General features: G+C 73.3%; 174 protein-coding genes, 1 tRNA gene, 3 pseudogenes and 1 riboswitch (1 of these 179 cut by a window edge). Of the genes and pseudogenes, 62 read left to right on the top strand and 116 right to left on the bottom strand.

From position 1 onward, the window contains the following. Positions 1-2,329, bottom strand: partial view of a BREX system serine/threonine kinase PglW gene (pglW, locus tag IE106_RS08425; protein WP_189531537.1) — the 5' portion only. The gene continues 2,360 nt to the left of window position 1, outside the view; only the first 2,329 of its 4,689 coding nucleotides appear in the window; its start codon is at positions 2,327-2,329; the stop codon falls past the left edge of the window. Between the two features lie 371 nt (positions 2,330-2,700). On the opposite strand from pglW, the gene IE106_RS08420 reads away from it, so the two are divergent. Continuing rightward, entirely contained in the window at positions 2,701-6,264 is a 3,564-nt protein-coding gene (locus tag IE106_RS08420; RefSeq protein ID WP_189531535.1) for a WD40 repeat domain-containing protein, read from the top strand. Positions 6,265-6,283: 19 nt separating this feature from the next. On the opposite strand, the gene IE106_RS08415 is transcribed toward IE106_RS08420, so the two are convergent. Continuing rightward, positions 6,284-6,583 carry an NIPSNAP family protein gene (locus IE106_RS08415; RefSeq protein WP_189531534.1) on the bottom strand — a complete coding sequence of 100 codons (300 nt, stop codon included), beginning with the start codon at positions 6,581-6,583 and terminating at the stop codon, positions 6,284-6,286. A gap of 206 nt (positions 6,584-6,789) precedes the next feature. Between IE106_RS08415 and IE106_RS08410 the strand changes: the two genes are divergently transcribed. Both IE106_RS08410 and IE106_RS30230 read left to right on the top strand, forming a co-directional pair. Beyond that, positions 6,790-7,659, top strand: coding sequence for a ScoMcrA-related endonuclease (locus IE106_RS08410; RefSeq protein WP_189531532.1), 870 nt, complete (start codon positions 6,790-6,792; stop codon positions 7,657-7,659). 11 nt (positions 7,660-7,670) lie between these two features. Next, positions 7,671-8,591, top strand: coding sequence for a phosphorothioated DNA-binding restriction endonuclease family protein (locus IE106_RS30230; protein ID WP_229840184.1), 921 nt, complete (start codon positions 7,671-7,673; stop codon positions 8,589-8,591). 80 nt (positions 8,592-8,671) lie between these two features. On the opposite strand, the gene IE106_RS08400 is transcribed toward IE106_RS30230, so the two are convergent. From IE106_RS08400 to IE106_RS08385, 4 genes are all read right to left on the bottom strand, one after another. Continuing rightward, positions 8,672-10,558: a DUF2075 domain-containing protein gene (locus tag IE106_RS08400; RefSeq protein WP_189531530.1), complete on the bottom strand. Its 1,887-nt coding sequence runs from the start codon at positions 10,556-10,558 to the stop codon at positions 8,672-8,674. 428 nt (positions 10,559-10,986) lie between these two features. Continuing rightward, the gene (locus IE106_RS08395; RefSeq protein WP_229840238.1) at positions 10,987-12,120 is read right to left on the bottom strand and encodes a serine hydrolase domain-containing protein; all 1,134 of its coding nucleotides are present in this window, start codon (positions 12,118-12,120) and stop codon (positions 10,987-10,989) included. A gap of 140 nt (positions 12,121-12,260) precedes the next feature. Beyond that, positions 12,261-13,997 (bottom strand): ABC transporter ATP-binding protein, encoded by a 1,737-nt coding sequence (locus IE106_RS08390; RefSeq protein ID WP_189531528.1) that lies wholly within the window; start codon positions 13,995-13,997, stop codon positions 12,261-12,263. Beyond that, positions 13,994-15,904, bottom strand: a complete 1,911-nt coding sequence (locus IE106_RS08385; protein WP_189531527.1) for an ABC transporter ATP-binding protein — start codon at positions 15,902-15,904, stop codon at positions 13,994-13,996. Before IE106_RS08385 ends, IE106_RS08390 begins: the two co-directional genes overlap by 4 nt. Before the next feature lie 156 nt (positions 15,905-16,060). Between IE106_RS08385 and IE106_RS08380 the strand changes: the two genes are divergently transcribed. From IE106_RS08380 to IE106_RS08345, 8 genes are all read left to right on the top strand, one after another. Then, on the top strand, positions 16,061-16,750 hold the full coding sequence (locus IE106_RS08380; protein ID WP_189531526.1) for a TetR/AcrR family transcriptional regulator: 690 nt from the start codon (positions 16,061-16,063) through the stop codon (positions 16,748-16,750). A 270-nt stretch (positions 16,751-17,020) separates the two neighbouring features. Further along, positions 17,021-17,554 (top strand): hypothetical protein, encoded by a 534-nt coding sequence (locus IE106_RS08375; RefSeq protein ID WP_189531525.1) that lies wholly within the window; start codon positions 17,021-17,023, stop codon positions 17,552-17,554. A gap of 87 nt (positions 17,555-17,641) precedes the next feature. Continuing rightward, positions 17,642-18,478 (top strand): DUF4097 family beta strand repeat-containing protein, encoded by an 837-nt coding sequence (locus IE106_RS08370; RefSeq protein ID WP_189531524.1) that lies wholly within the window; start codon positions 17,642-17,644, stop codon positions 18,476-18,478. Between the two features lie 140 nt (positions 18,479-18,618). Beyond that, complete coding sequence (locus IE106_RS08365) at positions 18,619-19,593, top strand: ATP-binding cassette domain-containing protein (protein ID WP_189531523.1); 975 nt, start codon at positions 18,619-18,621, stop codon at positions 19,591-19,593. Continuing rightward, complete coding sequence (locus tag IE106_RS08360) at positions 19,590-20,381, top strand: ABC transporter permease (RefSeq protein WP_189531522.1); 792 nt, start codon at positions 19,590-19,592, stop codon at positions 20,379-20,381. Before IE106_RS08365 ends, IE106_RS08360 begins: the two co-directional genes overlap by 4 nt. A 65-nt stretch (positions 20,382-20,446) precedes the next feature. Next, positions 20,447-21,661 carry a cytochrome P450 gene (locus IE106_RS08355; RefSeq protein WP_189531521.1) on the top strand — a complete coding sequence of 405 codons (1,215 nt, stop codon included), beginning with the start codon at positions 20,447-20,449 and terminating at the stop codon, positions 21,659-21,661. Positions 21,662-21,665: 4 nt separating this feature from the next. Further along, positions 21,666-21,881, top strand: coding sequence for a ferredoxin (locus IE106_RS08350; RefSeq protein ID WP_189531519.1), 216 nt, complete (start codon positions 21,666-21,668; stop codon positions 21,879-21,881). A 580-nt stretch (positions 21,882-22,461) separates the two neighbouring features. Then, positions 22,462-22,944 (top strand): hypothetical protein, encoded by a 483-nt coding sequence (locus IE106_RS08345; RefSeq protein ID WP_189531518.1) that lies wholly within the window; start codon positions 22,462-22,464, stop codon positions 22,942-22,944. A 769-nt stretch (positions 22,945-23,713) separates the two neighbouring features. Here the strand turns inward: IE106_RS08345 and pepN are convergent. From pepN to IE106_RS08255, 17 genes are all read right to left on the bottom strand, one after another. Then, complete coding sequence (gene pepN / locus IE106_RS08335; RefSeq protein WP_229840183.1) at positions 23,714-26,356, bottom strand: aminopeptidase N; 2,643 nt, start codon at positions 26,354-26,356, stop codon at positions 23,714-23,716. A 74-nt stretch (positions 26,357-26,430) separates the two neighbouring features. Continuing rightward, positions 26,431-28,518, bottom strand: coding sequence for a phenylalanine--tRNA ligase beta subunit-related protein (locus tag IE106_RS08330; RefSeq protein ID WP_189531515.1), 2,088 nt, complete (start codon positions 28,516-28,518; stop codon positions 26,431-26,433). After that, complete coding sequence (gene pheS, locus IE106_RS08325) at positions 28,515-29,561, bottom strand: phenylalanine--tRNA ligase subunit alpha (RefSeq protein ID WP_189531514.1); 1,047 nt, start codon at positions 29,559-29,561, stop codon at positions 28,515-28,517. Before pheS ends, IE106_RS08330 begins: the two co-directional genes overlap by 4 nt. A gap of 191 nt (positions 29,562-29,752) precedes the next feature. Continuing rightward, positions 29,753-36,103 carry an SDR family NAD(P)-dependent oxidoreductase gene (locus tag IE106_RS08320; protein ID WP_189531513.1) on the bottom strand — a complete coding sequence of 2,117 codons (6,351 nt, stop codon included), beginning with the start codon at positions 36,101-36,103 and terminating at the stop codon, positions 29,753-29,755. Between the two features lie 30 nt (positions 36,104-36,133). Beyond that, positions 36,134-37,021 carry a homoserine O-acetyltransferase/O-succinyltransferase family protein gene (locus IE106_RS08315; protein ID WP_229840182.1) on the bottom strand — a complete coding sequence of 296 codons (888 nt, stop codon included), beginning with the start codon at positions 37,019-37,021 and terminating at the stop codon, positions 36,134-36,136. Then, complete coding sequence (locus tag IE106_RS08310; RefSeq protein WP_189531511.1) at positions 37,018-40,980, bottom strand: non-ribosomal peptide synthetase; 3,963 nt, start codon at positions 40,978-40,980, stop codon at positions 37,018-37,020. Before IE106_RS08310 ends, IE106_RS08315 begins: the two co-directional genes overlap by 4 nt. 14 nt (positions 40,981-40,994) lie before the next feature. Then, on the bottom strand, positions 40,995-42,344 hold the full coding sequence (gene glyA / locus IE106_RS08305) for a serine hydroxymethyltransferase (RefSeq protein ID WP_189531509.1): 1,350 nt from the start codon (positions 42,342-42,344) through the stop codon (positions 40,995-40,997). 20 nt (positions 42,345-42,364) lie between these two features. Further along, entirely contained in the window at positions 42,365-46,285 is a 3,921-nt protein-coding gene (locus IE106_RS08300; protein ID WP_189531508.1) for a condensation domain-containing protein, read from the bottom strand. An 8-nt stretch (positions 46,286-46,293) separates the two neighbouring features. Further along, on the bottom strand, positions 46,294-52,548 hold the full coding sequence (locus tag IE106_RS08295; RefSeq protein WP_229840181.1) for a non-ribosomal peptide synthetase: 6,255 nt from the start codon (positions 52,546-52,548) through the stop codon (positions 46,294-46,296). A gap of 46 nt (positions 52,549-52,594) precedes the next feature. Then, positions 52,595-53,299 carry a thioesterase II family protein gene (locus tag IE106_RS08290; RefSeq protein WP_189531506.1) on the bottom strand — a complete coding sequence of 235 codons (705 nt, stop codon included), beginning with the start codon at positions 53,297-53,299 and terminating at the stop codon, positions 52,595-52,597. Continuing rightward, positions 53,296-53,526: an MbtH family protein gene (locus tag IE106_RS08285; protein WP_189531505.1), complete on the bottom strand. Its 231-nt coding sequence runs from the start codon at positions 53,524-53,526 to the stop codon at positions 53,296-53,298. The genes IE106_RS08290 and IE106_RS08285 overlap by 4 nt, the downstream gene beginning before the upstream one ends. 13 nt (positions 53,527-53,539) lie before the next feature. Further along, positions 53,540-54,640, bottom strand: coding sequence for a branched-chain amino acid aminotransferase (locus tag IE106_RS08280; RefSeq protein WP_229840180.1), 1,101 nt, complete (start codon positions 54,638-54,640; stop codon positions 53,540-53,542). 2 nt (positions 54,641-54,642) lie between these two features. Continuing rightward, on the bottom strand, positions 54,643-55,431 hold the full coding sequence (locus IE106_RS08275) for a 2OG-Fe(II)-dependent halogenase WelO5 family protein (RefSeq protein ID WP_189531498.1): 789 nt from the start codon (positions 55,429-55,431) through the stop codon (positions 54,643-54,645). Positions 55,432-55,488: 57 nt separating this feature from the next. Next, positions 55,489-56,052, bottom strand: a complete 564-nt coding sequence (locus IE106_RS08270) for a formyltransferase family protein (protein ID WP_229840177.1) — start codon at positions 56,050-56,052, stop codon at positions 55,489-55,491. A gap of 1,018 nt (positions 56,053-57,070) precedes the next feature. Then, entirely contained in the window at positions 57,071-57,232 is a 162-nt protein-coding gene (locus IE106_RS08265; RefSeq protein ID WP_189531494.1) for a hypothetical protein, read from the bottom strand. A gap of 583 nt (positions 57,233-57,815) precedes the next feature. After that, positions 57,816-58,301, bottom strand: a complete 486-nt coding sequence (locus IE106_RS08260) for an LIC_13387 family protein (RefSeq protein ID WP_189531492.1) — start codon at positions 58,299-58,301, stop codon at positions 57,816-57,818. Then, a complete protein-coding gene (locus IE106_RS08255) occupies positions 58,298-59,512 on the bottom strand; it encodes an FAD-dependent monooxygenase (RefSeq protein ID WP_189531490.1) in 1,215 nt (404 codons plus the stop codon). Before IE106_RS08255 ends, IE106_RS08260 begins: the two co-directional genes overlap by 4 nt. Positions 59,513-59,598: 86 nt before the next feature. Between IE106_RS08255 and IE106_RS08250 the strand changes: the two genes are divergently transcribed. Beyond that, complete coding sequence (locus IE106_RS08250) at positions 59,599-60,183, top strand: TetR/AcrR family transcriptional regulator (RefSeq protein WP_189531489.1); 585 nt, start codon at positions 59,599-59,601, stop codon at positions 60,181-60,183. Positions 60,184-60,781: 598 nt separating this feature from the next. Here the strand turns inward: IE106_RS08250 and IE106_RS08245 are convergent. Then, on the bottom strand, positions 60,782-62,200 hold the full coding sequence (locus IE106_RS08245; RefSeq protein ID WP_189531486.1) for a non-reducing end alpha-L-arabinofuranosidase family hydrolase: 1,419 nt from the start codon (positions 62,198-62,200) through the stop codon (positions 60,782-60,784). 1,135 nt (positions 62,201-63,335) lie between these two features. Here IE106_RS08245 and IE106_RS08240 point away from each other — a divergent pair. Together IE106_RS08240 and IE106_RS08235 are read left to right on the top strand one after the other, a co-directional pair. Next, on the top strand, positions 63,336-64,766 hold the full coding sequence (locus IE106_RS08240) for an endo-1,4-beta-xylanase (protein WP_189531483.1): 1,431 nt from the start codon (positions 63,336-63,338) through the stop codon (positions 64,764-64,766). Between the two features lie 101 nt (positions 64,767-64,867). After that, complete coding sequence (locus tag IE106_RS08235) at positions 64,868-66,169, top strand: RICIN domain-containing protein (protein WP_189532206.1); 1,302 nt, start codon at positions 64,868-64,870, stop codon at positions 66,167-66,169. 399 nt (positions 66,170-66,568) lie between these two features. Here the strand turns inward: IE106_RS08235 and IE106_RS08230 are convergent, their stop codons facing one another. Then, positions 66,569-66,979 (bottom strand): RidA family protein, encoded by a 411-nt coding sequence (locus IE106_RS08230; RefSeq protein ID WP_189531481.1) that lies wholly within the window; start codon positions 66,977-66,979, stop codon positions 66,569-66,571. Positions 66,980-67,058: 79 nt separating this feature from the next. Between IE106_RS08230 and IE106_RS08225 the strand changes: the two genes are divergently transcribed. Continuing rightward, complete coding sequence (locus IE106_RS08225) at positions 67,059-67,430, top strand: winged helix-turn-helix transcriptional regulator (RefSeq protein ID WP_189531479.1); 372 nt, start codon at positions 67,059-67,061, stop codon at positions 67,428-67,430. Between the two features lie 186 nt (positions 67,431-67,616). Here IE106_RS08225 and IE106_RS08220 read toward each other — a convergent pair whose 3' ends face one another. Then, positions 67,617-68,324, bottom strand: a complete 708-nt coding sequence (locus IE106_RS08220; RefSeq protein ID WP_189531477.1) for a CBM20 domain-containing protein — start codon at positions 68,322-68,324, stop codon at positions 67,617-67,619. A 484-nt stretch (positions 68,325-68,808) separates the two neighbouring features. Between IE106_RS08220 and IE106_RS08215 the strand changes: the two genes are divergently transcribed. Together IE106_RS08215 and IE106_RS08210 are read left to right on the top strand one after the other, a co-directional pair. After that, entirely contained in the window at positions 68,809-69,420 is a 612-nt protein-coding gene (locus IE106_RS08215) for a DinB family protein (RefSeq protein WP_189531475.1), read from the top strand. A gap of 101 nt (positions 69,421-69,521) precedes the next feature. Then, positions 69,522-69,932 carry a VOC family protein gene (locus tag IE106_RS08210; RefSeq protein WP_189531473.1) on the top strand — a complete coding sequence of 137 codons (411 nt, stop codon included), beginning with the start codon at positions 69,522-69,524 and terminating at the stop codon, positions 69,930-69,932. A 305-nt stretch (positions 69,933-70,237) separates the two neighbouring features. Here IE106_RS08210 and IE106_RS08205 read toward each other — a convergent pair whose 3' ends face one another. Beyond that, complete coding sequence (locus IE106_RS08205; protein WP_189531471.1) at positions 70,238-70,798, bottom strand: GNAT family N-acetyltransferase; 561 nt, start codon at positions 70,796-70,798, stop codon at positions 70,238-70,240. A gap of 874 nt (positions 70,799-71,672) precedes the next feature. Here IE106_RS08205 and IE106_RS08200 point away from each other — a divergent pair. After that, entirely contained in the window at positions 71,673-73,739 is a 2,067-nt protein-coding gene (locus tag IE106_RS08200) for a carbohydrate-binding module family 20 domain-containing protein (protein ID WP_189531469.1), read from the top strand. Between the two features lie 107 nt (positions 73,740-73,846). Here the strand turns inward: IE106_RS08200 and IE106_RS08195 are convergent, their stop codons facing one another. From IE106_RS08195 to IE106_RS08180, 4 genes are all read right to left on the bottom strand, one after another. After that, positions 73,847-74,191 carry an alpha-amylase inhibitor gene (locus tag IE106_RS08195; RefSeq protein ID WP_229840175.1) on the bottom strand — a complete coding sequence of 115 codons (345 nt, stop codon included), beginning with the start codon at positions 74,189-74,191 and terminating at the stop codon, positions 73,847-73,849. Between the two features lie 547 nt (positions 74,192-74,738). Further along, positions 74,739-75,449 carry an endo-1,4-beta-xylanase XynA gene (gene xynA, locus IE106_RS08190; RefSeq protein ID WP_189531465.1) on the bottom strand — a complete coding sequence of 237 codons (711 nt, stop codon included), beginning with the start codon at positions 75,447-75,449 and terminating at the stop codon, positions 74,739-74,741. 972 nt (positions 75,450-76,421) lie between these two features. Then, positions 76,422-76,817 carry a type II toxin-antitoxin system death-on-curing family toxin gene (locus IE106_RS08185; RefSeq protein WP_189531447.1) on the bottom strand — a complete coding sequence of 132 codons (396 nt, stop codon included), beginning with the start codon at positions 76,815-76,817 and terminating at the stop codon, positions 76,422-76,424. Next, entirely contained in the window at positions 76,814-77,008 is a 195-nt protein-coding gene (locus tag IE106_RS08180) for a ribbon-helix-helix protein, CopG family (protein WP_189531445.1), read from the bottom strand. Before IE106_RS08180 ends, IE106_RS08185 begins: the two co-directional genes overlap by 4 nt. 233 nt (positions 77,009-77,241) lie before the next feature. Here IE106_RS08180 and IE106_RS30225 point away from each other — a divergent pair. Beyond that, positions 77,242-77,415 (top strand): annotated as a pseudogene (locus IE106_RS30225) (DNA-binding protein); the annotation flags it as partial. A 42-nt stretch (positions 77,416-77,457) separates the two neighbouring features. Here the strand turns inward: IE106_RS30225 and IE106_RS08175 are convergent. The 13 genes and pseudogenes from IE106_RS08175 to IE106_RS08125 form a co-directional block, all read right to left on the bottom strand. After that, a complete protein-coding gene (locus tag IE106_RS08175) occupies positions 77,458-78,585 on the bottom strand; it encodes an LLM class flavin-dependent oxidoreductase (RefSeq protein WP_189531442.1) in 1,128 nt (375 codons plus the stop codon). Positions 78,586-78,601: 16 nt separating this feature from the next. Beyond that, a pseudogene (locus IE106_RS08170) lies at positions 78,602-78,916 on the bottom strand (LLM class flavin-dependent oxidoreductase); the annotation flags it as partial. Between the two features lie 13 nt (positions 78,917-78,929). Next, on the bottom strand, positions 78,930-80,375 hold the full coding sequence (locus IE106_RS08165) for an NtaA/DmoA family FMN-dependent monooxygenase (protein ID WP_189531440.1): 1,446 nt from the start codon (positions 80,373-80,375) through the stop codon (positions 78,930-78,932). Next, positions 80,372-81,571: an LLM class flavin-dependent oxidoreductase gene (locus IE106_RS08160; protein ID WP_229840173.1), complete on the bottom strand. Its 1,200-nt coding sequence runs from the start codon at positions 81,569-81,571 to the stop codon at positions 80,372-80,374. Before IE106_RS08160 ends, IE106_RS08165 begins: the two co-directional genes overlap by 4 nt. A 129-nt stretch (positions 81,572-81,700) precedes the next feature. Continuing rightward, positions 81,701-81,808, bottom strand: coding sequence for a putative leader peptide (locus tag IE106_RS30945; RefSeq protein WP_373295928.1), 108 nt, complete (start codon positions 81,806-81,808; stop codon positions 81,701-81,703). Positions 81,809-81,925: 117 nt separating this feature from the next. Then, positions 81,926-82,153 (bottom strand): annotated as a pseudogene (locus tag IE106_RS30220) (glutathione S-transferase family protein); the annotation flags it as partial. A gap of 198 nt (positions 82,154-82,351) precedes the next feature. Beyond that, positions 82,352-82,918, bottom strand: a complete 567-nt coding sequence (gene ssuE / locus IE106_RS08155; RefSeq protein ID WP_189531435.1) for an NADPH-dependent FMN reductase — start codon at positions 82,916-82,918, stop codon at positions 82,352-82,354. Positions 82,919-83,022: 104 nt separating this feature from the next. Then, positions 83,023-84,009 carry an ABC transporter substrate-binding protein gene (locus IE106_RS08150; protein ID WP_189531433.1) on the bottom strand — a complete coding sequence of 329 codons (987 nt, stop codon included), beginning with the start codon at positions 84,007-84,009 and terminating at the stop codon, positions 83,023-83,025. 58 nt (positions 84,010-84,067) lie between these two features. Further along, entirely contained in the window at positions 84,068-84,874 is an 807-nt protein-coding gene (locus IE106_RS08145) for an amino acid ABC transporter ATP-binding protein (RefSeq protein WP_308427865.1), read from the bottom strand. After that, on the bottom strand, positions 84,871-85,899 hold the full coding sequence (locus tag IE106_RS08140; protein WP_189532200.1) for an amino acid ABC transporter permease: 1,029 nt from the start codon (positions 85,897-85,899) through the stop codon (positions 84,871-84,873). The genes IE106_RS08145 and IE106_RS08140 overlap by 4 nt, the downstream gene beginning before the upstream one ends. Positions 85,900-85,920: 21 nt before the next feature. Further along, entirely contained in the window at positions 85,921-86,889 is a 969-nt protein-coding gene (locus tag IE106_RS08135; protein ID WP_373295920.1) for an ABC transporter substrate-binding protein, read from the bottom strand. After that, entirely contained in the window at positions 86,886-87,404 is a 519-nt protein-coding gene (locus IE106_RS08130; protein WP_189531432.1) for a GNAT family N-acetyltransferase, read from the bottom strand. Before IE106_RS08130 ends, IE106_RS08135 begins: the two co-directional genes overlap by 4 nt. Then, entirely contained in the window at positions 87,404-88,522 is a 1,119-nt protein-coding gene (locus tag IE106_RS08125) for an LLM class flavin-dependent oxidoreductase (protein ID WP_189531430.1), read from the bottom strand. The genes IE106_RS08130 and IE106_RS08125 overlap by 1 nt, the downstream gene beginning before the upstream one ends. 710 nt (positions 88,523-89,232) lie before the next feature. Between IE106_RS08125 and IE106_RS08120 the strand changes: the two genes are divergently transcribed. The 13 genes from IE106_RS08120 (at position 89,233) to IE106_RS08070 (ending at position 101,634) form a co-directional block, all read left to right on the top strand. After that, on the top strand, positions 89,233-90,243 hold the full coding sequence (locus IE106_RS08120) for an amino acid ABC transporter permease (RefSeq protein WP_189531427.1): 1,011 nt from the start codon (positions 89,233-89,235) through the stop codon (positions 90,241-90,243). A 99-nt stretch (positions 90,244-90,342) separates the two neighbouring features. Then, positions 90,343-90,432: a putative leader peptide gene (locus IE106_RS30940; protein ID WP_373295919.1), complete on the top strand. Its 90-nt coding sequence runs from the start codon at positions 90,343-90,345 to the stop codon at positions 90,430-90,432. A 253-nt stretch (positions 90,433-90,685) separates the two neighbouring features. Continuing rightward, a complete protein-coding gene (locus tag IE106_RS08115; RefSeq protein WP_189531425.1) occupies positions 90,686-91,708 on the top strand; it encodes an ABC transporter substrate-binding protein in 1,023 nt (340 codons plus the stop codon). A gap of 4 nt (positions 91,709-91,712) precedes the next feature. After that, positions 91,713-92,543, top strand: coding sequence for an ABC transporter ATP-binding protein (locus tag IE106_RS08110; RefSeq protein WP_189531423.1), 831 nt, complete (start codon positions 91,713-91,715; stop codon positions 92,541-92,543). Beyond that, positions 92,540-93,427, top strand: a complete 888-nt coding sequence (locus IE106_RS08105) for an ABC transporter permease (protein ID WP_189531421.1) — start codon at positions 92,540-92,542, stop codon at positions 93,425-93,427. Before IE106_RS08110 ends, IE106_RS08105 begins: the two co-directional genes overlap by 4 nt. Before the next feature lie 50 nt (positions 93,428-93,477). Beyond that, positions 93,478-94,848: an LLM class flavin-dependent oxidoreductase gene (locus IE106_RS08100; protein ID WP_189531419.1), complete on the top strand. Its 1,371-nt coding sequence runs from the start codon at positions 93,478-93,480 to the stop codon at positions 94,846-94,848. Between the two features lie 113 nt (positions 94,849-94,961). Then, a complete protein-coding gene (locus tag IE106_RS08095; RefSeq protein ID WP_189531417.1) occupies positions 94,962-95,891 on the top strand; it encodes a TauD/TfdA dioxygenase family protein in 930 nt (309 codons plus the stop codon). A gap of 508 nt (positions 95,892-96,399) precedes the next feature. Beyond that, entirely contained in the window at positions 96,400-96,858 is a 459-nt protein-coding gene (locus tag IE106_RS08090) for an RrF2 family transcriptional regulator (protein ID WP_189531415.1), read from the top strand. A gap of 279 nt (positions 96,859-97,137) precedes the next feature. After that, a complete protein-coding gene (locus IE106_RS08085) occupies positions 97,138-98,346 on the top strand; it encodes an acyl-CoA dehydrogenase family protein (protein WP_189531413.1) in 1,209 nt (402 codons plus the stop codon). Next, entirely contained in the window at positions 98,303-98,575 is a 273-nt protein-coding gene (locus IE106_RS30935) for a putative leader peptide (protein WP_373295918.1), read from the top strand. Before IE106_RS08085 ends, IE106_RS30935 begins: the two co-directional genes overlap by 44 nt. 238 nt (positions 98,576-98,813) lie before the next feature. Continuing rightward, on the top strand, positions 98,814-99,920 hold the full coding sequence (locus IE106_RS08080; RefSeq protein WP_189531411.1) for an aliphatic sulfonate ABC transporter substrate-binding protein: 1,107 nt from the start codon (positions 98,814-98,816) through the stop codon (positions 99,918-99,920). 36 nt (positions 99,921-99,956) lie between these two features. After that, complete coding sequence (locus IE106_RS08075) at positions 99,957-100,760, top strand: ABC transporter ATP-binding protein (RefSeq protein WP_189531410.1); 804 nt, start codon at positions 99,957-99,959, stop codon at positions 100,758-100,760. Beyond that, complete coding sequence (locus tag IE106_RS08070; RefSeq protein WP_189531408.1) at positions 100,747-101,634, top strand: ABC transporter permease; 888 nt, start codon at positions 100,747-100,749, stop codon at positions 101,632-101,634. Before IE106_RS08075 ends, IE106_RS08070 begins: the two co-directional genes overlap by 14 nt. 530 nt (positions 101,635-102,164) lie before the next feature. On the opposite strand, the gene IE106_RS08065 is transcribed toward IE106_RS08070, so the two are convergent. Both IE106_RS08065 and IE106_RS08060 read right to left on the bottom strand, forming a co-directional pair. Beyond that, the gene (locus IE106_RS08065; protein ID WP_189531405.1) at positions 102,165-103,496 is read right to left on the bottom strand and encodes a class I SAM-dependent RNA methyltransferase; all 1,332 of its coding nucleotides are present in this window, start codon (positions 103,494-103,496) and stop codon (positions 102,165-102,167) included. Positions 103,497-103,575: 79 nt separating this feature from the next. Beyond that, positions 103,576-105,633 (bottom strand): APC family permease, encoded by a 2,058-nt coding sequence (locus IE106_RS08060; RefSeq protein WP_189531403.1) that lies wholly within the window; start codon positions 105,631-105,633, stop codon positions 103,576-103,578. A gap of 209 nt (positions 105,634-105,842) precedes the next feature. Here IE106_RS08060 and IE106_RS08055 point away from each other — a divergent pair, with 209 nt between their 5' ends. Both IE106_RS08055 and IE106_RS08050 read left to right on the top strand, forming a co-directional pair. After that, positions 105,843-106,511: a potassium channel family protein gene (locus IE106_RS08055; RefSeq protein ID WP_189531402.1), complete on the top strand. Its 669-nt coding sequence runs from the start codon at positions 105,843-105,845 to the stop codon at positions 106,509-106,511. Continuing rightward, positions 106,511-107,188 (top strand): potassium channel family protein, encoded by a 678-nt coding sequence (locus IE106_RS08050; RefSeq protein ID WP_189531400.1) that lies wholly within the window; start codon positions 106,511-106,513, stop codon positions 107,186-107,188. Before IE106_RS08055 ends, IE106_RS08050 begins: the two co-directional genes overlap by 1 nt. 112 nt (positions 107,189-107,300) lie before the next feature. On the opposite strand, the gene IE106_RS08045 is transcribed toward IE106_RS08050, so the two are convergent. The 7 genes from IE106_RS08045 to IE106_RS08015 form a co-directional block, all read right to left on the bottom strand. Further along, positions 107,301-108,116, bottom strand: a complete 816-nt coding sequence (locus tag IE106_RS08045) for a DUF3159 domain-containing protein (protein WP_189531398.1) — start codon at positions 108,114-108,116, stop codon at positions 107,301-107,303. A 3-nt stretch (positions 108,117-108,119) separates the two neighbouring features. Then, positions 108,120-108,518 (bottom strand): OB-fold nucleic acid binding domain-containing protein, encoded by a 399-nt coding sequence (locus tag IE106_RS08040; RefSeq protein WP_189531396.1) that lies wholly within the window; start codon positions 108,516-108,518, stop codon positions 108,120-108,122. 69 nt (positions 108,519-108,587) lie between these two features. After that, positions 108,588-109,271: a response regulator gene (locus IE106_RS08035; RefSeq protein ID WP_189531394.1), complete on the bottom strand. Its 684-nt coding sequence runs from the start codon at positions 109,269-109,271 to the stop codon at positions 108,588-108,590. Then, positions 109,268-111,853, bottom strand: a complete 2,586-nt coding sequence (locus IE106_RS08030) for an ATP-binding protein (RefSeq protein ID WP_189531392.1) — start codon at positions 111,851-111,853, stop codon at positions 109,268-109,270. Before IE106_RS08030 ends, IE106_RS08035 begins: the two co-directional genes overlap by 4 nt. 149 nt (positions 111,854-112,002) lie before the next feature. Continuing rightward, the gene (locus IE106_RS08025) at positions 112,003-112,773 is read right to left on the bottom strand and encodes a DUF3710 domain-containing protein (RefSeq protein WP_189531389.1); all 771 of its coding nucleotides are present in this window, start codon (positions 112,771-112,773) and stop codon (positions 112,003-112,005) included. A gap of 1 nt (position 112,774) precedes the next feature. Beyond that, positions 112,775-113,287 (bottom strand): dUTP diphosphatase, encoded by a 513-nt coding sequence (gene dut / locus IE106_RS08020; RefSeq protein WP_189531387.1) that lies wholly within the window; start codon positions 113,285-113,287, stop codon positions 112,775-112,777. After that, the gene (locus tag IE106_RS08015; protein ID WP_189531385.1) at positions 113,287-113,862 is read right to left on the bottom strand and encodes a PaaI family thioesterase; all 576 of its coding nucleotides are present in this window, start codon (positions 113,860-113,862) and stop codon (positions 113,287-113,289) included. The genes dut and IE106_RS08015 overlap by 1 nt, the downstream gene beginning before the upstream one ends. Positions 113,863-113,920: 58 nt before the next feature. On the opposite strand from IE106_RS08015, the gene IE106_RS08010 reads away from it, so the two are divergent. Next, positions 113,921-114,403, top strand: coding sequence for a DUF3093 domain-containing protein (locus IE106_RS08010; protein ID WP_189531382.1), 483 nt, complete (start codon positions 113,921-113,923; stop codon positions 114,401-114,403). Between the two features lie 189 nt (positions 114,404-114,592). Here IE106_RS08010 and IE106_RS08005 read toward each other — a convergent pair whose 3' ends face one another. From IE106_RS08005 to IE106_RS07990, 4 genes are all read right to left on the bottom strand, one after another. Then, the gene (locus IE106_RS08005; RefSeq protein WP_189531380.1) at positions 114,593-115,504 is read right to left on the bottom strand and encodes a hypothetical protein; all 912 of its coding nucleotides are present in this window, start codon (positions 115,502-115,504) and stop codon (positions 114,593-114,595) included. 13 nt (positions 115,505-115,517) lie between these two features. Then, complete coding sequence (locus IE106_RS08000) at positions 115,518-115,814, bottom strand: DUF4193 domain-containing protein (RefSeq protein WP_010471668.1); 297 nt, start codon at positions 115,812-115,814, stop codon at positions 115,518-115,520. Positions 115,815-116,208: 394 nt separating this feature from the next. Then, positions 116,209-117,447, bottom strand: coding sequence for a sensor histidine kinase (locus IE106_RS07995; RefSeq protein WP_189531378.1), 1,239 nt, complete (start codon positions 117,445-117,447; stop codon positions 116,209-116,211). Between the two features lie 3 nt (positions 117,448-117,450). Next, positions 117,451-118,104, bottom strand: coding sequence for a response regulator transcription factor (locus IE106_RS07990; RefSeq protein WP_189531377.1), 654 nt, complete (start codon positions 118,102-118,104; stop codon positions 117,451-117,453). A gap of 335 nt (positions 118,105-118,439) precedes the next feature. Between IE106_RS07990 and IE106_RS07985 the strand changes: the two genes are divergently transcribed. Beyond that, the gene (locus IE106_RS07985) at positions 118,440-118,613 is read left to right on the top strand and encodes a hypothetical protein (protein ID WP_189531375.1); all 174 of its coding nucleotides are present in this window, start codon (positions 118,440-118,442) and stop codon (positions 118,611-118,613) included. A gap of 96 nt (positions 118,614-118,709) precedes the next feature. Here IE106_RS07985 and IE106_RS07980 read toward each other — a convergent pair whose 3' ends face one another. Together IE106_RS07980 and IE106_RS07975 are read right to left on the bottom strand one after the other, a co-directional pair. After that, the gene (locus IE106_RS07980; RefSeq protein WP_189531372.1) at positions 118,710-119,537 is read right to left on the bottom strand and encodes an inositol monophosphatase family protein; all 828 of its coding nucleotides are present in this window, start codon (positions 119,535-119,537) and stop codon (positions 118,710-118,712) included. Positions 119,538-119,546: 9 nt separating this feature from the next. Then, complete coding sequence (locus tag IE106_RS07975; RefSeq protein WP_189532198.1) at positions 119,547-120,674, bottom strand: ferrochelatase; 1,128 nt, start codon at positions 120,672-120,674, stop codon at positions 119,547-119,549. A 165-nt stretch (positions 120,675-120,839) separates the two neighbouring features. Between IE106_RS07975 and IE106_RS07970 the strand changes: the two genes are divergently transcribed. The 3 genes from IE106_RS07970 to sepH all read left to right on the top strand — a co-directional run bounded on the left by IE106_RS07970 (position 120,840) and on the right by sepH (position 124,888). Continuing rightward, complete coding sequence (locus IE106_RS07970; protein ID WP_189531370.1) at positions 120,840-122,126, top strand: MFS transporter; 1,287 nt, start codon at positions 120,840-120,842, stop codon at positions 122,124-122,126. Continuing rightward, positions 122,071-123,405, top strand: a complete 1,335-nt coding sequence (locus IE106_RS07965; RefSeq protein ID WP_229840231.1) for a D-arabinono-1,4-lactone oxidase — start codon at positions 122,071-122,073, stop codon at positions 123,403-123,405. Before IE106_RS07970 ends, IE106_RS07965 begins: the two co-directional genes overlap by 56 nt. A gap of 424 nt (positions 123,406-123,829) precedes the next feature. Then, positions 123,830-124,888, top strand: a complete 1,059-nt coding sequence (sepH, locus tag IE106_RS07960; protein WP_189531366.1) for a septation protein SepH — start codon at positions 123,830-123,832, stop codon at positions 124,886-124,888. A 66-nt stretch (positions 124,889-124,954) separates the two neighbouring features. On the opposite strand, the gene IE106_RS07955 is transcribed toward sepH, so the two are convergent. Further along, the gene (locus IE106_RS07955; RefSeq protein WP_189531364.1) at positions 124,955-125,809 is read right to left on the bottom strand and encodes a sulfurtransferase; all 855 of its coding nucleotides are present in this window, start codon (positions 125,807-125,809) and stop codon (positions 124,955-124,957) included. A gap of 235 nt (positions 125,810-126,044) precedes the next feature. On the opposite strand from IE106_RS07955, the gene IE106_RS07950 reads away from it, so the two are divergent. Beyond that, a complete protein-coding gene (locus IE106_RS07950; RefSeq protein ID WP_189531362.1) occupies positions 126,045-126,824 on the top strand; it encodes a VOC family protein in 780 nt (259 codons plus the stop codon). Here IE106_RS07950 and IE106_RS07945 read toward each other — a convergent pair. From IE106_RS07945 to IE106_RS07930, 4 genes are all read right to left on the bottom strand, one after another. Further along, on the bottom strand, positions 126,796-127,494 hold the full coding sequence (locus IE106_RS07945; protein WP_189531360.1) for a thymidine kinase: 699 nt from the start codon (positions 127,492-127,494) through the stop codon (positions 126,796-126,798). The two genes, IE106_RS07950 and IE106_RS07945, sit on opposite strands and share 29 nt — an antisense overlap. A 69-nt stretch (positions 127,495-127,563) precedes the next feature. After that, entirely contained in the window at positions 127,564-128,769 is a 1,206-nt protein-coding gene (locus IE106_RS07940; protein WP_189531358.1) for an alkaline phosphatase family protein, read from the bottom strand. Then, entirely contained in the window at positions 128,769-129,353 is a 585-nt protein-coding gene (locus IE106_RS07935) for a DUF5998 family protein (protein WP_189531356.1), read from the bottom strand. Before IE106_RS07935 ends, IE106_RS07940 begins: the two co-directional genes overlap by 1 nt. Before the next feature lie 66 nt (positions 129,354-129,419). Beyond that, entirely contained in the window at positions 129,420-132,338 is a 2,919-nt protein-coding gene (locus tag IE106_RS07930) for a bifunctional acetate--CoA ligase family protein/GNAT family N-acetyltransferase (RefSeq protein WP_189531354.1), read from the bottom strand. A gap of 85 nt (positions 132,339-132,423) precedes the next feature. On the opposite strand from IE106_RS07930, the gene IE106_RS07925 reads away from it, so the two are divergent. Next, complete coding sequence (locus IE106_RS07925; protein WP_189531353.1) at positions 132,424-132,705, top strand: HPr family phosphocarrier protein; 282 nt, start codon at positions 132,424-132,426, stop codon at positions 132,703-132,705. A gap of 243 nt (positions 132,706-132,948) precedes the next feature. Here the strand turns inward: IE106_RS07925 and IE106_RS07920 are convergent, their stop codons facing one another. From IE106_RS07920 to IE106_RS07905, 4 genes are all read right to left on the bottom strand, one after another. Beyond that, positions 132,949-133,626 carry a GntR family transcriptional regulator gene (locus tag IE106_RS07920; protein ID WP_189531352.1) on the bottom strand — a complete coding sequence of 226 codons (678 nt, stop codon included), beginning with the start codon at positions 133,624-133,626 and terminating at the stop codon, positions 132,949-132,951. 215 nt (positions 133,627-133,841) lie between these two features. Beyond that, complete coding sequence (locus IE106_RS07915) at positions 133,842-134,642, bottom strand: M23 family metallopeptidase (RefSeq protein ID WP_189531351.1); 801 nt, start codon at positions 134,640-134,642, stop codon at positions 133,842-133,844. 13 nt (positions 134,643-134,655) lie between these two features. After that, a riboswitch (cyclic di-AMP (ydaO/yuaA leader) is annotated at positions 134,656-134,819 on the bottom strand. Between the two features lie 199 nt (positions 134,820-135,018). Then, a complete protein-coding gene (locus IE106_RS07910; protein ID WP_189532196.1) occupies positions 135,019-136,386 on the bottom strand; it encodes a M16 family metallopeptidase in 1,368 nt (455 codons plus the stop codon). Positions 136,387-136,412: 26 nt separating this feature from the next. Continuing rightward, positions 136,413-137,762, bottom strand: coding sequence for a M16 family metallopeptidase (locus IE106_RS07905; RefSeq protein WP_189532194.1), 1,350 nt, complete (start codon positions 137,760-137,762; stop codon positions 136,413-136,415). Between the two features lie 186 nt (positions 137,763-137,948). On the opposite strand from IE106_RS07905, the gene IE106_RS07900 reads away from it, so the two are divergent. Then, positions 137,949-140,402 carry a DNA gyrase/topoisomerase IV subunit A gene (locus IE106_RS07900; RefSeq protein ID WP_189531350.1) on the top strand — a complete coding sequence of 818 codons (2,454 nt, stop codon included), beginning with the start codon at positions 137,949-137,951 and terminating at the stop codon, positions 140,400-140,402. Between the two features lie 59 nt (positions 140,403-140,461). Here IE106_RS07900 and IE106_RS07895 read toward each other — a convergent pair whose 3' ends face one another. Continuing rightward, positions 140,462-141,613: a CobW family GTP-binding protein gene (locus tag IE106_RS07895; RefSeq protein ID WP_229840170.1), complete on the bottom strand. Its 1,152-nt coding sequence runs from the start codon at positions 141,611-141,613 to the stop codon at positions 140,462-140,464. 167 nt (positions 141,614-141,780) lie between these two features. Here IE106_RS07895 and IE106_RS07890 point away from each other — a divergent pair, with 167 nt between their 5' ends. After that, complete coding sequence (locus IE106_RS07890; protein ID WP_229840168.1) at positions 141,781-143,397, top strand: sensor histidine kinase; 1,617 nt, start codon at positions 141,781-141,783, stop codon at positions 143,395-143,397. Between the two features lie 57 nt (positions 143,398-143,454). Here IE106_RS07890 and IE106_RS07885 read toward each other — a convergent pair whose 3' ends face one another. The 3 genes from IE106_RS07885 to IE106_RS07875 all read right to left on the bottom strand — a co-directional run bounded on the left by IE106_RS07885 (position 143,455) and on the right by IE106_RS07875 (position 147,894). Continuing rightward, complete coding sequence (locus tag IE106_RS07885) at positions 143,455-145,062, bottom strand: monocarboxylic acid transporter (protein WP_189531348.1); 1,608 nt, start codon at positions 145,060-145,062, stop codon at positions 143,455-143,457. Next, positions 145,052-145,594, bottom strand: a complete 543-nt coding sequence (locus IE106_RS07880; RefSeq protein ID WP_189531346.1) for a DUF485 domain-containing protein — start codon at positions 145,592-145,594, stop codon at positions 145,052-145,054. The genes IE106_RS07885 and IE106_RS07880 overlap by 11 nt, the downstream gene beginning before the upstream one ends. A 182-nt stretch (positions 145,595-145,776) precedes the next feature. Then, positions 145,777-147,894: a DNA gyrase/topoisomerase IV subunit B gene (locus IE106_RS07875; protein WP_189531344.1), complete on the bottom strand. Its 2,118-nt coding sequence runs from the start codon at positions 147,892-147,894 to the stop codon at positions 145,777-145,779. A 437-nt stretch (positions 147,895-148,331) separates the two neighbouring features. On the opposite strand from IE106_RS07875, the gene IE106_RS07870 reads away from it, so the two are divergent. Then, entirely contained in the window at positions 148,332-148,562 is a 231-nt protein-coding gene (locus tag IE106_RS07870) for a DUF7455 domain-containing protein (RefSeq protein ID WP_023586158.1), read from the top strand. Positions 148,563-148,770: 208 nt separating this feature from the next. Here the strand turns inward: IE106_RS07870 and IE106_RS07865 are convergent, their stop codons facing one another. The 7 genes from IE106_RS07865 to IE106_RS07830 all read right to left on the bottom strand — a co-directional run bounded on the left by IE106_RS07865 (position 148,771) and on the right by IE106_RS07830 (position 159,294). After that, a complete protein-coding gene (locus tag IE106_RS07865; protein ID WP_189531342.1) occupies positions 148,771-149,601 on the bottom strand; it encodes a serine protease in 831 nt (276 codons plus the stop codon). 149 nt (positions 149,602-149,750) lie between these two features. Continuing rightward, entirely contained in the window at positions 149,751-151,304 is a 1,554-nt protein-coding gene (locus IE106_RS30210) for an RNA polymerase sigma factor (RefSeq protein ID WP_229840166.1), read from the bottom strand. A gap of 484 nt (positions 151,305-151,788) precedes the next feature. After that, on the bottom strand, positions 151,789-152,676 hold the full coding sequence (locus IE106_RS07850) for a FadR/GntR family transcriptional regulator (protein ID WP_189531338.1): 888 nt from the start codon (positions 152,674-152,676) through the stop codon (positions 151,789-151,791). Between the two features lie 169 nt (positions 152,677-152,845). Continuing rightward, on the bottom strand, positions 152,846-154,600 hold the full coding sequence (locus IE106_RS07845) for an ABC transporter ATP-binding protein (RefSeq protein WP_189531336.1): 1,755 nt from the start codon (positions 154,598-154,600) through the stop codon (positions 152,846-152,848). A 132-nt stretch (positions 154,601-154,732) separates the two neighbouring features. Then, positions 154,733-155,497 (bottom strand): NUDIX hydrolase, encoded by a 765-nt coding sequence (locus IE106_RS07840; protein WP_189531334.1) that lies wholly within the window; start codon positions 155,495-155,497, stop codon positions 154,733-154,735. Positions 155,498-155,630: 133 nt separating this feature from the next. Further along, positions 155,631-157,697, bottom strand: a complete 2,067-nt coding sequence (locus IE106_RS07835; protein WP_189531332.1) for a glycogen debranching N-terminal domain-containing protein — start codon at positions 157,695-157,697, stop codon at positions 155,631-155,633. A gap of 115 nt (positions 157,698-157,812) precedes the next feature. Further along, complete coding sequence (locus IE106_RS07830) at positions 157,813-159,294, bottom strand: DUF4192 domain-containing protein (protein ID WP_189531330.1); 1,482 nt, start codon at positions 159,292-159,294, stop codon at positions 157,813-157,815. Between the two features lie 113 nt (positions 159,295-159,407). On the opposite strand from IE106_RS07830, the gene IE106_RS07825 reads away from it, so the two are divergent. Together IE106_RS07825 and IE106_RS07820 are read left to right on the top strand one after the other, a co-directional pair. Next, positions 159,408-161,579, top strand: a complete 2,172-nt coding sequence (locus tag IE106_RS07825) for a RecQ family ATP-dependent DNA helicase (RefSeq protein ID WP_189531328.1) — start codon at positions 159,408-159,410, stop codon at positions 161,577-161,579. A 217-nt stretch (positions 161,580-161,796) separates the two neighbouring features. Continuing rightward, complete coding sequence (locus tag IE106_RS07820; protein ID WP_189531326.1) at positions 161,797-162,426, top strand: hypothetical protein; 630 nt, start codon at positions 161,797-161,799, stop codon at positions 162,424-162,426. Between the two features lie 93 nt (positions 162,427-162,519). On the opposite strand, the gene IE106_RS07815 is transcribed toward IE106_RS07820, so the two are convergent. From IE106_RS07815 to IE106_RS07800, 4 genes are all read right to left on the bottom strand, one after another. Continuing rightward, a complete protein-coding gene (locus tag IE106_RS07815) occupies positions 162,520-163,152 on the bottom strand; it encodes a hypothetical protein (RefSeq protein WP_189531324.1) in 633 nt (210 codons plus the stop codon). 91 nt (positions 163,153-163,243) lie between these two features. Then, positions 163,244-163,954, bottom strand: a complete 711-nt coding sequence (gene rnhB, locus IE106_RS07810) for a ribonuclease HII (RefSeq protein ID WP_189531322.1) — start codon at positions 163,952-163,954, stop codon at positions 163,244-163,246. A 232-nt stretch (positions 163,955-164,186) separates the two neighbouring features. Further along, positions 164,187-165,098, bottom strand: a complete 912-nt coding sequence (locus IE106_RS07805; protein WP_189531319.1) for an ADP-ribosylglycohydrolase family protein — start codon at positions 165,096-165,098, stop codon at positions 164,187-164,189. 41 nt (positions 165,099-165,139) lie between these two features. Further along, positions 165,140-166,750, bottom strand: a complete 1,611-nt coding sequence (locus IE106_RS07800; RefSeq protein WP_189531317.1) for an ABC-F family ATP-binding cassette domain-containing protein — start codon at positions 166,748-166,750, stop codon at positions 165,140-165,142. 122 nt (positions 166,751-166,872) lie between these two features. Between IE106_RS07800 and IE106_RS07795 the strand changes: the two genes are divergently transcribed. Beyond that, on the top strand, positions 166,873-167,526 hold the full coding sequence (locus IE106_RS07795; protein ID WP_229840164.1) for a TetR/AcrR family transcriptional regulator: 654 nt from the start codon (positions 166,873-166,875) through the stop codon (positions 167,524-167,526). 30 nt (positions 167,527-167,556) lie between these two features. Here the strand turns inward: IE106_RS07795 and IE106_RS07790 are convergent, their stop codons facing one another. Then, a complete protein-coding gene (locus IE106_RS07790) occupies positions 167,557-168,162 on the bottom strand; it encodes a YdbC family protein (protein WP_189531313.1) in 606 nt (201 codons plus the stop codon). A 133-nt stretch (positions 168,163-168,295) separates the two neighbouring features. Between IE106_RS07790 and IE106_RS07785 the strand changes: the two genes are divergently transcribed. Continuing rightward, positions 168,296-168,823, top strand: a complete 528-nt coding sequence (locus tag IE106_RS07785; protein ID WP_189531311.1) for a TerD family protein — start codon at positions 168,296-168,298, stop codon at positions 168,821-168,823. Positions 168,824-169,364: 541 nt separating this feature from the next. Here the strand turns inward: IE106_RS07785 and IE106_RS07780 are convergent. After that, entirely contained in the window at positions 169,365-172,238 is a 2,874-nt protein-coding gene (locus tag IE106_RS07780) for a vitamin B12-dependent ribonucleotide reductase (RefSeq protein WP_189531309.1), read from the bottom strand. A 156-nt stretch (positions 172,239-172,394) separates the two neighbouring features. Then, positions 172,395-172,907: a transcriptional regulator NrdR gene (gene nrdR / locus IE106_RS07775; protein WP_189531307.1), complete on the bottom strand. Its 513-nt coding sequence runs from the start codon at positions 172,905-172,907 to the stop codon at positions 172,395-172,397. Positions 172,908-173,406: 499 nt separating this feature from the next. Between nrdR and lexA the strand changes: the two genes are divergently transcribed. Next, the gene (gene lexA / locus IE106_RS07770; RefSeq protein WP_189531305.1) at positions 173,407-174,207 is read left to right on the top strand and encodes a transcriptional repressor LexA; all 801 of its coding nucleotides are present in this window, start codon (positions 173,407-173,409) and stop codon (positions 174,205-174,207) included. Positions 174,208-174,271: 64 nt separating this feature from the next. Here lexA and IE106_RS07765 read toward each other — a convergent pair whose 3' ends face one another. Together IE106_RS07765 and IE106_RS07760 are read right to left on the bottom strand one after the other, a co-directional pair. Beyond that, a complete protein-coding gene (locus IE106_RS07765; RefSeq protein WP_189531303.1) occupies positions 174,272-176,254 on the bottom strand; it encodes an ATP-dependent DNA helicase in 1,983 nt (660 codons plus the stop codon). A gap of 171 nt (positions 176,255-176,425) precedes the next feature. Then, positions 176,426-177,745 carry an aminotransferase class III-fold pyridoxal phosphate-dependent enzyme gene (locus IE106_RS07760; protein ID WP_189531301.1) on the bottom strand — a complete coding sequence of 440 codons (1,320 nt, stop codon included), beginning with the start codon at positions 177,743-177,745 and terminating at the stop codon, positions 176,426-176,428. Between the two features lie 320 nt (positions 177,746-178,065). Here IE106_RS07760 and IE106_RS07755 point away from each other — a divergent pair, with 320 nt between their 5' ends. Then, complete coding sequence (locus IE106_RS07755; RefSeq protein ID WP_189531299.1) at positions 178,066-179,244, top strand: trypsin-like serine peptidase; 1,179 nt, start codon at positions 178,066-178,068, stop codon at positions 179,242-179,244. Positions 179,245-179,312: 68 nt separating this feature from the next. Here IE106_RS07755 and hflX read toward each other — a convergent pair whose 3' ends face one another. From hflX to miaA, 6 genes are all read right to left on the bottom strand, one after another. Next, complete coding sequence (gene hflX / locus IE106_RS07750; protein ID WP_189531297.1) at positions 179,313-180,806, bottom strand: GTPase HflX; 1,494 nt, start codon at positions 180,804-180,806, stop codon at positions 179,313-179,315. Positions 180,807-180,942: 136 nt separating this feature from the next. Then, positions 180,943-182,403 carry a M1 family metallopeptidase gene (locus IE106_RS07745; RefSeq protein WP_189531295.1) on the bottom strand — a complete coding sequence of 487 codons (1,461 nt, stop codon included), beginning with the start codon at positions 182,401-182,403 and terminating at the stop codon, positions 180,943-180,945. Positions 182,404-182,580: 177 nt separating this feature from the next. Continuing rightward, positions 182,581-184,671 carry a RelA/SpoT family protein gene (locus IE106_RS07740; RefSeq protein ID WP_189531293.1) on the bottom strand — a complete coding sequence of 697 codons (2,091 nt, stop codon included), beginning with the start codon at positions 184,669-184,671 and terminating at the stop codon, positions 182,581-182,583. 179 nt (positions 184,672-184,850) lie between these two features. Continuing rightward, positions 184,851-185,723 carry a diaminopimelate epimerase gene (dapF, locus tag IE106_RS07735; protein ID WP_189531291.1) on the bottom strand — a complete coding sequence of 291 codons (873 nt, stop codon included), beginning with the start codon at positions 185,721-185,723 and terminating at the stop codon, positions 184,851-184,853. Between the two features lie 72 nt (positions 185,724-185,795). Further along, positions 185,796-186,266 (bottom strand): hypothetical protein, encoded by a 471-nt coding sequence (locus IE106_RS07730; RefSeq protein WP_189532193.1) that lies wholly within the window; start codon positions 186,264-186,266, stop codon positions 185,796-185,798. A gap of 106 nt (positions 186,267-186,372) precedes the next feature. Continuing rightward, positions 186,373-187,311 carry a tRNA (adenosine(37)-N6)-dimethylallyltransferase MiaA gene (miaA, locus tag IE106_RS07725; RefSeq protein WP_189531289.1) on the bottom strand — a complete coding sequence of 313 codons (939 nt, stop codon included), beginning with the start codon at positions 187,309-187,311 and terminating at the stop codon, positions 186,373-186,375. 181 nt (positions 187,312-187,492) lie between these two features. Between miaA and IE106_RS07720 the strand changes: the two genes are divergently transcribed. Next, positions 187,493-187,783, top strand: a complete 291-nt coding sequence (locus IE106_RS07720) for a hypothetical protein (protein WP_189531288.1) — start codon at positions 187,493-187,495, stop codon at positions 187,781-187,783. A gap of 69 nt (positions 187,784-187,852) precedes the next feature. Next, positions 187,853-188,110, top strand: a complete 258-nt coding sequence (locus tag IE106_RS07715; protein WP_189531286.1) for an antitoxin — start codon at positions 187,853-187,855, stop codon at positions 188,108-188,110. 61 nt (positions 188,111-188,171) lie between these two features. On the opposite strand, the gene IE106_RS07710 is transcribed toward IE106_RS07715, so the two are convergent. Then, on the bottom strand, positions 188,172-188,900 hold the full coding sequence (locus tag IE106_RS07710) for a class III extradiol dioxygenase subunit B-like domain-containing protein (protein ID WP_189531283.1): 729 nt from the start codon (positions 188,898-188,900) through the stop codon (positions 188,172-188,174). A 74-nt stretch (positions 188,901-188,974) separates the two neighbouring features. Continuing rightward, on the bottom strand, positions 188,975-190,489 hold the full coding sequence (miaB, locus tag IE106_RS07705) for a tRNA (N6-isopentenyl adenosine(37)-C2)-methylthiotransferase MiaB (protein ID WP_189531281.1): 1,515 nt from the start codon (positions 190,487-190,489) through the stop codon (positions 188,975-188,977). Between the two features lie 132 nt (positions 190,490-190,621). Between miaB and IE106_RS07700 the strand changes: the two genes are divergently transcribed. After that, positions 190,622-191,629 carry a TAXI family TRAP transporter solute-binding subunit gene (locus IE106_RS07700; RefSeq protein WP_189531280.1) on the top strand — a complete coding sequence of 336 codons (1,008 nt, stop codon included), beginning with the start codon at positions 190,622-190,624 and terminating at the stop codon, positions 191,627-191,629. A 19-nt stretch (positions 191,630-191,648) separates the two neighbouring features. Here IE106_RS07700 and IE106_RS07695 read toward each other — a convergent pair whose 3' ends face one another. Both IE106_RS07695 and IE106_RS07690 read right to left on the bottom strand, forming a co-directional pair. Beyond that, on the bottom strand, positions 191,649-193,070 hold the full coding sequence (locus IE106_RS07695) for a sensor histidine kinase (protein WP_189531278.1): 1,422 nt from the start codon (positions 193,068-193,070) through the stop codon (positions 191,649-191,651). A 31-nt stretch (positions 193,071-193,101) separates the two neighbouring features. Beyond that, positions 193,102-193,842 carry a response regulator transcription factor gene (locus IE106_RS07690; RefSeq protein WP_189531276.1) on the bottom strand — a complete coding sequence of 247 codons (741 nt, stop codon included), beginning with the start codon at positions 193,840-193,842 and terminating at the stop codon, positions 193,102-193,104. A 265-nt stretch (positions 193,843-194,107) separates the two neighbouring features. On the opposite strand from IE106_RS07690, the gene IE106_RS07685 reads away from it, so the two are divergent. From IE106_RS07685 to IE106_RS07665, 5 genes are all read left to right on the top strand, one after another. Then, on the top strand, positions 194,108-194,893 hold the full coding sequence (locus IE106_RS07685) for an amino acid ABC transporter ATP-binding protein (protein ID WP_189531273.1): 786 nt from the start codon (positions 194,108-194,110) through the stop codon (positions 194,891-194,893). 33 nt (positions 194,894-194,926) lie between these two features. Next, a complete protein-coding gene (locus tag IE106_RS07680; RefSeq protein ID WP_189531272.1) occupies positions 194,927-195,850 on the top strand; it encodes a glutamate ABC transporter substrate-binding protein in 924 nt (307 codons plus the stop codon). 97 nt (positions 195,851-195,947) lie between these two features. Beyond that, positions 195,948-196,595: an amino acid ABC transporter permease gene (locus tag IE106_RS07675; protein ID WP_189531270.1), complete on the top strand. Its 648-nt coding sequence runs from the start codon at positions 195,948-195,950 to the stop codon at positions 196,593-196,595. Continuing rightward, positions 196,592-197,509: an amino acid ABC transporter permease gene (locus IE106_RS07670; RefSeq protein ID WP_189531268.1), complete on the top strand. Its 918-nt coding sequence runs from the start codon at positions 196,592-196,594 to the stop codon at positions 197,507-197,509. The genes IE106_RS07675 and IE106_RS07670 overlap by 4 nt, the downstream gene beginning before the upstream one ends. A gap of 367 nt (positions 197,510-197,876) precedes the next feature. Beyond that, positions 197,877-199,544, top strand: a complete 1,668-nt coding sequence (locus IE106_RS07665; RefSeq protein ID WP_189531266.1) for an FAD-dependent monooxygenase — start codon at positions 197,877-197,879, stop codon at positions 199,542-199,544. 337 nt (positions 199,545-199,881) lie between these two features. Here IE106_RS07665 and recX read toward each other — a convergent pair whose 3' ends face one another. The 4 genes from recX to IE106_RS07645 form a co-directional block, all read right to left on the bottom strand. Next, positions 199,882-200,451 carry a recombination regulator RecX gene (gene recX / locus IE106_RS07660; protein ID WP_189531265.1) on the bottom strand — a complete coding sequence of 190 codons (570 nt, stop codon included), beginning with the start codon at positions 200,449-200,451 and terminating at the stop codon, positions 199,882-199,884. Between the two features lie 3 nt (positions 200,452-200,454). After that, entirely contained in the window at positions 200,455-201,585 is a 1,131-nt protein-coding gene (recA, locus tag IE106_RS07655) for a recombinase RecA (RefSeq protein WP_189531263.1), read from the bottom strand. A gap of 517 nt (positions 201,586-202,102) precedes the next feature. Then, on the bottom strand, positions 202,103-203,239 hold the full coding sequence (locus tag IE106_RS07650; protein ID WP_189532191.1) for an AI-2E family transporter: 1,137 nt from the start codon (positions 203,237-203,239) through the stop codon (positions 202,103-202,105). Between the two features lie 274 nt (positions 203,240-203,513). Further along, positions 203,514-203,708: a DUF3046 domain-containing protein gene (locus tag IE106_RS07645; RefSeq protein ID WP_149180277.1), complete on the bottom strand. Its 195-nt coding sequence runs from the start codon at positions 203,706-203,708 to the stop codon at positions 203,514-203,516. 79 nt (positions 203,709-203,787) lie between these two features. On the opposite strand from IE106_RS07645, the gene IE106_RS07640 reads away from it, so the two are divergent. Then, complete coding sequence (locus IE106_RS07640) at positions 203,788-204,702, top strand: hypothetical protein (RefSeq protein ID WP_189531261.1); 915 nt, start codon at positions 203,788-203,790, stop codon at positions 204,700-204,702. 63 nt (positions 204,703-204,765) lie between these two features. Here the strand turns inward: IE106_RS07640 and IE106_RS07635 are convergent, their stop codons facing one another. The 3 genes from IE106_RS07635 to IE106_RS07625 are packed head-to-tail and all read right to left on the bottom strand — an operon-like array spanning position 204,766 to position 206,721. Then, positions 204,766-205,083, bottom strand: coding sequence for an AzlD domain-containing protein (locus IE106_RS07635; protein ID WP_189531259.1), 318 nt, complete (start codon positions 205,081-205,083; stop codon positions 204,766-204,768). Continuing rightward, complete coding sequence (locus IE106_RS07630) at positions 205,080-205,835, bottom strand: AzlC family ABC transporter permease (protein WP_229840162.1); 756 nt, start codon at positions 205,833-205,835, stop codon at positions 205,080-205,082. Before IE106_RS07630 ends, IE106_RS07635 begins: the two co-directional genes overlap by 4 nt. 10 nt (positions 205,836-205,845) lie before the next feature. Beyond that, positions 205,846-206,721 carry an AraC family transcriptional regulator gene (locus IE106_RS07625; RefSeq protein WP_189531257.1) on the bottom strand — a complete coding sequence of 292 codons (876 nt, stop codon included), beginning with the start codon at positions 206,719-206,721 and terminating at the stop codon, positions 205,846-205,848. Positions 206,722-206,812: 91 nt separating this feature from the next. On the opposite strand from IE106_RS07625, the gene IE106_RS07620 reads away from it, so the two are divergent. Continuing rightward, entirely contained in the window at positions 206,813-211,438 is a 4,626-nt protein-coding gene (locus IE106_RS07620) for an ATP-dependent helicase (RefSeq protein WP_189531255.1), read from the top strand. 99 nt (positions 211,439-211,537) lie between these two features. Further along, the gene (locus IE106_RS07615) at positions 211,538-212,347 is read left to right on the top strand and encodes an Fpg/Nei family DNA glycosylase (protein ID WP_189531254.1); all 810 of its coding nucleotides are present in this window, start codon (positions 211,538-211,540) and stop codon (positions 212,345-212,347) included. A 52-nt stretch (positions 212,348-212,399) separates the two neighbouring features. Here the strand turns inward: IE106_RS07615 and IE106_RS07610 are convergent, their stop codons facing one another. From IE106_RS07610 to IE106_RS07565, 10 genes are all read right to left on the bottom strand, one after another. Further along, the gene (locus IE106_RS07610) at positions 212,400-212,735 is read right to left on the bottom strand and encodes a hypothetical protein (RefSeq protein ID WP_189532279.1); all 336 of its coding nucleotides are present in this window, start codon (positions 212,733-212,735) and stop codon (positions 212,400-212,402) included. 166 nt (positions 212,736-212,901) lie between these two features. Further along, positions 212,902-213,372 (bottom strand): Dps family protein, encoded by a 471-nt coding sequence (locus IE106_RS07605; RefSeq protein WP_189531250.1) that lies wholly within the window; start codon positions 213,370-213,372, stop codon positions 212,902-212,904. Between the two features lie 168 nt (positions 213,373-213,540). Next, positions 213,541-213,924, bottom strand: coding sequence for a helix-turn-helix domain-containing protein (locus tag IE106_RS07600; RefSeq protein WP_028963738.1), 384 nt, complete (start codon positions 213,922-213,924; stop codon positions 213,541-213,543). Positions 213,925-214,033: 109 nt separating this feature from the next. Then, positions 214,034-214,597: a CinA family protein gene (locus IE106_RS07595; RefSeq protein ID WP_229840161.1), complete on the bottom strand. Its 564-nt coding sequence runs from the start codon at positions 214,595-214,597 to the stop codon at positions 214,034-214,036. A 26-nt stretch (positions 214,598-214,623) separates the two neighbouring features. Further along, a complete protein-coding gene (gene pgsA / locus IE106_RS07590) occupies positions 214,624-215,304 on the bottom strand; it encodes a CDP-diacylglycerol--glycerol-3-phosphate 3-phosphatidyltransferase (protein WP_189531248.1) in 681 nt (226 codons plus the stop codon). Then, on the bottom strand, positions 215,301-216,803 hold the full coding sequence (gene rimO / locus IE106_RS07585) for a 30S ribosomal protein S12 methylthiotransferase RimO (RefSeq protein WP_189531246.1): 1,503 nt from the start codon (positions 216,801-216,803) through the stop codon (positions 215,301-215,303). The genes pgsA and rimO overlap by 4 nt, the downstream gene beginning before the upstream one ends. Before the next feature lie 158 nt (positions 216,804-216,961). Beyond that, positions 216,962-217,795: a helix-turn-helix domain-containing protein gene (locus IE106_RS07580; RefSeq protein ID WP_229840160.1), complete on the bottom strand. Its 834-nt coding sequence runs from the start codon at positions 217,793-217,795 to the stop codon at positions 216,962-216,964. A 214-nt stretch (positions 217,796-218,009) separates the two neighbouring features. After that, entirely contained in the window at positions 218,010-220,847 is a 2,838-nt protein-coding gene (locus tag IE106_RS07575) for a DNA translocase FtsK (protein WP_189531243.1), read from the bottom strand. Positions 220,848-220,968: 121 nt separating this feature from the next. After that, a complete protein-coding gene (locus IE106_RS07570) occupies positions 220,969-221,649 on the bottom strand; it encodes a response regulator (RefSeq protein WP_189531242.1) in 681 nt (226 codons plus the stop codon). Between the two features lie 244 nt (positions 221,650-221,893). After that, the gene (locus tag IE106_RS07565; protein WP_229840227.1) at positions 221,894-227,263 is read right to left on the bottom strand and encodes a HAMP domain-containing protein; all 5,370 of its coding nucleotides are present in this window, start codon (positions 227,261-227,263) and stop codon (positions 221,894-221,896) included. Between the two features lie 417 nt (positions 227,264-227,680). On the opposite strand from IE106_RS07565, the gene IE106_RS07560 reads away from it, so the two are divergent. Continuing rightward, positions 227,681-230,332: a SpoIIE family protein phosphatase gene (locus IE106_RS07560; protein WP_189531240.1), complete on the top strand. Its 2,652-nt coding sequence runs from the start codon at positions 227,681-227,683 to the stop codon at positions 230,330-230,332. Positions 230,333-230,386: 54 nt separating this feature from the next. Here the strand turns inward: IE106_RS07560 and IE106_RS07555 are convergent. Beyond that, positions 230,387-230,459: transfer RNA gene (locus IE106_RS07555), tRNA-Thr, on the bottom strand. Positions 230,460-230,686: the final 227 nt, after the last annotated feature.

Below are 230,686 nucleotides of genomic sequence, written 5' to 3'. Positions count from 1 at the left end.
CGGCCGCGATGGTCGGGTGTGGCCACTCCTTCGGGTCGGTCATGCGGGGCAGGACGCTGCCGTCGCCCCACTTGGGCAGCTCGCCGGAGGCCATCTGGTGCAGGGTGACGGCGACGGCGTACCGCTCGGCGTGCGAGTCGTACGATCCGCGGGTGATGACGTCGACGAAGGGGTCGAGGTAGCCCTCGGTGCCCGCGTCGGTGCTCTTCGCCGGGTAGCCGGCGAGCGAGAAGTCGATGAGGACGAGCTCGCGGGTGCGGTTGGGGCGGATGCGGACGGCGATGTTGTCCGGCTTGATGTCGCGGTGCCAGACGCCCTCGCCCTCCAGGAAGTCGACGGCGCCGAAGAGGTAGTCGCCGTACGCCTCCAGCTGGTCGACCGGGAGGCGGCCGTGCTCGCGGAGCTGGCGGGCGACGGTCTCCTCGCGGCGGCGCCGGCGGGCCGCGCCCTCGGTGCCCTGGCCGTCGTCGTCGCGTTCGTCGCCGACGTACTCCAGCGCCAGGACGGTGCGGCCGGCGATGTGCAGCGGCTCGGGCTCGACGAGGCGGATGATGCCGGAGTGGGGGCGCAGGCGGCCCATGGCCTCGGCCTCGCGGACGAGTATCTCGCCGCGGCTGTCGGACAGCGCGACCTTCAGCACGGCCAGCGGGCGGGTCCTGCGGGTCTCCGCCTGAAGGTCGCGGACGAGGAAGGCGCGGCTGGTGGAGCCGGTGCCGAGGCGTCGGCGGACCTCCCACCGGCCGGCGAGCACGTCACCGGCGACGGCCTCCAACGGATCCTTGTCGGCGGCGGCCACGTCCTCGCCCTGCCCGTCGGGGCCGGTGGCCGTCGCAGTGGCGGGGGCGGTGAGGGAGTCCTCGACGACCTCCAGCAGCTCAAGGAACTCGTCGACGCTGGCCAGGCGCTGTCCGGGCCGGTAGGCGGTGACGGCCTGCACCAGCTCGTCCACGTCCTCGGAGAGCCCGTCCACCAGGGAGCTGGGGCGCAGTCCCTCTCCGGCTTCCAGGCGGGCCAGCAGCTCGGCCTGGCTGGCGGCGGGGGCCTTGCCGGTGACCAGCAGGTAGGTGAGGACGCCGAGCCCGTACACGTCGAGGTAGACCGGGTCGGGGTTGAGGGCGGTCAGCTCGGGCGCGAGGTAGGCGTCGGCGTCGTCTGCCAGGTGCATCGCGGACAGCGCGGTCGGCGCGAACCGGGTCATGCCCTGGCCCTGCGAGGAGTCGCCGCTGCGCTGGGTGGCGATCTGCCAGTCGGAGATCTGCAGCTGCGGGGTGAGCCAGGCGGCCTCCTCCCCGACGGCCCGGCCCTTCCCGCCGCGCGGCCGGGGGACGACGAGCACGGAGCGGGCGGCGAGCGCCCTATGGTGGATGCGGCTGGCGTGCGCGGAGCGGACGGTCTCGGCGAGCTGGCGCACCAGCGCCATCCGGCCGAGGATGTCCAGCTTCTCGCCGTACTGGACCAGGTACTCGTCCAGCTTCAGCGTGTGCGGGTGGTAGTCGAAGATCAGCGCGGGGCCGGCGGTGTGGCCGGAGGGGAAGTACTGCTTGAGCTGGACGGCGCCCGGGTGCTTGAAGCGGCCCAGCACGGCGGCCTCGCGCCGGGCGGCGCTCTCGACGGACCGGCGCAGGGAGGCGTCGGAGCCGCGTTCGCTGAGGTAGACGCGGACGCGGACGGCCTCGGGCAGGTCGCTGTGGCGGGCGAGGTAGTCCGCCCAGGTGGGGCCGGAGTCGAAGGACTTCCGCTCCAGCTCGTAGGGGCCGACCTTGTACTGGGCGTCGCTGGGCCGCACGCCGATCTTGTCCAGGGCGGCCTTGATCTCGCGGGAGCCGATCGCGGTGATGCGGCGCCGCTCGTCACGCGGGGGCTCCTTGAGCATCTCGACCAGCTCGTCGACGGTGTGGACGCCGTTCCGGTCGTGGGCGGGCAGTCGGACGCGCAGGCCGTCGTCCGTGAAGCAGACGGCCTCGGCGACCCAGATCCGCTTGCCGCCGGTCTGCGCGAGCAGACCGGCCAGTTCCTTGGCCTTGCGGTTGACCAGGTGCAGCGGGTTGCCGTGGGTGCGGCGCTGGCCGCCGGGGGTGGTCTGGACCCAGGTGCCGTTCTCGGAGGTGACCGAGCCGTGCCAGTCCTTCAGCTCGACCATGCACAGGCCGCCGGGCGCGACGACCAGCAGGTCGACCTCGCGGACGTGGCCGGTGTTCGCGGTGAAGGTGAAGTTCGACCAGGCCCGCCAGGGGTCGGAGTCCGGTAACTTCCGGCGGATCGCCTCCAGGCCGCGGCGTTCGTGGTCGAACTCCGAATCGGTGACCGTGACCCACCGGCCTTCCCGCATGCCTGTTCCCCGCTCGTCGTTCTTTCAGGACCCGCCCTCCCCACCCCACGGGTCCAGTGAACCGATCCTAGTGGTTGCCGGGCATACAAACGGAAGAAGAGATCATGGAGGATGGGACTGTAAAACATTCGGATCTCCCGCCGAAACACCGGCCGCCAATCGTGTGGCCGGTTTCGGCCAGGCGCTGTTGATCTCCCGTCGTCACCGGCGGACCATGTACCCGGCTCCTCGTGCGCGACCGGTCACCGTCAGCGGGCCACGTGCCCATCGCGGCCACGGCGCACGAAGGGCACGGGACGGCGGCGAACGGGACGGGGGCGTGACGGGGTGCTGCGCGGGTGTCGAGCCGACCGGCAGGGGGCCGAGGCCGCATGAAACATCGCCTCCAGGTGGCGCTCCAGGTCATGCTGGCGCTGGTCGCGTGCCTGCTGGGCATCGTGACCAACTACGCCACCAGCACCGACGACGCGCCCTGGCTGCTGGAGGTCATCCGGCGGGGCTCCGTACCGGCCATCGGACTGCTGGTGGTGGCCATGGTGGTCGGGCAGGTCGTCGTGTACCGGCTGGAGAACCCCGCGCCCGCGCAGGCGGAGTGGCCGCGTGACCGGATTCCCTACCCGGGACTCGACTCCTACGACGAGGACGAGGCCGCGGTCTACTTCGGCAGGGAGGCGCAGGCCGCCGAGCTGACCCGCAGGCTGCACGTCGCCGCGCCCCGCCCCGCGGACCGGTTCCTGCTGCTGACCGGGGCGTCGGGGAGCGGCAAGTCCTCCCTCGTACGGGCCGGGGTGATGCCCCGGCTGCACAGACGGCGGTGGACGATCGTGCCGACGTTCTCGCCGGGCGCGAACCCCCTCGGCTCCCTGGCCGCCTCCCTGGCCGCGGCGGGCGGCGGCAGGGAGTCGGCCGCTGCGGTGCTGCGGAGGCTGCGCCAGGGCCCGGACGGCCTCACGGCCGAGCTGTCGCGGCTGCGCGGCGGGCAGTTCCGGCGGGTCCTGCTCGTCATCGACCAGTTCGAGGAGCTGATCACCCTCGCCGGCGAGCGGGAGCAGACCCAGTTCCTGGACGCGCTGCACGCGTGCCTGCGGCAGGAGCCCTCCGTCCGGGTCCTGGCCACCTGCCGGGTGGACCTCCTGGGACGGCTCCTCGCCACCGGCCACGCCCCGTTCCTGCAGCATCCGGTCGCGATCGGCACCTTGAGCAGGGCGCAGCTGACCCAGGTCGTCGAGCGTCCGGGCGCCCTGGTGGGCATCTCGTTCGCGCCCGGCCTCGTCGAGACCATCGTGGACGACACCGGCACGGACGACGCCCTGCCCCTCCTCGCCTACCTCCTCCAGGAGCTGTACTTCGCCTGCGGGCCGGGCGGCACGGTCACCGAGGAGACGTACCGGCAGCTCGGGGGCGTGGCGGGGGCGCTCTCGCGGCAGGCCGACAACACCGTGGCGGCCCTGAACGCCCCGGGCGGCATCGAGTTCGCCCTGCGCGTGCTGCTGAAGTTCGTCACGCTGGAGGAACGGGACCTCGCCCGCCGCCCGGTGCGGCTGTCCGAACTCACCGACCAGGAGCGGTACGTGGTGGACGCGTTCATCGACGCGCGCCTCATCCGGTCCGACGCGTCCGGGAGCACGGTGGGGGACGCGGGCGGCCACCAGGAGGCGTATGCGGAGGTGACGCACGAGGCCCTGTTCCGCCAGTGGGCGCCCCTGCGCCAGGAGGCGGAGGCTCGCGCCGAACGGCTTCGGGAGAGAGCGGAACTGGAGCGGTGGGCCGTGGACTGGGAACGGTCCGGCCGCAGCGCCGACTACCTCCTCACCGGCGAGCGGCTCGCCGCCGCCCAGCGGTGGCTGGTCGCGCTGGAGGAGGCCGGTCAGGCGTCGGTTCCCGCCCGCGCGCTCGTCGACGCCTCGCAGCGGCGGGACCTCGCCTTCCTCGGCCGTGTCTCCGACAGCATCGGCCGCCAGGTGCTGGCGAGCGCGGAGACCGAGCCGGAACGGGCCCTGCTCCTCTCCCTGGCCGCGCTCGGTGAGTGCGCGCCGACACCGGCCGCGCGGCGCGGGCTGATGACGGCGCTGGCCGCCAGCCACCTGCGGACCACACTGGACGGGCACTCGGACACGGTCCGGGACATCGCCTGGTCGCCCGACGGGCGGTTGCTGGCCTCGGCCTCCAGGGACGGCACCGCCCGGGTGTACGAGGCCCGGTCGGGGCGTCCGCTGTACGTCCTGCCGTGCGACGGGGCCATGGTCGAGTCGGTGGCCTTCTCCCCGGACTCGACCCGTGTGGCCACCGTCGGCCGCGACCACGTGGTGCGGATCTGGGACACCGCCTCCGGTGAACCCGTCCGGCGGCTCACCGGTGCCGGGGACATCGGGCGGCGGGTGGCGTGGTCACCGGACGGGCTGTGGATCGCCGCCACGTTCAGGGACCGGGTCGTGCGGGTGTGGGAGGCCGGCACCGGTCGGCCCGTGCACGAACTGAACGGCCACACGGGCGATGTCTGGGGTGTCGCATGGGCCCCGGACGGTTCCCGTCTCGCCACCGCCTCCCACGACCGGACGGTGATCGTCTGGGATGCCGCGACGGGAACGGCCGCGACGACCCTGGCCGGGCACACGGAGTTCGTCGAGGGCATCGCCTGGTCACCGGACGGGCAGTCGCTGGCCACCGGGTCCGGTGACCACACCGCCCGCATCTGGGACGCCCGCACGGGCGCCCTGCGGCTGCTGCTGCGCGGCCACACCGACTACGTCTGGAACCCGGCCTTCTCTCCCGACGGCCGACTGCTCGCCACCCCGTCGTCCGACCGGACCGTGCGCGTCGTCAGCACCGAGGACGCGAAGGTGGTGGCCGTGCTCCGCGGGCACACCGACACGGTGTGGGCGGTCGCGTGGTCGCCGTCGGGCGACCAGCTCGCCACCGCGTCGACCGACGGCACCGGCCGCCTGTGGGACCTCAGACCGCGAGGCGCCGAGGCCGTCCTGGCCCATGGCCACGACGGGCCGGTCAACCAGGCCGCGTGGTCGGGCGACGACAGCCGTCTCGCCACCGTCTCGGACGACGGGACGGCACGGGTCTGGGACGCCGGTTCCGGTAGGCCCGCCGGTCCGGTGACGGTGCTCGGCGAGCGGGTGTGGAGCGTGGCGTGGGCCTCGCACGGTGACCGCCTCGCCCTCAGCACCGCGGACGGACTGGTCCGTGTCGTGGACGGCACCGGAGGCACGGTCTTCGAACTGCGCGGCGAGCCCGTCGAGGGAAGCGCGTGGTCACCGGACGCCCGGCGGCTCGCGACCGGCGGGCACGACGGCACCGTACGCGTCGTGTCCGCCGTCGACGGCACGGAGCTGCGGAAGCTGACGGGGCACCAGGACTGGGTGGGGCGCGTGGCGTGGTCCCCGAGTGGCCGGAAGCTGGCCAGTTGCTCCGACGACCGCACCTGCCGTCTGTGGGACACCGCCGACGGAACCCAGTCGACCGTGCTCCGTGGGCACGGCAACTACGTGGAGGACGCCGCCTGGTCCCCGGACGAAGCACGCGTGGCCACGGCCTCCGGTGACTGGACGGCCGCCGTGTGGGACGCCGTGACGGGACGCCGGATCGACGTACTGAAGGGGCACGAGGGGCGGGTGCGTGCCGTCTCCTGGTCTCCGGACGGACGTCGCATCGCGACCGGGTCGGACGACCGGACCGTGCGGATCTGGTCCGCCACCACGCTCGAGGAGATCGCCGTCGTCGGTGTCCACCAGGACAAGGTGACCTCGGTGGCGTGGTCTCGGGACGGTACGCGGCTCCTCACCGCGTCCGCCGACGGGACGGCACGCGTGTGGCCGGCGGACCCCGACTACGACCGGTTGGAGGCACGGGCACGCGGACGGGTCTTCCGCACCCTGGACGAGGAGGAGCGGCGGCACCACCTGCTGCCGTCGGACCCCGCCTGAGTCAGTAGCGCTGCCTGAGTCAGTAGCGTTGCTCGACCGTGCGCTCGTCGGTGTGCACGAGGTAGTCGCCCGGATCGAGACCCATCGCCTCGCGCTCGGGCGACGCCCAGTACACCGCGTTGCGCTCCGCGAAGGTCTCGGGGCCGTCGTAGGAGATCAGCCAGACGAACTGGCTGCGTTCTCGATCGACCCACGCTCCGCCGATCTCGAAGCCCAGCTCCAGCCGCAACGGCACGATGTCGCCGCGCCACCGTTCCACCCATTCGTCGAGCAGCCCGTCACGGACGGTGTACGTACGCAGCTGAGTGGTCCTGGGCATCGGCGCGCGTCCTCCTGTCGGACCGAGGCGGTCTGCAGGCCGTTCCGGGACCTCACCGGGGTTTCCCGGACGACCGGCCCAAGCGGCTCGTCCCACCGTACGCCACGGAACAACGCCCGGTTCCCGGAAAGGCGAAGCGCCTCGGCGGATGCCGGCGTTCGGATACGGAACAGCAATTGTCATATCTTCCTACTAGAATCCCCGGCATGGGACTGGGGGATGTAACGCGTGCAGGGGTGCTGGCCGCGGTCAAGGAGTGTCAGTACCTGGGTCGTGAAACGTTTCTCCGCCGGTACGGCTTCGGTCGGGCCACGACGTACGAGCTGGTCCTGGACGGAAACCGCTATGACTCGAAGGCCATAGCGGGCGTGGCCCACCTGTACTCGGTCGGCAACCTGCTGCCGGCTGAAGACTTCAGCGGCGGTGCGCGCACCGTGGCACACCGCCTGCGTGTCCTCGGCTTCACGGTGGAGGACGGAATCAGCGTCGCGGACGGGACGCAGCAGGTGGCGCCCCAGCTGGTTCTCCAGCCTCGCGGCGGGGCGCGGGATCGCGGCCCGCAGAACTTCGCCAAGTCGATACGGCAGGGCATTCGGATCACGGACATCAGAAACGCACTCGGTGAGCAGGCGGATGCGCTGGCCGCCCTGTACCCGAGTGGAATCGCTCGCCTGTGGGGTTCCACTCCCGCTGCGCGCTCCAACAACGAAAAAGCGAGAGCTCTGCGAGGCCGCCGCGTCGGCGACGACGTGTTCTTCTATGCGAAGAACCACTTCATCGCTCGCGCCCGCATCCTCCACCTGTTCGACAGTCCGCCTGTCGCGCGGATGGTCTGGGGAACCGACGAGAACAGCGCGACGTGGGAGCACATCATGGCGCTCGGGGAAATCGAGGAGTTCTCCACTCCCGTCCTCGCCGCACCCATACTGCGGAGCCTGGACGTTCCAGCGCCCCTGCGGAGCCTCACCCTGCGTTCCTCCGACGACTACCTCCGCGTCGTCCGGCTCCTTCCGGTGAGGCGCCCCCAGGTTTCCCGCAACCTCCGGCACCGCTTCCCGCCGCGCCTTCACAGCTGACCTCAAGGGGCTTGCTGGACCGGATCGGCTCCCTGCGGACTCATCGCCATGCGGAGAGCGGAGTTCCCAGTCGACACCAACCGCTGACTCTGCTGTGGGCGATCTCCCGGATCGCAGCGGGCAAGCCGCGTCTGGCACCATGGTCGTGTTTCCGCACTGAGGTCAGTCCGCTCCTGGCCGAATTCGGGCTTCCCGGTTCCAAAGTCACCCCCGAGTACCCTTTCTGGCACCTACGGGGCAGCGGTTTGTGGGAGGTCCACGGGACACAAACCGACTTCGGCCCTACGCCGCAGGTGGGAGCCCTCAGCAAGGCTCAACCCGTCGCAGGCCTCACCCATGAGAGCGCCGAACTGCTGCGGAACCCTCTCACCCGTCTGGAAGCAGTGGCCAAGCTGTGCAGCACCTACCTTGACGGTGTCGATCAGCGTGAGTTGCTCAATCGGGTGGGTCTCGCCGGATATGCGACGGCCGACGGCCTGCTCGATGGAGACGAGAACCGTCACGGCCAGGAGACCACCGATACGGAGCGGGCAGTCGGCCCGACCACTCGACGGGAGTCCACCTCCTCACAGCCTGTTCGCAACGCCACGATCGCGCAACAGGTCAAGAAACTGCACGGCCACGCTTGCCAGGTGTGCGAAACCCGCCTCTGGTACAAGCGCAGGCCCTACAGCGAGGCAGCCCACATCCGTGGCCTCGGCTCCCCGCATGACGGTCCGGACGAGCTGCCGAACCTGCTCTGCCTGTGCCCCAACCACCACGTCCTCTTCGACGGGCTCGAGATCTACATCGATGTCGACGGTGTCGTGAGGCAGACACATGGGGACGCCCCTTTGGGACGCCTCCGCCAACACGTCGACCACCGGATCGACGAGGCATACCTGCAGTACCACCGGACTCTGTGCAAGTTCGCCGGACAGGCCGGGGAGTGACGGCTCGCGTACGGCCTCCGCCCCCGGCACTCCCTGCTTGACCCAAGCCGCACCCGAGCACACGGGAGCCGGCCTGCCCGTCAGGCCGGCACGGTCTCCCGCGCCACTCCGCCCGTCAGTTGGCGCAGCTTCTCCCGCGTCTCCGGGTCGGTCGAGTACACGATCGTGCCGACCATGCCCCGGGTCAACAGCACCTTGTAGGTGTTGCGGATGAGGCGGTCCACGTCGGCGTCCGGGGTGGCCTTCTTGAAGACCGGGTCCTTGGAGGCCGTGCGGTCCGTGATCCAGCGGTCGCCGCGCCAGAGCAGGTCGGGGCCGATGATGACGCCGGACCAGTCGTACTCGAAGCCCTGGGCGGTGTAGACGCAGCCGACCTGGCCGAAGCCCGCCGGGTCGGTGGCCCACAGGGCGGCCGGGGGCGCGCCGGAGACGGAGCGGTCGCCGCGCAGGTTCCAGGGGCGGGCCCAGTCGCCGATGACGACGTCGGGTGGCAGCGGCTCGCCGGGCCTGGGCTCCGGGGACCAGCGCCAGCAGTAGCCGGCGGACATGCGGGCGCCGTAGCCCTGGGCGCGGCGGGCCTCCAGGAACGCCTCCATCTCCTGCGGGCTGTCGGCGACCAGCAGCCGCATGCGGCCGTCGGGCTCCCAGACGACCGGCCCGCCGTCCTCCAAGCCGAGGAGCCGGACCACCCAGCGCAGGTAGGCGTCGCTGCCGCCGCAGCGGAACTGGCTGTCCAGGGGCACGACGTGGCAGGGGATGCCCCGCTTCGCCGCCGCCTCCTCGATGTCGGCCACGGTGCCCGTCTCGCCCGGGCGCACCACCTGGTGCTCGTCGAGGAAGAAGACGGGCACGTAGGCGACGTCGATGAGCTCGTCGATCTGCGCCCTGCCGGTCCGGTTCTCCGCGCGGGTGTAGCGGTTTGCCGAGGTCTCCCGGATGCGGTGGGCCTCGTCGCAGATCAGTGCGCCCAGGCTGTTCTTCTCGGCGGTCATGAAGCTGTTGAAGTACTTGAACAGGTCCTGTACTTCGCGCCTGCGGGCCCCGGCGACCTTCCGCATCGTCTTCGTGAACGACTGCGAGCCCGTGGCATGCAGTGCCGGGACCCCGCGCCGGTACAGCTCTCCGAGCAACTGGAGGGCGATCACGCTCTTGCCGGTGCCGGGGCCTCCCGTGACGATGACGACCTCCTTGCGGTCGGCGTGCTTCGCCTTCTCCACCGCGTTGAGCACCATGCGGTACGCGACCTGCTGCTCGTCGAGGAGGACGAACTGCGTGCGCTCCCGTACCTCTTCGGCGGCCACGGACATCAGCTGCTTCGAGGGGACCGTGGCGCCCGCGCGCAGTTCGTCCGCCGCCGGGGCTCCCGGGTGCTTGTCGCTCAGCCTCGTACGGAGGTGGTCGAGGAAGGCGCCGCGGCGTTCCCCGGTGAAGAGCAGCCCGTGGCCGTCGCGCTCGATCGCACGCAGGCCGGCCACTCCGAACTCGGTGGCGTTGTGCAGGAACGCCACCCCGTTGACCCGGTGCCCGTGGTCGGCCACCGCCCCGTTGAAGTTGACGAGGTACTCGCAGTAGCGGCGCACCTGCTCGACGGGGTTGAGGACCGGGTGGGCGTAGGCGTCGACGTGGCACAGGGTGGGGTCGTCCTCGTGGGGCAGCGCCTGGCTCCACTGCTTGAGCTCCACCACGACGTACGACGGCTCCCCCGTGGCCGGGTGCACTCCGGCCAGGACGACGTCCGCGCGCTTGCTGTTCAACGGGAGCGCGTACTCCAGCATGACCTCCACGTCGCCCAGGCCCGCGTCGTTGAGCGCGGCGGCCAGGAGGGGGATGCTGCGCTCCCAGGAGCGCACCTCCGAGGTGCTGGGCCGGTGGCCGTGCAGGTGGACGAACTGCTCGGTGAGGTGCAGGAACAGCGAAGTGTCGAACGCCATCGCGGCGACCGTTTTCGCAGACGCGCGGAACAGCAAGGACTTCCCCCAGGCAGCACGAAGAGACTCGTGCGGGTGGGAGCATGTCCTTCGGGCCCCACCGGGGTGGAGCGGAAGCTCGTCGGGCCGCGTTGATGACGCATCGAGGGTACCTGGCGGTACCGACAGCCATGCCGGCGTCCACCTGACCGAGCCGGGCGCCCGGCCGGTCCCGGGCTGGACGCACTCGCCGGAGCGCTCGCGGAACTGGTCGACACGGTGGGCGCGGTCTGACGGTGCGCGGGGTGCGGCCCGTGGGGCCCGTCGACCGCGACGGGCCGGGTCCCCGCGTGCCGGCACGACGGCCCGCCTGCCGGGTGCCCCGCGCCCGCCCGGCGGTCCGCCCCGCCTGGCGCCGGTGTCCGCCCGGCCCCGAAGCCCTCGCCGGGGCGCGGGGGCCGGGGCCGGGCGGGGCGTCGCGGCGGGGTTCAGCCGGTGTGGCCGGGCGGCTGGTGGGAGGTCTCGGGGGTTCCGCCCAGTGCCCGCCGGTACAGCTCCTTCAGCGCGTCGTCGATGGGGTGGCGTGGCGGGCCGTCCCCGGAGTCCGGCCGGCTCCACCTGATGAGGTTGATCGCGACGGACATCCGGCGTCCGCCGTCGGCCCGGGTCAGGGACATCGTCCCGGCTCCCCAGACCGTGCCGTCGTGGCCCCAGAAGGTGCCGCAGCCGGGGACGTCGACCTTGTGCAGGCCGAGGCCGTACTCGATCGTCGATCCGTCCAGGGCGCGCACCGGGAGCGTGCGCCGCATCTGCGCGAGCGACGCCTCGCCGACGATCCGGCCGGCGAGCAGCGCCCCGTAGAAGCGGTTGAGGTCCGCCATGGTCGAGGTCAGGGCGGCCCCGGTGCCCACCCAGGACATGTCGTAGACGCTGTAGTCGCGCGGGGGGTCGATGATGCCGTAGAGGGCCTCGTACATCCGCGGGTGGGGTCCCTCGACGTGCGGTCCGGCCGGGAAGCCGGTGTGCCGGAGTCCGGCGGGCTCGATGACGTCGCGGGTGATGCACCGCTCGGCCGTGGTGCCCGTCACCTCCTCCAGGAGCCGGCCCAGGAGGAGGTAGTTGACGTTGGAGTACACGCCCGTCGGGCTTCCGGGCTCGCCGGCCGGAGGAAGTTCGAGGCCCATCCGGATGAGGTCGGCGGCGCGGAACCGGCGGAACCGGTTGTCGTCCAGGCTCTCCGGCCGGGGCGGGTTCTCCAGCAGGGAGGGGAACGCGTGGCGGATGTGGTCGGGGATGCCGCTGGTGTGGTTGAGCAGCATCCGTACCGTGATCCTCCTGCCCCGCTCCCCCGGCACCAGGTCCGGGAGGTAGGTGCCGATCGGCGTGTCGAGGCCGATCCGGCCCTGCTCGACCTGTCGCATGACGGCGGCGGCGGTGAAGGTCTTCGTGATGCTCCCGACGCGGTGCCGCATGTCGGGTGTGACGGGACGGCCGGTGGTGACGTCGGCGACCCCGAAGGCGCCGCGCCACGTCCGGTCGCCGTCGCGCACTTCGGCGAACACCCCCGGTACGCCCGCGCGGTGGACGCCGTCCGCGGCGGCGTCCAGCCCCGCGGGGTCGATACCGGCCGGCGGGGGCGTGCCGTCGGACAGTGCGGGGTTCGTGCCGTCGGGTGGCGCGGGGTTCGTGCCGTCGGGTGGCGCCGTCGCGCCCGTGCGGGTGCCGGGCGGGGCGGTTTCCGCGTACGGGGCCGGTCGGTTCTTCACGAGGCGGGTCCTTTCAGGATCGGATGGGTGGTCGGTGTCAGGGAGGTCTTCCAGAAGTCGGCGTAGCGGCCCCCGCGGCGCAGCAGCTCGTCGTGGCCGCCGTCCTCCACGACCCGGCCGCCGTCCAGGAGGACGACGCGGTCGGCGTGCCGGACGGTCCGCGACCGGTGCGCGACCATCACCACCGTCCGGCCCGCCATCAGCCGCTCGACGCCCTCGTGGACGGCGGCCTCGTTCACCGGGTCCAGCGCGGAGGTCACCTCGTCGAGCAGCACGACGGGCGCGTCCTTCAGCAGCGCCCGCGCGATCGAGACGCGTTGGCGTTCGCCGCCCGACAGCAGCGCGCCGCCCTCGCCGACGTGCGCGGCCCAGCCGCCGGGCAGCCGTTCGATCACCTCGTCCAGGCGCGCCGCGGCCGCCGCCGCCCGCACCTCGGCCTCGGAGGCTCCGGGGCGGCCGAGGCGCACGTTCTCCTCGATCGTCCCGTCGAAGAGGCGGACGTCCTGGAAGACGACGGCGATCCGGGCCATCAGTCCCTCGGTGTCGATGTCGCGCACGTCCACGCCGCCCATGCGCACCGCGCCCGCGTCCACGTCGTGGAACCGCGCGAGCAGGTGCAGGAGGGTGCTCTTGCCCGCCCCGGACGGTCCGACGACGGCGAGCCGCTGCCCCTCCGGCACGGACAGCGAGAGGTCCCGGACCACCGTGCGGTCGCCGCGCCGGAAGACGACGGAGTCGAACGCGAGGTCGTGGCGCACCGGCCGGACCGGCCGGGCGGGTTCCGGCAGCGGTTCGGTGCCCAGGACGGCGTCGAGGCGCGCCAGGACGTGCCGTGCGCCGCGGAGCTTGCCGCCGATGTCGGTCAGCGACAGCAGGGGGTCCGCGCAGCGGGCGGCCAGCACCAGGATCGCCAGGGCCTCCGCCGCGCCGAGCTCCCCGGCGAGCGCGAGGTGGGCGCCCAGGGCCAGCAGCGCGGTGAACACGGCCTGCACCGTGAGCGTCAGGCCCACCACTCCGGGGAGCGCCGACAGGACGGAGCGGCGGGAGGCGCGCCGGAGGTCCCGCAGCGAGTCGTCCAGCGACCGGAAGCGTTCGGTGGTCCGGCCGCCGGCGCGCAGCACCGGCTGGGCCTGGAGGTACTCGATGACCCGCGCGGTGGCCTCGTGGTCGCGTTCGGCGCGCTCCGCGTCGCCGGCGGCCGTCGCGCGGCCCGCCCGGGCGTCGACCGCCGCCACGACCGGTACGGCGACCAGCGCGGCCAACCCCGCCTGCCAGCTGAAGCAGAGCATCACGGCGACGATCGTCAGGGGCGTCACGCAGGCGGAGACGAACGGCGCCAGGAGGTGGGCGACGGCGCTCATCGCCTGCAGGACGCCGCGCCCGGCCAGGACGGACAGCTCGCCGAGGCGGTTCGTGTCGTACCAGCCGACGGGCAGCCGGGCCAGGTGGTCGCCGAGGCGGTGGTACATGCCGTGCAGGAGGGCGGCCCCGACGCGGAACCCGGACAGGTCACCGAGGTAGCGCAGCACCGCGCAGGCCGCGACGGCGGCCCCGAAGGCGGCCAGCCAGGGCCAGGCGTCCTCGGGGGCGGGCCCGAGCAGGGCCCGCAGGAGCGGCACCAGCAGGGCGTAGGACAGTCCTTCGGCCACGGCGGCCGCCGTCATCAGGGTCACGGTGCGCCGCAGCGGGCTGGCGTGCTCGTGCCCCAGTACGCGCAGGAGTACGCGGATCATCGGGGGTCCTCTCCTCGCGGGGCGCCGGACCGGGCCTCGGCGACCGCGGCGTCGGCGGCGGGTTCGGCGTCTCCGGTGGCTCCGGTGCCCCAGGCGTCCCCGGTGTGCCGGGCGACCCCGGTGACCGCGGAGTGGTGGGCCTGCCAGAGCGCGGAGAACCTGCCGCCGCGCGCCAGCAGTTCGGCGGGGCGGCCGCGTTCGACGATCGCGCCGTCCTCGAGCACCACGACGGTGTCGGCCTCGGCGATCGTCTCCAGGCGGTGGGCGATGACCAGGACGGTCCGGTCGCCCCCGGTCGCCGTCAGCGCCCGGCGCACGGCGTGTTCGGTCCGGGGGTCGGCGAAGGCGGTCGCCTCGTCGAGCACCAGCACGGGCGTGTCGGCGAGCAGGGCGCGGGCGAGCGAGATCCGCTGCGCCTCGCCGCCCGACAGCCCGGTCTCCTCGCCGATGACCGTGTCGTACCCGCGGGGCAGTTCCAGGACGCGGTCGTGGATGTGGGCGAGCCGGGCGGCGCGCACCACGTCGTCGAGGCCGGCGTGCGGTACCGCCAGCGCGATGTTGTCCGCGACCGACGCGCGGAGCAGGCGTACGTCCTGGAAGACGAAGGAGACCGTCCGGTAGAGCTCGCGGCCGTCGAGGTCGCGCAGGTCGACGCCGCCCAGGGTGACCGAACCGTGCGTCGGGTCGAAGAACCGGGGCAGCAGCCGGACCAGGGTGGACTTCCCGCCGCCGGACGGCCCGACGACCGCGGTGACCGTCCCCGGTTCGAGCACCAGGTCGATCCCGCGCAGCACCTCGCGGCCGGGCTCGTACCCGAACCGGACGCCACGCAGCTCCACCCGGTGCCCCCGCGGCGCGGCGGGGCGCGCCGGTTCCGGCAGCGGCGGTACGGCGAGCACGTCCCGGACCCGCCCGACCGCGCGCCGGGCGGCCTGCATCTCGTCGAAGCCGTGGCCCAGGGCGGCCACCGGGGCGGTCAGGCCCGGTCCGAGCAGGAGGAAGGGCAGCAGGTCGGCCGGCGCCAGGTCGCCGCGGGTGAGCAGGACCGCGCCGCCGACCAGGACGACCAGCAGCACGAACGGCGGCGACAGCGCCAGCTGCATGCCCGCGGCGATCGCGGAGACGCCGTGGACCCACCGCCGGAAGGTGCCGACGAACTCGTCCGCGGCCTCGGTGAACGCCCGGTGGGCACGGCCGGAGCCGCCGAACACCTTGACCACCGAGATGCCCTGCACGAACTCGACGACGGAGTCCGAGATCCGCCCCATGGCCGTGTCGAACTCCTCCTGTTCGCGCAGCCGGGCCGGGGTCGTCAGCAGGGGGACCAGCGCCACGGCCAGCAGGACGGGCAGCAGCGTGACCAGCGTGAGCCGCCAGTCGACGGTGAGCAGGTAGACCAGCGACGTCAGCGGCACCACGAACGCGGCGACGAGCTCGCCGGGGGTGTGGGCGATGAACGGGTGCACGGCGCCGACGTCCTCGCCCACCACCTTGGCCAGTTCACCGGTCCGGCGGCGGGAGAGCCAGCCGATCGGGACGCGTCCGAGCCGCGCGGCCAGCTGCCGGCGCAGCGCCAGTTGCACCCGGCCGTCGAGCAGGTGCCCGACGGCCGAGGACGCGGCCGTGAACAGGAGGCGTACGAACAGGCCGGCGGCGCCCGCGGCCACGACGTTCCGGACGTGCGCGTGGTCGGTCGGGCCCGGCGCCAGCAGCGTGCGGCCCAGTTCGACGACGGCCAGCAGCGGTGCCAGGCCCGCGAGGGCACCGACGACCTGCAGGACGACCACGGCGGCGAGGCTCCGGCCGTACGGGCGTAACAGCCCCGCCACGGACGGTCCCGCCGGGGGGTCCGCGTCCCGTCGTGTCGTGGACCGCTCCGCCGCCCGGGCGAGCTCGGTGGTGCCCATCGCCCTCCCCGCCTTTCCCCCGTGCCGCCCCCGCGGCTGCCGCACCGACTTTCGGAACGTGTTCCGAAAGTAGCATCCGAGAGGGCCGTTGGGAACACGGGAGGGGGTGCCCACCCCGTTGCGCGGTGCGGGGCGGCGGGGCGGCATGATGGGGCGATGTCGCGACCGCCCGCACCGCACGGCCGTACCGGCCGGCCGCCCGTGACCTCCCGCGCGCAGATCCTGGCCGCGGCCCGCCGACTCATCGACCGGGACGGCTGGGAGAAGCTCACCATCCGCCGGCTGGCCGCCGAGCTCGGCATCGGGGCGACGACCCTCTACCACCACATCCGCGACAGGGAGGACCTGCTGGTCCTCCTCCTCAACCAGCACGTCGACCGGATCGAGCGCCCCGAGCTGCCCCGCGCACCGAGGGAGCGCATCGTCGCGGCCGCCCTCGCCATGCACGACGCCCTCGCCTCCTGGCCGTGGGCCGCGGAGGTCCTCACCGCCGACGGCTTCGTGGGCCTGCTCGACGAGTCGGCGCTGTGGATGGTCGAAGCCATCGTGGCCGGGGCCGACGACCACGGATGCACGCCCGAGCAGTCCGTCCACGTCTTCCGCAGCGTCTGGTACTACACCGTCGGCGAGGTCCTCGTCCGCGCCCGCTCGCCCCATCGGCGGGCCGACGACAGGCGCCCCGCCTTCCGCGGCTCCTTCGACGCCTCCCGGCTGCCCCATCTGGCCGCCATCGGCGACCGGTGGCCCGCGCTGGCCGGACGGGACACCTACCCCCAGGGGCTCCGCGCGCTCGTCGACGGGCTGCTCGCCCAGGCCTCGGGGGCGGCCGGGGGCGACGCGGACTGAGGGCGGGGCAAAGGGCCCCGGCCGCCCGCGCGCCGGCGCTTCCCCACCCGCCGGCGCCTCCCGTGGCGGCCGGTGGGCGATCCCCGGCGACCGCGTCCACCGCTTCACCGCCCGGCCCGTGCGCGCTCCGACTCGCACGCGCGGGGGTCCGGACGCCAGTGGGCCGCGACGGCACCACTCAGGGACCGAGTGGCACCACGTGACGCCAACCGGTGCCACTTGGCGCCATCAAGGCTTGCAATGGCGCCATGATGGTGCCACCATAGAGCCATGGACCTGACGCCCTACGTTGACCACCTCCGCCAGGAACTCGCCGTCGCCGCGAACGCGGGCGGCGAGGAGGCCCGCGCCCTGGCCGAGCGGCTGACCGCCCCCCTGGAGTCCGCCGCCCGGCTGACCCTGCTCAACGCGCTCTCCGCCGCATCGGACGAGATCACCCGGGAGCTGGCGCCGGGTTCGGTGGACGTACGGCTGCGGGGGCTCGACCCCGAGTTCGTGGTCACGGCGCCGCCCGCCCCGGAGGCGCCCGGCGAGGGCGCGCCCGAGATGGCACCACCGGCGCCATCGGTGGCACCAGTGGTGCCACCGGCCGGAGAGGGCGACGAAGGGGGCACCGCCCGCATCAACTTCCGGCTCCCGGCGCACCTCAAGGCCCGCGTCGAGGAGGCCGCCGGCCAGGAGGGCCTGTCGGTCAACGCCTGGCTCGTACGGGCGGTCTCCCTCGCCCTGGAACCGGGTGGGGCGGCCCGGCCCGCCGGCCGCTCCCCGCGGCACGGCCAGAGCTACCGGGGCTGGGTCCGCTAGCCGGCCCCGGCACCACGCCGCACAGCACCACGCGCCACCCGCGCCACCCGCGCGGGAACACACCAGAGCCAAGAGGACGGGACAGCCATGCCTTCTTACGACACGCCCCAGCCCATCACCGCGGTCCTCGACTTCGAGGCGGGCAACGTGCGGATCAGCGCGAGCGAGCGGACCGACACGGTCGTCGAGGTTCTGCCGAGCAACGGCACCGACGACGCCGACGTCCGGGCGGTGCAGCAGACGAACGTCACGTACGCCAACGGCACCCTGACGGTCAAGGGCCCCAGGAAACGCTCCCTCTTCGGCAAGCACGGGTCGATCGACGTGACCGTCGAACTGCCCGCCGGCTCGCACCTGCGCGGCACCTCCCCCCTGGGCGACTACACCGGCGAAGGACCGCTCGGCGAGTGCCGGATCAAGACCTCGCTCGGCGACATCCGGCTCGGCGGGACCGGCGCCGCGCACCTGCAGACCGGCCACGGCGACATCCGCGTCGACCGCGTGGCGGGCGACGCGGAGGTCCGCGGGGCGGGCCGGATCGACATCAAGACGATCACCGGCGCGGCGACCGTCAGGAACGGCAACGGCGAGACCGTCATCGGCGAGGTCACCGGCGACCTCAAGGCGAACGCCTCCAACGGCCACCTCACGGTCGGCGTCGCCCACGCCTCGGTCGAGGCGAGGTCCGCCCACGGCGCCATCCGCCTCGGGGAGGTCGCCCGGGGCGTGGTCCGGCTCCAGACCGGCGCCGGCGACATCGAGATCGGCATCCGCGAGGCCACCGCGGCCTGGCTGGACGTCAACTCCCGCGTCGGCACGGTCCGCAACACCCTCGGCGCCGCCGAGGGCCCCGGCACCTCCGACGAGACCGTCGAGATCCACGCCCGCACCGGCGTCGGCGACGTCGAGATCCACCGCGCCTGACCTCCCCGTACTACCGGAAAGCACCGCCCCATGCGTGACGCCGCACGAACCGCAGCACCCGAGCGAGGGCCCCCGTGGCACGCCGCGGGTGGCCTGCCGTGCGCGAAACGCCACCACCCAGCCAGAGGAGACGTGACCGCATGGTCGCCACACCCACCGCCACCCTCGCCCCGCCGGCGATCTCCGCCCGCGGGCTGCGCAAGTCGTACGGCGACAAGACCGTCCTGGACGGCATCGACCTGGACATCCCCCAGGGGTCGGTCTTCGCCCTGCTCGGCCCCAACGGCGCCGGCAAGACCACGACCGTGGAGATCCTCTCCACGCTCGTCTCCGCGGACGGCGGCACCGCGCGGATCGCCGGGCACGACCTGGCGCGCGAACCCGCCGGTGTGCGCTCCGCCATCGGGGTCACCGGCCAGTTCGCCGCCGTCGACGGCCTCCTCACCGCCGAGGAGAACCTGCTCCTCATGGCGGACCTGCGCCACCTGCCCCGCCGCGAGGGCCGGCGCCGGGCCGCGGCGCTGCTGGAGCGGTTCGAGCTGACGGAGGTCGCCGGGAAGCCGGTGACCGCCTTCTCCGGCGGGATGCGCCGCAAGCTCGACCTGGCGATGACGCTGGTCGGGGACCCCCGGATCATCTTCCTCGACGAGCCGACCACGGGGCTCGACCCGCGCAGCCGCCGCACCCTCTGGGGGATCATCCGCGGCCTGGTCGCCGACCAGGGGGTGACCGTCTTCCTCACCACGCAGTACCTGGAGGAGGCCGACCACCTCGCCGACCGCATCGCCGTCCTCGACCGCGGCGGGATCGTCGCCGAGGGGACGGCCGACGAGCTCAAGCGCCTCATCCCCGGCGGCCACATCCGCCTCCGGTTCCCCGACCCGGATCAACTGCGCGCCGCCGTACGGCACTTCGGCGCGGTCGCCGCCGACCCCGAGGAACTCACCCTGCGCGTCCCGGGCGACGGGAGCATCCCGACCCTGCGCGCCGTGCTCGACGTCCTGGACGGCGCGTCGATCCACGCCGAGTCCCTGACCGTGCACACCCCCGACCTCGACGACGTGTTCCTCACCCTGACCGGCCGGACCGGCTCCCCGAAGGAGACCTCCCGATGAGCACCCTCGCGTACACCGTCCGCGACTCGGTGACGATGCTGCGGCGCAACCTCAAGCGCGCCCTGCGCTACCCCGCCATGACCCTGTCGGTCGTCACCATGCCGGTGATGATGCTGCTCCTGTTCACCTACGCCTTCGGCGGCGCCCTCGGCGCCGGCATCGAAGCGGCGCCGAGCGGCGGCGGGGAGTACGTCGACTACGTCGCGCCCGGCATCATCCTGATGGCCGCGACCGCCGGGGCGGTGGCCACGGCGGTCGGTGTCTGCGTCGACATGACCGAGGGCATCGTCAACCGGTTCCGCACGATGTCGATCTCCCGCGCCGCGTTCCTGACCGGGCACGTCGTGGGCAGCGTCGTCCAGACCCTGGTCGCCATCGCCCTGGTGATCGTCGTCGCCCTCGCGATCGGCTTCCGCCCCGACGCCACGCCCGTCGAGTGGATCGCCGCGATCGGCCTGCTGACCCTGCTCGTCCTGGCCCTGACCTGGCTGTCGGCCGGCATCGGCCTGGTGGCCAGGACCCCCGAGTCGGCGAGCAACACGCCGCTGCCGCTGACCTTCCTGCCCTTCCTCGGCAGCGCCATCGTCCCGACCGACTCCATGCCGACCGGGCTGCGCTGGTTCGCCGAGTACCAGCCCTTCACGCCCGTCATCGAGACCCTGCGCGGCCTGCTCATGGGCACCGGCATCGGCACCAGCGGATACGTCGCGGTCGCCTGGTGCGTCGGCCTGACCCTCGTCGGCTGCCTCTGGGCGCGCTCCGCCTTCGACCGCACCGCCAAGCGGTGAGTCCCACCCCGCCCCACCCCCGGCACGGTCCCGTTCACCGCACGTCACTCTCCACGGAGGACCCCATGCAGCACGAACCGACGCACGCCGCCCCCGTCACGCTTCCCACCGGGCGCGCCGCCGGCTGCCCGTTCGATCCGCCCGCCGGCCTCGCGCAGCTGCGCGAGGAGCGGCCGCTGGCCCGCATGACGTACCCGGACGGGCACGTCGGCTGGCTGGCCACCGGCCACGCCGCGGTCCGCTTCGTCCTGGGCGACCCGCGCTTCAGCTCCCGCTACGAGCTGATGCACTACCCCTTCCCCGGCGGCCCCGAGGGCCCGCTGCCGCCCGCCCCGGTCGGGGACATGACCGGGATGGACGCCCCCGAGCACACCCGCCTCCGGCGCCTGCTCATGGGCAGGTTCACCGTACGGCGGATGCGTCAACTGACCGACTGGGTAAGGGAGATCACCGCCGAGCACCTGGACGCGCTGGAGCGCCGGGGCCCGGGCACCGACCTGGTCGAGGCGTACGCCCGGCCCATCCCCGCGCTGGTGATCTGCGAGCTGCTCGGGGTGCCGTACGCCGACCGCGGGCGCTTCCAGGACCACGCCCACACGCTCATGTCCATGGAGGCGGCGCCGGAGGACCGGCACGCGGCCATGAACGGGCTCCTGGAGTACATGGCGGAACTGGTCGCCGCCAAGCGCGCCGCGCCCTGCGACGACCTGCTCGGCGACCTCGCCCGGGAGTCCGACCTCACCGACGAGGAACTGGTCGGCCTCGGGGGCTTCCTCCTCGCCGCCGGCCTCGACACCACCGCCAACATGATCGCCCACGGCACCTTCGCCCTGCTGAGCAACCCGGCCCAGGCCGAGGCCCTGCGCGACGACCCGGAACTCGCGCCGCAGGCCGTCGAGGAGCTGATGCGGTACCTGACCGTCGCCCACACCAGCGTGCGGACCGCCCTGGAGGACGTCGAGGTCGGCGGACAGGTGGTCAGGGCCGGTGAGAGCGTCACCGTCTCCCTCGAAGCCGCCAACCGGGACCCGGAGCGGTTCCCCGACCCGGACGTCCTCGACCTGCACCGCCGGGCCACCGGGCACCTCGGCTTCGGGCACGGCATCCACCAGTGCCTCGGCCAGCAGCTCGCCCGCGTCGAACTCGCCGTCGCCCTGCCCGCGCTGCTCACCCGGTTCCCCGCGCTGCGCCTGGACACACCGGCCGACGAGGTCCCGCTGCGCACCGGCATGAACATCTACGGCGTCCACCGGCTGCCCGTCACGTGGGACGAGGACTGATCCCGTGGACGTCCGCGTCGACCGCGACCGCTGCCTCGGCGCCGGGATGTGCGCCCTGACCGCCCCCGGCGTCTTCGACCAGGACCAGGACCAGGGCCTCGTCGTCCTCCTGGACCCCCACCCGCCGGAGGACCGGCACGCGGCGGTCCGCCTCGCCGCCGGTGTCTGCCCCGCCTCGGCCGTCACCGTCGCCGAGCACGGCCGCCCCACCACCGCGTAGACGCGGCCCGTCGCCACCGGGCGACGCCGCCGCCCGCACGCCGACGGGCCCGTCGCGGCGGTCCGGGCCACCGCCCCGCACGACACACCCGCACGCGCCGCCCACGGGCCCCCTCCCCCCGTGCGGGTGGAGGGGGCCCTCTTCGCGGTGGCGCCCGCCGCACGGCGTGTCCGGTGCCCGTCCGGCGCCACCCCCCGGGCCGAATGCGACCGCGCCGCCGACAGCACCCTCCTCGTGCCGTCGGCGGCGCGGCCGCTTCCCGCCTGCCCACCCGCCCCGTCACGACACCCTCCGACAGGCCGTCTCCCCCGTGGCCGCGCCCTTCTCCCGGCCGGGTCGGCCCGCCCTCCGGCGGCGGGGCCCGGTCACCCTTCCCGCGGCCCCCCTCCCCGCGGGCACCGGCTCCGCCACCTCCTCGCCGCCGGGCGCGAGGACGCGCGGGGGCGTGGTCCTCGCGCCCCTCCTCCGGAAAGTGGAACCGTGCCGGCTCCACCGCCCTCATCAGGAGGGACGGCGCCACACGGCAGGGTGCGGCCCGCCACACGACACCGGACCGGTGGTTTCGCGGAAGCGGTGCCGAATGCCTCGGCACCGCCCGTACCAGGAGGCGCAGTTGAGGCGAGCAAGCAGGTCGGTGGGGGCGGTCGGAGCGCTCGTGCTGCTCCTCGGGGGCTGCGACGCCCTCTCCACCGACCGGACTCCCGAGCGCGTCAGGAACGGCACCTCCGCGCTGGACCTGACCGTCACCGGGCGCCCCACGCCCGGCAGTCTCGCCCTGACCGAGCACGTCCTGGCCCGCCTCAGGGCGCGTGACGCCGAGGGCCTCGCCGAGCTCGCCGAAGAGGGCGGCGGGACGGCACAGGACGCGAAGCGCTGGGTGGCCCGCTGGGGCGGTCCCGCCCAGCACCCGGCCACGGCGGACTTCGGCCGCGGGGAGAAGGACGCCTCCGTCGAGATCCGCTTCGCCGGGGAACGCGCCGCCCTGTCGTTCCTGCTGGTGCCGGAGGACGAGGGCGCCCCCTACGACGACAGGTACGTGGCCGTTCTCCGCGAGGACCGGTGAGGCGCCCGTCGCGCGCCCCGGCCCGCGGGGCGCGCGCGGTGAACGGGCCCCGGACCCCGCGCCGGCCGGGACCGGTGGCGGAGAGGCGGCGGGTGACGGCACACCCGGCGCCGAACACAACCGGTCAGGGCCGCACGGCGAACGCGGCCGGGCGGACGGGGTCCGGACCACGGGTCGCGAATACCGGTAATCCGGTCGGATCGGGGTCCGAAAGCCGCGGAGAATCGGTGTTCGGTAAAGGGACAGTGGTGTGGACCTGCGGTCCCGGCCGGATACCCGTCCGGCCGGTCCGCCCTCGGCAATCCCGCGGCGCGCGCACCGCGAAATGAATCTCAGTTCCGGCTTCCGACGGAAACCACCGTCCGCTCGGAACGGGCGGGGAGGGTCGAGAACACCCGGACGCCCGCCGGCTGGCGAGCGGTCGGGGCGCAGGAGACCCACCCGAGCTGAGCTGCGGCCACGCCGGCGGCGAAGCGGTTCTGGACCCCCAGCATCTCCATGATGCGGGCTATTCTTCGCCGCACCGTCCGCACACTCACATCGAGATGTCGCGCTATGGGGTCGTCGCTCGGGTAGGTCACCAACAGGGTCAGCAGCTTGAGGTCATCCTCGGAAATGGGGCATGCCCGTGAGGAAGTCATTGATCCCCCGTAGATGTGACGACTTCACCTCAGATAGTGGTCAGCCTGCAGTTCCCCCGACAACGCAAGCGAACCCGATGGTAAATCACCCAAATCCGGTTACTCAAGGGCAGGTTTCGGACACGCAATCAAGCTACCGAGGCGTTGCCCACGATTTCCGAGGTCTCCGGGGACAGACCCTCAGATCCTTCGATGACCTGCAGCGTTCGCAGGACTGTCTCCCGTCGGGAGGGGTCGAGACTCGGCCACGAGTTGAAGCACCCCGCGAGACGCGCCGCGACGGCCGGGTTGACGGCGTCGAGGCGGAGGATCTGCTCGGCGGCGAAGGCGTAACCGGAACCGTCGGCGGCGTGGAAGCGCAGCGGGTTCTCGAAGCAGAAGGCGATGATCAGCGCTCCGACCCGGTTCGGGTTGGTCTCGGAGAACACCGGGTGGTCCATCAGCCGCCGGACGCGCGCCAGCGCGTCGGGGCGGCGGCTCCTGGCGTGGACGGTGAACCACTTGTCCAGCACCAGCGGGTGCTCCCGCCACCGCCGCCCGAACTCCTCCAGCACGCCGTCGCCGTCGCCGCGGTCGGCCAGCGCCGTGAGCGCCGCCAGCCGGTCGGTCATGTTGTCCGCCCGCTCGTACTGGCGGTGCAGCAGTGCGGCGACCTCGGGGGTGTCCAGCTCGGCCAGGTAGGACAGACACCCGTTCTTCAGCGCGCGCCGCCCGGACCGCTCCGCGTCGAACACGTAGGGGCGGCCGTCGTCCAGTCGGCGGTGGCACTCCAGCAGCGGCTCGTACAGCGTCCGGGCCAGCTCCTCCCGGGTCGCCCGCAGCACCTCGGCCAGCCTGACCGGGTCCACCTCGTCGAGGGCGCCGAACAGCGTGTCGAACCCGGGGAGTTCGAGCATCAGCGCGGCCAGGGCCGGTTCCGGTTCCTCGGGGCGCAGGAGCCGGGCCAGGGCGTCCGTCAACGCGGGGGGCAGGGGGGCCGGTTCCGCGTCGCCGGCGCGGTAGCGCCCGAGGAGCAGCTCGGTGAGGTATCCGTGGAGGGACTCCCAGCGTACGAAGGGGTCGTCGTCGTGCGCGGCGAGCAGAATCCTTTCCTCACTGGTCAGGGGCATCCGCATCCGCACCGGTGCGGAGAAGCCGCGCAGCAGGGACGGCACGGGCCGGGCGGGGACGTCGGCGAACGTGAACGTGGTGACCGGCTGCCGCAGCTCGAGGACCCGCTCGGTGCCCGACGGGGCGTCCTCGTGCGTGAGGCGGAGCGGCACGCGGCGGCCGTCCGGGTCGAGCAGCGCGACGGCCAGGGGGACGTGCAGCGGCTCCTTGGCCGGCTGCTTCGGCGTGGGGGGACACGACTGGCGCACGACCAGGGTGTACGTGCGGGCCGCGGCGTCGTACACCGGTTCCACGTCGAGGACGGGCGTGCCGGCCTGGCCGTACCAGCGCATGAACTGCGTCAGGTCCGCGCCGTTGGCCTCGGCCATGGCCGCCACGAACTGGTCGCACGTCGCCGCCTGCCCGTCGTGGCGGCTGACGTAGAGGCGCAGGCCCCGGCGGAACCCCTCCTCGCCGAAGAGGGTGTGGAGCATCCGGATGACCTCGGAGCCCTTCTTGTAGACGGTCCAGGTGTAGAAGTTGCTGATCTCCTGGTACTCGTCGGGGCGCACGGGGTGGGCCTGCGGCCCGGCGTCCTCGGCGAACTGACGCTCGCGCAGGGCGCGGACGTCGCGCACCCGCTGGACGCCCGGGCCGCGCAGGTCCCCCGAGAACCGCTCGTCCCGGTAGACGGCCAGGCCCTCCTTGAGGGAGAGCTGGAACATGTCCCGGCAGGTGACCCGGTTGCCCGTCCAGTTGTGGAAGTACTCGTGCGCGACGACGGTGTCGACCGCGGCGAAGTCGTCGTCGGTCGCGGTCTCGGGGTCGGCCTCGAGGTAGAGGCTGTTGAAGATGTTCAGCCCCTTGTTCTCCATGGCGCCCATGTTGAAGTCGTCCACGCCGACCAGCGTGTACGTGTCGAGGTCGTACTCGAGGCCGAACCTCTCCTCGTCCCAGGCCATGGCCCTCTTCGCCGCCCCGAGGGCGTGGGCGCAGCGGGGCAGCGCGCCCTCCCGCGCGTAGACCCGCACCTGGACGTCCCGTCCGGACCGCGTGCGGTAGGAGTCCTCGATGTGGCCCAGGCGGCCGGCGACCAGGGCGAACAGGTAGCTCGGCTTGGGGTGGGGGTCGGCCCAGGTGACCCAGTGGCGGCCGTCCGGCAGGCGTCCGGAGTCCCGGCGGTCGCCGTTGGACAGCAGGACCGGGAACTCCTCCTCGTCGGCCACCAGCCGGCAGGTGTAGACGGCGAGGACGTCGGGCCGGTCCGGGTAGTAGGTGATGCGGCGGAACCCCTCCGGCTCGCACTGCGTGAGCAGGGTCCCGCCGGAGGCGTAGAGACCGGTGAGGGCCGTGTTGGCCTTGGGCTCCACCACGGTCACCACGTCGAGGACGGTCCGCCCGGCCTGGGGCGGCAGGACCAGCGCGTCGGCGCCGAGGGTGTAGTCGCCGGGGCCCAGCTCCCGCCCATTGAGGCGGACCGACTCCAGGGCGAGGTCACGACCGTCCAGGCGGAGGGGCTCCGCCTCACCGTCCGTCCGCTGCGGCAGGAGCACCGTGCGCGCGGTGACGCGGGTGCGGGCCGGGTCGAGCTCGAAGGTCAGGTCGACGCTCTCGACCAGGTAGGCGGGCGGCCGGTAGTCGAGCCGGCGAACGGGGGCGGGGTGGTCGCTGGTCTTGCTCACCGTGGTTCCTGTTCTCGTGGTCCAGGCCGGCGCGGCGGCCGCCGTGGTGGCGGTCCGCCGCGCCGGGGATGGCATTACCGCTGGTAGACGCCTCGTTTCCGGAAGGCGTCCAGGACGTGCGAGGTGATGGCGCTCATGGCGCCGTTGACCTGCTCGGCAGTGATCGTGTTGTCGTTCTCGAAGGCCAGCTCGAAGGTGTGGGCCCGGACGTCCCCGTTCTCGTAGAGGTCGGTGACGCGGGACCAGGCCAGCTCCAGCGGGGAGACGGCCTCCATCTCCTCGCGCACCTCGTCGGCCGTCAGGCCGACCGGCAGGTGGAAGGCGACGTCGCGCCGCAGCAGCGGGTGCTCGGGCATGTCGTCGACCGGCTCCGCGGTGGCCGTGCCGAAGGCCGCGATCAGGGCCGTCCAGTCCAGTTCGAAGTACAGGACCCGGTCCGTGCGCAGCTTCCAGTTGGCGGTCACCGACGGGTGGACCTCGCCGCACAGGCCGGCCACCCGGCCGTCGACGAGGAGGTGGGCGGAGCGGGTGGGGTGCATCAGCTCCGCCACGGGCGACGGCTCGTCGACGGTCCGGGCGAAGGCGAACCGGGAGCCGCAGGCGTGGGCCATCTCCTCCAGGACGCCCTTCAGGTACCAGAAGTCGAAGCCCTGGCCGCCGCCCTGCCACGCCCCGTACGTCTCCTCGCCCCACAGCATGCCCCACAGGACGGGCCGCTCGCGGTGGTCGTCGGTGTCGACCGCCTCGAAGAGGTGGGTGAACTCGAAGTACTTGCCGCAGGTCAGGCTGCGCCGCTGGTTGTAGTCGGCGATGTCGAGCCCCTGGAGCAGGGCGTTGTTCTTCAGCAGGGAGAAGTTGCGGTCGATGGCGTTGCGCAGCTCCACGTGACGGGTCAGCGACGACCCCGCGGGGACGCCCAGCCGCTCGTGCGCGGTGCGGCTGTAGAAGCCGTCCGTGACCACCTCGAAGAAGCCGTAGCCGACGAGTACCTGCTCCAGCGCGACGCGCGTCCGCTGGCGGGGCGTCGGCGCCTTGCCGCCGCCCGCCTCCGGGAGGACGGCGGGGAAGCTGTCGAAGCTCCACATCCGGCCGATCTCCTCGTACAGGCACTCGGGGTTGAAGACGTCCCACAGGCGGTGGCCCGGGACCCCGGCCCGCAGCACCCGGTCCTCCTCGTCGTCCTTCCGCACGGAGAAGCCGAGGCAGGTCAGCCGCCGCTCGACGGCGGCGGGGTCGAACGGGACGGCGTAGTACGTGTCGAGGGAGTCGAGGTCCAGCCTGATCTCCCGGGGTGCGAGCCGGGCGTCCGGCGGGCACGCGGACTCCGCCCAGGTGCGGGGGGAGTCCGGGGCGAGCGCGCCCCACTCGTCGAGGAGCGCCACCGCACGGGCGGCCCCCACCCGGACGAGGGTCGGGTCGGCGCCGCGCTCGAAGCGGGTGGCGGCGGCCGTCTGGCGTTGCAGCGCGCGGGCGGCCCGGCGGACGGCGACCGGGTCGAACAGCGCGGACTCGACGAGGAGGTGGCGGGTGGAGTCGGTGACGGCGGCGCGGCGGGTCCCCATGACGCCGGCGACCGCCACGATGCCCTCGTCGTCGGCCACGACGGTCAGCCCGGCCGGGATCGGGACCGGTTCGTCGCCGTCGAGGAGCCGGGCCGTCTCGCCCTCCTCGGACAGGCGCACCCGCAGGGGGCCGACCAGCCGGTCGGCGTCGTACACGTGCAGCGGCTGGCCGATCTCGCGGCCGACGGTGTTGCCGGCGTCGACGGCGAGGAGGCCGGTGTACTCGTCGTTCAGCCGCAGGGCCTCCGCCCACTCCTCCGGCAGGCGGGAGCCGTCGCCGTCGGCGAGGGTGCAGCGGGCCACGCCGAACGCCAGGCACGTGGGGGTGTCGACGACCGGGGCGGGCGCCTCGTCGGCGGTCAGCGTCGCCTGCGGGGGCAGGGGGGTGGGGACCTCGAACCGGCCGCCGAGCTCCCGGGCGATGCCCGCGTAGCAGTGGTGGTCGCCCCGGTTGGCGAGCAGCTCCAGGGTGAGCACCTCGCCCCGGGGGGTCTCCTGGAGGCGTTTGACCTCGATGCCGACGTCCTCCAGCACCTCGCACGCGGACCGCGTGGAGGCCGGGAGCTGGGGGCGGTAGTGGCGCAGCAGGGAGAGACTCACACGCACAGCGCGGGCCTCCCGTCCAGGGCGCGCAGCAGACGCAGGTCACCGCGGTAGATGGGGCGCAGCTTGGAAAGGCCGTACATCTGGGTCGTCATGCGCGACAGTCCCCAGCCGAAGGCGAATCCGGAGAACTCGTCCGGGTCGTATCCGAACTCCTGCAGGACGTTACGGTGGACCATTCCCGCGCCCATGATGGTGACCCAGCCGGAGTCGTGGCAGGCGGGGCATCCGCCGCCGCCGCACAGTCCGCATTCCACGTCGATTCCCACGGAGGGCTCCGTGTAGGGATAGGACTTCGGCTTCAACCGCACGCGGCGTTCGCCGTAGAGTTCCCGGGCCAGGTGAATGGCGACCCCCTTGAAATGGGCGAAGGTCAGTCCCCGGTCCACCCAGAAACCGTCGAGCTGGTGGAACATCGCCAGGTGGGTGGCGTCCACCGCCTCGTTGCGGTACACGCGGCCGGCCACCACGACCTTGACGGGCTTCCCCCCGGCCCGGGCGAGGACGCGGGCCTGGACGCTGGTGGTGTGGGTGCGCAGCAGGCGCTGCTCGTCGACCCAGAAGGTGTCCTGCATGTCCCGGGCCGGGTGGTCGCGCGGGATGTTCAGGGCGTCGAAGTTGAAGTAGCTGGTCTCCACCTCGGGCCCCTCGGCCTGCTCGAAGCCGAGCCGGCCCATGATCTCCACGCAGCGCAGCTCGACCACGCGCACCGGGTGCAGCGCACCGCGGCGGGGGGCGGTGGAGGGCAGCGACGGGTCGATCCAGTCCTCGGCGATCCGGCGGGCGGTGGCCTCGGCGGCGATGCGCTCGGCGGCGGCCTCCAGGACGCGGGTGACGTCCTCCGCGACGCGGTTCACCCGGCGGGCGAACTCGACGCGCTCGTCACCCTCGTACTGCTTGATGGAGGCGCGGGCCCGGCGCACCAGTCCCTTTCCGCCGAGCCATTTCACCCGGTGCTGTTCCAGTTCCCCGGCGTCGCTCAGTGCGGCGATCTCCTCCGCCGCACTTCGCGCCATGTTCTCCAATTCGGAGACTTCCATTCCCCTACTCCTTGCGGTGGCCGAATCGTTGTCACACTCCGCACACGGCCAGGCACTCTAGCGCAGACGGGCAATCGGACCCCTGATCGACCAAAGGCCGGACTTCGCAGGTCAGTTGATTCGGCGCGTCCGCAAGAGGGTCCGTACGGCGGCAGGACCGTCGCTCCGGGCGGACGGCCCTGCCGCCGGATTCAGTCGTCCTCGGACCCCAGGCTGACCTCCTGCAGCGCGAGCAGCAACTCGTCCTGATCGATTTCGGCCGCCTCCGGCCCGCCGCCCCCTTCGGCCAGGAGGTCGCGCAGCACCGTCTCGCACCCGTCCAGCCACGTCCCGATCTCGTCGGCGGAGTGGACGGCCGGCGAGAACTTCACCGCCAGCTCCAGTTCGCCGTCGGTGACCGCGGCCGCGACGTCGATCAGGTAGTGGCGCTCCGACTCGGGGCTCTGCTCGGCGCCGAGCGATCCCGGCACGGCGGCGAACAGCGGGTCGGGGCGCTGCCCGGCGGTGTCGAAGACCCCCAGGTAGTTGAAGCTGACCTGACGCTCCGGCAGGTCGCGCAGCGGGTGGTCCGGCGGGCAGGCGTTCCCGTACCGCAGCAGGCCCCACTCCTGGTCCCGGCCCCGCAGCGCGGTGAGCGCGCGCCGCACCCGGGGCACCGCCCGCCCCGGTGCCGCGCAGCCCGCCAGGTCGAGGCGGACGGGCGCGATGGCGGTGAACCAGCCCACCGTGCGCGACAGGTCGACCGGCGCCTGGGCGTCGAGGCGGCCGTGCCCCTCGACGTCGACTGCCAGGGCCTCGGTGCCCGCCCACCGGGCCAGGCTCCAGCCGACCGCGGTGAGCAGGACCTCGTACACGCTGGTCTCCCCCAGCCGGTCGAGCAGGTGCGCCGGGAGCTTCCGGGTGAGGATCTCCGTGCCGCCCTCCAGCGGCGGTTCGGCCGGTTCGCCGGGCAGCCGTCCCCAGCCGCCCTCCAGCCGTCCCGCCCAGTCGTCGGCCAGCGCCCCGCCGTCCAGGCGGGCCGCGCGGCGCTCCATCCGGTGGGCCCAGGGCAGGAAGCCCACCGTGGCGGGCGGCAGCTCGGCCTCCGTCCCGCGCGCCCGGGCGTCCAGCAGCAGCCGCAGCTCCTCCTCGACGATCCGCCACGACACCCCGTCGACGGCCGCGTGGTGGATCACCAGCACCAGGGCGGCGGGCGACCCGTCGGCGGGGCGCACCAGCACGGCGCGGGTCAGCGGCCCCGCCTCGGCGCTGACCTCGCGGTGCAGCGCGGGCTCGGCCTCCTCGGCCACCGCGGCGGCGTCCCGCCCGGCCGGCGCCTCGACCACCTCGAAGCGCAGGCTGTCCGCGGCGGACGCGCCGGACACCAGCCGCCAGCCCTCCGGCGTCTCGGCCAGCCGCATCCGCAGGGCGTCGTGGCGTTCGACCAGCGCGACGAGCGCCGCCTCCACCTGGCCGGGCTCCAGTCCGCCGTCGACGCGGTAGCGCATGCTCATCGTGAGGTGGTCGCGCACCTCGCGGCGGTCGGCCTTCTCCAGCCACCAGCCGAAGACCGGCGGTACGGCGGCCTCGGAGACGGGCTCCCCGGCGTCCTCGTCGTCCAGGGCGACGTCGGCCAGCCCGTCCCGGCCGGCCAGGTGGGTGAGCAGGGCCGCGGCCGTCTTGTGCTCGAACAGGTCCAGCGGGCTGAACCGGAAACCGCGCTCGGCCGCGCGGGCGACCACCTGGATGGCGCGGATGGAGTCGCCGCCCGCGGCGAAGAAGTTGTCGTCCTCGCCCACCTCGGAGGTGCCCAGCACGTCGCGGAACACCCCCAGCAGCGCCTCGACGTGGCCCTGTCCGACGGCCGCGGCCGACCCGGAGGCCGAGGCCGCGCGCGTGCGGCGCACCCGGGCGGGGTCCACGCCCACCACGGCCGCGACCCGCGCCGGGTCGTCCGCGCCCTCGGCCTCCAGCTCGTAGCCGACCGCGCCGAACGGGAGCAGTCCGGCCACCGCGTCGCCCGACGCCGTCAGGCCGATCAGCAGCCGGTCCTCGGCGGACTCCAGGGCCGCGTGCAGCGAGGCCAGGCCCTGGGCGGGCGTCAGGCTGCCGAAGCCCCGCCGCTGGGCGAGCTCCACCACGGCGGAGGGCGTGCCGGAGGCCATGCCGACCTGCTTCCACATGCTCCAGTCGAGGCAGATCCGGGTGCGGCCGGTCCGCCGGGCGCTCCACCGGGCGTGCGCCGCCTGGTAGGAGCAGGCCCCGGCGTACTCGGTGAAGCCGGCGCCGCCGAAGAAGCCGTTGACGGAGCTGAAGACCACCAGCGGCGTGGCGCGGTCCGCCAGCGCCTCGTCCAGGGCGTGGCTGGTCCGCACCCGTGTCTCCGCGCGGGCGAGCAGCCGCGACGCGGTGGCCTCGTCGGGGGCGGCCAGCGCGTCGAGCTGTTCGGTCACCGATCCCTCGCCGGCCAGGTTGAACACCCCGTCCAGGGCGCCCCAGTCGCGTTCGGCGGCGTCGATCGCGGTGCGCAGGGCGTCCGCGTCGGCGGCGTCCAGCCGCACGTACCGGATCTCGCCGCCCCCACCGGAGGCCGTCTGGTCGGCGAGGTGGGCCAGCACCCCGCCGCGGATGTCCCCGGGCCCGGCCGGGCCGCGTCCCGCGACCAGCACCCGGGCGCCGAAGCGCCGCAGCAGGTGCTGGGTCAGGTGGGCGCCGACCCCGCCCAGGCCGCCGATGACCAGGTACGCGCCGTGCTCGCGCAGCACCCGGCGGGGCACCTGCGGGACGGCGGTCCCGGTGAGCGCCCGCAGCCCGCGCACCAGCCGGGTGCCGTCGCGGTGGGCGACCTGCCCGGTGCCCCGCAGGGCGCACTCGGCGAGCAGCGCCTCTCCGGGGGCGCCGTCGACGAGGGCGACCCGCAGGCGGGGGTGGGACTGGGCGAGGCTCTCGGCGACGCCCGGCAGCGCGGCGTGCGCGACGCTCGGCTCGTCGCCGGTGACGGCGACGGCGGCGCGGGTGGCCAGGACCACGGCGGGCGGCTCGGGCAGCCGGGCCGCGGCCCGCAGCAGCGCCGTCCACGCGGTGCGCGCCTCGCGCAGGGCGCGCGCCGCCTCCTCGGCGCCGTCGCCGGCGGGCGGGGTGTCCCAGCGGGCGTCGACCACCGCGTCCAGGCCGCCGAGCCGCTGGGCCGCGGCCTCCAGCAGGGCGCTCGCGTCCTGTTCGTGACCGGTCCGGAAGCGGGCGCGGCCCTCCGTGTCGAACCCGTCGAACGGGGCGCCCGGCGCGGCCGACAGGGACGCGCCGGCGGGGGCCTGCCCGCCGAGCCACAGCACGCGGCCGGCGGGGGTCGCGGCCGGCGCCGCGGCGGGCCGCCACTCCGGTACGAAGTGCCAGGCGGGCAGGGTGGTGCGGTTGCCCAGTCCGCTGTCGCGGCGCAGGGTGATCCGGTCGGCGAACTCACCCGCGTGGAAGCCCTGGGCCAGGACCGGGCGGCGGATCTTGCCGATGGCGGTGCGCGGCCAGTCGTCCGGGCCGATCTCGACCAGGGCCACCGGGCGCAGGCTGTGCTCGGAGATCAGCGCCGCCTCGATCTCGGTGGGGTCGGCGCCGCCCGCGTCGGTGGAGCTGTAGAAGACGGCCAGGTCGTCGGTGGACGCGTCGGGGCGGCGGACCGGGACGGCCGCGCAGCAGCCCTGCCGCACCCCGGCCACGGCCTCCACGGTGTTCTCCAGGGCCCGTGCCGCGTAGTTGAGCCCGTTGACGATGAGGACGTCCTTCTCGCGGCCGGTGACCACGAGGCTGCCGTTCACCATGAACCCGCAGTCGCCCATGCGCAGCCAGCCGTCGGGCGTGAACGTCTCGGCGTCGGCCTGCGGGTTGCGGTAGTAGCCGTTCATGACCTGCGGGCCGCTGACCTCGATGCGTCCGCCCACGCCCTCGGGGCAGACCCGGCCCTCGGCGTCGACCACCCGCAGCGAGATCCCCGCCATGGGGGTGCCGACCTCGGCGAACGGGCTGCCCTCGCCGGGCAGCGCCCGCTGCACCGGGCTGTCCAGCGCGGTGTCGCTCAGCCAGTGCACGTAGTCCTGCCGCCCGGCGACCAGGTTGTGCGCGCCGATGATGGCGGAGCTGGTCTCCGTCATGCCGAACACGGGCTTGATGACGTCGGGGCGCAGCCCGTGCGGGGCGAGCAGGGCGAGGAAGCGCTGGTTGCCCTCGTGGGTGACCGGCTCGCCGCCGTTCTCCCAGACCTTGACCGGGCTGAGGTCCCAGCTGCCCTCGGCGATCTTCTCGGCCTGCTCGTTGACGAGGTTGAAGCCGAAGTTGGCCATCCAGCTGATGGTCACCCGGTACCGGTCGAGGAGGTCGAGGATGCGGGTCGGGTCGGCCAGCACCCACCCGGTGTCCGCGTGCACCTGCTCGTTGGCCAGGCACAGGTCGCGGACGTGGTGCTGGACCAGTCCGCCGACGTGGTCGACGCCCAGCCAGTTGAGGGAGACCTCGTCGCGCAGGTCGAACTCGTTGCGGATCGACTCCGCGAGCGACACGAGGTTGCGGTGGGACAGGGCGACGCCCTTGGGCGCGCCCGTGCTGCCGGAGGTGAGGATCATGAGGGCGGGAGAGCGGGGGGCGGCCTCCTCGGCGGGCAGCGGGTCGTGCGTCCGCGCCTCCTCCAGGGTGAGCAGCTCGGCGGTCAGGCCGCGCCGCCGCAGGACCCGGGACGTGGCGTCCTTCTGCGCCTCGGTCGTCAGGACGGTGCGGCCGGTCAGCATGGTGTCCGGGCCGAGCAGGTGCCACAGCGGGTTGCCCGCGGCGTCGTACGGGGTGGCCGGGGTGAGCGGCACGGGCAGCACGCCGATCAGGATGCACGCCCACACGCCGGTGAAGATGTCGCCGGCCGCCGCAGAGTGGACGATCACCTCGTCGCCGTGGCCCAGGCCCCGGGCCCGCAGGTGGGCGGCGACCCGCGACGCCTCGGTGAGCAGTTCGGCGTAGGTCAGCCGGTGCTCGCGGCCCTCGCCGTCGACGAGCGGGATGCCGCGGTCGGTCGCGGCGGCCTTGCGCAGCCGGTCCACCAGGTCGTCGGTGGGCGGCGCCAGTTCGGGCCCCTTCGCCTCGGCGGGCCGGGTCGCCGGGTAGTGCCCGCTCCCCGCCGCGAACCCCTCGGGCAGCGGGAGCTCGTCGCCCTGCGCCGGTACGGGCACCGCGCGCAGCCGCACCGGCTCGCCGCCGTCCCCGGCCAGCTCCCGCCCGGCCAGCTCCAGCAGCAGGTCGTCCGGCGGCGCGTCGGCCGCCAGCCGGGCCGCGTCCACCCGGCCCGCGCCGTCCCGGGGCAGCGCCGGCACCCGGCACGTGCTCAGCGGCGCCGCCCACGCGGGCAGGGCGGCCGAGAGCCGCGCCGCGGCCTGTGCGTCGGGGCCGTCGCCGGGCGCGCACAGCACCAGGCGGGCCCGGTCGGTGTCCGGGTCGCGGGCGACGAGCGCGGCGTCCGGCAGGCCGGCCGCGGCCAGGGCGCGGGCGGTGGCGGCCGGGGACAGCCGCCGGCCGGCGATCCGCAGCGCGTTCAGCTCGCGCAGGTCGAACTCGATGGTGCCGTCGTTGCGCTTGCGGGCCCGGTGGTCGGTGACCCAGGTCCGCTCGGCCGGCTCGGCGCGTACCGCGGCGAGCGTCTCCTCCGCGGTGTCGCCGACGACGGGCAGGCGCCCGGCCAGGGCGAGCAGCCCCCAGGCGTTGACCGGCAGCGGGCGGCCCTCCGCGTTGCACACCCGGTGCCGTCCGTACACCTCGCCGCGCTGCGCGTGCCCGCCGCCGGGGGTGTGCGCGCGGGTGGCCGCGAGGACGAAGTGGTCGCCGAAGCCGTGCAGCCGCAGGTCGTCCGCCGGAGGGGCGCCGGCCGTACCGGCTCCCCAGGTCACCCACCCGGCGAAGGCGCCGTCCGCCGCGAGCGCCGGGTCCGCGGCGAGCCGCCCCGCCGGGCACACCAGCACGGCGTCCCCGTCCGGGGCCACCGGCCCGTCGGGGCGCAGCGACAGCCGCTCCACCCCGGCCAGCCACGCCTCCAGCACCAGCGGGAGCCACGCGTCGGCGCGCCAGTCCGCCAGCACCACGACGGCCGCGGGCGTCTCGGCGGGCAGCCGGAGGCGGCCGAGGGTGGCCGCCGGGTGGGCGACGCAGCCGACCAGGTCCTCCGACACCAGCAGGGCCGCGTCCACCTCGGCGGGCTCCCCGGCCCGGGTCCGCACCGTCTCCGCGGCGACGTCCAGGACGAGGCGGGAGGGCCCGTCCGCGGTGCCCGGGCCGACGCCCGGCACGGCGCCGGAGAGCCACACGGCGAGGCAGCCGACCACCGTCTCCACGGGTTCGGCCGCGGCCACGTGGACCAGTTCGCCGGGCCGGACCGCGTACCCGGTCAGGGTCTTGGCGAGCCGGTCGACCCAGTCGGCCAGGGCGTCGCCGCCGTGCGTGTCGGCCGCGGCGGCGCGGCCGCGGGCGCGCAGTGCCGCGAGTACCTCTCCGGCCGGTGCGGCGGCGTCGGTGGCGTGTTCGAAGGGGCGGGTCGGCACGGCGGGCACACTCCTCGGGTCAGACTCGGATCAAAGCTGCGACGGGACGGCGGAGGGCGCGGCGTCCGGCGCCGCCGGGAGCCCGTTCGCCCGCTTGCGTTCGGCGGCGAGCTCCAGCCACGCGGCGAAGAACGCGCGGTTGTTGGCACGCCAGCGGTTCACCGGCCGCTCGGGGTCGTAGTTGAGCGGGACGGGCGGGGACTGCCCCTTCTTCAGCGCGTTGTGGTACTCCTCCGCCAGCCGCTCGGTGGGGTAGTCCTGGTGCCCCTGCAGCATCAGGTAGGCGCCGTCGGCGGAGACGACCGTGGTGTGGCCGGACTCCTCGGACCAGTCGAGCGGCACCAGCAGGCCGTCGGCGACGGCCTTCTCGAAGGCCACCGGCTCCATCTGCGCGTACCGGCTCTGCGGCAGCCAGTAGCGGTCGTCGAGGCCGCGCGTCAGCGGGTGCTCCGGCGCGATGTTGGTCATCTCGATGACACCCGAGATCTTGGCCGGAAAATGCTGCTTCTCGATTCCGAAGAAGACCTTGCCGACGACCTGGGCGCCCCAGCAGACGCCCGCGATGGAGCCGACCCGGCCGTCCGCGTCCCGCAGGGTCTCGACGATCTCGTCCCAGTACGTCGCCGCGGTGAAGTCCGGGTTGAGGTCCATCGCCGCGCCGGTGAGCAGCAGCGCGTCGCAGTCCTCGAGGGTCGTCTCGTCGTAGTAGTGGTGGGTGGCCGCCAGGATCTCCTGGTTGCTGCTGCGGTAGGGGTGGTTGCGGACCCGGATCCACCGCACGTCGGTGCCCGGGGGCAGGACCTGCGCCATGTAGTCGAGGTAGATCTCGGCCTGCGGCATCAGGTTGATGACGGCCAGGCGGCGGCGGGCGGGTGCCGGCGCCTCGGCGGGGGCGGGGGTGGTCGGCGATGCGTTCACTGGGGCACCTCGGTGTACGTCTCGGGGGTCGGTTCGGTGGTGAGGGCGGCGAGCAGCCGGCCGGCGACCTGGTCCGGGTGGGCGCGGACGAAGTAGTGGTCGCCGGGGAGCACCGCCAGTTCGTGCCGCGGGGCGAGCAGGCCCCAGCTGCGCCAGCCCTCGGCGTACCCCTCGGTCAGCGGGTCCTCCTCGCCGATCAGGCAGGTCAGCGGGGTGCGCAGCAGGCCGTCGGGGGCGTCGGCGACGCGGTCGAGGGCCTGCCGGAAGTAGCGCCTCGCCTCGGTGCCGTCGTGCCGCAGCAGCCGGCCGATCACCTCGGCCTCGTCCTCGCTCAGGTCGGTGAAGCCGCCCAGTTCGGCGAAGGAGTACGCCAGTTCGCGGTCGGTCTGGTCCGCGAAGGGGTCGTCGGCGAGGTCCTCGCCCGCCGCGGGCGGGTACGACGCGGCCACGACCAGGCGCCGCACGTCGAGGCCCTCCTCCTCCAGCAGCCGGGTGATCTCGGTGGCCAGCGCCACGCCCCCGCAGTGCCCGTACACGAGCAGCGGACGGCCCTTCAGGTCGCGGGCCGCCTCCACCACGCTCCGGGCGACCGTGTCGACGGCCTGCGGCTCCTCGTCCGTGCCGTCGTGCTCGTGGCCCGGGAGCCGCACCGCGTAGACCGTGATCCGGTCCGCCAGGGCGTCGGCCAGCGGCTGGTACACGCCGGCGTGGCCGCCGCCGTAGGGCACGCAGATCACGGCCGGCGCCGCCGGGGCCGGCTCCGCGCCGCTCAGCCGGACCAGGGCGCCGGTGTCCCGGCGGCCCTGGCCGAGGTGCTCGGCGAGGGCGCGCACGCTGCGGTACTGGTAGAGCGCGGTGATGGGGATCGTGTGGCCGGGCACCCGGCAGGCGCGCAGCGCCTTCAGGGAGTTGCCGCCCATGTCGAAGAAGCTGGTCTCCACGTCCAGTTCGGACGGGTCGACGCCGAGGACGCCGGCCCAGTGCTCGGCGAGCGCCGTCTCCAGCGGGGTGCGCGGCTCCGCGCGGTCCGCGGCGGCGACGGTGAACCGGGGGACGGGCAGCTCCCGCCGGTTGACCTTGCCGTTGGCGGTCAGCGGCAGCCGTTCGAGCCGGACGAACGCCTCGGGGACCAGGTGGTCGGGCACCCGGCGGCGCAGCCACGCCCGCAGCTCGGCGTGGAAGTCCTCCTCCGCCTCCCCGGCGCCGCTCCCGGCCGGCACCACGTAGGCGACTAGACGCCGGTCCCCGGCGGCGTCCGGCGGGGCGGCCACCAGGCAGGTCTCCACGCCGGAGTGCTCGCGCAACACGGCCTCGATCTCGCCCAGCTCGATCCGGACGCCGCGGATCTTCACCTGGAAGTCGATGCGGCCGAGCAGCTCGATCGTCCCGTCCTGCCCGAACCGGGCCAGGTCGCCGGTGCGGTAGAGGCGGTCGCCGGGCCGGTCGGACCACGGGTTCGGCACGAACTTCTCGGCGGTCAGCTCCGGCCGGTCCAGGTAGCCGGCCGCCACGCCGATCCCGCCGAGGCACAGTTCGCCGGGCACGCCGACGGGCGCCGGCTCCATCCGCTCGTCGACGATGTACGCGGTCTGGTTCGCCATCGGCGTGCCGTACGGGATGCTCCGCCAGGCCGGGTCGACCGCGCCGACCGGGTACGTGACGGAGTCCACCGACAGCTCGGTCGCGCCGCCCGCGCTGACCACCTGCGCCGCCGGGAAGGAGGCGCGCACCCGGTCGGGCTGGGTCAGCGGGATCCAGTCGCCGTCCAGGACGGTGAGCCGCAGCGTCCCGGTGTGCCGGCCGCGCTCCTCGGTGACGTCCAGCAGGGCGTCCATGAGGGCGGGCGCCGAGTGCCACAGGGTGACGCCCTCGCGGTCGATCAGGTCCAGCCAGTGCTCCGGGTCCTTGGCGCGGTCGGCGTCCGGGAACACCAGGACGCCTCCCGCGTTGAGGCTGCAGAACAGGTCGCACACGGAGATGTCGAAGCTGAGCGAGGAGACGCACAGGGTGCGGTCCTCGGGGCCCATGGCGAAGCGGCGGCAGTAGTCCTCGACGTTGTTGATCCGGCCGCGGTGGTCGAGCATCACGCCCTTCGGGCGCCCGGAGGAGCCGGAGGTGTAGATGACGTACGCGAAGTCGTCCGGCGACACCACCAGGTCGAGCGGGGTGGTGGGCTGCCGGGAGAGGGCGTCGCGGTCGGCGTCGAGCGAGAGGGTCGGGATGTCCAGCCGCGCGGCCACCTCGGCCCCGCTCCCCCACGTCAGCAGCGCGCGCAGGCCGGCGTCCCGGACCATGTAGTCGATCCGCTCGGCGGGGTAGGCCGGGTCCAGCGGCACGTAGGCGGCGCCCGCCTTCATGACGCCGAGGATGCCGACGACGGTGGCGGTGGACTTCTCGGTGCACAGGCCGACCCGGTCGCCGGGCCGCACGCCGAGGTCGACCAGCCGGTGGGCGACCTGGTTGGCGCGGGCGTCCAGTTCGGCGTAGGTGAGCCGGCCGTCCCCGGCGACGACCGCCGGCGCGTCGGGCCGCAGCGCGGCCTGCCGCTCGGCCAGGCCGTGGAGGGTGCGGTCCAGGTCGAAGTCGGCGCCGGTGTCGTTCCACTGGCGCAGCACGCGGTCGGCGTGCTCGCCGGCCACCGCCTCGATCTCCCACAGGAACCGGTCGGGTCCGCTGCCCAGGCGCTCCACCAGCAGCCGCAGCTGGTCGAGCATCGCCTGGGCGATGTCGTCGTCCAGGCGGTGGCGGTAGTAGGTGAGCACCAGCATGACCTCGTCGCCGGGGAAGGCCCGGACGGCGACGGGGTAGTTGGTCGGGCCGCTCCAGCCGTAGTCGGTCAGCCGGATGCCGCCCCAGTCCTCGGTGTGGCCGTCGTCCAGCGGGTAGTTCTGGAAGCTGAGCAGCGTCTCGAACAGCGGCTTGCCGCGCTCGACCTCGGACAGCTCCTGTACCCGGGCCAGGCCGGTGAACTGGTGCGCCTGGAGCCGGAACAGGTCCCGCTGGATCTCCTCCAGCCAGTCGCCGACCCGCTTCGCCGGGTCGATGCGCACCCGCAGCGGCACGGCGTTGATGAACAGGCCGACCATCTGCTCCACGCCCGGCAGCTCCGGCGGGCGTCCCGCCGTGGTGGAGCCGAACAGCACCTCCTCCTCGCCGCTGTAGGCGCCCAGCAGGCGGGCCCAGGCGGCGTGCGCCAGCGCGCTCAGCGAGACGCCCAGCCGGGCGCACTGCTGCTGCACGGTGGCGCTCGTCTCGCGGTCGAGGGTCACCGAGAGGGTGATCTCGGTGCCGCCGCCGCCCTCGTGCACGCCCTGGCCGCGGTCGACGGCGAGCCGGGTCGGCGCGTCGAAGCCGCGCAGGTACCCGCGCCAGAACTCCTCGTCGGCCTCGGCGTCGCGCTCCCCCAGGTAGCGGATGAAGTCACCGAACGGCCGGGCGGGCTCGACCGCCGGCGGGCGGCCCTCGCCGACCAGCGACGCGTAGCACTCCAGGGCCTCGTGCAGGACCAGGCCGAAGCTCCAGCCGTCCAGCAGGATGTGGTGGTGGCTCCACACGAAGTGGTGGGTCTCGTCGTCGATCTGACGGGCAATCAGCCGCATCAGCGGGGCCTTCGCCATGTCGAAGCCGCGCTGCCGGTCCTCCTCCAGCAGCCGCTGCCAGTCGGCCTCGGCGTCCGGGCGGTCGCGCCAGTCCGCCCAGTCCAGGGGGACGCGGACGGTCCGCCCCACGACCTGCAGCGGCTCCTTCAGCCGCTGCCAGGCGAACGCGGTCCGCAGGACCGGGTGGCGGGCCACGACCCAGTTCCAGGCGTCCTCGAAGGCCGCCCGGTCCAGGCCGCCCTTGATGGTGCAGCGGATCTGCTCGAAGTAGGTGGGCTCGCCGGGCCGGCTCAGGGTGTGGAAGAGCAGGCCCTGCTGGAGGGGGGAGAGCGGGTAGGCCGCCTCGACGTTCTTCGCCATGTGTCCTGGTGTCCCTAGAGGTTCTCGGTGGCCGTGGCGTACGGGAGCGGGAAGTCCCGGCAGAGGTCCCGTACGGAGGCGACGACCCGTTCGCGCACCTCGCCGGGCACCTCGACCCCGCCTCCCGGCAGGGCGTGCGCGCCGGTGAGCACGGTGTCGATCAGGTCGGCGCAGCGCTCCATCTGCTCGGGGCCCATGCGCCGCAGGGCGACGGTGTTGCTGCCGAGCCGCACCCCGCTGGCGACGGTCGCGCCGCGCGTGTCACCGGGGATCTTGTTCTTGTTGACGAGGATGTGGCAGGACTCCAGGGCGCGTTCGGCGGACAGGCCGTCGAGGTGCGGCGGTACCCGGAACAGCACGATGTGGTTGTCGGTGCCGCCGCCGATGACCTCGTACCCCCGCCGCGACATCGACGCGGCCAGGGCGTCGGCGTCGTCGCGGATGCGCCGGGCCAGCTCCTTGAACTCCGGCTGCAGCAGCCGGCCCATGGCGCGGGCCTTGGCGGCGATGGTGTGCACCTCGGGGGAGCCCTGCATCAGCGGGAAGACCGCGCTCTGGATGCGCTGCGACAGGGTGCGGGGGCTGTCGTCGCCGGTCCGGTCGGCGTCCCGCCCCATCATGATCAGGCCGCCTCGCGGCCCGTACAGCTGCTTGAAGGTGCAGGTGGTGGTGAAGTGGGCGGCGTCGATGGGGCTCGGGTGCAGCCCGGCGGCGACCAGTCCGGCGATGTGGGTGACGTCGGCCAGGACGTACGCGCCGACCTCGTCGGCGACGGCGCGGATCCGGTCGAAGTCGACGACCCGGGTGTACGAGGTCGTGCCGCAGACGATCATCCGGGGCCGGTGCTCCAGGGCCAGCTCGCGCAGCTGCCCGTAGTCGATCAGGCCCTTCGCGTCGAGCCCGTAGCTGTGCACGTCGAACAGCTTGCCGCTGAGGTTGACGGGCGAGCCGTGGGTGAGGTGGCCGCCCTGGTCCAGGGCCATGCCGAGGATCGTGTCGCCGGGCTTCAGCAGCGCCTGCATCACCGTGTGGTTGGCGAAGCTCGCGCAGTGCGGCTGGACGTTGACGTACCGGGCGCCGAAGACCTTCTTGGCCCTGGCGACGGCCAGCTCCTCGGCCTGGTCGACGTACCGGCACCCCGCGTGGTAGCGCTTGCCCGGGTAGCCCTCGGCCGTGACGTTGACGATGCTGGAACCGACGACCGCCATCACCGACGCGTCGGTGCCGCCGCTCGACGCGACCAGGGACAGCGTCTCCGTCTGCCGGAGGTGCTCTTGCTCCAGCAGTTCGAACAGCTCCGGGTCGTCGCGCCGCAGCGTCGCGATCCCCTGGTCCAGATTGCGCCCGATGTGACTGTCGTGCATGTCTGTCTCCTCAGATCCCGTCACCATGCGTCGTCGTCGAGCAGGGCGTGGACGGATGCGTGCGGATGGGTCAGACCGGCCTCGGCCAGGGCCAGCCAGTCCTGCCGGAAGCCCTTGGCCGTGGCCTCCTCGAACAGCGCGGTGCGGTAGGCGAGGATCCCCGACAGCCCGCCGCCGGACTCCCACAGGACCGCCGACACGTCGAACCAGGCGACCGTGCCGTCGGGGTCCCGGGGCCGCAGCGGCGTGTCGCCGAGCCGGTGCCGGACGCCGTCGCCGGCCTCCCCGCCGGACTGCAGCGAGAGCACCGTCTGCACGAGCGGCGGCCGGGCCGCGTCCCGCGGCGCCCCCAGTTCCTCGACCATCGCGTCGAACGGGTGGCGCTGGTGGGTGAAGGCCCCGGACAGCGCGTCGCGCACCCGCTGGAACAGCTCGGCGAAGGTGGGGTCGCCACTGGCGTCGATCCGTACCGGCAGGGTGTTGACGAAGCACCCGAGGAGGCGTTCGGCCTCCGCCCGGTGGCGGCCGGCCACGGGCACGCCGACGAGGAAGTCCTCGGACTGCGTCAGCCGGGCGAGCCAGGCGGCGTACCCGGTCATCAGCCAGGCGAAGAGGGTGCCGCCCGAGGCCCGGGCCGCCTCCCGCATCCGCGCCACCGTGTCCGCCTCGACGTGCACGGGCAGCCAGGCGCCCGCGTAGTCCTGCTGCGCGCCGTACGGGAAGTCGGTCGGCAGGTCCAGCTCGGTGGGCGCGCCGGCCAGCCTCTCCCGCCAGTAGCGCGCGGCCTCGTCCTGGGCGGGCGCGGTGTCGGGCCCGCGCTCCCAGGCCGCCCAGTCGGCGAACTGCAGCTCCCCGCCCCGGCCGGGCGGGGTGCCGCCGCGCCGCAGCGTGTCGTAGTCCCGGGTCAGCTCCTCCAGCAGCAGGTTCATCGACCACTCGTCGCAGATCGCGTGGTGCAGGACCAGCTGGAGCCGGCCGCGCGCCGGGTCGGCGGGGTCGACCAGCAGCAGGGCCCGTACGGCGCCCGGCTCGGCCAGGTCGAACGGGCGGGCCGCGTGCTCCCGCAGCAGCGCGTCGGCGTCCTGCCGCGCCGCGTCCCAGTCGGCCGTCTCGAGGTCCCAGGTGCCGTGCGGCTCCACCCGCTGGACCAGTTCGCCGTCCTCCAGCACCAGGCGGGTCCGCAGGACGCCGTGGCGGGCCACCAGCCCGTCCAGCGCCTGCCGCAGCGCCCCCGCGTCGACCGGGCCGTCCAGGTCGAAGGCGGTGGACACGTTGTAGGCGCCGGACGACGCGTCCAGCTGCTGGAGCAGCCACATGCGGCGCTGGGAGTGCGTGGCGGGCGCGCGGTCGCGCGCCGGGTCGTGGACCGGCCCCCGCGCCGCCGGGGCGTCGCCCGCCGGCCGCTCCTCCACCTGCTGCTCGGCCAGGTACGCGGCCAGGTCGCGCAGGACCGGGTGGTCGTACACCGTGTCGAACGGCAGGTCGAAGCCGAAGTCCCGCTCGACCGCGTTGCCGAGCTGCACCTGCATCAGGGAGTCGCCGCCGAGGTCGAAGAAGTCGTCCTCGCGGCTGACGGTGTCGTTGCCCAGCAGCGCGCACCAGATCGCCGCCAGTTTCCGCTCGGCCTCGGTGCCGTCCTGCTCGGCCAGCCGGGAGGGCTCCGCCGGCGCCTCCCGTACCGGGGTCTCCCCCGCCGGGACCGCCTGGGCCTCCGGCGCGGGCGTCTCCCGCACCGCGCCGGCCGTCCCGCGGGGGCGGGGCTCGATCCAGCAGCGGGTCGGCTCGAACAGCGCGGTCGGCACCGACGTCCGCCGCCCGTACCCGCCCAGGAAGCGCACGCAGCGCTCCCAGTCCAGCTCGGCGCCCGCCTCGTACAGCGCCGCCAGGGTGGCGAGCAGCCCGGCCCGCGGGTCCTGTCCCGGCGCGACCTCGGCGTCGACCAGCACGCCCCGGTAGCGGGGCGCCAGTTCGCCCGCCAGCTCCGACAGGCGTCCCTTCCAGGGCGCGACGAACACCGGGTCGCCCTGGGCGCCGATGGTGGCGAAGGCGGTCTCGGTGCGCCGCGCGTCGGGGTCCGCCACCGCGCCCAGCGCGGTGAGGCCGCGTGCCGCGGCCGGCAGGTCGGACTCGCCCCGCAGCAGGTCGACGAGGAGGTTGCCGCTGCCGTGTCCGATGACGATGCGGTCGGACAGGCCGGCCTCGAACAGCGCCCGCACCGCGGTCTGCCGGGCGATCAGCCGCTCCGCGGCGTCCCGCTCCCCCGCGGTGGCGTCGCCGAGCGCCGCCCGCTGCCCGTCCTGCCACGCGGCCAGCGCCGGGAAGGCGTCGGCCCAGGCGCGTGCCGTGTCCGGGGCGGCGCCGTCCTCGTGCGGCAGCAGCGTGATCAGCGCCGTGGCGTCCGGCGCCCGGGTGATCTCCGTGTCGCCCGCCGCCAGCCGCTCCAGGGCCTCGGCCGCCTCCGGCGCGGTCGCCGCGACCACGCAGGACCGCCACCGCTCGTGGTCGCGCCCGGTGGCCTGCACGTACGCGACGTCCGCGAGGACCGACGGGTCGGGGTCGGCCCGCAGGTGGGCGGCGAGCCGGGCCGCGTGCCGCCGCAGGGCGCCCTCGCTGCGCGCCGCCACGGGGATGAGCACCGGGCGCGGCTCCGCGGCGGGGGCGTCCCGCCGCACCGGTGGGGCCTGCTCCACGACCAGGTGCACGTTGGTGCCGGTCAGGCCGAAGGAGCTCACCCCGGCGCGGCGCTGCGCGGGGGCGTCCCACGGTTCGGTGCGCGTCGACAGGCGCAGGGCCGAACGGTCCGTTTCCAGCAGCGGGTTGGGCTCGGTGAAGTGGGCGGAGGCGTAGCGGCGGCCGTTGCGGAGCGCCACCACGGCCTTCAGCAGGCCCACCGCGCCGGCCGCCGAGTCGAGGTGCCCGATGTTGGACTTGAGGGAGCTGAGCACGCAGAAGCCCGTGCGTTCGGTGCGCCGGCCGAAGGCCGCCGTCAGGGCCTCGAACTCGATGGGGTCACCGAGGCGGGTGCCGGTGCCGTGCGCCTCGATCAGGCCCAGGGAGCCCGGGTTGACGCCCGCGGCGTTCCACGCCTCCAGGAGGAGCTCCTCCTGCGCCTCCGTGCTGGGCGCGGCGAACCCGTTGCTGCGGGCGCCGTCGTGGTTGGCGGCGCCGCCGAGGATCACCGCGTGGACCCGGTCGCCGTCCTGCTCGGCACGGGCCAGCGTCTTCAGCAGGAAGACCGCGCCGCCCTCGCCCAGCCCGGTGCCGTCGGCGGCGGCGTCGAAGCTGCGGGACCGGCCGCCGGGCGACACGATGCTCTCGCTGCCCGGCGCGGTCGTCTCGGGCGGGCTGCACAGCAGCCGCACGCCGCCGGTCACGGCCCAGTCGGCCTCGCCCGACGCCAGCTTGCGGCAGGCCTCGTGCACGGCGAGGAGCGTGGACGAGCACGCCGTGTCGATGGAGAGGGCGGGGCCGCGCAGGTCGAGCAGGTGCGCCACCCGTCCCGCCTGCGCGGCCGGCAGCAGCCCGGTCACCAGGGGCGCCGAGGCCGGGTCGATGAGCTCCGAGTACGTCTCGCGTCCGGTGCCCACCACCACCGCCGTACGGCTGCCCCGCAGCGCCGACAGGGGGTAGCCCGCGTCCCAGATGGCCCGGCACGTCATCTCCAGCAGCATCCGCTGCTGGGGGTCCATCTGCCGGGCCTCGCGCAGCGACAGCCCGAAGAAGGCGTGGTCGAAGGTGTCGACGCGGTCCAGCAGGGCGGCTTCCGACAGTTCGGCGTCGGGGCCGAACCCGGCGTCGCGCCGGCGGTCGTCCGGGACGGGGCGCACCAGGTCGGCGCGGGACTCCAGCAGGTCGGCGAGCCGGTCCAGGTCATCGCCGCTGCCCGGGAGCGCGGCGGCGATGCCCACGATGGCGATGGGCGGGGCGGGGGCACGGTCCATGAGGGGCCTCACAGTCGGAAGCTGAGGTCGGCGGCTGCCGGCGCGGCCGCACCGGTCTCTTCCAGGGCGCCGGCGATCGCGGCGACGGTGTTCAGTCGGAACAGGTCGACGAGCTTGAGCGCGCCGGGGTAGCGGGAGTCGATGCGCTCGTGGAGCCGGGTCAGGGTCAGCGAGGTGCCGCCGACCGCGAAGAAGCTGTCCTCGCGCCCGATGTCCGTCGGCGGCAGCAGCTCCCGCCACACCGCGGCGATCTCCTCCTCCAGCGGTCCGCGCGGCGGCGCGGTCGCCGAGGCCTGCCGCCGCCTGCCCTCCGCGGTCCGGGCCAGCGCCCTGCGGTCGAGCTTGCCGTTGCCGGTGAGCGGGAAGGCGTCGAGCCGTTCCAGCCAGGCGGGCACCATGTAGCCCGGCAGCCGGGCGGCCAGCCCGTCGCGCAGCACGGCCGGGTCGAGTCCGGCGGGCCCGGCGACGAACCCGACGAGGTGCTGGTCGCCGCCGCTGCCCGTCACCAGGACCGCCGTGTCCGCGATCCGCGGGTCGAGTCCGGCCAGGGTGCGCTCGATCTCGCCCGGCTCCACCCGGATGCCGCGCAGCTTGACCTGGTCGTCGACCCGCCCCAGGAACTCGATCTCGCCGTCGGCGGTCAGCCGGGCCAGGTCGCCGGTGCGGTAGAGCCGTTCGCCCGGCGCCGCGGCGTACGGGTGCGGCACGAACCTCTCAGCGGTGAGTTCGGGCCGGTCGAGGTAGCCGCGGGCCAGTCCCTGGCCGCCGAGGTACAGCTCGCCGGGGACGCCCGGCGGCAGCACGTTGAGCGCCGCGTCCAGGACGTACGCCTCCGCGCCGGGGAAGGCCGTGCCGATGCTCGGCGACCGGCCGGCCGGCAGTCCGGCGCAGTCCTGGATCGTGCCGCACACCGTGGCCTCGCTGGGGCCGTACGCGTTCCACAGGCGGACCTTCCCGCCCCACCGCTGCACCAGCTCCGCCGGGCACGCCTCGCCCGCGAGGACCAGGTGCCGCAGGCTGTCCGGCAGGGTCCGCAGCATCGCGAGGTTGGACGGGGGCATCGTCAGGTGCGTGATCCCCCGGTCGGCGAGCGTCGCCTCCAGCGGCGCGCCCGGCAGCAGCCGGTCCGGGTGCGTCAGGTGGAGGCACGCGCCGGTCAGCAGGCCCATGACGCATTCCCACACCGACGCGTCGAACGAGTACGGGGCGTACTGGAGCACGTGGGCGCCCGGGCCCGCGCCGAGCCGGTCGCGGTGGAGGTCGCGCAGCTGCGCCAGGCCCCGGTGGGTGAGCAGGACGCCCTTGGGCCGCCCGGTGGAGCCCGACGTGTAGATCACGTACGCCAGGTGCCCGGGGGTCGTCGCGGGCACCTGCCCGCCGAGCGGCGCGGCCGGGCCCTGCGGGTCCTCGTCGATCCGTACCGCGGGCACCACGTCCTGCGGCAGCCGGCCGGCGAGCGAGGCGTCGGTCACCTGCAGCCGCACGCCGGCGTCCTCGGCGATCCACGTCATGCGCTCGGCGGGCAGGCCCGGGTCGAGGCACAGGAACGCCGCGCCGGCCTTGGCGACCGCGAGCAGCGCGGTCACCGACGCCCGCGACCGGGGCAGCACGACCGCCACCCGGTCGTCGGGGCGGACGCCGTGCGCGGCGATGCGCGCGGCCAGCCGGCCCGCGGCCAGGTCGAGTTCCCGGTAGGTCAGGACGCCCTCGTCGTCGCGGAGGGCGGGCGCGTCGGGGTGGGCGGCGACCCGCTCGGCGAACAGGGCGGGAAGGGTGTCGGGTACGGGCGTGGCCTCGGGGCGGCTCCACCCCAGTGCCGTCCGCTCCCGCTCGGGCGTGGTCAGCGGCAGGCCGCCCAGGGGCCGGTCGTGGTGGCGGCCGGCCTGCTCCAGCAGCGTCTCGAAACAGTCGGCGTACCCGGCGACGGTGTCCTTCTCGAACAGGTCGGTGCGGTAGTCCCAGGTGGCGTGCCAGCCGTCCGCGTCCCGGCCCACCATGAGCGTGACGTCGTACTGCGTGGCGACGGGCGGAATCTCGAACCGGGTGCTCTCCAGGCCCGGCACGCGCGGCGCGGCGACCTCGGACCCGTCGAGGACGAACATCGTCTGGAACACCGGGGTGTGCTCGACGGTCCGCTCCGCGCCCAGCTCCGACACCACCAGCTCGAACGGCGTCTGCTGGTGGGCAAACGCGTCCAGGCACGCCTGCCGGCTCTGCTCCAGCAGTTCGCGGAACGACGGGTCGCCACTGTGGTCCGTGCGCAGCGCCAGGGTGTTGAGCAGGCAGCCGACCAGGCCCTCGGTGCCCGACTGGTCCCGGTTGGCGATGGGCGTGCCTACGATGACGTCGTCCTGCCCCGACAGCCGGGACATCAGGCCCTGGTAGAGGGCGAGGACCGTCATGAAGGGGGTGGCTCCCGCCTCCCGGCCGACCGCGAGCAGCGCCTGGACCGCCTCGCCGGACAGCCGCCGGGTCAGTCGCGCGCCCCGGTAGGTCACGGCCTGCGCCGGGGGGTGGTCGAAGGCGAGCCGCAGCCGCTCCGGGGGATCGGCCAGCCGCTCCCGCCAGTACGCCAGGTCGCGCCGGGTGACCGCCGGGCGGTCCAGGTGCCGGCGCTGCCACGCGCCGTAGTCCAGCGTGGAGAGCCGGGGCTCCGACGGCAGGTCCCGCCCCGCGACCGCGGCGGCGTAGTCCGAGAACAGTTCGTCCAGCAGCAGCCGGATCGACCAGGCGTCGGCGACCACGTGGTGGATGACGAGCGCCAGGACGTGGTCGGGCCGGCCGTCCCGGCCGGACGCCTCCTCGACCAGCAGCCAGCGCGCCGGGGCCTCGGTGGCCAGGTCGAACGGGTCGGCCAGGGCCTCGCGCAGCAGCCGCGCGGTGGCCTCCTCGCCGTCGGCGGCCAGGTCGCGCAGCAGCACCTGCCGGTGTGGCGCGGCCTGCTGGCGCAGCTGCCCGTCCCGGCCCCGGCCGATCCGCAGCCGCAGGGCCTCGTGCCGTTCGGTCAGCGCCCGCAGCGCGCGGTCCAGCGCGGCCCGGTCGAGGTCGCCGCGGAGCCGTACCGCGACGCCGATGTTCAGCATCGGGCTGCCCGGCCGCAGCTGCTCCACCAGCCACATGCGCTCCTGCGCGAAGGCGAGCGGCGCGGGCCCCTCGCCGTCCCGGCGGCGCAGCGGCGGCAGGACCGTCTCCCGGGCGAGCGCCTGGTCGATCCGGGCCGCCAGGGCGCGCACCGTGCGGTGCCGGAAGATGTCGCCCAGCGTGATCTCGGCGCCGAGCCGGTCCCGGACCGCCGTCATCAGCTGCATCGCCAGCAGCGAGTGCCCGCCCAGGGCGAAGAAGTCGGCGCCGGGGCCCAGCGGGCCGCTGCTCGTCAGCCCGGCCATCAGCTCGGCCACCTCCCGTTCGACGGGCGTGGCGGGCTCGGCGGCGTCGCCGGTGTCCCGGGCGGGTTCGGGCAGCGCGGCCCGGTCGATCTTCCCGTTGGCGTTCAGCGGGAAGGCGTCCAGCGGCACCCAGTACCGGGGGATCATGTACGCGGGCAGCTCCGCGGTCAGCGCGGTCCGCACCGCGTCCGGCTCGGCGCCGCCCGTCCAGTAGCAGACCAGGTGGGGCGTGCCCGCGACCTCGCGCAGGACGACCAGGGCCTGCGCGACCCCGTCCACGGACCGGGCGCGGCTCTCGATCTCCCCCGTCTCGATGCGGAACCCGCGCAGCTTGACCTGGTGGTCGTAGCGGCCGAGGTAGCGCAACTCGCCGTTCCCGGTGACCCGCACCCGGTCCCCGGTGCGGTACATCCGTGCTCCGGGCAGGCCGCAGAAGGGGTCGGGCAGGAAGCGCTCCGCCGTCAGATCGGGCCGGTCCAGGTAGCCCTGGGCGACGCCCAGGCCGCCGAGGTACAGCTCGCCGTCGGCGCCGGCGGGCACCGGGGTCAGCCGGCCGTCGAGCACGTAGGCGTTGGTGCCGGCGATCGGCAGGCCGATGACGGGCTCGTCCGAGCCGTCGCGGGGGACCTCGTGCCAGGTGGAGTACGTGGTGTCCTCCGACGGCCCGTACAGGTTGAACACCCGTACCGAGGCCGACCGTTCGTACACGGCGTCGACCAGGGTGCGCGGCAGCGGCTCCCCGGCGAGGTTGACGACGCGGACACCGGCCGGGAGGGCGCCGGCGCGCAGCAGCTCGGTCATCGCGGACGGCACGGTGTTGACCAGCGTGGGCTCCGTGCCGGGCTGCTCGGCGAGCTGGAGCGCGTTGTCGACGAGCCGCAGCGACCCGCCCGTGGACAGCGGCAGGAACAGCTCGAAGACCGACAGGTCGAAGCTGACCGACGTGCTGGCGAGGACCACGGAGAGGTCCTCGGGGGCGAAGTGGTCGCGGGCCCAGCCGAGGAAGGACCGCAGGGCGCGGTGCGGGATCGCCACGCCCTTGGGGCGGCCGGTGGAGCCCGAGGTGTAGATGAGGTAGGCGATCCGCTCGTCCTGCGCCGGCTCCGCCGCGGGCAGCGCGGGGACGGCGGGCACCGACGTGACGTCCAGGAACGGGCCCGCGTCGGCGGGCAGGACGTCCCGGGTCTCCGGCTGGGTGAGGACGACCCGGCAGTGGGCGTCCCGGGCGATGAAGCGGAGGCGCTCCGGCGGGTACCCGGCGTCGAGCGGCACGTAGGCGGCGCCGCAGCGGAGCACCGCCATCAGCGCGGCCACCAGGTCCGGGGAGCGGCGCAGGCACACGCCGACGAAGTCGCCGGGGCCCACGCCGGCCTCCCGGAGGGCGGCCTGGATCGCGCCGGTCCGGGCGGCGAGCCCGGCGTAGTCGACGGCGTCCCGGCCGGTCCACACGGCCGGCGCCGCCGGGTGCTCGGCGGCCCGTCGCTCGAAGGCGGCCACCGGGTCGAGGGGCGCGGCGGCGGCCTCCAGCTGCCGGGCGGGCGCCCGCAGTTCCCGTTCGGCGGGGGTGTCGGGCACCAGGGCGGCGACGGGCGCGGCCGGGGTGGCGACCATCGTCTCCAGGATCTGCCGCCAGTGCGCCAGCATCCGCGCGGCGAGGTCCGCGCCGATCGTGTCGGCCCGGAACTCCAGGGCGGCGAAGGTGCCGTCCTCGGGTTCCGCGGCGTCGGGTGCGGCCAGGCGCCCCCGGTCGATCTGGAGCAGCAGGTCGAACTTGGTGTGGTGGTGGTCGACGGGCCAGCGCGCCGTCTCCACGCCCGGCAGCTGCGGTACCGGCATGTCGTCCGGCTGCACCACGAGCAGCGCCTGGAGCGGCAGCCCGCCGAGGCGGGCGGCCAGCCGGTCCAGGGGCACCTCGGCGTGGGTGTACGCCTCCAGCGCCGCGTCGCGGACGCGGCCGACGAGCGTGTCCCAGTCGTCCTGGGGCGCCGTCCGGACGCGCAGCGGCAGGGTGTTGACGAACAGTCCGTACGTGGTGTGCGTCGCGGCGCGCTCCCGCCCGGCCGCGGGCAGCCCGAACACCACCTCGTCCTGGCCGGTCCAGCGGGACAGCAGCACCGCGTACGCGGCCGCGTACAGCATGAACGGGGTCGCCCCGCACTCGGCGGCGTGCACCTCGACGCGCTTGACCAGCTCGTCGGGCAGCCGCGTCCGGTGCACCGCGGCGGGCGGCGGCTCCGTCGCCGCCGCGGCGTCGACGGGCAGGTCGAGCGCGAACGGCGCGCCGGCCAGGGCGGCGGCGGCCGCGTCGATCCGCTCGGCGGCCTCGGGCGACTCCAGCCACCGCCGTTCCTCGGCGACGGCCTCCCGGTAGCTTCCCGGCGCGCTCTCCCACCGCGGGGCGGTCCCGTCGCAGACCTGCCGGTAGGCGGACGCCAGGTCGGAGAAGAACAGCTCGGCGGACCACCCGTCGGTGACGATGTGGTGGACGCAGAACGCCAGCACCCGCTCCTCGCCGCCGAGTTCGAGCAGCGTGGCCCGATACGCCGGCCCGTGGGCGAGGTCGAAGGCGACGGCGGTCTCCTCGGCGAACCAGCGCCGCAGGCCGTCGCGGGGCACGCTGCGCCGGGCCAGCCGGAACGGCTGCCGCGCGGCGGGCACGACGCGTTGCAGCAGGCCGTCGTCGCGGTACTCGAAGACGGCGCGCAGCTGGTCGTGGCGCTCGATCACCGCGGCGAGCGCGCGCTCCAGGGCGTCGGCGTCGACCCGGCCGCGCAGCCACACCGCCTCGGTGACGGTGTAGGCGCGGCTCTCGGGGTGCCGCTGCTGGAGGAACCACAGCCGCTGCTGGGCGCTGGAGGTGGGGAAGGGTTCAGTCACGTCAGGGTTCATCGCTGGGCGTCCTCGGTGGCCGGCTTCGTCAGGGTCAGGACGCCGCGTTCAGTGCGTCGAGCGTGAGGTCCGCGCGCACCGCACGGCAGATTCGGGATCGCTCGGAGCGGATGACGAAGTGGTCTCCGTCGTAGACGCGCACCTCGGTGCCGTCGTCGCCGAGCCGGGACCAGGCGGACAGGTCACCGGTCGGGACGAAGGCGTCGCGGCTCGCTCCGAACACGGTCAGCGGGCAGGGCACCGGCTCCCGGGTGGGCGGGAAGGTCTCGACGACCTTGAAGTCGGCGCGGAGGATCGGCAGGTACATCGCCATCAGCTCCGCGCTGGCGAGCACCTCCGGGGCGGTGCCGTTCATCTCCCGCAGCTCCGCGATGAGCCTCGCGTCCGTCATCAGGTGACGGGCCGGGTCACGCGGCGGCAGGAAGGGCGCCCGGGACCCGCCGACGAAGAGCCGGCGGGGGGTCCGGCCGCGGTCGGCCAGGCGCAGCGTCAGCGCGTACGCCACGTACGAGCCGAAGCTGTAGCCGAGCAGGGCGAAGGGACCCTGCGACAGGTCCTCGCACTGCTCCTCCAGGTCGGCGACGAGCGTCGGCATGTCCTCGATCAGCGGCCGGCCCATCCGCGTGCCGCGGCCCGGGAGCTCCGCGACCCGCACGTCGGCCACCGGCGCGAGTTCCTCCCGCCAACCGGCGAACGCCTCGGTACCGCCTCCCGCGAACGGGACGCAGAACAGGATCACGAGCGGCGCTCCCGCTCCCGCAGGCTCAGGGGGCGCATGTCGACCCAGTGCTCCCTGATGTACTCCAGGCAGGTCTGGTGGCCGGTCGGCGGAGTGCGGGCCTGCCAGCCCGGCGGGACCTCGCGGTAGGCCGGCCAGACGGAGTACTGCTCCTCGTGGTTGGTGACGACGACGTACAGGACACCGTCGCCGGTCTCGTTCGTGTGCTCGCTGGTCGTCTGACTCATCGGTATCCGCGCCTTACGCCTGTGGGCCGTCGGGGAGGGCGCCGACGGGCCACTGCCAGCCCTCGGGCGCCGGGGTGATGCCGTGCTGGATGTCGAGCAGCCGCTTGCGCAGTTCCAGCGCGGTGGACTGGGCGGGCAGCGGCAGGCGCAGCCCGGTCTCGTCGCCGATCAGCTCGACCGGCGCGACGACCGCGCCGGTGCCGCAGCCGAACACCTCGACGTCCTCGCCGGCCTGGATGGCGTCGGTCAGTTCGTGGACGTCGATCTGCCGCTCCTCCATCCGCAGGCCGAAGGACGGGCCGAGCCGGAGCAGGCTGTCGCGGGTGATGCCGGCCAGGATGGTGTCCGAGAGGGGCGGGGTGAGCAGGGTCTCGCCGCGCCGCACGAAGACGTTCATCGCGGTGAACTCTTCGAGGTAGGTGTGCTCCACGGCGTCCAGCCAGAGCAGCTGCTGGAAGCCGTTCTCGCGGAGCGGGGCGGCCGCGGCGAAGCTCGCCGCGTAGTTCCCGGCCGCCTTGACGCAGCCGGTGCCGCCGGCCCCGGCCCGGCTGTAGTGGCGCTCGATCCACGCCGAGATGGGCGCGGTGAAGAACGCGTCCGACGGGGTGGCCAGCACCAGGAAGCAGAACTCGGTGGACGGGACGACCGAGAGGTCGGCGGTGGCGCCGAACATGGTCGGCCGCAGGTAGAGGGACTGGCCCTGCTGCCCGGGCACCAGCGGCTCCAGGACCGCGACCAGCTCCTCCAGGGCCCGCACGAACACCTGCTCGTCGAGCTCGGGCATGCCCAGGCGCGCCGCCGACCGGTTGAACCGGCGGGCGTGCTCGTACGGGCGGAACAGCAGCGACGGGCCGTCCGCGGGGGAGTCTCCGAGGTTCCGGTACGCCTTCATGCCCTCGAAGATGGCCTGGCCGTAGTGGAGCGCCTGGGTGTGCGGGGCCAGCTGGAGCGGGTCGAGCCCGGTGAGCCGGGGGGTCTCCCAGGCGCCGTCGCGGTAGTAGGCGAGGGACATGACCGGTGCCATGAGGCGGCCGAAGCCCAGCGGTTCGGGCAGCTCGACGCCGCGCAGCCGGTCGGCGATCTCGCTCGGGAGGGAGGAAGAAGTGAGGGTCACGCTCAGCTCCAGCAGCGCAGGGGGAGGTCCGGACCGAGGTTGCCGACGAAGCCCGACACGGTGATCCGGCGGCCGGTGGTTATCTTGCGGATGGCGTGCACGCACGCGGTGTTGATGAGCACGAGGTCACCGGGCTGGGGGGCGATCAGCACGGCCTCGTCCGGGAGGATGTCGCGCGGATATCCGTAACTTCCGGGATACCGGTCCGCCATACCCGCGTATTCCTCGTCGGAAATGGTGTGGTCCCAGGTCTCCAGTTCGCCGCCCTCGTCCGCCGTGTCGAGGTAGATGTTCACACCGAGCTGGCCGACCATGGCGTGCGCCATCGGGTCGTCGAATTCCCGGTGCAGCACATCCTGGTGGGGCAGTCCCTCACTTCCGGTGCGCCACAGCCTGGTGATGCCGAACGGCATTTTGCGGCCGCCCATCGACATGAGCGTGGCACCGCCGGGCCAATTCTCGTCCAGGGCCACCCGCAGCAGGTCGACGGGCGACGGGTGGGGCGCGCTCAGCCGGCGCAGCCGGCGCTGCAGGGGGAGGGCCACGTTGAAGTAGCGCTCACGCCGTTCGGCGTCCTTGGTGACGTTCCAGAAGGAGTCGATGTTGCTTTCGTAGATTCCGGCGCCGGCGGAGCTGTCGATCTCCTGGTACAGCAGGTCGGCGAGGGACTTGGAGTACGTGGCGTCGTAGAACTCGGGGACACGGACGGCGACGCACTTGAGCTCGAAGAGATCGCGGAGTACCTGCTCGTCCAGGACGTCGACGGTTACGAGTTTGTGGTCCGGTGACATGTCGAAGAGACCTCCTGTCGGGTGTTGTCGTCGGGGGCACCCGGTGGCGCCGGCCGCTCACCGCTCGATGAGGGCCCACTTGTCGGCGGTGGAGGCGACGTTGCCCGGCAGGGCGATCAGCTCGGGCTTGTACAGGGGGGCCGAGTCCATGGAGGGCTCCCACGTGGCCAGCTTCTCGTCCTGCGGCACCTCGATGCGGACGTCGTTGGCCAGGTCGTTCACCACGCGCAGCAGCAGCCGCACGCCGAGCGGCGCGAGCTGCTCGCGCCACAGGCTCTCGGCCGTCGCCCCCGGCGGTACGAGCACGTGCTCCTGCGCCGCGATGGGGCCGCCGTCCGTGCGCTCGGTCAGGTGGTAGACGCTGCCGCCGGTCACCCGGTCGCCGTCCCGGATGGTCCAGCGGATGGCGTCCCGGCCGCGGTGCAGCGGCAGCAGGCTCGGGTGGTAGCCGATGACGGCGACCTTGGCCCTCGCCCTGGTCCTGCGTCCGATGAAGGCGTGGGAATGCGCGGCGACGATGATGTCGACCTTCTCGGGTATGTGGTGCTCCCGGAGTTCGGTCGCCTCCGTCCACGGGATGTCCCGCGGGAACGACCAGGCCCGGAGGCGGTCCCACGACATCGGGTCACTGTCGTCCGTACGCCCCTTGCGCAACGAGGGAGAGGCGGCTCCCAGAATGACGTGTCCGGCGTCATCGAGAGCTTCCGCAACCTGTACCGCAAAAGCGCCGCGCCCAGAAATATAGATGTTCACGCTTCTCCAACTCGCCATGCTTGAACGGGCGCTATTCGCCACGCGTTCAACTGTCCGTAGAGCTAAACAGAAGGAGATCTGTTATTTCTGCTGGCCTGCCATCCGGCATCGACGCAAAATCTGCAAACGCTTCCCCCGCTTACACGCGATCCGCTTTCACGAGCTGCCGTGTCTCAACATCGCAGTCACGGTAGACATGACCACGCTCCGCGATCAATGCTTTGTCATCAAGCTGACACCACCGCCGCGACCCCGCCGCGAATCGGGTCCGGAGGCCGCCGGGGACGCGGCCGCGGGAAAGCATCCTTGATCGTTCGAGGGGGGCGACCGGAGGCGGCGCGAAGGCGTCCGCCACGATGTTCCGCTTATGGAATTCGATCTTCTTCCCGCCCCCGGTCCCCCGGCTCGCGGCCGGTATCGTCCGCTGCCCTTTTCGCCGGCCACGCGCCTTTCACCGACCGGGCGCCGGCACCTCCCGCACCGGATTCCGGATCGCGCCGGCCGCCTCCCCGGACCGGAACCACGACGCCGGGACCGGCCCCGCCGCCGGCCGGCCCGGCCCCTCGCCGGGATCCCGTGGTACGCGTCATGGCCCCGCCCGGGTGGGGGCCTCCCGGAGCGGCCCCCTCACACCGCACGACCCGCGACCGCCGGGCCGCACGACACCAGGACCACCCGACCGACGCGCCACCGGGACGGACGTTTCCCCCACCCCGGACCGGACCGTCCGGCAGGACAGCGGGCCGGACCGCCGCGCACGAGCGGCTCCGAAGCCGCCGCGCACCCCGCCGCCCGGCCGACCCGTCCCGCGGCGCGAGAGCACCGACCCGGCCCGGGAGCACGCCACTTCAGGACCGGGGCCTGCCGGCCGCCGCGCGGGGCGAGGTCAGCCGGCCCGCATGCGCCGTGCGCCGGAGACGATGAGTCCTCCCCCCACCATCACCGCCGCGATCGAGTAGGGAACCGTGGCGATGACTTCGAAGAAGTACAGGCAGGACAGGACCGCTCCCGCCGCGATCTCCACGACTCCGAGGCACTTCCCGTCCATCGGTCCCCCGCTCCCCTTCCCGGTGGTCCACCGCCACCGCCCCGGCCGCACCGCCGCGACCCCCACCACGTCCGTCGGCACAGGGACCACCGGCCCCACTCCCCCGCCCGCAGCCCCGCGCCCGCCCTGCACACCGGCACCGTACCGGCCTCCCGAACGGGTAGGCCGCCACCGGCGCCTCGCTCCGGAAGGCGCGCCCGGCCGCACGGCCCGGCGGCGCGCTCCGCTCCCCGGGTCCAGGCCCGTTGGGGCCGCGGCCTGGGACACGTCCGACCACGGCCAGGCGGGAAACAGGACGCGCCCCTTCCGGCTTCCCGGTGATGTCTCGGTACCGAGCCACCGGCCGAGTCGGGCATCCGCGCCGGCCTCACCGCCGTGGACCGCGCACCGCAGGGCCTGGCGCGGTCCGGTGCCGCCGATGGCGTGCGCGGCGACGCCGGCGCGAGGCCCTGCCGTTACCGCCGCAGGCCCGGCCCCTTCCTCGACGGCTCGTGGGGGGAGGCGGAGCACGGCGGCCGGTGGCACCGGGGGCGGGCCGCCACCTGGGTGGTCGGCCCCGCGCTGCACCGAGCGGCGGCCCGCGTCACGCGACCGCCGCCTCGTGGGCGGAGGGGGCGGCCGCCCTGCGCAACGACAGGGCGAAGGCGCAGCTGGTGACGGTGAGGACGATGATCGGCGGAGGGGGCAGCAGGAGGACGGATACCGTCAGGACGGCGAGGGAGACCGCGAGGGCCGTCCATCCGAAGGCGGTGCGGCGCTGGACGAGCGCGGGGGCGTGCCGGACGGCGGCGAGGATCAGCAGGCCGCAGGTGACGGCGAAGAACGCCATGGCGATGCTCATGCCGTTGAAGAGGTCGAGGACCGTGCGTTCCAGACCCAGCAGGGCGAAGGTGGATTCCCGCATGGCCGTGTCGAGTTCGCGTCGCTCCGGGGTCCGGGTGGCCAGCGCCTCGACGGTGGAGAGGGCGAGGTGGCCGGTGCCCAGGAAGACGAAGCCATAGGCGCCGATCGTGAAGGGCCGTACGGAGTCCGCCCGGGAGAGGGGGCGGGGGGTGGCGGTGGTGTTCATCGTTGCTCCTTGACGTCGGCGGGGGCGTGTACGGGGGCGGAGCCGGACGGGGGCTGCCAGCCGAGGACCGTGTCCAGGGCCCTCGACGCGACCGCCTGGGGCGTGGCCCGGATGGCGAGGTCGCGGAGGGACACGGCAAGGGGGTGGGAGAGCCGGGCGAGTTCACCCATGCGTCGGGAGCGGCGGCTGATACGGGTGGTTCGCCGCCGCCTGGCCTTCGTGTAAGCGGCGAGCGCGGCCGGTACGTCGGCGTCGCCGGCGAGGAGATGCGCCACGACCACCGCGTCCTCGATGGCCTGGCAGCCGCCCTGGCCCAGGTTGGGCGTCATCGCGTGGGCGGCGTCACCGAGCAGGGCCACCCGGCCGGCGTGCAACCGGGGCAGCGGCGAGGCCAGTTCATGGAAGTCGTGGTGGAGTATGGCGACCGGGTCGGGGTTCTGCTGGTTCAGCCGGTCCAGCAGCGCGGGTATCGGATCGTGCCAGGCGCCGAAGCGCCGGGTCAGTTCCGCGTGGTGGTCGGCCGGCCGCGCGGCGGGGCCGGTGCCGGTGACGGCGGTGGCATAGACGTAGAGCCTGCCGTCGACGAGGGGGACGACGCCGAACCGCTCGCCCGCGCCCCAGGTTTCGGCTGCCGGCTGGGGAGGCAGGCCGGTGCCGGGCAACACCGCCCGCCATCCGGCCTCGCCGGCGTGGCGGATCCCCGGGTGCCGGGGGAAGAGCTGCCCGCGGAGCGCGCTGCGCATGCCGTCGGCCGCCACGACGACGTCGGCACGCAGGTCGCCCGCCGTCGTACGCGCGACCACCGTGTCCCCGGCGTCGTCCGCACGGGTCACCGACACACCGAGGCGTACGGTGTCCGGCGGCAGGGCGGCGGCGAGGGTCTCGATGAGGAAGCCGCGGTGCACGGCGCGCGGGGGGAGCCCGTGGCGGGTGGACGGGGCGCCGCCGTCGGGGCGGCTCAGCCACGCGCCGTCGGGGGTGCGCAGCCCGACCTGATCGGACAGGGCGTCACCCGCCCAGGTCTCGGGGCCCAGGCCGATCGACTCCAGGGCGCGCAGCGCGTTGGGGGCGAGCATGATGCCGGCGCCGGTGCCCGTGAGGGCGGGAGCCCGTTCGCACACGGTCACGCGCCATCCGCGGCGGGTCAGGGCCACCGCCGCCGTCAGGCCTCCGATTCCACCTCCGGCCACGACAGCATGACGAACACCCATGTGGACCGCCTCCTCACTCGCCGGCACGTCGCCTCTACAGGTGTAGAGGCCGACGTTCCGCACTCTACACCTGTAGAGTTCGGGGGGTGTCCCTCCCTGATCGCCGAGACCTGATCGCCGACGCCGCCATCAGCACCGTGGTCGCCGCCGGGTTGCGCGGCCTGACCCATCGCGCGGTCGACGCCGCGGCGGGGCTGCCGGCCGGCAGCACGTCGTACTACTTCCGCACGCGCAGCGCCCTCATCAGCGCCTGCTACCTCCGCCTGGCCGAACTGTCGGTCGCCGACGTGGACCGGTGGGAAGCGGAGCACGGGCGCCCGGATCCGGACTCCGCCGCGGAGGCTCTGGCCTCCCTGCTGCACCACTGGCTGACGGCGGAGCGGGACCGCCAGCTCGCCCGCTTCGAACTCAGCCTGGAGGCGACCCGCCGCCCGGAGCTGCGCGCCGACCTGCAGACCGCCGGTCTCGCCGCGCGGTCCAGGGCAGCCACCCTGCTGGCGGCGCTCGGCGCCCCGGATCCGGCGTCGGCGGCGGACCTGCTCGTCGCCTGGACCGACGGCCTGCTGTACGACCGGCTCGCCGGCGCGACGGCCGCGACCCGCCCGGTGCCCGACGCGGCCGAGCTGACCCCGATCGTCCGGCGGATGCTCGCCGCCGTGCTCTCCCCCTGACCGGCGCCCGCGCGGCCGTACGGCGAGGGTCCGGGTCCGCGGGCGGGCGGCGGCCCGCGGGGCGCAAGGGCTCGACGAGGTCCGCGGCCGCCCGCTCCACCCGCTCCACGGCGGGAAACCGGCCGAGCGGACCACGCGGGACACACGTCCGCGGGCCGAACGCCCACCGCCACCGGCCCGCTCGCCGCCACGCGCTCCGTGTGACGCGCCGCCGGAAGGACGCGGCCCGCTCACCGCACACACGGGCGCCCGCCCGGCCGGAGAGCCGGGCGGGCGCCCGTGTGTCACGGCGGTCGCGGAAAGGGTGTGCCGGGAGGGCGGGACCGCCCTGGACCGGATCGAATCCGCGCGGCGCGCTGGGGCCGCGCGGATTCGATCCGGTCGCGCCGGCGGGCGCCCGGCGATGGCCGGCGCGCCGATGCCGTCGCCATCGGGGCGCACGGGCCGCGACGACGGCGCCGGGGGCGGCAGGAACCCCGACCGCGGCACGGTCGGGATTCCTCGATCCGGTGGGTGCCGGCCGGCAGGGGAACGGCCCGCATCGGGAACCGCTCGCCCGCGGACCGCGCCACCCCACGGCCGCTGCGGGCCGGGAGGGTCAGCGCCGCAGGGTGAGGACGCCCGGCCGCCACGGCAGCCGGTTGTACTCGCCGCCCGCGGTGGGGGACTTGCCCTGGTAGAGGAACTGCAGGTTGCAGGGGTCGATGGTCATGGTCTGGTCGGGGTTGTTGCGGACCAGGTCGCCGTGGCTGATGTCGTTGGTCCAGGTGGCGCCGCTGTTGGCCTTGCCCGCGAAGGGGTTGCTCTCGGTGGCGGCCTGCGGGGTCCACGAGCCGTTCAGGCTGGAGGCCGTGAAGGAGCGGAAGTAGCGCCCGTTCGCGCCCATCGCCTCGACGATCATGAGGTACTGGTTCTGGCCCTGGACCTTGTAGACCTGCGGCGCCTCGAAGAGGTTGGCCTTCGTGTCGCTCATGATCGTCGTGTACGACGAGCCGAAGTTGCCCGGGAAGTTCCCGATCGGCATGCTCGCCCGGTAGATCTTGCCGTTGTCACCGGCGAAGAACAGGTACATGTTGCGGTCGTCGGCGATCAGGGTCTGGTCGATCGGGCCGGTGTCGGAGTCGGGGAGGCTGCCGGTGAACAGCGGCTGCGGAGCGGACCAGCCGTTGGGGTTGGTCGGGTCGCTCGACGTGCGGTAGATGAAGGGCCACGCACCCCACTGGTACGCCAGCACCCAGATCTTCTTGGGCGCGAAGTAGAACAGGGTGGGCGCCACCGCGGCCTGGTTCATGCCGATCTGGCCGGCCGACGCCATGTCCGACCAGTTCGTGAAGGGACTGAACATCATCGAGCCGTACGACGTCCCCGAGAAGTTGGACGCGTAGACCAGGTGCTTGCCGTTGTGCGTCACGGTGGTGAAGTCCTTCACCGCGGCCCACCCGTTCGCCGGCTGCGCCAGCACGCCCGTCGAACTCCACCGGTAGGTCGACGGAAGGGAGCACGTGCCCGGCGCGTTCGGCGTCAGGCCGGTCCACTTCTGGTTGCTGCCGCCGTTGCACGTCCCGATCTGCACCGCCGTGCCGTTGGCCGTGCCGGCGCCCGCGGTCTCCAGGCACAGGCCGGACTCCACACCGACGACCGTGCCGTCGGCGTTCACCCGCCACTGCTGGTTCGCGCCGCCGGAACAGCTCCAGATCTGCACCCGGGTGCCGGCCGTGGTGGCGTGGCCCGGGACGTCCAGGCACTTGTCGCCGTACACGGTGAGCCGACTGTCGTCCGTCAACGTCCACTGCTGGTTGGTCCCATTCCAGCAGTCGTGGATCTGCAGGTACGTGCCGTTGGTCTGGCCGGCGCCCAGCACGTCGAGGCACCGGCCGGAACCGACACCGCGTAAGGCGCCGCTGGAAGCCGCCTGAGCCGGGGCGGCCACGAGCATCGCCGCCAACGCGGCCAGGGCCGCGACCACGGCGGCGAGCACCGCAGACGGATGCCTGCGGCTGGAACTTCCTGTGTGCATGGGGATGTCCTCAACCTCGAGTGGGCGGTTCCGGTCGGTCTCGTCCGAGGCCGACCGGACTGTCGGTCTGGTGCGGTGTGCGGCGGTCCGTGAGCACCACGACGGACCGCTTGCGGCTTCCCGGTCCTTCACGGCCTTCCGAAAGACCGGTGGCCCCGGCGCTTCCGGGCGGCGTGGGTGCCCGGGTGCAGGCGTGGGCCGCGCCGAGTGGGCCGTCGCGGTCCCGGGCGTCGTCAGAACCGCCGCGCATGCGGTACGACTCCTTGCGGCTCCTGCTTCGGGCGGTGCGACCGGGAGTCGCCGTACTGTGCGAGGGAGCCACTTCGGCCCGTTCGCGATATCGAACACGGGTCGAAGTGTCGAGCAACCTGAATGATAGGGATCCGGGGGGCGGCGTCAATGCTTCTCGCGTATATCGCTATCGCTGCCGAAACATTTCGCATTCCGTACCCCGAACGCACTCCTGTGCCGGCGTTCTTTCGGAACCGATGTCCTACGAGGCTCCGGAGATGTGCGCCACAGCCCGCCAACCCACGGGTGAACGCGAAGGAGAGAAGCCGCGCAAGGGCCTCCGCCCGCTCCTCCTGCTCTCATCTCAGGCCCTACGGCGCCATCGGCGACAGCGCACCGCGACTTCGAAAGTACCGTCCATATAACAGAAACTTTTCCTGTGGAGAGTATTGACGGCCTTCGTCACCACCCCAATCATCGCTGTCTGAGAACCGGGCATGGTTCGAAATGTCGAACCGGCTCGGACTCTCCGCCTTGCACGACAGATCCGCGCACCACAGCACCCGCGCCACCCCGTTTCGTTCCGGTGAGGTCCGCACCCGCGCGTCCTGGCTCTCCCGCAGTCGGAGAGGTACGCGACGCCGCGCGGCGGTCCCCCGGCTGAGCCGCGAGGGAGTACCCCCATGCCCGTGCCGAAACACCGCCGCCGTCCGCCGTACGTCACCCGAGGGCCGACCGGGCGCGGCCCGTGCCGGCTGCGATCGCCCCGGTCCCGTGACCGCGGTGCCCGGTGATCCCGCGCCGCCCGGACCCCGGCCCGTCCCGTCCGTCTGCCGCGGAGCAGCGGACGACGCACTCCCCCGCGCTTCAGTCCTTCCGTGACCCCTACCTTGGAGGCACCACCATGGGCTCGTACGCCCTTCGCGGACCCACGGTCCGCCGGAAGATCCGCGGCCTGCTGCCGGCGCTGCTCGTCGGCGTCCTCGGTGCGACCGCCACCCTGGTCGCGCCGCCGGCCGCGCACGCCGCCGAGAGCACGCTCGGCGCCGCGGCGGCGCAGAGCGGCCGCTACTTCGGCACCGCCATCGCCTCGGGCAGGCTGAGCGACCCGACGTACACGGGGATCGCGAACCGCGAGTTCAACTCGGTGACGGCCGAGAACGAGATGAAGATAGACGCCACCGAACCGCAGCGGGGCCAGTTCAACTTCACCGCCGGCGACCGCGTCTACAACTGGGCGGTGCAGAACGGCAAGCAGGTGCGCGGCCACACCCTGGCCTGGCACTCCCAGCAGCCCGGCTGGATGCAGAATCTCAGCGGCAGCACGCTGCGCCAGGCGATGATCGACCACATCAACGGCGTGATGCGCCACTACAAGGGCAAGATCGCCCAGTGGGACGTCGTGAACGAGGCCTTCGCCGACGGCAGCACGGGAGCCCGGCGCGACTCCAACCTGCAGCGCACCGGCAACGACTGGATCGAGGTCGCCTTCCGCACCGCGCGCGCCGCGGACCCGGCCGCCAAGCTCTGCTACAACGACTACAACGTCGAGAACTGGACCTGGGCCAAGACCCAGGCCATGTACGCCATGGTCCGGGACTTCAAGCAGCGCGGCGTGCCGATCGACTGCGTCGGCTTCCAGTCGCACTTCAACAGCGGCAGCCCCTACCACAGCAACTTCCGCACCACCCTGCAGAACTTCGCCGCCCTCGGCGTCGACGTGGCCATCACCGAGCTCGACATCCAGGGCGCCCCGGCCTCGACCTACGCCGCCGTGACCAACGACTGCCTGGCCGTCCCGCGCTGCCTCGGCATCACCGTCTGGGGCGTGCGCGACGGTGACTCCTGGCGACCGGAGCACACGCCGCTGCTGTTCAACAACGACGGCAGCAAGAAGCCCGCCTACACCGCCGTCCTCAACGCGCTCAACGGCGGCTCCACCACGCCCCCCGCGGAGTCCGGCCAGATCAAGGGCGTCGCCTCGGGCCGCTGCCTGGACGTGCCCGGCACCAGCACCACCGACGGCACCCAGCTCCACCTGTGGGACTGCCACAGCGGCACCAACCAGCAGTGGACGTACACCGCCGCCGGTGAGCTCAGGGTCTACGGCAACAAGTGCCTGGACGCCGCCGGCACCGCCAACGGCGCCAAGGTCCAGATCTACGGCTGCTGGGGCGGCGACAACCAGAAGTGGCGCCTCGGCTCCGACGGAACCATCGTCGGCGTCCAGTCCGGCCTCTGCCTCGACGCCGCCGCGAGCGGCACCGCCAACGGCACCCTGATCCAGCTCTACTCCTGCTCCAACGGCGGCAACCAGCGCTGGACCCGCACCTGAGGGGACCCCGCCACAGACGAAAGGGTGAATCGATGACGGCCTACGGTGCGGCTTCTCCCGCCCCGCCCGGAAGACAACGCTGGTGGTCCCGGATCGCCGCCGTGGTGGCGGCGACCCTCGCGATCGGCATGCTCACCGCGGTGGATCCGGCGCCCGCCGAGGCGGCGACGGTGGACACCAGTGCCTGGTACGTCCTGGTCAACCGCAACAGCGGCAAGGCGCTGGACGTCTCCGGCGCGTCCACCGCCGACGGCGCGCGGGTCGGTCAGTGGACGCGCAACGACGGAGCGCACCAGCAGTGGCAGTTCGTGGACTCCGGCGGCGGCTTCCACCGCCTCAAGGCCCGGCATTCGGGCAAGGTCCTCGACGTGGCCGGCGCCTCGACCGCGGACGGCGCCGCGATCCAGCAGTGGGCCGACCACAACGGGGCCAACCAGCAGTTCCGCCTGGCCGACTCCGACGCGGGCCACGTCCGGCTGATCAACCGCGCCAGCGGCAAGGCGGTGGAGGTGCAGGGCGCCTCCACCACCGACGGCGGCAACGTCGTCCAGTACACCGACTGGGGCGGCGCCAACCAGCAGTGGCAGCTGGTCAAGCTGTCGTCCGGAGGCGGCGGCGGGTGCGGCACCGCCCCGACCCTGACGAGCGGTACGCACACGATCCAGAGCGGAGGCAAGAGCCGCAGCTTCATCCTCAGGGTTCCCGCCGACTACGACAGCAACCACCGCTACCGGCTGATCTTCGCGTTCCACTGGCGGGGCGGAACCGCCGGCGACGTCGCCTCGGGCGGCACCAGCGGGAACGCCTGGGCCTACTACGGCCAACAGGAGCAGTCGAACAACAGCGCCATCCTCGTCGCCCCCCAGGGCCTCGGCAACGGCTGGGCCAATTCCGGCGGTGAGGACGTCACCTTCGTCGACGACATGATCCGGCGCATCGAGGGCGGGCTCTGCGTCAACCCCGCACAGCGTTTCGCCACCGGATTCAGCTGGGGCGGCGGCATGAGCTACGCGCTCGCGTGCAGCCGGGCCGGCGTCTTCAGGGCCGTCGCGGTCATCTCCGGCGCCCAGATCAGCGGATGCAGCGGCGGCACCCAGCCCATCGCCTACTTCGGGATCCACGGCATCAGCGACTCCGTCCTCACCATCGCGCAAGGACGGTCCCTGCGCGACAGGTTCGTCGGCAACAACGGCTGCACCGCCCAGAACCCGCGCGAGCCGGCGCCGGGCAGCCGAACGCACGTCACCACCGTCTACTCGGGCTGCCGTGCCGGATACCCGGTCCAGTGGGCCGCGTTCGACGGAGGCCACATCCCCGGTCCGGTCGACGGCTCCCCCGCCGAAAGCGGCGTCGCCACCTGGACCAAAGCAGAGATCTGGAGGTTCTTCGCCCAGTTCCAGTGACACCCCCGCACCACGGCGGGGGGCCAGGACGATCCTGGCCCCCCGCCGGCGTCCACCCCGGACCGAGGGACGGAGAGGCCCTCCGGAGAACTCCCACGCCTTCGGACCGGTCACGGCCACGGTGAGGGCGACGGCGATCTCGGCGGTCTCCCCCAGGAGACGCTCGGCGGGCCGCCGGGGGCCGCGCTCTTCGACTCCGCCACGGGCTTCGCACCGATCCGCGCAGGCCACACCGGCAGCGGAACCGCCGGGCGGGCGGGGCCCCAGGTGGCGAACCGGGGAGAACGGGCCGGGCCTCCCCGCCCGGCCGGACGCATGCGGTCCGCCCACAGCCGCACGCTCCCGGAAAACGCGAGCTCCTCACCCCCTCCGGGAGGTCGAGCCCGTGCGAGCGGTCGGTCAGTCGACGAGGGCGGTGGCCTCGATCTCGACGAGGACACCGGGGTCGAAGAGGCAGTCGACGCCGATGAGTGACGCCGGGGGGAGGGGCTGCGGCAACCCGATCTCGTCCGCGACGCTTTCGACGCCCGCCATGAAGGCGCCCATCTTCTCCGGCTTCCACTGGGTGACGTAGACGGTCAGCCGCACCACGTCGTCGAACGTCGCGCCGGCCCCGGCGAGACCGCGTGCGGTGTTCCGCAGCGCCTGTCCGACCTGCCCCGAGAGATCTCCTGGCGCGACGAGTGTCCCGTCGGCGAGACTGGAAATCTGCCCACTCACATGGACGTGTCTGCTGCCGGTGGCGACGGCGACGTGATGGTAAGGCGCGGGCTGCAGCAAGCCCTCGGGGGTGAGACGTTGAACGGGCATGGTGGTCTCCTTCCGGCGACGGACCTCGGATAACTTTGATATCCAGGCGACGCAGGACACTTCAACGAGACCAGGTTTCATGACCGATACCGCCCTTCCCCACGACGACGAACTGAGCATCCCGGCGCCGCACCGCGAGCTACTCGACCAAGTGCTGGACAAGTGGTCTTTGAGCGTGCTCAGCGAGCTGTGCGAGGGGCCGCGCCGGTTCAACGAGCTGCGCCGTGCGATCCCCTCGGTCACACAGAAGTCGCTGACCGCCACCCTGCGCAGACTGGAGCGCAACGGCATCATCGAGCGTGAGGTCGTGAGCTCCAGGCCTGTCGCGGTGGAGTACCGGATCGCCCCGCTGGGGAAAACCATGCGCCCTCCCGTCGATGTCCTCCTGGACTGGGTACGGACGTACATGCCCCAGATCGAGAAGGCACGGGAGACCTTCGACTCCAGGTGAGACGCGGAGCGGGGAAGCCGCCGCGCTTCGCCCCGCGCCTCGGCCACCGGCAGGGCGGATCCCCCCGGCCACTCGTACGGCACCCACCGGGGCCGTGGGCGGGGCCGGGTGGCCCCGCCCACGGCCCATGGCCCTGCACGCGGTCGCTTTCGGTGAGCGCCCGGAAGGGCGACGCGGTGCCGGGGGTCAGCGCCAGACGTCGTTGAGTGTCACAGTGCCGGAGGACGTGGTGAACACGGTGCGGTTGTCACCGTTCTCCCAGGTGATGGTGCCGTCGGGGTTCTTCTTCAGGTACTTGTACTCCACGGTGGTGTGGGGCGGCAGCTGGTGGGTGCCGTCCCACAGCGGGTAGGTGCCGGAACCGGTCGTCAGGGGGAGCGCCTTGGCCGGGTCCCACGCGCCGAGGTCGGCGACGTTGCCGGAGACGTAGAGGTTCTGGCCCCACGTGGTGGTGGCGGTGACGCGGAAGGCGGCCGTCACGGGGGCGACGTTCCAACGGTCGTCGTTGGCCGGCTCGTTCCGGGACACGGTCAGGGTGCGGTTGGGAATGCTTTCCCAGGTCACGACGCCGGTGGGAGAACGCTTGAGGTACTTGTACTGAACCGTGAGGCCGACAGGCAGCCGGACGCTGGTCGTCCAGTGCGGGTAACTGCTTGCGGTGGTGCCCAGGGGGACGGCCTTGGCCGGGTCCCAGGAGCCCAGCTGCGGCGCGTTGCCGGAGAGCAGGAGGGTCTCGCCCTCGGTCGTGGCCTGCACCCGGAAGGTCACGGAGACGTCTTCCGCCGTGGCTGCCTGGGCGGGGGGAGCGGTGACGGCGAGCAGGCCGGCGAGGAGGACGCCGAGCATCAGCAACGACTGCCAGGCGGACGGAACCCGATGACGCAGCAAGAGCATGTCATTCCTTACGTGGTGGGTGGTCGCTGTCACGGAGGGCCGGTATCACCCGCCGTCCACCCGCATCTCAACACAACTTGAAGAATCCAGGCGCCCGAAGATGTCCCTTCCGTTCAAAAGGTCGCACAATTCAGCCACTTGACCCGGTCGTCTCGTGACCGTTCATTCAAGACATGAACACAAGGCGAATGTCGAAGACCGAACGCCTTGCAGTGGGTGACCGGGTGCGGAGGAGACGAAAGGCCCTGGGGCCGACATCGTCACGCCATCCTCCGGTTACGTCCCGGCCCCGCAGAGGCCATCGGCCCCCTTTGCAAGATGACGCAAAAAATTTCATGCCGACCGCCGCCGGGGCCGCACTCCACCCGTGCACCGCCCAGCCGCATGCGGTTCCGCCGGCCGAAGACCCCTGTGGTCAGCCCCTGTCGAGCGATAGAGTCCGCTGAAAGCTTGCGGCAAGCTCTTGCATCGAGAGGGTCCAGCCATGCCGGGATTCGCCCCACCCGTCACCGATGAACGCACGGCGTTGACCGCGTATCTCGCCCATCAGCGGCGCGCGCTGCGCGCCACCGCGCACGGCCTGACCACCGAGCAGGCCCGGATGGCGGCCACCGCCGGCGAGCTGAGCATCGGTGGGCTGATCAAGCACGCCGGGCGGTGCGAGCTCTTCTGGACCGACCTCATCCTTCAGCAACGAGGCGGGCCGCAGCGGAAGGCGGACGAGTCGGACGCCGACGAGTTCCGGCTCGCCCCTGACGAAAGCCTGACCGGGGTCCTGGCCGCGTACGCCGAGGCAGCCGAGCGGACCGACGCGGTGATCGCCGGCATACCGGACCTCGGGCAGGCCGTCCCCGTACCGCGCGGCCTTCCGTGGTTCCCTGAAGAGGTCGGGAACTGGTCGGTCCGCTGGGTCCTGCTCCACCTGATCGAAGAGACGGCACGGCACGGGGGTCACGCCGACATCATCCGCGAGAGCATCGACGGCGCCACCCTCTACCCGCTGCTCGCCGCAGCCGAGGCCTGGCCGACCCCGTGGTTCCGGCCGTGGGAACCCGCAGCCCCGAACACCGGCCGGCAGCAACCTCCGGCCTCGTAGGCAAACCCCCTGACTGGAGGGCGACTTCGGAGAACTGCGGCGCGTCGAGAACCGGACCTGCCCGTAGTCCGGCTCACGGGATCGTGTGGCAGGATCGCGGGATGCTACGACTCACCGACTTCATCATCGACTGCCCGGACACGATGAAGCTGGCAGCCTTCTACTCCGAGGTGACGGGGCTCCCGGTCAAGGAGGGCAGCAACGAGGACTGGGCCGGTATCCGGTTCGGCGAGATCGAGCTGGCCTTCATCCGGGTGGAGGACTATCGCGCCCCCCGGTGGCCCGACAGCGAGCATCCCAAGCAGTTCCACCTCGACTTCGAAGTCGACGACATCGAGGCCGAACAGCGCCGCGTCCTGGCCCTCGGCGCGACCCTGCAGCGGGATTGCGTCGGTCCCGACGGCTACGGCTTCCGCGTCTACACCGACCCCATCGGTCACCCCTTCTGCCTCTGCCGCAACAAAGGTGTCACCTGGACCGATCAGGGCCCCGTCTGGCCCGAGCGCGGTTAGAGCACGTCTCTTCGGTGGGCTCGTCGTTGATCGGACGTGTTCATCCGATCAGTGACCGCCGGCGTGACGTGGGCCTGGATCAAGCCATGGATGCGGGCCGGCGCAGGCCGCGGTCGGCGATGGGCCGACCACCGCCGCACGGTTGAGGCTGTTGCGTGCACGTACCGCACGTGTCGCCGGGTCGGACACCGCCTGCGGAGGCGCGCCGCCGGGGTTCGAAGCGGAGGCGTACAAGCAGTGGTCTGGTGCCGCTCGGCGCAAGGATCAGAGCATCTCGCGGACGGGAAGGCGGGCAGGTCCCGGTCCTAACGGCCGGCCGTCGGGTGCCACTCGCGGCGGAGGAGGCCGAAGACCCAGGAGTCGGAGACGTCGCCGTTGACGACACAGTCCTCGCGGAGGGTGCCTTCGCGGACGAAGCCGAGCTTCTCCAAGACCCGGGCGGACGCCACGTTGCGTGTGTCGGTCTCGGCCTGGACGCGGTTCAGGTCCAGGGTGTCGAACGCCCACCGCAGGACGGCGTGCGCGGTCTCCGTGGCGTAACCGTAGCCCCACGCGGCGGCGTCGAAGACGTAACCCAGGGACGCGCTGCGGAAGTCCGGGTTCCATCTGGTCAGGCCGCACCAGCCGATGAACGCGCCGTCGGAGACGCGGTCGACGGCCACCCGCGCTCCCGTGCCTTCCTCCTCGATCGTCCGGCAGGTCGCGATGAAGCGCTGGGCGCGGGCCGGTTCGGTCCACGGCGGGGAGTCCCAGTAACGCATCACGTGGGCGCTGCTGTGCAGCGCGTACAGCGACGCCGCGTCGGCGTCGGTGAACGGCCGCAGTCGCAGGCGGGCGGTGTGCAGCTCGGGGGTGGGCAAGGTCATGCGGAGCATCCTGCCGGGTCACGCTCGCCCCCGACCATCCGTTTGTCCGGACGGTCGAGGGCGCGTACGTCCGTCCGCGGTGACGCCAGACACGCCGGACAGGCGGTGAGTCCGCAGTACCGTGCCGGCCATCGCACCCGGCAGCAACCTCTCCGTGCCGGTACTGCTGTCGAAACCCGTGAACATTTCGATTTTCTCTCGGGTGGCGGCCGCCTCCCGAACCGGTGCACATCCGCTGCCCGTTCCCGCGGACAGAGCCACGAACCACTCCGGCGGTCCGCGGGGTTCAGCCACGGCGCCCCAGAGGTCATCGAGCCTCTCGATCGGCCTGCCTCCCAGGTCGACCACCACGGTTCCGACTCGACCCTCTTGGCCGTCAGGACAGAGCAATCGGCCCTCTTCGAAGGCATCAGGGCTCCGAAGAGGCGGTGCCCCCTGGGGGCCGTGCCGCGGAGCAGGTGGAGCACACGCCGGTGGCGGCGATGTGGACGGTGGCCGGCCGATCTCCCGGTGCCGCACCGGGCGCCGGCCCTGTCCCGCCGGGGCGGAACCGTGGGCCCGGCCCCATGGCCTGAAATCGACGGTCAGTTCCGTCACGGAACACCGGCTCCGGCACTCACCCCACCCACCGTGCCCGGCGCCCGGCGTGTCTCGGGGCCCGGCCGACGGGGGCGTCCGGTCCGTGGCCGGCGAGAGGCCGGGACGGTTGTCAAAACCCTTGACGCCTCAATGAGTTCACCCCTAGCTTGCTCGATGCTTGCAGCAAATTACAGCAACATCTTTCAAGTGCCGTGGTGCGAGCGGGTCTTGTACCGGCTCGCCGCTTCGGCGCACCCGCACCCGCACCCGTATCCGCACGAGGAGTTCTCCCCCCATGAAATTCGCTCGCAGAGCCGCGTCCGGACGGACCACCGCAGCACTCGCCTGCGCCGTCCTGACGCTCGGACTGGCGCCCACGCTCGCCTTATCCGCCCAGCCCGCGGCTGCCGCGCCCAGTGCCAACGGGCCCAAGAAGGTCACCGCCGTCCTGTTCGAGTGGAACTTCGACTCGATCGCCCGGGAGTGCACCCGGACCCTCGGACCCAAGGGCTACGGCTTCGTCCAGGTGTCGCCGCCGCAGGAACGCATCCAGGGCAGCGCCTGGTGGACCGCCTACCAGCCGGTCAGTTACAAGATCCAGGGGCCGCTCGGGGACCGCGCGGCCTTCAAGAACATGGTCGACACCTGCCACGGCGCGGGAGTCAAGGTCATCGCCGACACCGTCCTGAACCACATGACCTCCGGGGCGGGCACGGGTACCGCCGGCACGCAGTACAGCAAGTACAACTATCCCGGTGTCTACTCCGACGCCGACTTCCACGACTGCCGCCGCCCGATCGGCACCAACTACTCCGACCGGTACAACATCCAGGAGTGCGAGCTCGGCGACCCGGGACAGCCCTCGCTCTCCGACCTCGACACCGGCAGCGAGTACGTCCGCGGCAGGATCGCCGGATACCTGAACGACCTCACGGCGCTCGGCGTCGACGGCTTCCGCGTGGACGCCGTCAAGCACGTCCCCGCGCGCGACCTCGCCGCCATCCGTGCGCGGCTGACCGATCCCGACGCCTACTGGATCCAGGAGGCGATCTTCGGCACCGGTGAGGCCGTCTCACCGACGGAGTACCTCGGCAACGGTGACGTCCAGGAGTTCCGCTACACCAGCGACCTCAAGCGGATCTTCACCAACGAGAAGCTCTCCTACCTCAAGAACTTCGGCGAGGCCTGGGGATACATGCCGTCCGGTCAGAGCGGCAGCATGGTCACCAACCATGACACCGAGCGCAACGGCAACGGCCTGAACTACCGCGACGGCGCCGCGTACACCCTGGCCCACGTCTTCATGCTCGCCCACCCGTACGGAACGCCGTCGGTGCACTCGGGGTACGAGTTCGCCGGCCGCGACGACGGCGCTCCCAACGGCCACGACGTCAGGGCCTGCTACAGCAACGGCTGGTCCTGCCAGCACGCCTGGCGGCAGATCGCCAACATGGTCGCGTTCCGCAACGCCGCCGAGGGCACCGGCATCACCGGCTGGTGGGACAACGGCAACAACGCCATCGCCTTCGGCCGCGGCGACAAGGCGTTCGCCGTCGTCAACCGCGAGGGCGGCGCGATCACCCGGACCTTCCAGACGTCCCTTCCGGCCGGCACGTACTGCGACGTCCAGCACGGCGACCCGGTCCCGGGCGGCGGCTGCACAGGCCCCACGTACACCGTGGGCTCCGACGGCAGGTTCACCGCCACGGTCGGGGGCAACGACGCGATCGCATTGCACGTCGGGGCGGTCGACGGGGACAGGCCCTCGGACAACGTGGCCACCGTCTACTACAGCACCGAGAAGAACTGGTCCGCGTACCGCCTCCACTACGCCCCGACCGGCGGCGCGTGGACCACGGCTCCCGGCGTCGCGATGGAGGCCGCCTGCACCGGCTGGGTGCGGAAGTCCGTCACCCTGGGCTCGGCCACCGGCCTCAAGGCCGCCTTCAACGACGGTTCCGGCACCTGGGACAACAACAACGCCGCGAACTACTCCCTCGGCACGGGGGACGTGACGGTCAAGGGCGGCGTCGTCGGCCAGGGCAACCCCTGCGCGGGCCAGCAGACGCGGACCGGCGCCTCCTTCGCGGTCACGGCGACCACCGTGCCGGGTCAGAACATCCACGTGGTCGGGGACGTGCCCGCCCTCGGCGCCTGGTCGCCGGCTGCCGCCCGCAAGCTGGACCCGGCGGCCTACCCGGTCTGGAAGCTCGACCTGGAGCTGCCCGCCGGAACGACGTTCGCGTACAAGTACGTGCGCAAGGACGCCGCCGGGAACGTCACCTGGGAGAGCGGCGCCAATCGCACGGCCACCGTTCCGGCGGACGGCAAGGTCACCCTCGCGGACACCTGGCGCGACTGACCCGCACCACGTCGGCGGGCGGCGGCCGCGCCGCCTCACGGTCGTACGGCCCGGGCGGCGGCGAGGCCGCCGCCCGGAGCCGTGCCCGGTACCGGGGAGGCAAAGGGTCAGGCGCCGCTCGCCGTGGCCGGTTCGCAGGTCCTCAGTCCGGTGACGTAATTGGCCTGCGTTCCGTACCCGGCGAAGGTCGCCCAGGCGCCGGGCTCGATGACGCGGCACGGGGCCGCCTGACCGTCGGTGTACTCGACGGTGACGGCGACGGTGACGTCGCAGCCGTTGTGGACATCGGTGTAGCGCCAGCTCGAGTAGTACTGCACGCACTCCGGAGGCGTGGTCGTGGCGGTGGCCGCCACGGCGGGCGGGGCGGCGGTCAGAGCCATGAGGAGCCCGGCGGCCGCGGCTCCGCCGGCGAGGGCAACGGGGCGCGATATGCGCGTCATGAGGTTTGCCATGCCGGGAATCATGAGACGGCCTGCAAAGCTTGCGCAAGTTCTTGCATGGAATTTCAGACACACACCGGAACTGGACGGTAACAGCCGGTCAGCTCGTCATCGAAGGTGCAAGAACTTGCGCGCAGTGCGGCTCAGCGGTGTGTCCAGCAGCAGTCGCGGGCGCCTACGGGGCCATGACGGCGACACTCGGGTGGCGCCGGCGCCCAGGGGCAGGTGGTGGCGACCTACGTTCGGACGGTGCCGCGTTGCGGGGTTCTTCTCGGCGCGGCCTTCCACCGGCGCGCCGGATTCGTCGCGGGGACCAGATGGCCGAGGACCAACTGTTTGGCTCCGGCCGGTTCCGCCCCGGACGGTGGCGCCCGTGACGACCCGGTGAAGCCATGAGGGCAGGAGCCTTCCAGCAGCAGCCGGTAAGCGGTGTCGACGTGTCCGGTGGTGGTGTGGGCGTCGCGGATCAGGGGTGCCCCCACCGCGGTGGGGAGTTCGTCACGGCTGCGGGACCCGCCACGAGGACGGAGCCCGCAGCCGGTTGTTCGCCGGACGGAGGTCAGCCGCTGACTGTGATGTTCGAGCTTCCGCTGCTCTGGTAACCCTCGGTGGCCATGATCATGTAGTACCTGAACTGGCCCATGTTCATGCCCGCGCGCGCCCAGGCGTCGAAGTGGTTGCCGGTGGTGATGGTGCCGGAGCCGCTGGTCACCTTCGACTGCCGGACGCTCCAGTACTGGTCGAAGGTGCGGGTGCCCTCGACGGAGGGGGCGTTGTACCGCGTCGTCTTGTAGATGTCGTACGTGCCGCCGTCGCTGTGGACGGTGCCCCTGTACTGGCCGGTGGGCCGGTAGCTGCCCCAGTTGTCGACGATGTAGTACTCCACCAGCGGGTTCGACGTCCAGCCGTAGAGGCAGCCGTAGCCGTTGCCCGACGGGTTGAAGTAGCCGGTGTAGCGGACCGTCCTGCGCCCGCCGGTGCTCCAGCCCTTGCCGGCGACGAAGTTGCCGCAGTTGGTCCACCGGGTGCTGTAGCTGCCGCCGCCGTTGAGCGTCATGGAGACGGAGCCGCCGCCGTCGGTCCAGAACGAGTAGTACATGCCGTCGTAGCCGGTCTGGTTGGTGGTGATGGTGGTGGCGGCGTGGGCGGTGCCGGGCAGCAGCAGTCCGGACGCGGTGGCGAGCGCGACGGTGCCGGCGCCGCCGAGGAAGCCTCGTCGGCTCAAGCCGCTGGGGGGAGTGGGGCTCTGCTGAATCCGATCCTGCTGCATGCGTCCTCCCGATGAAGGCTGGTGGGGGGCGGGCGACTTCTCCTGCCCGCGGTCCTGCAGGGAACACGGCGGGGTTCGCCCGTCGCGGTGCCGCAACGACCGACCGCCATCCCCGGTCACATGACGCGAGGGGAACGACGCTCTCCTGTCGTCCGGTGGCCACAGTTTTCGAAAAGCGCCATGACCCTGTCAATAGTTTCGACAGCCTTTCGGAAATGTTTCCCTCTCCGGAAGGAGTCTTGGCGAGCATATCTTCGCTGGTCGAGCCACCTTTCACGCGAGCCGTTGCAAGGGGTGGAACGGGTCGAGGAAAGGACGTAACGCAAGCATGCGCTTAACTTCCGAAACTTTCGTACGAGCGTGGAAGTGACGGCGACGGCCCCCACGGGAGCGACTGCGCGCGAACGGCCCGACCCGGGCACCGCGTACGACGCGGACGCGGCGGAATCCACGACCGTCGCCTACGTCGAGGTACGGGGGTGCCACGGCGCGGCCCCTCGAATCCGCCGGCCTCGCGCTGACGGACGTCTCGGCCCCCTCGACCGCGAGCGGCGACCGGGACGAGCGAGCACACCGCCCGTCGCCGGCTTCAGCGGACGGCCCGGGACGGCGCCACCACCTTTCGGTGCGACCTGTCCCACCCCTCGCGGGGCTCTCGACATGTGGGCCACCGCGCGGTGGCTCCCCGCACCCATCTCGCGGCACGGGCGACGCGCCGGCCAGGCGTGCGGGAAGGGCCTCACCGAACCGCAGGCCGCGTACCGCGTGTTCGTCGATGCAGTCCGCTCGGCCGGACGCCCGCCCACGAGGTCCGGCTCGACATCGAGACCCAGACCGTGTACGAGGAAACGGGGCACTCTCCGCCCAGACCGTCGCGTCAGGCCGGAGGCGGTGCGTACGCCCCAGTCAGTGACGAGGGCGTCGACGAGGAGCAGGCCACGGCCTCCGTCCCCCACCGCACGACGTCGAACGTCAGGAAAGGGGGAACCAGGACGAGAGGTGCTTGGCGATGGCAGGTACGTCGACGGTGTCCTGCGCGACTTCCTCGACGAACGGGCCGGCAACGGAGACGGGTGGCGGGGCGGTACTGGCGCTGACGCCGTTGAACCGCAGGAAGACGCGCATGGCCAGCCAGGCGGTGCGCTCGTTGCCGTCGATCAGCGCGTGATTGCGGGCGACGGAGTGCAGCAGAGCCGCCGCCTTCTCGTGCAGCGTGGGATACGACTCGGCTCCGAACACGTTCGTCCGGGGTCGCTCGATCGCCGACACCAGAAGGCCCATGTCACGCACGCTGTGCTCGGTGCCGTTGACCGCGCGGGCGATGGCCAGGATCTCGTCGATCTGGACGTAGCGCACGCTGCTGGTCACTTCAGGTAGTCCAAGATCTCCGCATCACTGTCCATGAGTTCCGCGAGAACGTCCTCGACCTTCAGCTCAGCCCGCTCCTGGGCGTCGCGAATGGCCTCGATGGCGAGTTCCTGCTTGCTACGACCCTCCCGGCGAGCACGCTCGGTGAGCTTCGCGTCAAGGTCGTCGGGGAGTCGGAGTGTCATCGCCATGCAGCCATGATACCGGCCTGGTATCAAGCCGGCGAGGTGATACCAGCCGCTCGGCTCCGGACCGCCTCGCCACGCCCTGTGGCCCGTACGGCCTTGCTCTCGGCTTCAAGAAGCGTGAGGCCGAAATGGCGACCCACACCGCCGCCGGGGAGGCGGAACGGTGCGCCGCTACCGGGTTCCCCGCCCCGCGTCCATGAGACCGGTCCGCGCGGCCCCGGCCGTCCGTCTCCCTGACCGCCGCCACCCTGCTGCGGGCGGCCGGGCTGCACGGTCACGCGTACGCCATCGACGCGATGCTCTGCGCCACGGCCCTCGCCCAGCAAGGTCGCGTCACCGTCCTGACGTCCGACGTCGAGGACATCACCCTGCTCACCACGGAGCACCCCCGCGTGACCGCTGAGAAGGTCTGGCTCCCGCCGCGCGGCATCAGGGACCGGACCGCGATCGGCTCATCGCCGTTGCCACTCCTCTGCCAGGAGTCGGTAGGAGCGGGCCCGGTCGGAGTGGTCGTGGGTGATGGTGGTGATGATCAGTTCGTCGGCGCCGGTGGCCTCCTGCAGTTGTTCGAGCTGGTCCGCGACCCGTCCGGGTGAGCCGACGAACTGGGTGTCGACGCGGTCGGCGACCAGGGCCCGGTCGGCTTCGGTCCAGGCGTGGGCGCGGGCCTCGTCCGGGGTCGGGAAGGGGATGGCGCCCTCGGCGGTGCGGATGCTGCGGACCCACGGGCCGTAGCCGGCGGCGAGTTCGCGTGCGGTCTCGTCGTCCTCGGCGACCACGACGTCGGCGGAGACGCTGACGTAGGGCTTGTCGAGGTGGTCGGAGGGCTGGAACGCGGCCCGGTAGGCCTCGGCCGCCTCCAGTACGGTGGCCGGGCTGACGTGGTAGTTGGCGGTGAAGCGCAGGCCGTTGCGGCCGGCGACGTCGGCGCTCTGTCCGCCGCTGCTGCCGAGGATCCAGACCTCCACGTCCGCGCCCTCGCCGGGGACGGCGTGCGCCTCGGTCCCGTCCGCGGCACGGTAGTCGCCGCGCAGGAGCGCGAGGATGTCGTCGACCTGCTCGCCGTAGTCCTGAGGGCGGGCGCCGGGCTGGTGGAGGAGCTGCTGCTGGAGCCGGAAGCGGGGGGAGCCGAGCAGGTGCTCGAAGGAGAACCGGGGCGGGATCTTCAGGCCGTTGGGGGCGTGCCCGTCGACGACGGGGGCCGTGGTCGGCCGGGGGTCCGCCGTCTGCCCGGAGGGTCGTCCGCCGGACCGGCCGAGACCCAGGTCGAGCCTCCCGGGGTGCAGGGCGTCCAGCAGTCCGAACTCCTCGACGGTGGACAGGGCGGTGCGGTGCCCGAGCTGTACGGCGCCGGAGCCGATCCTGATGGTGGAAGTGGCGGAGGCGGTCAGGGCCAGCACGACGGCGGGAGAGGCTCCGGCCACGCCCGGGTTGAGGTGGTGCTCGGCGAACCAGTAGCGGGCGTAGCCGAACCGCTCGGTCTGCCGGGCCAGGTCGATGGTGTTGCGCAGCGCCTGGGCGGCGCTGGAGCCGGACGGGATCGGAACGAGGTCGAGGACTCCGAGCGGGATACCGGACATGGTCGGGTGCTGCTCCTCAGCGGTCGGTGGGCGCGGGCGCCGGTACGGATACGAGTTCGGGCTCGGGTGCCGCGGTGACCGGAACCCAGGGGAAGGGCGGGTCGGGGATGTCACGTCGCAGTACCGGCGCGACCTCGGACTGGAAGAGTTCGAGCGAAGCCCGGTGCCGGGCGTGGGTGAGACCGCTCGCGTCGGCCTGCAGGTGGAGCACGCCGTGTCCGAACCGCTCGTGGTAGCGGTGCACCTTGTCGATGGTCTGCTGCGGGCTGCCGATCAGCGCCGAGCTGCGTTCGACGAAGTCCTCCAGGGTGGTGAACACCGGCTCCAGGCCCTGGGGGAGGCGCTCACCTCGCCCTGCCTCCGGACGCGGCGGAACAGCTCGTAGCCCTCGGCGTTGCGGTCCCACTGGTCCTCGGGCGTGACGCGCGGGCGTCGGGGTGGGCCAGGCCGAGGTGGTCGCGGAGCGTGGTGCCCGCGTAGTCGTGGCGGAACACTCCGCGTTCCTGGAGCAGCGGGACGACGGTGTCGGCGAACGCGTCGAGGCCGCCGGGGGTGAGGTGCGGAACCAGGATGAAGCCGTCGGCGGCGTCCGTCTGGACGAAGTGGTCGATGGTGTCGGCGACGGTGGCCGGGGAACCGACGAACGACTGGCGGCCGGTGGTCTCGATGACCAGTTCGCGGATCGACAGGTTCTCCGCGGCCGCGCGCTCGCGCCACTGCCTGGCGACGGCGAGCGGGTCGCGGAACATCCGGACACTGGCGCGGCCGCGCGCGATGGTGTGCTCGCCGGGGTCCGGGTCGATGTCCGGGAGCGGGCCGTCCGGGTCGTACGCGGAGAGGTCCCGGTTCCAGACGTGTTCGAGGTACGCGATCGCGGTCTGGCCGCTGACCTGCCGGCGTCGTACCTCACGGGCCAGCTCCTGTGCCTCGGCGTCGGTGTCGCCGAGTACGAAGGTCGCCGCGGGCAGGATCAGGAGCTGGTCGTGGCTTCGGCCGTGGTGGGCCAGACGTCCCTTCACGTCGGTGTAGAAGGCCCGGCCGGCCTCCAGCGCGCTGTGCCGGCTGAAGATGGCGTCGGCCTCGGCGGCGGCGAACTCGCGGCCCTCTTCGGAGTCGCCCGCCTGGAAGATCACCGGGCGGCCCTGCGGGCTGCGCGGGACGTTGAACCGGCCGGTGATGTCGAAGTGCTGCCCCTGGTGGACGAAGGCGCCGGCTTGCGCGTCGTTGAGGAAGAGGCCGGATTCCCGGTCGGCGACGATCTCGTCGCCGTGCCAGGAGTCGAACAGCTCGGTTGCGGTGGACAGGAACTCCCTGGCCCGGGAGTAGCGCCGGCTCTCCGGCAGGAAGCCGCCGCGCCGGAAGTTCTCGCCGGTGAAGGCGTCCCAGGAGGTGACGACGTTCCAGGCGGCGCGTCCGCCGGACAGGTGGTCCAGGCTGGCGAACTGGCGGGCCACCTCGTAGGGCTCGTTGAAGGTGGAGTTGATGGTGCCGGTCAGGCCGAGACGTTCGGTGACGGCGGCGAGCGCGGACAGGACCGTGAAGGTGTCGGGCCGCCCCACCACGTCGAGGTCGTATATCCGGCCGCCCTGTTCGCGCAGTCGCAGTCCCTCGGCGAGGAACAGGAAGTCGAACTTGGCGCGTTCGGCGGTGCGCGCGAAGTGCGCGAACGAGCTGAAGTCGATGTGGCTGCCGGCCCGGGGGTCGCTCCACACGGTGGTGTTGTTGACGCCGGGGAAGTGGGCCGCAAGATGGATCTGCTTCAGGGGCTTGCCGGTGGTCGGGTTCGTCATGGCAGTACGGCTCCTGCCGCTCGGACGGCGGTGGCGTAGCGGTTCGCGGGACGGGCGAGTCCGAGCAGCCCCCGGAGGGTGTCTGCCTCGTAGGCGTGCCGGAAAGCGCCCCGGCGTTGGAGTTCGGGCACCAGGCCCCGTGTGATCTGCTCCAGGTCGTGGCCGATCACTCCGGGGCGGAGCCGGAAGCCGCTGAGGCCGGCCTGACGCAACTCCACTAGCAGATCGGCCAGCCGGCCGGGCGTGCCCGTGAACACCCGGGCGTCGCTGGTGTAGGCGGGGCCCGCGAGGTCGTCCAGGCGGGCCTTGTGGTACTCCGCCGCCTCGGGGTCGTCGTCCAGGAAGACGACCAAGTCACCGAAGACGTGCAGTCGTTCCCCCGCCCGCCCTGCGGCGTCCTGTGCGGCACGGATCTCGGCGACGATGACGCGAGCCTGGTCGGTGTCGTGCGGGGTGACGTACCCGATGTCGGCGGAGCGGCCCACCAGCCGGTACGCCACGCTGTCGTGCGCGAGCGCGCTGACGAGGGGTTGGCCTTGCGGGGGCCGGGGGGTGATCGAGGGGCCCTTGACGCTGAAGTGCTTGCCCTCGAAGTCGATGTAGTGCAGCTTGTCGCGGTCGATGAAGCGTCCGGTGGCGACGTCACGGATCTCCGCGTCGTCCTCCCAGCTGTCCCACAGGCGGCGCACCACCTCGATGTGGTCGGCGGCCTCCTCGAGGAGTTCGGCGATCAGGTCCCGGCCGGCCGGGGTGTCCCGGTCCTCGATGCGGAGGGGCGGGAAGGTACGGCGGCCGAAGTGCGCCGCCTCGTCCCGCCGCGCCGTCACCTGGACGCGCAGGCCCGCGCGGCCGCCGCTGACGTGGTCCAGCGTGGCGATCGCCTTGGAGACGTGGAACGGCTCGGTGTGGGTCGCGACCACGGTCGGCACGAGCCCGATGTGCCGGGTCAGCGGTGCGACCCGGGCGGCGACGAGCACGGCGTCCAGTCGGCCCCGGACCTGGTCGGTGCGCTCGTCCGTCTCCGTGGGGTGCGAGGACTGGAGTCCGAGCCCGTCCTCGAACGTCACGAAGTCGAGCAGGCCGCGTTCGGCCTCGGTCACGAGGTCGGCCCAGTAGCCGGCGGTGAACAGGTCGTGGGGCCGAGCGTCCGGCTCGCGCCACGCCGCCGGGTGCCAGCCGGCGCCGTCCAGTGCCACGGCAAGGTGAAGAGAGGGAGGTGCGGACACGAGAAGGGGGCCTTCCTGGTCGACCGTACGGGGTCATCGGCCCTCGTGCGGAGGGCTCGACGGCGGGGAGCAGGTCAGGGACGACAGGCGGGGAACAGGTCAGGAACGACAGAGGGCGCCGGCCACCCGTCGCAGATCGATGTGGGGGCGGGAGTGCGGGCGGACGCAGCCGTGCGCGAGGAGAACCGCGGCAGCCGGGGCGAGCACACGGGAAGCGGGGAAGACGGGGGACGGCACCGTCACCTCCGCTCTTCCGGTTGCTCGTCCTGCTCGGGCCGGGCCTGCCGCACGCTCCGGCGCGGCAGGTCCCCCTGTCCTCGCAGCCTAGGAGGAGCCGGACGGGCGAAGGTGGAGGGCGTGTTTCGGTTCCATGAAACCGTCCGGGTGCCCTTGGCGTGGCCGGGCGGCCGTCCCGCCCGCGATGTGAGCCGCCCAGTCCAGGATCGGCACGGCCGCCCCCGCGGCCTTCAGTCCTCTGCAGTGGGCGTGGTGCCCACCGGCGATGCCGTCGAGGCTGAGGTGCCGGCCGAAGGCGGGGTGGGCGGCCTCACGGGCAGGCCGGCTCGCCGCCGTGCCGGGGACTCGCCGTCCGGGTCCGTCGCCCGGTACGGCCCCGACTGCCGCAGCGGCACCGCTGCGAGGCCGGACGCGTACCCCTCGTCGCACACCACCACGACGGTCCGGTCATGGCCGGTGACCTCCGGCGACCGGTGGTCGCCGAGCGGATCGAGCCGCCGCTCCGGCTCACGGTCAGGCTGCTCGGCCGACGGCAGCCGGCGGGGCCGTACGACTGCCGAGGGCGTCGGAGAACTGGTCGACGACCTGGGCGAGGGCCTCGGCGGCGCCCGGCGCGACGGTCAGGGCGCCGTCGTCGCCCACCTGGATGTCCTTGTCGAGGGTGAACCAGCCCTGGACGATGTGCGCGGCGCCCATGGAGCTGAGCACGGGGCGCAGGGCGTAGTCGATCGCCAGGACGTGCGCGGTGGTCCCACCGGTCGCCAGCGGAAGGACCGTCTTGCCGACGAGGCCGTACTGCGGCAGCAGGTCGAGCAGGGACTTCAACAGCCCCGAGTAGGCCGCCTTGTAGACGGGCGTGCCGATCACGACTCCATCGGCGCGGGCGAACAGCTCGGTCGCCTCGACGATCGCCGGGTGCCGGAAATCGGCGCCGAGGAGGGCCTCGGCGGGGATGGTACGGACGTCCAGCGGGATCACCTCGTGTCCCCGGGCCGTGAGCCGCCGGTCCAGATGGCGCAGCAGCCGGGCGGTACGAGAGGTGGCGGAGGGGCTTCCGGAGACGGAGAGGACGGTGGCCATGGCGGACCTTTCGGGAGCGAGTACGGGGATGTGCGTGGGACGGTGCGGGGCCGGGCCGCGTACGCGACGGACCGCGGTGTGCGCGGCCCCGCTTCCCGTGACGGCTACTTGCCGGTCTGGGGCAGACCGGGCGGGTTGATCGTGGACGTGGTCACGGCCTCGTCGGACAGGCCCCAGCGCTGCAGCACCTTGGCGTACGTGCCGTTCCCGATGACGTGGTCGAGCGCGTCGGCGAGCGGCTCGGCCAGGCCGTTGTCCTTCTTGGTGGTGGCGGCGATGAGGCCCTGGAGGGTGGAGCCGGCTCCGGAGTACGTGCCGACGACCTCGGTCTTGCCGGTGGTGGCCGCGTGGTAGGCGGCGGTCGGATGGGGACCGAGGTAGAGGTCGATACGGCCGGACTGGAGGGCGAGGTAGGTGTCGCTGTCGTCCTGGTAGTACTTGATGTCCACCGGCTTGCGGCCGGCCTTCTCGTTCGCCTTGCTCCATTCGACGAGCAGCTTCTCCTGGTTGGTGCCGCTGCCCACGGCGACCGTCCTGCCCGCCACGTCCTCGGGCCCGGTGATCTTCAGGCCGCTGCCCTTCTTCGCCTCGAAGCCCAGGTTGTCCTCGCGGTAGGTGGCGAAGTCGTACTTCTCCTTGCGCTCCTCGGTGACGGTGATGTTGCTGAAGCCGACGTCGTACTTGGAGCTGTCGAGGCCGACGAAGATGTTCTCCCAGGAGACCGTGTTGATGTGCGGCTTGAGGCCGAGCACGTCGGCGACCAGATGGGCGATGTCGGGCTCGACACCGATGACGGTCTTGTTGTCGGTGGCGAAGAAGGTCAGCGGCGCGGCCGAGCCGGAGGAGTCGACGATCTCCAGGGTGCCTCGCTTGCGGATCTCCTCCGGGACCTCGGCGGCGATGGAGTCGACCCTGCCGGTGGTGACGCGGTTCTGGTCGGGGCTCAGGTTGATCTTCACCGTGCCGCCCGACGCGGCCGCGACCTCGGTCGTGCCGCCGTCGGAAGGGTTGCCGCACGCGGCGAGGACGAGGGCTGCGGTCAGTCCCAGCGAGGCGGCAGTGGTGGTACGGCGGCGTATCGAGGTGGACATGGTCGTGCTCCTTGCCGGGGGAGGTCGGGGGGCGGGCGTGAGGGGTCGGTAGGGGTGGTCAGAGGACCTTGGAGAGGAAGGCGCGAGTGCGCTCGTGCCGCGGGTCGTCCAGGACGGCCGCCGGCGGACCCTGCTCCACGACGACACCGCCGTCCATGAACACCACGGTGTCGGCGACCTCGCGGGCGAAGCCGATCTCGTGGGTCACGACGATCATGGTGGTGCCGGTGCGGGCCAGGTCCTTGATGACGTCGAGGACCTCGCCGACGAGTTCCGGGTCGAGCGCCGAGGTGGGCTCGTCGAAGAGCAGCACCTTGGGCTGGAGGGCGAGTGCGCGGGCGATGGCCACGCGCTGCTGCTGGCCGCCGGAGAGCTGCCTCGGATAGGCGTCGGCCTTGTCGGCGAGGCCGACGCGGTCGAGGAGCCGGCGGGCGGTCTCCTCCGCTTCCTCGCGCGGGCGGCGCAGTGCGGAGACGGGGGCCTCGATCAGGTTGTCCAGCACGGTCAGGTGCGGGAAGAGGTTGAAGTTCTGGAAGACGAACCCGATGTGGGTGCGCTGTTTGAGGACGTCCTTCTCCTTCAGCTCGTACAGCTTGCCGCCGGAGCGGCGGTAGCCGATGAGCTCGCCGTCGATGCTGATCCAGCCGCGGTTGACCTTCTCCAGGTGGTTGATGGTGCGCAGCAGGGTGGATTTCCCGGAGCCGGAGGGGCCGAGGATCACGGTGATCTCGCCGGCGCGGACCTTCAGGTCGACGCCGCGCAGCACCTCCAGCGGGCCGAAGCTCTTGTGGACGCCGTGGACGTCCACCATGACGCCGTCGGCTGTCGGCTTCGCGTCCTCGACGGCCTCGGTCACGTCGCTCATCGGTTCTCTCCCAGGGGCTTCGGGGGTACGACGGGCTGGTCGCGCCGTGCGGCCGCCTCGCGCAGGTCGCGTACGAAGCGCCGGGCGCGCCGGAGCGGGGTGGGCGGCGGAGTGCGGTCGGCGCCTCGGGCGAAGTGGCGTTCCACGTAGTACTGCGCGACCGACAGCAGGGTGGTGAGGACCACGTACCAGGCGGTGGCGACAAGGAGCAGGGGGATCACCCGGCCGTTGCGGCCGTAGATCACCTGCACCTGGTAGAAGAGCTCGCCGATGGACATCACGTACACCACCGAGGTGCCCTTGAGCAGGCCGATGACCTCGTTGCCTGCCGTGGGCAGGATGGCGCGCATGGCCTGCGGCAGTACGATCCGGCGGATCTGTCGCAGCCGGGGGATGCCGAGGGCGGCGGCGGCCTCCGACTGCCCGTGGTCGACGGCGATCACGCCGCCGCGCACGATCTCGGCGGCGTAGGCCGCCTGATGGAGCGTCAGCCCGATGACGGCGGCGCCGATGGTGCCGATGAGGCTGTTGCTGTCGACGGACCAGAGCACCGGCCCGAAGGGGATGCCGACGCCCAACTCCTCGTACAGGGCGCTCAGGTTGAACCAGAACACCAGCTGGACGATCATCGGGACGGACCGGAAGATCCAGATGTAGGACCAGGCGACGGTCTGCAGCACCGGGCTGCCCGACAGCCTCATGAACGCCAGGACGGTGCCGAGGAGAAAGCCGAGGACGGTGGCGTACGCGGTGAGCTGGAGGGTCACCCACACCGCCTGGACGATCGTCTCGGACAGGAAGTAGGCGCGGAAGACGCCCCACTCCCAGACCGGGTTGGTGGCCAGCCCGTGCACGAACTGGGACACCAGCACGATCACGGCGACGGCCGCCGCCCAGCGGGCGTAGTGGCGGACGGGGACGACCTCGAGGGCGGCCGGGTCGTCCGGGGCCGGCCGTGTTTCGCGGTCGGCGCCAGGGGAGGCCGCGCCCGGTGGCGCGGCGGTGGGATCGGCGGTGAGAGCCATCGTGGTGTTCCTGCTCAACTCTCATGTGTGCTCGGGCGGGTTGATCTGGGACGTGTCGATCGCGGAGGCAGCGGTGCCCCACTTCCCGAGGATCCGGGCGTACGTGCCGTCCTTGATCAGCTCGTTGACGGCGGCCTGGAACGCCCTGGTGAGCGGGGAGCCCTTCTTGAAGGCGAAGCCGACGTCGAGGCGGTGGTACTCGCCGAGGAAGGCGGTCTGCGCGGCGGGCTGCGCCGCCTGGTGGCGCAGCCCGTTGATGGTCGACATGACGACGTCGATCCGGCCCTGCTGGAGCGCGGTGAGCGTCGCGCCGTTCTCCGAGTAGACCTTGACGTCGTACGGCTTCTTGCCGGCCTCGGCGCACACGCCCTTCTTCGCGGTCAGGGTCGCCTCGAAGGTGGTGCCGGCACCGGTGCCGATGGTCAGCCCGCACAGCTGGGTGAGGTCGGTGACCTTCGTCGTGAGGGTGGGGTTGCCCTTCCTCACCGCGAAGCCCTGGCCGTCGTTGATGTAGGTGACGAAGTCGACGGTCTTCAGGCGTTCGGCGGTGACGCCGAAGTTGCCGGTGCCGACGTCGTACTTGCCGCTGCCGAGGGCGGGCAGGATCGTCTCGAAGGAGGCGTCCTGCCGCTCCAGCTTCACACCGAGGACCTTGGCCACCGCGTCGGCCATGTCGATGTCCTGGCCGGCGGGCGGCTTGTCCTGCCCGTTCGGGTAGTACGCGCCGGGCGGGGATCCGATCGAGCTGCCGATCCGCAGCGTGCCCGCCTCGCGTACGTCGGCGGGCAGGAGGGCGGCGGCGGATTCCACCTTGCGTACGGCGGCGATCGGGTCGTCGGTCGGCGCCGGTGATGCCTGGGCGCCCACCGGGGTGCTGCCCGAGGGGTCGCCGGAACCGCAGGCGGTCAGGGCGATGAGGGGCGCCAGCGCGGCGGTGGCGGCGGCGACGCGCAGACAGCGCAGGTGTGTTCCGATGTCACGGGCGCTCACAGACGTGCCGCCTTTCCTGGGTGGGTCGCGGTTGCCGGCAGGTGTTTTTCGAAGGGCAGCGGGCCGATGGCCTCCGGGTCGGCCTCCGTGTCGAACAGCGGGGCGTAGCCGGTGGCCAGGTACAGGCCGCGGGCCTCGGGCTGGCGTGGGCCGGTGGTCAGGTAGATCCGCCGGTAGTCACGGGCGCTCGCCTCGCGTTCCAGTTCGGCGACGACACGTCTGGCGAGGCCCTTGCGGCGGTGGGCGGAGTGCGTCCAGATCCGTTTCAGCTCGGCCGTGGTCGCGTCGTAGCGGCGGAAGGCGCCGCCCGCGACCGGCTCGCCGTGTTCGAGGAGCAGGAGCAGGATGCCGCCGTGCGGGGCGGTGAACTCCTCGTCGGGGTAGCGGGAGAACTCGGCGTGCGCGTCCTTGCCGTAGCGCCGGGAGTACTCGTCGCCCAGTTCCCGCAGCAGGGGCCGGACGCGGGGGTCGGAGACAGGGACGTGGATCACCGACGGTTCCGGGGTGTACGTCATCACCTCACCACCGCGAGGGTGCCGCGCGCCGCCCGCTCGGCGTCGCGCTTGGCGACCTCCTCGCGGACGATCGGGATCACGTACCGGCCGAAGTCGACGGCGTCGCCCAGAAGGTCGTAGCCGCGGGCGGAGAGGATGTCGACGCCGAGGTCGTAGTAGTCGAGGAGCGCCTGGGCGACCGTCTCCGGGGTGCCGACCAGGGCGTTGGAGTTGCCGGACCCTCCGGTCGCGGCGGCGGTCGGGGTCCACAGGGCGCGGTCGTAGCGCTCCCCCGCCTCGGCGATGGCGATCAGCCGCTGCGAGCCGGCGTTTTCCGGGGCGCCGGTGCGGTGCCGCCGCTTGGGTCCTGCCGCGCCCCGGTCCCGGATGGCGTCGAGGGTGCGGTGGGCCTTCTCCCAGGCCAGTTCCTCGGTCGGGGCGATGATCGGCCGGAACGCCACCTGGATGCGGGGCACATCGGTCCGGCCCGCGGCCTTCGCGGCGGCCTTCACGGCCTCGATCTGCTCGGCGGTCCTGGCCAGGGGCTCGCCCCACAGGCAGTAGACGTCGGCCTCGGCGCCCCCGGCCTCGTACGCCGCCGGCGACGATCCCCCGAACGACACGTCGGGACGGGGACGTTGCGCCGGGAAGACGTCACTGACGAAGTCGTGGAAGCGGTAGTGCTCGCCTTCGTGGTCGAAGGGCTCGTGGGTGGTCCAGATCTTCTTGACGATCCGGATGTACTCGCGGGTGCGGGCGTAGCGCTCGTCCTTGGTGAGCGTGTCGCCCTCACGGCCCTGCTCGTGATCGTTGCCGCCGGTGATGAAGTGCACGGTCAGCCTGCCCTCGCTGATCTGGTCGAGGGTGGCGAAGGTCTTGGCGGCGAAGGTGGGGTACGAGACGTTGGGCCGGTGGGCGAGGAGGAGCTGGAGACGGTCCAGCCGGCTCGCGACGTACGCGGCGGCCGGCGCGGGGTCGGGCGATCCGGAGCCGTAGGCGAACAGCACCCGGTCCCAGCCGTGGTCCTCGTGCGCCCGGGCGAGCCGGAGCGTGTACTCCTTGTCGAAGGCGGCGCCGGAGCGCGGGGTGGTTTCGGAGCCGTCGTTGGTGGCGGCGATGCCAAGGAACTCCACGGGCATGGGAGATGGCCTTTCCTCAAGTCCTCGGGCCGTGCCGTCGTGCGGCGGCACGGGCCGGGCACGGCGGAGCAGGGCAGCCTTCGGCGCGGACGGTGTGACGGCGCTTCAGGGTGCTGGGAAACAGGTCGGAACGGGTGTGACGACGCCGGGGCGGGGACCTCGGGCGAGGGAGGGCGGCGGCAGCGCGGTCAGGTCTCGCAGGACGGTCCGTACGCGGGCTCGACGTGTGCCGAGCACCTGCGTACGACGGTGCCACGAGGGAAGGAACTCGGCCCGCGACGGGGTCACCGAGGGAGGGAAGGGCCGGTCAGACGGCCCGCTGCCGCGTCAGGCGCAACACGCCGCGGACCACACCCGACCGAAGTCGATGTGGTCACGGGTGACCAGGCGCTGCTCGGCGTTCATGCGACCAATTGAGCAGTACATCGTGCTTCCCGTCAACCACGGCCCGGATGCCGGACCGGCGTCGGGCGGCTCCCGGGGGCCGGTGTGGTTGACACCTGCGCGCGGTGCGCCCGTACGATCGAGGCCGGACCGGCTCCGCCGCGCGCGGTGGCCGTACCGGCCGCGTTGAGGGACGCGGCGAGTGTGACGACGTCGGAGACCAGCCTCCAACCCAGTGCCCCGCGCCGGGTCCGTCCGGAGTCCGTGCACGTGCGCCGCCGGGTGGCCACCGCCGCCCGCGCCTCCCTCACCTGGAGAGCCTTCTGATGGCTTCGCCGTCCGACGTCCACCGCCCCTCCCCCGTCTCCGCGTCCTTCCCACCTCCACGACACCCGAGCCCCTCCGACGGTCGGGGCCACGAAGTCGATCTCCCGCGGATCGTGCCGCGCCGGCACGTCGGCCGCCGGCTGACGGCCGTCGTCGCGCTGCTGGTCTTCGCGATGGTGGTCAACTCCGTCGTCCGCAACCGCGCCTTCCAGTGGGACGTGGTCGGCCGCTACTTCACCACCACCGCCGTGCTGGAGGGGTTGCTCCTCACCCTGTGGCTGACCGGTGTGGTGATGGTGCTCGGCTTCCTGCTCGGCACTCCCCTGGCCGTGATGCGCCTGTCCGCCAACCCGGTTCTGCGCACGCTGAGCTGGGGCTACGTGTGGATCTTCCGGTCCACCCCGCTGCTGGTGCAGCTGCTGTTCTGGTTCAACATCGGCGCGCTCTACCCCACGCTGGGACTCGGCATCCCCTTCGGGCCCGAGTTCGTCACCGTCAAGACCGTCAACCTGCTCGGCCCCACCCTCACCGCCGTCATCGGCCTGACCCTGCACGAAGCCGCCTATGCCGCAGAGGTGGTGCGCGGCGGCATCCTCTCGGTCGACGCCGGCCAGACGGAAGCCGCCCAGGCTCTCGGCATCGGCAGGCCGCGCGCCCTGCGCCGGATCGTCGTCCCCCAGGCGATGCGCGCCATCGTCCCGACCGCGGGGAACATGCTGATCGGCACCCTGAAGGGCACCAGCATCGTCAGCGTCCTCGCGGTGCACGACCTGCTGTACTCGGTGCAGCTGGTCTACAACCAGACGTACCAGGTCATCCCGCTGCTGATGGTGGCCACCGTCTGGTACATCGCCGTCACCACCGTGCTCGGCGCGGGTCAGTTCTACGTCGAGCGCCACTACGCACGCGGCTCCGCCCGTGCGCTGCCGCCCACCCCCCTGCGGCGGCTCGGGATCCGTCTGGCCGATCTGCGCGCCCGGCTGGAGAGGGCGACCGCGCGACGCGGATGATGAACGGCACGCTTCAGGCGCGTGTCGTGAAATCCGGAATGTGATACGGCGCTGTTTCTCGCATTGACGTGGCTCATTCCCGCTGCCAGCCTCGTTGGCATGAGCCAGTCAGCGAACCTCAGCACGCGGCTGCACGTCGATCTCCGGCGGCATGCCAGCGCTCTCTGTGTGTTCTGCTGCGACTGCTAGACGACCTGCCGGCGGGCACGTCACAGGCCGCCGCCCCGGACGTCCCCGCACGCGTGCGGCGTGTTCACCGCTTCTCCTTCCCCGCGCTTTCCCTGGTTCCTGACTCTCTCCGGAATTCGGCGGCACCCCCTGCGCCGCGATTCCGTCGCATTCCTCCAGGGCGCCGTGGACGGATTCGTCCACGCTCCTCACCGCTCTCCGATCCGCCTTCGAGGCCCCCGCCCCATCGGCCCCCTCCGAACAGGACATACCCATGAGCACGTTGTCCCCGGCGAACCGGCGCCAGTTCCTCGCCCTGCTCGGCCTCTCGGCCGTCGCGGTCGGCTGCGGCACGGCCGCGGGTAGCGGCGGCTCCGCCAAGGGTGGCACCAAGACGCTCCGCTACCAGGGCTGGACCGGCCAGGTCACCCCCGCCGAACTCGCACAGGACCTCGGCTACCTGGAGGACGTGAGACTGGAGTGGGTCGGCAACACCATCAGCGGCCCTCAGGACATCCAGTCGGCGGCCACCGGCCAGACCGACTTCGGCGGCGCGTTCAACGGAGCGGTGGTCAAGCTGGCCGCGAGCGGCGCCCCGATCAAGGCAGTCATCAGCTACTACGGCTCCGACAAGGACTCCTACAGCGGTTACTACGTCCTCGCCGACAGCCCCGTCCGCTCCGCCCGCGACCTCATCGGCAGGAAGGTCGGCATGAACACCCTCGGCGCGCACTCCGAGGCCATGCTCGACATCTACCTCCAGCGCGGCGGGCTGTCCCCGGCGGACGCCGACAAGGTCGAGCCCCTCGTCGTGCCTCCCGTGAACACCGAACAGTCCCTGCGCCAGAAGCAGATCGACGTCGCCGTGCTCGGCGGGGTCCTGCGCGACAAGGCGTTGGCGAAGGGAGGGCTGCGGCCGCTGTTCACCGACCACCGGCTCCTGGGCTCCTTCAGCGCCGGCACGTACGTGCTGACCGAACGCTTCATCAAGCAGAACCCGGACACGGTACGGACCTTCGTCACCGCGGTGGGCCGGGCACTCGACTGGTCGCGCGCCACCCCGCGCGACGAGGTCGTCGCCCGGATGACGGAGATCGTCCGGAAGCGGAAGCGGAACGAGGACCTCGACGCCCTGCGCTACTGGAGGTCGTACGGCGTGGCCGGGTCCGGCGGGCGCATCACGGGCAAGGAGCTCCAGCTCTGGATCGACTGGCTGGCCCAGCGCGGAGACGTCGACCGCGGCCGGGTCCGGCTCGACGACCTCTACACCAACGACTTCAACCGCAACGGGAGGTGACCTCGTGACCGCCGCGCATACAGCGAAGATCGTCTTCGACGGGGTGCGCAAGGAGTTCCCCGTCAAAGGCAGGGACGGCGCACACTCGGTCGTCACCGCGCTCGACGGTGTCGACCTGACCGTCGGCGCCGGTGAGTTCCTCGTCGTGGTGGGGCCCAGCGGCTGCGGCAAGTCGTCGCTGCTCGACCTCCTCGGCGGCCTGTCCCGGCCCACCTCGGGCCGCATCCTGCTCGACGGCTCCCCCGTGACCGGGCCGGACCTCGACCGGGGCATCGTGTTCCAGCAGTACGCGCTGCTGCCCTGGCGCACCGCCCAGGGCAACGTCGAGTTCGGGCTCGAGGCCATCGGTGTCCCCCGGCGCGAACGGGCGACCCGGGCCCGGGAGTTCCTGGACCTGGTCGGGCTGAGCGGGTTCGAGGGCCGGCATCCGCACGAGCTGTCGGGCGGGATGCGGCAGCGGGTCGCCATCGCCCGAAGCCTCGCGTACGACCCGGACGTGCTGCTGATGGACGAGCCGTTCGCGGCGCTGGACGCCCAGACACGGGAGTCGCTCCAGGACGAACTGCTGCGCATCTGGAAGGCCACCGGCAAGACGGTCGTCTTCATCACGCACGGCATCGACGAGGCCGTGCACCTGGGGCAGCGGGTGGCCGTGATGACCTCCAGGCCCGGCCGGATCAAGGAGGTCGTACCGATCGACCTGTCTGCCCCGGGGGACGGCGACGACCCGCGCTCCAGCCCCGGGTTCTCCCGCCACCGGCACCACATCTGGTCCCTGCTCCGCGACGAGGTGTCCAGGGCCCAGCAGGAGGAGAGGGAGGGAGTCGCCGTATGAGTACCGTGACCACCGAGGCCGGTACCGGCCTCGCCGTCCGTCCCGGGGCGGCGTCCCCGAAGACCACCGCCCGGCCCCCGGTACGCCCCAGGCGGTCTTGGTGGGCGCCGCGCCGACTGGCGTACGGGCTCGTCAGGACCGGCACCAGGTCGGCGGCCGTCGTGGCCCTGCTCCTGCTGTGGGAGGCCGCGCCCCGGCTCGGCCTCGTCGACCGGACGTTCCTTCCCCCGTTCAGCGAGGTCGCCCAGGCGTGGTGGCGGCTCGCCGCCGACGGGCAGCTCGCCGACAACGCGCGGGCCAGCCTCACCCGCTCCCTCAGCGGCTTCGGGATCGCGGTGGCGTTCGCCGTACCCCTCGGTCTGCTGATCGGCTGGTACCGGCCGGTGGCGGATCTGCTCGGGCCGCTGCTCGAAGTCTTCCGCAACACCGCCGCCCTCGCCCTGCTGCCGGTGTTCGTGCTGCTGCTCGGCATCGGCGAGACGTCCAAGATCTCGATCGTCGTGTACGCCTGCACCTGGCCCGTGCTGCTCAGCACCATCAGCGCCGTACGGTCCGTGGACCCGACCCTGCTCCGGCTGGCGCGGTCGCTCGACCTTCCCGCGACACGGCTGTTCCAGAAGGTGATCCTCCCGGCGTCGGTGCCGGCGGTGTTCACGGGCGTCCGGCTGGCGGGAGCCGTGTCCATCCTGGTCCTGGTGGCCGCCGAGATGATCGGCGCCAAGGCGGGGCTCGGCTATCTGATCAATGCCTCGCAGTACAACTTCGCCATCCCGCAGATGTACGCCGGGATCATCACGATCTCCGCGATCGGCGTGGTCTTCAACCAGCTCCTCGTCGCTCTGGAGCGGCGCCTCAGCTCCTGGCGCGTCCCCGCGAACGGCTGAACCACGCCCAGCCGCCTCCCCGTACTCGCCCACCCACCCAGGACACCGCCATGCCCGGATCACCGCCCCGTCCCCGTCACCTGCATCTGAACGCCTTCCTGATGAACGCCGGCCACCACGACGCCGCCTGGCGGCACCCCCGCACCACGCCGGAGCGCGTCACCGATCTGACGTACTTCCAGGAGCTGGCCCGGACCGCCGAGCGCGGGCTGCTCGACTCGGTGTTCCTCGCCGACGGGCTCGCCCTGTGGGGCAACGCCCGCCACAACGCACTGGGCGGCTTCGAGCCGCTCACCCTCCTGTCGGCGCTGGCCGTCGCCACCGAGCGCATCGGGCTCATCGCCACCGTCTCGACCACGTTCAACGAACCGTTCACGACGGCCCGGGCCTTCGCCTCCCTCGACCACCTCAGCGGCGGCCGGGCCGGATGGAACATCGTGACCTCGGGAACCGTCGACGAGGCCCGCAACTTCGGCCGCGACGAACACCTGGAGCACGGCCTGCGCTACGAGCGGGCCCGGGAGTTCGTCGACGTCACCGTCAAGCTGTGGGACAGCTGGGCCGACGACGCCATCGTCCTCGACCGCGCGGGCGGCGTCTACGCGGACACCGACAAGGTCCGGCCCATCGACCACCGCGGGACGCGCTTCCGGGTGCGCGGCCCCCTGAACGTGCCCCGCTCCCCGCAGGGGCACCCGTTGCTGGTGCAGGCGGGATCGTCGGAGGACGGCAAGGAGTTCGCGGCCCGGTACGCGGAGGCAGTGTTCACCGCGCAGCAGACCCTGTCCGACGCCCAGGCGTTCTACAAGGACCTCAAGGGCAGGGCGGCCCGCCACGGCCGGGCCGAGGACGACCTGAGGATCCTGCCCGGCATCTGCCCCGTCCTCGGCTCGACGGAGGCGGAGGCCCGCGCCCTGGAACAGGAGCTCACCGACCTCCAGGTGCCGGAGTACGGCCTCGCCCAGCTCTCCGGGATGCTCGGAACCGACCTGACCGGCCTGCCGCTGGACGGCCCGCTGCCCGAGCTGCCGGCCGAGCACGACATCAACGGCAACAGGAGCCGTTTCGCACTCGTCGCCGAACTCGCACGGCGGGACGGGCTCACCCTGCGCGAGCTGATCGCCCGGCTCGGCGGCGGACGCGGTCACCGGGTCGTCGCCGGCACCGCCGAGCAGATCGCCGACCAGCTCCAGGAGTGGTTCGCCCAGGGTGCGGCCGACGGGTTCAACATCATGCCGCCGTACCTGCCCGGCGGGCTGGACCACTTCGTCGACCAGGTCGTCCCGATCCTCCAGGCCCGCGGCCTTTTCCGTACGGAGTACACCGGCCGCACTCTGCGCGAGCACTACGGGCTGCCGCGGCCGGCGGCCGCCACGGACCCGGCGCCCGAAGCGGCCGCCCCCGCCGGAGGGAAGGCATGACCGGCGGTCCGCTCGACCTCACCACCGACGTCCCCGCCGTCGGGCGGCCGCTCGCCGCCCCCGGCGACCACGGGCCCTCCCGGCCCCTCATCCCCTGAAAGGACCAGCCCCGCATGACCACTTCGCCCCTCGCACCCGCCGCCCCCGCCACGTCGGCCGGATTCGACATCCGAAGGATCGGCGGCCGCATCGGCGCCGAGATCCACGGCCTGGACCTGGCGGGCGGCCTCACTCCGGATACCGTCACGGCGCTCAACGGCGCCCTGCTGGAACACAAGGCCCTCGTCTTCCGCGACCAGAACCTCGACGACGACGGGCAGCTCCGCTTCGCCTCCCTCTTCGGCGAGCTGACGAACGCCCACCCCACCGTGCCGGCCGTCGACGGACGGCCGCAGATCCTGCCGGTGGACGGTGACGAGGGCATCCGCGCCAACCACTGGCACACGGACGTCACCTTCGTCCGCACCCCGCCCAAGGCGTCCACCCTACGGGCCCTGGTCGTCCCGCCGTACGGCGGCAACACCCTGATCGCCAACGCGGCCGCCGCCTACCGGGACCTGCCGGAGCCGCTGCGCGAGCTCGCCGACCGGCTGTGGGCGGTGCACACCAACGCGTACGACTACGCCGAGCCGAAGAACGAGAAGGCCGCCGAGCACCGCAGGCAGTTCGTCTCGCGGCGCTACCGCACCGCCCACCCGGTCGTGCGCGTCCATCCCGAGAGCGGTGAACGGGGCCTGTTCATCGGCGGGTTCGCGCAGAGCCTGATCGGGTTCGGCCCGGCGGAGTCGCGGGTCCTGCTGGGGCTCCTCCAGTCGTACGTCACCCGGCCCGAGAACCTGGTGCGGATCTCCTGGAACGCCGGGGACCTGGTGCTGTTCGACAACCGCATCACCCAGCACTACGCCCCGGACGACTACGGCGACCTGCCGCGCCTGCTGCACCGCGTCACGGTCGCCGGAGACGCCCCCACCGCCGTCGACGGCGCGCACAGCTACGTCGTCGAAGGCGACGAGGCCGCCCACTACACGCCCGTGGCTGCCTGACCCGCCCCGCCCACGGCAGCGGGGCCCCGGCCCGCGACCCGGACCGGGGCCCCGCTGCCGGCCGTCGTCCCGGTGCTCGACCCGACGGATGCGGCGGCCCGCCGTGTGGGGCGGGCCGCCGCGCTCGATGTCGTGGGGGCACGACGGTGCCTGTCGGCCGGGGAGGTGGGGGCACCCCGGCCGGGGCCCGGTGCTGGGCGCGGTCGGCAGCACGACGGGGTCGATGTCCGGCGGCAGGGAGGTGCTGGTGACGGATCCGGCCGGATGGCGTCGTCGTCGTACGCCAGGCGGCTCCGCACGGCCCCGCGGTGCCTGATCGGGTCGCGAAGAGAGAGGGAGAGAAGGACGCGAAGAAGACCAGCGGCCGCAATGCCGCTGCGCGCGCCGAGAGCCCCCGCCAACACTTCCCTACTGGTCGCACAGGAAAAGCCCCACCGCTCGATCCAGGCGGGCGTCACCTCGCCCGACCCGTCGCGATCAGCGACGGGTCGGGCGGGATAATGCCCTCATGCGCATCTCAGCCAAGGTGGACTACGCGGTACGGGCCGCGCTCCTCCTCGCCGGCGCCCCCGAGGGCGGCCCTCTGAAGGCGGAGGCCATCGCCGAGGCGCAGGAGATCCCGCACAAGTTCCTCGAAGGCATCCTCAACGACATGCGCCGCGGCGGGCTGGCGGTCAGCCAGCGCGGCGCCGGCGGCGGCTACCGACTGGCCAGGGCCGCCGAGGACATCTCCGTCGCCGACGTGGTGCGGGCGGTCGAGGGCCCGCTGGTCTCCGTGCGCGGCGTGCGCCCCCCGGAGCTTTCGTACGACGGCCCCGCGCATTCGCTGCTGCCGCTGTGGGTGGCCCTGCGCGCGAACGTCCGCCAGATCCTGGAAGGCGTCTCGCTGGCGGACATCGCCTCGGGCGAACTCCCCGAGGTCGTGCACTCCCTGGCGCAGGATCCGGCCGCCTGGACCAATCCCTGACACGACGCGTGAGACCCCGCCTCTCCCCCGTCTCCGCACCCGAGACGCAGCCGTCCGCCCTTCGGTCACCCTCTTGCCAGGTACGCGCCTCCAGCGCAATATCCCTATCAATTCGATGGGAAAACTAGGGATACGAGGGGGACGCGGCGCCAAGGTGCCCCGATGCCCTCGACACACCTCGGGAGCAGGGCACATGACCACCACCGCGCACCGCCACGGCTCCGCCACCCCACTGGTCCCCGGACCGCACTCCCGCACCTCGGCCTGCCGGTGAGCGCCATGCCGTCGACGCCGACCACGACCCTCCCCCCGTCCGCCGACGAGCGGCGGCGCGAGCTCCTGCGTACCGCCCGTGACGTGGCGGACGACCTCGCCACGGACGCGATCGCCCGAGACCAGGCGGGCAAACCGCCCGTCGACGAGACGGCCCGGCTGCGCGAGGCCGGCCTGCCGGCGGCCCTCACCCCACCCCTGCGGGGCGCCGGGACGGACTGGCGCACCGGGTGCGCCGTCATACGGGAGGTCGCCACGGCGGACAGCTCCCTCGGCGAAGTCCTCGCCCGTCACTACGCGCACGCGTGGAGCGGCCGCTTCTACGCAGGGCACCACGGCGCGTCCGACCTCGAAGAGGAGGCGGTGCGCGGGCAGTGGCTGTGGGCCGGGGCCGTCCGCGCCCCGGGCTCGGCACACGACACCGGCGGACCGGACCTCGCCCTGATGCCGCTCGACACGGGCTACGCGCTGAACGGGCGCCGCACCGTGGACACCGCGGTGACCGTCGCCGACCAGTTCCTGGTGGACGCCGTGTGCGTCGTGACGGGAGACGTGCTCGTCGTACGCGTCCCGGCCGACGACCCGGGAGTGATCGCCGAACCGGCCGACGACCGTCTCGGCCAGCGCGTCGCCGGCGCGGGCGCGGTCGTCATGGACGGCGTCGTCGTCACCTCCCGGCAGGTACTCGGGCACCGGCCGCAGGACGAGGAGTCGACCGCGCCCTTCACCGCGCTCGCCGAGCCCGCGCTCCGCCTCGGCCTGTGCCACGTCGGCCTGGGCATCGCCGAGGGCGCTCTCATCGAAGCCCGCGACCTCGGCAGGAACGCCCGTGTCCCCCGACCGCTCGGCGACGACCCCGACCTGCTCCTCACGTACGGCGAACTCGCCTCCGCCGCACAGACGGCCGCCGCCGTGGTCGAGAGGGCGACGGGCGCGATGGCGCGCGCACTGAGCGCCGGAGCGGAGCTCGGTCCCGAGGAACCGGCGGCCGTGGACGCCCTTGTCGCCACGGCCGAGACCGTCACGACGAGGGCGGCCCTTCACATCACGACCCGAGTCCTGGAGCTGGTGGACGCCGTCGGCCTGGACCGCTTCTGGCGCAACGCCCGCACCCTGACGGCCCACCACCCGACCGCCCACCGCCTGCGCGCCATCGGCGACCACTACCTCAATGGCCACGGCCGGGCGACGGCACCGCCGCACCTGTACCAGTGACCTGCGGCGTCTCGTACACCAAGACGAGATCGTCCATTATGCGAAATCCCCCTTGGGGCTGAAACCCGCCTCTGCCACTATGCCTATCAGCCAGGTGGGAAAACTAGGGATTCCAGGGGGTGGAGCCGTGCGCGCGCTGAAGCAGGCAGGCGACTCCCTCCCCCTCCTCACCTCCCGCCGGCACATCGACCTCGGCCGCGTGTCCAGCGCCATCTGTCGACCCTTCTGAGGCCGTTCAGCCGGTCCGTCTCCCCACCCGCGGAACTCCGCCGCCGTACACGTCCCGGCCTGAACCCGCGTCAACCGTTTGAGGCGCGGTCCGGCCGTGCACGGCGCTCCCGGCACCTCTGCCTCGGCTCCGGCACCTCCCCACGACTCGCCCGCGATGACGGCCGCGAGTGGCCGCCGGGGCATCTCGTCGCGCATCTCCGCTCCTCCCGAGCCCCTTTCCTCGAAAGGACACCTCCGTGTCTGCCACAAGACCGCTCACCGCCCTGCGTACCGTCGCCGCCGTGGCGGCGCTTCCCTTCCTGCTCACCGCCTGCGGCTACGGCTCCCAGGCGACCGAGGACGCCGAGCAGCCCAAGGTGGCGGCCGGCGCCGAGAAGCTCTCCGCCGGCGAGGTGAGGATCGGCTACTTCCCGAACCTGACGCACGCCACCGCTCTCGTGGGCGTCCAGGAGGGCCTGTTCCAGAAGGAACTCGGCGGCACCACGATCAAGCCCTCGACCTTCAACGCCGGCCCGTCCGAGATCGAGGCCCTGAACGCCGGCTCGATCGACATCGGCTTCATCGGCCCCTCCCCCGCCATCAACGGCTACACCAAGTCCAAGGGCCAGAACCTGAGGATCATCTCCGGTTCCGCCTCCGGCGGCGTGAGGCTCGTGGTGAACCCCGAGAAGATCAAGACCCTGGACGACGTCAAGGGCAAGCGGATCGCGACCCCGCAGCTCGGCAACACGCAGGACGTCGCGTTCCTGCACTGGGTCGCGGAGAAGGGCTGGAAGGTCGACTCGCAGAGCGGCAAGGGCGACGTCTCGGTGGTGCGTACGGACAACAAGGTAACCCCGGACGCCTACAAGTCCGGTTCCATCGACGGGGCGTGGGTGCCGGAGCCGACCGCGTCCAAGCTGGTCAGCGAGGGCGCGAAGGCCCTCCTCGACGAGTCCGACCTGTGGCCCGGGAAGAAGTTCGTGATCACGAACATCATCGTGCGGCAGGCGTTCCTCAAGGAGCACCCCGACGTGGTGGAAGCCGTGCTGCGCGGCACGGTGAAGACCAACGCCTGGATCACCGCCAACCCGGACAAGGCCAAGGAATCAGTGAACGCGGCGCTGAAGAAGGAGACCGGCAAGCCGCTGTCGGACGAGGTCATCGACGCGGCCTGGCCGTCCATCACCGTCACCGACGACCCGCTCGCCGCCACCCTCCGGGCACAGGCGGACCACGCGGTGGACGCCGGCCTGCTGAAGCAGCCCGAGCTGGCGGGCATCTACGACCTCACGCTGCTCAACAAGGTGCTCAAGGCCGCGGGCAAGCCGGAGGTCTCCGACGCCGGTCTCGGCGCGAAGTAAACCCGTGGCAGCCCGAACTCCCAGGAGGTGAAGACCATGGCCACGACCCCGACGCTCGCCAAGGCCGACGACGAGGACGAGAGCCGTACGGCGGTGGCGCACGCCGCCCGGATCGAGCATGTCTCGAAGTCCTTCGGCGGACCCGCCGACGCACAGCTCGTGCTCGACGACATCTCACTCGATGTCGCCCCGGGCGAGTTCGTCACCCTCCTGGGAGCCTCCGGCTGCGGCAAGTCCACGCTGCTCAACCTGGTCGCGGGGCTGGACTCGCCCACCGCCGGTTCCCTCACGACGGCCGGCCGGCCCGCCCTGATGTTCCAGGAGCACGCCCTGTTCCCGTGGCTCACCGCGGGCAAGAACATCGAACTCGCCCTCAGGCTGCGCGGGGTCACGAAGGCCGAGCGCCGCCCGGAGGCGGAGCGCCTGCTCGAACTGGTCCGGCTCGGCGGCTCGTACGGCAAGCGGGTGCACGAGCTGTCCGGCGGCATGCGCCAGCGTGTGGCGCTCGCCCGGGCCCTCGCCCAGGACAGCGATCTGCTGCTGATGGACGAGCCGTTCGCGGCGCTCGACGCGATCACGCGGGACGTGCTGCACGACGAGCTCACCCGGATCTGGCGCGAGACCGGGCTCTCGGTCCTGTTCGTCACCCACAACGTGCGCGAGGCCGTGCGGCTCGCCGAGCGCGTCGTCCTGCTCTCGTCCCGCCCCGGCCGGATCGCCCGCGAGTGGACCATCGACATCCCGCAGCCGCGCCGCGTCGAGGACGCCGCCGTGGCGGAGCTGTCCGTCGAGATCACCGAAGAACTGCGCAAGGAGATCCGCCGCCATGGCCAGCACTGAGACGAACCCCGTCAAGGCCGACGACCTGGCCGGTCTGGAGGCCGGCCTCGACGCCCTCGACACCGTGCAGATCCGCCGCACCCCGGTGCGCGAGGTCCTCCTGAAGAAGGTCCTGCCGCCGGTCCTCGCCGTCACGCTCGTGGTGGCGGCGTGGCAGCTGCTCGTGACCCTGAAGGTCGCCGACGAGGGCAAGCTGCCGGCTCCGTCCGCTGTCTGGGACAGCCTCGCCACGATGTGGATGGAGGGCACGCTCCTCGGCATCCTGTGGACCAGCGTCTCCCGAGCGCTGCTCGGCTTCCTCTTCGCCCTGGCGATCGGCACACCGCTCGGCCTGTTCGTCGCCCGGGTGGGCGTGGTGCGCACCGCGATCGGTCCGATCCTGTCCGGCCTGCAGTCGCTGCCCTCGGTCGCCTGGGTGGCCCCGGCCGTGCTCTGGCTCGGCCTCAACGACAGCATGATGTACGCGGTGATCCTGCTCGGCGCGGTTCCCTCGATCGCCAACGGTCTGGTGGCCGGCGTCGACCAGGTCCCGCCGCTCTTCCTGCGGGCCGGACGTACGCTGGGCGCGACCGGCCTCAGGGGCGCCTGGCACATCGTCATGCCGGCCGCGCTGCCCGGCTACCTCGCGGGCCTGAAGCAGGGCTGGGCGTTCTCCTGGCGCTCGCTGATGGCCGCCGAGATCATCGCGTCGTCCCCCGACCTGGGCCTCGGCCTCGGCCAGCTCCTGGAGAACGGCCGCAACAACTTCGACATGCCGGGGATCTTCCTCGCGATCATCCTGATCCTGCTCGTCGGTGTCGCCGTCGACCTCCTGTTCTTCAGTCCGCTGGAGCGCGCGGTGCTGCGCCGCCGCGGCCTGCTGGTGAAGGGCTGAGCGTCCCCCCGTCGGCATTGGTGCGGCGCGACGAATCGTGGGCGGGTGTCCCGTGCCGTCCGCCGAAGGCGGGGCCCTGTCCCGGCGGACGGCATCCGCTGCCGAAGAGGATGCCGTCATGGCCACCGACCACGACCTCGCGGCCGCGGGGGTGCGACCACACCCCGTCCGAACGCCTCCGCCTCGTCCTCAGCGGCGGCCCACCGCACCGGGCGGGCGGGGCGAACGGGCCGACACCCCCGGCCGCCCCCTCGGAGACCAGCTCGCCGAAATCGCCCAAGAGGTCACCCCCGCGGCCGAGCCGCCGAACGCGGACGCCTCGACGAGATCGAAGCGGCACGCCAGAAGCGCATCCGCTGGGAAGCCGCCGTGGAAGAAGCCCGCATCCGACCCTCGGGAGCACGCCTCCCACCCAGCACGACCTGCACGATCAGCCAGGTGACACCCCATCGGAACGGACATCAAACGAGCGTCGTGACATCGCCCGTAACGCCCACACCGCACCTCATGCGCACCCGCAAAACCACAGGTCAGGCGTCCTTCTTGACCGGCTCAAGGACCGCGACGCACTCCACGTGGTGGGTCATCGGGAACAGGTCGAACGCCCGCAGCGTGCGGGGCTTGTAGCCGGCCTCGCGGAAGTACGCCAGGTCGCGGGCGAGGGCGGCCGGGTCGCAGGCGACGTAGGCGATGCGGCGGGCGCCCAGGGCGGCGAGGTGGCGGACGACCTGCTTGCCGGCGCCCGCGCGGGGCGGGTCCAGGACGATGAGGTCGACCTCCGTGATGCCCGTGCGCGGCAGGACCTGGTCCACCTTGCCCTGCTCGATGCGGACCCGGTCGAAGCCCTGCAGGTTGTGGCGGGCGTCCTCCACCGCGCGCTTGCCCGACTCGATGCCGAGGACCGCCCCCTTGTCGCCGACGCGGTCCGCGAGGGCGCCCGCGAAGAGGCCGGCGCCGCAGTACAGGTCGAGGGCCGTGTCGCCCTTGCGGGGCAGGAGGCCCTGCATGACGGCGCGGACCAGGGTGTCGGCGGCCTTCGGGTGGACCTGCCAGAAGCCGCCGTTGCCGACGCGGTAGGTGCGGTCGTCGGCGCGCTCGCGGACGAAGGGGCGGCCGTGGACGCGGTGGACGCCGCCGTCCTTCTCCTCCACGCGCAGCACCGACACCGGCTTGTCGAGCTCGACGAGCGGCAGGCGGGCGCCGGGGCGCGGGGTGAGGACGACCTGGCGGTCCTGCGAGCCGCTCGCGGCGATCGCCTCGACCGACGCCATGCCCGGCCACTGCCGCTTCTCGACGCCCAGCTCGCTCACGCCCTCGGCGGCGATCATGCAGTGGTCGATCGGCTCGACCTCGTGGGAGCGGTGGCGGCGCAGGCCCGCGCGGCCGGACGCGTCGACGGCGTACTGGACGCGGGTGCGCCACTGCGGGACCTCGCCGGCCGGCAGCTTGTCGCCCTCGGCGGGGACGACCGTGCCGTCCCAGCCGGCCTCCTCGGGCGTGAGGCCCGCGAGGCGGCGCAGCTGCTCCGCGACGACCTCGCCTTTGAGGCGGCGCTGGGCGCCCGGCTTGGCGTGCTGCCAGTCGCAGCCGCCGCAGCGGCCGGGGCCGGCGTACGGGCAGGGTGCCTCGATGCGGTCCTTGGAGGCGTCGAGGACGGTGACCGCGTCGGCCCGCAGGAAGCGGGACGTCTCGTCGCCCTCGGTCACGCGGGCGACGACCCGCTCCCCCGGCAGCGCGTGCCGGACGAACAGGACGCGGCCCTCCTCGGTGCGGGCGATGCAGTGGCCGCCATGCGCGACGGGGCCGACCTCGACCTCGTACTCCTCGCCGACCAGCGAGGACTCGGGTGCGTTCTTCGGCATGGCGGGGTGACTCCAAGGAGGGAAGGGGGGTGCTCGCGGTGGTCGGGTGACCAGCCGTCCAGTCTACGTCCCCGCGCCGTCACTCCTTGCCGTTCGGCGGGGAGGGCCGCTTCGCCCCCGTCTCGACCAGGCCGCGGCGCACCGAGCCGGGCGCGTTCCACTCCTGGTTCTTCTTCGCCCGCTGCTTCGCCGCCTCGGAGGAGCGCAGCTGGTACGGGACGGAGGTCACCATCACGCCGGGCGTGAACAGCAGGCGGCCCTTGAGGCGCAGGGCGCTCTGGTTGTGGAGGAGGTGCTCGTACCAGTGGCCGACGACGTACTCGGGGATGATCACGCTGACGACGTCGCGGGGGCTCTCGCGGCGCAGGCTCTTGACGTACTCGACGACGGGCCGGGTGATCTCCCGGTACGGGGAGTCGAGGATCTTGAGCGGGACGTTGATGCCGCGGCGCCCCCACTCCTCGGCGAGGGCCTTGGTCTCGGCCGGGTCGACGTTGATGCTGAGTGCCTCCAGCTTGTCGGAGCGCATCAGCTCGGCGTAGGCGACGGCGCGGAGCGTGGGGCGGTGGATCTTGGAGACGAGGACGATGGAGTGGACGCGGGCCGGGCGGACGCTGTCCTCGCTGGGGCCCTCGGGGGCGGCGAGCTCCTCCGCGACCCGGTCGTAGTGCTTGCGGATGGCGGTCATCGTCACGTAGAAGATCGCCATGCCGAGCAGCGCCACCCAGGCGCCGTGGGTGAACTTGGTGATGAGGACGACGATCAGGACCAGCCCGGTGAAGAACGCGCCGAACGTGTTGATCGCGCGGGAGCGGATCATGCGGCGGCGTGCGGCGGGGGCGGTCTCGGTGCGCAGGAGCCGGTTCCAGTGGCGGACCATGCCGGTCTGGCTGAGCGTGAAGGAGACGAAGACGCCGACGATGTAGAGCTGGATGAGCCGGGTGACCTCGGCGTCGTAGAGGTAGACGAGGACCGCGGCGGCGGCGGCGAGCAGCAGGATGCCGTTGGAGAAGGCGAGCCGGTCGCCGCGGGTGTGGAGCTGGCGCGGCAGGTAGCGGTCCTGGGCGAGGATCGAGCCGAGGAGCGGGAAGCCGTTGTACGCGGTGTTCGCGGCGAGGAACAGCACGAGCGCGGTCGCGGCGGCGAGGACGAGGAAGAAGACGCTGCCGTGGCCGAAGACGGCGGCGGCGACCTGGGAGATCACCGGTTCCTGGGTGTACTCGGGGCCGACCGGGGTGCCGTCGCGGAGCAGGTCGTGGGCCGGGTTCTCGGCCATCTTGACGTCGGTGGCGAGGGCGAGGGCGATGATGCCGCAGAACATGGTGACGGCGAAGCCGCCCATGAGCGCGAGGGTGGTGGCGGCGTTGCGGCTCTTGGGCTTGCGGAAGGCGGGGACGCCGTTGCTGATCGCCTCGACGCCGGTGAGCGCGGCGCAGCCGGAGGAGAAGGCGCGCAGCAGCAGGAAGAACAGCGCGAACCCGGCGAGGCCCTGGTGTTCGGCCTGGATCTCCAGGTCGGCGGTGGGCGCCCTCATGGTGTCGCCGAGGACCAGGCCGCGGAAGGCGCCCCAGACGATGAGGGCGAAGACGCCGGTGACGAAGACGTACGTGGGGATGGCGAAGAGGCGGCCGGACTCCTTGACGCCGCGGAGGTTCATCAGCGTGAGGAGCACGATGATCGCGATGGCGGACGCCGCCTTGTGCTCGACGATGAAGGGGACGGCGGAGCCGAGGTTCTCCACGCCGGAGGAGATGGACACGGCGACGGTGAGCACGTAGTCCACGAGGAGCGCGCTGGCGACGCCGAGTCCGGCGCGCGGGCCGAGGTTGGTCTGGGCGACCTCGTAGTCGCCGCCGCCGCTGGGGTAGGCGTGGACGTTCTGCCGGTACGAGGCGACGACCGTGAACATGAGGACCACGACGGCGGCCGCGATCCACGGGCTGAACGCGTACGCCGAGGCACCCGCGATGGACAGGACCAGCAGGACTTCGCCCGGCGCGTACGCCACCGAGGAGAGGGGGTCGGAGGCGAAGACGGGGAGTGCGACGCGCTTGGGGAGGAGGGTCTCGCCCAGCCTGTCGCTGCGCAGGGCCCGGCCGATCAGGATCCGTTTGGGCACGTCGGTCAGTTTGGACACGCAGAGGATCGTAAGCGTTCGGCCTGCGCGGCGCCCATCCGCGGGTGGCGTGTTCGACGCGTCGCCGGCTCCCGGACGCGGATGAGGGTAACCGACCGGCCGGGGCATAAGCTCGTTTCGAGACAGCACCGCACGCAGGCTGAGAGAGAAGAGTGAGCAGGGTGTTTTCGCAGGTCAGCAGGTTGACCAGGAGTGCGGGGTAGGCGGACGTGCATATTGTGATCATGGGCTGCGGCCGTGTCGGCGCCGAGTTGGCGCAGACCTTGGAGCGGCAGGGTCACACGGTCGCCGTGGTCGACCAGGACCCCACGGCCTTCCGGCGCCTCGGCTCCGGCTTCGGTGGACGGCGTGTCACCGGCGTCGGCTTCGACCAGGACACCCTGCGCGAGGCGGGTATCGAGGAGGCCGGGGCGTTCGCCGCGGTCAGCAGCGGTGACAACTCCAACATCATCGCGGCACGGGTGGCGCGCGAGATGTTCGGCATCGAGAACGTCGCCGCCCGGATCTACGACCCCCGGCGCGCCGAGGTGTACCAGCGGCTCGGCATCCCCACGGTCGCCACCGTGCGGTGGACCGCCGACCAGATGCTGCGGCGGCTGCTGCCGTCCGGGGCCGAGGAGCTGTGGCGGGATCCGAGCGGCGGGGTGCAGCTCGCGGAGGTGTACATCTCCCCGGCGTGGATCGGCCACAAGGTGAGCACGATCCAGGAGGAGACGGGGGTCCGCGTGGCGTTCCTGACCCGGCTGGGCGAGGCGATCCTGCCGACGTCGCAGACGGTGCTGCAGGACGGTGATCTGGTGCACGTGATGATGCGGACGGACGAGGTCGAGCAGGTCGAGGCGGCCTTCGCCCACGGCCCCGAGGGGAGCGGTCACTGATGCGGGTCGCCATCGCCGGCGCGGGCGCGGTGGGTCGTTCCATCGCGGGCGAGCTGCTGGAGAACGGGCACGAGGTGCTGCTCGTCGACAAGGCGCCGACCGCCATCTCGGTGGAGCGGGTGCCGCAGGCGGAGTGGCTGCTGGCCGACGCCTGTGAGATCACGTCCCTGGACGAGGCGGCGCTGCAGCGGTGCCACGTCGTGATCGCTGCGACGGGTGACGACAAGGTGAACCTCGTCGTGTCGCTGCTCGCGAAGACCGAGTACGGGGTTCCCCGGGTCGTCGCGCGGGTCAACAACCCGAAGAACGAGTGGCTGTTCACCGAGGCGTGGGGCGTGGACGTCGCCGTGTCGACGCCGCGGCTGATGTCGGCGCTGGTGGAGGAGGCGGTGAGCGTCGGCGACCTGGTCCGGCTGCTGCGCTTCAGCCACGGCGACGCGAACCTGGTCGAGCTGACCCTGCCGCCGGAGTCGGCGATCGCCGGTACGCGCGTCGGGGACGTGGCGTGGCCGCAGGACACGTCGCTGGTGACGATCATCCGTGGTTCGCGGGTCCTCACGCCGGGTGCGGACGAGACGCTGGAGGCCGGCGACGAGCTGCTGTTCGTGGCCGCTCAGGCGCGCGAGGAGCAGCTGGAGGACCTGCTGTCGGTCCGCCGCGAGGGCACCGAGGGCTGACGCGACGCCGCCGCGGGCCCGGCGCGGGTGGCCCGCGCGGGCGCTCGTGCCGGGTACGCACGGGGCCGGGGACCGATCGCGGTCCCCGGCCCCCGTCGTGTGCGCCCGGGTGTCAGGCCCTGGCCTCGCGCTCCTTCTCGGCGCGCTCGGCCTCCTCCATCTCCGCGAAGACGTCGATCGGCGGCGGCGCCTTGGCGAGGAACACCCACGTCAGGTAGACGGCGAGCAGGAACGGCGGGATCTTCAGCGCGACGAGGACCCAGCCGAGCTGGGTGGTGTCGGCCCACCAGTACAGGGGGAAGAGGATCGCGCACTTGCCCAGCAGGATGAGGCCCCAGGCGTAGCTGGCCTTGGCGTACGCCTTCTTGCGGCCGGGGTTGCGGGTGCGCCAGGAGAGGTTCTCCTTGAAGACCGGGCCGAGGACCAGCCCGATCAGCGGGACGCCCGCCAGCGTCGTGACGATGTACGCCAGGCCGAGGCCCAGCGTGTAGAGCATGCCGGGCAGGTAGAAGTCCTTGGCCTCGCCGGTCATCATCGCGAAGACGACGCCGAAGGCGACGCCGAAGACGCCGCTGAAGGCGTGCTTGACGGTGTCGCGGCGGACCAGCCGGACGACGACGAGCAGCAGGGACACCCCGAGCGCGGCGAGGGCGGAGACGTGCAGGTCCTTGTTGAGGGTGAAGATCGTGACGAAGAGGAGGCCGGGCAGGACGGTCTCCACCATCCCGCGGACCCCGCCGAACGCGTCGAACAGCGCGGCCTCGGTCACGGCCTTGACGGCCTGGGCGTCCTGGTCGGTCCGGGCGTGCCGGCCGGCCGGTGCGCCGTCCTGGGCGCGGGGGCCGGCGGGGCCGTCCGGGACGGTGCCGTGGCCGTCGGGCCCCCAGGGGCCGCCTTCGTCGGTGGTCGGCTTGTCGAGTGACGTCACCGGCTACTCCTGTCCGAGCGGTCGGAGCTCGTATTTCGGATTGAAGAGGACTCTGCGCCCCTGGCTCACGGAGATCCGCCCCGAGGCTATGAGCCGGCGCCCCGGTTCGATGCCCACGATGGACCGCCGTCCCAGCCACACCACGTCCAGCGGGGCCGTGCCGTCGAAGAGCTCGGCCTCCAGGGCCGGCACTCCGGCCCGCGGACGCAGGGTGACCGTCCGCAAGGTACCAGTCACCTTGACGATCTGGCGGTCGCCGCAGTCCGAGATACGGGTGCAGCCCGTCGCCTCCGCGTCCTCCTGGAGCTCCTCGGACTCCAGCTCGCCCTGCGAGCTGGACAGGCGGTCCAGCATGCGGCGGAAGCGGCCGCCGGACTTCCCCGTATGCGGTGCAGCACTCATACGGAAAGCCTACCGGGAGGTCCCGCCGGCGCCCCGGTTCCGGCACGTCGCCGTGCGGTGCGCCGCAGGTCAGCGCTCGAACCGGTACCCCATGCCGGGCTCGGTGATGAAGTGCTTCGGGTGCGAGGGGTCGGCCTCCAGCTTGCGCCGCAGCTGCGCCATGTAGACCCGCAGGTAGTTCGTCTCGGTGCCGTACGAGGGGCCCCAGACCTCCTGGAGGAGCTGCTTCTGCCCGACGAGCCGGCCGCCGTTGCGGACCAGGACCTCCAGCAGGTGCCACTCGGTCGGGGTGAGGCGGACGTCCCGGCCGCCCCGGTTGACCTTCTTCGCGGCGAGGTCGACGGTGAAGCCCTCGGTCTCCACGACGGCCGCGTCCCCGTCGCCGCCGACCGGCTCGGCGCGGCGCACGGCGGCCCGCAGCCGGGCCAGCAGCTCGTCCATGCCGAACGGCTTGGTGACGTAGTCGTCGGCGCCGGCGTCGAGGGCCTCGACCTTCTCGTCGGAGGTGTGGCGGGCGGAGAGCACGAGGATGGGGGCGCGGGTCCGGCCGCGCAGGTCCCTGATGACGTCGACGCCGTCCATGTCGGGCAGCCCGAGGTCGAGGACGACCACGTCGGGGTGGCTGCGGGCGGCGAGGGCGAGGGCGGTCGCCCCGTCGGGGGCGGAGTCGACCTCGTACTTGCGTGCCTTCAGGCTGATCACGAGGGCGCGTACGATCTGCGGCTCGTCGTCGACCACGAGCACCCGCGTCATGAGGGGCCTGCTTTCTGTAGGGGGCGGGGTCCTGCGGAATCGCGGCCGGCGGTGCGGGCGTCCGCGGTACGGGCTGTCGCGGCGCGGAGGGTGAGGACCATGGTGAGCCCGCCGCCGGGGGTGTCCTCGGCGGTCAGGGTGCCGTGCATGGCCTCGGCGAAGCCGCGCGCGACGGCGAGGCCGAGGCCGACCCCGGCACCGCGCGGGGCGTCGCCGTACCGCTGGAAGGGGGCGAAGATCCGTTCCTTCGCCTCGTCGGGGACGCCCGGGCCGCGGTCGATGACGCGCAGTTCGACGCGGTCGGCGTGGGCGCTGGCGGAGACCAGGACGCGGCTGCGGGCGGGGGCGTACTTCACGGCGTTCTCGACGAGGTTGGCGACGGCCCGTTCGAGCAGGCCGCGGTCGACGTCGACCATGGGCAGCGACTCGGGGACGTCGAGGTCGACGCTGCCCTCGGGGACGCCGCCGAGCGCCATCGGGACGACCTCGTCGAGGTCGGTGACGCGCAGCAGCGGGGTGACGGTGCCGGTCTGGAGGCGGGACATGTCGAGGAGGTTGCCGACGAGGTGGTCGAGGCGGTCGGCGCCGTCCTCGATGCCTTCGAGGAGGTCGGCGCGGTCCTCGTCGGACCACTCGACGTCGTCGGAGCGGAGGGAGGAGACGGCCGCCTTGATCGCGGCGAGCGGGGTGCGCAGGTCGTGGGAGACGGCGGCCAGCAGCGCCGTGCGGATCTTGTTGCCCTCCGCGAGGCCGCGGGCCTCCTCCGCCTGGCCGACGAGCCGCTGCCGGTCGAGGACGACGGCGGCCTGCGCGGCGAAGGCGCCGAGGACGCGGCGGTCCTCGGCGGGCAGGACGCGGCCGGTCAGGGCGAGGGCGAGGTGGTCGCCGACGGGCATGTCGACGTCGGCGTCCTCGGGGCGAGACGGCGGCCGGCCGGGGCCGGCGTGGGCGGCGCAGGTCCAGGGGGCGCGGTCGTCGGGGCGTTCCAGGAGCGCCACGGACTCCATGGCGAAGGTCTCGCGGACACCTTGGAGGAGCCCGTCGAGGGTGGTGTCGCCGCGCAGGACGCTCCCGGCGAGGAAGGAGAGGATCTCCGACTCGGCACGCAGCCGCGCCGCCTGGTGGGTGCGGCGGGTGGCGACGTCCACGACGGAGGCGACGGACGCGGCGACCGCGAAGAACACGGCGATGGCCGCCATGTTCTCCGGGTCGGCGATGGTCCAGGTGCGGGTGGGCGGGGTGAAGTACCAGTTGAGCAGGAGGGAGCCCACGGCGGCGGAGGCGAGGGCGGGGAACAGGCCGCCGAGGAGGGCCGCCGCGACGGTGAGCGTCAGGAACAGCATGTCGTTGGCGAGGCCGGGTCCGAGGCCGGCGCCCGCGCCGAGGTCCGAGACCACCCAGGTGAGCAGGCACGGGCCGGGGACGCCGACGCCCCAGCCCCAGGCGCTGCGGGCGCGTCCGAGGCGGGCCCGGCGGGCGGTGGGCAGACCGCGGCCGCGGCCGACGGCGTCGTGGGTGACGATGTGGACGTCGAGGTCGGGGCCGGAGTCCCGGGCGACGGTTCCGCTGACGCCGGGCCCGAAGACGTACTGCCAGCTCTTGCGGCGGCTGGCGCCGAGGACTATCTGCGTGGCGTTGTGGGCGCGGGCGAACTCCAGCAGCGCGGCGGGCACGTCGTCGCCGATGACGTGGTGGAAGGTGCCGCCGAGGTCCTCGACGAGGGTCCGCTGGAGGGCCAGTTCCTTCGGGGAGGCGGAGGTCAGCCCGTCGCCGCGGGCCACGTACACGGCGAGGACCTCGCCGCCCGCGCCCTTCTCCGCGAGCCGGGCGGCGCGGCGGATGAGGGTGCGGCCCTCGCAGCCGCCGGTCAGGCCGACGACGATGCGTTCGCGGGAGCCCCAGATCGTCGAGACGCTGTGGTCCCTGCGGTACTGCTGGAGGTACTCGTCGACGCGGTCGGCGGTCCACAGCAGGGCCAGCTCGCGCAGGGCGGTGAGGTTGCCGGGGCGGAAGTAGTCGGAGAGGGCGGCGTCGACCTCGTCCGGGGCGTAGATGTTGCCGTGGGCCATGCGGCGGCGCAGCGCCTCGGGCGACATGTCGACCAGTTCGATCTGGTCGGCGCGGCGGACCGTCTCGTCGGGGACGGTCTCCTGCTGCGGTACGCCGGTGATGGCCTCGACGACGTCGCCGAGGGACTCCAGGTGCTGGATGTTGACGGTCGAGACGACGTCGATCCCGGCGGCAAGCAGGTCCTCGACGTCCTGCCAGCGCTTGGTGTTGCGGGAGCCGGGGGCGTTGGTGTGGGCCAGTTCGTCGACGAGGGCGACGGCGGGGCGCCGGTCCAGGACGGCGTCGACGTCCATCTCGGTGAGGACCGCGCCCCGGTGCTCGACGGTCCGGCGGGGGACCTGCTCCAGGCCGGCCAGCAGGGCCTCGGTGCGGGGCCGGGAGTGGTGCTCGACGAAGGCGACGACGCAGTCGGTGCCGCGTTCGACGCGGCGGTGGGCCTCGGACAGCATCGCGTACGTCTTGCCGACGCCCGGCGCCGCGCCGAGGTAGATCCGTAGCTTGCCGCGTCCCATCGCCTCATCCTCTTCCGGGCACCGTGCACCCGTACGGTGTCGACCTTACGGCCGGGGGTGAGGCGAAACCGGACGGGGGCGGTGGTTCCGGGAGGTCCTGGCAGGGTCGCGGCACCCTGCGCCCGGTGGCCCGCCCCCTCACGGCGCGGTCAGCGGATCTCGGTGATCTCCGGACCGCGCTGGAGCTGTCCCATGTCCCCGGAGAAGCGGGAACCGGCGGGCTGCCCCTCGGTCTGGACGCTCTCGGGGACCATCTGCGCGTCGCTCGGCAGCTTCAGGACGATCGGGTCGCGCGGGGCCATCGGGCCCTCGCCGCGCACGACGACCGTGTCCCGGAAGATCTGCTCCAGCAGCCCGGCGGCCTCCGGCTGCACGGCGCCCTGCCCGGAGATGACACCGCGCAGGAACCAGCGGGGGCCGTCGACGCCGACGAACCGCACCAGCTGGACACCGCCGGTGCCGTCCGGCAGCTGCACCGGGACCTGGGCGCGCAGCTCCCAGCCGAGGGGGCCCTCGACCTCGTCGATGACGCCGCCCTGCTGGGTGATGCCGGAGGCGATCTCCTCGCGGACCTCGCCCCAGATGCCCTCCTTCTTGGGAGCGGCGAACCCCTGGAGCTGGATCGCGCTGTCCCGCAGGACGACCGTGGCCGCGACGATCGCGTCGCCCGCGACCTCGACGCGCAGCTCCATGCCCTCGACGCCGGGGACGAAGAGGCCGCCCAGGTCGACGCGCCCCTCCTCGGGCCTGGAGACCTCGGAGACGTCCCACGGCCCGTCCGGCCGGGGCGCCGGCGGAAGGTTCACACGGCGGGGGCCGTCCTCCTCCGCCACCTCGTCGGTGTCGACCTCGTCGACGACCTGCTCGGCCTCGCTCGCCGCGTTCTCGGCGGCACTGACCTTCTTGCGACGTCCGAACACGTCACTGTCCTTCCCGGTCGGTTACGACCGCTGCGTATGGATTCCCGCCCGTCCAGCTGCCCACGGCGGCGTGCCCGCCCGTGGACCCGAAGCCCCCCTCGCCCCGTGCCGAGCCGGGAAGCTCCGCCACCTCGTGGAAGCGGACCTTCTCGACCTGCTGAACGACCAGTTGGGCGATCCGGTCGAACCGTTCGAACCGGACGCTCTCGCGCGGATCCAGGTTGACCACGATCACCTTGATCTCTCCACGGTACCCGGCATCGACGGTCCCCGGGGCATTCACCATCCCGACGCCCAGCCGGGCGGCCAGCCCGGAGCGCGGGTGTACGAAGGCCGCGTACCCGTCCGGGAGGGCGATCGACACCCCGGTGGGGAGGACCGCGCGCTCGCCGGGGGCGAGTTCGGCGGCCTCGGTGGTGACGAGGTCGGCCCCGGCGTCGCCGGGGTGCCCGTACGACGGGAGGGGGACCTCGGGGTCCAGGCGGCGGATCAGCACGTCGACGGGGGTGCGCATCAGGGGTTCACCTCGAAGGCGCGGGCGCGCCGGACCTGGTCGGGATCGGCCATGGCAGCCTGGATCTCCTCCGGGCGGCCGTTGTCGACGAAGTGGTCGACCTTGACCTCGATGAAGAGGGCGTCGGCGCGGACGGCGACGGGTCCCTCGGGTCCGCCGATCCGGCCGGTGGCCGTGGAGTAGATCTTCCGGCCGTGGACCGCGGTGACCTCGGCCTCCAGGTGGAGGACGGTGCCGACGGGGACGGGGAGGACGAAGTCGGTCTCCAGGCGGCCGGTCACGGCGATCACCCGCAGCAGCCAGTTGAGGGAGCCCAGCGTCTCGTCGAGCGCGGTCGCGAGGAGGCCGCCGTGGGCGAGGCCGGGGGCGCCCTGGTGGTCGGGGGTGACGGTGAACTCGGCGGTGACGGACACGCCCTCGCCGGCCCTGGCCTCCAGGTGCAGTCCGTGGGGCTGGCCGTCGCCGCAGCCGAAGCAGTACGCGTAGTGGGCACCCAGGAGCTCGCCCGGGGCGGGCGCGTCGGGGTGGCGTACCGGCGGTAGGGCCTCGGCGGGAGGCGTCAGTGCAGTGCTCACAGCCGCAGACCTTACCCGCGCGGCGGGGCGGCGGTGTCACCGTGCCAAGCTTGGGTGTATGCAGCCTTCCGACCGCCCTTCGGCTCCGCAGTACGACGAACGACTCACCGCTCCCGGCGCGTGGTGGCTGATCGCCGCGCTGCTGGGGCTGTCCGGAGGTCTGGTGGCCCTGCCGCTGGGCGTGGTGCCGATGCTCGGCGGGGTCATCACCGCGGGGGCGCTCGCCGCGGTCTGCGTCAGCTCGTACGGCTCCGCGCGCGTGCGGGTGGTGGCCGGCTCCCTGGTCGCGGGGGACGCGCGGATCCCGGTGGAGGCGCTGGGCGAGCCGGAGGTCCTGGACGCCGAGGAGGCGCGGGCCTGGCGCACGTACAAGGCGGACCCGCGGGCGTTCATGGTGCTGCGCGGCTACATCCCGGGCGCGGTGCGCGTCGAGGTGACCGACCCGGCCGACCCCACGCCGTACGTGTACCTGTCGACGCGCGACCCCGAGGGGTTGGCGGCGGCGATCCGGCAGGCGCGGGAGGCAGTGGTCGGCGGCTAGCGGCCTTCGGGGGGCCTGGGGAGTGTCTTCGAAGTGGCGTCGTTCGCCCGCAGGGCGGGCCGGGCGGCGTCTGGTGCGTGCGATCGCAAGGCGGAGGAGGGAGCCACTGCGGAGCATTGGCGACCGACGACAACGCAGCGAGCGGGCGTGCCAGGCGTCGCCCGGCAGACGAGACTTCGAAGACACGACCTAGGAGCCGAGCTCCTTGGGGTTCTCCGGCTGCTCCAGCGGGGGCAGCTCGGGGAGGGCGTCCCAGGGCACCTGGCGGGTGCGCAGGTCGGCGCGGACCTGCTCGGCGAGCTTCCTCGTGTCGCGGCGGTTCATCACGGCGCCGACGGTGGCGCCGACCATGAACGGCAGCAGGTTCGGCAGGTTCCGCACGGTGCGCTTCATGATCTGCTGGCGCAGTTGGCGCTTCATCCCGCCGCCCAGCGCCGCGTTCACGGTGGTGGGCTTGGTGATGTCGATGCCGCGCTCCTCCGTCCAGGCCGTCAGGTAGGCCGTGGAGCGCTCCTTGAGGTTGCCGGGCGGCCGCTGGCCGTAGACCTCGTGGAGCTCGGCGATGAGCTTCAGCTCGACGGCCGCGACGCCGGTGACCTCGGCGGCCAGCTCGGCGGGCATCGCCGGGGGCACGGGCAGCATGGCGGCGGCACCGACTCCGGCGCCCACCGCGGCCGAGGCCTTCGCGGCGCCCGCGACCAGCTTGTCGGCGAGTTGCTCGGGGCCCAGGCCCGGGAACTGCCCGCGCAGGGTGGCCAGGTCCCGTACGGGAATGCGCGGGGCCGTCTCGATGATCCGGTCGGCCAGGTACGCCAGGCCGGCCCGGGCACCCGTACCGCCCTTGCGCACGCCCCGCCGGACGAGGTCCACGCCGCGCGAACCGGCCGCGGACAGGGGCCGGCGCGGCCGGGCGTCGTCGCCCGCGGGTTCGAGCGAGGCCGCGGGGCCCCGCTCGTCGTCACGCGCGTCGGGGGAGGGCAGGAGGGAGGAGGACTCGGCCGGCGCCTCGTGGGCGCCGTCCGCCGACCCCGTGCCGCCCTTGGAGGCCTCGGGCTTCCCGGGGAAGCGGAGCCTCTTCCTGAACGGGGTTTCGCCTGCCACGACCGACCGGTCCTCAGTCGCAGTCTCGGCAGATCGGCTGACCGTTCTTCTCCCGGGCCAGCTGGCTGCGGTGGTGCACGAGGAAGCAGCTCATGCACGTGAACTCGTCCGCCTGCTTCGGCAGGACGCGGACGGCCAGCTCCTCGTTGGAAAGGTCGGCACCCGGGAGCTCCAGGCCCTCGGCGGCCTCGAACTCGTCGACGTCGACCGCGGAGGTCGACTTGTCGTTCCGCCGGGCCTTCAGCTCTTCGAGACTGTCCTGGTCGACGTCGTCATCGGTCTTGCGTGGGGTGTCGTAGTCCGTAGCCATGTCACTCTCCCCCTCTGGGTGTTTGCGGTGTCTCCAGCGCACGTAACGCGTGAGAGGCCGGACTTGTGCCCGACCTGAGGCGGAGATTTTGCCTCACATCAAGGTCTGTTACTCAATCGACACCCAACCGGACCCCTCATGAGTGATCGGGTTTGGGTGGCGAACGGGACCGTACACGGTCGGGATCGCACCCTTCACAGGCACCACCCCGTGTACTTCCCGTGATCAGGGCCCCGGGAAACCAGGACTTTTCATGGTTTTCCCGGGCCAAAATCCCTCACGCAGGGTGATCCACCGAACCTGGGGCCCTGTGATCGATCACACAGTGCACCACGTTCGCACGCTTCGGGAAATTCCGCGTACAGCGAACACGGAAGGTGCTCCGGGCGGCGGGTCAGCGCGGCAGGGTGACGCGCATCACCAGTCCGCCGCCCTCGCGGGGCACGGCCGTGATCCGTCCGCCGTGGGCGCGCGCCACCGACCGGACGATCGACAGGCCGAGCCCGACGCCCCGGTCGCTGCCCGTCCGCTCCTCCCGCAGCCGCCGGAAGGGCTCGAAGAGGTTGTCGATCTCGTACGCCGGGACGACCGGCCCCGTGTTCGCGACCACCAGGACGGCCTGACCGCCCTCCACGGCCGTCGTGACCTCCACCCAGCCGTCCTCGGGCACGTTGTAGCGGACGGCGTTCTGGACGAGGTTCAGGGCGATGCGCTCCAGGAGCACACCGTTGCCCTGGACCACGGCCGGGACCCGCTCGCCGCGGAACTCCACGCCCTTCGCCTCGGCCTCCCCGCGCACCTGGTCGATGGCGTGGGACGCCACCTCGGCGACGTCGACGGGCTTGCGCTCCACGATCTGGTTCTCGCTGCGGGCCAGCAGCAGCAGCCCCTCCACGAGCTGCTCGCTGCGCTCGTTGGTGGCCAGCAGCGCCTTGCCGAGCTCCCGCATCTCCACGGGGGCCGCGGGGTCGGAGAGGTGCACCTCCAGGAGGGTGCGGTTGATCGCCAGCGGGGTGCGCAGCTCGTGGGAGGCGTTGGCGACGAACCGCTGCTGGGCGGTGAAGGCCCGCTCCAGCCGGTCCAGCATCTCGTCGAAGGTGTCCGCCAGCTCCTTCAGCTCGTCGTCCGGGCCGGCCAGCTTGATGCGGCGGCTCAGGTCGGAGCCGGCCACCTGGCGGGCGGTGCGGGTGATCCGGCCCAGCGGGGACAGCACCCGGCCCGCCATGGCGTAGCCGAAGGCGAAGGCGATGATACTGAGCCCCAGCAGGGCGAACAGCGAGCGCCGCAGCAGGTCGTCCAGGGCCAGGTCGCGCTGGTGCTGGAGGCAGGCGGCCATGGCGTCGTTGAACTGGTCGGCCGTCACCCCCTCCGAGGGCAGCCGGCACCAGTCGAAGTTCGGTTCGACCTCGCCCTTCAGCAGCTTGAAGGGCAGGTCGTCGGTGCTGATGTACAGGGCCTGCCGGGTGAGCAGGTAGATGATCGACAGCAGCAGGACCCCGGCGATCAGGAACATGCCCCCGTACAGCAGGGTGAGCCGTATCCGGATCGTCGGCCGCAGCAGGGGGCGGGCGGGGATCCGGGGGTCCCAGGTCGGTTTGGGGGGCGCCGCGCGCGGCGTGGGTGTGCCGGTCACGGGTCAGATCCGGTAGCCGGAGCCGGGCACGGTGATGATGACCGGCGGCTCGCCGAGCTTGCGGCGGAGGGTCATGACCGTGACGCGGACGACGTTGGTGAAGGGGTCGGTGTTCTCGTCCCACGCCTTCTCCAGGAGCTGCTCGGCGGAGACGACGGCGCCCTCGCTGCGCATCAGCACCTCCAGCACCGCGAACTCCTTCGGGGCCAGCTGGACCTCCCGGCCGTCGCGGAACACCTCCCGGCGGTTGGGGTCGAGCTTGATCCCGGCCCGCTCCAGGACCGGCGGCAGCGGTACGGTCGTCCGCCGGCCCAGCGCGCGGACGCGGGCGATCAGCTCGCTGAACGCGAACGGCTTGGGCAGGTAGTCGTCGGCCCCCAGCTCCAGCCCCTCGACGCGGTCGCTGACGTCGCCGGACGCGGTGAGCATCAGCACGCGCGTGGGCATGCCCAGCTCGACGACCTTGCGGCAGACGTCGTCCCCGTGCACGAGGGGCAGGTCGCGGTCCAGGACGACGACGTCGTAGTCGTTGACGCCGATGCGCTCCAGGGCGGCGGCCCCGTCGTACACGACGTCGACGGCCATGGCCTCCCGGCGCAGTCCGGTGGCCACCGCATCGGCGAGCAGCTGCTCGTCCTCGACGACGAGTACGCGCACGGCGCTGTTCCTTCCTCCGAGCCCGGATCCGGGCAGATCTCGGACACCGGCGGGATGGCCGGTGTCCTGGCCATCCTGCCCCTTACACACGTAAACCGGCTGTAAAACGGGCGGCGGCCGGATCCCGGGGGCGGGTCCGGACGGGCATGTTCTCGACACCCGCGGGTTTTTGAGGTTTCTCTGAGGTCCCGCTTGGGGAGGACGACTGCACACCCGAGATCACGCCCCGTATGTGGCACGCCACGGGCCGCTCTGTCCCCCAGAGGCGCTGTGCGTGATCCGAACCCACCCCCGGCACACCCCCGTGCCACCGACCCATGACGAGGGGGCGCATCATGGACGCTTTCACCGCAGGACTGCTGCAGCGCATAAGGGCGACGGAAACCGGCCTCACACGGGCGCGGGAGACCGGAGACGACTTCCTGGCCGACGTCGAGCAGGCGGAGCTGGACGACCTCCGCCGCCTGGCGGCGGAGCACGGCGTGGAGGTCTCCACGGTCCCCGCCTGACGGCCCGACCGCGAGGGCCCCGGCGTCCCCCTGGGACCCGGGGCCCTCGCACGCGTACGCACGGTCCGGCGGCGGACGGGGCCGCCGGGCCCCGGGTCAGTCGTGCCAGGCGCCGAAGTCCTCCAGGAGGGCCTGGAGCGGCTCGAAGACGCCCGGCGCGGCCGCCACCGTGAGGTCGTCGGTCGCGGGCCCGCCGGGGCGGCCGCCGGTCAGGGCGCCCGCCTCGCGCGCGATGAGCGCCCCGGCCGCCCGGTCCCAGGGGCGCAGCCCCCGCTCGTAGTACCCGTCCAGCCGGCCGGCGGCCACGTCGGCCAGGTCGACGGCGGCCGAGCCGCTGCGGCGGATGTCCCGCACCAGGGGGAGCAGCCGGTGGGCCACCTCCGCCTGGTGGGCGCGGACCGTCGTGACGTAGTTGAACCCGGTGGACACGAGGGCCTGGTCCAGCGGCGGGGCCGGCCGGCAGCTCAGCCGCCGCTCCCCCAGGCGGGCGCCCCGGCCCCGGACGGCCTGGAACGTCTCTCCCCGCAGGGGGACCTCCACGACGCCGACGAGCGCCTCGCCGTCCCGCTCGGCGGCGACGGACACCGCCCACGTCGGCAGGCCGTAGAGGTAGTTCACCGTGCCGTCCAGCGGGTCGACGACCCAGCGGATGCCGCTGGTCCCCTCCGTGGCGCCGCCCTCCTCGCCGAGCAGGCCGTCGTGCGGGCGGTGCTCCGCGAGGTGGTCGGTGATCAGCTTCTCGGCGGCGATGTCCATCTCGGTGACCACGTCGATGGGGCTCGACTTGGTCGCGGCGACGCCCAGGTCGGCCGGGCGCCCGTCGCGCAGCAGCGCGCCCGCGAGGCGCGCGGCCTCCAGGGCGACGGCCAGGAGCTCGTCCAGCAGAGGGGCGTCGGCGGGCTCGGGCGGCGGCGGAACGGTCACGGGGCCTCCTCAGGCGTAGGGGCTGTCGGCGCCGGCCGCGGCGGGCCGCTCCGTGCGGGCGGGGCAGCAGCCGACGGGGCACAGGTCGTGCGAGGCGCCCAGGGCGCCCAGGGCGCACCGCTCGACGGCGGCGCCGCGCTCGGCGGCGGCCCGCTCCAGGAGCAGGTCCCGGACGGCGGCGGCGAAGCGCGGGTCGGCGCCCACGGTCGCCGAGCGGCGCACGGGCAGCCCCAGCTCGGCGGCCTTCGCGGTGGCCTCCGTGTCGAGGTCGTACAGGACCTCCATGTGGTCCGACACGAAGCCGATGGGCACCATGACGACGGCCGGGGCGCCCGCCTCGTGCAGCTCCTCCAGGTGGTCGCAGATGTCCGGCTCCAGCCACGGGACGTGCGGGGCGCCGCTGCGGGACTGGTACACGAGCTGCCAGGGGTGGTCGACGCCGGTGCGCTCCCGGACGGCCTCGGCGACGAGGCGGGCCACGTCGAGGTGCTGCTTGACGTACGCGCCGCCCCGGCCGTGGTCCTCGACCGGGCCGGACGTGTCGGCGGCGGAGTCGGGGATCGAGTGCGTGGTGAAGGCGAGGTGGGCCCCGGCGCGGACCGGCTCGTCCAGCTCGGCCAGCGACCTCAGGACGCCCTCGGTCATGGGTTCGACGAAGCCGGGGTGGTTGAAGTAGTGGCGCAGCTTGTCGACCTTCGGCAGGGGCAGGCCCTCCGCCTCCAGCGCGGCGAGCGCGTCGGCGAGGTTCTCCCGGTACTGCCGGCAGCCGGAGTACGAGGCGTAGGCGCTGGTGGCGAGGACGGCGATGCGGCGCCGCCCGTCGCGGACCATCTCGCGGAGCGTGTCCGTCAGGTACGGCGTCCAGTTGCGGTTGCCCCAGTAGACCGGCAGGTCGAGCCCGGCGGCCGCGAAGTCCTCGCGGAGCGCGGTGAGCAGCTCCCGGCACTGGTCGTTGATGGGGCTGACGCCGCCGAACAGGAAGTAGTGCTGCCCGACCTCCTTGAGGCGCTCCTTGGGGATGCCCCGGCCCCGCGTCACGTTCTCCAGGAAGGGCACCACGTCCTCGGGTCCCTCCGGGCCGCCGAAGGAGAGCAGCAGCAGGGCGTCGTACGGGGAGGGGTCGCGCGGGTCGGACACATGCTGATCGGACATGGCTCCGATCCTGCCACCCGGCACCGGCGGCGGGAAAACCGCGGTGCGCGCTCCCCCGTTCGGCCGTAACCTGTCAAGGCTGTCCCTACGCCTTACCCCGTCGGCGGCCGTACCCGCCGGCCGTGCCCCACCCCCGTTCCGGAGCGCCCCGTGCCCAGTCCCTACCGTGCGATCTTCGCCGCCCCCGGCACCCTGGGGTTCTCCGCCGCCGGCCTCATCGGCCGGATGCCGCTGGCCATGACGGGCGTGGGCGTCCTGACGATGGTCACGGAGCTGTCGGGCCGGTACGGCCTCGCGGGCCTGCTGACCGGCACGCTGGCGCTGTCGGCGGCGGTGCTGGGCCCGCAGGTGTCCCGGCTGGTCGACCGGTACGGGCAGCGCCGGGTGCTGCGGCCGGCGACGCTGGTGTCCGTGGTGGCCGTCGGCGCGCTGGTGCTGTGCGCCCAGTGGGGGCTGCCGGACTGGACGCTGTTCGTGTGCGCGCTGGCCGCCGGCTGCGTGCCGAGCATCGGCGCGATGACCCGCGCGCGGTGGGCGGAGATCTACCGGGGCCGGCCGCAGGAGCTGCACACGGCGTACTCGCTGGAGTCCATCGTCGACGAGCTGTGCTTCATCCTGGGCCCGCCCCTCTCGATCGGCCTGTCGACGATCTGGTTCCCGGCGGCGGGCCCGCTGCTGTCCGGGTTGTTCCTGCTGGTCGGCGCGTGGTGGCTGACCGCGCTGCGGGCCACCGAGCCGGTGCCCCATCCGGTCGAGAAGCACGAGGGGGCGCGGACGAGCGCGCTGCGCTCCCCCGGACTCCAGGTGCTGGTGGTGGCGTTCGTCGCGACGGGCGCGATCTTCGGCGCGGTCGACGTGGTGACGGTGGCGTTCGCCGAGGAGCAGGGCCACAAGACGGCGTCGAGCCTGGTGCTCGCGGTGTACGCGGGCGGTTCGTGCCTGGCGGGCGCCGTGTTCGGGACACTGCGGCTGAAGGGCGCCCCCGCCCGCCGCTGGGTCGTGGGCGTGCTCGCGATGGCCGTGAGTATGATCCCCCTCCAACTGGCCGGGAACCTTCCGTTGCTGGCCGTGGCGCTCTTTGTCGCGGGCCTCGCCATCGCGCCGACGATGGTGACCACCATGGCCCTGGTGGAGGCGCACGTACCGCGCGGCAAGCTCACCGAGGGCATGACCTGGACAGGGACCGGGCTCGCGGTCGGTGTGGCGCTCGGCACGTCGATCTCGGGATGGGTGGTCGCCGTGCACGGAGCGGACGTGGGGTACGCGGTGCCCGGCGTGGCGGGGGTGCTGGCGGCCTTGGTGGCGTTCCTGGGGTACCGCCGGCTGAACAGGCCGGCTCCGACGCGGGAGGGGCAGCGTGCGCAGCAGGACCCTGAACAGTCTGGGCAGTCTCGGCCGGAGGAACGGCCGGAGCGGAGCGAGCGGCACCTGGCGTAACTGGGCGGGGAACGTCTCCGTCCGGCCGGCGCGGGAGGTGCGCCCGGCGTCCGTGGAGGAGCTGGCGGACGCGGTGCGGAGCGCCGCCGCCGACGGCCTGCGGGTCAAGACGGTGGGGACGGGGCACTCGTTCACGTCGATAACCGCGACGGACGGGCTGCTGATCCGTCCCGACCTGCTCACCGGGATCCGGCGGATCGACCGCGCCGCGATGACCGTGACCGTGGAGTCGGGTACGCCGCTGAGGCGGCTGAACGCGGCGCTGGCCCGGGAGGGCCTGTCGCTCACCAACATGGGCGACATCACGGAGCAGACGGTCGCGGGCGCGATCAGCACCGGGACGCACGGGACGGGCCGGGACTCGGCGTCGATCGCCGCGCAGGTGCGGGAGCTGGAGCTGGTGACGGCGGACGGGCGGGTGACGACCTGTTCCGCGCAGGAGTCCCCGGAGGTCTTCGCCGCCGCCCGGATCGGCCTGGGCGCGCTGGGCGTCGTCTCGGCGGTCACCTTCGCGGTGGAGCCGCTCTTCCTGCTCACGGCGCGCGAGGAGCCGATGGGCTTCGACCGGGTCACGGCCGAGTTCGAGCAGCTGCACGCGGAGAACGAGCACTTCGAGTTCTACTGGTTCCCGCACACGGGCAACTGCAACACCAAGCGGAACAACCGCAGTCACGGCCCCGTCGACCCGCCGGGCGCGGTGAGCGGCTGGTTCGAGGACGAGTTCCTGTCCAACGGCGTGTTCCAGGTGGCCAACTCCTTCGGGCGGGCCCTGTCGGCGGCCGTCCCGGCGATCGCCCGGATATCCAGCCGGGCGCTGTCGGCGCGGACGTACACCGACATCCCGTACAAGGTCTTCACCAGTCCGCGCCGGGTGCGGTTCGTGGAGATGGAGTACGCCGTGCCGAGGGAGGCGGCGGTGGCCGCCCTGCGGGAGCTGAAGGCGATGGTGGACCGCTCACCGCTGCGGGTGAGCTTCCCGGTGGAGGTGCGGACGGCGCCGGCCGACGACATCACGCTGTCGACGGCGTCGGGCCGGGACACCGCGTACCTCGCGGTCCACATGTACCGGGGCACCCCCTATCGGGCGTACTTCACGGCGGCGGAGCGGATCATGACGGCGCACGGGGGCCGGCCGCACTGGGGCAAGATGCACACGCGCGACGCCGCGTACCTGGCGGAGGCGTACCCCCGGTTCGGGGAGTTCACGGCGCTGCGCGACCGGCTGGATCCCGACCGTCTCTTCGCCAACCCCTACCTGCGGCGGGTGCTGGGTGACTGACACGCCGTACGGCACCCCCCGAGGGGGCCGCCACTAGGTCTTTTTCACCTGTTTTCCTCCGGCGTGCCCCCTCGGCGGGGCCGTGTCGGGACGTCAACTACCGGACACCGCGAGAACTTCGGCGGCGCGCCGGTCTACCGACATGGCCCGAATGGAGTACTGTGGCGAACCCTGGGCATCGGTCTCTTGCGGGTGCCCGGGATCGACGGGAGGGGCCGAAAATGGCACTCGATCCGGCGGCGCCGCCCTACCGCACGGGGGCCCGCGACGGAGCGTGACGGACCAGTCACGCCGAGTCGCGGAATACGTTACCGTGCCATGACGGCGTTCCAGGGCCCATGCCCGACACGCCGGTCAACTCGGCAAGGTTGTGGCAGGCTGCACCCGGGCAGGCCACACTCGACTAGCGGAAGCAGCGACGCACGTGACGTCGGCAGGCACCACCCGGGAGGTCCCCATGCCCGAACTGCGTGTCGTGGCCGTCTCCAACGACGGCACACGACTGGTGCTGAAGGGTGCGGACAACACGGAGTACACGCTTCCGATTGACGAACGGCTGCGCGCCGCCGTCCGCAACGACCGCCCCCGCCTCGGCCAGATCGAGATCGAGGTGGAGAGCCACCTGCGGCCCCGGGACATCCAGGCGCGGATACGGGCCGGTGCCTCCGCCGAGGAGGTCGCGCAGCTCGCGGGCATCCCCGTCGAGCGGGTCCGCCGCTTCGAGGGGCCCGTGCTCGCGGAGCGCGCCTTCATGGCGGAGCGGGCCCGGAAGACCCCCGTCCGCCGCCCCGGTGAGAACGCGGGTCCGCAGCTCGGCGAGGCGGTGCAGGAGCGGCTGCTGCTGCGCGGCGCCGAGAAGGACACCGTGGCGTGGGACTCCTGGCGCCGCGACGACGGCACCTGGGAGGTGCTGCTCGTCTACCGGGTCGCCGGCGAGGTCCACACGGCGAGCTGGACGTACGACCCGCCGCGGCGGCTCGTCCAGGCCGTGGACGCGGAGGCCCGCGCGCTGATCGGCGAGACCGATGACGCCGTGGCCGTCCCGGAGCCCAGCTTCCCGTTCGTCCCGCGCATCGCGCGGCTGCCGCGGGAGCGGTCCGCCGACCGGGCCGCGCCGCCCGTGCCGAGCGCCGAGCCCGCGGAGGAGTCCGAGCGGGACTCGCTGACCAGCCTCCTGGAGGCGGTGCCCAGCTTCCGCGGCGACATGGTCGTGCCCGACCGGGCCACCGGGACGGACGGGGCGGCGGTCGAGCCCGACAGCGAGCCGGACGCCGAGGAGCCCCCGGCCCCCGCGGCGTCGGCCGGCGCCGGCTCGGCGTACGCGGACGTCCTGATGCCCCGCTCGGTGAGCGGCCACCGCGACCGCCTGATCGGTACGACGGACCGCCAGGCGGAGGCCGACGGCGTCCGGCCGGGCCGCCGGGCGGCGGTCCCGAGCTGGGACGAGATCGTCTTCGGCACGCGCCGCAAGAAGCAGGAGTAGGCCCCGGTCCACGTGCCGCGTCCGCCCCGGGAGGCTCCCGGGGCGGACGCGGCGCGTGCGGGGACCTCAGCCCCGGTCGGGGCCGGTGGCCACGGGACGGTCCGGGTCGCGGCTCCACTCGGACCAGGAGCCGGCGTACAGCGCCGCCCGCAGGCCCGCCGCCTCCAGGGCCAGGACCTCGTGGGCCGCCGAGACGCCCGAGCCGCAGTAGACGCCCACCTCGGGGGCGTCCGCCGCGCCCAGTTCCGCGAACCGCGCCGCCAGCGCCTCCGGCGGCAGCAGGCGGCCGTCCTCGGCGACGTTCTCCGTCGTCGGGGCCGACACGGCGCCCGGGATGTGCCCGGCGACCGGGTCGATCGGCTCCACCTCGCCCCGGTACCGCTCCCCCGCCCGCGCGTCCAGCAGCAGCCCGGTGCGGGCCAGCGCCGCCGCCCCGTCCGCGTCCAGTAGCGGCAGCCCGCCCGGTACGGGGACGAAGTCGCCCGGCTCCGGCTCCGGCACCGCCGTCGACAGTCCGCCCCGCCACGCGGCGAGCCCGCCGTCCAGGACCCGCACGTCGGCGTGGCCCGCCCAGCGCAGCAGCCACCAGGCCCGCGCCGCCGCCCAGCCCTGGCCGCCGTCGTACACGACCACCCGCGACCCGGAGGACACCCCGGCCGCGCGCATCGCCGCACCGAACGCGTCGAGGTCCGGCAGCGGGTGGCGGCCCCCCTCTCCGGGCGCGCCGGCCAGCTCGGTGTCGAGGTCCACGTACACGGCGCCGGGGAGGTGCCCCGCCTCGTACGCGGGGCGCCCGGGCGGGCCGCCCAGCTCCCAGCGGACGTCCAGCAGGACGGGGCCGGGCGCCGGGGACGCCACCTCGGCCGCGAGGTCCGCGGCGGAGACCAGAGGGTGCGAGTCGGTGCTTGCGTTGTGCTCCATACGTGCCATCCTCGCGCAGAAACGGTCCCTGCCGGGAGGACTGACGGCGGAAAGCGCGGATGGGAGTCGGAATTTCGGGCATCCTCCTGCCGGATCACGCCAAAGCACGGCGCGGCCGGGGCACACCGCCCGGCCCGCGGTGCCAGCATCTGACGAGGCGTGAAGCCGCTGCGCCGACGCGGTCCGCGTCCGGTCCCCCGCACGGCCACGACGATGGTCCGAGGAGAAGGTGACGATGACCGAGGCCGCTCGGCGCGAGCCGGGTACACCCTGCTGGGTGAGCTTGATGGTGCGCGGGCTTGACGCGACGAAGGATTTCTACGGGGAGCTGTTCGGCTGGGAGTTCCAGCCCGGCCCGCCCCAGCTCGGCCCGTACGTGCGGGCGCTGCTCGACGGCCGGGAGGTCGCGGGGATCGGCCGGCTGCCGGCCGACCGCGGCCTGCCGGGCGCCTGGACGGCGTACCTGGCCTCCGACGACGCCGACCGCACCGCCGAGTCGGTCCGCTGCGGCGGCGGGACGGTCGCCGTGGGGCCGCTGGACGCGGGCGACGCCGGGCGGCTCGTGATCTGCTCCGACCCGTCGGGCGCCGTCTTCGGCGTGTGGCAGGCGGCCGCGTTCCCGGGGACCGCGCCGGTGGCGGAGGGCACGCCCGGCGCTCCGGTGTGGAACGAACTGCTGACGCACGAGTCCGAGTCGGTCGTGAAGTTCTACCGGACGGTCTTCGGCCACGAGCCCGGGCCGGCGGCCCCGGCCGGTCAGGACCGCGTGGCCCTCCTCGTGGGGGGCCGGCCCGTGGCGTCGGTGCGCGGGGTGGGCACCGCCCTGCCGCGTGACCGGGGCGCGCACTGGATGACGTGGTTCGAGGTGGCCGACCCGGACGCGGCCGCGCGGCGGGTGGAGGAGCTGGGCGGGCGGGTGCTGCGGGCGCCGGAGGACGGGGCGGAGGGACGGACGGCGACGGTGGCGGACCCGGAGGGCGCCGTCTTCACGATCGTGCGGTCAGCGGGGCGCTGACGGGCGGCCCGGCGGTGGGCGGCTCGGACGGTTCGACGGGCAGGACGTCCGGCGACAGCGCCGCCGCGCGGGCGGTCGCGGCGGTCATCCTGCGCCGGTGGTGGCGCCTGCACAGCACCTCGTACCCCACCTCGTCGCCGCCGTCGACGTCCCCGACGACGACCTGGGCGCCCTCGACGACCATCACGCCGCCGACCGTGCGCGCGTTGTGCGTCGCCCGCGCGCCGCACCAGCACAGCGCCTCCACCTGGAGCACCTCCACGCGGTCCGCCAGCTCCACCAGCCGCTGGGAGCCCGGGAACAGCTTGGAGCGGAAGTCGGTGGTGATGCCGAACGCGAACACGTCCAGCTCCAGGTCGTCGACGACCCGCGCCAGCTGGTCGATCTGCTCCGGGGCGAGGAACTGCGCCTCGTCCGCGATCACGTAGTCGCAGCGGCCGCCGCGCGACAGGTGGTCGACGAGGTACGCGTAGAAGTCGAACTCCTCGGCCGCCTCGACGGCCTCGGTGACGAGCCCCAGGCGGGAGGAGAGCTTCCCCGCGCCCGCCCGGTCGTTGCGGGTGAAGATCATGCCCTGGAGGCCGCGCGCGGACCGGTTGTGCTCGATCTGCAGAGCGAGGGTGCTCTTTCCGCAGTCCATCGTTCCGGAGAAGAACACGAGCTCGGGCATGGGGAAGTGACGGCCTTTCGGGACTGCGGTGCGGGTCGGGGCGGGGAGCGGGCGGTGCCGGAACGGGCGCTACGTGCGGACTTCCAGCAGCGGGACGAGCTGCTCGGCGGCGGTCATCGAGCCGTGCATCCCCGCCATCGCCGACTCGTGCGGCTCGGCGAGGGACGCCGTCAGGGCCACGTCGTCGTGCGCGGCGGCGACCACGTCGCCGATCCGGCCGTGGACCCGCTCGTCGACGTGCGGCCCGAACCAGCCCGCGGCGATCGCCTCCTCGCGCCCCGCGACCCAGAAGCGGTCGCCGAGCACCTCGCGCCAGCAGGCCAGCACGTCGTTCGCGGCGCCCGGCACGGCGTACACGTGGCGGGCGCGGCCCTCGCCGCCCAGCAGGGCGACGCCGGCGCGCAGCTCCCAGTCCTCGTCGAAGTCGATGCGGGACTCCTCGTCGAACGGGATGTCCACCATGCCGTGGTCCGCCGTGACGTACAGCGCGGAGCGCGCCGGGAGCTGCTCGGCGAGGCGCTGGACGAGCTGGTCGGCGTGCATCAGCTGGCCGCGCCAGGCGTCGGAGTCCACGCCGAAGCGGTGGCCCGCGCCGTCGACCTCGCTGTAGTACGTGTAGACGAGCGCGCGGTCGGCGCCCGCCAGCCGGTCGGCGGTGAAGTCCATGCGCTCCTCGCCGGAGAGCCGCCCGTGGAACGTGCCGCCGCTGAGCGCGACCTTCGTGAGGGGGGTGTCCTGGAACGCCGGGGACGACACCTGGGCCGTGTGGACGCCCGCGGCGTCGGCCAGCGTGAAGACCGTCGGGTACGGCTGCCAGACGTGCGGCGGGGTCCAGGGGCGCCAGCGCAGCTGGTTCATCAGCTCGCCCGTGCCGGGGTCGCGCACCGTGTACCCGACGAGGCCGTGGGCGCCGGGCGGCAGGCCCGTGCCGACCGAGGCGAGCGAGGTCGCGGTCGTGGCCGGGAAACCGGCCGTGAGGGGGCGGCCGGTGCCGCCGCGCGAGGAGTCCAGGAGCGAGGTGAGGAACGGGGCCTCCGCGGGGTGGGCCCTGACCTGCTCCCAGCCGAGCCCGTCGATCAGGAAGACGCACACCCGGTCGGCCGGCGCCAGCTCGGCGATGCGGTGCTCGAAACCCGGTACGCCCAGTCCCGCCGCGAGCGTCGGCAGCAGGTCGGCGAGGGAACCGGAGCCGTACGCCGGTACGGGCGCCGTGTCGAGGGACAGCGGCACCGGCTCGTCGGGCCAGGCGGAGGCCGTGGTCGTCGGCTGGGCCATCAGCGCGTGGCCGCGGTGGCCTCGGAGAGGGCCTGGGCGAAGTGGAGGGCCTGGCGGACCGTCTCCGGGCCGTCGCCGGCCTCGCTGACGCGCAGGCTCAGGTCGTCGGCGGTGGAGTTGCCCGTGTAGCCGTGGTCGGCGTCGCAGTTCGGGTCGCCGCAGGCGGCGGGCTCCAGGTCGATCCGGGAGACGGCGCCCCAGCCGACCGTGAGGACGATCTCGCGGGGCAGCGTGCCGGGCTTGTACGACTCCGGGTTCGCGACGACGCGGCTGACGACGACCGACGAGATCCGGCCGAGCTTCACGGACTCGGTGGACGTGGTCGCGTACGGCGTCGGGGAGGTCGTGTCGGCGTTCTGCTCGTCGGTGTGGCTGACGATGAAGCGCGTCGCCGTGAGCACGAGGACCGTGACGTGGCGCCGGACCTCGTTGGCGTCGAACGTGGTCTCCTGGTGGACGAGGTACGACGCGATCGGCTCGCCGCCGACGGCGGCCTCCACCGCCTCGGCCACGAGGGCCGGGTAGTAGCCGCTGCGCTCGATCGCCGCGCGCAGCCCCTGGGTCGTCGTACCGGTCTTCGCCATGGACTCCATCCTACGGGGCGCCCGGAGCCCCGGTGACGGCCGTGGAGGCCGCCCCGGACCGCCCCCTCAGTAGCTGGGCAGGCGGCGGGGGCCGAGGTCGGTGCGGGCGGGGGGCGGGGCGAGCCGTACGGTCGCGCCCAGGACGGCGAGGCCCCGCGGGGCCACGACGACCGGTTCCAGCGCGACGGCGACGACCTCCGGGTGGTCGTCGACCAGCCGCGACACCCGCAGCAGCAGCTCCTCCAGGGCGGCCGTGTCGACGGGCGCGGAGCCCCGCCAGCCGAAGAGGAGCGGGGCGGTCCGCACGGAGCGGATCTGCTCGGCGACGTCGCGGTCGGTGGCCGGGACGAGTCGGTGCGCCATGTCGCCGAGCAGTTCGGAGGGGGCGCCGGCGAGACCGAAGGACAGGACGGCGCCGACCGCCGGGTCGATCGCGGCGCGGACGACGGTGTCGACGCCGCGCGGCACCATGGCCTGGACGACCGGCTGGAGCTCGGCGGGCCGGCCGAGCGCCGCGGTGAGCTCGGCGTACGCGGTGCGCAGCTGCTCCTCGGTGGCCAGGTCCAGCCGTACGCCGCCGAGGTCGGGGCGGTGGCGCAGGTGCGGCGCGGTGGTCTTGAGGGCGACCGGGTAGCCGAGGCGGGCCGCGGCGTCCACGGCGGTGCCGGGGTCGGGCGCGGGGAGGGTGGGCCGTACGGCGATGCCGTAGTGGGTGAGCAGTTCCCGGACGGCGTCCGGCGCGAGGGTGGTGCCGCGCTCCCCCGCGCCGCCCGCGCCGAGGAGCCGTTCGATCAGGGCGGCGGCCCCGGCCTCGTCGATGCCCTCGTACTCGGGCACCCGGCCCGGCTCGGCGGCCTCGCGCCGCCACTCGGCGTACCTGACGGCCTCGGCCAGCGCCCGCACGGCCCGCTCGGCGGCGGGGTACGCGGGGATGTTCCCGGTGGCGGCGCCGGCGGGCGCCGGGGGGCCGTCGGCGGCCGCGCCGGGCGCGTGCCCCGGCTCCGGCGGCGCGGCGGGCGGCCGGGCGGCGGCCGCGGTCCCTCCGTGGGGTGCCGCCGCCGCGTCCGGGGCGGGGGCGGTGCCGGCGGGGGCCGGGTGCTCCGGGGCGGGGGCGGTGCTGGTCGCGGCCGCCAGGGCGTCCGCCAGGGCGCCCAGTTCGACGTGGACGACCACGACCGGCTTCGCCGGGGAGACGGCGCGGGCCCCGCGCAGGGCGGCCGCCAGCACCTCGCCCTCGCCGGTCGGCTCCGCCGTCCCCTGCGGGCCGATCCGCGGGATCGCGGTGACGACCACCGCGTCGCACGCGTCGTCGCGCAGGGCCCCGGCGAGCGCGGCCCGGAAGTCCTCGGGCGTGGCGGCGGTCGTCAGGTCGCGGGGCGGCAGCGGCCGCAGGCCCTCGGTGAGGCAGGCGTCGTACGTGAGGAGGCCCAGCGACTCGGAGTTGCCGAGGATCGCGACGCGCGGCCCCCTGGGCAGGGGCTGCCCAGCGAGCAGCAGGCCCGCGTCGACGAGCTCGGTGACCGTGTCGACGCGGATGACCCCGGCCTGGCGGAGCAGCGCGGACACGGTGGCGTGCGGGATGCGGGTGGTGGGCACAGCGTGCCCGGGGGGCGCGCTGCCGCTGTGCCGGGCGCCCTTGACGACGACGACCGGCTTGACGGCGGCCGTGCGGCGGGCGAGTCGGGTGAACTTGCGGGGGTTGCCGATCGACTCCAGGTACAGCAGGGCCACGTCCGTGTCGGGGTCCTCGTACCAGTACTGGAGGATGTCGTTGCCGGAGACGTCGGCCCGGTTGCCGGCCGAGACGGCCGACGACACGCCCGCGCCGCGCCGGTGCAGCCCGGACAGCAGGGCGACGCCGATCGCGCCGGACTGGGTGAACAGGCCGATGCGCCCCGCGGCGGGCAGCTGCGGGGCGAGGGAGGCGTTGAGTCGTGCCCCGTCCGCGGTGTTGATCACGCCGAAGGCGTTGGGGCCGATGACGCGCATCCCGTACGAGCGGGCCTGCCGCACCAGCGCCCGCTGGCGCTCCCGCCCGGCCGGGCCGCTCTCGGCGTAGCCGGCGGACAGGACGACGAGCCCGCGCACGCCGTGTTCGCCGCAGTCCGCGACGGCGTCCGGGACGTGCTCGGCGGGCACGGCGACGACGGCCAGGTCGACGGGCTCGCCGATCTCGCCGACGGAGCGGTGGGCGGGGACGCCCTCCAGGGTGGCCGGCCCTTCGGGGAGGGCGCGGTTCACGGCGTGCACGCGGCCGGTGAACCCGGCGCCGACCAGGTTGCGCAGGACGGTGCGGCCGACGCCGCCGGGGGCGCGGCCCGCGCCGACGACGGCGACGGAGCCGGGGGCGAGGAGTCGCTGCACGGACCGGGCCTCGGCGCGCTGCTCGCGGGCGCGCTGGACGGCGAGGGAGCGGTCGGTGGGCTCCAGGTCGAGGTGGAGGCGGACGGCTCCGTCCTCGAAGCTGCGCTTCTGGGTGTAGCCGGCGTCCGTGAACACCTTGATCATCTTGGTGTTGGCGGGCAGCACCTCCGCGGCGAACCGCCTGATGCCGCGTTCGCGGGCGACGGCGGCGACGTGCTCCAGCAGGGCGGAGGCGACGCCGCGGCCCTGGTGGGCGTCCTGGACGAGGAAGGCGACCTCGGCCTCGTCGGCGGGGGCGGGGGCGGGGCGGCCCGCGGCGTCGATCCGGTCGTAGCGGACCGTCGCGATGAACTCGCCGCCGATCGTCGCGGCCAGGCCCACCCGGTCCACGTAGTCGTGGTGGGTGAAGTGGTGCACGTCCTTGGCGGAGAGCCGGGGGTAGGGTGCGAAGAACCGGTAGTACTTCGACTCATCCGAGACCTGCTCGTAGAAGCTGACCAGGCGTTCGGCGTCGTCCGTGGTGATCGGTCTGATCCGCGCGGTGCCGCCGTCGCGCAGCACCACGTCGGCCTCCCAGTGGTCGGGGTACGCGTGCGCCGACTGATCGGACGGGTTCAGCATGGGCCAAGGGTACGGCGCCGCTCCGGTACCCCGCCGGACATGAGAGACTGGTCTAGACAACCGCTAGCACTTGAAGGGCAACACCATGGCTGAGCGCCGCGTCAACGTCGGCTGGGCCGAGGGCCTGCACGCCCGCCCCGCCTCCATCTTCGTCCGTGCCGCCACGGCCTCCGGCGTCCCCGTGACGATCGCCAAGGCCGGCGGCACCCCGGTCAACGCCGCGTCGATGCTCGCGGTGCTCGGCCTGGGCGCGCAGGGCGGCGAGGAGATCGTCCTCACCTCCGAGGCCGAGGGCGCGGAAGTGGCGCTGGACCGTCTGGCGAAGCTGGTCGCCGAGGGTCTCGAGGAGCTTCCCGAGACCGTCTGACGGCAGCCGACGGCACCGCGGAGCCGCACCGCCCGGAATCCGGGGGTGCGGCTCCACCGCTTTTCGGGGCGCGTCGGATTCCGCGGACGCGGCGCTTTCTTCGGGCGGGTCGTTTTCCCCGGGCACATCGAATTCCCCGGGCACGCCGGGCCGCCGGCCCCTTCGCTTTTCCCGGCGGCATTCGTTCCGGGCAGCGGGAAAGGGCCGCGCCATTCCTTCCGCCCTTTGTATACGGCCCCGGTGTTAATTCCGCGCTCCGGCGGTGTTGACGTGGTGTTGCGAACCCCTCACCCGGTCCGTGCGGCGCAGCCGGTGGGCGCCGCGCCACCGCTCGACGTGCTGGGCGGTGAGGGCCCGGGCCCGCTCCGCGTCGCCGCGGGCGACGGCGTCGACGATCGCGCCGCGCTCCGCCCACGCCTCGGCCGGCCTGGCCGGCTCGTCGACGGCGTACATCCAGGCGATCTTGTGGCGCAGCTGGGTGAGCAGCGAGGTCAGGCCGGGGCTGGCCGACGCCCGGGCGAGCGTCTCGTGGAACCAGTCGCCCAGCGACCGGAGATCCTCGCCCTGGTCGCGGCGGGCCCGCTCCTGGCCGAGGCGGACGAGGCCGCGCAGCACCTTCAGATGGGCCTCGGTGCGGCGCTGGGCGGCACGGGCGGCGCCCAGCGGCTCCAGCAGCGTGCGCATCTCCAGCAGGTCGGCGGCGTCCTGCTCGGTCGGCTCCGCCACGCAGGCGCCGACGTGGCGGCGCGAGACGACGAAGCCCTCCGACTCCAGGGTGCGCAGCGCCTCGCGGACCGGGACGCGGGAGACGCCGTAGCGGCGGGCGAGCTGCTCCTCGGTGAGGCGGCCGCCGCACGGCAGCACCCCGGAGACGATGTCCGCCCGGATCGCCGTGCACACCGAGTGCGCGGGAATGCGCATACCGAACCTCCGAATCGCTCCGCCCACCGTTTTGTCCGCGCGACACCCAGGAGTCCGACGCTGTTCGGTGACTCTATTGCAACGAAGCGCATTTTCCGATCCCGGGCCGTAATCCATGGTGAATTTTTGGCCGAGAACCCCGGCGGGCGGGACGGAGGCGACGCGAAGGCCCCGGCTCGGTGACCGAGCCGGGGCCTTCGCGAAGCGGGGACGGGTCAGACGTTGACGCCGCGCGCCCGGAGGTAGGAGACCGGGTCGACGTCGGAGCCGTACTCGGCGGAGGTGCGGGCCTCGAAGTGGAGGTGGGGGCCCGTGGAGTTGCCGGTCGAGCCGGAGACGCCGATCTGCTGGCCCGGCATGACCGTCTGGCCGACCGAGACGCCGACCGAGGCGAGGTGGCCGTACTGCGTGTACGTGCCGTCGTGCATCCGGATCACCACGTTGTTGCCGTACGCGCCGCCCCAGCCGGCCTCGACGACCGTGCCGAGGCCCACGGAGACCACGGAGGAGCCGTAGGGGGCGTGGAAGTCGACGCCCGAGTGGCTGCCGGAGGACCACAGGGAGCTGCTGGCCCGGTAGGCGGTGGAGACGTACGAGCCGGCCACGGGCAGCTGGAAGGAGCCGAGGCGCTTGCGCTCGGCCTCGCGGTCGGCGCGCTCCTGGGCCTCGCGGGCCGCCTCGGCGCGGGCCTCGGCCTGGCGGGCGGCCTGGAGGCGGGCCTCGGCCTGGCGCTCGGCGGCCGCCTCGGCCGCGGCCTGGCGCTCGACCACCTCGGCGGCCAGCTCCTGGGCGGTGGCCTGGTCCTCGACCTCGTCGGCCAGCTCGTAGCCGGCGATGGTCGGGATGGAGGCGGTGTCCTCCAGGGAGGCGCGCTCCGCGTCCGCGGCGAACGCCGGGGAGGTGAGGGTTCCGATGACGCCGGAGGTCGCGAGGGCGGCGGCGCCGGCGACGTGGGCGCTCCTGCGGCTCATGCGGCTCGGGGCACGGTGCTTCCCGGTGGAACGGGTGAACGCCATGAAGGGGACGTGTCCTTTCCTTCCCTCTCGCCTACCGGGTTAGCTGACGGGTTCGGAGCAGGAAGGTCTCCTACGGACCCCTCCGCACGGTGGCGAAGGCGCCCGATTCACCCCAGGGGGACTTGGGTCCCCGGTTCCCCAGGCTCGCGCCTGACGGGGATTCGGCGATCGCTGCCCGGTGCCGCGGGTGCGGCGGGTACGGGGGCGGACAGCGGCTAAGACGCTATGCGGCTGATCTTTCAATCACCAAACGGACACGCTTTTTTGTAGCGCACGCCACAGAACAGAAGCTCCGCCTCTCCAATAAAACGGACATAAGCCCACGCAAAAGCGGAACCCCGACATCCGGGGGGATGCCGGGGTTCCGCTTCGTCAATCAGCCGGTGACGACGGTCACTTCACCGAGGCCCAGCGCCTCCACCGGCTCCTTGATCCGCGCCGCGTCGCCGACGAGGACGGTGACCAGGCGGTCCGGCGGGAAGGCGCTGACGACGGCCGCCGTCGCCTCCACCGTGCCTGTCGCGTCCAGGCGCCGGTACAGCTGCGCCTGGAAGTCGTCCGGCAGGTGCTGCTCGACCTGGTCGGCCAGCGTGCCCGCGACGGACGCCGCCGTCTCGTACTTGAGCGGGGCCACGCCCACCAGGTTGTGCACGGCGGCGTCGCGCTCGGCGTCGGTGAGGCCCTCCGCCGCGAGGGTGCGCAGCACCTTCCACAGGTCGTCCAGCGCGGGGCCGGTGTTGGGCGTGTCGACGGAGCCGCTGATGGCGAGCATCGCCGCGCCCGTGCCGTCCGGCAGCGACCGCAGGACCTGCCCGAAGGCCCGCACGCCGTACGTGTAGCCCTTCTCCTCGCGCAGGACGCGGTCCAGGCGGGAGGTGAGCGTGCCGCCCAGGCAGTACGTGCCGACGACCTGCGCGGGCCACACGCGGTCGTGCCGGTCCGGGCCGACGCGGCCGATGAGCAGCTGCGTCTGCACGGCGCCCGGCCGGTCCACGATGACGACGCGGCCGGTGTCGTCGGCGGTGACGGGCGGCGCCGTGCGCGGGCGGGGGGCGTCGCCCTTCCACGCGCCGAGCGTCTCGTCGAGGAGCGCGTCCAGGTCGATGCCGGTCAGGTCGCCGACCACGACCGCGGTGGCCGACGCGGGACGGACGTGGGCCTCGTAGAAGGCCCGTACGGCCGCGGCGTCGATCCGGGCGACGGTCTCCTCCGTGCCCTGGCGGGGCCGGGACATGCGCGAGGAGGCCGGGAACAGCTCGGCGGAGAGCTGCTTGGCGGCGCGGCGGGCCGGGTTGGCCGTCTCGTGCGGGATCTCGTCGAGCCGGTTGCGGACGAGGCGGTCGACCTCGTCGTCCGCGAAGGCCGGTGCCCGCAGCGCGTCGGAGAGCAGTCCGAGGGCCTTGTGGAGCCGGGAGGCCGGCACCTCCAGGGAGACCCGCACGGCCGGGTGGTCCGCGTGCGCGTCCAGGGTGGCGCCGCACCGCTCCAGTTCGGCGGCGAACTCCTCGGCGGTGTGCTTGTCCGTGCCCTCTGACAGGGCGCGCGCCATGATGGTGGCGACGCCGTCGAGCCCCTCGGGCTCGGCGTCCAGCGGGGCGTCGAGGACGATCTCGACGGCGACGACCTGCTGGCCGGGGCGGTGGCAGCGCAGCACCGTCAGGCCGTTGCCGAGCCGGCCGCGCTCGGGGGCGGGGAAGGCCCACACGCGGGGCGTGCCCGGCTTCGGCTGCGGGTGGAACTCCATGGTGGTCAGAGACACGGCAGCGTCGCTCACTGGTCCGTCCCCTCTTCCTCGTCGCTGTCGGTCTGGTCGCCGTCGTCGGCCTTGGCGGGTTCGTAGACGAGGACCGCGCGGTTGTCCGGGCGCAGCTGCTGGGCGGCGACCTCGCGCACCTCGTCGGCGGTGACGTCCAGGACCCGCTGGACGGCGGTGAGGGCGAGCTGCGGGTCGCCGAACAGGACGGCGAAGCGGCACAGCTCGTCGGCGCGGCCCGCGACCGTGCCCAGCCGGTCCAGCCACTCGCGCTCCAGCTGGGCCTGGGCGCGCTCCATCTCCTCGGCCGTGGGGCCCTCGGCGGCGAACCGGGCCAGCTCCTCGTCGACGGCGGCCTCGATGTCCGGCACCTCGACGCCGGCGGAGGTCTTCACGTCCAGCCATCCCATCGAGGGCGCGCCGGCCAGCCGCAGCAGGCCGAAGCCGGCGGCGACGGCGGTGCGGTCGCGCCGGACCAGCCGGTTGTGCAGCCGGGACGACTCGCCGCCGCCGAGGACGGTGAGGGCGAGGTCGGCGGCGTCGCACGCGCGCGTGCCGTCGGCCGGGAGGCGGTAGGCGGCCATCAGGGCGCGCGCCGGGACGTCCTCCTCGACGACCTCGCGGAGCTGCTCGCCGATGACCTCCGGGAGCGTCCCGTCGCGCGGCTCGGGCTTGCCGTCGTGGGGCGGGATGGAGCCGAAGTACTTCTCGATCCAGGCGAGCGTCTGCTCGGGGTCGATGTCGCCGACGACGGACAGGACGGCGTTGTTCGGCGCGTAGTACGTGCGGAAGAAGTTCCGGGCGTCCTCCAGCGTGGCCGCGTCGAGGTCCGCCATGGAGCCGATCGGCGTGTGGTGGTAGGGGTGCCCGTCCGGGAAGACGAGGGCGGTCAGCTTCTCGAACGCCGTGCCGTACGGCACGTTGTCGTAGCGCTGGCGGCGCTCGTTCTTAACGACGTCCCGCTGGTTCTCCATCGACTCCTCGTCGAGGGCGGCGAGGAGGGAGCCCATGCGGTCGGCCTCCAGCCAGAGGGCGAGCTCCAGCTGGTGCGCGGGCATGGTCTCGAAGTAGTTGGTGCGCTCGAAGCTCGTGGTGCCGTTGAGGGAGCCGCCGGCGCCCTGCACCAGTTCGAAGTGGCCGTTCCCCTGGACCTGCCGGGAACCCTGGAACATCAGGTGCTCGAAGAGGTGGGCGAGGCCGGTGCGGCCCTTGACCTCGTGGCGGGAGCCGACGTCGTACCAGAGGCACACCGCGGCGACCGGGGTCAGGTGGTCCTCCGAGAGCACCACGCGCAGGCCGTTGGCCAGCCGGTGCTCGGTCGCTGTCAGGCCGCCGGAGCCGGCCTGGGCTGTGGCCGTGTGACCCATGGGCATGTACGTCCCTTCGATCGCGTCATGGAAAGTCCTGCCACTGTATGCAAGCGCACCGGCGCCCTGCGAAGTTCCCGGCAACCTGCGGCGTCCCTCTTCCGGGTCGCGGTCGGTCCTGTCAGTGGGACGGTCCACAATGGTCGGCGTCAGATCAACCTTGTTGGTGAAGGAGCCGCAGCAGCGATGGCCCGCCGCAGCACGAAGACCCCGCCGCCCGACGACTTCGAGGAGCGGATCCTCGACATCGACGTCGTCGACGAGATGCAGGGCTCCTTCCTCGAGTACGCGTACTCGGTGATCTACTCCCGCGCCCTGCCCGACGCCCGGGACGGCATGAAGCCGGTGCACCGCCGGATCGTGTACCAGATGAACGAGATGGGCCTGCGCCCCGAGCGCGGGTTCGTGAAGTGCGCCCGCGTCGTCGGCGAGGTGATGGGCAAGCTCCACCCGCACGGCGACGCGTCGATCTACGACGCGCTGGTGCGCATGGCGCAGCCCTTCTCCATGCGCCTGCCCCTGGTCGACGGCCACGGCAACTTCGGCTCGCTCGGCAACGACGACCCGCCGGCCGCCATGCGGTACACGGAGTGCCGGATGGCCGACGCGACGTCCCTGATGACGGAGTCGATCGACGAGGACACCGTCGACTTCGTGCCGAACTACGACGGGCAGGAGCGTGAGCCGGCCGCCCTCCCGGCCGCCTTCCCGAACCTGCTGGTGAACGGCGCGTCGGGCATCGCGGTCGGCATGGCCACCAACATGCCCCCGCACAACCTGGGCGAGGTCATCGCGGCCGCCCGGCACCTGATCAGGCACCCGGGCGCCGACCTCGAGACGCTCATGCGGTTCGTGCCCGGCCCGGACCTGCCGACCGGCGGCAGGATCGTCGGCCTGTCCGGCATCAGGGACGCGTACGAGTCCGGCCGCGGCACGTTCAAGATCCGCGCGACGGCGACGGTGGAGAACGTGACGGCGCGCCGCAAGGGCCTGGTCGTCACGGAGCTGCCGTTCGCGGTCGGCCCCGAGAAGGTCATCGCCAAGATCAAGGACCTGGTCAACGCGAAGAAGCTCCAGGGCATCGCGGACGTCAAGGACCTCACGGACCGGGAGCACGGGCTGCGCCTGGTCATCGAGGTCAAGAACGGCTTCGTGCCCGAGGCGGTGCTGGAGCAGCTGTACAAGCTGACGCCGATGGAGGAGTCCTTCGGCATCAACAACGTGGCGCTGGTGGACGGCCAGCCGGTCACGCTGGGCCTGAAGGAGCTGCTGGAGGTCTACCTCGACCACCGCTTCGAGGTGGTGCGGCGCCGCAGCGAGTTCCGGCGCGGCAAGCGGCGGGACCGGCTGCACCTGGTGGAGGGCCTGCTGGTCGCCCTCGTCGACATCGACGAGGTGATCCGGCTGATCCGGTCGAGTGAGAACTCCGCGCAGGCCAAGGAGCGGCTGATCGAGAGGTTCTCCCTGAGCGACGTCCAGACCCAGTACATCCTGGACACGCCGCTGCGGCGGCTCACCAGGTTCGACCGGCTGGAGCTGGAGGGCGAGCGGGACCGGCTGACCGGCGAGATCGAGGAGCTGACGAGGATCCTGGACTCGGACGCCGAGCTGCGCAAGCTCGTGTCGTCCGAGCTGGCCACGGTGGCGAAGAAGTTCGGCACCGAGCGGCGCACGGTCCTGCTGGAGTCGGCCGGTTCCACGGCCGCCGCGGTGCCGCTGGAGGTCGCCGACGACCCGTGCCGGGTGCTGCTGTCCTCGACGGGGCTGCTGGCCCGTACGGCGAGCGGCGACCCGCTGCCGGAGAGCGGCGGCAAGCGTGTCAAGCACGACGTGGTCGTGTCGGCGGTGGCGGCGACGCAGCGCGGCACGGTCGGCGCGGTGACGTCCGCGGGGCGGCTGCTGCGCGTCCCGGTGATCGACCTGCCGCAGCTGCCGGACACGGCGTCGGCGCCGAACCTGTCGGGCGGGGCGCCGCTGTCGGAGTTCCTGACGCTGGAGAAGGACGAGAGGGTCGTCTGCCTGACGACGCTCGACGAGTCGTCTGCGGGCCTCGCGCTGGGCACGCTGCAGGGCGTCGTGAAGCGGGTGGTGCCCGACTACCCGGCGAACAAGGACGAGCTGGAGGTCATCACGCTCAAGGAGGGTGACCGGATCGTCGGCGCGGTGGAGCTGCGGACGGGCGAGGAGGACCTGGTCTTCATCACCTCCGACGCGCAGCTGCTGCGCTACCCGGCGTCCCAGGTGCGCCCCCAGGGCCGCCCGGCGGGCGGCGTGGCGGGCGTCAAGCTGTCGGCGGGCGCCGAGGTGATCTCGTTCACCGCCGTCGACCCGGCGTCCGACGCGGTCGTGTTCACGGTCGCGGGCGCCACGGGCCAGCTGGACGCCTCCGTCGGTACGTCGGCGAAGCTGACGCCGTTCGACCAGTACCCCCGCAAGGGCCGGGCCACGGGCGGTGTGCGCTGCCACCGGTTCCTGAAGGGCGAGGACGTGCTGGTGCTGGCCTGGGCGGGCGGGGCTCCGGCCATGGCGGCCCAGAAGAACGGCATGCCCGTGGAGCTGCCGGACCCGGACCCGCGCCGGGACGGGTCGGGCGTGCCGCTGGTCAAGCCGGTGGCGGTGCTGGCGGGCCCGCTGGCGTAGCGGGGCGTGACGCGTGCGGGGGCGCGCCCACCGGGTGGTGGGCGCGCCGCCGCGGCCGGTCAGGCGCGGTCGGCCGCCTCGTCGTACGCCGCGGTGCCGTACGGGTCGGTGTCGTACAGGTCGGTGTCGTACGCCGGGGTGCCGGGACCGGTGACCGGTCCGGCCCCCTCCCGCGGGTCGGGGACGTACCGCAGGACGCCCCACAGGGCGTGGTCCTCCGGCGTGTCGTGCGGACCCGCCACCCGGCAGCCGTCGAGGGCCCGCAGCAGGGCCTCCCCGTCCGTGCCGGAGCCGATGAGGACGAGCTGGGTGAGCCGCTGCCCGCCGGGCGGCCAGGGCTCCGGGTAGAACCGCAGGAAGCGGCCCACGGCGTGCACGGCGTACCGGTTGTCCGGGTCGGCGGCGCCGAAGTCGACGAATCCCTTGATCCGGTACAGCCCTTCGGGCCGCGAGTCGAGGAAGTCCATGAGACGGCGCGGGTGCAGGGGCTCCCCGGCCGTGAACGACACCGTCTCGTAGGCGGCGTGCGGGTGGTCGCGGTGGTCGCGCTCGTACGCGTCGGCGTACAGGTCCTCGAAGGACAGCTGCCGGGCGCCGGCCGCGTCCTCGACGCGGGCGGCCCGGTCGAAGAGCAGCTCCGGGTCGACGCGCCCGTACGCCGCCGTGATCACCGCGGCGCGGCCCGCGAGGCCCGTGACGGCGTCCCGTACGCGGCGCAGCTCGTCCTCCGGGACGCGGTCGGCCTTGTTGACGACGACGAGGTCGGCGAGGGCGAGGTGCCGGTCGGTCTCGGGGTGGCGGACGCGCGTGGCGTCGAACTCGGCGGCGTCGACGACCTCGACGAGCCCGCCGTACACGACCCGCTCGTTGTCGCTGGCGAGGACCATCCGCACCAGTTCCTGCGGCTCGGCCAGGCCGCTGGCCTCGATGACGATGACGTCGAGCCGGGCCGAGGGGCGGGTGAGGGCCTCCAGGTAGGTGTCGAGTTCGCTCGCGTCGACGGCGCAGCACAGGCAGCCGTTCCCGAGGGAGACCGTCGAGCCGACCTGGCCGGCGACGGTCATGGCGTCGATCTCGATGGATCCGAAGTCGTTGACCATCACGCCGACGCGGGTGCCCCGGGCGGTGCGCAGGAGGTGGTTGAGCAGGGTGGTCTTGCCGGAACCGAGGAATCCCGCGAGGACGACGACGGGAATCTGCTGCGCGCTCAAGGGGCACCTTTCTCGCTGGACGGCCGACGGTCGGGGTTCCTCAGGATAGGCGGGGCCGTCTACCGTTTCCGGCCATGAGACCGGTTTCCGCCCCTTCCGCCGATTCCGCCCCCGGTGGCCGCGCGGCCGCCCGGCGGCCCTGGCCGTCCCTGGGGTGGCCGAGGCGGATGTTCTCGCAGCTGCTGCTGATCCAGGTGGCGATGGTGACCGGGGTGACGGTGCTGGTCACGGGCCTGTTCCTGGCGCCGCTGAGCGGGCAGCTGGACGACCAGGCGATGCGGCGGGCGCTGGCCGTCGCGCAGACCACGGCGTCGTCCCGGCTGGCCGGCGACCTGCTCGCCTCCCGTCCGGCGCCGGACGGCCCCGTGCAGGCGGAGGCGGAGCGCATCCGCCGGGCGACGGGCTCCGAGTACGTCGTCGTGATGGACGCGCGCGGGGTCCGCTGGTCGCACCCGAACCCGGCCAGGATCGGCGGGGTGGTGTCGACCGACCCGAGCGGCGCGCTCGCCGGCCGGGACGTGCTGGAGATCGACAGCGGCACGCTGGGGCGGTCGGCGCGCGGCAAGGTGCCGCTGCGCGACGGCGACGGGAGGATCGTCGGCGCGGTGTCCGTCGGCATCGCGTACGACAGCGTGCGCGCCCGGTTCCTGGCGGAGATCCCCGGCCTCCTCGCGTACGCGGGCGGGGCGCTGGCGGCGGGCGCGCTGGCCGCGTGGCTGATCGCCCGGCGCGTCCAGCGGCAGACCCGCGACCTGGCGTTCTCCGACATCGCGGCCCTGCTGGCGGAGCGGGAGGCGATGCTGCACGGCATCCGCGAGGGCGTGGTGGCGCTGGACGGGGCGGGGCGCGTCCGGCTGGTCAACGACGAGGCGCAGCGGCTGCTGGACCTGGGGTCCCGGGTCACGGGGCGGCCGCTGGACGAGGTGCTGGGCGGCGGGCGCACCGCGGACGTGCTGGCCGGGCGGGTTCGGGGCGAGGACCTGGTGGCCGTGCACGGCCGGCGCGTGCTGGTCGCCAACCGGATGCCGACCGATGACGGCGGCGCGGTGGTGACCCTGCGGGACCGTACGGAGCTGGAGCGGCTCGGGCGCGAACTGGACGCGACGCGCGGGCTGATCGACGCGTTGCGGGCGCAGGACCACGAGCACGCCAACCGGATGCACACCCTCCTGGGGCTGCTGCAGCTGGAGCTGCACGAGGAGGCGGTGGAGTACCTCACCGAGGTGGCCGGGGTGCACCGGACGACCGCCGAGCAGGTCACCGAGAAGGTGCACGACCCGCTGGTGGCGGCGCTGCTGGTGGGGAAGGCGACGGTGGCCGCGGAGCGGGGCGTGGCGCTGCGGGTCGCGGCCGGCTCGCTGCTGCCGGACCGGCTGGTCGCGCCCAGCGAGCTGGTCACGGTGGTGGGCAACCTGGTCGACAACGCCGTGGACGCGGCGGCCGGCTCACCGGACGCCGCCGTCGAGGTGGAGCTGGGCGCACGGGGCCGCACGGCGGTGCTGCGGGTCGCGGACAGCGGGCCCGGTGTGCCGGCGGAGCAGCGGGAGGCGGTGTTCACCGAGGGTTGGTCCACCAAACTCCGCCCGTCCCACGGCGCGGGGCGCGGCCTGGGCCTGCCCCTGGTCCGCCGCCTCGCGGAACGGCACGGCGGCCGGGTCGAGGTGGGTACGGCGGCGGGCGGCGGCGCCGAGTTCACGGTGGTCCTCCCGGAGGCCCTGGCGGAACCGCCGCCGGGCCGCGTGCCCGACGGGGACCCGGCGGACCCGGGCGGCGTCCGGCACTGAGTCCGGCACCGGGTCCGGTGCCGGGTCCGGGCGCGTACCGGGTGGCGCGCGTCCGGCTCAGACCGCGCCCGCGCCGGTCAGGGCGCGTACCTCGGTCTCCGCGTGCTTGGCCTCGTCCGGGGGTTCCGGGGAGGTGACCGTGCCGAGCCAGCCCGCGAGGAAGCCCAGCGGGATGGAGACCACCCCCGGGTTCCGGAGCGGGAAGACGTGGAAGTCCGCGCCGGGGAACAGGGCGTCGGGACTGCCGGACACGACCGGCGACAGCGCGACGAGCAGCACGGCGGGGACCAGGCCGCCGTACACGGACCACACCGCGCCGCGCGTGGTGAAGCGGCGCCAGAACAGCGAGTACAGCAGGACGGGGAGGTTCGCCGAGGCGGCGACCGCGAAGGCGAGGCCGACGAGGAACGCGACGTTCAGGTCCCGGGCGAGCAGGGCGAGGCCGACCGCCGTGCCGCCGACGACGACGGTGGAAATCCGGGCCACGGCGACCTCGCCGTACCGCCGCCGCCCCGCGCCGCCGTCCCGGCCGCGGGTGTACGAGGTGTACAGGTCGTGCGCGACGGAGGTGGAGGAGGCGAGGGTGATGCCCGCGACGACGGCGAGGATCGTCGCGAAGGCGACGGCCGCGACCACCGCGAGGAGGACCGTGCCGCCGGTGGAGCCCGCTCCCCCGCCGAGGTCGAGCGCGAGCAGCGGTACGGCCGTGTTCCCGGCGGGGTCGGAGGCGCGTACGGCGTCGCTGCCGACGATCGCGGCGGCGCCGAAGCCCAGCACGATCGTCATCAGGTAGAAGCCGCCGATGAGGCCGATGGACCACACGACCGAGCGCCGGGCGGAGCCGGCGGTGGGCACGGTGGAGAACCGGGCGAGGAGGTGCGGCAGCCCCGCCGTGCCGAGCACCAGGGCGAGGCCGAGGCTGATGAAGTCCGCACGGGCGGTCCAGTCCCCGCCGTGGCCGAGGCCGGGCGCGAGGAAGTCCCGACCGTGGCCGCTTCGTTCGGCGGCGGTGGTCAGCAGGGCGCTGAAGTCGCCGTGGAAGCGCAGGAGGACGAGCACGGTGAGGGCGAGCGCGCCCGCCAGGAGCAGCACGGCCTTGACGATCTGGATCCAGGTCGTGGCGCGCATCCCGCCCAGCGCCACGTGGACGACCATGAGCGCGCCCACGCCGAGGACCGTCCACGAGCGCGCGGCGTCGCCCGTACCGCCCAGGAGCAGGGAGACCAGGCTGCCGGCGCCGACCATCTGCGCCACCAGGTACAGGACGGACACGGTGACGGACGACGCGCCCACCGCCGTGCGGACCCGGCGCTCGCCCATGCGGGCGGCGACCACGTCGGCGAGGGTGAAGCGCCCGCAGTTGCGGACGAGTTCGGCGACGAGGAGGAGGACGACCAGCCAGGCGACGAGGAAGCCGACGGAGTACAGCATGCCGTCGTAGCCGTTGAGCGCGATCAGTCCGGAGACGCCGAGGAACGAGGCGGCGGACAGGTAGTCGCCGGAGAGGGCGAAACCGTTCTCCATGGGGGAGAACAGCCGTCCCCCGGTGGAGGACTCCTCGGCCGACCCGCGGCGCCGGCGGCCCGCCCGGGTGGTGATGGCGAGGGTCACCGCGACGAACGCGCTGAACAGGAGCAGGGCCAGGGTCTGGTGGTCACCGGTCAACGCGGGCCTCCCGGGTCATCTGCTGGGTCTCCCAGCGCAGGTCGAGGGCGGCGCGGTCCCGGTGCACGCGGGCGTGGCGGGCGTAGGCCCAGGCGAGGGCGAAGGTGGTGGCGAACTGGCCGAGGCCCGCGACCATCGCGACGTTCACCGCGCCCAGGACGGGGCGGGACATCAGGCCGGGCGCGGCGGTCGCGGCGACGACGTAGCCGAGGTACCAGGTGAGGAAGGCGAGGGTGGCCGGGCCGACGAACCGGCGGTAGCGGCCGCGCACCTCCTGGAAGGCCGGGCTGCGCTGCACCTCCAGGTAGACCTCGGCCGCACTGGGGCGCCGCTCGCCGTCGGCGGCCGTGCCGGGCGGGCGCGGGACCGGTACGCCCATCGCCGCGGCCTCCGGGGGCTCCCTGCCCGCCGGGGCGGCCGTGCCGCCCGGGGCCGTCACCGCGTCCGGTCCGCCCCACTCCGAGGCGAGCACGTCGCGCCAGGGGTCCTCCCCCCGCGTCGCGGCGGCGTCGCGACCTTCCCAGTCGTCCACCCGTGACTCTCCCTGTCAGCGGTCCTTTTCGGCCGCGTGGCCAAGCATGGGCAGAACGGGAAGATCTCGGACTCTCCTCCCGGCTACTTCACCCCATCAGGTGACCCGGAAGCCGAAGACCCGCCGGCCGGAACATGGTCCGGCCGACGGGTCGGGGTGCGCGCCCCCGCGGGGGACGGGCCTCAGGCGTCGATGCGCGAGCGGTCCAGCGTCGCCGCCGAGCTGGTGATGAACTCCTTGCGGGGCGCCACGTCGTTGCCCATCAGCAGGTCGAAGACCTGCTCCGACGCCTCCAGGTCGCCGATGTTGATCCGGCGCAGCGTGCGGTGGCGCGGGTCCATGGTGGTCTCCGCCAGCTGGTCGGCGTCCATCTCGCCGAGGCCCTTGTAGCGCTGGATGGAGTCCTTGTACCGGACGCCCTTGCGCTGGAACTCCAGCAGGGTCTGGCGCAGCTCGTTGTCCGAGTACGTGTACACGTACTTGTCCTGGCCCCGCTTCGGCTGGACGAGCTCGATGCGGTGCAGCGGCGGCACCGCGGCGAAGACGCGGCCGGCCTCGACCATGGGGCGCATGTACCGCTGGAAGAGGGTGAGCAGCAGGCAGCGGATGTGCGCGCCGTCCACGTCGGCGTCGACGAGGAGGACGATCTTCCCGTACCGGGCGGCGTCGATGTCGAAGGTCCGGCCGGATCCCGCCCCTATGACCTGGATGATCGCGCCGCACTCGGCGTTCTTCAGCATGTCCGACACGGACGACTTCTGGACGTTGAGGATCTTGCCGCGGATCGGCAGGAGCGCCTGGAACTCGCTGTTCCGGGCGAGCTTCGCCGTACCGAGCGCGGAGTCGCCCTCGACGATGAACAGCTCGCTGCGCTCGACGTCGTCGCTGCGACAGTCGGCGAGCTTGGCCGGCAGGGACGAGGTCTCCAGGGCGGTCTTGCGGCGCTGGGCCTCCTTGTGCTGCCGGGCCGCGATGCGGGTGCGGGCGGCGGCGACGGCCTTCTCCAGCACGGCGCGGGCCTGGGCCTTGGCGTCGCGCTTGGTGGAGGTCAGGAACGCCTTCAGCTCCTTGGCGACGACGTTGGCGACGATCCGGTTCGCGGCGGACGTGCCGAGGACCTCCTTGGTCTGGCCCTCGAACTGCGGCTCGGCCAGCCGGACGGTCACGACGGCGGTGAGGCCCTCCAGGGCGTCGTCCTTCACGACGTCGTCCTCGGCGACGCGCAGCAGCTTGGCGGCGCGCAGGGCCTCGTTGACGGTCTTGGTGACGGCCCGCTCGAAGCCGGTGACGTGCGTACCGCCCTTGGGCGTGGCGATGATGTTGACGAACGACCTGACCGTCGTGTCGTACCCCGTGCCCCAGCGCAGCGCCACGTCGACGCCGAGCTCGCGGGTGACCTCGGTGGGCGTCATGTGGCCGCGCTCGTCGAGGACCGGGACGGTCTCCTTGAAGGTGCCCTGGCCGGTGAGGCGCAGCACGTCGCAGACCGGCTTGTCCGGGGCGAGGAACTCGCAGAACTCGCTGATGCCGCCGTCGAAGCGGAAGATCTCCTGGCTCTTGCCCACGCCGTCCAGGTCGCGGTCGTCGCGGACGACGATGGTCAGGCCGGGGACGAGGAAGGCGGTCTGGCGGGCGCGCTGGTGCAGCGTCTCCAGGGAGAGCTTGGCGTCCTTGAGGAAGATCTGCCGGTCCGCCCAGTACCGCACCCGCGTGCCCGTGCGGGTCTTCGGGACGCGCTTGGCCTTGCGCAGGCCGCTGGCCGGGGCGAAGGGGGAGTCGGGCCCGGACTCGGTGAAGACGCCGGGGACGCCGCGGCGGAAGCTGATCGCGTGCGTGGCGCCGTTCCGGTCGACCTCCACGTCGAGGCGGGCCGACAGCGCGTTCACCACGGAGGCGCCCACGCCGTGGAGGCCGCCGGAGGCCGCGTACGAGCCGCCGCCGAACTTGCCGCCGGCGTGGAGCTTGGTCATGACGACCTCGACGCCGGACAGGCCGGTCTTGGGCTCGACGTCGACGGGGATGCCGCGGCCGTTGTCCCGGACCTCCACGGAGCCGTCGTCGTGGAGGACGACCTCGATGTGGTCGCAGTAGCCGCCCAGGGCCTCGTCGACGGAGTTGTCGATGATCTCCCAGATGCAGTGCATCAGGCCGCGGCTGTCGGTGGACCCGATGTACATGCCGGGGCGCTTGCGGACCGCTTCGAGCCCCTCGAGTACGAGCAGGTGCCGCGCGGTGTAGTTGGAACCGTCACGGTCTGCGGTCAGCAGCGCACTGGACGGAACGGACGTCTCGGCGGTCACGCGGTTCGCTCCTCGCTGAATTTGGGTTCTTGCCCACAGGGGTACGGGGTCGGCGTCTGTGTCGGTCTGAGCGTACAGAGGCCTGGTAGAGCGGTTGTCACGCCACCCTCGTGAAGAGTCATGCTAGTCCAGCGTCGCATGAATGTTCGATCACTCGGCCGGGTGACGTGGACATCACGTTCCCTTCCAGGCATGAACCATTTAGGCTCCGGGCACGTCCTCATGAACAACCGGCAACCCGGCCGGGGGGACATACGACCCAAGCAACGCGAAACCCGTAACGCACAGCGACACCGCAATACGGCTCATTCGCCGCCAACCGGCAGCAGACAGCCACCTGGAAAAAGTTTCGGGGAAAAGCCGCGAGCGGGAACGTTTTCGGCCTGGTTGGATGTTGACCCTGGTACGACAGCTCGTCGAGCTAGAGAAGAGGCGACGTGACTACTGTTCTGACCCCCGCGAGCCCGCTGACGGCCGCCGACCGCTGCGATCGCTGCGGCGCCCAGGCATATCTGCGCGTCGTGCTGACCAGCGGTGGCGAACTGCTCTTCTGCGCCCACCACGGCCGCAAGTTCGAGCCGGAACTGAAGAAGATCGCCGCGGAGATACAGGATGAGACGGACCGGCTCACCACGGTGCCGGCCGGAGCAGCCGACGAGGACCGCTGACACGCGCATCCACGACGAGCGAGACCGGTCCAGGACCGGATATCGGGCGGCCGCCCCCCGTCACCGCGGGGATCGGCCGCCCGCCGTTTCCCGTAGCCGTACGGCGGAGGGCGGCACCCCGTGTGACGGCGGGGTGTCGCCCTTCGCCGTACGGCCGGCCGCGTCGGGCGGCCGTACCGCCCCGGCGGCCGCCCGGGCGGTGCGGTGATCACGACGGGGGAAGCACCGCCGAGACCCGGGTGTAGACGCCGGGGCTCCCCGGCAGCCCGCAGCCGCTGCCCCAGGACACCAGGCCGATGAGCTTGCCCCGCGCGATCAGCGGGCCGCCGCTGTCGCCCTGGCAGGCGTCCCGGCCGCCCTCCCTCGTACCGGCGCACAGCATCGTGGCGGGGAGGTACCGGGCCTCGCCCCGCCCCGCCGGGTAGGCGCGGGCGCAGTCCGCGTCCGGCAGGACGGACACGTCGGCGACGTGCAGCGTGTGCGCGTACGTCCCCATGCCCGTGGTGTCCCCCCACCCGTACACGGTGGCGTTCGTGCCCGCGGCGTACGCGGGGTCGCCGGCGGGCGCCACGGGGATCACGTAGTCGCGCGGCAGCGCCTTGGCCAGCGTCAGCACGGCGGCGTCACCGGCGTTGGACCCGGCGTCGTACGCGGGGTTGATCCACATGTCCTTGACGGCCACCTCGTGCCCGCCGCTCCCGCCGAGGTCGCTGCGGCCGGCGATGACCTTGAGGTCCCGCAGCTCCTCGACCCGTACGCCCAGCACGTCCTCCCGCAGACAGTGCGCGGCGGTCGCCACCTTGGTCGGGGCGATGACGACGCCCCCACAGAACTGGCCCGCTCTCGTACGCCCGAACCGGTCACGACTGGAGAGGGCCACGACCCACGGGGTGTCGGGCGCGTTCGCCGTCCGGCCGCCCACGACCCCGCTGTCGGCCGCCGCCGGCGAGGGCGCGGCGAGGGGCACGACGGCCGCCACGGCGGCCAGGACCCCGAGGACCGCCCGCTTCCTGCTGATGGGATGACGCGTACCGCGCATTCGACCTCCTGACTCAGAGATGCATATCGCTTACTCAGCGTCAGTCACGCGGGGAGCGGCCGCATCCCCGCAACGCCAAAGGGCCCGATTCCTTCACGGAACCGGGCCCTTCGGGGCGCCGTGTACGGGCGAGCGTGTTCGAGCTTCGCTCAGTCGAGGTAGTCGCGCAGGACCTGCGAACGCGACGGGTGGCGCAGCTTCGACATGGTCTTGGACTCGATCTGGCGGATCCGCTCGCGGGTCACGCCGTAGACCTTGCCGATCTCGTCGAGCGTCTTCGGCTGTCCGTCGGTGAGGCCGAAGCGCATGGAGACCACGCCCGCCTCGCGCTCGGAGAGCGTGTCGAGCACGGAGTGCAGCTGCTCCTGGAGGAGCGTGAAGCTCACCGCGTCGGCCGGGACGACCGCCTCGGAGTCCTCGATCAGGTCACCGAACTCGCTGTCGCCGTCCTCGCCGAGCGGGGTGTGCAGCGAGATCGGCTCACGGCCGTACTTCTGGACCTCGATGACCTTCTCGGGGGTCATGTCGAGCTCCTTGGCCAGCTCCTCCGGGGTGGGCTCGCGGCCCAGGTCCTGGAGCATCTGGCGCTGGACGCGCGCGAGCTTGTTGATGACCTCGACCATGTGCACCGGGATGCGGATGGTGCGGGCCTGGTCGGCCATGGCACGGGTGATCGCCTGGCGGATCCACCACGTGGCGTACGTGGAGAACTTGTAGCCCTTGGTGTAGTCGAACTTCTCGACGGCACGGATCAGACCGAGGTTGCCCTCCTGGATCAGGTCCAGGAACAGCATGCCGCGGCCGGTGTAGCGCTTGGCGAGGGAGACGACCAGACGGAGGTTGGCCTCCAGCAGGTGGTTCTTGGCGCGGCGGCCGTCCTCGGCGATGATCTCCAGCTCGCGCTTGAGCTTGGGGGCCAGCTTGTCGGCGTTCGCGAGCTTGTCCTCGGCGAACAGGCCGGCCTCGATGCGCTTGGCGAGCTCGACCTCCTGCTCGGCGTTGAGGAGGGGGACCTTGCCGATCTGCTTCAGGTAGTCCTTGACTGGGTCCGCGGTGGCACCGGCGACGGCGACCTGCTGGGCCGGCGCGTCGTCCTCGTCCTCGTCGGACAGGACGAAGCCCTTGGCCTCGCCGTCGGCCTCCTCGTCCTCGCCCTTGACGGCGGCGACGTCGTCGAGCAGCTCCTCGCCCTCGACGAGCTCGTCGGCGTCCTTCTTGCCCGCCGTCTTCTTGGCCGTGGTCTTCTTGACCGCGGTCTTCTTCACGGCCGTCTTCTTCGCCGCGGTCGCCTTCTTCGCGGCGGTCTTCCTGGCGGGGGCACCGGCCTCGTCGGCCGGGGTGTCCGCGCTCTGGGCCGCCGGAGCCGCCGGGGAGGACGCGGCCGTCCTCGCCGTGGTCGTCCTGGCGGTGACGGTCTTGGTGGCGGTGCGCTTCGCCGGGCTCTTCGCTGCGACGCTCTTGCGGGCGCGCTTCGGCGACTCCGCTGCACTGACCATCAGCGTCACACCCTCTTCCTCGAGGATCTGATTGAGGCTGCGCAGAACATTCTTCCACTGGGTTGGCGGGATCTGGTCAGCCTCGAAGGCCCGACGCACGTCATCGCCCGCGATCTGCCCATCAGCCTTTCCCCGCTCGATGAGCGCCATCACAGACTCGGACTCGGCGATCTCCGGCGGGAGCGTACGGGATGTGCTGGCCGACACGAACAACCTCTCGGAACGATGGAAACGGCTTCCGGCCCCGCCCGTGATCGGGCCGGAGCCGACGACCGCCGGCGGGGAATGAGCCGGCGACGCGGGCTGGACCTCGGAGGTGCACAGCGCCGTGGACGGCGGCTGTATTCCCTCTTCGGCTGTCACCTCTTAGGTCATCGCCGTGCTTCGAGGAGCGTTACGCCCAATCCACGTGGCCCGAGTCACACCGCAGAGCATGATGAACAGGAGCAAAAGGGATCATCACCCCGCATTCACGGTCGCTGCGTCACGGCCACCGCGCCGTCGGGACCGCGCCACCGGGCGCTGCCGTCCGGGCCGCGCCGCCGGACCCCGGGGCCGAGCCCGGTCCGGGTACCCCGGTGGGGCCCGGCGACACGTGCGCGGGCGGCGCCCCGTGTACGGCGCCTCCGTGTTCGCACGGCATCGGACGCCCCGCGCCACCGTGCGTGCGGCCCTCGGTCACGGTCCGCGTTCAGTGCTCGCGCGGGGCGGGGACCACTCGGTCCACGTCGGGCTGGATGGTGAGGAGCTGCCGCATGGCGGCCTCGGCGGCGGGCCCGTCGCCGGCGGCGAGGGCCTCCACGATGTGGGCGTGGTGGCTCAGGCAGGACTCGCCGGGGCGGTCGCAGCTGATCGCCGGGGAACCGGAGACCTGGAGCGCGGCGGAGACGATGCCGGAGAGGTGCTCCAGCATGCGGTTGCCGGCGAGCTGGATGAGGAGCGAGTGGAACTCGGTGTCGGCGCGGGAGAACGTGAGCGCGTCACCTTGGGTCAGGGCGTGGCCCATGATCTCGACCATGTCGGCGAGGCGCTGCTGGACGTCCTCCCGCCCGTGGCCGGCGGCGAGGCGGGCGGCGAGGGGCTCGATGGTCCAGCGGAGCTCGGCGAGCTCGCGGCGCTGGTCGTCGCGCTGCGGCCCGAAGGCGCGCCATTCGATGATGTCGGGGTCCAGGAGGTTCCAGTCGCTGACCGGGCGGACCCGGGTCCCGACGTTGGGGCGCGCGCTGACGAGGCCCTTGGCCTCCAGGACGCGGAGGGACTCGCGCACGACGGTGCGGGAGACCTCGAAGCGCTGGCCGATCTCCTCGGGGACGAGCGGGCGGTCGGCGCCGAGGTCGCCGGAGACGATCATCTGGCCGAGCTGCTGGACGAGTTGGCCGTGGAGTCCGCGGCCGCGGTTGCTCGCCGACCGGCGGCCCACCCGGCCCAACTCCGTTTCGCCGACGTCCCAGGCGGGGGCGCCGACGCGGTCGACCGCGGGCGTCTCCCCGTAGGAGTAGCGGTCGAGACCGCCCGAACTGGGGAGGCCGGCCTCGGTGGGGCGGCCGGCGGTCATCATGGTGTGCGCAAGGGTACTCACGCATCCTTTGTCGGCGTCGCTTCCGGACCTCTTGAGGTCTTTGGTGAAAAGCACACGAAAGGGTGATCGGCGCCCACGCCGCAATTGACGCCTTATCGTAAGGAACCGGACAAATTCCAAGGGCTCGCGACGGATTGGCACGCAACGATCACCTTCCGACGGCAATCGGTCACCAACGGGCGTCGCGCCGTAGCCCCGTGAACAGAAACGCGCAGAGGAGCGCGGTCAGGGACAAGCCCAGTGCCACACCGACGGGTTGGGCCACGACGCCGAGGGCTCCGTCGAGCCACCGGTCGGCCTCGTGGGGCCAGCGGGGCCAGGCCAGTTCGCGCAGGCGGGCGGGGAGCCCGGCGACGGCGCGGACGGCCGGGCCGAGAAGCGCCCCCTCGACGGTCGGCGCGACGACCACGGGCACGGCCAGGACGGCGACGATTCCCGCGGCGGTGGCCCGGAACACCCCGGCGGCCAGCAGTCCGGCCCAGCCGCATCCGACGACGAGGGCGAGCCAACCGGCGCAGAGGGAAGGCCAGTCGGCCGGTACGGGGATCAACGCGCCGCCGTAGACGAGCCGCAGCGCCTCCAGGTCGACGACGGCGACGACGACGGCGAGCAGCAGCGCGGTGACGCCCGTGACGGCGAGCTTGGCCAGCAGCAGGCCGAGGCGGCGGGGGGCGGCGCCCAGGGCCGTGGGGAGCACGGGGTAGCGGTACTCGTCACCGAACGAGAGGGCGCCGACGAGTCCGGCCCCGAGCGCGGCGGGCGGCAGCGGCAGCAGTTCCGGCCAGGCGGCGACGGCGACGGGCGGGGGCGTGGCGGCGAGGCGCCCCAGCAGGACGGCGAGCACGGCGGAGCCGGCGACGGTGCCGCCGAGCGCGAGTGCCGTCGAGGGCACTCCCGTCAGGCGCCGCAGCTCGTAGCGCAGGGGGCGCAGCGGTCCCCGGCGCCTCCTCCCGCCGCGCCGCCGCGCCGCGCGGGGGACGGGGCGGACCGGGGCGGCGTGGGCGGCGGCCTCGGGACCGCAGGTCCGGGACTCGGGGGTGGACGCCGGCTCGGGGGCGGGGCCCGTCTCCTCGGTGAGGCGGTGGAGGAGGATGCCGTGACGGAAGGCGGTCTCGCCGACCTCGGCGCAGTCGCTGCCGTACACGTACAGCAGGCCGCCCCGCTCTGCGACGGCCTCGACGGAGCGGCGGGCGGCGCGGGCCTCGCGGGTGAGCTGCGCGGCGAGGCGGGCGGCGTGGGGGGTGCGGACGGCGACGCGGGGGCGCAGCCGGGTGCGGGCGAAGGCGGCGGCGTCCTGGTCGGCGACGAGGCGCCCGGCCCGGATCGCCACGACGTGGTCGGCGGTGCGGGCGGCCTCCTTGGTGTCGGCGGTGGTGTACAGGACGGTGCCGCCCCGGGCGGCGTGGGTGCGCAGCACGCCGTGCAGCCAGGCGGCCTCCTGGGGCGGGAGCCCGGCGGCCGGCTCGTCCAGGACCAGCGCGTGCGGGTCCCCCAACAGGGCCGCGGCGATGCCGAGTCGGCGGTCCATGCCGCGGGAGAGGGCGCCGAGCCGCTGGTCGGCGAGCCCTTCGAGGCCGACGGCGTCGATCAGGTCGTCGGCGCGGGAGGTGGGGACGCCCGCGACGGCGCAGACCATCCTGAGCTGGCCGCGCACGGTGCGCGCGGGATGCCCGGGGACGTCACCGAGGAGGACGCCGATCTCTCGCGGCGGGTGGGCGACGCGGTGGAGCGGCCGGCCCCGGAAGTAGGTGACGCCCCGGCCCCGTTCGAGGCCGAGCATGAGCCGCAGAGTGGTGGTCTTGCCCGCTCCGGCGGGGCCGAGGAGGGCGGTGACCTGTCCGGGCCTTGCCTCGAAGGTGAGGTCGTCCACGGCGGGTGGGCGGTTCCGGCGCGGCGTGCTGGTGAGTCCGATTGCCTGGAGCATCGTTTCTCTCGCGGTAGGTGAGACCGCTCGGCGGCAGGGCGGGTACCGCAGCACGATAACCCGGCATTTCGGACTTTCTGCGCAGGGTGGGGGCCGCGGGGTGCCGGATTCCCGGCGCCTCCCGCGGGTTCCTCAGACTTCGGGGCGGAGCATCGGCGGGTTGAGCAGTGTGGCGCCGCCCGCACGGAACAACTGCGCCGGACGGCCCCCCTGCCGGGTGGTGGTGCCGCCGGCGGGCACCAGGAAGCCCGGCGTCCCGGTCACCTTGCGGTGGAAGTTGCGCGGGTCGAGCGCCACGCCCCACACCGCCTCGTACACCCGCCGCAGCTCGCCGACCGTGAACTCCGGCGGGCAGAAGGCCGTGGCCAGCGAGGAGTACTCGATCTTGGAGCGGGCGCGCTCGACGCCGTCCGCGAGGATCCGCGCGTGGTCGAACGCGAGCGGCGCGGGCGACTCGTCCCCGAAGCCCGCCTCGGGGCTGAGCAGTTCCTCGACGGGCGCCCAGCGGACGCTGTTGGCGTCACCGCCCGGCCGGGGCGCGGGCAGGTCGGGCGCGAGGGCGAGGTGCGCGACGCTGACGACCCGCATGCGGGGGTCCCGCTTCGGGTCGCCGTAGGTGGCGAGCTGCTCCAGGTGGGCACCGGCGCCGGGCGCGGGGGTCGGGTCGCCCGGGTCGTGCACGCACAGGCCGGTCTCCTCGGCCAGCTCCCGCGCCGCGGCGGCGCCCAGGTCCTCGTCGGCCCGCACGAATCCCCCGGGCAGCGCCCAGCGGCCCTGGAACGGCGGCTCTCCGCGCCGGACGACCAGTGCGCACAGGGCGTGGCGGCGCACGGTGAGGACGACCAGGTCGACGGTCACGGCGAAGGGCGGATAGGCCGAGGGGTCGTAGGGGGACATGCCGCGATCATAGTCGTCTTCCTGACGATAAACACGCTCGTCGGGGTCTCCGGTCACGGTGTCCGGCGCGCTCCCGCCCGGCCGTCCGCCCGCTCGTCCCTCCGCCCGTTCCCCGGCAGCGGTCCGCATGTGGTCACACCCCCAACTGAAGTCCGTCGGCGGCCTCCTCGACCATGCCGAGGCCCAGCCTGCTCACGCGCACCGTGAACGGCCGCCCCGCGACACTGAGCCCGGAGAGCCGGATCGCCCCCAAAGGGGCGCAGCGTACCGGGTGCAGCGCGACCGTGCGGGCCGGAGCGTCGGGACGGACGCCCGCGAGAGCGGTGAGGACGTGGACGGCGGCGGCCGCGGCCACGGCGGCGGGGCGGCACGCCGAGGGGTGCGGTACCGGGGCGCCGTCCTCGGTGCGCTGTTCCCCCGCGTACATCTCGGGCAGCCGGTACGCGAAGGCCTCCGCGGCGTCCAGCAGACCGCGCAGCAGCCCGGACGCCGCCTCCTCGTGCCCCGCGGCGGCGAGCCCCGACACGGCGAGGGCCGTCTCGTGGACGCGGACCGCCCCGGCGCGGTGCCCGAAAGGGTTGTACCCGGGCTCCTTGGCGCCGAGGCTGCGCAGGCCCCAGCCGGTGTCCAGCACGGGGTTGCCGAGCAGCCGGGCCACCCGCCCGGCCCGCACCTCGTCGAGCAGCCCGTCGGCGTGGCGGCCGGCTCCGAGCAGGCCGGTGTCGAGCAGGTGGGCCATGGCGCCGCCCAGGTGCGGCACGGGTCTGCCGGCCGCGGTGAGGGCGGCCGCGGGTCTGCCGCCCGCGCCGTCGTCCAGCCAGAAGTCCCGCCGGAACCGCCGGCGCATGGCCCGGGCCCGGTCACGCCACTCGTCGGCGCCGGGCCGGTCGCACGCCTCCAGGAGTCCGGCGCCGAGCAGGGCGGCGCGGTGGCCGTGGGCCTGCGTCTCGGCCCGTCTGACGGGGCCGGCGGGGCCTGGTTCGGCCACCAGCCCGTCGTCGTCCACGGCGGCGCGCAGCCAGTCCAGGCAGCGCTCGGCGGTGGGCAGCAGTGCCGCGAGGTCCTGCTCGGGGAGCCCCCAGAGGCGGGCCTCGGCGAGTACCACCGGGAAGGCGAGGGTGGCCTCCACCCCGGTGCAGACGGGCGGCAGGTGGGGGCCCGCGTCGCGAAGCGGCCCGGGGACGCGCCCGGACGGCCCGGGCCCGGCGTCCAGCGAGCGGGCGACGCCGCGCAGGGTGTCGGCGGCGAGCCGGGTCCCCAGGGGGAGGAGCATGCGGGCGGCCCAGAGGGCCTCGGCCGGCGCGGGACCCGTCCGCCATGGCACACCCGCCGCCAGGTGGAGGTCGGACGGGTGCGCGGGGTCGCGGACGAGCAGACCGCGCAGATCGTCGAGGGCGGCCTTGAGGAGCCTCGCGGCCCGCGGGTCGTCGGCCTCGGCACCGCTGTCCGGGAGGCGCGGGCCGCCGGTGCGGCCGGCCGGTCTGAGGGGGCGTCCCGCGTTGACGGACAGTTCGACGACGCGGGTGGCGCCGGGGGCGACGTCGAGCTCCCAGCGCAGCAGGCCGGCGGAGGCGAGGGCGTCCTGGGGCGGGGGGTCGGCCGTGACGACGGCCTGGGCGCCGTCGGGCGCCGTCCAGCGGAGTCCCGAGCCGTGGACGGTGGCCGGCAGCTCGGGTCCGGGGCGGCCGGAGACGACGGCACCGAGCACGGCGAGGTCCGTGCCGAGGGCCAGCTCCACGGGGAGGCGCACCGGGCGGCCCGTCGTGTTGCGCAGTGCGATCCGCTCCGAGCCGTCGGCGTCCCGTGAGCGCTCGACGAAGACGCCGGGGTCGGGTCCGGGGTCGGCCGGGGAGCGGACGACGGCCACGAACCGGGCCCGGCCTGCCGAGGTGAGCCTGCCCTGGACCGTGAGCGGGTCGCGGCCGTAGACCCGCAGCCGGCAGCGGGAGAGCAGGCGTCGCCCGGAGTGGTAGACGCCTTCCAGGCCCTGTCCGGTGAGCTGGCCGTGCTCGGCCGAGACGGCCAGTCCGGGGAGGGCCACGCAGACGAGGGCGTGGTGCACGGGCGGCAGCTCGCCGGGACGGCCGCCGGGCAGCGGGCCGTGACCGATGGTGGCGGGCTGCCGGGCCTGCCCCCGGGGAGGCCGGGCGGGTGCGGACGCGGCAGGGCGGGGGGTGGGGGTGGGGACGGTGAGGTCCATGGGTCGTCTGCTGAGCCTTCTGTGCGCTCCGGACAGCCGCTGGAGGTACGGCGGCACGGGTCGGGCGACTCCGCCACCCACGTGAACGGCCGCACCGGGGCGGGGGTCACGGCCGTCATCGGGCGCTCCCCTCCTCGCTTCCGTCCGCTCCTCCCGCACCGGACGGGTCGCCGCCCGGTCCGCCGTCGCGCGTGCCGCACGGCTCCTGGCGGCCGGTGCGTCGGCCCGTGTGCGCACCGACGCCGGGGCCCGACGCCTCGGCGGGGCGGGCGGAGCCGGGGCCCGTGGACGGGGCGCCCTGGGCGGTGCCCCGGGACCGGCCGACCCGGGCGCGCAGCCGGCGCCGCACCCCGCGGGCGCCCGCCGCCCGCGCGGTTGCCCGCGTACCGGGCGCGTGCCGGGTCCCGGCCTGCGCACGGGCCTCGCGCTCGCCGCGCAGGCACTCGCGGAGCGTCTCCGGATCCAGCTGCTCGTTGCACGCCTGGTGCAGCAGGCGGGCGAAGACGTACTCGGGGTCGGCCTCGAGCGCCAGGCCCAGGGCGACACGGGCGCTGGGCTCGTCGGCGGTGGACCAGGCGACCCACCCTGCGAGGGTGAGGGGCGCGGCGGCGTGCTCACCGTAGGCGCCGACGCACCGGCGGGCCAGGGCGCGCCAGAGGCGCAGCGCGTGGTCCGCCTCGGGGCCCTCCATCCACTCGGCGGCGCGGTCCCGGGTGCGGCGGTCCTGCAGTCCGACGATCAGTTCGGCGGCCTCCTCGTGCGTGATCAACGCGTCGTCCCGGGTGTCGGAGGTGTCCTGGTCGGCGAGCGGCGGATGCTCGGCGAGCCGGTCGACGAGCATCCGCGCCAGCCGGATCGTGTCGTCCCGCACGTCCTTGCGTGCCCTGGTGTCCAGGATGCGGTGGACGAGGGCGGCGCTGGCCGCGTCCAGGGCACGCTCCTGCCCGATCACGGTGGCGCGGGCCGTGCGGGGCCTGAGCCTGGCCTCCATGTCGCGCAGCGAGCCGCGCACGTGGATGCCGGCGTAGGCGGCGGCCGCGGCCATGACCGAGGTGCCGGGCGGGGCGAGCGCGGTGCCGTCGGGCGGGCAGCAGTCGCTGTCGGGGCAGCAGTACGACCAGAACCTGCCGCCGGAGAGGCACAGCGCCTCGTACACGGGGACGTCGAGGGCCCCGCACGCCGTGCGCAGCTTCTGGGCGAAGGGCCGCAGCCGCTCCATCACCCTCCGGCCGCTCTCGCCCTCGCCGGGGTCCTGGCAGAGGAAGACGACGATGCCGTCCGGGCGGGAGCCGCGTCGCTCGCACCCCTCGACGAGGCACTCGGCGAGCTGCTCGGCGACGGGCGCCCATTCGCGGGGCGAGCGCGGAATGCCCAGCCTGAGCCGCCCGCCGAAGCGGCCGCGCTCGCCGTGCAGGGCGAGGAGGACGACGGAGTCGGTGGGGTGGAAGCCGAGCGTGTAGGGAAGCGCGTCGGCCAGTTCGGCGGGGCCGCGCAGGGTGATCTGCGGTTCGTCGGTGAACCCGGTGGTGCCGGTGGGCAGCGCGTCGCCGGACGGGGAGGCGCCGTGGGGACCGGTGTGGTCGTGGTGTGCGTTCATGGCTCGACGGTCCCGCCCGACCCGCCGATCCGTCGACCCCTGTGGATAACCGTTGTCCACAGGCATGGCGGCCCGTTCGCCGGTTGTCGGTGCCGTGCTGTTCCATGTGAGGCATGGAGCACACGAACGACCGAGACCTGCGTGCCGCCGCGGACACCGTGCTGGCCCGCCTCGTCGGTGACGCCACCGGCACGGCCCGGCTGCGCGAAGACCAGTGGCGGGCCATCGAGGCGCTGGTCGCGCACCGCAGACGGGCGCTGGTCGTGCAGCGCACGGGATGGGGAAAGTCGGCCGTGTACTTCGTGGCCACGGCGCTGCTGCGGGCGCGGGGCGGCGGCCCCACGGTGATCGTCTCGCCGCTGCTCGCGCTCATGCGGAACCAGGTGGAGGCCGCCTCCCGGGCCGGCATCCGGGCCCGGACGATCAACTCGTCGAACACGGAGGAGTGGCAGACCGTCCAGGAGGAGATCGCCGCGGGCGAGGTCGACGTGCTCCTGGTGTCGCCGGAGCGGCTGAACAACCCGGACTTCCGCGACCAGGTGCTGCCCGCGCTGGCGGCGGCGACGGGCCTGCTGGTCGTCGACGAGGCGCACTGCATCTCCGACTGGGGCCACGACTTCCGCCCCGACTACCGGCGTCTGCGCACGATGCTCGCCGAGCTGGCGCCCGGCGTGCCGGTCCTGGCGACCACGGCGACGGCGAACGCCCGGGTGACGGCCGACGTCGCCGAGCAGCTCGGCACGGGGGCGGAGTCCGACGCGCTGGTGCTGCGGGGCCCGCTCGACCGCGAGAGCCTGCGGCTCGGGGTCGTACGGCTGCCGGACGCGGCGCACCGGCTCGCCTGGCTCGCGGACCACCTGGGCGAGCTTCCGGGTTCGGGCATCGTCTACACGCTCACGGTGGCCGCGGCCGAAGAGGTCGCCGCGCACCTGCGGCAGTGCGGGTACGCCGTCGCGTCGTACACCGGTCGCACGGAGAACGCCGACCGGCAGCAGGCGGAGGAGGACCTGCTGGCCAACCGGGTCAAGGCGCTGGTCGCGACGTCCGCGCTGGGCATGGGCTTCGACAAGCCCGACCTGGGCTTCGTGGTGCACCTGGGCTCGCCGTCCTCCCCCATCGCGTACTACCAGCAGGTGGGACGTGCCGGCCGTGGTGTGGCGAGCGCGGAGGTGCTGCTCCTGCCGGGGAAGGAGGACGAGGCGATCTGGCAGTACTTCGCGTCGGTGGCCTTCCCCCCGGAGGAGCAGGTGCGGCGCACGCTGGACGTGCTGGCGCAGGCGGAGCGCCCCTTGTCGCTGCCCGCGCTGGAGCCGCTGGTCGAACTGCGGCGCACCCGGCTGGAGACCATGCTCAAGGTCCTCGACGTGGACGGGGCGGTGCGCCGGGTGAAGGGCGGCTGGACGAGCACGGGCCGCCCGTGGACGTACGACACGGAGCGGTACGCCTGGGTGGCGCGGCAGCGTGCCGCGGAGCAGCAGGCGATGCGGGACTACGTGGCGGCGGACGGCTGCCGGATGGAGTTCCTGCGGCGGCAGCTGGACGACGAGGAGGCGGCGCCGTGCGGCCGGTGTGACAACTGCGCGGGGCCGCGCTTCGAGGCGAAGGTGTCCGAGACCACGCTGGACGCCGCGCGCGGTGAGCTGGGCAGGCCGGGCGTGGAGGTGGAGTCGCGCAGGATGTGGCCGACGGGGCTGCCCGCGATCGGGGTCGACCTCAAGGGCCGCATCCCGGTCGGGGAGCAGTCGTTCCCGGGCCGCGCGCTCGGGCGGCTGTCGGACATCGGCTGGGGCAACCGGCTGCGGCCGATGCTGGCGGACGGGGCGCCGGACGGGCCGGTGCCGGACGACGTCCTGGACGCGGTCGTACGGGTCCTGGCCGACTGGGCGAAGGGCCCGGGCGGATGGGCGTCGGGCGGACCGGACGCGCCGCCGCGGCCGGCCGGGGTGGTCACGGTGGAGTCGCGCAGCAGGCCGCGGCTGGTGGGCTCGCTGGGCGCGCGGATCGCCGAGGTGGGCAGGATGCCGCTGCTCGGCTCGGTCGGCTACGCGCCGGAGGCGGTGGACATCCGGATCTCCCGGACCAACAGCGCCCAGCGTGTCCACGGTCTGCACCGGGCGCTGACGGTTCCGGTCGACCTCGCCGACCGGCTGTCGTCGGTGGGCGGCCCCGTGCTGCTGGCCGACGACTTCTCCGACAGCGGCTGGACGTTGGCCATGGCGGCGCGGCTGCTCCGCCAGGCCGGAGCGGCGGGGGTGTTTCCGCTGGTCCTCGCGGTCGCGGGCTGACCCGGGGCGGCAAGGGGGATGATCGCGGCCGGGAATTGGGTGTCATAACGCCCCATTCCCGTCAGGCGCCGCAATTGCTCGTTGCCGCCCACCCATGTGGCCAGCAAGAATTGGATTCCGCCCCTGCACGGTCCGTTCGCGGTCCGGTAAGGCCGTGCCGCGGTGGGCCCTCACCCGATCCCTGCCCGCTCGTGGGCGCGTATGCGAAGGGAGGACCGTGACCTTCGGATTCGCTCCGTCCGCAGCAAGCCCGTTGACCTCGCCTGCCGGTTCCGTCAGCCGCCTCGCCCGTATGCTCGAGCCCGCCGAGTGGGCGGCGGCCGGAATTCCCTTGTTGCGCAACCCCCGTGACGTCGTGACGGGATTGCACGCCCGCCACCGGCCGAGGCCCTCGACCGCCGTGGTCGCCGTCCTCGACCACGAGGAGCGGCTCGTCGCCAGTGCGTCGTTCACACCGAGACCGGAGCCGGCGGACGGATGGGACTTCCGCAACGCCCTGCTGGCGCACCTGCGCCGGGTGGTCCCGCACGACCTGCGGCGCCGCACACCGGTGCGTACGGCCGTCCTGCTCTACTGCCGTGAGGGCGACGCGCGCTGGACGGAGGAGGACGGGGCGTGGATGTGGGGCCTGCGGGACGCCTGCACGCTCCACGGGCTCCGCTGCGGCGCGTACATCACCCTGACCGGCGAAGGCTGGCAGGTGCTGGGCGAGGATCGTGGGGGCCGGAGCCCGCACGCGGCCTCGCCGCCGACCGACCTGTCGGACACCGGCGCGGACGATGCTCCGTCCACGCCGCGCAGGGCGAGCGGCGCCGCCGAGGCCCTGCGCCGGACGGCGGCACGCTGACTCCCGCACCGAGCCCGGCGGTTCGCGCGCCCGGACCTCACGGGGCCCGCCGGGCCGGACGGCGGTGCCGTCCGGCCGCGGGGTGAGCCTCCGTCAGAGGGAGGTGCCGAGCACGGCGTTGATCCGCTTCGGGTCGCCGCAGACGATGAGCAGCGTGTCGGCGCGGCTCATCGCGGCGGGCAGGGCCCGGGCGGTGGCGGTGTCGTCGCCGCCGTTGACCGCGACGACGACCACGGGCCGGGCCGAAGCGCGGTCCACGGCGGAGGCGTCGGCGAAGAACACGTCGTCGCGGGCGTCCTGCTGGGCCCAGTAGGAGGTCTCGCCGAACGACAGCTCGTGCGCCGCCCACGGGTGCTGCTCGCCGGTGGTGAGCACCAGGATGTCACCGGGGGTGCGGCCGTTCTCCAGCAGGAGGTCGACCGCCTCCTCGGCGGCGTCGAGGGCACCGTCCAGCGGGGCCGGGATCAGCTGGATCTGCGGTGTGTTCCGGGACTCCCCGGAACGGTTCTCCGGCCGGGGCGCCGGCTGCCCGCCCGCGGTGTGCGGGCGCGGCGCCGGCGGCGTGGGCCTGGCCGGGCCGGGGCCCGGACGTCCGGGACGGGGTGAGGCCGCGGTACGCGGGCCGGGTACGGGTCTGGGGGTCGGCGCGGGGCGGCCTGCGGCCGGCATGGCGCGGGGACCCTGGGCACTCTCGTGAATCTGAGGCTCCTCGGGGGTGAGAGGCATGATGGGATGTTTATCAAACGCCGGTGCGAGTGGCATCGGCGGGTGGCTGGTATGTGCGGTCCGTCGGTACGGCCGCTCGGCCGGTGGCCGGTCAGAAGTCGAAGCCGAGCTGGCCCCCGCTTTCCAGTTCGGCCGCCTCCGCGGAGACACGGACCTTCTTCAGGTGCCGCCATCGGGGCAGCGCGTCCAGATACGCCCAGGTCATGCGGTGGTGCGGGGTGGGGCCCAGCTCGGCGAGCGCAGCCTTGTGCACCGGTGACGGGTAGCCCGCGTTGGCCGCGAACCCGAACGGCTCATACGTTTCGTCCTGCGACTCCAGTTCGGCCATCATCGCGTCTCGCCGCACCTTGGCGATCACCGATGCCGCCGCCACGGCGATACAGGACTGGTCGCCCTTGATCACCGTACGGACCTGCCAGGGATCTCCGAGGTAGTCGTGCTTGCCGTCGAGGATGACCGCGTCCGGGCGCACCGGAAGCGCGTCCAGCGCGCGTACGGCGGCCAGCCGCAGCGCCGCCGTCATTCCGAGCTCGTCGATCTCCTCGGGTGAGGCGTGTCCCAGGGCGTGGGCCGTGACCCACTGCTCCAGCTCCGCGGCCAGTTCGGCCCGGCGCTTGGGAGTGATGAGCTTGGAGTCGGTGAGTCCGGCCGGAGGCCGGCGCAGTCCGGTGACGGCGGCGCAGACCGTGACGGGCCCTGCCCACGCCCCGCGTCCGACTTCGTCGACTCCGGCGATGACCTTGGCGCCGGTTGTCGCTCGGATCGAGCGCTCGACGGTGTGTGTGGGTGGTTCGTACGGCATGGCGCCTGACAGGTTACGCCGCCCGTCCCCTCCCGTGACAACCGGATTGGCATCCGATGCCCTCCTCCTCCCGGACACGGCTCGGCGAACCGGGGTGCCGGAGGCCCCGGCGAGGGCGGGACGGAACTCGCCGCCGCCTTCCCGACACCCTCCCAAGTACGCCAGGGAGTTGCCGAGCGCCCGCCTGGCCGGGGCGGGGCGGACGGGACAGGGCGGACGCGGGGGCAGGGCGTCAGAGGCCGGGACCGGTCGGCATCCAGCCGGGGAGGCCCTCGGTGCGGGCCAGCCAGTCGGCGGGCGGTGCGCCCGCCGATGTGGCGGCGACCACACCGCCGACGATGGCGCACGTCGTGTCGACGTCACCACCGGCCTGCGCCGTCGTCCAGAAGGCCCGCTCGTAGTCGCCGAGGGAGCGGGCCGCGGACCACAGGGCGAACGGCACGGTGTCGTGGGCGGTGGTCCGCCGCCCGCAGCCGAGGACGGCGGCGACCGTCTGCGTGTCGTCGTAGTCGAGCATGTCGCGGGCGCGCCGCAGTCCGGCTCCGACGGCGCTGCGGGGCACCAGGGCGATGACGGCGTCGAGGAAGTCGGTGGCCTGGGGCGGTCCCTGCGGCGCCGCGGCGAGTGCGGCGGCGGCCGCGACGGCCATGCAGCCGACGACCGCCTCCCGGTGCTGGTGCGTGGTGTAGGAGGAGATCTCCGCCTGGTGGGTGGCCTGCTCGGGGTCGTCGGCGTACCAGGCCCCGAGGGGCGCGATCCGCATGGCCGCGCCGTTGCCCCAGGAGCCCTGGCCCTGGAAGAGGGCGGCGGCGAGTTCCCGCCAGTCGCCGCCCTCCCTGACCAGCCGGAGCATGCGGTTGACGGCGGGGCCGTAGCCCCGGTCGAAGTCGTGGTGCACGGCGAAGGAGCGGGCGAGCGCGTCCTGGTCGATGCGGCCGTGTCCGGCGAGGACGGCCAGCACGGAGCAGGCCATCTCCGTGTCGTCGGTCCACTGCCAGGGGTCGGGCGGCAGCTCGCGCCGCTTCAGCAGGGGGTAGTTGGCGGGAACGAAGAACTGGGAGCCCAGGGCGTCCCCCACGGCCAGCCCGCGGAGGCTGGCGAGAGCGCGTTCGAAGCGCTGGTCGGGAGAGAAGTCAGCGGTCATCGCCTCGCCACTCTATCCGGTGGCGTCCCTCCGGTCCGGGCTCAGCGGACGAGGCGGCCGGCCTCCAGGCGCTGGACGCGGCCGGTGAAGCGGCGGCGGAGCAGCCGGTCGTGGGAGACGACGACGAGGGCGCCGGTCCAGCGGTCGAGGGCCTCCTCCAGCTCTTCCACCAGGCCGGGCGCGAGGTGGTTGGCGGGTTCGTCGAGGAGCAGCAGATCGGCGGGGCGGGCGAGGAGCCGGGCGAGGGCGAGTCGGCGGCGCTGCCCGGCGGAGAGGGCGCCCACGGGCGTGTCGAGGTCCCTGGGACGGAACAGTCCGTACGACAGGAGGAGTTCCTCCTTCTCCTCCTCGGTCCCCGCCAGGCCGCGGCCGAAGGCGGTGAGCAGCCGCTCCGCCGGGCGGTCGACGGGTATCTCCTGGGCGAGGAACCCGATGCCGCCGCGCCGGGTGACGGAGCCGGTGTCGGGTGGGAGCCGTCCGGCCATGACGCGGAGCAGAGTGGACTTCCCTGCGCCGTTGCCACCGTGGATCAGCAGCCTCTCCCCCGCCGCGACGGTGAGGTGGTCGACGGCGAGCCGGTCTCCCACGCGCACGTCCGAGAGGGCCACCAGGTCGCCGTCGGCCGTGCCGGCGAGGGGCCGGGCGGTGAAGGCGAGGGGGCGCGGAGGCGGCGGCACGGGATCCTCGTGGAGGCGCCGCAGCCGTTCGCGCGCGCTGCGCACGCGCCCGGAGACCGACGCCTGGACGCGTCCGGCCGCCCGGTCGTAGGCCATCTTGTTGTTGTCCTTGATGGTGCGGCCGGCGGCGACGCCGTGGGCGGTGGTGGCGGCGTACGCCTCCAGCCGGGCGGTCTCGTCGCACCAGTCGGCGTGGGCCTGTTCCCAGCGGCGGCGGGCGGCGGCACGCTCCTCCCGGTAGCCGGCGTAGCCGTTGCCGTGGCGCACGACGGTGCGGCGGTCGGCGTCCACGTCGAGCACGGTGGTGGTGACGCGCTCCAGGAAGGTCCGGTCGTGGGACACGGCGACGACCGTGCCGCGGTGCGCGAGGAGGGCGCCCTCCAACCAGTCGAGGGCCGTCTCGTCCAGGTGGTTGGTGGGCTCGTCGAGCAGCATCACCTCGGGGGCGGCGGCGAGCAGGCAGGCGAGACCGAGGCGGGCCTGCTCACCACCGGAGAGGCTGCCGAGGAGCCGGTCCCGGTCGACGCCGGCCAGGCCGAGGCCGTGCAGGGCCTTGTCGACCCGGGCGTCCGCCTCGTACCCGCCGCGCAGCTCGTACGCGGTGAGCAGCTCGCCGTACGCGGCGAGGGTGGTGTCGTCGGCGTCGCCGAGGGCCGCTTCGAGGTCGCGGAGGCGGGCCTCCACGGCCCGCAGTTCGTGCAGGGCGGCGTCGACGGCGTCCCCGACCGTGCGGTCCGGTGGGAGCTGCGGGGTCTGGGCGAGCAGGCCGGTGCCGCCCTCGGCGACGGTGACCACCTCGCCGCCGTCGGGGGCCTCCGTACCCGCCAGGAGGCGCAGCAGCGTCGACTTGCCCGCGCCGTTCTCCCCCACGATGCCGATCCGCTCGCCGGGACGCACGGTGAGGGAGACGTCGTCGAGCAGCAGCCGCTCGCCGCGGGACTTGGTCACGTGGTGAAGGGAGATCTGCGTGGGCAAGGGCGCCTCCAGGATCGGCGGGACGGACAAGGGCCAGCGGTTAAGGCAACCCGAGTTGCCTTAACGAGAGTGTGGCACACTCGTTCCGTCTAACGCAACAGACGTAGCGATTGGTTGGCGAAGTGGAACAGCAGAACCCCGCGCCCGGCACCCGCCGCCCCGGCGGCCGTACGGCACGGACCCGCGCGGCCGTCCGCGACGCCGTGCTGACGGGGCTGGGCGAGCACGGCTACCCGGGCCTCACCGTCGAGTACGTGGCCGAGCGGTCGGGCGTGCACAAGACGACGCTGTACCGCAGGTGGGGCGGGATCGAGGGACTGGTCGCGGACGCCCTGGACCTCGCGGGCGAGGACGGCTGGACGCCACCGGACACCGGGGACCTGGAAGGCGATCTGCGGGCCCTCGCGCGCGAGGTGCGCGACTCGTTCGCCGACCCCGCGGCGGCCGCGGCGCCCACGGCCTTCGTCGCGGCGGCGTTCCAGTCGGAGCGCGCCGCCGACGCGCTGCGGGCCTTCTACGCGGAGCGGTTCGCGCGCTGCGAGGCCGTCGTCGAACGCGCGGTGGCGCGCGGCGAGGCACCGGCCGGCACGGACGCGGGCGCGGTGGTGCGCGCCGTGTCGGCGCCGCTGTTCCTCCGCCTGTTCGTCACGCGGGAGCCGGTCGACGCGGCGCTGGCCGACCAGGCGGCCGCGGCGACGGTCGCGGCGGTACGGGCGGGGGCGTTCACGACGGGGGCCGGCACCGGCCCGGCCACGGCGCCCCCCGCCGGCGGCTGACGCCCGCGGCGCGCCACGGCGCCGGCCCGCTCAGACCGTCCAGGCCGCCTCGAGGTCCACGACGTCCCCGGTCAGGGCGACGACGTCCGTCGCCAACTGGGCGCGCAGGGCGAGCCGCTCCACCCGCTCGGCCCGGTACTTTCCGTGCTCGGCCGCCGACCGCCACATCGACAGGACCAGGAACTCGTTGCCCGGGGCCTCCCCGAACAGGCCGCGCAGCATGCCGGGGGACCCGGCCATCGCGGGGTTCCACACCTTCTCCTGCATCAGGGCGTAGTGCTCGACCCGGTCCTCACGGATGCGGCTGTGGGCGACCCGTACGACGTCGGCGTCGGTGAAGCGCGGCTCGAAGCCGGTCTTCACGTCGAAGCGGTAGTCGAACAGCTTGACCCGGACGTCCTTGAAGGTGCCGGACTGCGCGACGGCCAGCCTGTCGTGCGACCGCGCCATGAAGGAGTCGTAGAAGGGGCGGCTCTCCCAGAAGGAGAAGACGTGGGCCACACCGGGGCGCAGCCGGCTCCATCCGCCGCCCTGCCCCCGGAAGCCGGGTTCCCCCGGCAGCCCCGCCCATTTCCGCTGCCCCCGTTCGAACCCCCGACGGTCCACCACGGTGCAGCAAGTCCACTTGACCAGCACCGCGCCATCGTACGGCGCGGGGAACCCACCCATACGGCATTCGTCACTGACGCTCCGTGACACCATGGACAACGGGTCCGACGCGAAGGGGAGTTGCCCCTCCGCGGTACCGGACCCCGGAGAGGGGGAAGCTGTGAGCAGTCTCAACAAGGGTGTCGAGAAGGTCGAGGTGGCCCTCAAGTGGGACCCGAGCACCGGCGGCGGCCCGGTCCACGACCTCGACATCATCGCCGCCGTCTACGGCGCCGAGGCCCCGGCCGGCGAACCGGCCTACCTGGTCCACTTCGACAGCCGTTCACCGGACGGCACGATCACGCTGAACCGGGACAGCCGTACGGGGCAGGGCCTGGGCATCGACGAGTCCATGACGCTGGAACTCAACCGGCTCGCCCCCGCCTACGCGCGCGTCGTCGTGGGCATCGCCATCCAGCAGGGCGGCGGCCGGGTCACCTTCGGCGACGTGGCGAACACCGGCGTGATCGTCAAGGAGGGCTACGAGGAGCTGTTCCGCGACGACTTCACCGGCGTACGGGACGCCACGTCGGCGACCGTCGTGGAGTTCACCCGCGAGGGCCCGAGCACCTGGGTGTACAAGTCCGCCGTCCGCGGCTTCGACTCCGACCCGGAGTCCTTCACCCGCCTGATGGGCGCCCCCCGGTAGGGGCCGGGAACGGGAAGGTGGGGAGAGCTCCCCGGTGGCCTCCCCACCTCGGGAGGCGCCGCGGCCGGGTGCTGAGCGAGCCCGACGGTGACCGCGCATCGATCGGTCCCGTGGCGGGCCGGCCGGCGGCCCGTTCGGCGAACGCGTTCCCTGTCGCCCGCTCGGCGGCGGCGGCGATGTGCTCGTTCCGGTGAATCGGGACGTGGACGTCGTGGAAGGCATCGGCCAGTTCGCCGGGGTGCGCGGACGCCTGCGCGAGATGCGCGTCCAGGACGAGCGCCACGCCCCTGCCGGCCGAGCGCCGGTCCCTGGGAGCCCTCGGCCCCTGCCGGCGGCGGTGCGACCCGTCGTCGGGATACGGCTCCCCCTCGCACGGGAGGGGCGCGTCCGGAGCGAGCCGATGGAGCCGGAGCGACCGGGCAGCACAGGCCGAAAACGGCGGAGAGGGAGCCGCCCCGGGGGCGGCTCCCTCTCTCACCTGCAGGTCAGCGACCCGGGCAGGGGACGCTCAGTGACACGTCGGATGCGCTCGCGTCCGTCGTCAGCTGCAGCCGCTGGTCGAGCCGCAGCCCTCGCAGATGTAGCAGGAGCCGGCGCGCTGCATCTTGGTGCCGCAGGAGAAGCACAGCGGGGCGTCGGCCTGGATGCCGAGCTGCATCTCGACGAGCTCCGCGGACGTGTGCGCCTGCTTCGGGGCGGGGGCCGGGGTCTCCGCCTTCGGGGCGGGGGCGACGGCCTTCGGGGCCTCCTGCTGGCGCGGGGCGGACTGGGCGAGGCCCTCGACGTCCACCTCGTCGTCGGACGGCTCGTACGAACCGGTCTCCAGGTGCCGCTGGCGCTCCTCGGCGGAGTGGATGCCGAGCGCCGAGCGGGTCTCGAACGGCAGGAAGTCCAGCGCCAGGCGGCGGAAGATGTAGTCGACGATCGACTGGGCCATCCGCACGTCCGGGTCGTCCGTCATGCCGGCCGGCTCGAAGCGCATGTTGGTGAACTTCGAGACGTACGTCTCCAGCGGCACGCCGTACTGCAGGCCGACCGAGACGGCGATGGAGAAGGCGTCCATCATGCCCGCGAGGGTCGAGCCCTGCTTGGACATCTTCAGGAAGACCTCGCCGAGACCGTCGTCCGGGTAGGAGTTGGCGGTCATGTAGCCCTCGGCGCCGCCGACCGTGAAGGAGGTGGTGATTCCCGGACGTCCCTTCGGGAGGCGCTTACGGACCGGACGGTACTCGACGACCTTCTCGACCTTCGCGGGCACGACCTCGGCCTTCTCCTCCTCCTTCTTCTTGGCGGAGAGCGGCTGGCCGACCTTGCAGTTGTCGCGGTAGATGGCGAGCGCCTTGACGCCCATCTTCCACGCCTCGAAGTAGACCTCCTCGACGTCCTCGACGGTGGCCGTCTCGGGGAGGTTGACCGTCTTGGACAGCGCGCCGGAGATCCACGGCTGGATCGCGGCCATCATGCGGACGTGGCCCATCGCGGAGATGGAGCGCTCGCCCATGGCGCAGTCGAAGACCTCGTAGTGCTCCTGCTTGAGGCCGGGGGCGTCGATCACGTTGCCGTGCTCGGCGATGTGGGCGACAATCGCCTCGATCTGCTCCTCGTGGTAGCCGAGGCGGCGCAGCGCCTGCGGCACGGTGCCGTTGACGATCTGCATCGAGCCGCCGCCGACCAGCTTCTTGAACTTGACCAGCGCCAGGTCCGGCTCCAGGCCCGTGGTGTCGCAGGACATAGCCAGGCCGATGGTGCCGGTCGGGGCGATGACGGACGCCTGGGCGTTGCGGAAGCCGTTCTTCTCGCCGAGGCGGATCACGTCCTGCCAGGCCTCCGTGGCGGCGGCCCAGATCGGGGTGTCCAGGTCGTCCATGCGGACGGCCTTGGCGTTGGCGTCGGCGTGCTGGCGCATGACGCGCTGGTGCGGCTCGGCGTTGAGGGCGTAGCCGTCGTACGGGCCGACGACCGCGGCCAGCTCGGCGGAGCGGCGGTAGGAGGTGCCGGTCATCAGCGAGGTGATCGCGCCGGCCAGGGCGCGGCCGCCGTCGGAGTCGTACGCGTGGCCGGTCGCCATGAGCAGGGCGCCGAGGTTGGCGTAGCCGATGCCCAGCTGGCGGAAGGCGCGGGTGTTCTCGCCGATCTTCTGGGTCGGGAAGTCCGCGAAGCAGATGGAGACGTCCATCGCGGTGATGACCAGCTCGACGACCTTCGCGAAGCGCTCGGCGTCGAAGGACTGGTTGCCCTTGCCGTCGTCCTTCAGGAACTTCATCAGGTTCAGCGAGGCGAGGTTGCAGGACGTGTTGTCCAGGTGCATGTACTCGCTGCACGGGTTCGAGCCGTTGATGCGGCCGGACTCGGGGCAGGTGTGCCAGTGGTTGATGGTGTCGTCGTACTGGATGCCCGGGTCGGCGCAGGCCCAGGCGGCCTCGGCCATCTTGCGGAACAGCGCCTTGGCGTCGACCTCCTCGATGACCTCGCCGGTCATGCGGGCGCGCAGGCCGAACTTGCCGCCGGACTCCACGGCCTTCATGAACGCGTCGTTCACGCGGACCGAGTTGTTGGCGTTCTGGTACTGGACGGACGTGATGTCGTCGCCGCCCAGGTCCATGTCGAAGCCCGCGTCGCGCAGGGCGCGGATCTTCTCCTCCTCCTTGACCTTGGTCTCGATGAAGTCCTCGATGTCGGGGTGGTCGACGTCCAGGATGACCATCTTGGCCGCGCGGCGCGTGGCACCGCCGGACTTGATCGTTCCCGCGGAGGCGTCGGCGCCGCGCATGAAGGAGACCGGGCCGGAGGCGTTGCCGCCGGAGGACAGCAGCTCCTTGGAGGAGCGGATGCGGGAGAGGTTCAGGCCGGCGCCGGAGCCGCCCTTGAAGATCATGCCCTCTTCCTTGTACCAGTCGAGGATCGACTCCATGGAGTCGTCGACGGACAGGATGAAGCAGGCGGAGACCTGCTGGGGCTGCGGCGTGCCGACGTTGAACCACACCGGGGAGTTGAAGCTGAAGATCTGGTGCAGGAGGGCGTAGGCCAGCTCGTGCTCGAAGATCTCCGCGTCGGCGGGCGCCGAGAAGTAGCCGTGCTCCTCGCCGGCCTTGCGGTAGGTCTTCACGATGCGGTCGATGAGCTGCTTCAGGCTCGTCTCGCGCTGCGGGGTGCCGACGGCGCCCCGGAAGTACTTGCTGGTGACGATGTTGACCGCGTTCACCGACCAGAAGTCGGGGAACTCGACGCCACGCTGCTCGAAGTTGACCGAGCCGTCGCGCCAATTGGTCATGACGACGTCACGGCGCTCCCAGACGACCTCGTCGTACGGGTGCACGCCGGGGGTCGTGTGGATGCGCTCGATACGCAGGCCCTTGCTCGCCTTGGGTCCCTTGGTGCGGGAGCCTCGTGCCGGGCCGCTCGTCGTCTCTGTCATGCCGCCTCCCATATATGGGCAAAAACGCCCTTATGTGCCTGAAACTTCCCAAGGCACGGTCTTTGTCTGTTGCCATGGGTGCCGCTCACGGCGCTCATGGCAGGTCGATTGGCCGCCTCGACGGGCGGTCGCCGGGCCGGGGGCCCGGCCGGCCGCTCAGTCGGTGGCGGCCGCGGGCACCGGGACCCCGGGGGTCACACCGGTGCCGCACTCCTCCGCGGGGGGCCGCCGCTCGCGCAGTTCCGCGATGGCGGCCTCGAAGTCCTCCAGCGTGTCGAACGCGCGGTACACGGACGCGAAGCGCAGGTACGCGACGAGGTCGAGCTCCTGCAGCGGACCGAGTATGGCGAGACCGACGTCGTGCGTGGTGAGCTCCGCGCTGCCGGTGGCCCGGACGGCCTCCTCGACCCGCTGGCCCAGCTGCGCGAGGGCGTCCTCGGTGACGGGCCGCCCCTGGCAGGCCTTGCGCACACCGTTGATGACCTTGGCCCTGCTGAAGGGCTCGGTCACCCCGCTCCGCTTCACGACCATGAGGGAACAGGTCTCCACCGTGGTGAAGCGGCGGGAGCAGTCGGGGCACTGGCGACGGCGCCGGATGGACGTCCCGTCGTCGGTGGTGCGACTGTCGACGACACGACTGTCGGGGTGCCTGCAGAAGGGGCAATGCATGGTCCCATCCCTTCTTCACCGCACGACTGAACAGCCCCGGGAGGCCCTTCCGGGCCCCTCGAAGCAGCCACAAGCATAGGCGATGCCCACCCTCCCGAAGGACCGGGGGACCACAACTTCTAGGTGGCTGTGACCATGCAACCACTACATGTAGGGCCTGGCCCTCATTCCCGGCGCGGCGCGTGTCGCGCCGCGCACCGGTTCCCGGGCCGGCGACGAGCCTACGGCACGGCCGACCTCCGGGAACTCCGGGGCGGGGGGCGCGAGACTCCTTCCGGGTCCTCGGCGCGCCGCGCGGAGAGGGGCGGACACCACCGGAGCGGCGGCGGGCGATAGCGTGATAAATCGAATTGCCTCGGTGGCGAAAGGTCGCACATACACCCAGGCACACGCACAGGTAAGTCATTCCGCGTTTTTTCACTCGAACGTGTGTTTGGCGCAACCTTTCGAAAGCAACTACCGTTGTGCCAGCCAGGGAGACCATTCGAGAGGGGCCGACGTGACCACCACCGCAGACAGTGCCACCATCACCGCCCAGGACCGCTCCCAGGGCCGATTCGAGCCGGTACACGCCATGACCGCGAAGAGCGCGAACGAGGCGGGCACGGCCTCCGAGCCCGCCAAGCCCGCACGCTCGCTCCCCGGCCGACCTCCCGGCATCCGGGCCGACAGCTCCGGCCTCACGGATCGGCAGCGGAGGGTCATCGAGGTCATCCGTGACTCCGTGCAGCGTCGCGGGTACCCTCCGTCGATGCGGGAGATCGGCCAGGCGGTCGGCCTGTCCAGCACGTCCTCGGTGGCGCACCAGCTGATGGCCCTGGAGCGGAAGGGCTTCCTGCGGCGGGACCCCCACCGGCCGCGCGCGTACGAGGTGCGGGGCTCCGACCAGCCGAGCACGCAGCCCACGGACACCACCGGCAAGCCCGCCGCGTCGTACGTCCCGCTCGTCGGCCGGATCGCCGCCGGCGGGCCGATCCTGGCCGAGGAGTCGGTCGAGGACGTCTTCCCCCTCCCCCGGCAGCTGGTGGGCGACGGTGAGCTGTTCGTCCTGAAGGTCGTGGGGGACTCCATGATCGAGGCCGCGATCTGCGACGGCGACTGGGTCACGGTCCGCCGCCAGCCGGTCGCGGAGAACGGCGACATCGTGGCCGCCATGCTGGACGGCGAGGCCACGGTCAAGCGCTTCAAGCGGGAGGACGGCCACGTCTGGCTGCTCCCGCACAACTCCGCCTACCAGCCCATCCCCGGTGACGAGGCGACCATCCTCGGCAAGGTGGTGGCGGTTCTGCGGCGGGTCTGACCCCCGCCGCCCCTCGACCGGGCCCCGGAACCCCTGCGCCGGTTCCGGGGCCCTGCCGTATCCGCTACACCGCGGCCTTCGCCGCCTGGTCCCTGGCCGCCTGGTCGATGGCCGCCAGGGAGCGGCGGACCTGGTTGCGGTCCGTCGTGTACCAGAAGTCCGGCATCGAGGCGCGCAGGAAGCTTCCGTACCGGGCGTTCGCCAGGCGCGGGTCCAGGACCGCCACCACGCCGCGGTCGCCCGTCGCCCTCACCAGGCGGCCCGCGCCCTGCGCCATGAGCAGCGCCGCGTGGGTCGCGGCGACGGCCATGAAGCCGTTGCCGCCCGCCTCCTCCACGGCCTTCTGGCGGGCGCTCATCAGCGGGTCGTCCGGACGCGGGAACGGGATGCGGTCCATGACCACCAGCTGGCAGTTCGGCCCCGGCACGTCGACGCCCTGCCACAGGGAGAGCGTCCCGAACAGGCAGGTCTCCGCATCGCCCGCGAACGCCTTGATCAGCTCGCCCAGCGTGTTCTCGCCCTGCAGCAGCACGGGCTTGTCCAGGCGGCCCCGCAGCTCCTCGGCGGCGGCCTGCGCGGCCCGCATGGAGGAGAACAGGCCCAGCGTCCGGCCGCCGGCGGCCTCGATCAGTTCCGCCAGCTCGTCCATCATGTCCGTCCGGCTGCCCTCCCGCCCGGGCGTCGCCAGGTGGCGGGCCACGTAGAGGATGCCCTGCCTGGGGTAGTCGAACGGCGACCCGACGTCGATGCCCTTCCACACCGGGAGGTCCTCGCCCTCGACGCCCTCGGCGGCGAGCCCCAGCGAGGCCCCCACGCCGTTGAAGTCCCCGCCCAGCTTCAGCGTGGCGGACGTCAGGACGACCGACCGGTCCGTGAACAGCTTGTCGCGCAGCAAACCCGACACGGACAGGGGCGCCACCCGCAGGGACGCCCCGAAGCGGTCGTGCCGCTCGTACCAGACCACGTCGTACTCGGAGCCGTTCGCGATGCGCTCCGCCACCGCGTGGACGTTCTCCACGGAGGCCATGGCCTGCTTGCGGACGGCGTCCTCGTCCTGGACGGACCGGTCCCGCGTGTTGCCCAGCGCCGTGATCACCGCGCGCGCCGCGTCCCGCAGGGCCATCAGCGCGTACGCGAGGTCCTCGGGGACCTCCTGGAGACGGCCGGGCAGGGCCAGCTCCATCAGCTTCTCGAACCCCTCCGCGGCGGTCTGCAGCTGGTCGGCGGCCTTCTCGTCGACGAGCTTGGCCGCCCGCCGCACCGCCCGGTTGACCTGGCCGGGCGTGAGCTCGCCGGTGGCGACACCGGTCACGCGGGACACCAGCTCGTGCGCCTCGTCGACGATCAGCACCTCGTGCTGCGGCAGGACCGGGGCGCCCTCGATGGCGTCGATCGCGAGGAGCGCGTGGTTGGTCACCACGACGTCGGCGAGCTTGGCGCGCTCGCGCGCGGCCTCCGCGAAGCACTCCGCGCCGTACGCGCACTTGCTCGCCCCCAGGCACTCGCGCGACGAGACGGACACCTGCCCCCAGGCGCGGTCGGACACGCCCGGCGTCAGGTCGTCCCGGTCGCCCGTCTCCGTCTCGTCCGACCAGTCCCGCAGGCGCAGCAGGTCCTGCCCGAGCTTGCTGGTCGGGGCGGCCGCCTCGAACGGGTCGAACAGCCCGTCCTCCTCTTCCTGCGGCACGCCCTCGTGGAGGCGGTGCAGGCACAGGTAGTTGGAGCGGCCCTTGAGCATCGCGAACTCCGGGCGGCGGCGCAGCAGCGGGTGCAGCGCCTCGACCGTCCGGGGCAGGTCCCGTTCGACGAGCTGCCGCTGCAGGGCCAGCGTGGCCGTCGCCACGACGACGCGGTCCCCGTGGGCCAGGGCGGGCACCAGGTAGCCGAGGGACTTGCCGGTGCCGGTGCCGGCCTGGACGAGCAGGTGCGTACCGTCGTCGATGGCCTGGGCGACGGCCTCGGCCATGGCGGCCTGGCCTGGCCTTTCCATGCCGCCGACGGCGGCGACGGCGGCATGGAGGAGCTCGGGGAGGGATGGCTTCGTCATAGCCCGTCCACCCTACGGCGCCGCACTGACAGCCGGACCACCGCGCACGGTTTCCCCACTCCCTTCCGGCCACTCCCCCGGCGAAGCCGCCCCGGACAGCGGTCGCCCCTCACCCGTACGGGCGACCCGGGGCGACTCCCGGTCACGCCGGGTTGACGGAACGGCTAACCCTCAGCGGGTGAAGGCCCGTTCGACGGCGGCGAGGGCGTCGGCGAAGCGGTCGAGGACGGCGGCGGCCTGCTCGTCGGTGAGCGTCAGCGGCGGCAGCAGCCGTACGACCCCGGAGTGCGGCCCTCCCGTACCGACGATGAGGCCCCGGTCCAGGCACTCCCGCCGCACGGCTTCCGCGAGGGCCGGGGCGGGCGGGGACGCGCCGCCGGGGCCGGCCGCCGCGTCGGCCAGCTCGACACCGATCACGAGGCCCCGCCCGCGCACGTCACCGACACAGGCGTGCGCGGCGGCCAGCTCCCGGAGCCGTGCCAGGAGCCGGGCCCCGAGGACGGCGGCCCGCTCGGCGAGCCGGTTCTCCCGTACGTACGCGAGGGTCGCCGTCCCGGCGGCCATCGCCGGCCGGTTGCCCCGGAACCCGTCCGCGCGTCCGCCCCGCCCGCCGGGGTCCAGCGCGGAGCGGTGGACGATCACGGACAGCGGCAGGGAGCCCCCGAGGACCCGGGACACGGCCAGCGCGTCCGGGACGACCCCGCTGTGCTCGACCGCCCAGAACGCCCCCGTGCGCCCGAGGCCGGTCAGGGTCTCGTCGGCGATCAGCGGGACGGACCGGGCGGCGGTGCTCTCCCGCACCCGGCGCAGCCAGTCGTCCGGTGCGGGCACCACGCCGCCGCCCCGGACCGGTTCGACGACCACGGCGGCGGGTGGCTCCGCCCGGGTCCCGGGCCCGCCGGGTGGGAGCCCGGTCCGGCGGGCGGCGGCCTCCGCGCCGCCGAACGGGCAGCGGTACGCGTCCGGGTGGGGCGGTCGCGCCACCCGGACGGTGCCGGGCGCGCCCGGGGGGCCGGGTGCCACCGGGTCCCGGTGGGCGTCCGCGGTGAAGGTGAGCACCCCGGTGCGGCCGGTGGCCGCGCGGGCCAGGGCGAGCGCCGCGTCGACCGCGTCCGTACCGGCCGGGTCGCAGAACCGGACGCGGGCCCCGCGCGCGAAGGCGGGCGGCAGGGTGGCGAGCAGCTCGGCGGTGAAGGCGTCCCGGACGGGAGTGGCGAGGTCCAGGGCGTGGAGCGGCGCCCCGGAGTCGACGAACCTCCTGACCGCTTCGAGGACGACCGGGTGGTTGTGGCCGAGGGCGCCCGCGCCGGAGGTGCAGTCGAGGTAGCGGCGCCCGTCCGCCCCCTCGACGGTCACGCCCCGGGCCCGTACGGGGACGACGGGCAGCGGACGGGCGTAGGGGTGGGCGGCGGGTTCGCGGCGGGGCCGGCGGCGCGGGACGCCCCCGGGCCCGGCGGGCGGTGCCGCCGTGGCGGGTTCGGTCACGGCCACGTCTCGGGTCCTCCCGTGGGTAACGGTTGCGTTGTCCATCGGTACGTCGCTCGACCGCCCCGCGTCCGCCACCGGGCGCCGGGGCCGCGCGTCCCGCCCGTACCAACGACGGCGCCTGCGGGAGATCACGGGCATGTCGGGGATCCGCGCGCCGGGGAACCGCCGCCCTGCCGCACGCCGTCCCCAAGGGCACCGGCATAGTGGGGGCCGTGCTCCGGCGCCCTGCGCCGTCCCGGCGACCGCCGGAGTACGAAGTTCCGCGTTCGAGGAGCGCTTCCACGGAGGCGCTCGGTTCACGAAGTCCCAGGGGGATCACTCACATGCGAACGATTCGTCCGTTGCTCGCGTCGACCGCCGTCGCGGCGGCCCTGGCGCTGACCGCCACGGGGTGCGGTCCCGAGGAGGACCCGGCCGCCGCTCCCAGCGCCTCCGCGGTCCAGACCCCCGGCGGGAACGGGAAGATCACCATCCCGGACGATCTGAAGAACCGGCTCAAGGAGCGCGGGATCGACCTGGACAAGTGGCGGAACGGTGAGTGGAGGAACTGGGACAGGGACAAGTGGCTGCGTGAGGCGCAGGACTTCGTCAACCCGATCATCGAGGACCTGTGGGACCCGGACCGCATGCGGGAGGCGGAGGAGCCGGACCGGCCCGTCGAGGAGGGGAACCTCCCCGACGACGGGGGCGTGACGGACCCGACGCCCCAGCGGGTCGAGGCCGAGGAGGTGAAGCCGGAGTACCACGGCAACGCGCCGGAGGCCGGCAAGCTCCTCTTCGACGGCCCCAAGGGCTCGATGGTGTGCTCGGCGACGGTCGTCAAGGACCCCGCGAACCCGGGCAAGTCGAACCTCGTGTGGACGGCGGGGCACTGCGTCCACGCCGGCAAGGACGGCGGCTGGTACCGGAACATCGCGTTCGTCCCGTCGTACAACGACAAGGGCCTGTCGACCGCCGAGCTGGAGAAGGCCTCCCGCAAGGACGTCGCCCCGTACGGCGTGTGGTGGGGCGACTGGGCGCAGACCTCCGAGCAGTGGATCGACCAGGGCGCGCCGGTGGGCGGCCAGGGGGCCCCGTACGACTTCGCGGTCATCCACGTGACGCCGGAGAAGGGCAGCGGCGGCAAGTCGCTGGAGGAGACGGTCGGTTCGGCGCTGCCGGTCGACTTCGGGGCTCCGGCCGCGTCGAAGATCGCGAGCATGGAGGCGACCGGCTACCCGGCGGCGCCGCCGTACGACGGCCAGAAGCTGTTCCAGTGCGAGGACAAGCCGGGCCGGCTGTCCGTGAAGGCCGACCAGCCGACGATGTACCGCATCGGGTGCAGCATGACCGGTGGTTCGTCGGGTGGCGGCTGGGTCGCCACGGGCGCGGACGGCAAGCCGGCGCTGGTGTCGAACACCTCGATCGGGCCGGTCCAGGCGGGCTGGCTCGCCGGGCCCCGGCTCGGTGCGGAGGCGAAGGGCGTGTTCACGGCGGTCAGCGAGAAGTTCGCGGGCCGGTAGGCCGCGCGGCGACGACGAAGCGGGGGTCCCCGGCCGGTGTGCCGGGGACCCCCGCTTCGTCGTGCGCGTCAGGCCGTGACGGCGGTGAACGGGGCGAGCAGCGCGGCGAGCTCGCTGTGCACCCGCGCCTTGAGCAGCGTGCCCTCCGGGGTGTGCTCCTCGGAGATCACCTCGCCCTCGGCGTGCACCCGCGAGACCAGTCCGCCCTGCGTGTACGGCACGAGCGCCTCGACCTCGACCTCCGGGCGGGGCAGCTCGGCGTCGATCAGCGCGAGCAGTTCCGCGATGCCCTGGCCGGTCCGCGCCGAGACGGCGATCGAGTGCTTCTCGACGCGCAGCAGCCGCTGCAGGACGAGCGGGTCGGCCGCGTCCGCCTTGTTGATCACGACGATCTCGGGCACGCCGGTCGCGCCCACGTCGCGGATCACCTCGCGCACGGCGGCCAGCTGCTCCTCCGGCGCCGGGTGCGCGCCGTCCACCACGTGGAGGACCAGGTCGGAGTCGCCGACCTCCTCCATGGTGGAGCGGAACGCCTCGACGAGGTGGTGCGGCAGGTGCCGGACGAAGCCGACGGTGTCGGCCAGGGTGTACAGGCGGCCGCTGGGCGTCTCCGCCCGGCGGACCGTCGGGTCGAGGGTGGCGAACAGCGCGTTCTCCACCAGCACGCCCGCGCCGGTCAGGCGGTTGAGCAGGGACGACTTGCCGGCGTTGGTGTAGCCGGCGATGGCGACCGACGGCACCTTGTTGCGCCGTCGCTCCTGCCGCTTGATGTCGCGGCCCGTCTTCATCTCCGCGATCTCCCGGCGCATCTTCGCCATCTTCTCGCGGATCCGCCGGCGGTCCGTCTCGATCTTGGTCTCACCGGGGCCTCGGGTGGCCATGCCGCCACCGCCGCCGCCGCCCATCTGCCGGGACAGCGACTGACCCCAGCCGCGCAGCCGCGGCAGCATGTACTGCATCTGGGCGAGCGCGACCTGCGCCTTGCCCTCGCGCGACTTGGCGTGCTGGGCGAAGATGTCGAGGATCAGGGCGGTCCGGTCGACCACCTTGACCTTGACGACGTCCTCCAGGTGGATCAGCTGGCCGGGGCTCAGCTCACCGTCGCAGACGACGGTGTCGGCACCGGTCTCCAGCACGATGTCCCGTAGCTCGTCCGCCTTGCCCGAGCCGATGTACGTGGCCGGGTCGGGCTTGTCACGGCGCTGGATGACGCCGTCCAGGACGAGGGCGCCCGCCGTCTCGGCGAGGGCGGCCAGCTCGGCCAGGGAGTTCTCGGCGTCCTGCACGGTCCCCGAGGTCCAGACGCCGACCAGCACGACGCGCTCCAGGCGCAGCTGCCGGTACTCGACCTCGGTGACGTCCTCGAGCTCGGTGGAAAGGCCGGCCACCCGGCGGAGCGCGGCGCGCTCCTGGCGGTCGAACTGGTCGCCGTCCCGCTCTCCGTCGATCTCGTGGCTCCAGGCGACGTCCTCTTCCATCAGGGCATCGGCCCGAAGGCTCTCGGCGCGGTTCGGCTCCGCGGAGCTCAGCTTGTCCTGGGAAGGGGAAGAAGAGGAGGTCATTGGATCCTTACGTCGATGGAAAAGTCGATTCGTCAGGCACAACGCCTGCTCTCCCCGGATGATTCCCGGAAGGGGCCGGGCCACTCCCCGGCGGCGTCCCCGACGTCACGATGGTCGCACGGTGCCGTCCGGCCCGTCACGCGGGTTTTCCGTCCGACGGGGCGCCGCTGCGCCAGTCGGGGTGGCCGGGCATGGGCGGGGTCCTCTCGCCGTGGAGCCATCCGTGCAGGAAGCCGGTGAGGTCGCGGCCCGCGACGGCGGAGGCGAGGCGCACGAAGTCGGTGGTGCCGGCGGTGGCGTGCGCGTGGTCGGTCACCCAGCGCCGCTGGAGCTCGCCGAAGGCGGTGGCGCCGATCTCCTGGCGCAGGGCGTACAGGACGAGGGCGCTGCCGTCGTAGACGACCGGCCGGAAGAGGCTCATCCGGTCGTCCGGCGCGGGCGGGCGGGGCGCGGCCGGCGGGCCGCCCGCGGCGCGCCACCGGTCGGAGGCGGCGTACGCGTCGCGCATGCGGCGCTCCAGGGGGACGCCGCCGGTCTCCTCGGCGTACAGCGCCTCGTACCAGGTGGCGTGGCCCTCGTTGATCCACAGATCGGACCAGGTGCGGGGGGTGACGCTGTTGCCGAACCAGTGGTGGGCCAGCTCGTGGACCATGATCGACTCGACGTGCCATCCGGGCAGGTCGGGGCGGGTGAACAGCCCGCGTTCGAAGAGGGAGAGGGTCTGGGTCTCCAGTTCGAAGCCGGTGGCCGCGTCGGCGACCAGCAGGCCGTACGTCTCGAAGGGGTAGCGGCCGACCTTGTCCTCCATCCACCGCAGGTGGTCGGGGGTCCTCCGCAGCCAGGGCTCCATCAGCTCCCGGTCGGCGGCCGGGACGACGTCGCGCAGGGGCAGGCCGTGCGGGCCGGTGCGGCGGACGACGGCGGACCGGCCGATGGAGACCTGGGCCAGCTCGGTCGCCATGGGCTCGGCGCCGCGGTACGTCCAGGTCGCGGCGGGCCCGGTGGCGGTGTGGGCGACGGACCGGCCGTTGGCGACGGCGACGAGGTCCTTGGGGGCGGTGAGGCGGAAGGTGAAGTGCGCCTTGTCGGCGGGGTGGTCGTTGCAGGGGAAGACGCGGTGGGCGGCGTCGGCCTGGTTGGCCATGGCGAGGCCGTCGGAGGTGCGGACCCAGCCGCTCTTCGCGCCGGCGGCGACCGGGTCGCTGGTGTGGGTGACGGCGATGCTGAGCCGGCTGCCGGCGTCGACGGGCCGCTCGGGGAGGACGACCAGGTCCTCCTGCGTGCCCGCGAAGTCGGCGGGGCGGCCGTCGACGGTCACGGACCTGACGGTGCCGTACGCGAAGTCGAGGTTGATGCGCTCCAGCCGGTCGGTGGCCCGGGCGTCGATCTTCGTGAGGGCGTCCAGGGGCTTGCGGTTGTCGCCGGTGTAGGTGAAGGCGATGTCGTACGCGAGGACGTCGTAGCCGGGGTTGCCGAGGTGCGGGAAGAGGGGGTCGCCGATGCCGAGCGGCTCGGGTGCGGGCACGGCCGCCGCGATGAGCCCCGCGGACGTCGCGGCGAGGAGGACGGCGCGCAGGCGTGGGGAGGTGAGGGACATGGGACCACCGCTACCAGCGCGCCCGGCGCGCCCCGGGGCGGCGCGCTCCCGGCGCACCCGAACGAGCGCCGCGCGCGGGCTCACGGTGGCCCGTCCGGCGGGTGCTGCGGCTAGGGAGTGTCTTCAAAGTAGCGTCGTTCGCCCGTCGCCCGGCAGGCGGGACTTTGAAGACACGACCTAGTGCGCCGAGGCGGGGTGCTGCGCGCGGCTCACGTCGTACACGCCGGGTACGTCGCGCATGGCGCGCATCAGGGCGGGCAGGCCGGTCGCGTCGGGGAGCTGCAGCGTGTACGTGTGGCGGACGCGCTGTTCGCTGGGGGGTTCGACGGTGGCCGAGACGATCGCGGCGCCCGCCGTGGCGATCGCCTCGGTGAGGTCGGCGAGCAGCCGCGGCCGGCCGAACGACTCGGCGACGAGCGTGACGCGGCAGGGTGCGGCGCCGCTCCAGCGCACGGTCACGGGCTGCCGGCCGAGGCTCTCCATCCGGCGCACGGCGGGGCACTCCGCGCGGTGGACGGTGACGGCGCCGCCGCGTACGGCGAACCCGGTGACGGTGTCGGGCGGTACGGGCGTGCAGCAGCCGGCCAGGCGGACGCCCGTGTGCGGCGCGTCGACGACGGCGTTGGCCGTGGGCTGGCGGCCGGTGACGACGGAGGCGGGCGGGCGCGGGTCGGCGGCGGGCGCGTCGGCGTCGTGGGGGTGGGTGGTGAGCCAGTGGTCGATGGCGATGCGCGCGGTGGGGGTGCGGGCGTGCTCCAGCCAGTCGGGGGACGGTCCGGAGCCGGCCTCCTCGGCCAGCAGCGGCTGGACGGTGTCGCCGTCGTGGAGGACGGTGCCGAGGGTGGCGAGCCGGCCGTTGACGCGCGCGCCGACGCAGGCGTGGGCGACCGCGCCGTACTGCTCGTACGCGGCGTCCACGCAGGTGGCGCCGGCGGGGAGGGCGAGCGTGCCCCCGTCGGGCAGGAAGACCGTGATCTCGCCGTCCTGGGCGAGGTCGGCGCGCAGCGAGGTCCAGAACGTGTCGGGGTCGGGTGCGGACTGCTGCCAGTCCAGGAGGCGGGAGAGCCAGCCGGGGCGCGTGGGGTCGACGCGCTCCCCGTCGTCGGCCGCCGCGTCGGGTCCGTCGGCGGGGGCGGCGGCGTAGGGGTTGCCGAGGGCGACGACGCCGGCCTCCGCGACCCTGTGCATCTGGTGGGTGCGGATGAGGACCTCCGCGACGGCGCCGTCGGGCGCGGCGACGGCCGTGTGCAGCGACTGGTACAGGTTGAACTTGGGGGCGGCGATGAAGTCCTTGAACTCGGAGATCACCGGGGTGAAGCAGGTGTGCAGCTCGCCGAGCACGGCGTAGCAGTCGGCGTCCTCCCCGACCAGGACGAGCAGCCGTCCGAAGTCGGTGCCGCGCAGGTCGCCGCGTTTGAGGCTGACCCGGTGCACGGAGACGAAGTGGCGGGGGCGCACGAGGACCTCTGCCTGGATCCCGGCTTCCCGCAGGACGGCGCGCAGGTCGTCGGCGACGGTCTCCAGGGCGTCGCCGGCGGTGGCGTTCTCCGCGATGAGGGCGCGGGTCCGCTCGTACTCGGCGGGGTGGAGGATGGCGAAGACCAGGTCCTCCAGCTCGGTCTTGAGGGCCTGGACGCCGAGCCGCTCCGCGAGGGGGATGAGGACGTCGCGGGTGACCTTCGCGATGCGCGCCTGCTTCTCGGGGCGCATGACGCCGAGGGTGCGCATGTTGTGCAGTCGGTCCGCGAGTTTGATGGACATGACGCGGACGTCGTTGCCGGTGGCGACGAGCATCTTGCGGAACGTCTCGGGTTCGGCGGCGGCGCCGTAGTCGACCTTCTCCAGCTTGGTGACGCCGTCGACGAGGTAGGCGACCTCGTCGCCGAACTGCTCGCGGACCTGGTCGAGCGTCAGCTCGGTGTCCTCGACGGTGTCGTGGAGGAGGGAGGCGGTGAGGGTGGTGGTCTCCGCGCCGAGTTCGGCGAGGATGAGGGTGACGGCGAGGGGATGGGTGATGTACGGCTCGCCGCTCTTGCGGAACTGGCCCCGGTGGGACGACTCCGCCAGTTCGTACGCGCGGCGCAGGACGGCCAGGTCGGCGTCGGGGTGGTGGGCGCGGTGGGCGTCCGCGACGTGGCCGATGGCGTCGGGGATCCGGTCGCGGCCGGCGGGACCGAGCAGCGCGGCGCGGCCGAGTCTGCGCAGGTCGATTCTGGGGCGGCCGCGCCTGCGGCCGGTGGCACTGGGGTTGGTGGCCTCTGCGTTCATGGGGCACCTCCGGCGGCGTCGACCGGCGGTGGGCGGGGACGGCGTGACCGCCCTGCCGGTGCTTGATGCTACCGAGCCCACCACGTGGCGCAGTCCCGCTCTCGCTCAGCGTGAACGGGATCACCCATTCGAGCGAGGTTCGCGCGCCCGCGGTTTCGCTCCGTGACCGCCGCGGGGGCTCAGGCGGCCGTCCCGGAGAGCCAGGCGGGGTCGATGCGGCCTTCGGCGACGATCACGGCGGGTCCGGTCATCTCGATCCGCCCGTCGGGCAGCTCGGTGATCACCAGCGTGCCGCCCAGGACGTCGACGGTGTACGTGACGGGCGTGCCGGTCTCGGCCGGGTCGACGCCGTCGCGGCGGGCCGTGGCGACGGCGACGGCGCACGCGCCCGTACCGCAGGAGCGGGTCTCGGCGGCGCCGCGCTCGTGGACGCGCATCGCGACGTGCCGGGGGCCGCGGTCGGCGACGAACTCGATGTTGACGCCGTCGGGGTAGACGGCGGCCGGGGCGTACGGGGGCTCGGTGTACAGGGTGCCGGCGTGGGCGAGGTCGTCGACGAAGGCGACCGCGTGGGGGTTGCCCATGTTGACGTTGCGCGCGGGCCAGCTGCGGCCGTCGACGGTGACCGTGACGCCGGCCTCCGGGAGGGCGGCGCGGCCCATCGAGACGGTGACGTCGCCGTTCTTCGCGAGGTGGACCTGCTTGACGCCGGCGCGGGTGGCCACGGCGATGTCGCCGGCCGTGACGTGGCCGGCGTGCTCCAGGTAGCGGGCGAAGACGCGGACGCCGTTGCCGCACATCTCGGCGACCGAGCCGTCGGCGTTGCGGTAGTCCATGAACCACTCGGCCTCGCCGGCCAGGTGGCGGGCCTCGGGGTGGGCGGCGCTGCGGACGACGTGCAGCACCCCGTCGCCGCCGATCCCGGCACGGCGGTCGCAGACCCTGGCCACCAGGGCGGCGGGCAGGTCGAGGGCGTTGTCCGGGTCGGGCACGATCACGAAGTCGTTCTCGGTGCCGTGGCCCTTGAGAAAGGCGATGGGTGCGGTGCTCACGCGATCAATCGTACGGGGCCGGTACGGCGGCGGCCGGGGCGTCCGGTCGGTGGACCGCGCCGGCGGGCCGCGTCAGCGGAGGCGGGCAACCCGCCAGACGGCGAGGGCGACCAGCAGGGTGACCCCGGCGGCGTACAGGGCGACCACGCGCCAGTCGGGGCGCTCGCCGGAGCCGCGCGGGGGCAGGCCGGGCCAGGTGTAGCCGACGCGGCGGGCGGCCATCATGCCCCAGCCGGCCGTGCAGCCGCAGAGCAGCAGCCCGAGCATCGCGAGGACGGCGCCGCCGTCGCCCGAGCCGAAGGCCAGGGGGAAGGCGAACATCAGGGAGCCGAGCGCGCCGAGGCCGACGATGGGGGCGAGCTGCCAGATGCGCAGGCGCCGCTGGGGGCGCAGTTCGACCTCGACCTCGTCGGGGGTGATGTCCTGCTCCCCGTCCTCGGTCAGCTCGGGGCCGTCCGGACTGAGCCGCGGCGCGTCCTGCGCCTGCGGGTCTCCTCCGTCCGGCGCCTCCCGCCGTTCTCTGTCGCGAGGGCCGGCCTCCATCGCCACGCGCCCTCCCCACTCGGATCCACTGGTCGATCGATGCTCGATGATGGCACGGCCACGGCCGCCGGAATGACGGGCAGGGCGTCCCGATGCCATCACGTGATCAGGCTGTAACCGCTCGTTCGACGAACGTCAGGGCCCGGCGCGGGAGTTCCCCGCGGTCGGCGGCGGCGCCACTGAGCCACCGGACCCGCGGATCCCGGCGGAACCAGGAGTCCTGACGGCGTGCGAAGCGCTTGGTGGCGCGCACGGTCTCGTCGCGCGCCTCCCGTTCGGTGCACTCCCCGGCGAGCGCGGCGAGGACCTGCTGGTAGCCGAGGGCGCGGGCGGCGGTGCGGCCCTCGCGCAGGCCCCGCTCCTCCAGTGCGCGCACCTCGTCGACCAGTCCGGCCTCCCACATCCGGTCCACGCGCGCGGCGATGCGGGCGTCGAGCTCGGGGCGCTCGACGTCGACGCCGATCTGGATCGTGTCGTAGACCGAGTCGTGGCCCGGGAGGTTGGCGGTGAAGGGCTTGCCGGTGATCTCGATGACCTCCAGGGCCCGCACGACGCGGCGGCCGTTGCCGGGGAGGATGGCGCGGGCGGCGTCGGGGTCGGCCTCGGCGAGCCGGGCGTGCAGGGCGCCCGAGCCGTGCTCCTCCAGCTCCGCCTCCAGGCGGGCGCGGACGGCGGGGTCGGTGCCGGGGAACTCCAGGGCGTCGATGGCGCCGCGCACGTACAGCCCGGAGCCGCCGACGAGGACGGGCGTGCGGCCCTCGGCGAGCAGCCGGTCGATCTCCGCGCGGGCCAGGCGCTGGTACTCGGCGACGCTGGCGGTCTCGGTGACGTCCCAGACGTCGAGGAGGTGGTGGGTGATCCCGCCGCGCTCCTCGGGGGTCAACTTGGCGGTGCCGATGTCCATCCCTCGGTACAGCTGCATGGAGTCGGCGTTGACGACCTCGCCGCCGAGCTCCCGCGCCAGATGGACGCCCAGATCGGACTTTCCGGCTGCGGTGGGGCCGACGACGGCGATGACGCGGGGGGCGGGGACTGTGCTGCTCACCGCCCCAGTCTCGCAAACGTCGGGCCGGTCCCCGAACGAGTTACGTGACGGGGCCCGATCGGCGTCGTTGCCAGTTGCGAGGTTCCGACCGCCGGTTCACGGACCGGCCCCGCCGGGCGACGCAATGGGGCGCTCCGGACAGCGCGGGATTTCGCCCACACGAGTACGCTTTGGAGTTGATATGGGCGTTTTTGCATGGTTTCGCCGAAAGGGTGAGAAGGGCGAACGGACCGCCGAAGCCGCCACCGACGCGGCGGCGGGCACCGCGCCGACGGCCGCCCCGGAGGAGCCGGCCGCAGAGGGCGCGGCGGAGGGCGGGACGGAGGCCCCGGAGCGCTCCGGGGAACCGGCCGCGGAGGCGGCCGCCGACGAGGCCGCCCCGGACGAGGCGGCCGAGGGCGTGGAGATCCCGAAGCAGCAGTCGGCCGGGAAGGCGGCGGACAACGAGGCGGGGGAAGGCGCCCGCACGTAGGCACGGCCGGCGGAGCCGGTCCGTCCGGTCGGTCCGGCGCGGACCGGCCGGTTCGAGGGAGGAGGGGCCATGAGCTTCCTGGACACGTTGAAGACCAAGCTCGCCCCGGCCAGGGGAAAGGTCTCGGACCTCGCCCAGCAGCACGGCGACAGGATCGACCACGGCATCGAGAAGGCCGCCCGGATGGTCGACCAGCGGACCAAGGGCAAGTACACCGACAAGATCGAGACCGGCACGGTCAAGGCCCGGCACGCCGTGGACCGGCTCGCCCACCGGGACGACGGGAGCGGTGCCCCGCCGGCGCCGCCGGCACCACCGCCGGCATGACCCGGCACGGCACGGCGGGCGGCCGCGGGGCACGGGGCCCCGCGGCCGCCCGCCGCCGTGTTCAGGACCAGACGGCGACCAGGTAGCCGACGCCGTACGGGGCGTCCTCGTAAAGCAGCCGGCCCGCCGGCGACGCGGAGTGCGCGGCCCCCGCGAGGACCTGCCACGGGGCGCGGCCCGCCGCCTTCAGCTCGTGGGCGAGGCCGGCGTCCAGCGCCGCCAGGGCGGTCGTGTCGGCGGTGCCGAGGGCGCGGGCGGCGCGCTCGTCGAAGCCGGCGGCGCGCTCGTCGAGGTACCCGGGCGCCTTGACGGTGCGGCAGGCGCTGCCGTCGCCCATCACCAGCAGGGCGACCCGCGGGGCCCGCGCGGCGAGCTCCCGGCCGACCTCCGAGCAGCGCTCGGGCGCCAGCCGCTCGGCGACGCCGACGCCCTCCACGGGCGCGTCCGCCCAGTCGGCGCGCTGGAGCAGCCAGGCGGCCACGGCCAGCGACGGCGGCAGGGCGCGGGCCGCGGCGCCGTCCTCCGCCCCGCCGGCGCCGAGCCGTACGTCGAGGTCCACGCCGAACCCGTGGAAACCGCCCGCGGCGCCCTCCGGGTACGTGAGGGTGCCGCCCGCGCCGGGATCGGCCTCGGGGCCGACGACCACGAGCCGGTCGGGGCGCGCGGCGGCCAGCACGCCGAGCGCGTCGAGGCAGGCCGCGCGCGCGTCGTCCAGCTCGGGCGCGGCACCGGCGGCGACGGCGGGGACGAGGAGCGGCGGGCAGGGGCAGACGGCTGCGGCGACAAGCATGATCCGCAGCGTAACGCGGGACCGGCCGCCGGGCCCGGGACGGGGCGTCCCTCCCGGCCCCGGCGGCCGTGGGCTCAGACGACCGCGCAGCCGTCCGCGGCCGGGGGCAGCGGGGCGGGAGCGCCGATCCCGGGCAGGCCGAGCATGACGCCCGCCGGCTTGGGCGCCCGGATGGTGGTGCGCCGCTCCCAGGCGTCTCCCGCGCGCGTACGGCGGACCGCGGTGACGGGGCCCTCCGCGAGCAGGTGGTGCGGAGCCGCGTACGTGATCTCGACGGTCACCACGTCACCCGGGCGCACGTCCTCGTCCGGCCTGGTGAAGTGGACGAGGCGGTTGTCGGGGGCGCGGCCGGAGAGGCGGCGGGTGGCGTCGTCCTTGCGGCCCTCGCCCTCCGCGACCATGACCTCCAGGGTGCGGCCGACCTGCTTCTTGTTCTCCTCCCAGGAGATCTCCTCCTGGAGGGCGACCAGCCGCTCGTAGCGGGCCTGCACGACCTCCTTGGGGACCTGGCCCTCCATCTCGGCCGCGGGCGTGCCGGGGCGCTTGGAGTACTGGAAGGTGAACGCCTGGGCGAAGCGGGCCTCGCGGACGGTGTGCAGCGTCTGCTCGAAGTCCTCCTCGGTCTCGCCGGGGAAGCCCACGATGATGTCGGTGGAGATCGCGGCGTGCGGGATGGCGGCGCGGACCTTGTGGATGATGCCGAGGAAGCGCTCCTGGCGGTACGAGCGGCGCATCGCCTTCAGCACGGTGTCGGAGCCGGACTGCAGCGGCATGTGCAGCTGCGGCATCACGTTCGGCGTCTCGGCCATCGCCGCGATGACGTCGTCGGTGAAGTCGCGGGGGTGCGGCGAGGTGAAGCGGACGCGCTCCAGGCCCTCGATCTTCCCGCAGGCGCGCAGGAGCTTGCCGAACGCCTCGCGGTCGCCGATGTCGGAGCCGTACGCGTTGACGTTCTGGCCGAGGAGGGTGATCTCGCAGACGCCCTCGGCGACGAGCGCCTCGATCTCGGCGAGGATGTCGCCGGGGCGGCGGTCCTTCTCCTTGCCCCGGAGCGCCGGGACGATGCAGAAGGTGCAGGTGTTGTTGCAGCCGACGGAGATCGAGACCCACGCGGCGTACGCGGACTCGCGGCGGGTCGGGAGCGTGGAGGGGAACGCCTCCAGCGACTCGGCGATCTCGACCTGCGCCTCCTCCTGGACGCGGGCGCGCTCCAGCAGGACGGGCAGCTTGCCGATGTTGTGGGTGCCGAAGACGACGTCGACCCACGGCGCCTTCTTCACGATCGTGTCGCGGTCCTTCTGGGCGAGGCAACCGCCGACCGCGATCTGCATGCCGGGCCTGCGGGCCTTCGCCGGGGCGAGGCGGCCGAGGTTGCCGTAGAGCTTGTTGTCGGCGTTCTCGCGCACCGCGCACGTGTTGAAGACCACGACGTCGGCCTCGTCGGCGCCCTCGGGGGCGCGTACGTATCCGGCGTCCTCCAGCAGGCCGGAGAGACGCTCGGAGTCGTGGACGTTCATCTGGCACCCGTAGGTGCGAACTGCATAGGTACGCGTGACGTCCACTGTCTGGCTCCGGTCGCTGCTGGTCATGGGACAAGGGTAGGCGGTGCCGGAGGCGCCCCGGCCCCGGACCGCGAACCCCGCCCTCCCGGGCGGCCGGCCCCCGGGCGGCGGCGAGGCGCGCGGCTTCCCTCGGCGGGGGCGGACTGGCAGGATCGCGCCATGTCCTCCGCCCCGTCCCCGCCGTCCCGCCTCCCCCGCCGCCGGGCGGTGTGGGCCGGCGTCGCGCTGCTGGTGGTGTCGGCGGTGCTGGCCTGGTGGCTCCGGCCGGCCGGGGAGAGCGGGCCGCGGGGCGCGGTCACGTTCAGCACGGGGGTGCCGAGCGGCGTCTACCAGCGGTACGGCGAACTGCTGCGGGAGGCGCTCGGGCGGGAGCTGCCCGGGGTGAGGGCGGACCTGCGCGACAGCGAGGGCTCCCAGCAGAACCTCGCCCGCCTGGCGTCCGGCGAGGCCGATTTCACCATCGCCACGGCCGACGCCGTCGCGACGTACGTCCAGGAGAAGCGCCCCGGCTGGAAGCGCCTGCGCGGCTGCACCCGGCTGTACGACGACTACGTCCAGCTGGTGGTCCCGCAGGAGTCGGCGGTCCAGTCGGTGCGCGACCTGGGCGGCCTGCGGGTGGGGGTCGGGCAGGACGGGTCGGGGGTGCGGTTGCTCGCGGACCGGCTGCTGTCCGCGGCGGGGCTGGATCCGGCCACGGGCGTGCGCGCGGTGCCGGCCGGGATCGACAAGATGCCGGGGCTGATGGAGAAGGGGCGGCTCGACGCGTTCTTCTGGTCCGGGGGGCTGCCGACCAACGCCATCCTGCGGCTCTCGGAGCGCTTCCCGATCCGGCTGGTCCCCCTGGAGACGGACCTGCTCGACACCGTGCACGGCGGGGGCGGCCCCAACCGCTACTACCGCTCCGCCATGATCCCCCCGGACGCCTACGCCCGGGTCCCCGGCCGTGAGCCGGTGCAGACCATGGCCGTGGCGAACCTGCTGGTGACGACGGACCGGATGGACGCCGCGCTCACCGAGGCCATCACCCGCACCGTGATCGGCAGCCGGGACCGCATCGGCCGCGTGGTCCACCCCGCGCAGCTGGTGGACCTGCGCACGGCGATCTACACCGATCCGCTGCCCCTCCACGAGGGCGCCCGCCGCTACTACCGCTCGGTCAAGCCGTAGCACCGGCCGCCCGCGGTCCTCACGCGGACGGCAGGGCCGGCTCCGCCTCCTCGGGCGCCGTACGCGGCACCGTGAGGGTCACGCGCAGGCCGCAGGGGTCGTTGTGGGCGAAGGCGATCGAGCCCCCGCCCGCGGCGAGCAGGGACCGGCAGATGGACAGGCCGAGGCCCGAGCCCTTGACGTTCTGGTGGCGGCCGCTGCGCCAGAAGCGGTCGCCGACCCGGGCGAGCTCCTCGTCCGTGAGCCCCGGCCCGTGGTCGGCCACCACGATCGTCGACGCGTCGCCGCTCGCCGCCACCTCGACGGTCACCTCCTCGCCCGGCGGGGTGAACTTGAGGGCGTTGTCGATCACGGCGTCCAGGGCGCTGGAGAGCGCCACCGGGTCCGCCCAGGCGGTGACGGCCGCGGGCCCGCAGGCGGTCAGGCGGACGCCCTTCTCCTCGGCGAGCGGGCGCCAGGCCGCGACGCGCTCGGCCGCCAGCAGCCCGATGTCCGTCAGCCGCAGGTCCACGGAGGCGTGCTCGGCCAGGGCCAGGTCCAGCAGGTCGTCGAGGACCCGCGCGAGGCGCTTGCCCTCCGTGCGGACGGAGGCGATCTCCTCGTTCCCCTCGGGGAGTTCCAGCGCGAGGAGCTCGATCCGCAGCAGCAGCGCGGCGAGCGGGTTGCGGAGCTGGTGCGAGGCGTCGGCGACGAACGCGCGCTGCTGCTCCAGCACCTCCTCGACGTGGTCCGCCATCTCGTTGAACGACCGGGCCAGGCGCCTCAGCTCCGGCGGGCCACCCGACGCGGCGACCCGCGCGGTGAGCCTCCCCGTCGCGATGTCGTGGGTGGCGGCGTCCAGGATGCGGACCGGCTTCAGCACCCAGCCGGTGAGGCGGAACGCGGCGCCGACGGCCAGGAGCATCGCCGCGCACTCCCCCGCCGCGATCAGCAGCCAGCCGTGCAGGATGCGGGAGCGCAGCTGCCCGGTCGGGGAGTCGGTGACCACCACGGCGACCACGTCCCCGTCCCGCACCACGGGTGAGGCGACGGCCAGCCGGGGGTCGCCCTGCCAGGGCCAGACCTGCGGCGGGTCGTGCGACCGGCGGCCGAGCAGGGCCTCGCCGAACGCCCGGCGCAGCTCCCCCTCCTCCGGTACGACCCACCCGTCGGGCGCGGCGGCCATGGCCGTGCCGTCGCGGTAGTACACGCCCGCCCTGATCCCGTACACGTCGTGGTACCGGGCGAGTTCGCCCTGGAGGGTCGCGCGCCGCTCGTCGATGCCGGGGCCGGACTCGGTGACGTACTGGGCGATGGCGGCGAAGCGGGCGGTGTCGTCGATCCGGTCGACGACCACCGTCTGCTGGTGCGCGGCGGCGAGGCTCCCCGCGAGCGGGAAGCCGAGCGCGAGGAGCACACCCGCCATGAGGATGATGAGCAGGGGGAGAAGACGCGTACGCACAGGTCGCCGGCCGTTTCGTGGGGCGTCGGTCCTACGACCCGGCCGCCGTCGGGGCGGCGGGGGCGACGAGGCGGTACCCGACGCCCCGTACGGTCTCGATCAGGGAGGGCATCCGCAGCTTGGCGCGCAGCGAGGCGACGTGGACCTCGAGCGTGCGGCCGGTCCCCTCCCAGCTCGTGCGCCACACCTCGCTGATGATCTGCTCGCGGCGGAAGACCACGCCCGGCCGCTGGGCGAGCAGGGCGAGCAGGTCGAACTCCTTGCGGGTGAGCTGCACGGGCGTGCCGTCCACGCTGACCCGGCGGGTGGACAGCTCGACGACGACGGAGCCGAGGCGCAGGGGTTCCGCGGGCGAGCCGACCACCGGCAGGGACCCGGTGTCCTCCGCGTCGCCGCCGGTGGCGCGCCGGCTGACGGCGTGGATGCGGGCGAGCAGCTCGCCGGTGTCGTACGGCTTGACGACGTAGTCGTCGGCGCCGAGGTTCAGCCCGTGTATGCGGGAGCGGACGTCCGACCTGGCCGTCACCATGATCACGGGGGTGCTGGTGAGCTTGCGGAGCTTTCCGCAGACCTGGTAGCCGTCCTGGTCGGGGAGGCCGAGGTCGAGCAGGACCACGCCGAAGGGGGCCCTCCCGGCGTCGCCGGAGGGCAGGACCGCCTTGAGGGCCTCCTCGCCGTTCCTGGCGTGCGTGACGGCGAACCCGTGCTTCCTGAGCACGGCGGAGAGGGCCGCGGCGACGTGGTCGTCGTCCTCGACGAGGAGCAGTCTCATGGCCTCCCTCCGGTGGTGTGCCGCTCATCCCGGCGACATCCTGACGTCATGTATCACGGCATCCATGCCGATGGCGGGCATGTCAGTCAAGGGGGTGGGGGCCGGTATCGCGGTTCTGTTATGCACCCGTACCCGGGCCGGCGACCCCGTTCACGCAGCGTACCCGCCCGCGGCCGTATCGTTATGCTCAATTTCCGCTCAGATGTGATGACGCTGCTCTCGGGCCGTGATTAAGGTCCTCCCCAACCGACGAGGACGGAGCATGATGAGCGGAGTATCAGTGGCCAAGGGCAGTGACGACGCCGTAGCGGCGGCAGACAGCCTGGTGGTGCTGAGCAACGTCAACAAGCACTTCGGCGCGTTGCATGTGCTCCAGGACATCGACCTGACCATCACGCGGGGCGAGGTGGTGGTCGTCATCGGCCCCTCCGGGTCCGGCAAGTCCACCCTGTGCCGCACGATCAACCGCCTGGAGACGATCGACTCGGGCACGATCACGATCGACGGCAAGCCGCTCCCGGCGGAGGGCCGCGAGCTCGCCCGGCTGCGTGCCGACGTCGGCATGGTCTTCCAGTCCTTCAACCTGTTCGCGCACAAGACGGTCCTGGAGAACGTCATGCTCGGCCAGGTGAAGGTCCGCAAGACGGACAAGAAGACCGCGGAGGAGAAGGCCCGGCGGCTGCTCGACCGGGTGGGTGTCGCCGTCCAGGCGGACAAGTACCCGGCCCAGCTCTCCGGCGGGCAGCAGCAGCGCGTGGCGATCGCCCGCGCCCTGGCGATGGACCCCAAGGTGATCCTCTTCGACGAGCCGACCTCGGCGCTCGACCCGGAGATGATCAACGAGGTGCTGGAGGTCATGCAGCAGCTCGCCCGCGAGGGGATGACCATGGTCGTCGTCACCCACGAGATGGGCTTCGCCCGGTCGGCCGCCAACCGGGTGGTCTTCATGGCGGACGGGAGGATCGTCGAGGAGGCCACTCCCGACCGGTTCTTCAGCAACCCGCGCAGCGACCGTGCGAAGGACTTCCTCTCGAAGATCCTGCACCACTGACGAGCACCGACCCACGACTTGAGGGATGTTCACATGAAGCTCCGCAAGGCCTCCGCCGCCGCTGCAGCGGCCCTCGTCCTCGCGCTGACCGCCACGGCGTGCGGCGGCAAGGAGGGCTCCGCCGGTGACCCGCAGTCCGTCAAGCCGGGTCAGTCCGGCGCGCCGGAACTGCCGAAGTACACCGTCGCCCAGAACGTCACGCTGGACTCGCCGACGTTCCAGGAGGCCAAGAAGCGCGGCAAGCTGATCATCGGCTCGAAGGCGGACCAGCCGTACCTCGGCTTCGAGGACCAGGCCACCAAGAAGCGCTCCGGCTTCGACGTCGAGATCGCCAAGATGGTCGCCGCGGACCTGGGGTTCGGCGAGGACCAGATCGAGTGGAAGACCGTCGACTCGGGCGTCCGTGAGACGGCGATCTCCAAGGGGCAGGTCGACTACTACGTCGGCACCTACACGATCAACGACAAGCGCAAGCAGCTCGTCGGCTTCGCGGGCCCGTACTACAAGGCCGGCGCGGACCTCCTGGTGCGCAAGGACGAGAAGGGCATCACGGGCCCGGAGACCCTGAAGGGCAAGAAGGTCTGCTCCATCGTGGGCTCCACGCCGCTGCAGGAGATCAAGAAGCCCCAGTACGGCGCGCAGACCACCGAGCTGGCCAAGTACTCCGACTGCGTGCAGCAGCTGCTGACCGGCCAGGTGGACGCCGTCACGACGGACGACTCGATCCTCAAGGGCTACGCCGCGTCGAACCCGACCAAGCTGAAGGTCATCGGCAAGCCGTTCACCGAGGAGCCGTACGGCATCGGCATGGACAAGGGCGACAAGGCTCTGCGCGACTTCGTCAACGACTCGCTCGAGAAGCACGTCAAGGACGGCACGTACAAGAAGATCTACGAGGCCACGCTGGGCCTGTCGGGATCTCCCTTCGTCGAGCCGCCGGCCGTCCAGCGCTACTGAACCGGCCTCCGGCGAGCGCCCCGCACGTGAGACGTGCGGGGCGCGCCGCCCCCTGTCCTGCTGCCCCCGCCCCTGCCGCCGCCGACGCGGAGACCTCATGAATGTATTGCTCGACCACTTTTCGGATTTCCGTGCCGGCTTCCTGGGAACGCTGTCGATCACCGTTGTGAGCAGCGTGATCGCTCTCCTGCTGGGCATCCTGATCGCCGGGTTCCGCGTTTCGCCGGTACCTCCCCTGCGGTTCTTCGGCACCGCCTGGGTGACCCTGCTGCGGAACACGCCGCTGACGCTGCTCTTCCTCGTCTCGTTCTTCGTCGTGCCGGAGATCCTCTTCCCCGGCATGAGCACCTTCGTGCTCGGCGCGATCGCGCTCGGCCTCTACACCTCGGCCTTCGTCGCCGAGGCGGTCCGGTCCGGTGTCAGCACGGTCCCGCTGGGCCAGGCGGAGGCGGCGCGTTCGCTCGGCATGTCCTTCAGCCAGACCCTGCGGCTCGTCGTCCTCCCGCAGGCCACCCGGACGGTGCTGCCGCCGCTCAGCTCCATCTTCATCGCCCTGACGAAGAACTCGGCGATCGCCGGCGCGTTCAGCGTCACCGAGCTGTTCGGCTGGCAGAAGCTGCTGAGCGACCAGGGCTACGACATCGTGTCCCTCTTCTTCTGGGTGGCGCTCGGCTACCTGGTCATCACGTTCACCCTCAGTGGCGTCTTCCGGCTGCTGGAGCGACGTTTGGAGGTCGCGCGATGAGCGCCAGTGTCCTGTACGACGCCCCCGGCCCCAAGGCGATCGCCCGCAACCGCGTCTACGCGGTGATCGGTACGCTCGCCGTCCTGGGAGTGGTCGGCGTCAGCATCGCCCGCCTCGCCCAGAAGGGGCACTTCGCCCCCGAGATGTGGGACATCTTCAACTACGCGGGCATCCGGCAGAACATCGCCGACGGCGTGGTCTCGACGCTCAAGGCCTTCGGCATCGCCGCCGTGGGGTCCCTGGTCCTGGGCGTCGTCCTGGCGGTGGGGCGACTGTCCGACCACCGTCCGGTCCGGTGGCTGGCGACGACCTTCATCGAGGTCTTCCGCTCGATCCCCCTGCTCATCACCATCTACGCGGTGTGGGTCGGCTTCCTCACCGACCACTCGATGTGGGCGCTCGCCCTGGGCCTCTCCCTCTACAACGGGTGCGTGCAGGCCGAGGTGCTGCGCGCCGGCATCAACTCGGTGCCGCGCGGCCAGCGTGAGGCGGCGTACGCGCTGGGCCTGCGCAAGACGCAGGTGATGACCAGCGTGCTCATGCCGCAGGCGGTGCGGGCGATGATGCCGACGATCATCAGCCAGCTCGTGGTGACCCTGAAGGACACGTCCCTCGGCTTCATCATCCTGTACCCGGAGCTGCTGTACGCGGCCCGGCTCATCGCGAGCAACACGCAGGTCAACGGGCAGTACCCGTACGTCTCCACCATCATCGTGATCGGTGTGATCTACGTCGCGATGTGCCTGGCGCTCTCCGCCCTGGCCAACTGGATCGAGCAGCGCGGCCGCAGGGCGAAGACCGGGATCGGCCCGGCCGCCGCGGCCGAGCCGGAGGAGGCGCCGGGCGTCCTGGGCCACACGGGGACGGCCGCCGACGACCTCGGCCCCCACATCACCAAGGACACCCGGAGCTAGCGGGGACGCCCGGGGCCGGCGGGGGACCGCGGGGCTCCGGCATCCGCACGTACCCGGCGGACGGCTTTCGGGCCGTCCGCCGGGTTTTCTTCGCACCGGCCGCCGCGGGAATCGCCGCGCGGGTACGGCCCGGCCGGTCCGCACCCCGTCCCGGGGGAGGAAGGCGGGCGGCCGTGGAGCGGGGTGCCCGGGCCCCCGCGCAACGCGCGGCACCGCCGTCCCGCGTGTTTCACCGTCACTTGACGCAAGCACGCGCAGTGGGTTGCATACGGTCTGTGATCACTCACCGGGTACCAGTCGTACATTCACGCGTTTCCCCTGCTCGCCGTAGGTCCATCCGGGTCACAGGAGTCACAGGAGTCACGCCGTGGACCCGGTGATCGTCGTCGGTGCGGGGCCGGTCGGGCTCGCGCTGGCTCTCGCGCTGGCCGCGCAGGACGTGCCGTCGGTGGTCCTGGACGAGGGCACGGGTGACGACGAGTACCGGCCCGCCCGGACCGTGGTCCTGCGGGCCGACACCGCCGCGTTCGCGGAGCGGCTGGGCTGCGCCGAGGCGCTGCGGGGCGAGGGCGTCCGGTGGACCGGGTGGCGGTCGATACGGCGCAGGCAGCTCGTACGGCACCTGTCGTTCGTGGACGCACCGGACGACGGGGCGTTCGAGGAGGACGGCGAGGGGGAGGACGGCGAGCGCGTCGCGGCGCCGCTGCACGTCCCGCAGCACGCGCTGACGGGCGCGCTGCGCACGGCCCTCGCCTCGCCGCCCGCGGCCGGGCTGGTGCGGATCGTCGCGGACTGCCGCCTGGACGCGCTGGAACAGGACGCGACGGGGATCTCGGCGCACACCCGCGGGGACCGTTCGACGTGGTGGCGCGGGAGTCACCTGGTGGGCTGCGACGGTGCGCGGTCCACGGTGCGCAAGCTGCTGGGCATCCGCTTCCCGGGGCGTACGGCGGTGGAGCGCCACGCGGTGGCGATGCTCCGCACCGAACTGCCGTGGCCCGGCGAGGCCGTGCTGCACCGCCGGCCGCCGTGGCGGGGCGGCGGGGACGAGGTGGCGGCGCGCCCGCTCCGGGGCGGGGGCTGGCGGCTGGACTGGCTGCTGCCGCCGCGCGGGGACCTGGTGACGCCGGAGGCCCTGGTGGCGCGGATCAGGGAGACGCTGTCGGGGTGGTGCGACGAGACGCCCCCGTACGAGCTGGTCGACACCGGTGTGTACACGCTGCACCACCGGCTCGCGCGGCGCTGGCGCGTCGACCGGGCGTTCCTGGCCGGCGACGCCGCGCACCTGCTGGGCGCGCTGGGCACGCAGGGCCTGGACGAGGGGCTGCGCGACGTGGAGAACCTGGCGTGGAAGCTGGCGCAGGCGTGGCACGGCGGTGGTTCGCCGGAGACGCTGCTCGACAGCTACCAGGCGGAGCGGCGCACGGCGGTGGCCGCGCGGCTGCGCGCGGCCGACCAGTCGCTGCCGGTGCTGCGGGGCGGGAACGGGCTGCGGACGTACCTGCGGGGCGGTGCGCGGGGACACGACGCGCTGCTGGCCGACGCGCACCTGGGGCGCGGACCGCTGGGGGCCCCGCCCGCCTACCCGCATTCGCCGCTCGCCCCGGTGGACGTGGAGGGCGAGGTGGCGGTCGGCACGGCTCCGGGTGCGCCGGTCGCCGACGTGCCGGTGACCGCGCCCGACGGTACGGCGGGGCGGCTCCGGGACCGGCTGGGGCGGGGTGTGCTGGTGGTGCTCGTCGCGCCGGGGACCGGGGTGTGGGACCGGCGCCACTGGGTCACCGCGGGGGTGATGCCGCGACTGGCCGAGGCGGTAGGGGCCCTGCCCGTACGAGGTGAGCTGCTGGTCACGGAGGCCTATCCGGGCGCGGCGGCGCACACGGTGCTGCTGGTACGCCCTGACGGGCATCTGGCCGCGGCCTTCGCCGGTGTCCACCCGGCTGCCCTCCACGCGGCGACGCAGGCCCTGCTCGGGGGCGCGCCGGAACAGGCGGCGGCCGAGACCCGCGAGGAGGAGGCCGCCCACGCCCCCTGACGGCCTGGGGTCTCCGGGCCGGGCCCGGAGCCGAAGCTGGGGCCAAGGCCTGGGGCTGAAGGCCGAGGCCGGAGTCTGGGCCGGGGGCCTGGGCTGAAGGCTGAGGCCCGAGTCTGGGCCGGGATTGAAAGCCGAGGCCGGGGCCCTGGGTTGAAGGCAGGAGCTGAAGCCGGAGCCAGGGCCCGGATCTGAAGGCAGGGGCTGAAGCCGGAGCCGGGGCCCGGACCTGAGGGCAGGGCCGAGGTCCGGGAACGGGGCCGGAGCGGGGGCCCGGTGGTTGAGGCCGGGGCGCCGACGGGGCACCGACGGGGCACCGGCAGGGTGCCGGACCGGGCCGTCAGGTGCCGTCGAAGTCCAGGTCCTCGGTGTCCTCGCCTTCCTCCTCCAGGGCACGGCGGACGACGCGGAGGGCGAGGCCCTCGGGGTAGCCCTTGCGGGCGAGCATGCCGGCGAGGCGGCGGAGACGGCGGTCGCGGTCGAGGCCGCGCGTGGAGCGCAGCTTGCGCTGGACGAGCTCGCGGGCCGTCTCCTCCTCCTGCTCGGCGTCGAGACGGCCGACCGCCTCGTCGATCAGGGAGGAGTCGACGCCCTTGGTGCGCAGCTCCCGGGCGAGGGCGCGGCGGGCCAGGCCGCGGCCGTGGTGCCGGGACTCCACCCACGCCCCGGCGAACGCCGCGTCGTCGATCAGTCCGACGTCCTCGAAGCGGGAGAGGACATCGTCGGCGATCTCCTCCGGGATGCCCCGCTTGTGCAGCGCGTCCGCGAGTTGCTTGCGGGTGCGCGGCGTCCCGGTGAGCAGGCGCAGGCAGATCGCCCGCGCCTGCTCAGCCGGATCCTGGGGCGGCAGCTCCTTCTCGGCCCTCGACGAGTCGGTGCCACCGCCCGGCCATTCGGTGCGCCGGGCCATGGGTTACCCCTTGGCCGCTGTGGCCTTGGTCGCCTTGGTGGCCTTCACCGCCGGTGCGGGGACCGACTTCGCGGGGTCGGTCGTGGCGTCCGCCGCGGCCGCGGCGTCCGGGGCCGGCTCCGCCGCCGTGGTGTCCGGCCGGACACCGACGCCCAGCTTCTCCTTGATCTTCTTCTCGATCTCGTTGGCGAGGTCGGGGTTGTCCTTGAGGAAGTTGCGGGCGTTCTCCTTGCCCTGGCCGAGCTGGTCGCCCTCGTACGTGTACCAGGCGCCCGCCTTGCGCACGAAGCCGTGCTCGACGCCCATGTCGATCAGGCCGCCCTCGCGGCTGATGCCCTGGCCGTAGAGGATGTCGAACTCGGCCTGCTTGAACGGCGGGGCGACCTTGTTCTTGACGACCTTGCAGCGCGTGCGGTTGCCCACCGCGTCCGTGCCGTCCTTGAGCGTCTCGATGCGGCGGATGTCGATGCGCACCGACGCGTAGAACTTCAGCGCGCGGCCACCGGTCGTGGTCTCGGGCGAGCCGAACATCACGCCGATCTTCTCGCGGAGCTGGTTGATGAAGATCGCCGTGGTCTTGGACTGGTTGAGCGCGCTGGTGATCTTCCGGAGCGCCTGGCTCATCAGACGGGCCTGCAGACCCACGTGCGAGTCACCCATCTCACCCTCGATCTCCGCACGCGGCACGAGCGCGGCGACGGAGTCGATGACGATCAGGTCGAGCGCGCCGGAGCGGACCAGCATGTCCACGATCTCCAGCGCCTGCTCGCCGTTGTCGGGCTGGGACAGGATCAGGTTGTCGATGTCGACGCCGAGCTTCTTGGCGTACTCGGGGTCGAGGGCGTGCTCCGCGTCGATGAAGGCGACCTGGCCGCCGGCCTTCTGCGCGTTGGCCACGGCGTGCAGGGTCAGGGTCGTCTTACCGGAGGACTCCGGGCCGTAGATCTCCACCACACGGCCGCGCGGCAGGCCGCCGACGCCGAGCGCCACGTCGAGCGCGGTGGAGCCGGTCGGGATGACCTCGATGGGGTCGTTCGACCGCTCGCCCATGCGCATCACAGCGCCCTTGCCGAATTGCCGTTCAATCTGTGCGAGCGCGGCGTCGAGCGCCTTCTCGCGGTCGGTTCCTGCCATGGGTTCCACCCGGTTTGCTTGAGTCGATCGCTTCACGTCAAAGACGCTAACCCCTGCCACTGACAACGCGCCCCGACGTACCTCCCGGCCTGTGGAAAACCCCCCGCCTCAGCACGCGGGGTCCCAGGCCACACCCTCATGAGAATGGATGTTCGATTTTAGTGTCAAGCGAGCCACACCGCTGTGGACAGGGCCGTCCCGTGGGGTGTCGCGCCCGGCGGGGGCGGCGAAGACGGGCGTCCGCGGGTGTGAGGCGATCCACACGCGGGGCTCCGGCCCGACGGGGTTGCCGAACCCGCTGCGGGCCGCAGAGCCCGGTGCGGGCCGCGCATGCGCCCCGCCCACGCGTTCCGGCAGCACCGCCGCGCGTTCGCCCTGCGCGCGGCCGCCGTGTCGACGGGCGCCGCGCCGGCGGGCGACGGCACCGGTCGGCCGCCGGCGCCCGCAAGGGCCCACCGGTGGCCGGGGCGCCGCCGAAGCCCGCGCCCGCCCCGTACGGCTCCGGGGGCGCCCCGGGTCAGACGCCGCCCTCGGGAGGCGCCTGGTCCCGCCCGGTGCGCAGCGCCCGCTGGACCCGGGACAGCACCATCTCGCCGTGCCGGCGGTGGCCGTGCATCCGCGGGTCCTCCGTCACCGCGTACCGCTTCACGTACGCGCCGAGGAACGCCTGGAGCGTGGCGACCGCCGGGATCGCTATCAGCGCGCCGACCGCGCCGAGCAGCGCGGTGCCCGCGACGACGGAGCCGAAGGCCACCGCCGGGTGGATGTCCACGGTCCGCGCGGTGAGCTTGGGCTGGAGCAGGTAGTTCTCGAACTGCTGGTACACGACGACGAACGCCAGCACCCACAGCGCGTACCAGGGGGCGACGGTGAACGCGATCAGCATCGGCAGCGCGCCCGCCAGGTACGTGCCGATGGTGGGCAGGAACTGGGAGACGAGGCCGACCCACACGGCCAGCGCGGGCGCGTAGGGAACGCCCAGGAACTCCAGCAGGACGAAGTGCGCCACGCCGGAGCACAGGGCCATCAGGCCCCGCGAGTAGAGGTAGCCGCCGGTCTTGTCGACCGCGATCTCCCAGGCCCGCAGCACCTCCGCCTGCTTCGCCGGGGGCAGCACGGAGCACAGGGCGCGGCGCAGGCGGGGGCCGTCCGCGGCGAAGTAGAACGAGAACAGGAGGATCGTCAGGAGCTTGAAGAGGCCGCCGAGCACGGTGGCGGAGACGTCGAGCACGCCGCTCGCGCTGTTCTCCACGTATTGCCGCAGCCAGTCGGAGCGCAGGAGGCTGTCCTGGACCGCGACCCGGGACAGCTCCGTGTGGAAGGTGTGGTTGATCCAGTTGATCAGCGAGTCGAGGTACTTGGGGAGGTCCTCGACCATGTCGACGATCTGACCGGCGAGCATCGACCCGAGGAGGACGACGAAGCCGACGCTCACGATGACGACGCCCAGGAACACCAGGAACGTCGCCAGACCCCGGCGCATCCCCCGCGCGGCCATGCGACCGACCGCGGGCTCGACGGCGAGAGCGAGGAAGAACGCGATCAGGATGTTGATCAGCAGCCCGATGAGCTGGTGGAACGCCCAGCTGCCCAGTTGGAAGCAGGCGTAGAGGGCCAGTGCGAGAGCCATCGCCTTCGGCAGCCAGCGCGGCATCCGGGCGGCGCCCGCGGTCGCCGGAGCAGGTCCGCCGGCCGGCGCCGGGGTGCCGGTCGGTGCGGCCGTCGGACCGGACGTCGGAACCGTCGGGCCGGTCGGCGAAACAGTCGTCGAACCGGCCTGGTCGGCGGTGGGGGCGGCGGTCGGATCGGGGTCGGGGGCGGGGTTCGGGGTCTCGTCAGTCGGGGCCACGGGGCAAGTGTCGCGCACGTCGGCGACACCGTGCTCGGCCCTGTGGACAACCCCCGTCCGGCCGCGTCCGGGCCGTGGGTCAGCGCTTGTCGGCGGGCACGCCGACGGCCGCGCACACGGCGCGCCACACGTCCTTGGCCTCCCAGCCGGCGTCGAGCGCCTCGTACACCGTCCGGCCGCCCAGCTCGGACATCACGTGGTCGCGTGCGAAGGACTCGGCGTAGGCCCCGCCGAAGTGGTCCGCCATGCGCTCCCAGAAAATCGTCAACCGCATGCGTCCAGTATCGCGCTCCTGAGAGTGCAGACCGTCCCCGACCGCTTGCCCGGAACCCTTTCCGCCCTACGGTCGGGACATGGCTGGAACTCCCCTTCGGTGCGCCGAGCAGTTCGTCTGGCTCACTGCCCGCGTCCTCGAACAACGCCGCTTCGCCCACCACTTCCTGGGCGGGAGCGCCGACGCCGTGGAGGCCGCCCTCCTCCCGTACGCCAACGAGGACGGCGGCTACGGGCACGCCCTGGAACCGGACGTGCGGGGCCCGGTCAGCCAGCCGCTGCACACGGCGCACGCGCTGCGCGTGCTCGACGCGATCGGCCGGTGCGGCGGACCGCGCGCGGAACGGGTCTGCCGGTACCTGACCGGCGTCTCCACCCACGACGGCGCGCTGCCGGCCGTCCACCCGTCGGTGCGCGGCTATCCCGTGGCGCCGTTCGTCCCGGTCGTCGACGACCCGCCGAGCGACCTGCCGGCCACCGGCCCGGTGGTCGGGCTGCTCCACCGCAACCGGATCTGGCACGCGTGGCTGTTCCGCGCCACTGACTTCTGCTGGGCGGCGGTCGAGGCGATCGCGGGGGGCCGGCCGACGCACCCGTACGAGGTCGAGGCCGCCGTGGCGTTCCTCGACGGGGTCCTGGACCGGGACCGGGCGGAGGAGGCGGCGGACCGGCTGGGCCGGGTGGTGCGGGAGCGGCGGCTGGCGGTGCTGGAGCCGGAGCGGGCCGGCGCGTACCCGCTCGCTCCCGGGTACGCGCCGGGCGAGTACCACTTCCCGCACGACTACGCGCGCGTGCCGGACTCGCTCGCCCGGCGGTGGTTCACCGACGGGGAGATGGCCCGCTCCCTGGACCACCTGGCCTCCCGGCAGGCCGAGGACGGCGGCTGGCCGGTCGGCCGGCGGCAGTGGGCGCCCGGCGCCGTCCTGGAGTCGCGGCCGATCGTCACGATCGAGGCGCTGCGCACGCTGCGGGCACACGGCCGCCCCGTCGGCTGAGGGCGCGGCCCCGTGCCGGCCGGCCCGTGGCGGGGCCGGTCCTCACGGGCCGGCCGGCGCGGGTCAGCCGCCCAGCGCCCGCACCCCGGCCGTGACCACCACGGCCACGGCGACGACCACCAGGAACGGCGCGCGGAGCACCAGGGCGAGGGCCGCGGCGGCGAGGCCCGCTCCGCGGGCGTCGACGACGAGCGCGCCGTCCGCGCTGAACGTCTGCTGCGCGGTGAGCGCGGCGAGCAGGGCGATCGGCAGCAGCGCCGCCAGGCGCCGCACCAGGGGCCGTTCCAGGGTGTCGGCCGGCACCAGCAGGCCGCCGAGCTTCAGCAGGTAGCAGCCGACGGTGGTCAGGCCGATCGCGATCCAGACGGTGGTGGTGTTCATCGCCGGTCCTCCCGGCGCCCTCGCAGCCACAGCACGGCGGGGGCGGCCAGCGCGGCGACGAGCACCGGCACGCCGGCGGGCAGCACCGGCAGGAACCCGAGCCCCAGGACGACGGCCAGGCCGGCGACGGCCCGGTCGGTCGCGGAGCGGAGCATCGGGGCGAGCAGGGCGAGGAAGACGGCCGGACCGGCGGCGTCGAGCCCCCAGGCGTCGGTGTCGCCGACGGCCTCCGCGCCCAGGGCGCCGACGAGCGTGGTGAGGTTCCACAGCACGTACAGGGTCAGGCCGGTGACGGTGAAGCCGATCCTGGCGGCGCGGCGCGTGGGCTGGGCGAGGGCCACCGCCGTCGTCTCGTCGATGACCCAGTGGGCGCCGAGCGGACGCAGCGCCCGCGGGAGGGCCAGGAGCTGGGAGAGGCGCAGCCCGTAGAAGGCGTTGCGGGTGCCGAGGAAGAAGGCGCCCGCGGCGGCGGTGAACGGGTTGCCTCCGGCGGCGAGCGCGCCGACGAGCGCGAACTGCGAGGCGCCGGTGAAGACGAGCAGGCTGAGCGCGCAGGTCTGGAGGAGGCCGAGCCCGGCGCCGACCGAGGTGACCCCGAAGGCGAAGCCGGAAAGGCCGACGGCGACGCCGACGCCGAGGGAGTCCCGTACGACGGCCCGGTCCGGCTTCGCCGCGTCCGCGGGCTTCGCCGCCTCCGCGCGCGCGGTGTGCCCCGCCGCGGGTGCTGCTGGTGGTGTCGACTGTTCTGCCACGCCCGGGACGCTACGGCCGCCCGGCTCCCCCGGTCTTGTACGTTCTTGCGCGTTCCCGCTGGTAGGCGCCGGGCGGGACGCCGACGATCCGGGTGAAGTGGCGGTTGAGGTGGGGTTGGTCGGTGAAGCCGACCTCCACGGCCGCCTCGCCGGGGGCCCTGCCCGCCTCCAGGAGACGGCGGGCGGCCCGTACGCGCGCGTTGGTGAGCCAGGTGTGGGGCGGCATCCCGTACGCCGCCTTGAAGGCGCGCAGCAGCGTGAACGGGCTGGTGCCGAGCTCCCGGGCGAGCTGCTCCAGGGAGGGCGGCCCGGCCATGCGGTCGAGGAGCACCTCGCGCGCGGCGGCGGCCGTGCGGGCGCCGGCGGTGCGCGGGGTCCGCTGCGGGAGGGGGGTGCGGCCGTGGCGGCCCAGCAGCCGGGCGACGGCGACGCGCAGGACGCTGTCGGCGGCGAGGGCGTTGCCCTCCTCGGCCGCGCGGTGCACGGCGCGGATCAGCCGGGCGGTGCTCTCGTCCTCGACGATGGTCTCGCCGAAGGCGACCGTGCCGCGCAGGGTGGTCTCCTCCTCGGCGATCTCGGCGACCAGCCGCGACGACGGGTAGAGCGTGGCGTACGACCAGCCTTCGGGCACCCCGGCGTGCGCGGAGTGCGGCACCTCGGGGTTGATCATGACGACGGTGCCGGGGCGGGCCCTGATCGTGCCCTCCGGCATGACGACGTCCTCGACGCCCCGGCGGACGGCGCCCAGCACGTAGCCCTCGTGGCTGTGGCGGGAGAAGGAGTGGCGGACGTAGCGGGCGCGCAGCAGGTCGAGGCCGGGCACCCCCGGGTACTGCCAGTGCCGGGCCCACTCGTCGGGCCGTCCGCCGTCCGGGGTGGTCGCCATGCCTCCATTCTGCGCCCGACGGCACCCACGCTGACCTGCGGGTCCACGGTTCGGACGCCGGTTGTCGGTGGCGGGGTGCACGATGGGGGGCATGGCCGGGACCGCACTCGACTCCTTCTCCCCCGCGACCCGCGGCTGGTTCACGGGGGCGTTCAGCGCGCCCACCGCCGCCCAGGAAGGGGCGTGGCGGGCCATCGGCGCGGGGTCGGACGTGCTGGTCGTGGCGCCGACGGGGTCCGGCAAGACGCTGGCGGCGTTCCTCGCCGCCCTGGACCGGCTGGCGTCGACGCCGCCGCCCGCCGACCCGAAGAAGCGCTGCCGGGTGCTGTACGTGTCGCCGCTGAAGGCGCTGGCGGTCGACGTGGAGCGGAACCTGCGCAGCCCGCTGACGGGCATCCGCCAGGAGTCCGTGCGGCGGGGGCTGCCGGAGCCGGAGGTGCGGGTCGGGATCCGCTCGGGTGACACGCCGCCCGCGGAACGGCGCTCGCTGGCGACACGCCCGCCGGACATCCTCATCACCACGCCGGAGTCGCTGTTCCTGATGCTGACGTCCGCCGCGCGCGACGCGCTGGCGGGCGTGGAGACGGTGATCCTCGACGAGGTGCACGCCGTGGCGGGCACGAAGCGGGGCGCCCACCTGGCGCTCTCCCTGGAGCGGCTCGACGGGCTGCTGCCCCGCCCCGCGCGCAGGATCGGCCTGTCCGCGACGGTGCGGCCGGTGGACGAGGTGGCGCGGTTCCTGTCGCCGCAGCGGAGGGTCGAGGTGGTCCAGCCGCCGTCCGGCAAGGAGTTCGACCTGTCCGTGGTGGTGCCCGTCGAGGACCTGGGCGAACTGGGCGGCTCGCCGGCCGCCGACGCGGGCGGCGGCCCCGGCGAGAAGCCGTCGATCTGGCCGCGCGTGGAGGAGCGGATCGCGGACCTGGTGCAGGAGCACCGGTCGACGATCGTGTTCGCCAACTCGCGGCGTCTGGCCGAGCGGCTGTGCAACCGGCTCAACGAGATCGCGTACGAGCGGGCCACGGGCGAGGCGCTGCCCGACGACGCCTCCCCCGCCGAGCTGATGGCCCAGTCCGGCGCCGCCAGGGGCGCGCCGCCGCTGCTGGCGCGGGCGCACCACGGCTCGGTGTCCAAGGAGCAGCGGGCGCTGGTCGAGGAGGACCTGAAGGCCGGCCGCCTGCCCGCCGTGGTGGCCACGTCCAGTCTGGAGCTGGGCATCGACATGGGCGCGGTCGACCTGGTCGTCCAGGTCGAGTCGCCGCCGTCCGTGGCGTCCGGGCTCCAGCGCGTGGGCCGCGCCGGGCACCAGGTGGGCGCCGTGTCGCGGGGCGTGGTGTTCCCGAAGTACCGGGGCGACCTGGTGCAGGCGGCGGTGGTGACGGAGCGGATGCGGCGGGGCGCCATCGAGTCGCTGCGCGTCCCGGCCAACCCGCTGGACGTGCTGGCCCAGCAGCTCGTCGCCATGGTCGCGCTGGACACGTGGAGCTACGACGACCTGTTGGCGCTGGTGCGGCGGGCGGCCCCGTTCGCGTCGCTGCCGGAGTCGGCGTTCACGGCCGTGCTGGACATGCTCGCCGGGCGCTATCCGTCGGACGCGTTCGCGGAGCTGCGCCCGCGCGTGGTGTGGGACCGGGTCACCGGCGCGGTCACGGGGCGCCCCGGCGCCCAGCGCCTGGCCGTCACCTCGGGCGGCACGATCCCCGACCGGGGCCTGTTCGGTGTCTTCCTCGCGGGCGCCGACCCGAAGCGGGGCGGGGGCCGGGTCGGTGAGCTCGACGAGGAGATGGTGTACGAGTCGCGCGTCGGCGACGTGTTCACGCTCGGTACGTCGTCGTGGCGGATCGAGGACATCACGCGCGACCGGGTGCTGGTGTCGCCCGCGCCCGGCGTGCCCGGACGGCTGCCGTTCTGGAAGGGCGACCAGCTGGGCCGTCCGCTCGAACTGGGCCGGGCGGTGGGGGCGTTCCTGCGGGAGGTCGGCTCGCTGGCGCCGGACGACGCGCGGCTGCGGCTGACCGCGGCGGGGCTCGACGCGTGGGCCGCCGACAACGTCCTGGCGTACCTGGACGAGCAGCGCCGCGCCTGCGGGCACGTGCCGGACGACCGGACGATCCTCGTGGAGCGGTTCCGCGACGAGCTGGGCGACTGGCGCGTGGTGGTGCACTCGCCGTTCGGCGCCCAGGTGCACGCCCCGTGGGCGCTCGCGCTCGGTGCCCGGCTCGCGGAGCGGTACGGCATGGACGCCCAGGTCATGCACGCCGACGACGGCATCGTCCTGCGCCTGCCGGACGCCGACCTGATGGGCCTCGACCTGCTGGACCAGGAGCCGTCCGCCCCGGGCCCGGAGTACGACGGCGAGCAGGCCCCGGTCGGCGCCGCCGACGTCGTCCTCGACAAGGACGAGGTCGATCGGGTCGTCACCGAACAGGTCGGCGGTTCGGCGCTGTTCGCCTCCCGCTTCCGGGAGTGCGCCGCCCGGGCCCTGCTGCTGCCCAAGCGCGATCCCGGCAAGCGCACCCCGCTGTGGCAGCAGCGCCAGCGCGCGGCGCAACTGCTGCAGGTGGCGAGCGAGTTCGGTTCGTTCCCGATCGTCCTGGAGGCGGTCCGCGAGTGCCTCCAGGACGTGTTCGACGTACCGGGCCTCCAGGAGCTGATGGGGGACGTGGCGTCGCGTCGCGTCCGCCTGGTGGAGGTCACCACGCCGGAGCCCTCGCCGTTCGCCCGCTCGCTGCTGTTCGGGTACGTGGCCCAGTTCCTGTACGAGGGGGACTCGCCGCTCGCCGAGCGCCGGGCGGCCGCCCTGTCCCTGGACTCGCGGCTGCTCGCGGAGCTGCTGGGCCAGGCGGAGCTGCGCGAGCTGCTCGACCCGGAGGTGCTGGCCGAGCTGGAGCGCGAGCTGCAGTGGCGTACGGACGAGCGCCGGGTGAAGGACCCGGAGGGCGTCGCCGACGCGCTGCGCGTGCTGGGCCCGCTCACCGGGGCCGAGTTGGCCGAGCGGGGCGCCGACCCGGCCTGGCCCGAGGAGCTGGCGGCCGCCCGGCGGGCGATCCGGGTCCGGATCGCGGGCGCCGAGCACTGGGCGGCCGTCGAGGACGCCGGCCGCCTGCGCGACGCGCTGGGCACGGCCCTGCCGGTCGGTGTCCCCGAGGCGTTCACGGAGCCGGTGAAGGACCCGCTCGGCGACCTCCTGGCACGTTACGCGCGCACCCACGGCCCGTTCACGTCCGCGCAGGCCGCCGCCCGGTTCGGGCTCGGCACCGCCGTCACGGACGGGGCGCTGCACCGCCTCGCCGCGGGCGGCCGCGTCGTCCAGGGCGAGTTCCACCCGTCGGGCGTCGGCCAGGAGTGGTGCGACGCCACGGTGCTGCGCCGGCTGCGGCGCCGCTCCCTGGCCGCGCTGCGCCAGGAGCTGGAGCCGGTCCCGCCGGCCGCGCTCGCCACGTTCCTGCCGCAGTGGCAGCACGTGGGGGGCGGCGGGCTGCGCGGCATCGACGGCCTGGCCCGCGCGATCGAGCAGTTGCAGGGCGCGCCCGTACCCGCGTCGGCGCTGGAGAGGCTGGTCCTGCCCTCCCGGGTCCGCGACTACGCCCCCCGGCTGCTGGACGAACTGACCACCACCGGCGAGGTCGTGTGGGCGGGCGCGGGCGCCCTGCCCGGCAAGGACGGCTGGGTGTCCCTGTACCTCGCCGACGCCGCGCCGCTGCTCCTGCCCCCGCCGCACCCGCTGGAGCCGACGGCGCTCCACGAGTCCGTGCTCACCGTCCTGTCCGGCGGGTACGGGCTGTTCTTCCGTCAGATCGCCGACCAGGTCCGGGCGACCACGCACCCGGACGTCACCGACCCCCAACTCGCCGACGCCCTGTGGGACCTCGCCTGGTCCGGCCGGCTGACCAACGACACCCTCGCCCCGCTGCGCGCCGTGCTCGGCTCCGGCCGTACGGCGGGTTCCACCGCCCACCGGGCCAGGCGCCCCGTGCCACGCGGCCGGTACGGGACGCTGACCGCCACCGCCCGCCCCGCCTCCCGCTCCGGGCCGCCCACGGTGAGCGGCCGCTGGTCCCTGCTGCCGCCCGCCGAGCCCGAGCCCACGCACCGCGCCCACGCCCTGGCCCGGACGCTGCTGGACCGGCACGGCGTGGTCACGCGCGGCGCGGTGGCCGCCGAGGGCGTCGAGGGCGGCTTCTCCGCCACGTACCGGATCCTGTCCGCGTTCGAGGACAGCGGCCAGGCCCGCCGCGGCTACGTCGTGGAGGGCCTGGGCGCCGCCCAGTTCGCGATGGACGGGGCCGTGGACCGGCTGCGGGCCGCGGCGTCGGCCCGGGAGCGTGCCGAGGGGTCCGCCGACCCGCGGGCCGTCGTCCTGGCCGCCGCCGACCCGGCCAACGCGTACGGCGCGGCCCTCCCCTGGCCGGAGCCGCCGACCGGCGCGGGCCACAAGCCGGGCCGCAAGGCGGGCTCGCTGGTGGTCCTGGTGGACGGCGAGCTGACGCTGTACGTGGAACGCGGCGGCAAGACCCTGCTGTCGTGGTCCTCCGACCCGCAGGCCCCGTCCCTCCGGGCCGCCGCGGAGGCCCTGGCGGCCGCCGCGGGCGAGGGCGCGCTGGGCACGGTCACCGTCGAGCGCGTCAACGGGACGGCCGCCCTCACCTCCCCCCTGTCCCCCGCCCTGGAGGCCGCGGGCTTCCACGCCACACCGAGGGGGCTGCGGCTGCGCGCGTGACGGCCCCGGTCCCCGCGCGTGGGCGCGCCGAGGCCGGCGGGGGGGTCCCGTGCGCGTGGGCGCGCCGAAGGACCGGTGCCGCGGCGCATCATGGATGCCATGCCCGAAGGAGACACGGTCTGGCGGACCGCCCACCAGTTGCACGGCGCCCTCGCCGGCCGGCTCCTGACCCGGTCGGACCTGCGCCTCCCGAAGCTCGCCACCGTCGACCTGACCGGCCGGGCCGTCGTCGGCGTCGTTCCGCGCGGCAAGCACCTGCTCACACGGATCGAGGGCGGCCTGACCCTCCACTCGCACCTGCGGATGGACGGCGCCTGGCACGTCTACGCGGCGGACGAGCGCTGGCGCGGCGGGCCGGGGCACCAGATCCGCGCGATCCTCGGCACCGCCGCACTCACCGCGGTCGGCTACCGGCTGCCCGTCCTGGACCTGCTCCGCACGGTCGACGAACCGACCGTCGTGGGTCACCTGGGCCCGGATCTGCTCGGCCCGGACTGGGACTTCGAGGAGGCCGTGCGCCGCGTCCTCGCCGACCCGGCCCGCCCGCTCGGCGAGGTCCTCCTCGACCAGCGGAACCTGGCCGGCATCGGCAACGTCTACAAGTGCGAGCTGGCGTTCCTGGCGCGCGTCACCCCGTGGCTGCCGGTCGGCGACCTCCCCGCAGGGGTGCCGGAGCGGCTGGTCGCGACGGCCCGGCGCCTGCTGGAGGAGAACAAGGGCCGTTCCACGCGCCGCACCGTGCCCGGCGGCCGCACCGACCGCAGCCTGTACGTGTACGGACGCTCCCGGCAGCCCTGCTACCGCTGCGGGACCCCGATCCGCTGGGACGGCGGCGGGGACGAACTCCGCGACCGCGTCTCCTACTGGTGCCCGGGCTGCCAGACCGGCCCCGCGCCCGGCGCCCCCTGACGCCCGCGCACTTCCCGGTGCCCGCGGGAGCCCCCGGCGCCCTGACGCCCCCTCAACCCCCCGGACCACCGCCGTCACCGGACCTGCGCGGCACCCCCCGGCCGAAAGCCCGTACGACGTCCCACACGAGGCCCCGCAGCGCCTCCGGGAACGAGTCGCGCACCGCCGCCCGCCACCGGGAGCGGCGGCCGGTGGACCGCCCCGGCCCCGGTGCCGCCGCGACGTGCACCGGGAGCAGGCTGAGCCCCCAGCCGCTCGCCGCCGCGACCCCTTCGGCCAGTCCGGCCCGGTCGGGCACGAGCGCCAGGCGCAGCACCGCCCACCACCACAGTCCGCCCAGTACGAGCGCCGACGCCAGCGCCGGCAGCGGGACTCGTCGCCGTACCATTGCCGCCTCCTCCGGTCGACGCTAGACCGGCCCGATCACCGGGCGGCAGGGCGCACCGGAGCAGCCACCGGCGCATCCGCCGTCCCACGCCCCGCACCCGGCCCCGGCGCCGAGGGGCCCCCGGACCCGGTGGGTCCGGGGGCCGCGGGCCCGGGGACGGGAGGCATCAGACGTTCTCCGCCTGGAACATCCAGGCGTGCTTCTCGAGCTCGGCGGTCAGTCCGATGAGGAGGTCCTGGGTGATCGGGTCCGGCTCGTCGGTCGCCGTGACCCGCTCCCGCATCCGCTGGATGACGGCGCCGAGCGCGTCCACCATGATCCGTACGGCGTCCTGGTCCTGGATCCACCCGGTCGGCACCTCGCCGATGGCGCTGCCGGAGGCCACGGTCGCGGCGCGCCCGTCCGGATTGACGCCGATGGCCGAGGCGCGCTCCGCCATCACGTCGGAGTGCGTCCGGGCGGTGGTCACGACCTCGTCGAGCTGCAGGTGGATGGACCGGAAACGCGGTCCGATCACGTTCCAGTGGACCTGCTTGGCGACCAGCGACAGGTCGACCAGGTCAACGAGAGCGCCCTGCAACGCCTCGCCGACCACCTTCAGGTCGGCCTCGGGCAGCGAACTCTTGACGACAGCCATGCGAATCCTCCATTCCGTGCGCACGTTCCACCATGACACACAGCGCGCAAAACGGGCATTCGACTAAAAGCGAAAGCCCCGGTCGGCACCTCGGGTACCCGGCCGGGGCTCAGCCCAAAACGTCGATCCTGCGGGTCCGCGGCGAACGGGCCGCGGAACCGGGACGGATCAGGCGGCGACGACGTCCACCGCTTCCGCGGGTGCCTTGATGGTCACCCGCTCCGTCGGCACACCCGCCACCGACGTCACGGACACAGAATTGAGCATCGGACGTACTGGCGCGGACACCGGCTCACTCGCCGCTGCCGATTCCGCCAGCTCCGCCAGCGACAGCTCGTCGCTCACTTCCCGCATGAGCTCGGACATCCGTACGTCCAGCGCGTCGCAGATCGCGGAGAGCAGCTCGGAGGAAGCCTCCTTCTGCCCCCGCTCCACCTCGGAGAGATAGCCGAGTGATACTCGGGCGGACGAGGAGACTTCGCGCAGAGTACGGCCCTGGCGCTGGCGCTGCCGACGCAGCACGTCACCCAGCAGGCGACGGAGCAGAATCATCGGTGGCTCCCTCCTCGGACCGCGTAGCCGCATCCTTCACGCCCCACCGTACCGCCTCGCGCTGCGGCCGTGCGGGGAGCGATGTCGTGTTCACTCAGGGCTGCAAACATCAATTCCCCCCGTTCTGTTCCGTATCCTTTGCCCGCGCATTCCCCGAGAGTTCGCCCGCGAGCAGCTCCAGCACGCTCCGTACACTCTCTCTACGGATTTCCGCGCGGTCACCGTTCAACCGCAGTGCGGCCGTTTTCCCCTCCGCGGCGGCACCGCCGGGCGGCCCGCACACGGCCACGTACACCGTGCCCACCGGCTGTCCGTCCTGCGGGTCGGGGCCCGCGACACCCGTCGTCGCCACGCCCCACGCGGCACCCAGCCGGCTCCGCACACCCCGCGCCATCTGCAGCGCGACGTCCGCGTCGACCGCCCCGCGGCGCTCCAGCAGCTCCCCGTCGACACCCAGCAGGTCTCGCTTGAGCGGCGTGGCGTACGCCGTGACGGACCCGCGGAAAGCGCGCGAGGCGCCCGGCACTGCCGTCAGCTCCGCGGCGACGAGACCACCCGTGAGGGACTCCGCCACGGCGAGCGTCTGGTCACGCTCCGCGAGCAGGCGCAGGACGCGTACCGCCACCGGTTCCGCACCGGACCCGGCGCCCGGCCGCTCCTCGGCGGCCGCCACCGGGTCCCCCTCCCGTACCGCCCGTCTCACCGGGGCGGCTCCGCGGCGGCCCGGGCCGCCCGGGCGGCCCGCTCGGCGGCGAGCCCCCGGCGGCGCAGCACGACGGCCTGCCGTACGTAGTCGAGCCCCGTGGCCACCGTCAGGACGACCGCCAGGGCCATCACCCACCAGCGCAGGGTGGCCAGCGGGCCGGTCAGCGCCAGCACGTACATGCCCACCGCCGTGCCCTGGGCGAGCGTCTTCATCTTGCCGCCCCGGCTGGCCGGGATCACTCCGTGGCGGATCACCCAGAACCGCATGAGCGTGATGCCCAGCTCGCGGAAGAGGATCACGCCCGTCACCCACCACGGCAGGTCGTCGAGGGCGGACAGGCAGATCAGGCCGGCGGCCATGATGGCCTTGTCGGCGATGGGGTCGGCGATCTTCCCGAAGTCCGTGACGAGGTTGTACGTCCTCGCCAGGTGCCCGTCGAAGATGTCCGTGATCATGGCGACGGCGAACGCCGCCCACGCCCAGGCACGCCAGGCGGGGTCGTACCCGCCGTCCTGGAGCAGCAGCACCACGAACGCCGGGACGAGCACCAGCCGCACCATGGTGAGGATGTTGGCGATGTTCCACAGGCTGGCCTGGTTCACGGCCACCGCTCCCAGCTTCCCGCCGGGCGCCCTCCCCGTGCCGCCCTGAGCGGGCGCCGGGACTCCGGTCATCTGCCCGCCTCCTCGAGTACCTCGGCCACCAGGTCGACGCCTTCCGTGCCCACGACCTTCGCCGTGACCATACGGCCCACGGCCAGCCCGGCGCCCGTCGTGAACAGCACCTGCCCGTCCGTCTCCGGGGCCTGGTGCTCCGCGCGGCCGGCCGCGGCGTACTCGTCGTCGTCGAGGTCGTCGCTTTCCACGGACTCGACCAGTACCTCCAGGGTCTCTCCCAGGCGCTCCTCCGCACGCTGGGCGGTCAGCTCCTCCGCGAGCCTGGACAGGTGCGCGAGGCGCGCGTCGACGACCTCCTGGTCCAGCTTGCCCTCGTACGTGGCGGCCTCGGTGCCGTCCTCGTCGGAGTAGCCGAACACGCCGATGGCGTCGAGCCGGGCGTGGACGAGGAAGCGCTCCAGCTCGGCGAAGTCCTCCTCGGTCTCGCCGGGGAAGCCGACGATGAAGTTGGACCGCACGCCGGCCTGCGGCGCCTTGCCGCGGATGGTGTCCAGCAGTTCCAGGAACCGGTCGGTGTCGCCGAAGCGGCGCATGGAGCGCAGCACGGCGGGCGCGGAGTGCTGGAACGACAGGTCGAAGTAGGGCGCGACCTTCTCCGTGGACGTCAGGACGTCGATCAGGCCGGGCCGCATCTCGGCGGGCTGGAGGTAGCTGACCCGGACGCGCTCGATGCCGTCGACGGCGGCCAGCTCGGGCAGCAGCGTCTCCAGCAGGCGGATGTCGCCGAGGTCCTTGCCGTACGAGGTGTTGTTCTCGGAGACCAGCATGACCTCCTTGACGCCCTGCTCGGCCAGCCAGCGCGTCTCGCCCAGCACGTCACCGGGGCGCCGCGACACGAAGGAGCCGCGGAAGGACGGGATGGCGCAGAACGAGCAGCGCCGGTCGCAGCCGGAGGCCAGCTTCACGGAGGCGACCGGGCTGGTGTCCAGGCGGCGGCGCAGCGGGGCGCGCGGGCCGGAGGCGGGCGCGACGCCCTCGGGCAGGTCGGCGGGGGCCCGGGGGGGCTCCGCGGGGGCCTGCAGGGCGCCGTGGCCCGGCAGGGCGACGGCCGAGGCGGCGCCCTGCCGCTCGACGGGGCTGAGGGGCAGGAGCTTGCGCCGGTCGCGGGGGGTGTGCGAGGCGTGGACGCCGCCGCTGAGGATGGTCCGCAGGCGGTCGGAGATGTCGGCGTAGTCGTCGAAGCCGAGCACGCCGTCGGCCTCGGGCAGGGCTTCGGCGAGCTCCTTGCCGTACCGCTCGGCCATGCAGCCGACGGCGACGACGGCCTGGGTGCGGCCGTGGTCCTTCAGGTCGTTCGCTTCGAGGAGGGCGTCGACGGAGTCCTTCTTGGCGGCCTCGACGAAGCCGCAGGTGTTGACGACGGCGACGTCGGCGTCGGCGGCTTCCTCGACGAGCTCCCAGCCGTCCGCTGCCAGGCGGCCTGCGAGCTCCTCCGAGTCCACCTCGTTACGGGCGCAGCCAAGAGTGACAAGGGCGACGGTACGGCGTTCGGGCATGGACTCAAGACTACTTCGTCCCCGGGGCCCCTCCGGCGCGCAGGTCCGGCACCCCGCCCCACCCGCCGCAGGCCCCGGCCCGTACCCCCGGGTCCGGGGGCGCGGGCGGGGCCTGCGGCGGGTGGGGCCTGTGGTGCCTGGGAGCAGGGGACCGGGGGTCAGCCGACCTGGGGGTCGCCCTTGGTGTACGTCAGCCGTTCGACCTGGCCGGGGGCGAACTCGTCCTCGACCTTCTTCCCGTTCACGAACAGCTCGATCGCCCCGGCGTTGCCGAGGATGAGGTCGAGCCGCTCGTCGTCCTGGAAGGTCTTGGAGTCGCCCTTCTGGAGCAGGCCGTCGAAGAGGAGCTTGCCGTTGCGGGCCTTCGCCGAGATCCAGCTCTTGTCGTCGACGGCGGTGAGCTTGACCGTGACCTTGTCCTGCGGGACGGCCGCGATCGCGCTCTCCGAGGGGACCGGCGCGGGCTTGGACGGCGCCGGCTTGGGCGCCTGGCTCGGGGACCGGACCGCGGCCGGCGCGTCCGCCATGTTCTCGGCGCCGGTGTCGCCCTGGCCGAAGAGGGTGAAGCCGACGAAGCCGATCACCACGACGATCGCGGCGACCATGGCGGCGGTCCAGTTGGGCCGGCGCCGCTCCGGGCGGATCCGCTCCGCCTCGAACATGGGTGCGGCGGAGGTGGGGGCGGGACGGCCGCCGTGCTCCGCGTCGTACTGCTCGACCAAGGCGGCCGGGTCGAGCCCCACGGCCCGTGCGAGCGTCCGCACGTGCCCGCGGGCGTACACGTCGCCGCCGCACCGCGAGAAGTCGTCCTCCTCGATCGCGAGCACGATGGGGATGCGCACGCGCGTGGAGTCGCTGACCTCCTCGACGGTCAGGTTCGCGGCGACGCGCGCGTCGCGGAGCGTGCGGCCGATCGAGGGACGGTCGTCCTCGGGGAGCGAAGGCCGGTCGTCTTCGGGGGAGTTGCCGTCGGGGGCGTTGCCGATGGACACGAGGGCGCCTTTCGAGCGTGTAACCACCTGCTGGAGGTTCAGTCTATGGGTGGTGCGAAAGGGTGGGGCAACCGGGCGGACGTGGTTTGTACGCCATCGGAATGGCCGTCGCCCGCGGTGCGGGGACCATCATTCTCCGCCCCTTCCCCCAACGTGACGTGCGGTCCGGGGCAACGGTTGCTCACGGTTCCCTTACGGGTGGGACACGGTCGGGTCAGGAGCCGTCCTCGCCGCGGATCACGGCGAGCACACCGTCCAGTTCGTCCGGTTTCACCAGGACGTCCCGCGCCTTGGAGCCCTCGCTGGGTCCGACGATGTTCCGCGACTCCATCAGGTCCATGAGCCTGCCCGCCTTGGCGAAGCCGACACGCAGCTTCCGCTGGAGCATCGACGTGGAGCCGAACTGCGTGGACACGACCAGTTCGGCCGCCTGGCACAGCAGGTCGAGGTCGTCGCCGATCTCCTCGTCGATCTCCTTCTTCTGCTTCGTCCCGGTCGTGACGTCGTCGCGGAAGACGGGCGCCATCTGCTCCTTGCAGTGCCGCACGACGGCCGCGACCTCCTCCTCCGTGACGAAGGCGCCCTGGAGCCGCACCGGCTTGTTCGCGCCCATCGGCAGGAAGAGCCCGTCGCCCTTGCCGATGAGCTTCTCGGCTCCCGGCTGGTCGAGGATGACGCGGCTGTCGGCGAGGGAGGAGGTGGCGAAGGCGAGGCGGGAGGGGACGTTGGCCTTGATGAGGCCGGTGACGACGTCCACGGAGGGCCGCTGCGTGGCGAGCACCAGGTGGATGCCGGCGGCGCGGGCCAGCTGCGTGATGCGGACGATGGCGTCCTCGACGTCACGCGGCGCGACCATCATCAGGTCGGCCAGCTCGTCCACGATGACCAGCAGGTACGGGTAGGGCTGCAGCTCGCGCTCGCTGCCCGGGGGCGTCTGCAGCTTGCCGCTGCGCACGGCGGCGTTGAAGTCGTCGATGTGCCGGTACCCGAACGCCGCCAGGTCGTCGTACCGCAGGTCCATCTCCCGCACGACCCACTGGAGCGCCTCGGCGGCCCGCTTGGGGTTGGTGATGATCGGCGTGATCAGGTGCGGGATGCCCTCGTACGCGGTCAGCTCGACCCGCTTGGGGTCGACGAGCACCATCCGGACGTCCTCGGGGGTGGCCCTTATCATCACCGACGTGATCAGGCAGTTGATGCACGAGGACTTGCCCGATCCGGTGGCGCCGGCGACCAGGACGTGCGGCATCTTCGCCAGGTTGGCCATGACGTAGCCGCCCTCGACGTCCTTGCCCAGCGCGACCAGCATCGGGTGCTCGTCCCCGGCGGCGTCGGCGAGCCGCAGCACGTCGCCGAGCTTGACCATCTCGCGGTCGGTGTTGGGGATCTCGATGCCGACGGCGGACTTGCCGGGGATCGGCGAGATGATCCGCACGTCGGGGCTGGCGACCGCGTACGCGATGTTCTTCGTCAGCGCCGTGATCCGCTCGACCTTCACGGCCGGGCCGAGCTCCACCTCGTACCGGGTGACCGTCGGGCCGCGGGTGAAGCCCGTGACGTCGGCGTCCACCTTGAACTCGGAGAAGACGTTGCGCAGGGACGCGACGACGGCGTCGTTGGCGGCGCTGCGCGTCTTGCCCGGACCGCCCCGCTCCAGCAGGTCGAGGGAGGGCAGGGCGTACGTGACGTCCCCGGCGAGCCGCAGCTGCTCGGCCCGCGCGGGCATCGGCTCCGACGCCTCCCGCACGGGCGCGGGCTTGGTCAGGTCCGGTACGAGCCCGCCGTCCGCCTCCTCGCGCGCCGGGGGCACGGCGGCGGGGGCGCCGCCCGGCCCGCCCCGGCCCCGGGCACGCCCCGCGTCGCGGCCGGACGCGCCGGCGCCGGCCTGGTCGCGGTCCCCGGTGACCTCCCGGGACAGGTCGGCCACGAGGGGGGAGGGCGGCATGCCGTTCAGTACGGCGCCGTCGAGGTCCGCCGCGGCGGCCGCGGCGATGTCGACGGGGTCCAGCGGCCGCCCGAACGCGGGCTCGGCGGTGTCCGGCGCCTTGCGGGTGCGCGGCCGCCGGCGCCGCGTGAGCGCCTCCTCCTCGGCCTGCTCGGAGTCGTACCCGTCGGCCTCCGGGGCGCGGCCGGCGCGGCGGCGGGAGGAGGCGGGCAGGGCCTCGCGCCACTGCTCGTCGTACCGCTGGTCGTCGTCGCCCCACTCCTCGTACGGCTCGATGACGCCGAGCCGCTCGCCGAGCGCCCGCAGGCGTCGCGGGATGGCGTTGACGGGGGTGGCGGTGACGACGAGCAGGCCGAAGACCGTCAGCAGGACGAGCAGCGGGACGGTGAGGACCTCGCCCGTCATGAAGATCAGCGGGGTGGACGCGGCCCAGCCGACGAGGCCGCCGGCGTCCTGCATGGCCTGGGCCCCCTCGTCGCGGCCGGGTGAGCCGCAGGCGATGTGGACCTGGCCGAGGACGCCGACGACCAGGGCGGACAGGCCGATGACGATGCGTCCGTTCGCCTCGGGCTTCTCCGGGTGCAGGATCAGCCGGACGGCCATGGTGCCGATGAGCAGCGGCACGAGCAGGTCGAGCCGGCCGAACGCGCCGGTGACGAGCATGTCGACGAGGTCGCCGACCGGACCGCGGAGGTTGGCCCAGGTGCCGGCCGCGACGACGAGGGCGAGACCGATCAGCAGCAGGGCCAGGCCGTCCTTGCGGTGCGCGGGGTCGAGCCCCTTCGCGCCGCGCCCCACGCTGCGGAACAGGGAGCCGACGGCGTGGGCGAGCCCGAGCCACAGGGCGCGGACGATCCGGTAGACGCCCCCCGTGGGGGACGGCGCCGCCTTGGGTACCGGCCTGGCCGCCTTCTTCGCCGCCTTCTTGGCGGGTGCCTTCCTCGCCGCGGCCTTCTTGGCGGGGGCGGGCTGCTTGGCGGCGGTCTTCCTGACGGGCGGCTTGCCGGGAGCCGCCTTCTGCGCGGCGCCCCCCGTACGGCCGGCGGCGCGCGGCTTCGCGGTGCCCGCCGTGCCGTGGGGACCCTTGCCGGACGTACGTGAGGCCATGGGGGTGAGATTACCGGTGTGGGGGGCGTGGGACACGTGTCCGCCCCCTTCACCCGTTCGTGTCGCTTCCGCGGTGTGCGGAAGGTGACGCGCCCTCAGGGAGCGCCGGGGGCGGGGACGGTCAGGCGGGAAGGCCGGAACCGCCGCCCGCAGTGCCGGGCTCCAGCGCGTCCAGCGCCCGCCGCAGCCCCGTCAGCTTCCGTTCCAGGTGCGCGGCGGTGGCGACGGCCGCGGCGTCGGCGGACTCGTCGTCGAGCTGCTTGGACAGCGCCTCGGCCTGCTCCTCGACGGCGGCGAGCCGCGCCGACAGCTCGGCGAGGAGGCCCGCGGGCTCCTTCGACGCGGCCTCGCCCTGACCGCCGTTGCTCCCCTCGAGCTGGAGGCGGAGCAGCGCGGCCTGTTCGCGCAGCTGGCAGTTCTTCATGTACAGCTCGACGAACACGGAGACCTTGGCCCGCAGGACCCACGGGTCGAACGGCTTGGAGATGTAGTCGACCGCGCCCGCGGCGTACCCCCGGAACGTGTGGTGGGGGCCGTGGTTGATGGCGGTCAGGAAGATGATCGGAATGTCGCGCGTGCGCTCCCGCCGCTTGATGTGCGCGGCGGTCTCGAAACCGTCCATGCCCGGCATCTGGACATCCAGAAGGATGACCGCGAAGTCGTCCGTCAGCAGCGCCTTGAGCGCTTCCTCCCCTGACGATGCCCGCACCAGGGTCTGATCGAGCGCAGAGAGGATCGCCTCCAGCGCCAGCAGATTCTCCGGCCGGTCATCGACCAGGAGGATCTTGGCCTTCTGCACCATGGCCCGTCCTCCTCGCCCCGGCAGTTGGCCGGGCGCCGCCCCAGGGGACGACTCCCTTGTGCCGTCCGTCCTTGTGCCGGTCATGGTAGCCGCACCCCGCCCGTCGCCACACCCTGTCACCGTGATGTCACTGCGCACGCAACGGAAACGCGGCACGAGACCAGAAGGTTCCCCGAATAGGGCCCCCTCACACGCCACTGGCAACTGCCGATTGGCGTGTTATCGAAAATTGTTCAAAATGCGATCACTTTCCGTGCATCCATTGATCCATCACACCGAGCAGGTGATCCGGGTCGACCGGCTTGGTGACGTAATCCGAGGCCCCGGATTCGATCGCCTTCTCCCGGTCGCCCTTCATCGCCTTCGCGGTCAGCGCGATGATCGGCAACCCCGCGAACTGCGGCATCCGGCGGATCGCCGTCGTCGTGGCGTACCCGTCCATCTCCGGCATCATGATGTCCATCAGCACGACCGTCACGTCGTCGTGCTGCTCCAGGACCTCGATGCCCTCCCGGCCGTTCTCCGCGTACAGCACCGACAGGCCGTGCTGCTCCAGCACGCTGGTGAGCGCGAAGACGTTGCGGATGTCGTCGTCGACGATCAGCACCTTCTCGCCGCCGAACCGGAACGTCCGGCGCTCCCCCGCCTCCTGCCCGGCCGGCGCCTCCTGGCCCGCCCCCGCGGCCCGCCGACCGTCCTGGCCCGCCTCCGCCGCGACCGCCTTGCGGCGGTGCCGGAACAACGCGCCCGTACCGGCCTGCCGGCCGTCCGCCGGGGGTGCGCCGTGGGCCGGTGCCGCCGGGGCGGGCGCCACGGGCCCGGCCGGCAGCGCCAGGGGCGCGGTGCCCGGCCCGTCGAGCACCGCCTCGTCGGCGTTCGGGGCCTGCGGGGCACCGGCTCCGGGGCCGTACCCGTGCGGCGGCAGCTCGTTGACGTGGAGCGGCAGGTACAACGTGAACGTCGAGCCGCGTCCCGGTTCGCTCGCCGCGTGGATCTCGCCGCCCAGCAGCCGGGCGATCTCTCGGCTGATCGACAGCCCCAGACCCGTACCGCCGTACTTGCGGCTCGTCGTGCCGTCCGCCTGCTTGAACGCCTCGAAGATCACCCGCATCTTGCTCGCGGCGATGCCGATGCCGGTGTCGGTCACCGAGAACGCGATCAGGTCGGCGTCCGGGTCGCGCAGCGAACCCGCCTCCAGCAGCTGCTCCCGGATCGACGCCGGCACGTCCGCCTTCGCCGGGCGGATGACCAGCTCGACCGCGCCGGTGTCGGTGAACTTCACCGCGTTGGACAGCAGGTTGCGCAGCACCTGCAGCAGCCGCTGTTCGTCGGTGTGGAGCGTCGCGGGCAGCTCCGGCGAGACCCGTACGGAGAAGTCGAGGCCCTTCTCCGCGGTCAGCGGCCGGAACGTCGCCTCCACGTAGTCCACCAGCTGCACCAGGGCGATCCGCGTCGGGCTGACGTCCATCTTGCCCGCCTCGACCTTCGACAGGTCCAGGATGTCGTTGATCAGCTGGAGCAGGTCGGAGCCCGCGCCGTGGATGGTCTCGGCGAACTCCACCTGCTTCGGCGACAGGTTGCCGTCCGCGTTGTCGGCGAGCAGCTTGGCGAGGATCAGCAGCGAGTTGAGCGGGGTGCGCAGCTCGTGCGACATGTTCGCCAGGAACTCGGACTTGTAGCGCATGGAGACGGCGAGCTGCTCGGCCCGCTCCTCCAGCACCTGCCGCGCCTCCTCGATCTCGGTGTTCTTCACCTCGATGTCGCGGTTCTGCTGCGCCAGCAGCTCGGCCTTCTCCTCCAGTTCGGCGTTGGAGTCCTGCAGCGCCTTCTGCCGGCTCTCCAGCTCCGCCGACCGCTCCCGCAGCTGCTCGGTCAGCTCCTGCGACTGCTTCAGCAGCACCTCCGTCTTGGAGTTGACGCTGATGGTGTTGACGCTCGTCGCGATCATCTCGGCGATCTGGTTGAGGAAGTCCCGCTGGATCTGCGTGAACGGCTGGAACGACGCCAGCTCGATCACCCCGAGGACCTTCCCCTCGAACAGCACCGGAAGCACGATCACGTGCGCCGGAGCGGCCTCCCCGAGACCCGACGAGATCTTCAGGTAGCCCGGCGGGACGTTCACCTGGATCGTCCGCTTCTCCTCGGCGGCCGTCCCGATCAGCGTCTCGCCCGGCCGGAACGACGTCGGCATCGACCCGGCCGAGTAGCCGTAACTGGCGCGCATCCGCAGCTCGTACGAACCGCTGTCCACGCCGCCCGGCTCCGCGGACCCGCCACCGGTCGGAACGGCCAGGAAGAACGCGCCGTGCTGCGCCGACACGACCGGCGTCAGCTCGCTCATGATGAGCGACGCGACGTCGTCCAGGTCCCGCCGGCCCTGCATCAGGCCGGAGATCCGGGCGAGGTTGCCCTTCAGCCAGTCCTGCTCCTCGTTGGCCAGGGTCGTGTCGCGCAGGTTGGCGATCATGGTGTTGATGTTGTCCTGGAGGACCTGGATCTCCCCGGACGCGTCCACGTCGATCTTCAGGTTCAGATCGCCGCGGGTCACCGCCGTCGCCACCGCGGCGATGGCGCGCACCTGCCGGGTGAGGTTCCCGGCCATCTCGTTCACCGACTCGGTGAGGTCCCGCCACGTGCCGTCGACGTCCCGCACCCGGGCCTGGCCGCCCAGGATGCCCTCGGTGCCCACCTCGCGCGCGACGCGCGTGACCTCCTCCGCGAACGACGACAGCTGGTCGACCATCGTGTTGATGGTGTTCTTCAGCTCCTGGATCTCGCCGCGCGCGTCGATGTCGATCTTCTTGGTCAGGTCGCCCTTGGCGATGGCGGTCGTGACGGCCGCGATCTGCCGCACCTGACCGGTCAGGTTGGACGCCATCGAGTTCACCGACTCGGTGAGGTCCTTCCACGTACCGGACACCCCCGGCACCCGCGCCTGGCCGCCCAGTTCGCCCTCGGTGCCCACCTCGCGCGCCACGCGCGTCACCTCGTCGGCGAACGACGACAGCGTCGTCACCATCGTGTTGACCGTGTCGGCCAGCTCCGCGACCTCGCCGCGCGCCTCGACCGTCACCTTCTTCGTCAGGTCGCCGTTGGCGACCGCCGACGACACCCGCGCGATGTTGCGCACCTGCGAGGTGAGGTTGTTGGCCATCACGTTGACGTTGTCGCTGAGGTCCTTCCAGATGCCGGTCACCCCGCGCACCCGCGCCTGGCCGCCGAGGATGCCCTCCGTACCGACCTCGCGCGCCACGCGCGTGACCTCGTCCGCGAAGTTCGACAGCTGGTCGACCATCGTGTTGACGGTGGTCACCAGGTCGAGGATCTCGCCCCGCGCGTCGACGGTGATCTTCTTCGACAGGTCGCCCCAGGCGACCGCCGTGGTCACCTGGGCGATCTGCCGCACCTGGGAGGTGAGGTTGCTCGCCATGAAGTTGACCGACTGCATCAGGTCCTTCCAGGTACCGGCGACGCCCGGCACCTGCGCCTGGCCGCCGAGCCGCCCCTCGGTACCCACCTCGCGGGCCACCCGCGTCACCTGCTCGGCGAACGCGGACAGCTGGTCCACCATCGTGTTGAGGGTGTTCTTGAGTTCCAGGATCTCGCCGCGGGCGTCCACGTCGATCTTCTGCGACAGGTCACCGCGGGCCACGGCCGTGGCCACCTGGGCGATGTTGCGGACCTGGGCGGTGAGGTTCCCCGCCATGCTGTTCACGGAGTCCGTCAGGTCGCGCCACACCCCGGCGACGCCCGGCACCTGCGCCTGGCCGCCGAGCCGCCCCTCGGTACCCACCTCGCGGGCCACCCGCGTCACCTGCTCGGCGAACGCGGACAGCTGGTCGACCATCGTGTTGATGGTGTTCTTGAGTTCCAGGATCTCGCCGCGCGCGTCCACGTCGATCTTCTGCGACAGGTCACCGCGGGCCACGGCCGTCGTCACCTGGGCGATCTGCCGCACCTGGGAGGTGAGGTTGCCGGCCATGAAGTTGACGGAGTCGGTGAGCTCCTTCCACGTGCCGGACACCCCCGGCACGCGCGCCTGACCGCCGAGCCGGCCCTCCGTGCCCACGTCACGCGCCATGCGCGTCACCTGGTCGGCGAACGACGAGAGCTGCGCCACCATCGTGTTGACGGTGTTCTTCAGCTCCAGCATCTCGCCGGCCACGTCGACGGTGACCTTCTGCGACAGGTCGCCGTTGGCGACCGCCGTCGTCACCTGGGCGATGTCCCTCACCTGGCCGGTCAGGTTCCGGAACGCCGTGTTGACCGAGTCCGTCAGGTCCTTCCACGTGCCGGCCGCGCCGGGCACCTCGGCCTGTCCGCCGAGCCGGCCCTCGACGCCGACCTCCCGCGCCACCCGCGTCACCTCAGAACCGAACGCGGAGAGCTGGTCCACCATCGTGTTGACGGTGTTCTTCAACTCGAGCATCTCGCCGGCCACGTCGACGGTGACCTTCTGCGACAGGTCGCCGTTGGCGACCGCCGTCGTCACCTGGGCGATGTCCCTCACCTGACCGGTCAGGTTCCGGAACGCCGTGTTGACCGAGTCCGTCAGGTCCTTCCACGTCCCGGCCGCGCCGGGCACCTGCGCCTGACCGCCGAGCAGCCCCTCGACACCGACCTCCCGCGCCACCCGCGTCACCTCGTCGGCGAACGTGCGCAGCGTCTCGGTCATCTGGTTGATGGTGTCCGCGAGCTGCGCGACCTCGCCGCGCGCGCTGACCGTGACCTTCTGCGACAGGTCGCCGTTGGCGACCGCCGTGGTGACCTCCGCGATGCCCCGCACCTGGGAGGTGAGGTTGCCCGCCATCGTGTTGACGGAGTCGGTGAGGTCCTTCCAGACGCCGGCGACACCGGGCACCTCGGCCTGCCCGCCGAGTTCGCCCTCCGTACCGACCTCGCGCGCGACGCGCGTCACCTCGGAGGAGAACGACGACAGCTGGTCCACCATCGTGTTGACGGTGTTCTTCAGCTCCAGCATCTCGCCGGCCACGTGCACGGTGACCTTGCGGGACAGGTCGCCCTTGGCGACCGCCGTGGTGACCAGGGCGATGTCCCTCACCTGCGCGGTCAGCCGGTACGCCATGGTGTTGACCGAGTCCGTGAGGTCCTTCCACGAACCGGACACCCCGCGCACCTGCGCCTGTCCGCCGAGCTTGCCCTCCGTACCGACCTCGAGGGCGACCCGCGTCACCTCGTCGGTGAACGACGACAGCTGGTCGACGAGGTTGTTGACGGTACGGGCGACCTTCAGGAACTCGCCCCGCAGCGGCCGCCCCGCCCCGTCGGGTCCCTCGGAGCGCAGCTCCATGCGCTGCTCCAGGTCACCGTCCGCGACCGCGGACAGTACCCGCCCGACCTCGGAGACGGGCCTGGTCAGGTCGTCGACGAGCGCGTTGGCCGCCTCGATCGCGCTGGCCCAGGCGCCTTCGCTGGCGCCGACCTCCAGCCGCTCCGACAGCTTGCCCTCACGGCCGACGACCCGGCGGACCCGCGCGAGCTCACCGGTGAGGTGCAGCTTGCGGTCGGCCACCTCGTTGAAGACGGCGGCGATCTCCGCCATCGCCCCTTCACCGGTGACGGTGAGCCGCTTGCGGAAGTTCCCGTCGCGCATCGCGACCAGGGCCCCCAGCAGCCGCTCCAGTGCAGCGGCGTCCACCTCGACGGTTCCGCTGCTCCGGGACCGTCCGCCCTTCGCGCGCGTGCTACCGCCTCGCGCCGCCACGCCAGACTCCACCGTGTCCCTCCCGCAGGGGTCGACCGTATTCCTCGGGTATCGCTCCGGCCGCGGCCCTCGCGGCACTGCCACCGGAAGCCTTCCCAGTCTTCCACTGCGAGCAGGCCGGGCCATAACGGTTCGGCAGCTTCGCATAACGTCCCCGTCCACTGGGGACGGAAACAGCCGTGACCACCACCCGCCCGGACTGTGAAGGTAAGTAACCTGGCATGCGGCTGTCCAACCGCCCCGGTCCGCCCGGCGGGGGCGGTGTGGCCGTACGACCACGGGGTACCGGGAGGGGCGGGGCCGATCATGGCGAAGCCGGGCGTCGAGACGCGTACGAGGAGTTCTGTGATCACCGCGCGGGCGGCTGCCACCTTCGAACCTGTGGGGCGGGCGGTCGCGACCGCCAGGGCCTTCGTCCGAGACACCCTGCAAGGCTGGGGGTATTCCGACATCGTCGACGACGCCGTCGTCCTGACCAGCGAACTCGTCACCAACGCGGTGATCCACGCCGGTACGGCGGCGGACGTCCTGTGCCTGCGCGCGGAGGACGGCGTACGGGTCGAGGTCGCGGACCGCTACCCGGAGCGCGAGGTGCCCCTCCAGGGCGTCGCCCAGCCCGCTCCGGCCCCGGACCGGGAGAACGGCCGCGGGTTGCTCCTCTGCGCCGCCCTGGCCAGCCGCTGGGGCGTCGAGTACTCCCCCACCCGCAAGCACGTCTGGTTCCAGCTGGACCTTCCGGACCGCCCGGTCGGCACCCGCCACGCGGGCCCCGCCCTGCCCACCGAGCTGCTGCCCACCGCGGACGAGCGCATCCGGGTCGCGGTCGTGCAGATCGACCCCACGGGCGCGATCGCGGCCTGGAACGACGACGCGGAGCACCTTTTCGGGTACTCCGCGGACCAGGCCGTCGGCAAGCAGCTCGGCGACTTCGCCGCCTGGCCGCACACGCCGGGCACGGGCACGGGGCTGGCGGAGGCGCTGCGGCTGTCCCGCTGGGAGGGCAGCTACGGCATCCGCGGCACGGACGGCCGCGTGATCCCCGTGTACGCCTCCCACCTGCGGGTCCGTGACACGCACGGCGAGCCGTCGACGGTGTGCCTGCTGGTGCGCGACTACGAGCGCGCCGTCCTGCAGACCCCGCCCCGCGCGGCGGGCGGCGACTCGGCGGGCGAGAGCCGCACGGCGGACCCGTTCGAGGTGTTCATCGGCTCCCCCGCCCCGGACGACCTGGACGGCCTCCTCCAGCGCACGGTGGAGCGGGCCCGCGACATGCTCGACGGGGACGCCGCCTTCCTGCTCCTGGCGACGGACGACGAGACGGAGCTGGAGGTGCGCGCCACGACGGGCCTTCCGTCCGCCCGCCAGCGCTTCGCGCGGGTGCCGGTGGAGGCGGGGACGAGCCGGTACGCGTCCGCCCGCATGCCGGCCGTCCACGAGGACCTGCTGGCGGTGCCGGGCGCGGTACCGCTGCTGAACGGCACGGGCATGCGTTCGGTCGTGACGGTCCCCCTGAAGGTGGAGGGGCGCCTGACGGGTTCCCTGGGGGTGGCGGCGGAGTCCGCCGGCCGCTACGCGAACGAGGAGGCCCTGCGGCTGCAGTTCGCCGCCGACCGGATCGCCCTGGCCGTCGAGTCGGCCCGGCTGGGCGAGCTGGAGCGGCTGCGCCGCGGCTCGCTGAGTTTCCTGGTGGAGGCGTCGGACCTGCTGGCGGGGACCCTGGACCGGGACCAGACGCTGGCGCTGATGGCCCAGATGACGGTTCCGACGCTGGCCACGTGGTGCGCCGTGTACACGATCGCCGACCAGTCCTCGGATCCGTACCTGTCGTACGTGCTGCACGAGGACGAGGAGCGCATCGACGGGCTGAAGGAGCTGCTGTCGGGCGTCGCCCCGCCGGATCCGGTGCCGACGCCGGGCGCCCGGGTGTGGAGCGTGCCGGCGGAGGCGGCCCAGCGGGCGGCGTTGGAGGCGTCGCGCCGGCAGCTGGGTGAGGCGTCGTCACCGCTGTCGTCGGGGATCGGTACGACGCTGGCGACGGCGGCCGCGGTGGGCGGTGAGACGGTGGTGCTGCCGCTGGTGGCGCGTAACCGGGTGATCGGCATGCTGACGCTGGGCAAGCCGTCGGACGACCACTTCCGCCAGGAGATCCTGGAGCTGGCGGAGGACCTGTCGCGTCGTGCGGCGCTGGCGCTGGACAACGCGCGGCTGTACAGCGAGCGGACGGCGATCAGCCAGTCGTTGCAGCGCAGCCTGCTCCCGCCGGGGCTGCCGCAGATCGCGGGGGTCGAGGTGGACGTGATCTACCGGGCGGCCGGCGAGGGCAACGAGGTGGGCGGCGACTTCTACGACCTGTTCCCGATCGGGGACGGGGCGTACGGCTTCGCGATCGGCGACGTGTGCGGTACGGGCCCGGAGGCGGCCGCGGTGACGGGGCTCGCCCGTCACGCGCTGCGGTTGCTGGCCCGTGAGGGTCTCGGCGGCCCGGCGGTGCTGGAGCGGCTGAACGCGGCGATCCTCGACGAGGGGGCCCGGAGCCGTTTCCTGACGCTGCTGTACGGGGAGCTGCGGCCGCGGGAGGACGGTAGCGCGGTGCTGAAGGTGGTGTGCGCGGGGCATCCGCTGCCGTTGCGCCTGCGCCAGGACGGCACGGTGGAGCCGGCTGCGGAGCCCCAGCCGCTGCTGGGCGTGATGGACGACCTGGAGTTGTACGAGGAGACGGTGACGCTGGATCCGGGGGATGTGCTGTTGTGCGTCACGGACGGGGTCACGGAGCGGCGTGAGGGCACGCGGATGTTGGGTGACGACGGTCTGGCGGAGGTGCTGCGGACGTGTACGGGCCTGACGGCCGGCGCGGTCGCGGCGCGTGTGCTGCGGGCGGTGGAGCGGTTCGCCGCCGAGCCGGCGTCGGACGACATGGCGATCCTGACGTTGCGCGTCCCGGAGCCTCACCGGCTGTAGGAACCCCGGATACGACGAAGGCCCCCGCCGTGAGGCGGGGGGCCTTCTGTTCGGAGCCCCCAAACGGAATCGAACCGTTGACCTTCTCCTTACCATGGAGACGCTCTACCGACTGAGCTATAGGGGCCTGTCGCTTTTCGGGATTTCCCTCGCGGCGACAGGAAGACTATACCCCGGAGGAGACCCGAACGCCTAATCGACTCGCACGGGCCGGCCGTACACGAAAAGCGCCGTGCACGAAAAGCCTCGGTCCGGCCCCGGAGGCAGAAAGCCTCGGCCTCTCGGCCCTGGGAACGCAAAAAAGCCTCGGTCCCGGGAACGAGGTTCCCGGGACCGAGGCTGAAGAATTGTTCG

Origin of the sequence: Streptomyces roseolilacinus, from assembly GCF_014649335.1 — a bacterium.
Taxonomy (GTDB): Bacteria; Actinomycetota; Actinomycetes; order Streptomycetales; family Streptomycetaceae; genus Streptomyces; species Streptomyces roseolilacinus.
This window is presented reverse-complemented; position numbering and strand designations above follow the sequence as displayed.

Coding starts and splice junctions, on each gene's coding strand:
- IE106_RS08000 (WP_010471668.1), bottom strand. CDS start 115,814: ATGGCTACGGACTACGACACCCCACGCAAGACCGATGACGACGTCGAC.
- IE106_RS08240 (WP_189531483.1), top strand. CDS start 63,336: ATGGGCTCGTACGCCCTTCGCGGACCCACGGTCCGCCGGAAGATCCGC.
- dut (WP_189531387.1), bottom strand. CDS start 113,287: ATGCGCACCCCCGTCGACGTGCTGATCCGCCGCCTGGACCCCGAGGTC.
- IE106_RS07740 (WP_189531293.1), bottom strand. CDS start 184,671: ATGAACGCAGAGGCCACCAACCCCAGTGCCACCGGCCGCAGGCGCGGC.
- IE106_RS07650 (WP_189532191.1), bottom strand. CDS start 203,239: ATGCCGCGCTGGCTGCCGAAGGCGATGGCTCTCGCACTGGCCCTCTAC.
- IE106_RS08345 (WP_189531518.1), top strand. CDS start 22,462: ATGCCTCGGCACCGCCCGTACCAGGAGGCGCAGTTGAGGCGAGCAAGC.
- IE106_RS07920 (WP_189531352.1), bottom strand. CDS start 133,626: ATGCGCATTCCCGCGCACTCGGTGTGCACGGCGATCCGGGCGGACATC.
- IE106_RS08105 (WP_189531421.1), top strand. CDS start 92,540: ATGAGTACCGTGACCACCGAGGCCGGTACCGGCCTCGCCGTCCGTCCC.
- IE106_RS08205 (WP_189531471.1), bottom strand. CDS start 70,798: ATGACCTTGCCCACCCCCGAGCTGCACACCGCCCGCCTGCGACTGCGG.
- IE106_RS08100 (WP_189531419.1), top strand. CDS start 93,478: ATGCCCGGATCACCGCCCCGTCCCCGTCACCTGCATCTGAACGCCTTC.
- IE106_RS07815 (WP_189531324.1), bottom strand. CDS start 163,152: ATGCCTCTCACCCCCGAGGAGCCTCAGATTCACGAGAGTGCCCAGGGT.
- IE106_RS08220 (WP_189531477.1), bottom strand. CDS start 68,324: ATGCTCTTGCTGCGTCATCGGGTTCCGTCCGCCTGGCAGTCGTTGCTG.
- IE106_RS07720 (WP_189531288.1), top strand. CDS start 187,493: ATGGGCGTTTTTGCATGGTTTCGCCGAAAGGGTGAGAAGGGCGAACGG.
- IE106_RS08165 (WP_189531440.1), bottom strand. CDS start 80,375: ATGACGAACCCGACCACCGGCAAGCCCCTGAAGCAGATCCATCTTGCG.
- IE106_RS08145 (WP_308427865.1), bottom strand. CDS start 84,874: ATGAGCGACGTGACCGAGGCCGTCGAGGACGCGAAGCCGACAGCCGAC.
- IE106_RS08200 (WP_189531469.1), top strand. CDS start 71,673: ATGAAATTCGCTCGCAGAGCCGCGTCCGGACGGACCACCGCAGCACTC.
- recX (WP_189531265.1), bottom strand. CDS start 200,451: ATGGCCCGGCGCACCGAATGGCCGGGCGGTGGCACCGACTCGTCGAGG.
- ssuE (WP_189531435.1), bottom strand. CDS start 82,918: ATGGCCACCGTCCTCTCCGTCTCCGGAAGCCCCTCCGCCACCTCTCGT.
- rnhB (WP_189531322.1), bottom strand. CDS start 163,954: ATGCCGTACGAACCACCCACACACACCGTCGAGCGCTCGATCCGAGCG.
- IE106_RS07600 (WP_028963738.1), bottom strand. CDS start 213,924: ATGATTCTGCTCCGTCGCCTGCTGGGTGACGTGCTGCGTCGGCAGCGC.
- hflX (WP_189531297.1), bottom strand. CDS start 180,806: ATGACCTCCTCTTCTTCCCCTTCCCAGGACAAGCTGAGCTCCGCGGAG.
- IE106_RS08410 (WP_189531532.1), top strand. CDS start 6,790: ATGGGACTGGGGGATGTAACGCGTGCAGGGGTGCTGGCCGCGGTCAAG.
- IE106_RS08030 (WP_189531392.1), bottom strand. CDS start 111,853: ATGGGACGCGGCAAGCTACGGATCTACCTCGGCGCGGCGCCGGGCGTC.
- IE106_RS07570 (WP_189531242.1), bottom strand. CDS start 221,649: ATGGTGCAGAAGGCCAAGATCCTCCTGGTCGATGACCGGCCGGAGAAT.
- IE106_RS08270 (WP_229840177.1), bottom strand. CDS start 56,052: ATGTCGTGGGACCGCCTCCGGGCCTGGTCGTTCCCGCGGGACATCCCG.
- IE106_RS07935 (WP_189531356.1), bottom strand. CDS start 129,353: ATGGCGAAGACCGGTACGACGACCCAGGGGCTGCGCGCGGCGATCGAG.
- IE106_RS07985 (WP_189531375.1), top strand. CDS start 118,440: ATGGACGCTTTCACCGCAGGACTGCTGCAGCGCATAAGGGCGACGGAA.
- IE106_RS07910 (WP_189532196.1), bottom strand. CDS start 136,386: ATGGAGTTCCACCCGCAGCCGAAGCCGGGCACGCCCCGCGTGTGGGCC.
- IE106_RS07615 (WP_189531254.1), top strand. CDS start 211,538: ATGCCCGAAGGAGACACGGTCTGGCGGACCGCCCACCAGTTGCACGGC.
- IE106_RS08370 (WP_189531524.1), top strand. CDS start 17,642: ATGCCTTCTTACGACACGCCCCAGCCCATCACCGCGGTCCTCGACTTC.
- IE106_RS08380 (WP_189531526.1), top strand. CDS start 16,061: ATGTCGCGACCGCCCGCACCGCACGGCCGTACCGGCCGGCCGCCCGTG.
- IE106_RS07825 (WP_189531328.1), top strand. CDS start 159,408: ATGGAGCACACGAACGACCGAGACCTGCGTGCCGCCGCGGACACCGTG.
- IE106_RS07605 (WP_189531250.1), bottom strand. CDS start 213,372: ATGGCTGTCGTCAAGAGTTCGCTGCCCGAGGCCGACCTGAAGGTGGTC.
- IE106_RS08140 (WP_189532200.1), bottom strand. CDS start 85,899: ATGGCTCTCACCGCCGATCCCACCGCCGCGCCACCGGGCGCGGCCTCC.
- IE106_RS08070 (WP_189531408.1), top strand. CDS start 100,747: ATGGCCAGCACTGAGACGAACCCCGTCAAGGCCGACGACCTGGCCGGT.
- IE106_RS08130 (WP_189531432.1), bottom strand. CDS start 87,404: ATGACGTACACCCCGGAACCGTCGGTGATCCACGTCCCTGTCTCCGAC.
- pheS (WP_189531514.1), bottom strand. CDS start 29,561: ATGGAAGTCTCCGAATTGGAGAACATGGCGCGAAGTGCGGCGGAGGAG.
- recA (WP_189531263.1), bottom strand. CDS start 201,585: ATGGCAGGAACCGACCGCGAGAAGGCGCTCGACGCCGCGCTCGCACAG.
- IE106_RS07680 (WP_189531272.1), top strand. CDS start 194,927: ATGAAGCTCCGCAAGGCCTCCGCCGCCGCTGCAGCGGCCCTCGTCCTC.
- IE106_RS07830 (WP_189531330.1), bottom strand. CDS start 159,294: ATGAACGCACACCACGACCACACCGGTCCCCACGGCGCCTCCCCGTCC.
- IE106_RS08230 (WP_189531481.1), bottom strand. CDS start 66,979: ATGCCCGTTCAACGTCTCACCCCCGAGGGCTTGCTGCAGCCCGCGCCT.
- IE106_RS07765 (WP_189531303.1), bottom strand. CDS start 176,254: ATGACGAAGCCATCCCTCCCCGAGCTCCTCCATGCCGCCGTCGCCGCC.
- IE106_RS08175 (WP_189531442.1), bottom strand. CDS start 78,585: ATGTCCGGTATCCCGCTCGGAGTCCTCGACCTCGTTCCGATCCCGTCC.
- IE106_RS08390 (WP_189531528.1), bottom strand. CDS start 13,997: ATGATCCGCGTACTCCTGCGCGTACTGGGGCACGAGCACGCCAGCCCG.
- IE106_RS08115 (WP_189531425.1), top strand. CDS start 90,686: ATGAGCACGTTGTCCCCGGCGAACCGGCGCCAGTTCCTCGCCCTGCTC.
- IE106_RS08085 (WP_189531413.1), top strand. CDS start 97,138: ATGCCGTCGACGCCGACCACGACCCTCCCCCCGTCCGCCGACGAGCGG.
- IE106_RS07700 (WP_189531280.1), top strand. CDS start 190,622: ATGTCCTCCGCCCCGTCCCCGCCGTCCCGCCTCCCCCGCCGCCGGGCG.
- IE106_RS08385 (WP_189531527.1), bottom strand. CDS start 15,904: ATGGGCACCACCGAGCTCGCCCGGGCGGCGGAGCGGTCCACGACACGA.
- IE106_RS08010 (WP_189531382.1), top strand. CDS start 113,921: ATGCAGCCTTCCGACCGCCCTTCGGCTCCGCAGTACGACGAACGACTC.
- IE106_RS07635 (WP_189531259.1), bottom strand. CDS start 205,083: ATGAACACCACCACCGTCTGGATCGCGATCGGCCTGACCACCGTCGGC.
- IE106_RS08040 (WP_189531396.1), bottom strand. CDS start 108,518: ATGAGTGCTGCACCGCATACGGGGAAGTCCGGCGGCCGCTTCCGCCGC.
- IE106_RS07620 (WP_189531255.1), top strand. CDS start 206,813: ATGGCCGGGACCGCACTCGACTCCTTCTCCCCCGCGACCCGCGGCTGG.
- IE106_RS08415 (WP_189531534.1), bottom strand. CDS start 6,583: ATGCCCAGGACCACTCAGCTGCGTACGTACACCGTCCGTGACGGGCTG.
- IE106_RS07610 (WP_189532279.1), bottom strand. CDS start 212,735: ATGGTACGGCGACGAGTCCCGCTGCCGGCGCTGGCGTCGGCGCTCGTA.
- IE106_RS07890 (WP_229840168.1), top strand. CDS start 141,781: ATGTTCTCGCAGCTGCTGCTGATCCAGGTGGCGATGGTGACCGGGGTG.
- xynA (WP_189531465.1), bottom strand. CDS start 75,449: ATGCAGCAGGATCGGATTCAGCAGAGCCCCACTCCCCCCAGCGGCTTG.
- IE106_RS08225 (WP_189531479.1), top strand. CDS start 67,059: ATGACCGATACCGCCCTTCCCCACGACGACGAACTGAGCATCCCGGCG.
- IE106_RS08300 (WP_189531508.1), bottom strand. CDS start 46,285: ATGGACCGTGCCCCCGCCCCGCCCATCGCCATCGTGGGCATCGCCGCC.
- IE106_RS08365 (WP_189531523.1), top strand. CDS start 18,619: ATGGTCGCCACACCCACCGCCACCCTCGCCCCGCCGGCGATCTCCGCC.
- IE106_RS08375 (WP_189531525.1), top strand. CDS start 17,021: ATGGACCTGACGCCCTACGTTGACCACCTCCGCCAGGAACTCGCCGTC.
- IE106_RS08050 (WP_189531400.1), top strand. CDS start 106,511: ATGCGGGTCGCCATCGCCGGCGCGGGCGCGGTGGGTCGTTCCATCGCG.
- miaB (WP_189531281.1), bottom strand. CDS start 190,489: ATGACCAGCAGCGACCGGAGCCAGACAGTGGACGTCACGCGTACCTAT.
- IE106_RS07905 (WP_189532194.1), bottom strand. CDS start 137,762: ATGGGTCACACGGCCACAGCCCAGGCCGGCTCCGGCGGCCTGACAGCG.
- IE106_RS08125 (WP_189531430.1), bottom strand. CDS start 88,522: ATGCCCGTGGAGTTCCTTGGCATCGCCGCCACCAACGACGGCTCCGAA.
- IE106_RS07675 (WP_189531270.1), top strand. CDS start 195,948: ATGAATGTATTGCTCGACCACTTTTCGGATTTCCGTGCCGGCTTCCTG.
- IE106_RS07575 (WP_189531243.1), bottom strand. CDS start 220,847: ATGGCCTCACGTACGTCCGGCAAGGGTCCCCACGGCACGGCGGGCACC.
- IE106_RS08090 (WP_189531415.1), top strand. CDS start 96,400: ATGCGCATCTCAGCCAAGGTGGACTACGCGGTACGGGCCGCGCTCCTC.
- IE106_RS08195 (WP_229840175.1), bottom strand. CDS start 74,191: ATGGCAAACCTCATGACGCGCATATCGCGCCCCGTTGCCCTCGCCGGC.
- IE106_RS07780 (WP_189531309.1), bottom strand. CDS start 172,238: ATGACAGAGACGACGAGCGGCCCGGCACGAGGCTCCCGCACCAAGGGA.
- IE106_RS07940 (WP_189531358.1), bottom strand. CDS start 128,769: ATGGCCCAGCCGACGACCACGGCCTCCGCCTGGCCCGACGAGCCGGTG.
- IE106_RS07845 (WP_189531336.1), bottom strand. CDS start 154,600: ATGCTCCAGGCAATCGGACTCACCAGCACGCCGCGCCGGAACCGCCCA.
- IE106_RS08075 (WP_189531410.1), top strand. CDS start 99,957: ATGGCCACGACCCCGACGCTCGCCAAGGCCGACGACGAGGACGAGAGC.
- IE106_RS08265 (WP_189531494.1), bottom strand. CDS start 57,232: ATGGACGGGAAGTGCCTCGGAGTCGTGGAGATCGCGGCGGGAGCGGTC.
- IE106_RS08255 (WP_189531490.1), bottom strand. CDS start 59,512: ATGGGTGTTCGTCATGCTGTCGTGGCCGGAGGTGGAATCGGAGGCCTG.
- IE106_RS07560 (WP_189531240.1), top strand. CDS start 227,681: ATGGCGAAGCCGGGCGTCGAGACGCGTACGAGGAGTTCTGTGATCACC.
- IE106_RS07640 (WP_189531261.1), top strand. CDS start 203,788: ATGGCTGGAACTCCCCTTCGGTGCGCCGAGCAGTTCGTCTGGCTCACT.
- IE106_RS07670 (WP_189531268.1), top strand. CDS start 196,592: ATGAGCGCCAGTGTCCTGTACGACGCCCCCGGCCCCAAGGCGATCGCC.
- IE106_RS08275 (WP_189531498.1), bottom strand. CDS start 55,431: ATGTCACCGGACCACAAACTCGTAACCGTCGACGTCCTGGACGAGCAG.
- IE106_RS07715 (WP_189531286.1), top strand. CDS start 187,853: ATGAGCTTCCTGGACACGTTGAAGACCAAGCTCGCCCCGGCCAGGGGA.
- IE106_RS07950 (WP_189531362.1), top strand. CDS start 126,045: ATGACCGAGGCCGCTCGGCGCGAGCCGGGTACACCCTGCTGGGTGAGC.
- IE106_RS08360 (WP_189531522.1), top strand. CDS start 19,590: ATGAGCACCCTCGCGTACACCGTCCGCGACTCGGTGACGATGCTGCGG.
- IE106_RS07900 (WP_189531350.1), top strand. CDS start 137,949: ATGGCCCGCCGCAGCACGAAGACCCCGCCGCCCGACGACTTCGAGGAG.
- IE106_RS07840 (WP_189531334.1), bottom strand. CDS start 155,497: ATGTCCCCCTACGACCCCTCGGCCTATCCGCCCTTCGCCGTGACCGTC.
- IE106_RS08215 (WP_189531475.1), top strand. CDS start 68,809: ATGCCGGGATTCGCCCCACCCGTCACCGATGAACGCACGGCGTTGACC.
- IE106_RS08065 (WP_189531405.1), bottom strand. CDS start 103,496: ATGCCGAAGAACGCACCCGAGTCCTCGCTGGTCGGCGAGGAGTACGAG.
- IE106_RS08095 (WP_189531417.1), top strand. CDS start 94,962: ATGACCACTTCGCCCCTCGCACCCGCCGCCCCCGCCACGTCGGCCGGA.
- IE106_RS30940 (WP_373295919.1), top strand. CDS start 90,343: ATGAGCCAGTCAGCGAACCTCAGCACGCGGCTGCACGTCGATCTCCGG.
- IE106_RS07685 (WP_189531273.1), top strand. CDS start 194,108: ATGAGCGGAGTATCAGTGGCCAAGGGCAGTGACGACGCCGTAGCGGCG.
- IE106_RS08150 (WP_189531433.1), bottom strand. CDS start 84,009: ATGTCCACCTCGATACGCCGCCGTACCACCACTGCCGCCTCGCTGGGA.
- IE106_RS07835 (WP_189531332.1), bottom strand. CDS start 157,697: ATGGACCTCACCGTCCCCACCCCCACCCCCCGCCCTGCCGCGTCCGCA.
- IE106_RS07645 (WP_149180277.1), bottom strand. CDS start 203,708: ATGCGGTTGACGATTTTCTGGGAGCGCATGGCGGACCACTTCGGCGGG.
- IE106_RS08035 (WP_189531394.1), bottom strand. CDS start 109,271: ATGACGCGGGTGCTCGTGGTCGACGACGAGCCGCAGATCGTACGCGCC.
- IE106_RS08420 (WP_189531535.1), top strand. CDS start 2,701: ATGAAACATCGCCTCCAGGTGGCGCTCCAGGTCATGCTGGCGCTGGTC.
- IE106_RS07690 (WP_189531276.1), bottom strand. CDS start 193,842: ATGAGACTGCTCCTCGTCGAGGACGACGACCACGTCGCCGCGGCCCTC.
- IE106_RS07805 (WP_189531319.1), bottom strand. CDS start 165,098: ATGACCGCTGACTTCTCTCCCGACCAGCGCTTCGAACGCGCTCTCGCC.
- IE106_RS08285 (WP_189531505.1), bottom strand. CDS start 53,526: ATGAGTCAGACGACCAGCGAGCACACGAACGAGACCGGCGACGGTGTC.
- IE106_RS07755 (WP_189531299.1), top strand. CDS start 178,066: ATGCGAACGATTCGTCCGTTGCTCGCGTCGACCGCCGTCGCGGCGGCC.
- IE106_RS07865 (WP_189531342.1), bottom strand. CDS start 149,601: ATGCGCGGTACGCGTCATCCCATCAGCAGGAAGCGGGCGGTCCTCGGG.
- IE106_RS07930 (WP_189531354.1), bottom strand. CDS start 132,338: ATGCTGAACCCGTCCGATCAGTCGGCGCACGCGTACCCCGACCACTGG.
- glyA (WP_189531509.1), bottom strand. CDS start 42,344: ATGCACGACAGTCACATCGGGCGCAATCTGGACCAGGGGATCGCGACG.
- IE106_RS08310 (WP_189531511.1), bottom strand. CDS start 40,980: ATGGCGAAGAACGTCGAGGCGGCCTACCCGCTCTCCCCCCTCCAGCAG.
- IE106_RS07710 (WP_189531283.1), bottom strand. CDS start 188,900: ATGCTTGTCGCCGCAGCCGTCTGCCCCTGCCCGCCGCTCCTCGTCCCC.
- IE106_RS08180 (WP_189531445.1), bottom strand. CDS start 77,008: ATGGCGATGACACTCCGACTCCCCGACGACCTTGACGCGAAGCTCACC.
- IE106_RS30935 (WP_373295918.1), top strand. CDS start 98,303: ATGGCCACGGCCGGGCGACGGCACCGCCGCACCTGTACCAGTGACCTG.
- nrdR (WP_189531307.1), bottom strand. CDS start 172,907: ATGCATTGCCCCTTCTGCAGGCACCCCGACAGTCGTGTCGTCGACAGT.
- IE106_RS07945 (WP_189531360.1), bottom strand. CDS start 127,494: ATGCCCGAGCTCGTGTTCTTCTCCGGAACGATGGACTGCGGAAAGAGC.
- IE106_RS08355 (WP_189531521.1), top strand. CDS start 20,447: ATGCAGCACGAACCGACGCACGCCGCCCCCGTCACGCTTCCCACCGGG.
- rimO (WP_189531246.1), bottom strand. CDS start 216,803: ATGCCCGAACGCCGTACCGTCGCCCTTGTCACTCTTGGCTGCGCCCGT.
- IE106_RS07955 (WP_189531364.1), bottom strand. CDS start 125,809: ATGGAGCACAACGCAAGCACCGACTCGCACCCTCTGGTCTCCGCCGCG.
- IE106_RS07745 (WP_189531295.1), bottom strand. CDS start 182,403: ATGTCCCTCACCTCCCCACGCCTGCGCGCCGTCCTCCTCGCCGCGACG.
- IE106_RS07730 (WP_189532193.1), bottom strand. CDS start 186,266: ATGGAGGCCGGCCCTCGCGACAGAGAACGGCGGGAGGCGCCGGACGGA.
- IE106_RS07625 (WP_189531257.1), bottom strand. CDS start 206,721: ATGGCGACCACCCCGGACGGCGGACGGCCCGACGAGTGGGCCCGGCAC.
- IE106_RS08260 (WP_189531492.1), bottom strand. CDS start 58,301: ATGAACACCACCGCCACCCCCCGCCCCCTCTCCCGGGCGGACTCCGTA.
- IE106_RS08245 (WP_189531486.1), bottom strand. CDS start 62,200: ATGCACACAGGAAGTTCCAGCCGCAGGCATCCGTCTGCGGTGCTCGCC.
- IE106_RS07915 (WP_189531351.1), bottom strand. CDS start 134,642: ATGGCGTTCACCCGTTCCACCGGGAAGCACCGTGCCCCGAGCCGCATG.
- IE106_RS08120 (WP_189531427.1), top strand. CDS start 89,233: ATGGCTTCGCCGTCCGACGTCCACCGCCCCTCCCCCGTCTCCGCGTCC.
- IE106_RS07925 (WP_189531353.1), top strand. CDS start 132,424: ATGGCTGAGCGCCGCGTCAACGTCGGCTGGGCCGAGGGCCTGCACGCC.
- IE106_RS08210 (WP_189531473.1), top strand. CDS start 69,522: ATGCTACGACTCACCGACTTCATCATCGACTGCCCGGACACGATGAAG.
- IE106_RS07565 (WP_229840227.1), bottom strand. CDS start 227,263: ATGCGCGACGGGAACTTCCGCAAGCGGCTCACCGTCACCGGTGAAGGG.
- pgsA (WP_189531248.1), bottom strand. CDS start 215,304: ATGACCGGAGTCCCGGCGCCCGCTCAGGGCGGCACGGGGAGGGCGCCC.